Source organism: Embleya sp. NPDC059237, assembly GCF_042754105.1.
In the GTDB taxonomy this organism is placed as follows: domain Bacteria; phylum Actinomycetota; class Actinomycetes; order Streptomycetales; family Streptomycetaceae; genus Embleya.
The window spans coordinates 358398-589083 of sequence record NZ_JBHZAE010000006.1; the positions used below are offsets into that span (position 1 = coordinate 358398).

The window sequence follows — 230686 nt, forward strand, 5'->3', positions numbered from 1 at the left end:
GGTGACCGCGTTGCGGTGCAGGTGCAGTTCGTCGGCGGCGCGGGCCGGGGAGCCCTGGTGGTCGAGGTATGCCTGGAGGGTGCGCAGCAGCGGGACCGCGCGTTGCGGGCCCAACGCCAGGACCGGGGCCAGCAGTTCGCGGACGGCCTCGCGGGCGGCGTCGGAGGAGTACCAGTCCAGGAGCATACGATCCAGGCCGGCCGCGTCGTGGGCGGCGATCGGGCCGGTGCCGCCGGCGCCGGAGCGGGACAGCGCGGTGTGCGCCTCGCGCGCGGAGGTCCGCAGGCCCAGTACCCCGCGGTGCGCCGCGCCCACGCCGCAGCGCAGGTCCGCGTCGGGATCGCGCTCGCGCAGCGCGGTCAGGAGCCGGCCGGCGTCGGCGAGGGTGGCGCGCGTCCCGTCACGGCCCGGGTCGGTGGGGTGTGACCGGGTCAGGATCAGTGCCTCGTCGACGCGCGCGGCGTTCCAGGCGACCACGCCGGCGGACCGGAGCAGCCGCAGCGCGAGGGGCCCGGCGCTTTCCAGGAGGCGGTAGCGGTCGGTGCCGGTGAGCGCGACCGGCTCGACACGCAGGACCAGGTGCCAGTTGTCGACGGGCAGGCCGAGCGCCCGGCCGCGGCCGGCCAGGCGCAGCGCCTGGGCCTCCGGGACGGCCAGCAGTTCGGCGAGCAGTTGGCCGCGCGAGCGTACGGGTATGTCGTCGGCGGGGCTGGCGGCCGCAGTCAGGGCGGCGAGGGCGAGGACGGCACGGACGGCTTGGCCGGCGGGTCCCGGGCGGTCGGGGGCACTGAGCCAGGTGTCGCCGTCGGGGCCGCGTGCGGAGGCGCCGGTCTCGCCCGGCTCCGGTGTGCGCGGCTCGACGGGGACGCCCAGCAGGCGGGCGGCGGTCCGGGCCACCCGGTCGGGGTCGCCGGCGACGGGCGGCAGCTCGCGGGCGGCGGCGGCCACGCGGGCCAGGGCGTCGGCCGCACCGCCGCGGACGGCCCGGTCGACGGCCAGGATCAGAGCGGCGAGGTCGCCGTCGGTGTGCAGGATCGCCACTCGACCGCGGGTGGCGAGGGCGAGCGCGGTGGCGGGAACGGGGACGGGTGCGTGGATGGTGTTCGGCTTGTTCCGGGCGTCCTGCGTGTTCGACGCGTCCCGCGTGTCCCGCGTGTCCCGCGTGTCCCGCGTGTCCCGCGTGCTCGCGGTGAGCACCAAGCCCGCCGCGCCCGCCGCCGCGAGGTCGCGCACCGCCACGTCGAGCCGGTAGCCGCTGAGGGGCGTGGCCAAGGCGACCAGGCAGCCGGCGGGCGCGTGGGCCAAGCGGTCCGCGCGGGTCTCCAGGCGTACCCCGGTCACCGCGACGGCGTCCGTCGGGCCGGCCACGACGGCGAGCCCGTCGACGCCGGGAGCGGTGAGCAGGTCCGCGATGACGATCACGGCGCCAAGTGTGCCGGCCGCACACGTTCGGCCCGATCGGGTGTGTGTGGCACATGTCCGATACACCGGCTGTTCGTACCTTTGACGCATGGAACTCGACGCCGGACTGCTTCCGGACTTCGCGCGCGGCTGCGCCGTCCTGGGTTCGGGCGGTGGCGGGACCACGTCGGTCACCCTCGCGGGTGCCCGGCAGGCGGTCCTGGAGCACGGGCCGGTGCGGGTGCTGCGGCCGGGCGACCTGCCCGAGGACGCGACGGTGATGACGGTCGGCACGGTGGGGTCGTCGCCGGTGATGGCCGAGCGCGTCGGGGGCGTCGCCGAGGCGCGGCGCATGCGCGATCGGGTGGAGCAGGTCCGGGGCCGGGCGCCGGTGGCGCTGATGTCGAGCGAGATCGGCGGGTCCAACGGGTGTGTGGCGGTGACCTGGGCCGCGCGGCTTCGCCTGCCGCTGCTGGACGCAGACAGCATGGGCCGGGCCTTTCCCCGGATGGATCAGAACGTGCTCGAACTGGCCGGCATCCGGGCCACCCCGGCTGTGCTCGCCGACGAGCGCGGCCGCGCGGTGGTGGTCGACCACGCCGACGGGCCGTGGCTGGAGCGGGTGGTCCGGGCCACATTGGACGCGTTCGGCGGTCAGGCGGCGTGTGCGGACTATCCGGTGACCGCCGGACAGGTCGCCCGGCACGCGGTGCTCGGATCGGTCGGCCGCGCGCTGGCCGTGGGAGCGGCGCTGGCCGACGGCGTACCCGAGGATCCCTCGCCGGTGGCCCGCCGGGTCGCGACGGGCAAGATCGCGGCGATCGAGCGGGTCGCCGAGCCGACCACGGGCATCCTGGTCGAGGGCCTGGGCCGGGACGCCGGCCGACTGCTGCGGGTCGAGGCGCAGTCGGAGTATCTGGCCGTGCTGGAGGACGGCCGTCCCGTGGTGCTGACCCCGGCCATCATCGCGCTGGTGGATACCAGGACCGGAGAGGCGCTGCCGGTGGAGGTGCTGCGCTACGGGCTGCGTGTGTCGGTCCTGGCCCTGGACTGTGCCCCGATGTGGCTCACCGAGGCCGGCCTGCGCCTCGGCGGGCCGGCGGCGTTCGGGCTGGACTTGCGGCCCGACGGGGCCGCGACCTCCAGGGCGATCGGCCCGAGGGTACGGGGGACGGGCGATGAGTGATGTGTGGACGATCGGGGTGGACGTGGGCCCCACCAACACCGACGGTGCCCTGCTGGTCGGCGCCGCCCCGATGGCCACGGTCAAGGTGCCGTCGGCCGGCGATCCGGTGCACAACGTCCGCACCGCCGTGGCCGCCCTGCTCCGGGACGCGCCGCGTGCGCCGGGTGCATCGGGTGCGCGGGGTGCGCCACCCGTCGCCCACGTGGCCGTCGGGCTGCGCAGCGCCGCGCATGCCGTCACCCTGCGCGCCGGGCTGACCCGGGTCGGCGTGTTGCGGATCGGCGGCCCGGTCTCGGACGCGGTGCCTCCGCTGGCCGGTTGGCCCGCCGACCTGAGCGCGGCCGTGCACGCGGGCAGCGCGATGGTCGATGGCGGCGCGGGGCTCACCCCGGCCGACGCGACCGCGCTCGATCGGGACGCGGTGGCCCGGTTCGCGGCCGGACTCGCCGGTCGGTGCGACGCGTTCGCCGTGACCGGGGTGTTCTCGCCGATCGACGACAGTCAGGAACACGAGGCCGCCGAGATCATCCGCCGCGAGGCGGGCGCCGACACGTTCGTCGGCCTGTCCGCCGGCTCGGGCGGTCTCGGCCTGATCGAGCGGGAGAACAGCACCGTCCTGGACGCCGCGCTGTCCCGGCATACCGCGGTCCTGGCGGACGCGCTGATCGTTTCGCTGGACGCGCTGGGCCTGGCGTCCGCGACGATCCTGGTCGCGCGCGGCGACGGCACGCTGACCTCGCTGGAATACCTGCGGTTGCATCCGGGGCTGGCCCTGGGCAGTGGCCCCGCCGGCACGTTGCGCGGCGCCGGGCTGCTGACCGGCCTGACCGACGCGGTGGTCGCCGACGTCGGGGCGCGGCGGATCCGGGTGGGACTGCTCGCGGGCGGCTTCCCGCAGGAGAGCCGGCCCGGGCTCGTCATCGGCGGCGTACCGGTGAGCTTCCCGATGCCCGACCTCATCCGGGTGCCGGCCGACGATCCCGACGCCTTCGAGGAGGCGGTGGACCGCATGCAACCCGGCGCGGCCCGGCTGCCGCTGGTCCTGGTCGGCGGCGGCTCGGCCGCCTCGGCCGCGGGCAGAGCCCCGGCCGCCGACGTCGTGCTACCCGAACACGGCCTGGTGGCGGGGGCGTTCGGCGCCGCGCTCAGTCCGGTCGGCGGCAGCCACGAGCAACTGGTCCGCACCGGCGAGGCGGACGCGGTGGACGAGGTCCGCGAGGGCGCGCGCCGCAGCGCGGTACGCGCCGGGGCCGATCCGCGCCGGGTCGTCGTCCTCCCGGTCGAGCGGGTACCCGTGCCCTACCTCCCCGGCGTCGCGTGCAGTCTCCGGGCCCGAGCCGTGGGACCACCCGCGCCGCTGTGACGGACCCTCGCACCGTATCCGCGGCACATCGCGATCCGTCCTCACGGTGAACCGCGGCCCCTCCATCCCTCTTCACCTCTCTTCGCCGTGCCTCGCCCTGCCCGACGTCCCCCGCCGGTCCCAGGAATTCGAGCCGGCTTCCAGGAATCCGAGGAATGCACGTGACCACCGACAGCAGAACGCCTGCCCCGGGGTCGCCCGGCGAACCCGCCGCCACGCGCCCCCGGGCAACCGCGGACGGCCTGGGCCTCGACGAGGACTACCCCCTCGAACGAGTGCCGCGCTCCGCGCGCCACTCGTGGTTCAACGTCGCCATCCAGCGCTTCGGCCAACTCTCCGACCTGACCCAGTTCCTGCTCGGCGCGACCCTGGGCGCCGGGCTGAGCTTCTGGGGCGCGTTCTGGGCGTTCACGCTCGGCTCGGTGATCCTGGAGGTGGTGTGCATCTTCGTCGGCATCGCCGGGATGCGTGAGGGCCTGACCACTTCGGTGCTGGCCCGTTGGACGGGCTTCGGTCGCTACGGATCCACCCTGATCGGTCTCGTGATCGCGATCAGCCTGTTCGGCTGGTTCGGCGTGCAGACCGCGGTGTTCGCGGCCGGGTTGCACTCGTTGGCGTCCGGTGTACCGCTGTGGGGCTGGTGTCTGATCACCGGACTGGGCGTCACCGCGCTGGTGTTGCGCGGGTTTCGCGCGATGGGCTGGACGGCGTTCGTCACCGTGCCCGCGTTCCTGGGCCTGGCCGGCTGGGCGATGACCGTGGAGATCGCCCGGCACGACCTGGGCGACCTGGTGGCCTCGCCGCCGTTCGGCGAACACATATCCATCGCGACCGGCGCGACGATCGTGGCCGGTTCGTACATCGTCGGCGCGGTCACCACCCCCGACATGACCCGGTTCAACCGCTCGACCGGGGACGTGGTCAAGCAAACGCTGGTGGGTATCTCGCTCGGCGAATACGTACTGGGCCTGGCGGGCGTGTTGTTGGCGTACGCGGTCAAGTCGTCCGACGTGATCGCCATCATCACCGCCTCCTCGGGTGTGGTGGGCGTGCTGATCCTGGTCTCGGCGACCGTGAAGATCAACAACTGGAACCTGTACTCGGCCGCGCTGGGTCTGATCGGCGCCGTCGAGTCGACGATCGGCGTGCGGCTGAACCGCACCGCCGTGACGGTCGTCATCGGCGTGCTGGGCAGCCTGGCCGCCGCGGCCGGCATCCTCGACCGCTTCACCGACTTCCTCACCATTCTCGGCGTGGTGACCCCGCCGATCGCGGGCATCATGGTCGCCGAATACTTCGTGACCAAACGCTGGCGCCCGCAACTGGACGCCTCCCGCGCGATCGGCCGGCTCCCCGAGACCGAACCCTCGTGGGTGCCCGCCACGATCGTGTTGTGGACCGCGGCCTCGGTGTTCGGGTGGCTCTGCGACCACTACCAGTGGGCGGGCGTACCGGCGCTGAACTCACTGCTGATGGCCGGACTCGGCTACATCGTCGCCGGCCGACTGAACCTCGTCCACGGACACCGCGAACTCCCGGTCGACCAACCGGCCCATCCCGCGGCGGCCCGCGAAATCGCCGCCGCCTGAACCCCCACCCCACTCGCTTCGGCAACTCGCCGAGAGGAACCGCCACATGCGCATCGGAATCGACGTCGGGGGCACCAACACCGACGCCGCCCTGCTCGGCGAGGACGACCGCGTCGTCGCCGGCACCAAGTCACCCACCACCGCCGACGTCACCTCGGGCGTCGCGGCGGCAGTCGCCGCACTGCTCGCGGCACCCGGCGTCGACGGCCGGCCCACCGATCCGGCCGCGGTGCACGCGGTGATGATCGGCACCACCCACTTCCTGAACGCGCTGATCGAGGGCGAACGCCTCGCGCCGGTCGCGGCCGTGCGCCTGGGCCTGCCCGCGACCGCGGCGCTGCCGCCGATGGTCGACTGGCCGGAGCGGCTGCGCGGCGTGGTCGGCGGCGGTACGTACCTGTGCCACGGCGGGCGCGAGTACGACGGCCGGATGATCTCGCCGCTGGACCCCGACGAACTGCGCCGGGTCGCGGCCGACATCGCGGCCAAGGGGCTGCGATCGATCGCGATCGGTTCGGTATTCTCGCCCGCCGCGGCCGATGACGAGTTGCGCGCGGCGGAGATCCTGACCGCCGAACTCGGCGACGTGCACGTGTCCCTGTCGCACGAGATCGGCCGGGTCGGCCTGTTGGCTCGCGAGAACGCCACCATCGTCAACGCGTCGTTGCGGGACCTGGCCGAGCACATCGTGGATGCGTTCGGCGCGGCGCTGGCCGGTGCCGGGATCCGTGCGCCGTTCTTCATATCGCAGAACGACGGCACGCTGATGGACATCGCGCACGCGCGCCGCTATCCGGTCGCCACATTCGCGTCCGGGCCGACCAATTCGATGCGCGGCGCGGCGTTCCTGTCCGGGCTCACGGACTGCGCGGTGGTGGACGTGGGCGGGACCACGGCCGACGTGGGCATCCTGGTCGGCGGATTCCCCAGGGAGGCGGCGGGCGAGTCGGAGGCGGCCGGGGTGCGCACCAACTTCCGCATCCCGGACGTGCTTTCCCTCGGCATCGGCGGCGGCTCGCTGGTCGCGCCGGATGGCGAGGTCGGGCCGCGCAGTGTGGGCTACCGGCTCACCGAGCGGGCCCTGGTCTTCGGCGGCGATACGCTGACCGCCACCGACCTGGCGGTGGCCGCGGGCGCGGCCGAGATCGGCGACCGGGCGGCGGTGGCGGGCGTGGATCGCGCGTTCGCCGAGCGCGCGCTGGGCCGGATCGCCGAGCGGTTGGCCGAGACGGTGGACCGGATGCGTACCTCGGCCGCGCCGCTGCCGGTGGTCGCGGTCGGCGGCGGCAGCGTGCTGCTCCCGGGCGGGCTGCCGGGCTTTCCCGACGTACGGCGCCCGGCCCACTTCGACGTGGCCAACGCGGTCGGCGCGGCCATCGCGCAGGTCGGCGGCGAGGTCGACCGGGTCTTCAAGGTCGCCGAGGGCAAACGCGACGACGTGCTCGCCGGCGCCCGAGCCGAGGCGGTGCGGCGCGCCGAGGAGTTCGGCGCCCGGCCGGGCACGGTCCGCGTCGTCGATGTCGAGGAGGTGCCGCTGGCGTACCTGCCGGGCGGCGCGACCCGCGTCCGGATCAAGGCCGTCGGCGATCTCGACCTGGCCCGACTCGGCGCGGCGCACCCCGTGCGGGACACGAACAACGCCACCCCCGCGAAGAACGGAATCCCCACCCATGCGTGAGATCGGTATCGAGCAGTTGGCGGACATCGCGCGCGGCGCGGGCATCCTGGGCACCGGCGGCGGCGGCGACCCCTACGTCGGCCTTCTGCTGGCCCGCGAGGCGGTGCGCCGGCACGGCCCGGTGACCGTGGTCGACATCGACGAGGTGCCTGCCGACGCGACTGTCGTACCGATCTCGTCGATGGGCGCACCCACGGTGTTGCTGGAGAAGCTGCCCTCAGGCCGTGAAGAGATCAACGCGTTGCGCGCGTTGGAGGCGGTCCTCGGCCGCCCGGCCACCCACCTGGTGCCGATCGAGATCGGCGGGGTGAACTCGATGATCCCGCTGGCCGCGGCGGCGCAGACCGGGCTGCCGATCGTGGACGGCGACGCGATGGGCCGGGCCTTCCCCGAGGCGCAGATGGTGTTGCCCGGCCTGATCGGCGTGTCCAACTCGCCGATGGCGCTGGCCGACGACAAGGGCAACACGATCGTGGTCCAGGCGGTGGACAACACCGAGGCGGAGCGCATCGCCCGCGCGGTGTGCGTCGAGCGCGGTTGCCAGATCTCCTGCGCCGACACCGTGCTGCGCGGGGACCAACTCCGCGACGGTCTGGTCCCGGCCACGCTGACCCTGGCCGAGGACCTGGGCCGCGCGGTTCGCGAGGCCCGCGCCGAACACCGCGACCCGGTCGCCGCCGCCCTGGAACTCCTGGGCGGGGTACGCCTGTCGACCGGGAAGGTGGTCGACGTCGAACGCCGCACCGAGGGCGGGTTCGCCCGCGGCCGGGCCCGTCTGGAGGGCGAGGGCACCGTGCTCGAACTGGACTTCCAGAACGAGCACCTGCTCGCCCGCCGGGACGGCCGGGTGGTCGCCACCACCCCCGACCTGATCTGCGTCCTGGACACCGAGACGGGCGAGCCGGTCACCACCGAGGCGTTGCGCTACGGCCTGCGCGTCACCGTTCTGGCCGCCCCGTGCGACCCCCGCTGGCTGAGCCCGGCCGGCCTGGCGCTGACCGGGCCGCGCTACTTCGGGTACGACCTGGAGCACCACCCCCTGACCGGCTGACGGTCGCGGTATCCCGGGCCTCTCGGGCGCCTCGCCGGCGAAGAACGGGCGAGGCGCCCGAAGTCGTGTCCGGCATGCGACCGTGCTCGGCTCCCGTTCCGAAAATTTGGGTCCCGGCCGGGCCTTCACCCCAAAGGAGGGATTCGGTCGAGGTGTTGTGGAGGGGAGGCTGACGATGCGTGAACATCCTCACAACAGATTGTCGGCCTGGGTTCGGGGGGTGGCCCTCCGTATGCGTCGCGACATCGGATCGTGACGGATCGCCGGCCGCCGAGCGTCCGGGATTCGGGGGGCGCAATGGCCGGTATGCCCCGAATGACCCATGCATTCCGGCCAATTCCTGCACCCGTCCAGCCGGCTCCGGGAATTCGCGTCCCGAACCTTCGGCGCGTCGTATTCGGCCGCCATTCATCGACATGACGGACATATGGCTCCATCCCGGGAATGGTCGCCCGCATGCAGTCGCGGTGAAAGAAGAAGTGTCGTCGGCGCCCGGAACGGGGAAGTCTGCGCCACTACACTCGCTACGCCCCATCGACGAGAGAGCAACGGCGACAGTGAAATGTGCAGCGGGCGGGTCGCACTTATCGCGATGCGCGGGACGCAGACCCGGTGACGTGCCTCGGGCACCCGGTCGACCCCGGATTCCACTCGCTGCGTGCGCCGTTGCCCGCCTGATAGCGCGACGAGGACCGTGGGAATGAATTTTGTACAGGACCCCGCACTCTGGTACGGGGTGGCCGGCACCTGTGCCGCGGCCGTTTACGTGGCCCGCAGCCGAATAACCGTCAGGGACCTGAGGGAGAGGAATCGCCTGCTGGCCGAGGACGTGCGCATGCGTGACGAGGAGATCGACAACGTCGTCCGCGTGCTGCTGCCGGCCCTGGTCGAGACCGGGGACCGGATCCGGGGATCGCTCCTGCGCCACGAGCAGTTGCGCGGAACCCCTTACGCGCAGGGGATCGAGACGGTCGTGGGGATGTTCACCACCGCCGTCGAGGACGCCCGCGACCGCGCCGACCACTCGGCCAAGAACGCGCTCAAGGCCGCCATGCGCACCCTCCAGGCGCTGGCCGGCGAGCAGCAGGTCGCGATCTCCGACATGCAGAACAACTACGTCGACGCGCAACTGCTCCAGGACCTCCTGGCGATCGACCACATGAACTCGCAATTCGGCCGCCGCGCCCAAGTCATCGCCGCGCTCTGCGGCGGCTGGACCGGACGCCAGCGCGCCGCCGCCCCGCTGTACGACGTCATGCGCGGCGCCAAGGGCCGCATCCGCGACTATCTGCGGGTGGAGATCCGGATGCAGTCCAACGTCGCGGTGATCGGCCGCGCGGTCGAGCCGGTCGCCCTCGCGGTGGCCGAACTCCTGGACAACGCCGCCAGTTACTCCCCGCCGCACACCACCGTCGAGATCAACTTCCAGACCGTGCCCAACGGGGTCTGTGTGATGGTCGACGACGCGGGCGTGGGTATGCACGAGGAGGCCCGGCAGAGCGCGGCGCGCTTCCTCGGCGCGACCGAACCCGTCGGCATCACCCGGCTGGGACACCCGCCCCAATTCGGCTTCCCCGTCATCGGCATGCTCGCCGCCCAGTACGGCTTCACCGTCTCGGTGGACACCCGATCGCCCTACGGCGGCATGCGCGCGGTGGTGATGTTGCCCTCCGAACTGCTCACCACCGCCGTCGACGCCGATCCCGCCCCGGCCGCCGCACCCCGCCGCGTGGCCCGCGGACCGCGCGCCGAAGTCGCCGCAGCCGAGCAGGCCGCGGCCCTGCCCGCCGCCGCGTCCGCCCCCACCGCAGGAGCCGCCGCCTTGGACGGGGAACTGCCCCAGCGCCGCCGCCGGGCCCCGCGACCGGTCGAGCACACACAGGCGGCGACGCCGACCGAGACACCCGACCGTTCGGACGCGGAGACCGCGGGGCTGATGGGCGCGTTCCTGCGCGGAACCCGCTCCGGCCGTGTCCCCGAGACAGACGACAAAGGGCAAGAAAGCCGATGACCAACGACCTGGCCTGGATTCTCAACGACGCCCTCAAGGTCCCGGAGGCCCGGCACGCCATCCTGTTGTCCGCGGACGGAATATTGCGCGCGCATTCCGACGGGATATCCCGTGACGAGGCGGACCGCCAGGCCGCGGCGCTGTCCGGGCTGCAATCGATCAGCCGGAGCACGGCGGAGTTCATCGGCGATTCCGAGTCGCCCTGGCGGCAAACGCTCGTCGAGTTCGGCAACGGATTCATTTTCCTGGTGGCGGCGGGTCCCGGCGCCTATCTGGCCGTATCTGCCACGCAGAACGTGGACATGGAGATCATCACGTTCCGCATGCAGCAGCTCGTGCGCCAACTAGGAAAGGAAATGACCAGCCCGCCCCGACGGAATGCGGACCATTCGGTATGACCAACGACCCCGCGGCGAAATCCGACGCCGCCGACTTAGTACGCCCCTACGTCATCACCCGCGGCCGCGGCCACCCGACCCGCAAGGGTCTGGACCTGGTCAGCCTGGTGATCGCGCTGCCCGGCGACGAGTCGCCGCACATCCTCGACCCCGAGAGCACCCGCCTGCTCGCCCTGTGCCGCGGCGGGATCCTGTCGGTCGCCGAGGTCGCCGGACACCTGGCCCTGCCCATCGGCGTGGTCAAGGTGTTGCTGTCCGACCTCATGGACACCGGCCTGGTCGCCACCCGTCGGCCCATCCCCTCCGCCGAACTCCCCAAGACCCAACTCCTGCAGGAGGTGCTGGATGGCCTTGCCCGTCTCTGACGGCGCCGCCGCGGACGTGTACCTCGCCGACTCCGTCAAGATCGCGGCGAAGATCCTGATCGTGGGGCACTTCGCCGTCGGCAAGACCACCTTCGTCGGCACCATGTCCGAGATCCGTCCCCTCAGCACCGAGGAGACGATGACGCAGGCAGGCGCGCACGTCGACGATCTGACGGGCGCGGGACGCAAGACCACCACCACGGTCGCCCTCGACTTCGGCCGCCTCACCCTCAGCGACCGACTCGTGCTCTACCTGTTCGGCACCCCCGGGCAACAGCGCTTCGCCCAGGTGTGGAAGGACATGACCGTCGGCGCACTGGGCGCGCTCGTCTTGATCGACCCCCAGCGCTTCGACCAATCCTTCGACGTCATCGGCCTGTTGGAGGAATACGACGTGCCCTACGCCGTCGCCGTCAACCGGTTCGACGGCTCCGTCGAACATCCCCTGGAGAAGCTGCGCGCGGCGCTCGACCTGCTGCCGGACACGCCGCTGGTCACCTGCGACGCCCGCGACCGCGCCTCCTCGACCGAGGCCCTGATGGCCCTCGTCCGCTACCTCCAGCTTCGGGCATCCAAGGAACTCGCGTGAACACTGGGAACACCGGCCCCTTCGATCGATCGGCCCCCTCCCCCGGCGACCACGCCGGCCCGCCCCCCGGCTGCCCCGCGCACGCCGGCGGGGCCCTTCCCCTGTACGACAAGACGTTCTCCGCCGACCCGCGCGCCGCGTACGAACACCTGCGCCGCCAGGGCGTGGCCGCGCCGGTGGAACTGGCGCCCGGGGTGGACGCGATGCTGGTCACCGACCATGCCGCCGCGCTGCGCGTACTGCACTCCCCCGAACTGTTCGCCAAGGACCCCCGCCGCTGGCTCGCGCTGGCCGACGGCACCGTCCCCGCCGACAGTCCGGTCGTGCCGATGATGATGTATCGGCCCAACGCGCTGTTCTCCGACGGCGCCGAACACCTGCGGCTGCGCCAAGCGGTCACCGACAGCCTCGACCGGATCGACCCCTACCAGCTGCGCCGCTTCGTCGAACGCAGCTCCGACTACCTCGTCGACCAGTGGGCGGGCACCGGCCGCGTCGATCTGCTGAACCACTACGCCAAGACACTGCCGCTGCTGGTGTTCAGCGAACTCTTCGGCAGTCCACCCGAGTTGGGCGACCGCCTGGTCGCGGGCATCGCCGGCATCTTCGACGCGGTGGGCGACGCGGAGGCGGCCAACACGATGTTGACCGGCGCCCTCGTCGAACTGGTCGCGCTCAAGCGCGAACAGCCCGGCTCCGATGTCACCTCGTGGCTGATGGAGCATCCGAGCCGGCTCACCGACGAGGAGATGATCCATCAACTCGTCATGCTGATGAGCGCGGGCACCGAACCGCAACGCAACCTCATCGCCAACGGATTGCGGTTGATCCTGTCCGACGAGCGGTTCTCGGCGAGCCTGTTCGGCGGCGGCGCCTCCGTCGAGGACGCACTCGACGAGGTGTTGTGGACCGACCCGCCGATGGCGAACTACGCCGTGCACTATCCGGTGCGGGACGTGGACCTGTCGGGCGTGGTCCTGCCGCGCGGCACCCCGGTGGTGATCAGCTTCGCCGCCACCAACAGCGACCCCGCCCTGATCGCGCACGGCCGCCGGCCGAGCAACCGCTCGCACCTGGCCTGGAGCGCGGGACCGCATGCCTGCCCGGCCAAGGACTCCGCCTGGCTGATCGCCATCGCCGCGATCGAAAAGCTGCTCAACCGCCTGCCGGACCTGGAACTCGCGGTTCCGGTGGATGAGTTGGACTGGCGGCCCGGCCCGTTCAACCGGGCGCTGACCGCACTGCCCGCCCGCTTCACCCCGATCGTGCCGCGCCCGGCACCCCCCACCGACCCGGCGCCCGCCCGTGCCGCCACCGCTCCCGAACGCCCGGAACCCGGGACGCGCAAGAGCGGCGTGTGGAGTTCGTTCCTGAACTGGTGGCGAGGCCAGTAGCCACACTCCGACCCCGCCGCACCGGGCGGGCGGCACCACCCACCGCCGGTGCCGGCGTCGCGGCCCGGGACGCGTTCCCCGCTCCCGGGCCCGGCCTCGGCGCCACGAACGAGGCGGCGGCACACGCCCGTGCCGAATGCCTCGCCCGACAACCGCAGACACCCTTCATCGTCGGCCGCCCCGTCCCGGGCGCCCGATCGATCAACGCTGTACCGAGTCGCCCGTTGACATCGTGTCGAGTTCGAAGGAGCCGTCGTGCAGTCTTCCGCGTCACCCACCGTCGTCGACAGCAGAAGTGTCGTCGCCCTGTTGTCCCGCCTGCGCTCGGTAGCCGGGCAGGCGGACCCCCTGCCGCTCTACGCCGGTCTACGGGAGATGGGTGATGTCGTACCCGCGCCCTGGGGCGGGTACCTCGTGACCGGCCACCGCGCCTGCGACGAGGTGTTGCGCAGCCCCGACTGGCTTGCCCTGGATCACGCGTGGCGCGCCCGCCAACCCGACGACTCCCGCTGGTCGACCCCGTCCTCGCGCGAACTCGAACAGACGCTGGTGGCGCTGAATCCGCCCGAGCACACCCGGGTTCGCAGATCGGTCAACACCATCTTCGACCGCGGCACCCTGGAGGCGCTGCGTCCGAAGGTGCGCCGGGTGGCGAACACACTGCTCGACACCCTGATCGAGCAGGCCGGGGACGCGGACGCGGACTTCGCCGAACTTGTCGGCGAACAACTGCCGGTGGCCACCGTCGGACACTGGCTCGGCGTGCCGCCCGAGGACTTCGACCTGCTCCGCTCCCTCACCCACGCACAGGCGTACGCCCAGGAGTTGTTGCCCGTCAAACGCCAACTCCGGGCCGCCGACGAGGCCATCCGCGGCCTGCGCGCATACTTCACCGCCCTGGTCGCACGCCGCCGCGCCGAGCCCGGCGACGACGTGATCTCGGGCTGGCTGCGCGCCTGGGACGCACTGGAGCCGGATCGCGAACTCGCCGACGAACAGGTGTACGCGCTGGCCATGTTCACCGTCATCGCGTCCCTGGAGACCACATCCACACTGCTGTCCACGATGGTCTGGACCCTGGACCGGCATCCGCGACAGCGGGCCTGGCTGCGCGCCCACCCGATGGCCCTCGCCGACGCCGTGGAGGAGGTGTTCCGCTACGACCCGCCGATCGCCGTGACCACGCGCTACGCGAGTAGGGATCTGGTGCTGGCCGGGATTGCGATCGCGCGGGGCGAGGTGGTGCACACGATGCTGGCCTCGGCGAACCACGACCCGTCGCTGACCCCGGACGCACACGCCTTCGACGTCACCCGCCGAGCCCGGCACATCTCCTTCGGCGGCGGCATCCACTACTGCATCGGCGCCGGCCTGGCCCGTCTGGAGGCGAGTTTGCTGCTGGAGGCGATGTTGCGCCGGTTGCCCGCACTTCGGGTCACCGCGCCGCCGACGTGGGAGCCGCGCCTGGCGTTTCGCCGGATCACCGCGATGCGGGTGAGCGTGCGCTGACCCGCCCCGAGGGAGGCCGGTCGCGCCGCGCCGATGCGACCGGCCTCCGGACGGAGGGGATCAGCGGGCCGCCCCGGCGCCCAGGAACGCGGACAGGAAGTGCCCGTCCAGCAGGGACAGATCCCCGTACCGGTCGCTTCGGCTGTACGCGTTCATCAGCGTCTTCGTCGCGTGCAGCGCCGCGACCGGGCGGCGCACCACGGGCTTGACCCAGCGGCTCACCGCGTCGTCGAGGTCGACGGCCGGCACCACCTGATGCAGGATCGACAACCGATGCGCGGTGGGGGCGTCGAACATGTCGGCGGTCAGTACGAGTTCGCGGATCCGGGCGGCGCCGACCTCGCCGATCAGCCGGGCCATCGCACCGCCCCACGCGGTCGGCATCCCGAGGGCCAGCTCCGGCATGCGGAAGCGGGTCTCGATGTCGCCCACCCGCAGGTCGCAGAAGATCGCCAGAGCCAATCCGGCCCCGACCACCCGACCGTGCACGCGGGCGATGGTGACCGGATCGGCGGCGGCCAACCCCTCGCACACCGCCCGCGCCTTCTCGCCGAGCCGACGCAGCGCCGGACCCCCGGGATCGTCGGCTGCCAGCCGCAACATCTCGCCGCGATCACCACCCGCGCAAAACGAATCGCCCTCGCCCGACAACACCACGACCCGCACGTCGGAGCGCGAGCGCAACTCGGCCAGCACCGCGAGGAGATCGTCCAGCATCTGCCCGTCCAGCGCGTTTCCCGTCTCCGGCCGGGCCAACCGCACCCGCAACACCGCCCCGTCGAGACTGGTGCGCACCGTCTTCAGATCCAGCGAGTCCACGAACGTGACCCCTTCCGGTGGTGGGAAAAACGCCGCCGCGCCGGCGGAGGCCCCGTCGATCACCAGATCGTCGCATTGATGATCACGACTTGAGGAGCCCAATCCACGCCATTCGAACACCCCTCCGAGGTACCGGCGCCACAGCCCGCCGGCGCCGACGCCACACACCGGCTCGAAATCGTCCGTGAGCGGCCGTATACGTTGCGTGGCCTACCTCGTCGCCGTTTCGCACCTGCCCGGGCGGTCGCGCCGAGGCGTGGGCGCACCCCGTCGACGACGATCCCCACGACCTCGAAAACCATCGAATCCGCGCCCGTGTGCCGGCCGAAACCACCCGGTACCCGGCCCGAACCCGACCGGGCCGATCCGGGCCGGGCGCATGGCGCGTCGCGAGCCGTCCCGGGTGTACGCGATGACGGCGGGGCGGGTTGTGGCATTGTGGCGGGTTGTGTGGGCGACGGCCGTCCGCCGAGTGTGAGGGGTCCCGACGTGCCCGAAGACGTTTTCGTCCTTCCCGTCGACCGGCGACTGGGTGCGCACACCACGCTGCGTCGGGTCGGTGCGCTGCCGGTGGTCGTGGTGACCCATCCGTGCGTGCGTGCCGCGATCACCCTCCAGGGCGCGCAATTGGTGCACTGGCAACCGGCGGGCGAGGAGCCGGTGTTGTGGCTGAGCGCGACTACGGCGTTCGAGGAGGGGCGGGCGGTTCGCGGCGGAGTGCCGATCTGCTGGCCGTGGTTCGGTGCGGCGGGCCGGCCTAGTCACGGCTTCGCGCGCGTTCTGCCGTGGGAACTGCTCGACGTCGACGAGAGCGGAGCCGGGGACGAGGCCGCTCCGGGCGACGAGACGGTGCGCGTGACGCTGGTGTTGCGGGCGAGCGAGGCGTCGCGGGCGTACTGGCCGCACGAGTTCGAGGTGTTCGCCCGGTTCGTACTCGGGCGCGAGTGCCGGATCGAACTGGAGGCCCGGGGCGACTTCGAGAGCACCGCGGCACTGCACACCTATCTGCGGGTCGGTGACCTGGACGAGGCGCGGGTCACCGGTCTGGGCGGGCCGTACGTGGACAAGGTCCTCGACACGCCTGTGCACACCGACCCGGCCGCGGCGGGGATCGCCTTCCGGGGGCAGACCGACCGGGTGTACACCCGCCCCGGCGACGTGAGCCGGGTGGAGGATCCCGCCGGCAAGCGGGTCGTCGAGGTGCGCCACGAGGGCCACACCGATGTGGTCGTGTGGAACCCGGGCGCCGACCTCGCGCGCACGATGGCGGACGTACCCGACGACGGCTACCGGGAGTTCGTCTGCGTGGAGACCGCCCACGTCTCGCGGCCCCTGGTGAGCACGCCGGGAACTCCCGCTCGCCTGGGCGCCACGCTCCGGATCGCGCCCGACGCGTAGGCGGTCCCGGCCGGTCTATGGGTAGTACGGCGACGCGGTCAGGTAGGAGAGTCGGAAGCCGTTGTCGACCGGCGCGCCGGTCGGGGTGTAGCAGGCCAGGTACATCAGGACGTCGTCCTTGGTGCCGTAGTCGTTGCGCAGCACAGTGGTGCAGTAGCCGCCGCCGACGGCCGTCAGGTGGGCGTAGCTGGTCAGGTAACCGACCGTCAGGTGCAGCGTGTAGCGGCCGGTCGCGGTGCGCGTCACGGTGGCCGAACCCGGTCGGGACATCCACGATCCGGTGATCGTCGGCGCGCCTGCGCCGGGTGCGTCGGCGACGGTCAGGTGCACCGCGTGCGGGACCCGGGTGTCGTCGAGCGGGCTCTGCCGGCCGGTGTGGCTCAGGGTGAACGCGGTATCGGCGGGCGCGCCGGTGTGCGTGGTGCAGGCCACGGACGCGGTGCCGCCGGAGAGCGCGGTGAGCGCGCAGTGCCGAGGCGTCGTCCCGACCGGTGAGACCTGGACGGATTCCGTGTCCGCCGCGACCGCCACCGCGTAGCGTCCGGCGCCGGTACGGGTCACCGCGCCGGTGTTCTGCCGGGACGCGGCGCCGGGGAGTTGGCGGGCGGCGGTCGGCTCGTCGGCGTATACGTATCCGCGTGAACCGGCCTGGCCGTGCGGGCCGTTGCGGTCGCCGGCGAGGAAGAGGCCGGTGAACGGGATGTCGGCGGACGTGCCGGTGCGGTCGAAGCAGGCCACCTCGACGCGCTCTTCGGTGCCCTGCGGCCACCACCGTACGGGTTGGCAGGACACGCCGTTCGCGGCGTAGTCGGAGACCGAGACGTGCGCGATGCCGCCGGGGGCGGCGCTGTCCGGGAGGATCACCACGTGCCGGCCGACGGCGGTGTGCGTGACGCGTACGGTCTTGACGACGGGTGGGTTGCCGAGGCGCCAGATGCCGTAGGTCCAGTTCGGTTCGTGGCTGTCCGGGCGTTGCGGGGTGGGGGCGAGTTCGCGGGTGGTGCCGATGGGGTCGTCGGCATAGCGGACCATCCAGAAGCCCCAGACGGCCGGGACGGGGGTGGCGGCGTTGGCTCCGCCGCTGTTGCCGCTGCCACCACTGCTGCCGCTGCCGCCTCCGGCTCCGCCGCCGCCGTTCGGTGCGCTTCCGGTGTCGCTTCGGCCGCCGGTGCCGGGTGGGCCGGTCGGGCCGGCCGGATCGGGGTCGGTCCCGCCGGTCGTTGCCGTCGCCCCGCCCGAGGGTGTCGGGCCGCCGGGCGGCGGGGCCGACGGAACATCCGTCGGGGTGGGGTTCGGGGGCGCGGTTTCGTCCGCCGGCAGCTGCGCCGCCCCGCCCGGACCCGGCGTACCGCCGGGGACCGCCGAGGGGCCGACGGACGGCCGGGCGGACGGGGTGTGCGCGGCGTCGGGCGCGACGGCCAACAGGGTGAGGGCCACCGTGGTGGCGAGCGCGACGACGGTGCCGCCCACGCGTACCGCCAACGGATTGTCCGCCGCGATCCGGGTCGCGGTGTTCACCGCCGGCGCGACGCCGGGGACGCGGAGCAACCGTTGCAGGACGGCATCGCGTGCGGCGCGGGTGGCGGTGAGCGCGGGCCCGACGACGGCGTCGAGGGCGGGGCGTACCACCCGGCCGACACTGCCCCACGCGCCGGGATCGGGGGCCGCGGCAGCGACTTCCAGGGCCGGGACGGGTGACGCCACCGGGGCGACCTCGGCCTCGGCCGTGGCCGCCGGCCGCCCGGTCCACCAGGACACCGCCGCGCGGCGCCGCTCGTCGTCGTCCTCGCCCTGCCGGGCCGCCGCCAGGGCGAGTCCCGGTCCGAGCACCCAGGTGCGCTGCACGATGGCGTCCTTGGCCACGGCGGAGCAGGTGGGACAGCCGGCCGTATGGGCGCGAAGGACGCGATACTCCGCCCGCGTCGGCACCAGGCCGGACGCCATCTCCTCGGCGGCGAACAGTCGTGCGAGCCCCTTGACTTCGGCCGCCGTCGCGCAGGAGAAGCGCATCGAGCGCGCCGCCGCCAGCAGTCCGACCCGTTCGCGCACCTTCTTCAGGCCCCGGCTCAGTTCGCGGTCGACCCGAACCCGGGACCAGCCCAGACGGGCGGCGAGTTCGGCCCCCTTCACGGGGCGCATTTCGGCGAGCGTGTGGTCCAAGTGCGCGCTCACCACCATGCGTTGGGTCTGCGACAGCGCGTCGGTGGCGGTGTAGAGCGCGGCGAACGCCTGGGTCTTGCCATAGGCGTGGCCGAGGTCGCCACCGGACGCGGACACCTGCGAAAGGGTCGTCTTCTTCGCGTCGTCGGGCGAGATGTCCTCGTCGACCGGGCGACCCGCGGCACGTTGTCGCGCCCTCAGTTCCGCCATCCGGACGTGCTTGGCGATGCCCCACAACCATCGGTCGACACCCCGGGTCGGCTTCAGGTCGCGGGCGATCCCGTCGAGCGCGCGGACGAACACCTCGCTGACACAGTCGTCGGCCTCCGCCGCCGACGGCAACTTCGCCCGGAACCAACGCACCAACGCATCGTGATGCCGCTCGTACAGCGCGATCCGGGCGGCCTCGTCGCCGTCGCGCAACAGCTGCCACGTGTCGTCGGCCGCGCCGTCGGGATCGGCATCCGGATCCGCGGTCCACAGGCTTTCCGGCAGCCCCTCATCCGACGGCAAGTCCCCGGACGGGTCCGGTCCGATCCGTGTCATGGCACCCTCCGCAACGGCAACGCGACTTCGTCACCGGCGACGTGTCTCGAGGGACACGAATCTCTCCACCTTCGTGCGACCGATTATCCGCCGGCGGGCGGTCGTCGGTCCGGGAAAGCGCACATCACGACGAAACCCACACAATCGGCGCTCCCCAAAGATTCCCGCCCGAAAAGTGGAGAGATCCCGCCGCGCCCGACCACGTACCGGACAAGTCGACACCGGTACACCCGAAGGGCAGCCATCATGCGCGACCACTCGCATTCCTTCCTCGTGGCACGACAACTCGTCCTGATCCTCGGCCCGTTCGTGATCCTCGTGATCGCCCTGCGGGTCCACTACCTGCGCCGGTGGGGCGTGCGCACGACCGGCGCCGCCGTATCCACCTTCCGCGAGCGCCGCACCCGGCGCAGCAGCGACCCCGACCGCATCCGCGACGACGTCTACTTCGTGGACATGACCGTCGTCGAATACACCGCCCACAACGGCATTCCGTACCGCTGCACGGTCGAGGGCCGCCACCGCCCGGGCTCACCGGTCGCCCTGGTCTACCCGCCGCGCAGCCCGCACCGCGCCAAGGCCGCGTCGGCGGCCTCCTACGGCCGCGTGGTCGTCGCGATCCTGACCTACACGATCCTGGTGGTCGGCCTCTCCTACATGGCACACCAAGTCGACAACCAGGTCGACGACTTCTGCGCACCCCTCACCCCGGAAGCCCGCACCTTCCACGACTGCCCGTAGACCGGCGATCAGGTTCCGGTCGCCGCCGCGGCCGCTCGGGCCGCGGTGGTGATCGTGGCCAGGTCCTCGTCGGTGGTGATGTACGGCGGCATCGTGTAGATCAGGTTGCGGAACGGCCGTAGCCAGACTCCGTGTTCCGTGGCCGCCCCGGTTGCGGTCGGCAGGTCGATCTCGTGGTCGAGTTCGATCACGCCGATCGCACCGAGGACACGAACGTCGCGCACGCCGGGGATGGTTCGGGCCGGGGCCAGGCCCGCGGTAAGGGCGGTCTGGATCCGGGCGATGTTCGTCCCCCGGTCCGGGTCGAGGAGCAGATCCAGGGAGGCGTTGGCGACCGCCGCGGCCAGGGGGTTGGCCATGAAGGTGGGGCCGTGGGCGAGTACGGGCGATTCGCCGGTGCCGATCCCGGCCGCCACCTCCTCCGTGCACAACGTCGCGGCCATGCTCAGGTATCCGCCGGTCAGGGCCTTGCCGAGGCACATGACATCGGGGCTGACCCCGGCATGGTCGGCGGCGAACAGTTCGCCGGTGCGGCCGAAGCCGGTGGCGATCTCGTCGAACACCAGCAACACGTCGTGGGTGGTGCACAGTTCGCGCAGCGCCCGCAGGTAGCGCGGGGAGTGGAAGCGCATCCCGCCGGCGTTCTGCACGATCGGCTCGACGATCACGGCCGCGACCTCGTCCCGGTGGCGGGTCAGCAGCGCGTCCAGGTGGTCCACATAGGCGGGGTCGAAGTCGCGCGGCGGGGCGTCGGCGAAGACCTGTTCGGCCAGGGCGCCCTGCCACATGTGGTGCATCCCGCCCTCGGGGTCGCACACCGACATCGGATGCCACGTGTCGCCGTGATAGCCGCCGCGCCAGGTCAGCAGGCGCCGTTTGCCGCCGCGACCCCGGGCCCGCCAGTACTGGAGGCACATCTTCATCGCGACCTCGACGGAGATGGAGCCGGAGTCGGCGAGGAAGACGTGCCGCAGCGGTCCCGGGGTGATCTTCACCAGGGTGTGGGCGAGGCGGATCGCCGGTTCGTGGGTGAGGCCGCCGAACATCACGTGGCTCATCCGCCCCACCTGGTCGTGGATCGCCGCGTCGAGCACGGGATGGCGATAGCCGTGCACGGCCGCCCACCACGAGGACATGCCGTCGATCAACTCCTCGACGTCCCCGATCGGTTCGGCCAGGCGCAGCCGTACTCCCTCGGCCGACTCGATCAGGAGCGGCCGCGTCGTGCCGGGCATCGCGGCGTACGGGTGCCACACGTGTTCCCGGTCCAGGTCGAGCAGTTCGCCGGGTGTGCGGTCCCGGCGCCCGGTACGCGCTCGGCCCGGCCGGTCGTCGAGCGGCGCCGGGGGGCGCCTCGCGGCCGTCACGTGTTGGCCGGCAGGTCGCTGCCCGCGCCGCGTCGCCGGATCGCGACCAGGTCGTGCCGGGCGTCGGGCAGGGTCTGCTCGTCGACGCCCTCGATCACGAAGCCCGCGTCGGCGAGCATCTGCCGGTCGTCCGCGCCCGGTTGGCCCTCGCTGGTCAGGTAGTCGCCCAGGAACATCGAGTTGGCCAGGTGCAGCGCGAGCGGCTGGAGGCTGCGCAGGTGGATCTCCCGGCCGCCCGCGAGGCGGACCTCGACGTCGGGGAAGAAGAATCGAAACAGTGCCAGAATGCGCAGGCAACGCTCCGGCGTCAGCTCCCAGTTGTCCGCGAGCGGGGTGCCCTCGAACGGGATGAGGAAGTTGACCGGCACCGAATCGGGATCCAACTCCCGCAGCGCGAAGGCCAGATCGACGATGTCCTCGTCCGACTCGCCCATCCCGAAGATCGCCCCGGAGCACGGCGACAGGCCCGCGGCGCCGGCGCGACGGAGGGTGTCGGTACGGTCGGTGAAGGTGTGCGTCGAGCAGATGTCGGCGTAGCGCGCCTCGCTCGTGTTGAGGTTGTGGCTGTACGCGTGCGCCCCGGCGGCGGCCAATCGCTCGGCCTGGCCGTCGGAGAGCAACCCGAGGCAGACACAGATCTCCACCTCGGGGCTGCCCTCCTTGACCGCGGCGATCGTGTCCTCGATCCGGGTGATGTCGCGTGCACCCGGGCCGCGTCCGCTCGCCACCAGGCAGATCCGCTTGGCGCCGGCCCGCACCGCCCGATCGGCGGTCCGCGCGGCCTCCTCGGGCGAGATCCACGAATACTTCAGGATCTCCGCCGACGACCCGAGCCGCTGCGAGCAATAGGAGCAATCCTCCGGGCACAGCCCGCTCTTCATATTGATGATCGTATTCAGCTTCACCCGCCGACCGAAGAAGTGCCGCCGCACGCGTCCGGCAGCCGCCACGATGTCCAGCGTCTCCTCCGCCCCCGTCAACACGGCCAACGCCTCGTCACGAGTGGGTGCTTCGCGCCGCAGCGCCTTGCCTACGAGCCCATCGAGCAATGTCGTCATGCCTCGCAGTCTCACCGAGTGTGATCACCCGCAACAATGAAGCAACCCCACAACATCGACCCCCCGAACTCTGTCCCCGTCCACCCCGCCACCCCCCACCCGACCTGGAAACATGAATCGATCGGGCGAGCCATGGAAAGCGCGCGCCGGGGGTGGCGCGTGACCCGCGTGGGGGTGCGGGCGTTAGGGGTGACGGGGCCTTGCGCGCGGGTGCGTGGGGGCGTCCCCGGCCTGTACGCATGTGCACACGCATCGGGAGTCTTCAGTGGTGCTTCGTCGTCTCGTCGTGTCCGCCCTGGTTCTTGTCGCAGGGCCGTACCTGGCGCCCGCCGCCGTGGCCGACTCGGCGCCCGTCGTGACCGGCGCCTCCGGGACGGGGGATCGGTTGACCATCACCGTGACGGACACTCCCGGCGGGGCCGGGGTGTACACGCTGGAGTGCCACCCCGCCGCCGGCGGTCACCCCGCGCCCCGGCAGGCTTGCGAAAGGTTGGACTCCGTGACGATGTGGGGCAGGGAGCCGTTCGCGCCCGTGCCGAACGGGGCGATGTGCACGATGATCCACGGCGGACCCGCCACCGCGCACATCACCGGCGTGTGGGCCGGCCGCCCCGTGGACGCCGCGTTCGACCGGACCGACGGGTGTGAGATCGCCCGGTGGGACGACCTCGTCCCGGTCCTGCCGCGGGTGGGCGGCTGAGGCCCACACCGCTTTTTCCCATCGGCGGCCCCCGGCGGGGCGCCTCCGCACGGTCGTTACGCTGCGCTCATGCCGCCGGAACGACGCATGCCACCCTCGATCGACGACGAGGTGTGCGGCTATTGCCCCTCCCGCCTGTTCGCCCCGGGAGCGTTCGACGTGGCGCCGCGCCCGGACCGGGCCTGGCCGTGGATCCGGGGCGAGGGACGCCGGGTGGACGCGTGCACCGGGGTGGGCGTGTGCGTGCACCCGCACAAGGTCCGCCTTCCCGTGGGCCGTTGGGGCAGCGAGGGGCGTATGCCGGACCTGTCCGCGTGGGACCTGGCGGCGGAGGCGGAGATGACCGAAGGGGACGGGGTGGCAGGCGCACCCGACGGCCCCGCGCACGACGTGCCGCCGACCCTGCTCCGGACCGCCCCTCCCGAGCCTGCCCTGCCCGAGCCCGCCGCGCCTCGGGAGCGTCGTCGCTGGTGGCAGCGTGCCCTGGGTCGGCCGGCGGGCCGTTCCGGGCGCCGGGCTCCGAGCGGTCCGGGCGCGCCGGCGGCGGCCGGCCCGAGCCTGCCGGACGTACCGGAGGATGCCGGGCGGCTGGCGGAATGGATGTGCGAGGTCGTGTCCGGCGCCGCGCCCGACACCCTGGCCGACGTCCTCGACGCGGCCGAACGCGTGGCCGCCGCCGTCCACGAGCCGACCGTGGTCGTGGCGGCGCTGCGCCGCGCGATGGGGTCGGCGACGAGCGATTCGCGCGTCACCGTTGACCCGGTATCGGGGAGCCGGGATAAGGTCCCGTCCAAGATCACGAAATCATGATCAACACGGGGAGATCCGCCATGGGCAACACCGAAGACGGCAGGCACGAGGGCTTCTCGGCCGACGAACGCGCCGCGATGAAGGACCACGCCAAGGAGTTGAAGGCGGCGTCGCGGCGTACGTCGAAGGCCGAGAAGGCGGCCGAGGCGGAGCGGGATCTGCTCGCGAAGATCGCCGAGATGCAGGACGCCGACCGGGTCCTGGCCGAGCGTGTGCACGCCATCGTCACCGCCAACGCGCCGACCCTGGAGCCGAAGCTCTGGTACGGCATGCCGTCGTACGCGATCGACGGCAAGGTCGTCTGCTTCTTCCAGAGCGCGGAGAAGTTCAAGGCCCGCTACGCGACGCTCGGGTTCAGCGACCTGGCCAAGCTCGACGACGGCCCGATGTGGGCGGCCGGTTTCGCCCTGACCGAGGTGACGCCCGAGGTCGAGGCACGAATCGCGGAACTCGTCAGGCGAGCGGTGGGCTGAGCCCCGGCCCGGGGGACGCGCCGGCCCGACCCACGCACGTACATCGGCGGCCGTCCGGCGTTCGACCGGAGGCATCGGGGCAATCCCCGGGCCTGCGGCGAACGCGGCCGACCGCCGATGTAGCACAAGCTCAGTCCCCGGGTCCGCGACCGCCCGTGCCCGCGACCGGGATCGGCGTACCCGCCTCCCGGACCAGCGTGACCGTGTCGATCTGCGCGCCCGTGGCACCGAGCGTGCGGATCGTCATCGTGGTCTCCCGCCCGGCGGCGGCCGGCCGCACGTCGACGGCGATGAAGGCATTGCCGCGAAACCGCACCCGCGACCACTCGACGGTCTCGTCGAGCTTGCCGGCCTTCGTGTAGTAGCCGCCCTTCACAGCGTCGGTGACATCGGCCGGGCCGCCCGCGTACGTCTCCGGCGCGGAGAACTCGTAGCCGCTCTTCCCGCCGCTGCCGACGGTCAGGTAGGTGGTGCCGTCGGTGGCCGGTCGGATCCGGTCGCCGATGTCGGCCCGCCGGGTGCGTACGCCGCCGCGCATCGGATCGGCCCGCTCGTAGACGTGGTTGTGCCCATTGATCACGAGGTCGACCTGGTAGCGGTCGAACAGCGGGATCCACTCCTCCCGGATCGCGCCGTCGGAGACGTGGTCGGTCGCCGTGCAGTAGGCGCAGTGGTGGAAGAAGGCCACCACGAAGTCGATCCCGGGCGTACGCCGCACCTGGGCAAGATGGCCGGCCAGCCACGCCGTCTGCGCGCCGGAGGTGTAGCCCCGGTTGTGCGGGATCTCGTGCGAGACATCGTTGGCGTCGAGACTGACCACCGCCACGTTGCCGTAGCGGAAGCCGTACGTGGCATGGGAGTTGCGCGGCCCGTTGCCCGGCAGGTGCCAGCGGGCCAGGTGGCCGCCGTAGCCGTCCGGCGAATACAGGGCCTCCATGTCGTGGTTCCCCATCGCGACCATCCAGGGCACCGACGCGGCGACGGGGTCGATCATCCGCAGGTATTCGTCCCACATCTCGGGTTGGAGCTTGTCCGCGCCGTCCGCACTGTGGTGACTGGACGGCAGCCCCGCGCCCGAAGCGGCGTAGGCGATGTCGCCCGCGAGCAGGTGGAACGCCGGGTTCTGACGGAGCATCAGAGTCTGGTTGGCGGCGCCGCCGAACTCCACGCCCTCGTCGCCGAACGCGGTGAAGGTGAAGGGTTCCGGTACACCGTCGACCGCCGGCGCGGTGCGGAACGAGCCGACGGTGGCGGCGACGGAGGCGGCGTCCAGCCCTGCGTGGCCGAGCGCGTAGTAGTAGCGCGTGCCCGGGTCGAGGCCGTCCAGTGCGGCGTGCAGGTGGTACTGGTCGTAGTCGAAGTAGGCCGAGGCGGGGTTGTCGGCGTATTCGATCAGGTGCGAGTGCAGGTGCCGGATCTCGGCGGGCACCACCTGGTCCAGTTGCTTCGGGGACGTGCCCAGGCGCAGGTACGGCCGGCGCACCGGTTGCGGCACCTGCCAGCTCATCGCCGCCTGGGCGCGCGGGTCGGCGCCGAACGCGAGATGCCGGGCGGCGGGCTTGAGCGCGTTCCCGTCGACGTAGTCCGTGCCCGAGAGCAGCGACGGCGCGCGGCGCGGGCCGGCCGACGAGGAGGTGCCGAAGAGCGGAACGGCCGCGCCGCCGAGGCCGATCGCGGTGAGGACGCCGCGACGCGAGACGGTGCGGCGCCGGGCGAGCAGGTACTCGTGTTGCTCGGCGATGCTCATCGTGGCGGCGAGCCGGTCGGGCACGCCGGAACGGGGCAGGTGGGGGTTGCGGTCGGGGGCAGGGGTCATCGGGCGCTCCTGGAACGTGCGGCGAACAGCAGGACGAGGCCGGCGCCGAGCGCGGCGGTGCCGAGGAGGACGGGGAGGACGATGTCGGCGCCGGTACGGGAGAGGCTGCCGTCGGTGCCGGTCGCGGTCTCGGGGACGGTGTGGGAGCCGCCGGAGCCGCCGCTGTTCGAGCCCGGGGTGGTGGTGCCGCCGGACCCGGTGGGAGTCGAGGTGCCGGTCGGCCCACCGGAGGGCTCCCCGGTAGGCGGCGCACTCGTCGGCGGCACCGTCGTAGGCGGCGCACTCGTGGGCGGCACCGTGGTCGGCGGAACGCTCGTAGGCGGCGTGGTAGGCCGCTCCCGATCCAGCGCCCAGCACCCGCCGACCGGCCTGAGCGCGACCTGCCTCGCGCTCTCCCCACCGCGGTGGTCGGCGCCCAGCGCCACCAGGCTCCACCCGTTCGGCACGATCGCCGCGACCTGCCCGGGCCGGGTGCCCACCACGTGCGCGGCCGGCCCCGCCGGCCACGGCTGCCCCCAGATCGGCCCGGCGCCGGTGGCCACCTCGTGCCGCGCACCACTCTCGTCGGCGAAGGTGAACACCGCCGAGGCGATCACCGGTGCCCGTACCCCGCCGTCGCCCAGCGCCGCCGTGAACACCGCCCGGTCCGCCGGGACCCGCCACTGCGCCGCCGTCACGCACGACTCGGGCAGGTCGCCCGCCTTGACCGCAGGACCCGCCCACGAGGCGTGTCGGACCGGCCCCTCGTCGGTGGGACTCGGCGGCGCGCCCGTCGCGGTCGTGGTGGGAGCGGAACTGCCGCCGCCCGGGCGCGGGAAGCTCCCGGCGCTGCCCTCCCCGTGGTCGCCGACCACGAGCACCCCCTTGACCGGCGTCGCCCCCGCCGGCACGGCGAAGGCGAGCGAGGCACCGTCGGCCGCCACCCGCAGCGCGTCGCCGGTGATCCGCTCGGGCGAACCGTCCACGTACACGCCGACCCCGCCCGCGTCCAGACCGCTGCCGGTCACCGTGACCGTGTCCCCCGGCCCGGCTCCGGGCGGACCGAACCCGCTCACGGTGGTCGTCGGCACCGCCGGGCGCCGAAACACCGCGGCCGGGTCGCCCGCGGTCACCTCGGCGATCCGGGTGTCCACGTACCGCTCGTTGCCGTCGATGCGCAGTTGCAGCGTGTCCCGCGCATCGATCCCGACCCGCCACCGCATGTCGATGGTGACGCCCAGCCCGGCCCGCGCGGAGTCGGCCGTGGTGGAGGCGAGATCGGCGACCATCACGGTCCAGGTGGCGTCCAGGAAGCCGGTGCCGTCGCCGAGCATGGCCCGATACATCGCCGGATCGCCCTTGTACAGGCTCTTCATGGCCAGGCCGTCGTCGTCCGTACGGAAGTGCAGCGTACGGCTGAGCAACCCGCCGGGAATGCGTCCACCGGGCAGGTCCACCCGCTCCTCACGCGCCGACCCGGGGAAGAACGTGAGGCCGGTGACCTCGGTCACCGCACGCGGAGCGTCGCCGGGGCCGGCGTCGACCCGGCCGGCGTCGGCCGCGGCGCTCGGAGCATCCGCCTCCGAGTGCACCTTGTCGATGCGCACCAGCGACGTCACGCCGACCACTTGGTCCAGTTCGCGGAACTGGTTGAGCGGGTGGTCGAATCCGGTCACGTCCGACGTGGCCTTCAGGCTCTGCGCGGTGCGCGAGACGTTCAGCGCCGCAGACGTGATGGCGGCCGTACGCTTGCCCAACGGCGTACCGGCGGGCACCGATCGATCCGCCGAGGCGGTACCGTCCGCGCCGGCCGCGGGCACGGTCAGCCAGTCGGCCGCCCGCGAACGGGTGTCGCCGAAACTCTCGTCGGGCCCGGAGGCCAGTTCGGCGTAGCTGCCGGACCGGGTGACCAACCCCGGTGTCATGGCGCGTTGTTCGCCGGTCAGGTAGTCGGCCCGCGCATCGCGCACCGGCGGTGACTCCGCGGCCGAGGACATCATGGGAAAGAGCAGAACCAGGAGACCCAGCACGATCAGACCGACCGCGACCCGTCGCGGCCGAAGAGCGCCGATCATGAGCGGGGGACGACTACGCGTTGTACCCATGGGGAGGTGATGACCCGTCACTCACCCCGACACCGGCGGCCACCCGCGGTGAGACCATGGGGAGCGTGCATGGGATCGGGAAGCCGAAAGGACCGAAGTCGACGCCTTCCGATCGCGGCACGTCGACAACGATCGTGAGTATGCAGGGCGGCCCGGTCACAAACCCGACGAAACCAAAACCTTCGACGGGAATTACCCCACGGTTCCGCCGACATGGCTCCGAGATTCACCAACCTCCCCGAGTCTTCGCCCTCCACCACCCGCACCACTACGCGGCGTAGCAACGGCCGGCGGTAGGGTCCCCTCGGGGAAGGGTGATCACATGGAACCACCGCGAGTCCTGGTGTTGGACGCCGCTCCCGGCGAGCTGCTCGGACGGGAACTGGAACGCCTGCTCGACCACGGGCTGAGCATCACGCTGAACCTGCGCCGAGTGGCCGACCCGGCGCGGACGCGAACCGCCTGGGCCGGGCGCATGCGGTTCACCGATTTCGACGCGTTCGACGAGGCGGCCCTGATCGCCGAGACCGTCAGGGACGGGATCGGCCATCAGGCGATCAAGTCCCGCGCAGGTGTCCCGCTGCGCGCCACGTTCCTCGCGGCGGCGACCGACGCGGCCCTGACCCACCGCCTGCGGGTGATCGGCCGCGCCGGAGCCGGCACCGACCACATCGACCTCACCGCCGCCGCCCGTCACGGCGTCACCGTCACCCACACCCCGGGCTCCAACGCGAACGCCGTCGCCGAATTCGCCCTCGCCCAACTGCTCGCCCTCACCCGAAACCTCCCGGCCCACAACGAGGCCGCACACCAGGGCCGTTGGACCACACCACCGGCCCCCGTAGCGGAACTGTCGGACCTGACCCTGGGAATCGTCGGTCTGGGCCGCATCGGCCAGGCATTGGCAATACGAGCCGGCGCGTTGGGCATGCGAGTCCAGTCCTACACCCGACGCCCGACCGAATCCCCCATGCCGACCACCGATTCCCTGCACACCCTCTTGGCGACCAGCGACGTGGTCTCCCTGCATCTTCCGCTCACCGACCGGACCCGGGGACTGATCGGCCGAACCGAACTCGCGTCCACGCGACCGGGATCGATCCTCCTCAACACCGCCAGAGGCGGCATCGTCGACGAACAGGCCCTGGCCGACGCGCTCGTCACCCCGACACACCCCCTCGCGGCAGCAGCCGTAGACACCTTCGAACACGAACACGCCCGCTTCGCCTCACCCCTCTCCGGCCTCCCCAACGCCCTGCTCACCCCCCACATCGCCGGCATGACCGGATCCGCCATGGCCACGGCGGCGCTCCGATGCGCGGACCACATCGCCGCCCTCCTCACCGGCCGCCCCGACGGCGTCCCCGTGGCCACCGCGTGAACCCGTGACCGATCGACCGGGCCCCCGGCCGGACAGGGTCATCCGCAGGACCTCGATCCACCAGTCGAGGGTGTGCTCCCGCGCGCTCGCGTCGAGGCCGACGCTGCGCCGGAAGTCGTCGCCGAACAGGGGCTCCATCGCGACGGCCTGGTGCAGGCCGGCCATCGTCAGCCGGATCGCCTCGCGGGTCGGCGGCGTGCGGCCGTCGGCCGCGCACTGCTCCCGAGCCTGGGCGTACAGGCGGTCCACCACCTCGTCGAGCAGCCCGCTGCCGGTGTCCCGCCGCCCGGAACGATGCAGCGCGAGCGCCAGTTCGGCGTAGCCGTCGGCGTACAGCGCGGCCAGCGCGCGCACCAACTCGGCAGGATCGGTCGGGCCCTCGCCCCACGCGTCCAGAACGGCGCGCAACTCGGTCTTGAGCTTGGCCCCGCCGAAGCGCAACAGCGACTCCAGGAGTCGATCGCGCGTGCCGAAGTGGTGGTTGACCGCGGCATCCGTCACGCCGATCTCGGCGGCGACCGCCCGCACCTGCACGGCGGCCGGGCCACCCGCGGTCAGCAGCCTGCTCGCCGCCTCCAGGATCATCCGCCGGGCGTCATCGGGATTGCGTCGTACTCGGGTGGCCATGGCCGCAGCCTACCTTGACCCATCAAGGTAATCCGCTTACCTTGAGCACTCAAGGTAAGCGGAAAGCGGGAAGGACGGAGACGCCCGTGCCCGGACGATCCACGATTTTGGCGATGACCGAGTTGGCGACGGCCCTGGGCGTGCAGTTCCATGATCCGACGCCGCCCCGCGAGTTCCACCACTCCCGTGCGGGCTGCCGGCTGCACGGATTCGACTGGGGCGGCGCCGGAACTCCCGTGGTCCTGCTGCACGGTGGCGGATTGACCGCCCGCACCTGGGATTTCGTCTGCCTCGGCCTGCGCGGCGCCGTCCGGCCGATCGCACCGGATCTGCGTGGCCACGGCGACAGCGGCTGGTCCGACGACTACCGCATCGACACCATGGCGGCCGACGTCGTCGCCACGGCCAACCATCTCGGCCTCGATCGATTCGCACTGGTCGGCATGTCACTCGGCGGCGTGGTCGCGGCCCACGTCGCCGACGCGCGGCCCGATCGGGTGGAACGCCTGGCACTCGTCGACGTCGCACCGGGCGTGAACTTCGAAAGCACCCGGCGGGTACGGTCGTTCGTGGCCGGACTGGGCCCCGTACCGGACCTGGACACCGTGGTCGAAGCCGCGATGCGGGTCAATCCGCGCGCCGACCGCCCGAGCGTCGCCTACCGCATGAACACGCTGTTCCGCCGTGCACCCGACGGCAATTGGGTACCGAAGGGCGATCCGCGCCCGCCGGACTTTCCCGCCATCCTCGCCGCCATGGATCGAATGGTAGTTCGGCTGACCGGAGTTCCGGTCCTGCTCGTGCGCGGCGGACGCAGCAGGGTACTCCCCCAGAGCACCGCCGAACACCTGGTCGAGCGCATCCCGGACGGGCGACTGACGGTCGTCCCGAATGCCGGACACAACGTCCAAGAGGACAACCCGGCCGCATTGGTCACCGCACTGCGCACGTTTTTGACCCAGCCCTCATGATCCTCGCGGGACTCACCTGGCTTCTGGTGTCCGCCGAGGACAAGGAACGAGTCAAGTGCCACGCGGGGACCAACGAGCAGGGTGTGCGCACGGAGTGCATCGTCGTGGTCGGGTAGCGCTGCGCCTACCGGTCGTCGGCCGTATCCGGCTTCGACGAATTGCGCGAACGAGCACTCCTCGCCCGAGCCGCGGCACCGCTCGCGGAAGCGGAACCCGAACGCGAGGCCGAACCGGACCCGGAACCCGACCCCGAGCCGGAACCGGCCTTGCCCCTCGAAGTGGAGCCCCCGCTCCCGCCTTTCAGCTCCTCGGCATCCCGGGCAGCCTCGCCCTTGAGTTCCTTGGCGTCCTGAACGGCCCGGCCCTTCAACCCCTTCGCATCCTCGGCAGCCTCGCCCGTGAGCCCCTTCGCATCCCGCGCGGCCTCGCCCGCGAGCCCCTTCGCGTCGCGAACGGCTTTGCCCGTGAGCTCCTTCGCGTCCCGAGCGACCTCGTCCGCGAACTCCTTCGCGTCCTGCCCCGCCCCGTCGGCCCGGCCGCGAACGCGGTCGACCACCTCGTGCCCCCGCGCCGCCAGCCCCTGGTAGGTCTCGCGGGCGTCCTTGGCCACCGCGTCGAACTTCTCGCCGAGCCGTTCCCGGACGTCGGCGGCGGAGTCGGCGACGCGTTCCCGGACGGGCTTGCGGTGGGCCGGCTTCTCGCTCCGCAACTCGGCGATCCTCGCGGGCACTTCGCGGATCTTCGCGACCGCGAGGTCACCCGCTCCGACGAACGCGTACAACGGGGTGGTATCGGTGAGAGTCTTCCTGATGTCCGTGTCGTTCGCCATGACCTTCTCGCCTCCCGGATCGAGGGGTACTCATCCTCGATCCACTGCCCTTCCCTGCCCTGCCGCCGCCATGCGCGTCCAGGACACATCCGGGACATCTTTCACACCCGCCCACCCGACTCCCGCTCGCATGCCGCCCCGGCAAGGGGGTAGCAGCCCCGGCGTGGCAGACGAGCACACGAACCCAGCATCGCCCCCGCCCGCCGGCACCGCAGGTGACATCGACGACGACGCCGGAACCCGGTTGACCGTATGGGTCGCACTCGCCGCCAACGTCGTCATCGCGATCGCCAAGGCCACCGTCGGCGTACTCGCCGGAGCACCCGCGCTGTTGTCCGAGGCCGCACACTCGGTCGCCGACACCCTCAACGAGGCGTTCCTGCTCGCCTCCCTGTCCCGCAGTCGCCGCGCACCGGACGCCGAGCACCCCTTCGGCTACGGCAAGGACCGCTACTTCTGGTCCCTCCTCGCCGCCGTCGGGATCTTCGTGACCGGCGGCTGCTTCTCCGTCTTCCAGGGCTTCGAGGCGCTGCGCGAACACGGCGAGCCGAAAACCGGCGCCTACGTCGCGGGTCTGGCCGTACTGGGCCTTGCCCTGCTCGCCGAGGGCGGATCGCTCCTGCGCGCCGTCGTGCAACTGCGCGGCCAGGCACGCGCGGCCGGCGTGTCCGTACTGCGCCACGCCCGCCAGACGCCCGACCCGACGCTGCGCACGGTCCTGGCCGAGGACGGCAGCGCGGTACTCGGCGTCCTGCTCGCGGCGGCCGGCCTCGGGCTGCACATGGCCACCGGCAACGCCGTCTGGGAGGCGGCGGCGTCCTGGGCGATCGGCCTGCTGCTGGTGTTCGTCGCGTACCGCCTCGGCCGGGCCGCCCGGGACCAACTGATCGGCGAGGCGGTCGACGTCGAGCTGCAACAGCGAATCCTGGCTCGACTCGCCGAACAACCCGAGATCGACGTGGTCACCCAGGTGCTGACCATGCGCATGGGCCGCCACTCCACCCTCCTCGCCGCCCGCATCGACCTCGTCGACGGCCTCGACAGCACCGAGGTCGAGGACATGTCCGAACGCCTCAAGCACACGATCCGCGAGTCCTGGCCCACGGTCGACCAGATCTTCCTCGACATCACCCGCGCCGGAACCGCCGACCGCCAAGCCGCCCACCGCCACCACCAGTCCCTACACCGAGCCGCCCCCGACACCACCGACCCCCCGACCGCGAACGGCTAGCGTCGCGCCCGAGCCGGGCCCCTACCCGCGCTCGTCCGCCGACGTCAGCGGCGGGGCGATGTCCTCCAGTGAGCGGCGCTCCGCGTTCACCGCGAGGAATCCGGCCACCACGCCCGCCGCGACCATCAGGCCCGCGCCGATGCAGAACGCCAGTACGGTGTCGCCCACATCACCGGACTTGGTGAGGTCGGAGAAGACCAGCGGACCGGCGATCCCGCCCGCCGCCGTGCCGACCGCGTAGAACAGCGCGATGGCGGAGGCACGCGCCTCCATCGGGAAAATCTCCGAGACGGTCAGATACGCACTGCTCGCACCGGTCGAGGCGAGGAACAGCACCACGCACCAACAGGCGGTGAGCGTCGAGGCGTTCAGGTGCCCGGCGCCGAACAGCCAGGCCGTGCCGAAGAGCGCGAGGCCACTGCCGACGTACGTCGACGTGATCATCACCCGCCGACCGAGCGAGTCGAACAGGGGCCCGAGCAGCAGCGGCCCGAGCAGGTTGCCGACCGCGATGACCGCGAAGTAGTACCCGGTCCGTCCACTCGGCACGTCGTAGAACGTCTCCAGAATGGACGCGAAGCCGAAGGTGATGGCGTTGTAGAGGAACGCCTGCCCGATGAAGAGCGACAACCCCAGCACCGAACGCCGCGGGTAGTCCCGCACCACCGCCCGGGCGATCGTGCCGAGCCCGGCGGACTTGCTTTCGTCGATGGTCACTTCGCCCTCCGGCGCGGGCAACTCGCGGCGCTCCCCGGTGCCGTGCGTACCCTCCGCGACCAACTTCTCCTCGACCCCCGCGACCAGCCGCTCGGCTTCCTCACCGCGACCGTGCAGGTACAACCACCGCGGGGATTCGGGGACATGCCGGCGCACCAGCAAAATCACCAACCCCAGCACCACACCCAACGCGAAGGTCAACCGCCAGCCGATATCGGCCGGGAACAGCCCGGTGTTCAACATCGGCACGGACAACAACGCCCCACCGGCCGCCCCGGCCCAGTAGGTACCGTTCACCGCCAGGTCCACGCGGCCCCGGTAGCGGGCCGGCATCAACTCGTCGATCGCGGAGTTGATCGCCGCGTACTCCCCGCCGATGCCCAGTCCGGTGACGAACCGGAACAGGAAGAACATCCACGCCTCGACCGACAGCGCGGTCAGCGCGGTGCCCGCCAGGTAGACGGCGAGGGTGACCATGAACAACTTCCGGCGCCCGAACCGGTCGGTGAGCCACGCGAAGAACAGGGCCCCGGTACAGGCTCCCGCGACGTACAACGCCGCGCCCGGGCCGGTCACCTGCGCCGCGGTGATGTCGAGGCCGCTGTCGGGTTCGGACAACCTGCCCGCGACGTTGCCGACCACGGTGACCTCGAGGCCGTCGAGGATCCACACCGTGCCGAGACCGATCAGAATGCGCCAGTGCCAGGTCGACCACGGCAATCGATCCAGACGTGCCGGCACATCCGTGGTGAACGTCGTGGACTTCCTCGCTCGGGTACTCGGTCTCGATGCGTCGGACACGGTGCATCCCCTCCTGATCGGGCTGGGTTCGGGGTGGGTTCGGGCAGCGCCGAACGACTCCGACAGGGCCATGAGGCCCGGGAGTTCGCATGTCGTCGGAATCCGTCCTCGCCGGCGAACCGGCGGCTACCCCGAATTCCCCTCCCGACACGATCGATTCGATCGGGAGAGTGACCCGGAAGGCAGCGGGTAGACGCGCCATGGAGCTGCCCTCCCCCGGCCGCGGGCCGACAAGTCGGCCGGGGGAAGGGCAGTCGGACCCGGGATCACGCGCCGGAGACCGTCACCTCACCGATCCACGAAGTCGCCCCGCCGTCCCGGCGAACACCCGTACGAGCACGGGAAGAACAACGGGAAGGTACCCAATATGATCGCCATCGGATTCCTCCTCGCGGCGGCGACCGCCGCGTTCGTGGGCCTGCTGATCGGCTACAACACATCCGGCGGCCCCGAATACACGGTTCGCCTCTTCCACCGCGACCTCGTCACACTCGACACCCTGGACGCGTTCCTCGCCGGCCTCGCCCTCGCCTTGATCTTCTGCGCCGGGCTCGCACTGATGGGGGACGGCGCCCGGACGCGTCGGCTCGCCCACGACGTGCGCAGCCTGGACCGGGGCCTGCACGCCCGAGCCGCCCGTCCCGCCGGCACCGAGGAGTGGCAGGCCGACGGGGTCGCCCACCCGCACCGTGCCGACACCTCGCAACCCCCCGGGCCACCGCCGCGCAATCCCTACTACGGCTGACCCGGCAGCACGGCCGACCGACGCGCGGGACCGGGGCGCAACCGCCGCCCCGGTCCCGCGCGTTCCCGACGTACGCTCAGGAACTCTTCTCCAGGAACCCCAGCATGTCGTCGGCGTGCTCCTCCTCGACCGAAAGAATGTCCTCGATCACCCGCCGCGTGGTCGGATCCCCGTCGCCGAGCCAGCCGATGATCTCCGTGTACGCCTGGATCGCGATGCGCTCGGCGACCAGGTTCTCCCGAATCATCTCGGTCAGATCCGACGACGTCTCGTACTGCGAATGAGCGCGCCCGGCGGCCGTGGACGGGTCGAAGTCCGGTACTCCACCGAGCTGGGTGATCCGCGCGGCGAGCTTGTCCGCATGCTCCTGCTCCTCGTTCGAGTGGACCAGGAACTCCTCCGCGACCGTCTCCCCGTGCACACCCTTCGCCGCGAAGTGGTGTTGGCGATAGCGCAGCACGCACACGATCTCGGTGGCCAGGGCGGTATTGAGCACCTCCACCACCCGCTCCAGGTCCGCCCCGTACGCGGCGGTCACCGGGCCCTTGTCCATCTGCTGCCGAGCCTTGGCCCGCAGGGTCTCCACGTCACTCAGGAATTCCGACATCGTTCCTCATCTCGCTCGCTCGATTCCACGCCGTTACCCCGGGCTCTTCCGCGCAATCGCACGAAATCCGCGCCCGGATCCGTGGGGGCGACCCCCGGACATCGAACGGTGCCCGTCCGGCTGCCCCGGTTCGGCCGATCAATGCACGGGTCGCCGGCACATCCGAGCGACAGACCATTGGAAAGGATGAACTCCGCTACCAGCAGCGCCCGTTGGTCCAACACGCCACTTCGCACCCCATTCCCGTGCCCCTTCCGATGGCGCCCTCACCCATGCGGCCGACCGCACCGGGCGGCAGCACTCGCCACCCCCGCCGCACAAGGTTGTGATCGGACCATCCGGGTACCCGCCCCCGCCAGGAGAGACCGACCGCATCCTCGCTCGGAGGGCACCCGTGACCGACAAGCCGCAGTCCCGTGCGCGACACCGTGCCACCGTCCGGACCCTGCTCGCCGAAGCCGGCACGACCTACGCCGAGGAAGCCGACGTGCGGCTCGCGGACAAGCCCGCGCCGCTGTGGCGACTGCTGGTCCTGAGCAATCTCGGCGCCACCCGGATCAAGGCCGCGATCGCCGTCGCCGCCGCCCGCGAACTCTTCGCGGCCGGCGGCGGCACACCCACCGGTCTGGCCGAACTCACCTGGCAACAACGCGTCGACGCGCTCGGCCGCGCCCACTACGTCCGCTACGACGAGGGCACCGCGACCCGGCTGGGCGACTGCGCCGACCTGATCCACCGCCGCTACGCCGGGGACCTGCGCCGGCTCGCCCGCGACGCCGACGAACGGCCCGAACGGGTCCGGGAACTGCTCTGCGAATTCCCCGGCATCGGGCCGACCGGCGCGGGGATGTTCTGCCGGGAGGCGCAGGCCGTCTGGCCGTTCCTGCGCCCGACCCTGGACGATCGGGCCCTGCACGGCGCCGCCCGGCTCGACCTGCCCACCACCGCGCAGGCCCTCGCCGCCCTGGTGGCCGCCGACGACCTGGCCCGACTCGCCGCCGCACTGGTCCGCGTCGACCTGGACAAGCACCTGGCCGACCGCATCACCACCGCGACTCCACCACCCGAGTGAACACGCGCACCCACGCGCTCACCCACACGGACGTGTCATCGACCACGACCCGGGTAGCCGCCCGACAGGAATACACACAGGAAGTCACGCCGGAACCGCAGGAAGCGAGACGACAACCATGGGCACCCGCCACGAATCCCGCGCTGGAACCAAGGCCCGCATCGTGACCCCGACCCCCGACGCCGTCAAGGACCGCGCGGCCGATCACGGCGCCACCTCCGGGCGTCGCGCCAAGCGAGGCGCACCCGCGCTCGGCGCGGCGGCGGCCGGAGTCGCCCTCCTGCTCTGGAAGCGCACCAGGACCAGGTCCCGGCGACCCGGCAACTAGTCCGAGCCCGCACGCAACCGTCGTACGCAGGCACACCGAAGGAGGCCGGAATGTCGACGGAATCGGTGCTGCGCCTGCGCATCGCGGCGATCGTGCTGATCGCCGTCGTCATCCTGCTGGTCGTGCTGACCACCCGATGGCTGGCCAGACGCCGCCACGGCCACCGCAGGCACTGACGCTCCGACCTAGGTCCGCGCCCGAGGCGCGCCCCGGCCGCCGTGTACGTGCGCCCGCGTGCCCTGCAGGTCGAACAGGACCAGAAGCTCCACCGCCCCGCCGTCCGCGCTGCCCAGCCAATGCGGCAGCGAGGTGTCGAACTCGACCGCGTTGTCCGCCTGCACCGTGACGTCCCGCTCGCCGACCACCAGGCGCAACGTGCCGCCGAGCACGTACAGCCACTCGAACCCCTCGTGGGTCTGCAACGTCGGTTCGAGCGGTTCCGGCCGCGCCGGAATGATCATCTTGAACGCCTGTGTACCGCCCGGCCGTCGGGACAGCGGCACGAACGTCATCCCGAACCGCCGGATCGGCTTCAGGTGGATACGCGGATCGCCGGCGCGCGGGGCACCCACCAGATCGTCCAGTGGGACGTCGTAGGCATCCGACAGGAGCAGCAGCAGTTCGAGGGTTGCCCGGCGCCGACCGCTCTCCAGCCGGGACAGGGTGCTTTCGGACACCCCGGTGGTCGCGGAGAGATCGGCGAGGGTGATGCCACGCGCCTGCCGCAGCGTCCGCAGCCGCGGTCCGACCGCGTCGAGCACGTCTTCCAGTGCAGAGTCCATGGGACCAGCTTGCCGAAACGGCAAGGAAACGCGCCACCCGGTGGTACGTCGGCCGAGACTGGCCGCACCGACACCGAGGGGAAGGAACCCCATGGAGCACTCCGACGCCGCACCGCACCGGAACGACGCGCCACCACACCTCACCGAAGTGACACCACACCCCACCAACGCGGCACCGCATCCCACCGACGCGCACCCCTCCGGGGACGACGCCGCCCGCTACTGGGACTCGGTCTACGCCGGGCGTCCCGCGCCCACCGACCCTCGGCCGAACGCCCGCCTCGTCGAGACGGTCACCGCACTGCCCCCGGGCGACGCGCTGGACCTCGGATGTGGTGGCGGCGGCGACGCGCTGTGGCTCGCGGACCGCGGCTGGCGGGTCACCGCCCTCGACGTCTCGGCCGTGGCCACCTCCCGGCTCGCCCGGTTGGCCCGCGCCCGGGGCCTGGGCAATCGCATCACCGCCACGCCGCAGGACATCCGCGCCGCGCTGCCCGACCTGCGCTTCGACCTGGTCAACGCGCACTACTTCCACACCCCGTACGCACAGGACCGCACCGCCGTCCTGCGCTCCGCCGCCGACCTGCTGCGCCCGGGCGGACGACTGCTGGTCGTCGACCACGGTTCGACGGCGCCGTGGTCGTGGAACCAGGACCCGGACGTGCGGTATCCGACGCCCCGGGAGGTCGTGGCGCCGCTGCGCCTGTCCCCCACGCAGTGGTGGGTCGAACGCGCGGACATGCCGCACCGGATCGCAGTCGGCCCCGACGGCCGCACCGCCGAGGTGATCGACCACGTCCTGCTCGTCCGCCGCACCGCGTGACACCGCTCCCGCCGAACCAAGCCCTCCGCACCACGAGCCCCCACCACGCACCAGGAGAACCCCGTGCCCACCCGCCGCCGTGACACCCCGCCGCCCCGCACCGCGAACACCGAAGTCGACGTCCTGCGCGGATTCCTCGACTACCTGCGCACCTCGATCGCCGCGAAGGTCGACGGAGCCCCGGAACCCGCGGTGCGCACCGCGGCGGTGCCCTCGGGTACGAACCTGCTCGGCCTGCTCACCCATCTGACCGCCGTCGAGGGCGCGATGTTCCTCGGCGAGAAGGTCACCGACTGGCAGGCGACGTTCCGACCCGCCGCCGAGGACGGCGTGACCGACGTCGTCGCCCGCTACCGGGAGACCGTCGACCGCGCGAACACGATCCTCGACACCTGCACCGACCTCGGCGCCCCGCTCCCCCGGCCGGGCCGTCCCGGCTCGGCGCCGAGCGTGCGCTGGGCGCTCACCCACATGATCGAGGAAACCGGTCGCCACGCCGGCCACGCGGACATCCTCCGCGAACTCGTCGACGGCACCACCGGTCGCTGAACCCGCCGCCGGCCGGGCCCGGCTACGAGGCCGTCGGGGCCACCGGTCCGGGACCGTCCGGGACGAGGTTGTCGATGATCAAGCCGAGGGCGAAGTCGAACCGGTCGTGCCCCTCCCCCGAGGTCAGTTCGGCCGCATGCCGCCTGATCTGCGGAAACCGGTCGGCCGGTAGTGCCTCGAACCGGCCGACCAATTCGTCCCGACTGAGCACCCACGCGTAGTCCGGGTGCTTCTGCCGCTGCCCGAGCAGCGAGCGCTCCAGCGCGTAGGCGCAGACATAGAGGGAGAGGCTGTCGATCGCCCACGCGGCCGTCCGCGGTGCGACGCCCCCCGCGAGCAGGATCGCGAGCAGCCCCTCGTTCACCCGCAACGTCTCCAGGTTGGTCGGGACCATGGCGAGCGCGGCGCGCGAGATGCCCGGGTACATCAGGAACTGGTCGCGCAGCTGCCCGCACACGTCGTGGGTCTGGGCCCGCCAGGTCGCCGGGTCGGGCTCCGGCAGCACGATCCGGGAGCACAGGCGGCCGATGATCAGGTCGTCGATGTCGTCCTTGTTGACGATGTGCGCGTACAGCGAGGACGGTCCGGTGCCGAGCACGTGGGTGATCCTGCGCACGGTGAGCGAGTCGTATCCCTCGGTGGCGACCACGTGCAACGCGGCGTCGGTGATGCGTTCGAGGGTGATCGGCTCCCGGCGCGGGGGCGTCGGCGCGGGGTCGGCGGGCTGCGGTGCGTGGCGGGCGGCGCGGCCCCGCCTCGGCTGGTCGGAGGGCATGGGCACATCCTAGCTTGACGAGAACTAAGTTCGTTGCATAGAACTTAGTTCATGACAACTGAACTAAGTTCATCGGCGCCTCGCGGGCTGACCCTTCGCCGCTGCGCCGGGCCCGGCTGGTCCTGGCCGTCGCTCTGCTGAGCGCCTTCCCGGGAATCGGGGCCGATTTTCGGCCACGAGGCCCGCCGCACGACGGAAAGTCATCGCCGATCAACCAGATGTAACGCACATCACGTCCACGGTCACCGCTCGACGTCACTCGGTGGCTCAGGGTTGTGCGAGTATGTGTCATGTGAGATGTGAAATGTCACACCTCATCAGCGATGAACGTCCGTTCCGGGCGTCACAAAACGGAGGTATTCCCATGAAGAAGGTCATCATCACCGCGGCGGCGATAGGCGTGGCCGGTCTGAGCGTCCTCGCCACGGCGCCGGTCGCGTCCGCCGACGACACGCAGCCGACCACGCCGACGTCGGTCACCTGCGGCACCTACGGCCTGCAGTCGGGCCTGTCGACCAAGGTGTGCGCCGAGGTCACCGGTGAGAATGTCCAGCTCTTCGGCCAGGTCGGGCTCGCCGGTCCCCCGTCCCCGGGCGGCCCGTACCCCCAGCCGCTCCCGGTGACGCTGCGCCTGACCGGCAACGTGTCCGGCGTGTCCCTCGGCGCGGTCAGCCGCAATGACGTCTTCAACTTCACCACGATCAAGGTCTACGGCGTCGGCGGCGCGATCAAGTGCGGCTCGACCATCCACGGCAGCTTCGAGGTGGAGTCCTACCAGTGGCCCGCCCGCCCGGTGACCCTCGACCTGCCCGTGCCCTGCTGACCCCACATCACGCAACGGCGGCCCCCGGGAAGCGAGTTCCCGGGGGCCGCCGTCACACGCCTACTTGGATTCGACGCGACCCATGGGCTTCGGGGCGGACGCCAGCGCGTCGCACGCCGATTGCCAGGCCGATTGCCATGCGGGGTCGTCGGGGTGGAGTCGGGCGCGCAGGTAGGCCCCGGTGAGGTGTTGGACCGCGGTCACCCGCTCGGGGTTCTCGTCCGTGGTTTCGGCGACGTCGTAGCCGGAGATCCCGCCGAGTCCGTGCTCGGCGTCGAACAGGGTGAGCAGGGACTTGGGGCCCGGGGCGAGGAAGTACGGGTCGGTGTGCCATTCCGGACCGGCGACCGTCAGATGGGCGGAGGCGTCCTTGTCGCCGGCGACCACGAGGGTGGGCGTGGTCATCCGGGAGAAGTCCGGGGTCGCGAGGAAGGGGAAGTGCGCGGCCATGGGAGCCGTGAGGGCGTCGCCGCCTCGGCCGGGCGCGGCGAGCAGTACGCCCGCCTTGATCCGCGGGTCGGCCAGGTGCACCTCGCTCCCGTCGTCCGGGTCGGCGAGCCGGGCGCCCAGCAGCAGGCTCGCGGTGTGGCCGCCCATGGAGTGTCCGGCGACGGCGACCCGGCTCGGGTCCAAGCGCCCGGGGAGATGTGGCACGGCGGCCTCGATCACGTCGAGCGCGTCGAGGACGCGGGTCATGTCCTCGACGCGCGATCGCCAGTACATCGGCGCCCCGGGGGTGTCGGGGGCGAGCTTCAGCGTCGTCGAACTCAGGTGGGTGGGCTGGACGACCACGAAGCCGTGGCTCGCCCAGAAGTCCACGAGGGGCGCGTAACCGTCCAGCGAGGAGAGGTGGTTCGAGTGTCCCTGCCCGTGCGAGAGCAGGAGGATCGGCAACTCGCTCCCGGTCACGGGCGCGGTGACGCGCACCTGGAGGTCCACGGCGCGACCGGGCGCGGGGATCACCACCGGCCGGACGGACAGAACGGGGGTGGGCGGGCCGAGGAGGTCGCCGATTCGGGTCGATGTACTCATGGGTAAATCCCCTGAAGAGAAGCGGAGCGTCGTTCCGCTTAATATACGGAACGCGGTTCCGGTTAGTCAATCGCCCGTCGACCCCGGTGCGCGGCCACCCGAACCCGGGTGGCGCAGCGGGGGGTGCAGTAGCGCTGCGGGGTTCGGCGACCGGTGTCGATGAAGAAGTGGTCGCAGTCGGGCGCGGCGCACCGCCCCCAGGCGCAGCGGCCGCGCTCGCCGAGCCACAGACCGAGGGCCAGGGCACAGGTGGCCAGGAGCCAGTGGGCGGGGCCGGCGTCCCGGGGCGCCTTCGCGTGCATCGACCAGGGGCGTCCGGGGAGGCGGACCAGGTAGGGCTGCGCGGGATGTTCGTCGAGGAGGGCGTTGATCGCCTCGGCCGCCCGGTCCTCGTCGTCGGTCTCCAGGATGCGAATCAACCGGGCGGCGGCCTCGCGCAGTCGCCGGGCGTCGTCCTCGGTGAGCGCGAACGACGGGCCGCCGTGGTGCGCCAGGAGGGCATGGAGGGCCGGCGCGCCGACGCCGGGGTCGTCCTGGACGGTGTTCGCCAGGTCGGCGATGAAGTAGAGGCCGCGGGGGTTGTCCGCGCCGAGGTCCTCGGGCATGCGCTTCGTCCTCTCCGACCGGCTCCGTCGCGGGCTTCTTCCCGTGCGACCATACGATGGTAACGTCTAAATAATCCACCGAGCGTTACGATCTTGATGATCGTCCACTTCACCGCTCGCGATCCGCCCCCGGGAGAGCCATGCACGCACCACCACCGACGACTTCCGTGCTCATCGTGGGCGGCGGGCCGATCGGCCTGACCTTGTCGATCCTGCTGTCCCGGTACGGCGTGGACCACCTGCTGGTCGAAGCCCGTCCGGGTCCCTCCCGCCACCCCAAGGCCCGTGGCGTCGCGGCCCGTTCGATGGAGATCCTGCGGCGCTGCGGGCTCGAGGATGCGGTGCGCGACGCGGGTCTCCCGGCCTCGCAGGTCTTCTTCTACCGGGGCCGAGACCTGGTCGACCCGGACTTCGTCCGCACCGGCGTCGCCCACGACACGTGCGCCGGGGACGAACACACCCCCTCACCCGGGGTGATCTGCTCCCAGGACGCGCTGGAACCGGTGCTGCTGCGCCGGGCGCGCGAATCGGCACCCGACCGCGTTCGCTTCGGCATGCGCCTGCTGTCCTTCACCGAGGCGAAAGCCGGGGCAGGAGCCGAACGCACACGCGACATCGAGGCCGGCGCCGGCCTCGATGTCGTGCTCGAAGACCGCGACACCGGCCGTCGGCATACCGTGCGCACGGCATGGCTCGTCGGTTGCGACGGGGCCGCCGGTACGGTCCGGCCCCGCGCAGGCATCGCCATGGAGGGTCCCACCGGCCTCGGCCACTACCTCAGCGTCCGCTTCGAGGCGCCGCTCGGCGCCGTCGTGGCCGACCGGGCCAGTGCCGCCTACTTCCTGACCCCGCCCGCACTCGGCGGCTTCATGGCCGTGGACAACGACCGCAACTGGATCTACCAGTACCCCTTCGACCCCGAGCACCCGCGCGCGGGCGAAGACCTCGACGACCCGCACCGGCTCGCGGCCCTCGTCCGCACCGCCGCCGGCATCCCCGACCTCGATGTGACCGTCCGCGACACCATGTGCTGGCGGATGGACGCCCGGTTGGCGGCCGGCTACCGCAGCGGGCGGGTGCTGCTGGCCGGCGACGCGGCCCACGTGGTCCCGCCCACCGGCGGACACGGGATGAACACCGGGATCGGCGACGCGGACAACCTCGCCTGGAAACTCGCCGCCGTCGTGGCCGGCCGCGCCGACCCGGCCCTGCTGGACAGCTACGACGCGGAGCGCCGCCCGGTCGCCCGCCACGTCATCGACGTATCCGACGGCAACGCCCGCTCCCGGACCGGCTATCGCATCGACGACGAACTCCTCCTCACCGCCGCCTACCGCTCCACCGCCGTCGCCCCCGACCCCGACATCCCGGCCCCACCGCCCCTGGATGTCACCGGCTACCACCCGAGCGGCGCCCCCGGACACCGTGCCCCGCACATCCGCCTCGCCGGCCCGCCCCAAGTCGCCTCCACCCTCGACCTCATCGGCCCGGACTTCACCCTGATCACCGCCGCCGACACCCCCGCCTGGCACCGACAGGCCGACGCCGCCGCGGCGGCCGGGATCCCCGTCACCGTCCACCCGCTCGACGGCCTGCGGCTGCGCGAGGAGCACCCGGGCTCCTTCCGGCGGTTGTACGCCCTGCCCGCGAGCGGCGCCGCCCTGATCCGCCCCGACGGCCACATCGCCTGGCGCGCCGCCGCCCCACCCGCGGGCCCCGAGCTCCGCGAGGTGCTGCGGCGCATCCTCACCGGAGCCCGATGACCCCACCGACTCGTTACCGCGCGCCCGTGGAGCGCGCCGCGTCGGCGCCAACCGATCCACCCGACCGGGGCCCCATCAAGCGCAGTTGCAGCGTCATCGCGAACCGCGCCGCCGGGTCCTGGAGGTCGACCCGGCCCACCTTGGCCATGCGACGCATGCGATAGCGGAACGTGTTCGGGTGCACGAACATGCTCGCCGACGCGGAGGCCACGTCGCCGAAGGCGTCCAGCCACGCCCGCAGCGTCTCGACCAGGTTCGACTGGTGCTTGGCGTCGTAGGCGACCAATCGGGCCAGCGGGCCCACCAGCTCGTCACCGTTGACGGCGGCGAGGTCGCGCATCTCCAGGAGCAGTGCGTCGATGTGCACGTCGGCTATCGAGGCGACCCGCAGCTTCACCTCACCGCTCGACAACACCCGCAGCGCACGGTCGGCGTTTCGACGCGAGCGGCGCAGCGCGGTGGGCTCCTCCGCGATCGATCCGACGCCGATCAGCGCCTTGACCCGATCGCCGGTGCGTTCCAGGAAGTTGTCGGCGATCTGTACGGCCCGCTCGCGCGCGGCGCTCGGATCGCCCGGCGCGGGCAGCACGGCGTAGGCGACGTCGCCCAGGAGCGCGACGGCCGAGCGCGGTTGCACGGCGTGGAGGTGTACCGCGAAGGCCGAGGTCAGTCGTTGCCGTTCGGCGGTGAGTCGGGTGTCGTCCTCGGGCCCGTCCGGGACCACGCCCAGCGCGAGCACCACCGTCGGCTCGTGCACAAGACCCAGGCGGGCCAGTGCGTCGGTCGCGCCGGCGCCGCCCTCCAGGACCGTGGTGACCAGGTCGGCGCGCAGCCGGTGCTCGGCGTCGGTGCCGGCCCGGTGGCGCAGCAGGTGCAGGGCCACGAGCTGGGCGGCGTCCCGGAACGCGGCGGTGCGCTCCGGGCTGAGCGGTTCGCGGACCGCGGCCCACACCGAGCCGAGGATCTCGTCGCCCGCCCGGACCACGACCGCCGTGCGCCAGAGCGCGGGCTCGTCCGGGTCGTCGACCGCCGGGGCGATGAGCAGCGGCTCACCGGTGCGGTACAGCTCCTTGAACACGCCCCGGCTCTCGAAAACGCGCAGGTACTTCTCCGGGACGCGGCGGGCGAGGATGGTCTCCACACGTGACGGGTCGGCCTCGTCCTGTCGGCCGGAGAAGGCGAGGATGTGCGAGCGGCGGTCCTCGATGGTGATGGGGGCGTCCAGCAGCGTGGCCACGGCGTTGGCCAGCGCGAACAGGTCTCCCGAGGGCACTCCGCCCAGGGTCTGCCCGCCGGCGTCGCCGAAGTCGCCTTCGGTGAGCAACGTGCGGAGCATGGCCGCGAGCTGGGCCCAGGACGCGCCCCGGGTCAGCGCCAGCACGGCGATGCCCGTCTCGGCGGCGACGCGCGCGACCTCTTCGTCGGGCTCGACGGGTCCGCGCACGATCAGGGCGGTGACGCCGTGCACGCCGAGCGTGCCCAGGAGCCGGGCGATCTCGACGGGTCCGTGCACGGCCGGTCCCAGCACCACGGCGTGCCGGGGGTAGGCCGGTTCGTCGTACGGGTCGTGAATGACCACCCCGCCGATCTCCTCCACGGTGTCCGCGTCGCCGTGGACAAGATCGAGGAAGGTGCGGCCGAAATCCTCGACCACGCGGGCAAGGCTTCGGCGGTGGTGGTTCGTCACGTGGGTGTCACCTCGGTGCGGCAAAACGATACGGTCCCCCGATGTCGTACCCGACAATCACTGTCGAAGGGAAGATCACGGGAGATCGAACCACCCGGCTCACCCGGCCGGAACCGGGACAAACCGTCGGCGGATGGTTGCCTGTCGCGGCGGCTACGAGCGCGGCTTCCGCATCGACGCGGGTGCCGTCAGGCCGTGGCGTGATCGGGAAGCAGGCGAGCGCGGAGGAATGCGAGGACTTCGTCGCGGGCTCGCACGGTGGGATGGCCTTCCTCATCGACGAGGTGCGCGGTGACCACGCTGTGCGGGGTCCGGACCACGTCGCGGAAGAACGGCGGAGGTTCGGGGTTGGCGTAGTCGCCGGGGAGGACGCGGCCGTCGAAGCGGTCGCCGAGGAGTTGTGCGTAGGCGGCGAAGCGTTGGCCGGTACACCACTTGTCGTTGTCGAAGCGCAGGCCGAGTGCGGTGAGTTCGTCACGCTCGAAGCGCTCGCGGATGGCGGCCGCGTCCTCGGGCGACAGTTCCAGGGCGGCCGGATCGTCCAGTGGCAGTGAGGGTTGGCCGAGGACCGGGGCGATGACGGCCGGTTCCAGTGTCATGCTCAGCGCGAAGTTGCCGGTGAAGCACATCCCCACCGCGCCGACGCCCGGTCCGCCGCACTCGCTGTGCGCGGTCCTGGCCAGCGCGCGCAGCCACACCGCCACCGGGCTCGTGCCGCCGCCCGCGAACGCCCTGAACTCCTTGCTGACACACGCCCGTTGCACGATCGGCTCGGCGAGTTCGACGGTGGGATACGCCCCGTCGACGCCGAAGAGCGACGGCAGGTAGACGGTGAATCCCGCATCGCGTACCCACCCGGCGAAGCGCACCACGTCGGGGCTGATACCCGGCATCTCGGGCATCACGACCACCGCGGGCCCGTTCCCGGCCACATGGACGGTCTTCTCGCTCCCGGACAGCGAGAGCACGCGTTTCGCGAAGCCGTCCAGCCCGGCGCCGCCGTCGACACCCATGATGCACTCCCCCAATATGCGATCGATCGGTCGTAATTATCGCACACTACACGACCGATCGATCGCATACAATCGGCGCATGGCCCCGGACACCCGTGACTCCGCCGCGAATTCCCCCGCGCCGCGCGCCGACGGCCGCCGCGCCCGCGGCGACCGAACCCGGCACGAAGTCGCCCGACAGGCCGCCATGTCCGCGACCGTGCACGGGCTGGACGCCATCACCGTCGGCGCGCTCGCCGCCCGGACCGGGCACAGCAAGAGCGGGATCCTCACGGTGTTCGCCAACCGGGAAGCCATCCAGATCGCCGCCGTCGCCGAGGCCCGCGCCCTGTACCTGCGGCACGTCGTCGAGCCCTCGTGGCCCGCCGCCCCGGGGCGGCCCCGACTCCGGGCCCTGCTCGACAACTGGGTCGCCTACGCGCGCGACGGCGTCTTCCCCGGCGGGTGCTTCATCACCGCGACCTCGGTCGAATACGGCCGCCGCGAAGGCCCCGTCGCCGACGCCGTCCGCGACCTCGCCCGCGAGTGGCTGCACCTGCTCGAATCGGAACTGTCCGCGGCCGGCAGCCACTTCCCCGCCGATGACGCCTTCCGCATCGACGCCTACCTGCGCGCCGCCAACACCCGCCACCAACTCTTCGGCGACGACACCGAGTTGGACCGCGCCAAACGCCTGTCCCTGGACGTGCTCGGCGCCTGACACCGACACTCGAAGGCATCGTCGCCAAGCCGGTACCGTTCGGCGCGTTCGTTCACGCCGCACCGGGAATCGAGGGCCCGGTGCCGTTGGCCGCCTGCCATTGGCCGCCGCCGCGCGGCTACACCCGGTCGAGCGGGATACCCGGGTCGGCCAGCCTTTCCGGATCCACGGCGCGGCCGGAGCGCACGAGTTGCCCGATGGGTTCGGTGACGTCCCAGACGTTGACGTTCATCCCGGCCAGCACGCGGCCCTGGGCCAGCCAGAAGGCGATGAACTCCCCGCCGGCCGGGTCGCCTCGGAACAGCACCCGGTCGTACTCCCCCGGTTCGGCGTAGCCGGTGTACTCCATGCCGAGTTCGTATTGGTCGGTGAAGAAGTAGGGGATCCGGTCGTACGACACGTCCCGACCGAGCATCGAACGCGCGGCGGCGGGCGCCTGGTTGAGCGCGTTGGCCCAGTGCTCGACGCGGATGCCCCGGCCCAGGACGGGATGCAGCGCGTTGGCGACGTCGCCGGCCGCGTACACGTCGGCGGCCGAGGTGCGCAGCGCGGCGTCGGTACGGATCCCGTTGTCCACGGTGAGCCCGGCGGCTTCGGCGAGCGCGGTGTTCGGGGTGACGCCGATCCCGACGACGACCACGTCCGCGGCCACCTCCGTACCGTCGCCGAGCCGGACCCCGGTGACCTTGCCGCCGTCGCCGGTGATCTCCGCGACGTCGGCGCGCAACCGGAACTCGACGCCGTGCGCGGTGTGGAGGTCGAGGAAGATCCGGGCGACCTCGTCGCCGAGCACCCGCAACAGCGGCAGCGGGGCCGCCTCGACCACGGTCACCGGGCACCCGTGCTCGCGCGCCGCGGCGGCGGTCTCCAGGCCGATCCAGCCGCCGCCGATCACCACGACCCGACGACCGGCGCGGAAGTCCGCCAACAGCCGGTCGCTGTCGGCCAGGCGCCGCAGATAGCGCACGCCGTCCAGATCGGCGCCGGGCACGGGCAATCGGCGCGGCGTGGCGCCGGTGGTCAACAACAGCTTGGCGTAGTCGATGCGCTCACCGTCGTCCAGCACGACGGCCGACGTCGCGAGGTCGATCGCGGTGACCGTACGCCCCAGGCGCAGTTCCACGTCGTGGTCGGCGTACCAGGTCTCCTCGTGTACGTAGGCATCGTCGCGGGGGTTCTTGCCGAGCAGGTAGCCCTTCGACAGCGGCGGGCGTTCGTAGGGGTACTCCCCTTCGTCGCCGATCAGCACGATCCGGCCCACGTATCCCTCGGCACGCAGGGTCTCCGCCGCCTTGGCGCCGGCGAGGGACGCGCCGACGATCACGTACGGGGAGCCTGTCGAAGTCGTACTCATGGCCGACCCTTTCGTCACTCTGCACGGCAACCTCCCGGCAGCGTAGCGATCACACACCGCTCATGGCATGTCACGCCACGTGTCGAGTATGCAGGGAAGCCGGCGTGGCGCTCACGATTTCCTCACGGTGGGCGACGCACGATGGGCCCGTTCCGCGCACCCGCGCGCTCGCATCCCCTCGCCGATCCTCCCGGAGTCTCGAACATGCGCCCACCGGCCCGCCGTCGCCGCACCCTCCTCCTCGCGCTCGCCGGGGTGGTGGCGGCGACCCTGCTCACGGGGTGCGCGTCGGAGGGCATCGAGATCGCGCCGCATCCGCCGACGCCCGCATCGATCGCCCCGCCCGCTCCGGGCGTGGTGCGCCCCGAGCCACACGCCCGGTTCGACTACCAAATCGGCGGCGCCTACGCCCCACCGCCCGGCGTACGCGTGTTGTCCCGCGACCGCACCGCCCGCCCCGAACCGGGCCGGTACAACATCTGCTACATCAACGCCTTCCAGGTCCAACCCGACGCCCTCGACCGATGGCAGCGCGAACACCCGGACCTGCTGCTGCGCGACGGCGGCACCATCGTGATGGACACCGAGTGGAACGAGGCCCTGCTCGACATCTCCACCGACGCCAAACGCACCGCCCTCGCCGCGATCGTCGGCGACTGGATCGACGAGTGCGCCCGATCGGGTTACCAGGCCGTCGAGCCGGACAACTTCGAGTCCTACACCCGCTCCCACCGCCTCCTCACCCCGGCCGACGACATCGCCTTCGCCCGCCTCCTCGCCGCCCGGGCGCATGCCGCCCACCTGGCCGTCGCCCAGAAGAACGGCGCCGAACTGATCGACCGCAGCACCGATGTCGGCTTCGACTTCGCGGTGGCCGAGGAGTGCGGCCGGTACGACGAATGCGGCGCGTACGCCGCGGCCTACGCGAACCGCGTCTTCGTCGTCGAGTACGCCAAGCCCCACTTCACCGCGACCTGCCGGGTCTGGGGCGGGAAGTTGTCGGTGGTCCTGCGCGACCGGAACGTGACGCCGGCGGGCAACCGGGAGTATCGCTACGAAACCTGCTGAGCGCGGGGACCTGCCGAGCGTCGACACCTGCCGAGCACCGGCGGCTTCCCCCACCCGGATCAACCCTCGTCGATCCTTGCACCCGTGCCCGATCAAGCCGCTACGGTTCCGGTCAAAGCCTACCCATCCGGACCGGAGAGCACGTGAGCAACGACGAACCCCTGGAAAACTGGGCGGCCCGACGCGAGCAGCGGCTGCGTCCCGTCGGCGAACGCAAGGCCGTACACCTCACCGGCCCGCCCCGCGCACCCCACGTCGATCGTGAGGCACCGCGCGTCGTCCTGGAATGGGACGGCTATCAGTGGGTCACCCTGGCCGTCGCGGCGAACTACCTCGAAGCGGCACGGCTGTTGTATCAGTCGTCGCGGAAGGGAGCCGGCGAGGACGGTACGACGGCCGCCCACCGCACGCAACCGGGCCCGTACCTGGGCGAAGGCACCGGCCGCCACCGCAGGACGACGTAGCACGAGTGCGGCAACTCGGCTGAGCCATGGGCGAGTTCGGCCGCCTGCCCTTCGCCTCCGTCATCGCCCGGGCAGTCGTGGCAGGCCCGTGACGGCGGTGACCAGCGAGTACAGGGCGTTGTTGGCGGCGATGAACATGCGGTTGCGCTTGGCGCCGCCGAAGGTGATGTTGGCGACGGGTTCGGGGGTGCGGATGCGGCCGATGAGGGTGCCGTCGGGCGCGTAGCAGTGCACCCCGTCGGCCATCGCCGCCACCCACAATCGACCCCCGTCGTCGAAGCGGATGTTGTCGAACCGCCCGTCGCCGGCCCGGCATTCGACGAACACCTCGCCCTCCGAGAGGGTCCCGTCCGCGCGGACGTCGAACACGCGCACATGGTTGGCGCGGGTGTCGGAGACGTACAGCCGGCGCTCGTCGGCGGACAACACCAGGCCATTGGGCCCGGCGAACCCGTCGGCGACCAGCCGCACATCCGCGGTGACCGGGTCGATCCGGTACACGTTCGTCGCGCCGATCTCGCTCTCGCCGCGATGCCCCTCGTAGTCGGTGGTGATGCCGAAGTCGGGGTCGGAGAAGTAGATCGATCCATCCGAGTGCACGACCGCGTCATTGGGGCTGTTCAGCCGCTTGCCCTCGAAACGATCGGCCAACACGGTGACGGAGCCGTCGTGTTCGGTACGGGTGACCCGACGATTGCCCTGTTCGCAGGTGATCAGTCGACCCTGCGCGTCGAGGGTGTTGCCGTTGGGATGCCCGGCCGGCGAACGGAAGACGCTCACCACCCCATTGGTCTCGTCCCAGCGCATCATGCGGTCGTTGGGAATGTCGCTCCAGATCAGGTAGCGCCCGGCCGGGAAGTACAGCGGCCCCTCCGACCAACGACCCCCGTCGTACAGCGTCTCCAGTCGGTCGTCGCCGTAGATGCACCGCTCGGCGCGGAACCGTTCGTCGATCACGTCGTAGATCGGAGTTCGTGCGTCGGACATCGTCTCGCAGCTCCTCGTCATCACAGAACATCATCTCGTGCTTTGCAATGATTACAGAATATGATTCGACCACGTCAACACCGAGCCGAACGCACCACACCTCTTTCCGACGCCGCCTACCTCGCCCGCTACCATCGAGCCCCCGCGATCGACACCACCCCACGGAGGACCCATGGACGACGTCGATCGGGGCCTGCTCGCGCTGCTCCAAGCCGACGCGACGCGCACCTACGCCGACCTCGGCCGGGAGATCGGCCTGTCGGCCGGCGCCACCCACGAGCGGGTCCGCAAGCTCCGCGCCGCCGGCGTCATCCGCCGCACCACCGTCGACGTCGACCCGGCCGCCGTGGGCCTCGACGTGCTCGCCTTCGTCACCGTCGACTCGGTCGCCTGGATCGGCGACTCCGGACCGGCCTTCGCCGCGATCACCGAGATCCAGGAGGCGCACGTCGTCGCCGGCACGGCCTCCGTCCTGCTCAAGGTCCGCACCACGTCGACCGGCGCCCTTCAGGACGTACTGCGCCGCATCCACGCCATCGCCGGAGTGAGCAGCACCCAGGCCACGATCGCCCTGGACACCTTCTTCGAACGCCCGCCCCCCACCGACGGCACGCCGGCACCGGTCGGGGCCGCGCCCGACGAACGTTGACCCGGTCCGGGCGACGCGCCCGTCGGATCGCACGCCGCCCCGCCTCGCCCTACGAACCGCCGGACGTCGCCCCGACCGCGTCGCCGGCCGACCGGGTCGCGCGCCGGCCGCGCCACCACGCATCCGGATCCCACCTCGGCCGCCCCCGTGCGAAGCGGTGGCAGCACAGTCCGATCAACGCCGCGCACAGATGCCCGGTCGCGGTGACGTCCCGCTGCGAGAGCAACGGCAGGCCCACGTACAGGGCCAGGCCCACCGCGTAGGCCCAGCGCCAACGGCCGGCGATGCCATGGAACAGCAGCCCGGCGACCGCCATGTAGCCGTAGCTGGGCCCGACATCCACCTGCAGGCGCGCGCTCTCCGCCAGCGTGCCCTCGTGGATCCGGACCAGGACCAGCGCCTGGCTGATGCACGTGGCGCCCACGTGCCCGAGCGCGGCAACCGTGAGCATGCGCCGAGTGCCCACCCATCGTTCGGCGACCGCGCACAGGGCGGTGAGTATCACGACGAACCTGATCACGTGCCAGCCCTCGGCCCACACCGCGCTGGCAGGCATCACCCACAGCGGCCTGGTGTCGAGATTGTGCAGGTTCGTACTCTGCCGACGCAGAAAGGCCACCCGCTCGTCGGCGGTCAGCCGCACATACATGTCGAGCGTCGTGACGTGAATGATCAACAGCCAGAGGTACGTGGCCGGCGCCGATACGACCCAGGCGCGCATCGCGCCGACGGCACGCCGCGTCGAGTCGAGGGTTGGCGCGAGCAATGGTTCCCCCATCGGGAGGCGGACGTCCGTACCGATCCAACCGCGCGGATCCCCGACCGAACTCCCGGCCCGACGCGCACAAACGCATACGGCCGCACGACGCGAGGCCGCACGACGCATACGGACAACAGGGTATGCCGGCGACCCGCGCGCCACGGTCCGTCGCACCGGCCACCGGCGGGCGACGACCTCGGGGCGCCCGGCGGGAAACCGGCGTCGCGGCGGATCCGTGTCGCTATCGTTACTCACCGTCCGCGCCCGTTGGGGGTGCGCCACGGAAAGGCCCACGGTGTTCACGAGCGTCCTGATGGTCGAGCAGCCGCTGTCCGCGGCGGACGTCGACCTCGTCACCACTCTCCACGACGACACGATGTCCTTCGTCGTACTGCTGCAACCGCGCGGCGCCGAGGACCGTCTGCTGCGCGCCATCGACGACGTCGCCCTGGGCGAACTCCAGCAGGCGGTCCACGAATCCGACGAGCCCGAGGGCGAGGAGGCACTTCGGCCCGCGGCCCTCGCCCTGGAGCACTCGCTCCGCAGCCTGCGGAACGCGGGCAGCGAGGCCGTCGGACAACTGGTCGAGGGCCATCCGCTGGATCTGCTCCGGTCCGTGGTCGAGGAGACGCACGCCGACGAGGTGATCGTCCTGACCGCCCCGCACCTGGTCGAGGAGTTCTTCCACCGGGACTGGGCGAGCCGTGCCCGGCACAAGGTGGGTGTGCCGGTGCTGAAGCTGTACGCCCACAGCGACGACGAGGAGTGATGCGCATCGCCGCCACGCGTGGCCCGGGTCGGCACGGGTCGGCGGCCGTCGGCGGGGAGCCGACGGCCGCCTGATCACACCGGGTCGAGGGGTCGACGGGTTATCGGAGGACGCCCCGAACGGCCTCGGGGTCGGTGGGCGCGAGCGGCACGGCCACGCCCGCGCCCTTGGCCGTCGGCTCCGGCGGCGGGGTCACGTACACGGGGGTGGGATCGGCCTCGGGGGCACAGGTCTTGGCGATCCGGCCGCCGCCCCTGGGGAGGCTGCCGTCGCGCAGGTAGGCGGTGAAGGTGTCGTCCAGGCAGGCGTTGCCGTGGAACAGGATCTCGTGGAAGCTGCCGCCGGTCTGGACGACCAGCCTGGAATTCGGCAGCGCGTCGCGCATCGCAAGGCCGCCCTCGTACGGCGTGGCGGCGTCCTCGGTGGCCTGGAAGAGCAGGACGGGTGGCAGGCCCTTGCCGGTGATCTTCAGCCGGCCCGCCTGATTGCCCTGGTAGGGCCAGAACATGCAGGCCGCATTGTACCACATGTTGTTATAGGTGTAGAAGGGCGCGGTCGCGTTGACCCGGGCCTGGTCCTTCTTCCAGAACTCCCAGTCGCGCGGCCAGGCGTTCTCCGTGCACTGCGCCGCGTTGTACGCCGGGAAGGCGGCGTCGTCGGTGCCCGGCGCGGCGTAGCGGTTGTAGGCGATGTTCAGCGGCCTGGTGTCGTGTTGGGTGACATACGCGGAGAGCACGGTGGCCATCCGGGGCCAGCGCAGGAAGTTGTAGCCGCCGCCGTAGAAGGTGTCCTCGAACTCGGCGGGGCCGATTTTGCCGGGCGCGGGCGCGGCGTCGACGGGGTCGGTCCGCAGCGCGGCCTCGACCTGGTCGTACGCCCGCCGGACGGCGGCGGCGTCGGTGCCGAGGTGGTAGACCGGGTCGGCCTTGGCGGTCCACTCGGCGAACGCGTCGAAGCGGCGCTGGTGTTCCCTGTCCTGGAGGATGTTGTGGTCGTACCAGCTGATGGTCGGGCCGACGATGCTGTCCAGCACCATACGGCGCACGCGTGACGGGAAGAGTTGGCCGTAGGTGGAGCCCAGCGAGGTGCCCCAGGATCCGCCGTAGAAGTTGATCTTCGACGCGCCCAGCGCGCGTCGGATGCTGTCCATGTCGCGCGCGTTGTCGACGGTGGTCATGTGCGGCATCAGCCAGGACCAGTCGGCCGTACAGTCGGCGGCGTATCCGGCGGCCTTCGTCAGCCACGCCTTCGAAGTGCCCTGGCTGATCTGGTAGTCGGGCCGTTCGCCGTGGAAGTAGGTCGCATCGCACACGACATGCGGTTCGCTGCCGTTGGTGCCGCGCGGGTCGAAGCCGATCCAGTCGTAGGTCGAGGCGACGTCCTGGGGGATCTGCCCGGAGATGAACGCGGGCATCCACAACCCCGAGTTCCCGGGGCCGCCCGGGTTGAGCAGGATCGGTCCCTGCCGCTTGTCTCCGGGCGCCGTGGCGGGCAGTCGGTTCACCTTGATCTTGATCTTGCGGCCGCGCGGGTCCGCGTAGTCCACCGGCACGTCGAGCATCGCGCATTCGAGCGCGGGCGTGGTGGCGTCGTTACAGGAACTCCAGACGAGTTTTCCCTGCCCGGTGTCCTCGGCGGCGGGATCGTCGGGCGCGGCACTGACCGACGCTCCCCCGAGGGCCACGATCGCGGCGACCGCCGAGCACAGGGCGATGACTTTTTTCATGCTGAGCATGATGTGATATGTGAAATTGCATAACCAGCCTACCGTCCACACGTTGCCAAGCTTTTACTCACGGCGGTCGGTGTTTCGGACGTGACCGGCGGTCGGCAATGGTCACCGGCCGCCCGAATCGGCCGCTCGTTTCCGCTGCGGGGCGGCGGCCGGAGCCGCGGTGGGGGCGGCGGACTTCGGGGCGGGGGCGGGGAGTTGGCCGGCGACGATGGCGGCCAGGGCGAGGGCGAAGCCGGCGAGTTGGATCGGGCCCAGCGTCTGGTCGAGAACGACGGCACCCAGCGTCGCGGCGACCAGCGGGGAGAGCAGGGCGAGAACCGCGACGGAGGTGACGGGCAGCAGGCCGATGCCCTGGAACCACAGGACGTAGGTGATCAGGCCGCCGACCACGCCCAGCCAGAGGTAGCCGGCGGCGGCATTCGCGTCGATCGCCGGCGGCGCTCCCTCGGCCAGGAAGGTGACCGGTAGCAGGAAAAGGCCCCCGGCGGTCATCTGCCACCCGGCGAAGGCCAGCGGGCCGACCCCGTCCGGGCGTCCCCAACGTTTGGTGAGCGTCAGGCCGGACGCCATCATGGCCGCGCTCCCGAGGCCCGCCACGATGCCCACGGTGTCGAGCGCCGCGTTCGGCCCGATCACCACCAGGCCGACGCCGACCGCGCCCGTCACGCCCCAGAACAGCCGCCGCAGGGACAGGCGTTCGTGCAGCACGCCGACGGCCAGGACGGCGACGATCAGCGGCTGGGCCGCGGACAGCGTGGCGGCGACACCACCGGGCAGGCGTTCGGCCGCGATGAACAGCAGCGGCAGGAACAGTCCGATGTTCAGGACGCCGAGCGCCGCGGCCCTGGCCCACCAGGCGCCGCGCGGCAGCGTCCGGGTGAACGCCAGCGCGATCAGACCGGCGGGCAGCGCGCGCATCAGGCCCGCGAAGAGCGGGTGGCCGGACGGGAGCAGTTCGGTGGTGACGATGTAGGTCGTGCCCCAGACCAGGGGCGCCAGGGCGGTCAGGGCGGTACGTGGCAGGTTCCCGTGGCGGACGCCGCCCGTGCCGCCTGACGGCCCTCGGCCGGCTCGGCTTGTCATGGCTCGAAGTCTGGCCCGACACCGATCGATGAGTCCAAGACATGTTTGTCACCGCATCGATCTCTATTCAAGATGGGTCCATGGAGCTCCGACAGATGCGCTACGTCGTCGCCGTGGCCGAGACCAACAGCTTCACCCGCGCGGCGGAACGCTGTCTGGTCGTACAGTCCGCCCTCAGCCACCAGATCGCCCGGCTCGAACGCGAACTCGGTGCGCGACTGTTCGCCCGAACCAGTCGGCGGGTGCAACTCACCCCTGCAGGCGAGGCGTTCCTGCCCGCCGCCCGGCAGTGCCTGGACGCGGCCGAACGGGCCGCGGCCGAGGTCGCCGCCGCCGTCGGCGAAGTACGTGGACGCCTCGCCGTCGGCCTGATCCCCACCGTCTCAGCCGCCGACATCCCCGACGCGCTCGGCGACTTCCGCCGGCGCTACCCGCGGGTACGGATCAGCCTGCGGGTCGGTGCCAGCGACGACCTGATCGAGCAGGTCCGGGACGGGATGCTCGACGTCGCCTTCCTCGGCCTGCCCACGACCGCTCACCCCCAGGGTGTGGCCGCCCACGAAATCGGCCGCGACCACCTCGTCGCGATGGTCGCCCCCGACCACCCGCTCGCCGACGCGTCGACCGTCGACCTGCACCGGCTCTCCGCCGAGGTGTTCGTGGACCTCCCGGCCGGGACCGCCGGCCGCATCCAGTCCGACCAGGCCTTCGCGGCGGCCGGGCTCACCCGCGACGTCGCCTTCGAGATCAGCACCACCGACTTCATCCCCCGCCTGGTCGGCCGCGGCCTGTGCGTGGCGATGTTGCCGGCCGCCTACGCGCCGCGCTTCGCCGGTGTCGTCACGCTGGAGATCGCCGACGCGCCGGCGCGGGTCGAATACGTCATCTGGAGCCGCTTCGCCCGCACTCCGGCGGCAAGCGCGTTCCTCGGCATTCTCGGTGTTCCCGACCTTCCCGACCTTCCCGATCTTCCCGATCTTCCCGACACAACGACCCCGGACCGAGACGGCACGTAAGCCGACGGGCCGGAAAACTCAAGCGCACTCCCCCGATCCCCGGGTGCGGCGTCCGGGGTGGCCGGTAGCGTGCCGAACGCCACCCGCCCTCCTACGCGCCTCCGTAGCGCCGAGGGGCGACCCGAACTCCCGGGAGATCGCTCGTGATTCTCGAAATCCGTACGTACCGCCTGAAGCCGGGTACCACCGACGACTTCGTCCGCGTCATGCGGGAGGAGGCGGTGCCGATGCTGGAGAAGGCCGGCATCCGCGTCGTCGACTGCGGATCCTCGCTCGTCGCCGAGGAGGGCCACGAAGAGGCGTACCTGATCCGCGCGTTCGCCTCACTCGACGAACACCGCGAACAGGAGGAGGCGTTCTACGCGAGCGACACCTGGCGCCAGGGCCCGCGCGAGGGCGTCGTATCCCGTATCGAGAGCTACCACTCGATCGTCATCGAAACCCCCGAGGAGGCCGCCACGATCCTCGGCCGCCGCTGACACCGGCCCACGCAGGCACAGGAAGGTCACGGCATTTCACGAACTGCGGCGCCCGTACGGCATTTCGCCCGTACGGGTACTTCGCCCGCACGCGGATGACGGACCCGTGCCGTGTACCGACGCATGCCTGCACGATACGGTGATCCTCGTGCATCGCCATCGCGTCATCACCCCGCCGCCCCGCCACTGAGCGGGGCGTCTTTCGGGCCCGGCAGGCCGTTGCCGCCGAGGCCCCATTCGGTGCTGCCCGATGTGCAGCGATCCGCAGTGAAGCGCTGACACCCCGCTCCGACGTTGTCCTCGTCCACGTCGAAGTCGGAGCTTTCCCATGTCCGCACGTCCATCGCCGTTCCTTCCGGCATCCTCCTCGGCCGCCGTCCGCAACCCGCGCGGCGGCACCGGCCTGCTGGTCCTCGCCGGCCTGCTCTGGGGCACCGGCGGTCTCGCCGGCTCCCTGCTAGCCTCCCGGGCGGAGCTGAGTCCGCCGGCCGTCGCCGCGTACCGCCTGCTGCTCGGCGGCATCCTGATCACCGCCTACGCCGCGGTCGGCGGTCGCCTCGGGGTCCTTCCGCGCGGACGGGCCGCATGGTCCCGGATCGCAACCGCCGGCCTGTTGCTCGCGGTCTTCCAGGCCGCGTACTTCGGTGCGGTAGCGGCCACTTCCGTCGGTCTGGCCACGCTGACCACGATGGTCGGCGTCACCGTCATGGTGACCGTCGGGTCCGCGCTGCTCGACCGGCGGCGGCCCTCGCGCCGTGCCGTCGGCACCCTCGTCGCCGCCGCCGGCGGCCTGGTCCTCCTGCTCGGCTCAGCCACCGCGGGGGGTCATCGGGTGGCGGGCGCCGCACTGGCCCTGCTCGCCGCGGCGGGCTTCGCCATACTGTCCCTGGATCGCCGCGAACAACCCGCCGGCCTGGACCGCATCGCCTCCACCGGCCTGAGCTTCCTCGCCGGAGCAGCCCTGCTCCTGCCCGCCGGCCTGGTGTACGGAATGGCCTTCCAGGTTCGCCCCGACACGCTCGGCGCCCTGCTCTTCCTCGGGCTGTTCCCGACCGCCGCCGCCTACACCGGCTACTTCGCCGGACTCCACCGTGCCGGCCCCGGCGCCGGCACCATCGCCGTGCTCCTGGAACCGCTCACCGCCACCATTCTCGCCGTGCTGCTCCACGGCGAACACCTCGACGGCCGCCGGATCCTCGGCGGTCTCCTTGTCCTGATCGCCATCTCCATCCAACAGACGGCCTCCCGCAACACGTCGTGAACACCCGCCGGTCGCCCGGGATTTGGCACAAACGCAACTCCCGGGCGGCCGGCCCGCCGCGTGGGTGCGTAAGCCCGTCACGACGTCATCGCCGCCGCCGTGGCCAGGAGTTCCGCCAGTGTCCCGGTGAAGTCGCGGAGCAGGTTGGCGGCCACCGCCCAGGCGTCGTCGTCGTCGCGCAGGTGCCCACGAACCAGGTCGCGGGCATACGCGTGGCAAACGACCAGGGCGGGTGCCGCCGGGCGGGCTCCGGTCAGGATCTCGCCGGGGGTGAGCAGGCCGTCGTACAGCAGGTCGCCGAGTTCCCAGATGGGCAGGTCGCGTACCGGGGGGTCGGCGATCAGGGCGCGCGCGACGGCGGGCGATCGAATCGATCCGTGGGAGAAGAAGCCCGGTTGACGGCGGATCAGCGCCGGGATCAGCGCCTCGGGGCAGTCCGGGTGGTACGCGGCGACGACGACCGCCGGGTCACGGGTGGGCGCGGGCATCGGGCCCCGGTCCTGGGCCAACCTGGCCCACAGGGCGGCCGGCACGCGGGCAGGCAGCGCGTGCAGCACTTCCGGAGCCGGCCACGTCGCCAGGTCCGCCGCCGAGGCACGGCCCTCGACCCGGTAGTGGGTTCGGCCGCGGTGGGAGTCGAAGTACCAGATGCCCTCGTCGGCGTCCTCGAGCGACTTGCGGACGTGCGCGGGAAGTTCGTCGTCGATCGCCGCCAGCGCCTGGAGCGCGTCGCCGCGGGCGGTGATCCGCCGGGCGAGCCGGTACGGGAACTCCCCGAGCCCGCGGCGGATGAGCGCGAGCGCGACCGGCGGGGCCAGGGTGTGCCGGCCGGCGCCGAACGCGAGCAGGTCGGCGGGTTCGAGCACGGCGACCACCTCGGCCACCAGTTCCGGATCGGCCCGGGACAGCAGCAGCGACAGCGGGCTGGGAGCGCCCCGGAGCAGCTCGGACGGCCCGACCGGCGGCCGGGCTCGCGCAACCGCGTCGGCGCCCGCCACCGGAGCGCTCCCGGTCCCGTCGTCCCCGCCTGCCCCACCCGACTCCCGGACGTGGCACAGCAGTTCGTGCACCGTGCCCGGATACCCCGGCCCCACCCGGGCCAGCCGCAGCCACCCCACCACGTCGTCCGGCAGCAGTGGCCGCAGCCCCGTCACGAGCGGGCCGAACGCGGCGGCCTGCGCCGAGCGGGGGCAGAAGTCGTCGATCGCGCGCAACACGTCCCACGCCGGCCGGCCCGCGTGCAGGAAGCGCTCCGGCGTCACCACCTGTTCCAGCAGGGCGCGTTCGAGCGGTCGATTGGCGTGGTCGAGGTTGGCATCGAACTCGACGACCGCGTCCGGAGGGCAACCCTCGGTGCCGGCGAGCGCGGCGGCCACGATCGGCGCGAACGGGGTCCGCCGGTGTGCCCGCAGCAGCGCGTCCCAGTCCGGCGGCGTGGCCGCGAGCGAGAGTACGTGTCGCGCCTCGGCGCGGCGCAGGCCGGCGGACCGCAACAGCGCGATCAGTTCGTCGGTGTCCGCGTCGGCGCACGTCCCGACCTCCAGCAACATCAGCCCCTCGGGCGCGTCCAGCGCCGCGCGCACGAGCGGGGCGATCACCCGCGTGCGGTAGTTCCGCACGGACAGCGCGGCGAGCACCGCCTCCGGCCCCTCGGCCCGCCACAGCCCGACGAAGGCCTGGAGCCGGGCCCGCTCGACGACGGCCCGGTTCGGCTGCCGACCCAGCACGGCCAGCGCGTGCCGGAGCAACCGGGCCTCGCGCGCGTACACCAGGGCCAGGATGTACGGCCGGGTCCGCGTCGTCGACAACATCTCGCGCAATGCGGGGTGCGGCGGGCGGTCGCGGCTCAGGATTCGGCGCCGAATCCGGGTATCGGCGCGCGGATTGACGAAGACCTCGCGATCCACCTCGGGGTCGTCGAGCGCGACCAGGTCCGCCAGTACGGATCGCCGCTGCCGATCGTATCGGGCGAGCGCGAGATGATCGCTCCGGTCGCCGTGCGCCTGCGCGTATTCGACCACGCCCGGCACATCCGCCAACTCGGCCGACACGCGCCCGCGTTCGGCCGGATCGCAACGCGCGACGAGGCGGATCACCATGTCCGGATCGGCATGCCGCCACAGTCTCGAGACGGCCCTGCTCAGCACGATCCTTCGCTCCCTTCGCCCCTCACCGATGCCGGGCGCGCAAACCGTCGTCCCGCCACCGCCCCGCCACCAGTCTCTCAGCGCCCCCACCCGACGCCCACATCCGGCTGCCCGGCACGCACGGCCCGAAACCGCCTCCGGTCACGCCCGTCGCGAAGTCGCCAAGATCATGGGTGCACAGTTCCGGTCGGTGGGGCGGGGCCGGATCACCTCCGGTGGGAAACGAGAGCATGCCGGTGTCGGCGCGCATAAAAACCAACAGGGCCCGGAGGCGAGTCGCCGCGCTCGCCACCGCGGCCATCCGAGTCGGGGCGGCGCCTACCCGGGTCGGTCGGGGAGTGGGGCGAGTTCAACCGTCGGGCACTCGGGGCGTGGGGTGGTCCGCCTACGCCCGGCTGTTCGCCGCCCCCGCCGGGATTCACCCGTCCGGGCCGGCGCTCCGGGACCCATCCCCTCGCCGCCCTCCTGACCTGGTTCTCCCTGCGCTCCCCGGCCTGGGCGCACCACGCCGCAGCCGTGGTTTCGAGCGTGTCGGCCGTGTCGGGTCGGGCGGACGGGGTGCTCGCCCCGGGCGCGGTGGCCGGGCCCGGATCGACAAGGGTGCCCAGGAGGTCGGCGACGAATCGGTCCAGGTCGTCCAATCCCGCGGCGGCCAGGGTGCGGCTGCCTCCCGCCGGCAGGTGCGGGATCGCGCCGTGCAGGGCGAGGGTCAGCGCGGCGACCGTCTCCCGAGCGACCGGCAGGCCGGCGGCGCGCAGCGCTCGGTCGAACGCGTCGAAGTCGGCCGCGGCGATCGAGTCGAGGATGGCCCCAGCCACGGTTTGCGCGCGGCCTCGGCCTCGAGATCACCCGAACCTTCGCCCGGGCCCTCGAAGCCGACTCCGGCAACCCCGTCGTCTACGTCGAACTCTCGGGCGCCCTGCACGCCTTCGACCTGTTCCACTCCCCGCGCTGCGAGGCCGTCGTCGACGCCGTCGAAACCTTCGCCACCCGGGTCAGTTGCCCGCACCGCAGGCGGGCGTGTTGACGAAGTGAATAGTTAGGAGCCATACTACCTTCCATGCACCACGATCCACTGCCCGAGGAAACCCCCACGCTCGATCAGGCGGCCCGCCAGATCCGACGCTACGGGCTCGACGCCGACCCGCAGGCCGTGCTGGTCGCCGTGCGATTGTTGGCGGCCGGGGCGCGACTCGGGCAGGCGGTCGAGGCGCACTTCGCCGGATTCGGCCTGTCGGCCGGCCGCTATCGGTTGCTGGCGGCCCTCGAGGACGCCGACGGGGAGATGACCCCCTCGGGCCTCGCCGATGTACTCGGGGTCACCCGGGCAACGGTGACCGGACTGCTCGGCGGCCTGGAGCGGGAGGGACTGGTGCTGCGCCGACCGTCCGCCGAGGACGGCCGCTCCGCCGTGGTCGTACTGACCGCGCGAGGGGCGCAGAAGATGCGCGAGTTGGCTCCGACACACTTCGGCCGACTCCAGGAGATGGTGAGCGCACTCGACGCCGAGGAGCGCACCGTGTTCCTGGACCTGCTCGGTCGTGTGGTGCGGGGGATTCCGGCGCTGACGGCGGAGTAGCACCCACCGGGTCACCCATCACCCATCACTCGTCATGCAGTTATGCAGTCATGCCGTCCCAAGGTTGTCGTCACGTGTGTGCGATGACCTGGGGTGGCCTTTTCTTCACCCATATAGTTAGGGAGCTAATTATATGGTGACCCCGAAACGGAGATCGATATCCCCATGAGGCAAGGACGTTCCACCGGACGTGGCGCCGGCCCACCCCCGTTCACGCTGTGGCGGGAGGTATCGGTCGCCTACCTCGCCCCCGCCCTGATGGCCGGAGCGGGCGGCGTGGCCACCGGGCAGCAGGAGCTGACCATCGCCGCCTGCACGTCGATCGCCGGGACCTCGGCGATCGTCGCCGCACTGGTCGGCTCCTGGCTGCAACGGCGCGGGCCCGGCCGGAGCTGGCTGACCTCGACCCCCCGGGCCATCCCGACCGTCGTCCTGGCGCTCGTGATCACCGCTCTCGCGGCGTGCGTCGGCTGGTTCGTCGGGGGCCACGTGCCGGAGCGGATCATCCCGCACCACGGGAACTGGCCGGACCGGCTGCGCCTGGACCTGCCGCTGTCGGCGGCCCTGGCCACCACCATCATCACCTGGCGCTGGCGCGGCGCCCAGCGGCACCACTCATCCACACCACAGGGAGCACGGACATGATCGTCGTCATGGGCGCGACCGGGACCACCGGAAGCGCACTTCTCCATCGCCTGGTCGCCCTCGGCGTCCCGAGTCGCGCGCTGAGCCGCGACCCGGACGCGCTGCGCGACCGCCTCGGCGGGCCGGCCCGCGCGCTGGTGGAGGTACGGGGAGCCGACGCGGCGGACCCGGATTCGCTGCGCAAGGCGTTCGACGGCGCGAGCCAACTGTTCCTCGCCATGGCCAACAGCCCGGCGCAGGTGGCCCACGAGACGTGCGCGATCTCCGTCGCAGCCGCCGCCGGCATCCGACACGTCGTCAAACTCTCGGCCCCGGAAGCCACTTCGGACTCGCCGGTGGCCGTCTCGCGCGGCCACCACACCATCGAGCAGGCACTGCGCGACACGGGCCTGCCGCACACCGTGCTCCGGCCGTACGCGTTCATGCAGAAACTGCTGACCCTCGCCCCGTCGATCGCCGCCGAAGGCGTGTTCCTGGGCAGCATGGGCAACGCCCCCTGCAACTACGTCGACTGCCGCGACATCGCCGACGTGGCCGCCGAGATCCTGACCCGCCCGGACCTCGCCGGCCACACGTACACCCTCACCGGCGACCGCACCTACACCAACCCCGAACTGGCCGACCTGTTCAGGCGCACCCTGGGCCGCCCGATCCGCTACATCGACCTGCCGACCGAGGCCATGCACACCACCCTGACCACCACCGCCGGCCTCCCCGGCTGGCTCGCCGACCACATCGTCGAGATCCAACAACTGGCCATCACCCACCCGGAGTCCCCGACCCGAACGGTCGAAACCCTCCTGAACCGCCCCCCACGCACACTGGAGTCGTTCCTCACGGAAAACGCCCACCACTTCCAATAGCCCCAAACGCACGCACGCCCAAACCGCGGCCTCGGCCGATGCCGCCCACCGGCCTGATCGTCGTCGTTCCTTCGCAACCACGACGATCAGCCGGCCGGGCACCGGAACATTAGGGTGGACGTCACGAGAGTCCGGTGACGCGACGGGTCCGGAGGCGCCATGTCCCTGCAGATGAAGTTGGTCGCGATAACGCTCGATTGCCCCGATCCATCGGCGTTGGCGGCCTTCTACCGGGAGGCGACGGGCTTCGAACCGCACCCGAAGTCGGACGCCGACTTCGCGGGTCTCAACCGCGAGGACGGGCTCTTCATCGGTTTTCAGCGGGTCGACGACTACCGGGCACCCCACTGGCCCGGGCAGACGGTTCCCCAGCAGCTGCACCTGTGCTTCGACGTCGTGGACCTGGACGAGGCCGAGGCCCGACTGTTGGAACTGGGCGCCGGCAAGCCGGACCACCAGCCTCATGACGCCGCCAAGGTGCGGGTCCTCACCGACCCGGCGGGCCACCCCTTCTGCATCTGCCGGGCGTGACCGGGGGGGTCGGGTCGGGTTGGGTCGGCGGGCGTGGACGCGTCTGTGCGGAGGTATCGCTATGTCGGGCCGCCCGACCTGACGGCCCTCGTCCGTCCGGACAACGAGGGACGATCGATCGGCTCGGCCGCGGACGTCGACGCGTGGATCTCGGCACGCGGGCCGCGCGAGGCGTGCGAACCGTTCACGTTCGTCGTCGATGTCGCGGGTGTACTTCGCCTGGCTCCGCGCCGCAGCGAGCATGTCGTGTGTGCGGGTGGGCGCGAGGTGCTCAGTGCCGGGGAGATCGCTTTCCGTTCGGACGCGGGACGGTGGGTCGCCGACGAGATCAGCAACCAGTCCACCGGCTACTGCCCCGACCCCGGCTCGTGGCCGGCCGTCGCCGACGCGCTGACCCGGGCCGGGATCGCGCACCCGGGCGGCTTCACCCACGAGGTGGTCTTCCGCCGCTGCTCCTCCTGTGGGCAGCTCCACATCGTGCGCGATCGGCACTACGTCTGCGCGGTCTGCGACGAGGCGCTTCCCCACGCGTGGAACGTCGACGGGGCCCGGCTTCCCCGACCAGGCGAGGACTTCCGCGACTTTCACGACTTCCGCGACTTCCGGGCGAGCCCGGGTCCCGGCCCGCACGACACGTAGCCGGCCCGGTCAGTCCGTCGGCAGCAGGCCCACATCCGACACCGGGCCGAGGTGGGCGAGCTTGTCCGGGTTCGCCACCGAGTGGATCGCCCGGATCACGCCGTCGGCGATGTCCAGTTCGACCACGCTGAGCACGCGGTCCTCTGCGTCGTGGAACACCACGCCCGGTCGGCCGTTGACCAGGACCGGGTGCAGGGACGCGCCGAGCTTCCGGACCCGGCGCAGGCCGCCGACCAGCAGTTGCGCGACCCGCCGCGGGTCGGTCATCGGCCGCCCGAGGGCGCGTGCCTTGCCGCCGCCGTCGCCGTGGAAGACGACGTCGGGCGCGAGCATGTCGAGCAGCGCGTCCAGGTCGCCGCCTCCGGCGGCGTCGAAGAAGCGGCGTGCGAGTTCCGCGCCCTCCGCCCGCCGCGCCGGGGGCTGTGCGCTCTCGCCCGCCTCGCCTGCGGCGGCGATGCGCTGTTTGGCGCGCGTGAAGATCTGCCGGCAGTTCACCTCGGTCTTGCCGGTGATCCGTGCGACGTCCGGATAGCCGTGTCCGAACACCTCGCGCAGCATGAACACCGCCCGCTCCACCGGAGAAAGCGATTCCAACAACACCAGGAACGCCATCGACAACGAATCGGCCAGCTCGGCGTGTTCGGCCGGTCCCGGCGCCCCGGCCGAGGTGACGACCGGTTCGGGCAGCCAGTCCCCCACGTACGTCTCCCGCCGTACCCGCGCCGAGCGCAGGTGGTTGATGCCCAGGCGCGTCACCGCCGTCGTCAGGTACGCCTTCGGCTCGACGATCGTCGTACCCGCCTGACAGGCGCGCGTCAGGCCCAGGAACGCGTCCTGGACGATGTCCTCGGCGTCGCCCACGGAGCCGGTCATCCCGTAGGCGATGGAGAACAGCAGCGGCCGGTACCCGACCGCGCCCGTCTCGTCCACCGCTCCACTCACGGAACGCCTCCCGCCCGGCTCATCGCCGCTCATGTCCATGCCTTCCCGTCGGGGACCCCTCCGTACGACGTCCGCAGGGTAGTCGCACCCGATGATCGGCACCGAAGCCCGCCGTGTGTTGGTCACTCCCTCCAGGACAAGACACCCGGCCCGGCTGTGACACGGTGTGAGCGGCCTCACAGTCGGCCGCACACCCGGACACACCCGGGCACACACTCGGCCGCGGTATGGCGCACGTCTCATCCGTGCCCCGCCCCAACCGCCCTCGCCGCCCGACACGACCCCGGGGCGGATGTGGAAACATCTCATCGTCGGAGCCCGCTTCCCCGCCCGGTAAGGAACCACGCCATGACTGCCTCGCGCGCCTTCCCCCTGGAGCCCACCCCGATCCACGTGGCCGACGAGGTTCTCGACGATCTGCGCGCCCGTCTCGCGCTGACCCGTGCGCCGCTGGACGAGGGGAACGAGGACTGGTCCTACGGCGTCCCGGACGGCTATCTGCGCGAGTTGGTCGCCCACTGGCGAAATGGCTACGACTGGCGCAAGGCCGAGGCCGCCATCAACGCCCACGAGCACTACCGGGTGAGCGTCGCCGGTGTCCCGGTGCACTTCATGCGCAAGCCCGGCCGCGGCCCCCGTCCGATCCCGTTGATCCTCACCCACGGCTGGCCGTGGACGTTCTGGCACTGGTCGAAGGTGATCGGCCCGCTCGCCGACCCGGCCGTGTTCGGCGGCGACCCCGCCGACGCGTTCGACGTCATCGTGCCGTCGCTGCCCGGCTTCGGTTTCCCCGGCCCGCTCACCGGTTTCCCCGACGTCAACTTCTGGAAGGTCTCCGACCTCTGGCACACCCTGATGACGGAAACCCTGGGATACGAGAAGTACGCCGCCGGGGGCTGCGACATCGGCGGGCTCGTCTCCAGCCAACTGGGCCACAAGTACGCCGACCGGCTGTACGGCATCCACATCGGCTCGGGGCTGCCACTCGACTTCTTCACCGGCCCCCGCGCCTGGGACTTCGCCCGGAACCGGCCCCTCACCGACGACCAGCCCGCCGAAGTCCGCGCCCGCATCGTCGAGATGGACCACCGCTGGGCGACCCACCTCGCCGTGCACATGCTCGACGGCGCCACGCTGGCCCACGGACTGAGCGACTCGCCCGCCGGACTGCTCGCCTGGCTGCTGGAGCGCTGGAACGCCTGGAGCGACAACGGCAGCGACGTCGAGTCGGTCTTCACCAAGGACGACCTGCTCACCCACGCCACGATCTACTGGGTGAACAACTCCATCGCCACGTCGATGCGTTACTACGCCAACGCCAACCGCCACCCGTGGACCCCCGCCCACGACCGCACCCCGGTCGTACCGGCCCCGGTCGGCGTCACCCTCGTCACGTACGAGAACCCGCCCGGCATCCACACCGCCGACGAGCGGGTCCGGGCGTTCGAAACCGGCCCGCAGGCCGCGTGGTTCAACCACGTCAACGTCAACGCCCACGACCACGGCGGCCACTTCATCCCCTGGGAGAACCCCGACGCCTGGGTGGACGACCTGCGCCGCACCTTCCGTGGCCGCAGGCCCTGAAGCGGCGGGCCCGGCCCCCGGTCGCGGCGCCTCGGCGGTGCCGTCACCCGCGCCCGGGGATGCGGGACACCTCCGGTGAGGGTGCGGCCGGGCGGGCCAGGGTTCCCGCGAAGACCGCCGCCTGGACCCGGCGTTCGAAGCCGAGTTTGTGCAGCATCGTGGAGACGTAGTTCTTGACGGTCTTCTCCGCGAGATGCATACGCTCGGCGATCTGGCGGTTCGTCAAGCCCTCGGCGACCAGGTCGAAGGTGCGCCGTTCCTGCTCGGAGAGAGTGGCGACGAGCGAGTCCTCGCGGTTTCCGGTACGCACACGTTCCAGGACCTTCGCGGTGGCGGCCGGATCCAGCAGCGAACGCCCGGCCGCGATCTCCCGGACGGCGCGCACCAGATCGTTGCCCCGGATCTGCTTGAGGACGTAGCCCGCGGCACCGGCCATGATGGCGGAGAACAGCGCGTCCTCGTCGTCGTACGAGGTCAGGATCAACGCGTTGATCTCCGGGAACGACGAACGCACCGCGCGACACACGTCGATCCCGCTGCCGTCCGGCAACCGGCCGTCCAGGATGGCGACATGCGGGCGCAGCGCCGGTATCCGGCGGGTCGCCTCCGCCGCCGACGCCGACTCGCCGACCACCTCGATGTCGCCCTCTGCGCCGAGCAGATCGGCCAGGCCGCGGCGGACGATCTCGTGGTCGTCCAGGAGGAACACCCGGATCGTCTCGCCCGGTTGCCCGGTCACCGGCATCGGCGCGGAAGTTCGCGTGGCACCGGTGTCGCGGGGCAGGCGCGCCCCGGCGACGACTTCGGCGGTGGACCCGGCTTCCATGGTGTGTGCTCCCCGACAGTGACGGACACGCGCCACCCGGTCGGGTCGGCGTCGTGCTCATTCTGCGCGGGGCGAACCGCGCTCGACAGGGCCGGAGGTCCCGAACCCACCAGGGCCGAGAGACCTTGATCGGCGGCCGCGAGCGGCGGGCGCGGCCGGCGAGAGCAACGACCCGGGCCGAACGGCCCTGGGAACCGGGTACCGCGGCCCTGCCGGGCCGTCCGGATCGACGCCATGCTCGACGGGTCCGGCCGAGGACGCCGATCCCGATGCCGTCGGCGACTTTCACCTACGGGCAGGGGGGTACGCAAGGGTGCACGGGAAGAGCGACGACACCGTGCCCCGGCGGCCATTGCGACGAGAACTCCCGGACGAGCGCCGGGACTTCGGCCGACAGACCACGTCACCAATCTTACGGGTGCAGACACCTGCCCCACCCGACTCGGGAGCAGTCCATGAACCACAACCCCTCGTCCGTCCCCACCCCCGAGCGCAACGGCGCGCCCCTGCGCGATCACGTGGTCGTCGGCGTCGACGGCTCCGGGCTCGCTGACCTCGCCGTCGAACAGGCCGCCGACGAAGCGGCCTTCCGAGGTGTGCCGCTGGAGGTGTTGCACGTCGTCGACCGGGCGCCGGACCGCGAGGAGGACCAGTCGGCGGCGGAACTGCGGGAGGAAGCGGAATCCCTGGTCCGAACGGCCGCCGAGCGGGCCCGGCTGCGCCATCCGGACCTGGCGATCGTCACCACGGTCGCACTCGCCCGCATCGTGCCGACCCTGGAGCAGGCCACCGATCGCGCGGCGCTCGTCGTCCTGGGCAGTCGCGGACTGGGCGGTTTCGTGGGCCTGTTGCTGGGTTCGGTGTCGTTGTCCGTCGCCGCCGCCGCGCGCTGCCCGATCCTGGTGGTCCGCGCACCGCACGCGAACGTCCCGCTGGACGCGCCCGGCACGGTCGTCGTGGGGGTGTCCGGCATCGACTGCGCCCCCGCCGTCGAGGCGGCGTTCGCCGCGGCCCAGGCGCGCGGCGTGGCACTGCGCGCGGTACACGCGTGGGCACCCCCGGTGTCGCCCGCCGCGCCCTACGCGGCCCCGTTGTGGGTCGGCGACGACGGCCGCAAGAACGCCGAGGCCACCCTCGCCGCGGCCCTCGAACCCGTCATGAACCGCTATCGCCAGGTGCCGCTGACCGAGCAGATCGTCTGCGACATCCCCACCCACGCGCTGCTCGCCGCCGGCGACGAGGCCGAGCTGGTCGTCCTGGCCGCCCACCGCCGCCACGGCCGCTTCGGGCCCAACCTCGGACGCGTCACCCACACGCTGCTGCACCACTCCAAGGCACCGGTGCTGCTGGTCCCGATCGCCTGACCGGATCCCGTCGCCTGCCGGGCCGAGAGGACGCGGCGGCCACTTCCTCGACCCGGTTTGACACGATGGTCCGGAGAAAACGTTTTCGACGGATCATCGATGGTGGGGAGAGGTTGTGGCGTCGGATCAGCGACCGGCATTGCCGCGGATGCGTCTGGACGAGTTGTTGGACGAGCTCCAGGCGCACGTGGAGGTGGTGCGTTCGGCCCGGGATCGGGTCAACGGGCTGCTGGAGGCGGTGCTGTCGGTGGGCAGCGATCTGGACCTGGAGACCGTGCTGCGCCGCATCGTCGAATCGGCGGTGTCGCTGGTCGACGCCGAATACGGCGCCCTCGGCGTCATCGGCGACGAGGAACGCCTGGCCCGATTCCTACCCGTGGGCATGGACCCCGCCACCATCCTGCGCATCGGCCCCTTCCCCACCGGACGCGGCATCCTCGGCCTGATCATCCGCGACCCCCACCCCCTGCGCCTGCACGACCTCACCCAACACCCCGACTCGTTCGGCTTCCCGCCCGGCCACCCGCCCATGAACACCTTCGTCGGCGTGCCCATCCGCATCCGCGACACCGTCTTCGGCAACCTCTACCTCACCGAGAAACACGGCGGCGCCGACTTCGACGAGGACGACGAGGCCGTCCTGCGCACCCTCGCCGCCGCCGCAGGCGTGGCCATCGACAACGCCCGCCTGTACGACGACGTCCGCCGCCGCGAACGATGGCTCACCGCCAGCTCCGACCTCACCCGCAGCCTCCTGTCCGGCCAACCCCCCGCCGACGTGCTCCGCTCCTTCACCGCCACCATCCGCGAGATGGCCGACGCCGACCTCGTCACCCTCGCCGTCCCCGTACCCGGCAGCGACGACCTGGTCGTCGCTGCCGCCTCCGGACCCCTCGCCGACGGCATCCACGGCCTCGTCCTGGCCGGCGAAAGCACCCTGATGGGCAAGGTCTTCGCCTCCGGCGAGACCATCGTCACCCACCACCTCAGCCACGACCCCCGCGCCGTCGTCGCCGGCGCGGTGGGCCCCGACCTGGGCTCCGCGTTCCTGCTCCCCCTCGGCACCCCCGACAGCATCCGCGGCGTGCTCCAGGTCGCCAACCGAGCCGAACGCCCCCCACTGCCCGACGCGGTGGTGCGCATGGTCACCGGCTTCGCCGACCACGCCGCACTCGCCCTGGAAATCGCCGAACGACGCCGCGACGCCGAACTGCTCACCGTGCTCCAGGACCGCGACCGCATCGCCCGCGACCTCCACGACCTCGCCATCCAACGACTCTTCGCCACCGGCATGACCCTCCAAAGCGCCACCCGCTTCATCGACCACCCCGAAGCCCTCGAACGCGTCGAAACCGCCGTGGACGCCCTCGACGACACCATCAAGGTCATCCGATCCACGATCTTCTCCCTCAAGACCCGCAACCGCGACACCGACACCGCACTACGCTCACGCTGCCTGCGCGAAGTCGACGCCGCCACCGAAACCCTCGGCTACGCCCCCACCCTGCGCGTCGACGGCCTCCTGGACACCACCGTCCCCGAAACCATCGCCGTCCACCTGATCGCGGTCCTGCGCGAAGCACTCGCCAACACCGCCCGCCACGCACACGCAACCCGCGCCGAAGTACACGTCGAAACCGACGGAACCGAAGTATGGGTACGCATCCGCGACAACGGCATCGGCCCACCACCCACCCCGACCCGCAACAGCGGCCTGGGCAACATGCGCGAACGCGCCGAAACCCTCGGCGGAACCTGCACATTCACCCCGGCACCCGACGGCGGCGCACTCCTGGAATGGCGCGTACCCCTGCCCTGACGGCCTCGCGGGGCCGTTGGGCTCCGCGGCACGCGGCACGTGGTACTGCGGCGCTCGACAGCGCGGGCTCAGGGCCGTTCGGCCCTGTGCCACACCCGCGCCCGGTTCGAAAGTTGAGCCATGAGCAAGCCCTCACCCACGAGCCACTCCCTCGGCCGCCGAGAAACCCTCCGCCTGATGGCAAGCGAACCGATGGGACGCGTCATCGTCAGCGAGGGCGCCCTCCCGGCCGTCCACGTGGTGCCGTTCGCCCTGGACCGGGAATGCGTGGTGTTCCGCACCCCGCCCGACTCCCCCCTCGCCAAGGCCGCCCTCGGCACGGTGGTCGCATTCCAAACCGACCACATCGACCCCACCGCACACACCGGCTGGACCGGCACCATCACCGGCCACGCCTCCCGAATCGAAGACCCCACCACACTCACCCGCCTCAACCACCTACTCCCCACCCCCCACGACCCCCACCAGACATGGTTCCGAATCACCTCCGAACTCGTCACCGGCCACACCCTCCACCCCCACCCCGAAGCCGCCCATAGAAGGCTTCCACCGTGACCACCACCAACAGCCCCCGACGAACCGTCCGCCCCCCACGTCTCCACCCCGGCGATCGGGTACGCATCGTCTCCCCCGCCAGTCCACCCACCCGCGACGGCGTCGCGTACGGCGTCGAGTTGCTGACGTCATGGGGGTTGCGGGTCGAGGTGGGTGAACACGCCTTCGACCGATGGGGGTACATGGCCGGCAGGGACCGGGACCGCATCGCCGACCTGAACGCGGCCTTCCGGGATCCCGGAGTCCGCGCCGTGCTCGCGAGCCGAGGCGGCAAGGGCGCCTACCGCATCGTCGACGACCTCGACCTCGACGCGCTGCGCCGTGACCCGAAGCCCCTCGTCGGCTTCAGCGACATCACCCACCTCCACCTGGCCCTGTGGGCCCACTGCGGACTCGCCTCCCTGCACGGCCCGTTCCCGGACGGCAGCCGAGACCGGTGCGGCCCCGCCTCGGCCACCGCGCTGCATCGCGCGCTGACCACCACCACGCCGGTCGTCCTGCACCGGGAGCCCACCGAGGTCACCGCCCCGATCACCTTCGGGGGCACCGCGGTCGGCGTCCTGGTCGGCGGAAATCTCGACGCGATCCGCACCGAGGCCGGAGCCGGGCTGCCCGCGCTCGGCGGAACCATCCTCTTCCTCGAACACCAACGAGGCACGGGACTGGGGGAGGTCGATCGTGCACTCACCCAACTCGCCCGCAGCGGCGCCCTGGACGGTCTGCGCGGCGTGGTGCTCGGGCAATTCCTCGGCTTCGAGCGGGACGCCGAGGACCCGACCCTGGGCGGTTGGGGCATCGTGGACGTCCTGCGTGACCGACTGGGCCGGCTGGGCATTCCCGTCCTCGGCGGCATCCCCGCCGGGCACGGCCCCCACCCACCGACGATTCCGCTCGGCACCGAGGCAGCCCTCGACACCGCCGCCGGAACCCTCACGATCCAGGCGGCCGTGGTCTGAGCCCACGCTCGGCTCGAACTGCTCCGAGTGCGGCAAATGCGGTGAGTGCGGGGGCTGCCGCGAGCGCAAAACGCCTGTGCCGCCGGGGGTTCGGGATTCCCCGGGTCGGCGCGCCTACACTCCCCGCATGGCAGGACACGCGACTACGACGGCACTGTCCGATGTGCGCTTCGTGGGGCTTCGCTTCCGGCTGGTGACCCGGGGTGTGCAGCGCCCGGCGCCGGTGGAGGTGGCCGCCCTCGCGCACCACGGGATCGGGGACCTCGTCTCCTGGCGGGCGCACGCGGTGATCGAACCGCCCGAGCCCGGGAGCCCTCCCCCCGCGCCGATCACGGCCCCCGTCCCGCCGGCCGAGCCCGGATCCGTGGCCGAGGCGCTGGCCGCGATCGACCGGCGGATCTCGGGCGACCACCCGCACGCGCTGATCGCGGTCCCGCCGTTCGCCGAGACGACGATCATCCGCGAACAACGCGCGTACTGCCCGGCCCTGGCGTCCTGCGTCGTGCTGGACCTGATGACCCTGGCCGCCATCGTCCGACCCACCGCCACGCCGCAGTCCCTGGACGGCCGCCTGCGCGCCATCGGCCTCCAGCCGCCGCAGGACCGCGCGGCCACCTGGGACGCCTACGCCGTGACCCACCTGTTCCACACCCTCGTCGGCGAGGGCATCGCCGGCCGCCGCTGGTCCACCCTGGAGGACCTCGCCCGAACCGCGGGCACGTACCCGCCGCCGATCGAACCGGAGTTCCTCCCCCCGAGCGACGTACAGGAGTCCCTGTTCGACTGAATGCCGGCCGCCTGCTTCACCGAACGTGATGCCGCCGGTGATCAGTCGGGGCGCAGGTCGCCCGCGGCGTAACGTTTGGAAATCCTGGCGCCCGTGTCGGTGCGGAGGAGGAAGTACCAGGTGCGGTCGCGATAGTGCCAGAGTTTGTGCCGGATCGAACCGCTGTGGGGTGTGCGGTTGCGATCGTCGACCACGACGCGGACGCGGTCGCCCTCGTGGTAGGCGGGTTTGGGGATGTCCACGATTCCGGATTCCAGGACCAATGCACGTGCCTGGTCGGTGAGTTGATCGGCTTCGAGCGCGGCACGCAGCGCCGAGGCGGCGGCCGAGAGGTCGTGACGGGTGCCGAACGGGGTCAGTTCGTGCAGATCGAACCGCCGGTCCGGCTCGGCTCGCAGGCGAGCGATCGCATGGCGGTACATCGGCACCTCCGTCCAACCGCCGGGCGGGAGTTCTCGGTGCACCTCGCCCGATGCACCCATCGCGGACAGGATGTCCTCGGACACCAGCGGGTGCCGGACATAGGCCTCCACGACGGCCAGGCGCAGTTCCACGTCGGCAACGGCCCGGCACAGCAAGACCAGGTCACCCGGCCTGGTGATCAGGTTGACGAAGGTCTGGTCGACGAACCGCCGGGCGTCGCGGTGCTGTTCGCCGCGCCCGAAGACGAGTCGCGCGGCGTCGGCGAACACCGCGGCGAAGACGTCCTCGTGTGCCCACAACCGGGTGGCGTGCAGCCGATCCGCGAGCAAACGGTAGCGCTGGTAAGCGGATATCGACATCAACTCGTGGACCGGCATGTGGTCGTCGATGTGCATCCGCCCGCTTCCGTCGTCCCTCGCCTCGCCCGTGTGCCGTGTGTGCCGTGTGTGCCGGATCGGCGCCGACAGTCTAGCCGGCGCCGATCCGTGGTCGATCCGTGGTCGATCCTCACCGGGACCGACGGCCACGCCCCCGCTCCGTACCCGCGCGGGTCCAGGAGGCCCGGTGCGGTGACCGGGAGGGTGCCGAGCCGACGACGATCACGCCGGTCGCTTCCCCGATCGTGTGGGTACAGCGTTCGCTCGCGCCCAGGCATCGCGGGCACGACATGGCGCGCCGACGTCGCCCGTCGCCGGCACCGTCCCCCGCCTCGCCACCCGGCGTGTTCTTCGCCGCCCCGGTCGTCGTACGCATGTTCGCTCCCATTCGGTGAGGCCGATCGCCCACACCAGAAAAACCGCCCTCACCGCATCACGCATACGCACGACCGGACCGCGTCGGCCCCACAGGGCACACGTCCCGGGGAAATCCCCGCTCCGACCCACGCACCCGTGCGGGTGAACGGCCCGGTCGCGACCGATCCATATCGCGCCGGGCAAAAGCGTTTGTCGGGTGTTGTGGTGCGCACTACCGTGCCGGTGTGGATCTCTTCTCACGCTCGTGGACGGCGTTGCGCGCGGCGGTTGCCGGGCTTTCGGACGAGGACTTCGCCCGGCCGTCGGGGTGTACCGGCTGGCTGGTGCAGGACCTGGTGTGCCACCTGGTCATCGACGCGCAGGACGTCCTGATCACACTCGTGACGCCCGCCGACACGGAGCCGACGCGCGATGCGGTGACGTATTGGGAGGTCGCCGAGACGCCGCCGACCGGTGACGATCCGCTCGATGCGCTGACGGTTCGGCTGGCCGCCGCGTACCAGGATCCCGGGTTGCTCAAGTTCCACCTCGACGACGTCGGCTCGGCCGCCGGGCGTGCGGCCGAACTGGCCGATCCCAAGCTGCGGGTCGGTACGCGGGACCAGGTGCTCACCGTGGCCGACTACCTGTCCGTGTACGTCCTGGAGTGGACCCTGCACCACCTCGACCTGATCGCACACCTCCCGGACGCGGCGGCCCCGCCCGCCGAGGGGTTGGCCCGAACTCGCGAGCTGCTGGAGCGGATCGCCGGGGCCTCCTTCCCGGCGTCGTGGTCGGACCGGGACGCGCTCCTGGTCGGTACCGGGCGGCGGGCGGCGACGGATGGGGAGCGGGCCGAACTGGGTGATCTCGCGGCGCGGCTGCCGCTTTTCCTCGGCTGACGGTTCGGGGCGGGGCTCGCGGGGTGCGCCGGGGGCGCTGTTAGGGTCCGTCGATGACAAGAATCGTGCCCTACACCGGTGCCGAGAAGGAGAGTCTGCTCGCCAGTCTCGATCGGCATCGCGATGCGGTCCTGTGGAAGCTCGACGGTCTCGACGACGACGCGCTGCGGCGGCCGATGACGCCCTCGGGGACCAATCTGCTGTCCCTGGTCAAGCACTTGGCGGCGGTCGAGTACGGGTGGTTCTGTACGACTTTCGGGCGCGAGAGCGAACCGCTGTGGTTCGACCCGGAAGACGACATGACCGTGCTGCCCAGCGAGTCCACGGCCGACCTCGTCGCCTTCTACGGCCGTGCGCGTGTCGCCGCCGACCGGGTCGTCGACGAACTCGGCCTGGACGACGTCGGCACGTCCTGGAACGGCAATACGGTGTCCCTGCGCTGGGTCCTGATCCACATGATCGAGGACACGGCGCGGCACGCCGGCCACATGGACATCGTGCGCGAACTCCTCGACGGGGCGACCGGCGACCACCCGCGTCCCTGATTCCGCCCGCCGCGACTCGGCCCCGGTGCGGCGTGGAGGCTACTTCCGGGGGAGCATGGGCTTCGCCGGGCCATGCCGCCCACGGAGCACGCGAGGAGCCTTCTCCCGTCGGATGCGGGCGCCGGGGGGCGCGGGCGAGAGTTGTTCTCGTCAGGGCGGCTGCGTGGGGCGGAGGCGTCCGCCCCACCCGGTGCACCGCCGCGTCCGGGCCGGGTCGTGTACCGGCGCTTTCGACCACCGACGGGGAACTGCTGTGGAGCACCGACCAACCGAGAACGGCACCGACGACGAAGCCGGGCCCGAAGTCCGCACCGATGGCGGCACCGTTGGGGCGGAGGGTGGCGGTCGGGGCGACGAGGCCGGCTCGGCCGCCGAGGCCCGGCCGGGCGGGGCCGACTCGACCGCGACGGTGACCGAGGCGGGTGCCGGTGTCGGCGTCTCCACGGCCGACCCGACCTCGGACGCCGACCATCCGGCCACGGACCCGCCGTCCGGCGGAACCCCGCCGCCCCGGACGCGGTCGCGGCTTCGCCGTTGGGGGCGGCGGATCGCGTTGACCTGCGTGGTGACGCTGGTCGCCGTGACGCTCGCGTCGTTCACGTACAACGCGTTCACCGACGACCGGGCCGACCCACCCGAGGGGCTGACCTATGTACAGGCGGCCGACATCCGTACGCGCTACCAGACGTGGGGCACGTCCGGGTCGCCCGTCGTCCTCGTGCACGGTGCCTTCGAGTCCGTCGACACGTGGTCGCGGCTGGCTCCGCTGCTGGCCCGCGACCACCGGGTCTACGCGCTCGACCTGACCGGATACGGCTACAGCCAGCGGCGCGGCCCGTACACGGTCGACCACCTCACCCGGCAACTCCTGGGCTTCCTGGACGCGATGCACCTGGGTGGTCCGGGTGAACGGCCGCTGCTGGTGGGCCACTCCAGCGGGGCCGCGATGGTCGCGGAGGCGGCCCTGCGCGCGCCCGAGCGGGTCGGGGGGATGATGCTCCTCGACGGCGACGCGCTCGACACCGGCGCCGGTCCGCCGTCCGCGCTCAAGTACGTGCTGATCGACCCGTTCCGCACCAGTCTGCTGCGGATCGGGCTCGGGACGGACCGGCTGATCCGGAAGGTGTACGGCTCGCAGTGCGGACCGCAGTGCCCTCGGCTCGACGGCGCGGGGGTCGACCAGTGGCGGCGGCCCTTCCAGGTGGCGGGCGCCGAGGGCGCGCTGTGGAGCATGCTCGGCGAGGGCGTGTTGGGTATATCCGCCGAACGCCTGCAGCGGCTGCGCGACGTGCCCATGCCCAAGTCGGTGGTCTTCGGCGCGAACGACGACGTGTTCGATCACAAGACCCCCGCCGAAACCGCCGACCGCATAGGCGCCCCGCCGCCCACGCTCATCCCCGAGTCCCGCCACCTCCCCATGATCTCCGCCCCGGAAGCGGTAGCCACCGCGATCGACGCGGTCCCGACCCGGCAATAGCCGGCAACCGACGGCCGGGCCCTGCTCGGCTCGCGCCCGGTGCCGACCCGCGCCCCGGGAGAATCACCCGATCGAGGCCGTCGTAGGGGCAACGGTCGTGCTCAAACGCGACATCATCGACACCATGCCCGGCCGGCCGACGGCCGGGATCAATGGCTCGCACGTGTTGTCGATCGCCCCGACGCCTCGATCGTGACCGGCTTCGCACCCGCACGCGGTCCGGCGCGACAGCGCCCCGACGGCCGTCCACCCGCCGACCGGAACATCGAAGCGGAACACCGACCCGGAACCCAAGGACGACATGACCGGCACCACCACGCCCACCCTCACATCCGACGCGCTCCCGGACGTCACCGCGCCGTCGGAGCCCGCCGCCGGCGCCGGCCGGGGCCTCGCCCGCCGGACCCGCCTCCTCGACCACCTCGCCATCACCCTCCCGGTGCTGATCCTGGCCGGCATGGGGTGGCACCGGCGGTGGATCACCGACGACGGGTTGATCTACGTACGCGCGGCCCGGCAGATCCTCGCCGGCAACGGGCCGGTGTACAGCCCCGGCGAGCGCGTGGAGACGTCGACCGGCACGTTGTGGCAGTGGCTGTTGGTGCTGCTCGACGCGTTCGTCCCGGGCGATCCGACCCGCGTCGCCGTCTACGCGGGCCTGGTCCTGTCGGTCGCCGGGTTGTGGCTCGCCCTGTCGGGCACCCGTCGGCTGCTGCGCGCGGAGACCGGCCGGGTCCTCGTCCCCGCCGGCGCCCTCGTCCTGGTCGCGCTGCCTCCGGTCTGGGACTTCGCCACGTCGGGGCTCGAAACCGGCCTGCTCGTCGCCTGGATCGGCCTGTCGTGGTGGTTGCTGGTCGGAGGCGATCCCCGGGCGTGGTCGACTCGGTATCGCCTCGGCGTCGCGGCGGTGTTCGGGCTCGGTTTCCTGATCCGCCCCGAACTGGCCGCGACCGCACTGGTGTTCCTGATCGCCCTGATCCTGGTGTCCGGATCGGGACGGCGTGCCGTCGTGGCGATGTTCCTGGCCGCCGGCGCACTCCCCCTGGCGTACCAGGTTTTCCGCATGGGCTTCTACGGCCTGCCCTATCCGATGCCCGCCGTCGCGAAGAGCGCGACGCGCCTGTACTGGGGGCGCGGTTGGGACTATCTCCTCGACGTCGACCGGCCCTACCGCCTGTGGATGCCTACCCTCCTGATCCTGGCCGTCGTGGCGCTGCTCCTGCTCCGCCGCCGCCCGCGCGAGCGACGCACGTCGATCGTCGGTGCCGCGCCGGTCGTGGCCGCGCTCGTCCAGGCGCTGTATGTCGTGGGCGTCGGCGGCGACTTCATGCACGGTCGTATGTGGGTGCCGGTGCTGGTGCTGATCCTGCTGCCGGCCCTGCTCGTGCCCGTGGACCGTCGCGCGGCGGCCGTTCTCGTGCTGGTGCCGGTCTGGGCCGTCTGGTGCGGCGTCTCGTTGCGGTCCGGTCTGACCACCACCGACGGGCCGCGTCCGGGGGTGTACCAGACCTGGAACGAGCGCATGGTGTACGTGAATTGGACCAGGACCACCAACCCCACCACGTCGTACGCACACAGCGAGACTCTCCCCGGGCTGCGCGCGGAGTTGTTCCGCATGGATGCCCAGGGCCGGCATCTTCTGGTGCTGGACGGCAACCACCTCTCCGCGGCCGGCGGCGTGCCGCCGTTGCCGCTGCGACCCGAAGTGCGGGCCGCCGAGGGCCTGGTGATGGGGCGCCTGGGCGTCGGCGGCGTGGTCACCCCGCTGAGCGGGATCGTGGTGGACGTGTGGGGGCTGAGCAATACAGTCGGCGCGCACATCGAGCGCACCCAGCACGTCGCCGCCGGCCACGAGAAGCTGCTTCCCCTGGCCTGGAACGTCGCCCTCTACGTCGACCCGGCCGCCTGGTCGCAGATCCCGCCGAACGCGGCATCCCCGGAGGACATCCGCGCCGCCCGGGCCGCTTTGGACTGCGGCGACCTGAAGGAGTTGGTGCGCTCCACGACGGAGCCGATGACACCGGGCCGATTCCTGCGCAACCTCACCGGCTCCTTCGACCGCGCCCGGCTGACCATCCCGGCCGACCCGAAGGCGGCGGAACGCAAGTTCTGCCGCCGCTGACCCGGCCCGGCCGGCGCCGAGACACCACCGCGCGGGGGTGTGGTTCTCCGCAGGTGGACCCGGCGCTCGGCCCCATGTCGCGGCCGAGGGCGTGCGCGGCGTGTACGGGCGGATGCACGCCCCGGATACCGTGGCGCTGCACGGTCGGGGCGCACCGCTGCGTGCGCGCGGCAGCCTCGTCGCGGACCGGCCGGCCGGCGCCGCGCCTGGATCGCGGCCGCGCCGACCGGCCCGGCGGAGGCGGTCGTGGCGGCGAAGCGCCCGCGGGCCCACGGGATCGGCCTCGGCGACCGGACCCCGCGACGGGGAGGCCGCCGCACGCGGGGACGCCGCCGGGGCCTCGTTGGACCTGGTCACCTACATCCTGCTCGACTTCGCCGGGATCTCGGTCCTGGCCATCCTGCGCTATCTGGGCTCCTGACCCCGCCACGAGCGTCGACGGGCCGAGGGCATCCGGAAAGCCACGGGCCGCGCCCGCCCGTTGACGCCCGGCGGGAGCCGCGTGACGATGGGTCCGGCCGCGGGCGGGTGGCGGCCTCGGCGGACGTGGATCCGGCATGGTGAGGACGACGCGTGGCGCACACCGACCGTACGCGACACGAACTGACCGCGCTGGCCCGGGATCGGCTCGCCTCGGGCGGCGTCGTCCTGCACGGCCCGGTCGGGATCGGCAAGTCCCATGTGCTGCGCGCGTTGCTCGCCGGTGAACGGGGCGCACCGCTTTTGCGGACCGAACCGGCGCCGGCGGAGCGGGAGTTGGCCTTCTCCACGCTCGCCGACCTGCTCGATCCGGTCACCGACGAGGTGTTGCGCGCACTGCCCGCGCCGCAACGCTCGGCGCTGCGGGTCGTGTTGTGCCGTGAGCCGGCCGAACCGGGCGGACCGGATCCGTTGGCGCTGCGTCTGGGTACGCTCGCGGTGTTGCGCGCGTTGTCGGCGTCCACTCCGGCGATGGTGGCGATCGACGGTGCGCAGTGGGTGGATCCGGCCAGCGCCGAGGTGCTGACGTTCGTCGCCCGGCGCCTGGATCCCGCGCGGGTGCGCGTGGTCGTCGCCGAGACCACGGATCCGCCGGCCGGGCCGATCCACGGCGGCCGGTTCTGTCCCGGCGACCTGCTCGAACTCGAACTCCCGCCACTGGGCTTGGCGGAGACCCGCGATCTCCTCGACCGAACGGATCGAACCGACCGGATCGACCGGATCGATCCGATCGATCGGATCAACCGAACCGCCGGTTCCATCGGGGCTCTCGGAGCCATCGGTGCCCTCGGAACCGGCGGGCCCTGCGGCGTCCTCGGCGCCGACCCGACCCCGCCCGGCCCCGACGATCCGACGGACGAACGCCCCCTGCCCCACTGGCTCAGCCGGCAGGTGCATCGGGCCGGCGCGGGCAATCCGATGTATGCCCTCGAACTCGCCCGCGCGCTGCGTCGGTTGGACCGGTTCCCGGCCCGCGACCAACCGTTGCCCGTGCCCGATCGGCTGCGCCGGCTGCTCACCACCCGCCTGGAGGGTTGGTCCACCGACGCCCGCTGGTTGTTGCTGCTCGCCGGGGCCGCCGCCCGTCCCACCGTCTCGACGCTGCGCGCGGCGGCCGGTTTCATGCACGCCGCACACGACGCGCCGATCCACACGGCGGACCCGAGCGGCGACGATCTGGTCCGGCGCACCGTCGCCGACGCGACCGCGGCGGGCGTCCTCGACGTGGGCGAGGACGGTGATCGACTGCGGTTCGTGCACCCGCTGTTCGCCGCCGCGCTGTACGACGGCGGCACCGCGGAGGAGCGCCGCGCCGCGCATGCCGCGCTCGCCGAGGTGTGCGGCGAGCCGATCGAACGGGCCCGCCATCTGGCCCTGGCCCTGCCCGGCCCGGACGAACGGGTGGCCGGCACGCTGATGGCCGCCGCCGAACAGGCCCGCCGCCGGGGCATGCCCGACGAGGCCGCCGCACTGGCCCGCCTCGCCGTGGCGCGTACCCCGGACGAACACGCCGACCGCAGATGCGAACGCAGCCTCGACGGCGCCGGGCACGCCTACGCCGCCACCGACTACGAGCTGTGTCGCGAACTGGCCGGTCACGTCTTCGCTCTCGGCCCCACCCCCGCGCAACGCGTCCGGGCCTGCATCCTGATCATCAATGCGGCCAATCAGGCGCTGCACGACCTGGACGAGGTCTTCGCGGAGGCGTTCGCCCAGGTCGGCGACGACACGTGCGGGCGGGCCCGGTTGCACTATCTGCGCGCGTGCAAGGCGCACATCAGCGACGGCGACTCGGCGATCGCCTGGACCGAGGCGGCGCGCGCCGCGACGCTCGCCCGGCGCGGCGGCGACCGCTCCACCGAGCAGGTCGCACTCGCCCTCCAGGCGTTCGTGGGCACCCTCCAGGGCCGGCCGAACGCACGCGAACCGCTGACCCGGGCGTTGGCCCGGCCGCAGGACGCCGGACCGACCGGCAGCCACAACGGCCCTCGCGGGGTCAAGGCACGATTGGACTTCTTCGCCGACCGGCTCGTCGACGCCGCGACCGAACTCGACCGCATGTTGCGCCGGGCGAAGGAGTCCGACGACGCGGAGGAGAAGGTGTTCCTGCTTTGCGCCAAGGTCGACGTGGACGTCCGGGCAGGGCGGTGCGCCCAGGCATTGTCGGCCGGGCACGAGGCGTTGCGGGTGGCTCGCGAGATCGGCGCACAGCTCGGACCGGCCTACTATGCGGCGGCGGTGGCCGAGGCGGCCGGGGGTGATCCGGCCCGGGGCGCGGAACTGGCCCGCGAGGGCATACGCGTGGGTCGGTCCGAGCAGGATCAGGTGTATCTGCCGTTGGCACTGTGCATCCTGGGGCAGATCCAATATCGGCTGCGCGATCCGGTCGCGGCGGTGGGCTGCCTGAGTCGGGCCCGCACGATCGCCGGGCGGCGCGGCATCGTGGATCCGGCGGCGATCCCGTGGGGCGTGGATCTGGCCGAGGCGCTGGTGGCGGTGGGCGATCACGATCAGGCGCGCGCGGTGGTCGCCGAGGTCGGGGAGGCCGCGCAACGACTGGGCCGTGACGGGGTGTTCGCGTCGTTGTCCCGGGCCGACGCCCTGGTCCGGGGCGAGTCCGGCGACCTGGCCGGCGCGGCCGAGTGCCTGCGGACGACCGCCGAGCGGCATCGCGAACTGGGCCTGCCGATGGAGCACGGCCGCGACCTGTTGGCGCTCGGCGTCGTGGAGTTGCGCCGCCGGCATCCGGCCGCGGCGCTGGCCGCGTGGCGCGGCGCGGAGCTGGCGTTCGTACACACGGCGGCGCGTCCCTGGCTCGATCAGGTCCGTACCGAGTTGGAGCGGGTCACCTTCGCGGACGACCCGGCCGCGGGTCGTCCGGCCGCCGAGGCACGCTCACGGGCGTTGACGCCGGCGGAGCATCGGGTCGCGGAGATGGTCGGCGACGGCGCGACCAACCGCGAGATCGCCACCCGGCTGTTCCTGTCCGCCAAGACGGTCGAATCCACCCTGACCCGGGTGTACCGCAAGCTCGGGATCCGCTCGCGCGCCGAGCTGATCCGGCTCTCCCTGGGCGCGAACGGCCGGTCCCACCAGGCGGAATAGCCGCGCTTCGCGGTTGGTCGCGGCGCCGAGGGGGGCTCGGGGGAACCCCCTGCTTTGTGTCCGGGGGGTTCCGGAGCAGGCCGTGAAGGATCAGCGTTGCCGGTGTTCCCCCGCACGACCGGCGAGGGACTTCCTCCGCGTCCCGGACGACTCATCGCGCATGTCGTCCGGGGTGTCCGGCTCCGCGTGTCCCGTTCCGTCCGCGGTGCCCCCTCGCCGGTCGCGTCCCCCTCGATCTCCGTCCGGTGCCCCCTCGCCGGACGAGAAGGAGACACGATGATTCTGCGGAATCACGGTACGGTTCGCGGCGCCGCGAACCCGCCGGCCACGCCGTCGCGGCGCTGGAAGTCGGTCTGTGCCGGAGTGACCGCCGCGCTGTGTCTGGCCGTTCCGTTGGCCGGAAACGCGTCGGCGGCGCCGGCCAAGCCGTCCGTCGCCGCGCCCCTGAAGGTCGCATCGGGCGGTCCGCACGCCGCCTACGGAGCACGGCAGTTGGCCCTCACCGAACTGACCCAGGTGCAGAACCAGTGGTGCTGGGCAGCCACCGGGCTGTCCGTGGCCAGGTATCTCGGCCGCGGTCTGAACACCAGTCAGAACACCTTCTGCGACTACGCCCGCGGCCTGCCCACCAACTACCAGTGCCCGAACCAGCCCGGTGAGCTGAGCGACGTACAGCGGGCCTGGTCCCGCCTCGGCATGCGACCGGGACGGGTCACCGGGACGCTGGACCTCGGCACTGTGGCGTCCTCGATCGACGCCAACTCGCCGATCGTGGTGGGCATCTACTGGACCGCGGGCGGTGGGCACGCGAACGTCCTGTACGGCTACGACTCGGACAACGGAACGCTGATGTACTCCGACCCGTGGCCGTCCAGTCAGCGCTACGGCGAGATGGATTACAACTCGTACGTCAGCAACTACGAGTTCCAGTGGGCCGAGTCGCTGTACGGAGAGGCGTGAGTGTGATGACCGACATCTTCCGTTCCCGGCCCGACCACTCCCGCGCGCCCGCCCGGCGCGTCGGGGTGTTGGCCACCGTCGGTATCGGTGCGTTGCTGTTCCTCGCACCGACCGCGTCGGCCGCCGGTGACGCCGCCCTGACCGGTGGCGACTCGCCGACGGCCGCCGACCGGAACGCGGCGCAGCAGGCCCTGGTCTCCCCCGAGACCACGAACCGGCTGGCGACCTTCTTCGTCCACCTCGACCAGCGTGCGACCGCGCAAAACGGCGCGGTGGTCCAGTCGAAGGTCGCCCCCGAGGCCGCGGCGGCGCAGGCCCCGCAACTCGTGGGCGCCGCGGTTCCGGTGTACTCGCTCAACGCGGACTTCGTCCGTGGCGGCAACTCGTCGGCGCCGGTGGCCAATTTCGCCTATCTCGCCACCGAGGCCCGTTCGGCCGCCGGGGTCGAGGCGACGGTGTGGACGGTGCGCGACCGCGCCTCGGGCGCGTGGCGGGTCACCAACGTGCTGTCGGGTGCCGACGAGGTCGGCTACGCCCGCCAGGCAGGCGGCGACACGGTGTTCACCGAGCCGCAGATCGCGGCCTGGTACCGGGTGCACGAGGGTCGTGTCCTGCCGCTGAACCCGGCCGCGCAGCAGTCGGTCGGCCCGAACGGCGCCATCCTGGCCGACTATCGCAGGGTCGTACACGACCGGTACGCCGACAAGTTGCCTGGTTCGACGTACCAGCGCGACGGGAAACTGGGCGGTTTCGCGGCCACACCAAGTACGCCCGGCACCCATCACGGCGGATCCTCGGCGGCCGATATCGCGCTGCCGGCGAGTGCCGCCGGCGTGCTGGTCCTGGGCGTCGGCACCCTGGTGATTCGCCGCCGTCGGACGGCAACAACCTGATCCCGCACCTCGGTTCACATTCCGTGCGGCCGCCTCCCGACCGCCACGGACTCCAATCCCACCGCCCCGCGGGCCGAAGTCGCGGGGCGGTGGCCGTTTCGCCCGGTCGGGCGAACGGGTGGGCCGATGGGTCAGCGCGCGCCGACGGGTTCGGTCCGGGCGACCGGGATGGCCGCGATCAGGTCCTGGTTGGCGACGAGTGCGAGCAACTCGGCGCTGTTCAGGGCCGGTCCGTCGTGGATCGTGCCGAACTTGTCGCGGTTGCTCGACGCGACGACGTAGGTCAGGCCGGCGGGCGTGATCAGGGAGACCGAGACGCGGGTCTCCCTCCCCGAGCGCAGTTTGTCGGTGATCGCCTTCGAGCCGTCCGGCAGGACGCTGCGCTCACACTCGGAGTAGTCGGGTTGGATCATCCGGCCCGTCTTGTTGTCGAATTGCGGACCGAGTCGGCACAGGTTGTCCGGCTCGGCACCCGGGGTGGCGGGCCGGCCGCCGCCGAGGTCGATCGTGGTGACGGTGCCGTCCTGGCGGGTCAGTCGGAAGAACAACGTCTGGTCGCCCTCGTCCTGGTCCTCGGCGCTGACCACACCCGCGGGCAGGTGCGCGCGCAGGGCCGCGAGGACCCGATCGTGGATGGGGCCGGGGTTTCGCAGGAAGTCGTCGCCGGACACGGTGGGCGGCGGCGCGATGGCGGACGGCGGTGGCTGCGGTACCGCTCGGCTGGGGGCGGCGGCCGGGCCGCTCGTGGCGGGTTCGCCGTCATCCCCCGTCAACGCCAGTACGCCGACGGCGGTGCCGGCGAGCAGGGCACCCGCGGCGAGGCTCGCCACGCCGACACCGAGCCGGCGGCGGCGCCGACGGCGGACGCCGCCGGCTCGGACCCCGGGCAGGACGTCGGGAATCGGCGGCTCGGCATCGGCCACCGGCAGCATCTCCCGCAGCAGTCCGGGCATCTCGTCTTCGAGAGGCATCGTGCGCTCCTTGGTTTCTGTTGTCGTGCCGGGCTTGTCGTCGTCGTTCGGGTTGTCGTCGTGCGGGTTGTGCGATCGTTCGCCGTCGCGTGCGGCCTGGTCGCCACGCGGGCTTGCCGCCGCGTACGGCTTGGTCGTTGTGCGGGCTCGCCGCCGCGTACGGCTTGGTCGTTGCGGGGGCTTGCCGTCGCGTACGGATTCGTGGTTGCGCGGGTTTCGGCGCCGCGTGCGGCCTGGTTGTCCCGCGCGGTTTTGTTCCGATCGATTACGCGAGCGCGATGTCCGTCACCGACTCGCCGAGGATCGCGCGCAGTTGGTCCAGTCCGCGGCTCGCGGCCGACCGTACGGCCGACGAACTCCGGCCGAGGATCGCCGCGGTCTCCTCGATGCTCTGGTCCTCCCAGTACCGCAGGACCAGCACGGCCCGATATCCGGGCGACACCTTCCCCAGCGCCGCCAACAGCGCCAACCTGCGGGCACTGTCCTCCGGAACCGCCGAGCCGTCGGGAATGGTCGCGGCCGGGAACTCGCGGCTGCCGCGCAGGCGTTTGCCGTCCACGAACCCGCGCACCATCACCCGTCGGGTATAGGCGTCCACCGCTCCCGGATCACGCATCCTGTGCCACGACGCGAACACCTTCTCCAACGCGTTCTGGACCAGGTCCTCCGCCTGGTGCCAGTCGCCGCACAGGAGATACGCCGTCCGGCGCAGCGCCTGGTAACGCGCCGCGACGAACTCGTCGAACATGCGATCTCGTTCCTGCCTCATCCCCGGTCCAGCCTCATCCCGGCCCCCTGCTTCCCGTGCGACCGATGTTCGCGGCGACCGTCTGCTCGCCGGTGTCGGGAGATAGACGGGTCGACGGCCCGGGAATGTTGCGTCACGATCGCGAGCGGAGAGGACAACCGGCCCGGTCACGGAACATCGGGCCCTGCCAGTGCGGGGTTTGCACTGTCTGGGGCGGCTGTGGTGGTCGATGATCGGTGGGTCCGAGGCGATCGTGGGCGGTGTGGAGGGGATCCACGATCGTGCGGCGAAGGCGCGTGCCCCCATCCGTGCTCCCCGGATGGGGTCGCGCCGCCTCGGTCGGGGCGCCTCGGGCCCGGCCTCGTCACCGAGGGTGCGTCACGACTCGCCGTCGAGCAGAGCCAGCGCCGCTGCGGAGACCGCGTCCGCCGGCGCGTACGCGATCACCACCTTGTCCGGGTCGTCGGACGGGTGCAGGGATTCGTAGGTCAGATCGAGCGCGCCGACGAGCGGATGCCGGATGCGACAGGTCCCGTGGGCCAGGTCGAACTTCGCCTGGGCCGACCACAGCCGGACGAAGTCGGGGCTGATCGCCGCGAGTTCGCGCAGGTGTGCGGCCAGGTCCGGGTCCCGGGGCCGCTTGCCTACCTCGGTCCGCAGATAGGCGACGGTCTCCCCCGCCTTGCGCTCCCAGTCCGCGTACAGGGTTTTGGCACGCGGGTCGCCGAACATCAGGCCGCCGATCGAGCGCCGTTCGGGCGGGACTTCGCCGAAGTCGAGGAACACCCGGGTGGCCGCGCGATTCCAGGCCACGATGACGCCGTTGCGGCCGACCACGTACGCGGGCGGACCCCACGCGTCGAGCAACACGCGCAATCCCGGGCGTACCGCCGCCCGTTCCCGCGTGCTCGCGGTATCGGGCCGGGCCAGGTTGCGCAGGTACTGCCGTTCGCCCCGGGTCAGGCGCAGCGCCTCGGCGACGGCGTCCAGGACCGCGTCCGAGACGCGCGAGGCCTGGCCGCGCTCGAGGCGTATGTAGTGGTCGACGCTGACCGCGGCGAGCGAGGCCACCTCCTCGCGGCGCAGACCGGCCACCCGTCGGGGACCGTCGTCGGACAGTCCCACATCGCGCGGCGACAACCGGGCGCGCCGGGACACGAGGAATTCGCGCAACGCGGTACTTGGGTCCACGCCGGCCAGTATCCCCATCCAAACGAGTGCTTGGGAAGCATCTCGGCCGCCTCCTCGCGGCGCCGCCGGGTTCGGGGAGGGGGTCGCCGGGTCAGCCGCCGTTGACCGTGACGCGCGGGACGGCGCCCGCGCCGAGTTGCCAACGGTCCAGGATCGCCCGGTACTCCCCGGTTTGCAGCAGGCGCTCCAGTGCCTGCCGCACCGCGTCCCGCAGCGCGGTGTCGGACTTGCGCAGGGCGATGCCGTACGGCAGGGGTTCGATCTGCTCGCCCACGACTTCGAGAACACCGCCCGAGGTCCGAGCCCCGTTCACCGCCACGGGGAGATCGAACACGCCCACATCCGCGCCACCTTCGGCGATCTGCTTCGCGGCGGCCTCGATGCCGTCGAGCTTGATCGGGCTCGACGCGCCGGGCCCGCATCGGGTGGTTGCGCGAGCGACCATGTCCTCCTGGATCGCGCCGCGTTGCACCGCCACCTTCGCGCCGCACAGGTCGGCCAGGGTGCGAATGCCCCGGGGGTTGCCCTTACGGACCAGGAGCACGCTGCCGGCGGTGAAGTAGTCGACGAAGTCGACCATGTTCAGCCGTTCCCTGGTGTCGAACATCGACGACACGACCAGGTCGACTCGACGTTCGACCAGCGACGAGATCAAGGCGTCGAACTTGGTGTTCTCCAACTTCGGTGTCGCACCCAGCAGTTGCCCGATCGCCCGGATCAGGTCGGCGGACATGCCGACGACGCTCCGGCCGTCGGTGTCCACAAACTCGTTGGGTGGGTAGGCGGCGTCCACGCCGACGAGGAGGGGCCGTCCGGACCGGTACGGCTCGGGGAGGAGGTGGGCCAACGGGGCGGGGGCGGACGATTGTCCGCCGGTGCCGGTGCCGTTCGGCGCCGAGGCGGATGTGGTCGGGCTCGGGGACGAACCGGTGCCGGGCGACGACGGGTTCGCGGCGTTGCCCGCGCCGACCGCACCCTTGCCCTCGTCGCGGGTGAGCAGGTACGCACCGCCGCCGGCGAGCGCGGCGGCCACGACGGAACCGCCGATCAGGAGGCCGCGGCGCGCGATGCCGGGGCTCGACGGCGCAGGCGGGGCCGGCGGGGCCGGGGGGATGGGGGCGGGGGCATACGCGGGCTTGACGGGCGGCGGCGGGGGGATCATCGGCGGCCCGATCGGGCGGGCCGGGGGTTGCTCGGGCCGGGACGACGGGGTGGCGACCGGGCCGACGGCGGCGGTCGCCGTCGCCGCCTCGACCTGGTCGGGGCGGTGCGGGGGCCGAACGTCGGTCGGCGGCACGTCGGTTGGTGGCACGTCGGTCGGCGGGGCGCCCGTCGCACCCGTCGCATCCGGCGCACTCGGTGCCGCCGGCGCCGCTCCGCCGCTCGCCGCCGCCGTCGCGGAGCGGCTCCGGACCAGCGCGGAGTGTGCCGCCGGCAACCAGTCGGCACCCATCGGGCGGGCCGTGGTGCCCAGCATCTCGAGGACCTGCGCCGGGGTGGGCCGCTCGGCCGGATCCCGACGCAGACAGGCGGCCACCACCGGCCGCAATTCCTCGGGGACGGGGTCGAGATCGGGGTCCTGGTACACGACCCGGAACATCATCTGCGCCGCGTCGCCGAACCCGAACGGGGAGCGTCCGGTCGTCGCGTGGGCGACCACGAGGCCGACCCCGAACACGTCGCTCGCCGGCCCGACCTCGTCGCCCCTGGCCTGCTCGGGCGACAGGAACCCGGGGGTGCCGACCAGGTGTCCCGTCCGGGTCGGCCCGTTCGCCTCGCGCACCATCCGGGCGATGCCGAAGTCGATCACCCGGGGGCCGTCGGAGGCCAACAGCACGTTGGAGGGCTTGAGATCGCGGTGCACCAGTCCCACGGCGTGGATCGCGGCCAGCGATTCGGCCAGTCCGGCGGCGAGCAGTCGCGCGCTCGACGCGGGCAGCGTGCCGTGCGCGGCGATCGTCTCGGTCAGCGAGGGGCCGGCGATGTACTCGGTCGCCAACCACGGCGCCTCGGCGTCGGCGTCCGCGTCGACGAACGCGGCGGTCCAGAAGCCGCCGATACGGCGCATCGCGGCGATCTCCGAGGCGAACCGGCGGCGATAGTGCGGATCCTCGGCCAGGTCGCCCAGGACCACCTTGATCGCGACGAGCCGCCCGCCGGGCGAACGGCCCAGGTACACCTGCCCCATGCCCCCGGCGCCCAGCCGGCCGAGCACCGCGAAGGACCCGATCCGGGACGGGTCCCCGACGCCGATCGATTCCACGCCGTACCCCCGTAGTCGAGCCGCCGATCCGTACGAGGGCTCACCGTACGCGATGGGTCGTCTCCCCCGGTCGGGGGAGGCGTTTCCCCCGTTCCGGGGATCCGGCGACGTGGGCGCCCGGGCTTTCCTGGGGACATGACAAACGCAAGGCTTGATCGAGACCGGGCACCACGCGACCCGGGCAGGGCGCGGCGTGCCCCGGGTGGCGGCACGACGCTGCGGGGCCGGCGCAGGCTCGCGGCGTTGGCGGTGAGCGCCGCGGTGCTGGTGCCGGCGGGGTCCGGCACGGCCGTGGCGGCCCCTGCGCCGGTCGCGGCCGGCGTCGCGGCGGCGGAGAGCAGTGGGGTCGACATCCGGGACCGGATCGCCGCGATACCGGGCATGCGGGTGGTGGCCGAGAAGCCCGCCGCGCCGGGCATCCGCTACTTCGAGCTGACCTATCGCCAGCCCGACGACCATCGACACCCCGAGCGGGGATCCTTCGAGCAACGCCTGAGTCTGCAACACCGCTCGACCGCGCGGCCGATGGTCCTGTACACCAGCGGCTACGACCTGGGCGCCGGCGCGAGCTTCCGCTCCGAGCCGGCGACCCTGCTCGACGGCAATCAGATCTACACCGAACAGCGCTACTTCGGCACCTCCCGACCCGTCGACCCCACCGACCCCACCGACCCCACCGACATGTCCGACCTGAACATCCGCCAGGCGGCCGACGATCACCATCGGCTGATCCAGGCCCTGAAGGCGATTTATCAGGGCTCCTGGATTTCCACCGGCGGCAGCAAGGGCGGCATGGCCACCGTCTACCACCGGCGATTCCACCCCGACGACGTCGACGGCAGCGTGGTCTACTCCGCGCCGAACAACGTCGACGACCGCGACGACAGCGCGTACGACACGTTCCTGGCCCGGGTGGGCACGCCCGAGTGCCGGGCCGCGCTGCAATCGGTGCAGCGCGAGGCGCTCCTGCGGCGCGACGAGATGACGACCCGCTACGCGCAGTGGGCGGCGGCGAACGCGCAGACCTTCGAGACGCTCGGCAGCGTCGACCGGGCCTTCGAACTCGCGGTGCTCCGCCTGCCGATGATGTTCTGGATGTACGCGGGCGAGCCGAAGTGCGCCGGGATACCCGCGCCGGGTGCGTCCGCCGACGAGCTTTACGCATGGGTCGACGGTGTCACCCGGCTTGCGGTCTACGCCGACGAGAGCGTCACGTTCTTCCGGCCGTACTTCCACCAACTCGGCACCCAGCTGGGCTACATGCAGCTCGCTACGCCCCATCTGGACGGCCTGCTGCGCTACCCCGGCATCCAGGAGGTGCGCAACTACCTGCCTGCGGGCACCCCGCTGCGCTTCGACTCCGGCGCGATGCCCGACATCGACCGCTGGGTCCGCCACCGCGGCGATCGCATCCTGTTCGTCTACGGCGAGAACGACCCGGTACGCGCCGAGCCGTTCCGACCGGGACCGGGCAGCCGGGACACCCGGGTCCTGATCGCGCCGCACACGGGCCACGGCGCGCGCCTGGGCACCCTCACCCCGGACGACGCCGCGCAGGCGACCACCGCGCTGCGCCGATGGGCCGGAGTCTGAGCCGGACCGGGGCCCGAGTCGGGCCGCGCGTGGGGCGAGCCCGGGCGGGAGGTCGGCCCGGGCCCGGCTCGGCCCCGGGCCCGGCGGGTGCCCGGGCGGGGGTCAGGCGCGGTCGCGGTGCGGGAGCTTCCAGCCCGGGCGCGGGAAGTGGCAGGTGTACCCGTTCGGGTAGCGCTCCAGGTAGTCCTGGTGCTCGGGCTCGGCCTGCCAGAAGTCGCCCAGCGGCTCCAGCTCGGTGACCACCTTGCCCGGCCACAGGCCGCTGGCCTCGACGTCCGCGATCGTCTCCAGCGCCGTCGCCTGCTGCTGCTCGTCGGCGTAGAAGATCGCCGAGCGGTAGCTGCGGCCGATGTCGTTGCCCTGACGATCGCGGGTCGTCGGGTCGTGGATCTGGAAGAAGAACTCCAGGATGTCGCGATAGCTCGTCACCGAGGGATCGAACAGGATCTCGATCGCCTCGGCATGGTCACCGTGGTTGCGGTAGGTGGCGTTCGGGACGTCCCCGCCCGAGTAGCCCACGCGGGTGACCGTCACCCCGGGCTGCTTGCGGACGAGGTCCTGCATCCCCCAGAAGCAACCTCCGGCCAGAACCGCCTTCTCCACTCCAGCACTCATCTCGCAACTCCTGACCGACGCCGGTAATCACTCCTTCAATCGTATCGACCCCGACCCGAATGGCGGCGGGTGCGACGGATGCGGTGAACGTGGGCCGGGCCACACGGGGTCAGCCGCCGATGCGATCGAAGCCTTCGTCGACGCCCGGGAGGCCGGCGGGCCCCGGGGGGCCCTGCACACCGGGCATCCCCGGCAGTCCGGCCGCACCCGGGCCGCCCGCCACCGGGGGCGCCTGCGCGGTCGTCGAGACCGGATCCGGCTCGTCGGCGCAGACCGTACCGCGTGGTGGGAGGGTCAGGTCCGTCAGGTAGCGGACGGTCGCCGCCTGCGCACAGGCGCTGCGCCCGAAGGCGGTGTGCCCCTCGGCACGGAACGTGAGCAGCCACGCATTGTCCAGGCGCTCCGACAGCGCGACCGCGTCCTGGTACGGGGTGTCGGGGTCGCCCGTCGTCCCGAGCACGAGGATGGGCGCGGAGCCCCACGCCCGATACGAGCCCCGGTGCCGGCTGACCCGTTCGCCGTTCCACTGCGCACACGCCGGCGCGTGGTTGTGGTCGTAGGTGGGCGGTCCGAACCCGATCGGCGGGCCGAGCAGCGGCGCGTCGCGCACATTGGCCCGCACGTTCCGCTCCAGCCGGCCCGGGTTACGCGGGTAGGCCCGGTCGATGCACTCGACCACGACGTTCGCGGTGAGGAAGTCGAAGCCGGCCGCCGACGGCGGTCGCAGCAGGAAGGCGGTGCCGTCCCGCGACTCCGCCTGCCGCAGGGCCGCGCCGAACCCGGGCCACACCGCCTTGCCTCCGTTGATGTTGAACATCAGCCGGTAGGCGAGCGTGTACCCGTTCGCCGCCACGCCCGACGGGGTGGGCACCGGGTGCGCGTCCAACTCCCGCATCAGGCGCTCGAACGCGCCGCGCGCGTCCCCTTGGCCGAACCCGCAGCGCACCGGTTCCGCGCTGCACCAGTCGAGAAAGCGCCCCATCGCCGCGTCCAGCGCGAGGTATTGCGGCCGGTCGTACTCGTACGGGCGCTCCGCGTAGTGCACCGGATCGTAGGCGCCGTCCAGCGCCATGGCGCGCACCCGGTCGGGATACCGGTCGGCGTAGACGGTGCCGATGTAGGACCCGAACGAGCGTCCGTAGAAGGACAATCGCCGCTCACCCAGCGCCCGGCGCAGCAGTTCCAGATCGCGCGCCACGTAGTCGGTGCCCATGAACGGCAGTACGTCACCGGCCTTGGCCGCGCAGGCCGCGTCGAAGTCCCGCGCGGTCGACACCGCCCGGTCGAACCCCTCGGGCCCGGGCCGACCCGGCGATTGTGTGACCTCGCGGGAGTAGGTGGCGTCGTCCCAGCACTCGTACGGCGCGCTACGCCCGATGCCGCGCGCGTCGAAGCCGAACACATCGAAACGTTCCCGCAGCTCGGCCGGCAGGGAGGCGTGGTTCCCGCGCACGAAGTCCACTCCGGAGTTGCCCGGCCCACCGGGTTGGAGGACCAACGTCCCCAGCCGCCGCGTCGGGTCCGCGGCCCGGTGGCGAATCACCGCCAAGGTGAGACGACGCCCGTTCGGTTCGCGATAGTCCAATGGGACGGAGGCGTTCGCACATTCGAAGCCGGCGTCCTCGACGCAGGGACTCCAGGCCAGGGTCGGGGCCGCCGCCTCCTCCCCCGGTGCCGGTTCCGGTTCCGCTTTCGCCGAGGCGTCGACCACGCCGCCCCCGACCATCGCGAGGGCGACGGCCGCGACGGCGGCGGTTCGCCGGTACAGCGCCCGCCACCTCGCGCGGGCCGAACGGCGGGTCGGCTTGTGTACCGATTCGTGGGCCGGATCGAACACACGGCGGTGGCGGCGTGTCATGTTCGTCGATTCCCTTCGCCGGACGGATTCGCACTCGTGTTCTTCCCGCGGGGCACCACCGACCGCACCACCTTCGCCGATCGGAACTCCCGCTACCTCAACGCGAGAACCCCGAAGCGGACACGAGGCGATCACCCACCCGTGCGCGGACCCACCGGGGTCAGTGTGCCCAGCCGGTCCTCGACGGCCTGGGCCGCGTCCAGGCAGAGGTCCTCCCGGAACGCGCGTCCGACGATCTGCGCCCCGGTGGGGAGGCCGTCGACCACCCCGGTGGGCACCGCCACCGCCGGCAGGCCGACGAAGCTGGTCACCGTACACAACCGCATCGCCGACGCCACCCGATCCCGACCGGCCCGGTCCAGCGATTCCAGACCGGGTTCGACCGGGGGCTCGGTGAAGGAGGGGCCGAGCAACAGCGGGTATTCGTCAAGGAATTCGGCCCACGAGCGACGGATGTTCAGCCAGGTGCCCATCAGCTTCAGCAACTCGTCCGCGGTCGCCGGCGGGGTGCGCTCCATCGCCATCGCGATATAGCGGTCCCCGCCCGGGCCCAGCAGCGTGCGCACCACCGGCCAGGTCGGCGCGAACTCGGTCAGGGTGATCTGGTCGTACGCCTCCAGGGCCTCGTCCAGGCGTGGTACGTCCGGCACTTCGCGGACGTCGTAGCCGGCGTCCCGCAGCGCGTCGGCCGCCGCCTCGACCGCTCCGCGCACGGCCGGGTGTACGCCGCGTCCGCCGGGGTCCGCCACCACCGCGACCCGCACCGGCCCGGCGATGGGCGGGCCGTACGGCGCCACCGGCACGGCACGCGGATCACGGGGGTCCGCGCCGGCCAACACCTCGTACACCGCGCGCAAATCGCCCACCCCACGCGCCAACGGCCCGTCGGTGACCAGCATTTGCGTCGCCGGGCCCGGATCCTCCGGCCCCAGCACCCGATGGTCCGCCGGGAACCGTCCCGTCGACGGCTTCAGCGCGGCCACCCCGCAGAACTGGGCCGGGATCCGCAACGACCCGCCGGAGTCGTTGCCGAGCCCGATCGCGGCCATCCCGGCGGCCACCGCGACCGCGTCGCCGCCGCTGCTGCCGCCCGGGGTGCGGCCGGGGTGCCAGGGGTTGACCGTGTCGCCGAAGAGTTCGCTGCGGGTGTGCATCCCGGCCAGGATCAACGTCGGTATGTTGCCCCGCCCGATCGGGATTGCCCCGGCCGCCCGCAACCGCGCCACGGGCAGCGCGTCGGCGGCGGCCACCAGGTCCCGAAAGCGCGGCACGCCGAACGTGGTCGGCACGCCGGCCACGGCGGTACTCTCCTTCACCGTGAAGGGCACCCCCGCGAGCGGCCCCAGCACCTCCCCGGCGGCGCGCCGACGATCCGTGCGCAGGGCCTGCTCACGAGCGTGGTCGGCGAGCACCCGGGTGATCGCGTTCAGCTCCGGGTCGACCTCGGCGATCCGCCCCAGGTGCGCGTCGACGAGGTCGACGGCCGAGACGACCCCGTCCCGCACGGCTTGCGCCTGTGCCGTGGCGGACATGGCCCATAGCCGGCCCGACATGGGGCGCGTTTGTGCACTTTCGTTCCGGTCCATCTGGTCCGCCGCTTCTGTGGGTTCCATCGTTCGGTTCCATCGTTCCGATGCAACTGCATCGGAACGATAGCCTGGGAACCGATGCACCCGCATCGCAATAACGCGCACCACGACCGGAAGGGCGCGGCAGCCATGCCCAGACAGGTGGACCACGCGAGCCGACGCCGCCTCATCGCCGAGGCCGTATGCCGGCTCGCCGACGAACGCGGCCTGGAAGGCGTGACCCTGCGCGACGTCGCCGCGCGCGCCGATGTGTCGATGGGCGCGGTCCAGCGGTGCTTCCGGACCAAGGAGGAAATGCTCGTCTTCGCCCTCGGCCACGTCGGCGAACAGGTCGCCGCCCGGGTACGGGCCCGCCTGGTCCGCAGCCCCGCCCAGTCGGCCGCCACCGCCCTCGGCCACGCGGCCTCCGAGTTCGCCCTCCTCCGCGACGAACACCGCGCCGAGGCCCGCGTCTGGCTGGCGTTCCTGGCCCAGGCCGCGATCAGCGCCCCGCTGGCCGCGATCCTCAAGACCAACTACGCCGCGCTGGAGGAATCGTTCACCCACCTGATCACCACGGCCGCCGCCACCCCGAATCCCCCCATCCCCCTGGACCCCCACCACGAGGCCCGCACCCTCCTGGCCCTCGCCGACGGCCTCACCACCCACGTCCTCCTCGGCCACCTGACCCCACCCGAAGCCGAAACCGTCCTACACACGCACCTGACAAAACTGTGGACGGCATAGGGCACGGGCGACCGCCGCCGCAGCCCTTCGGCCGGCGCCGAGGCGGGTCCGGGAGGGGCGGGGACGGCCGGCAAGGCCGCCGGGGAGCCTGCCCGAGCGGGTCGGGTGCTACTTGGCGGGGGTGCGCTTCCGGTTGCGGGCCGGCTGGTGCGGGGCTGGTCCGAGTCGGTGATGGGCCGCCGCCGGCGTGCGGGGCTCCGAGACTTCGGCTTTCGGCGAGGCGGGTGTGTTGGTCGGCGAAAAGCGGCCGGCAGCGGCAGGCAGGGAAGGCGGTCGGGTCGAGTCCCCGAGGGACCTTCCCGAGTGGGCCGGGCGCTTTCGGCGCGCGTTGCGCCCTGGGCTGCGGGCCGGCTGGTGCGTGGCTGGTCCGAGTCGGTGATGGGCCGCCGCCGGCGTGCGGGGCCCCGAGACTTCGGCTTTCGGCGAGCCGGATGTGTTGGTCGGCGAAAACCGGCCGGCAGCGGCGGGGAGGGAAGGCGGTCGGGTCGAGTCCCCGAGGGGCCTTCCCGAGTGGGCCGGGTGCTTTCGGCGCGCGTTGCGCCCTGGGCTGCGGGCCGGCTGGTGCGGGGCTGGTCCGAGTCGGTGATGGGCCGCCGCCGGCGTGCGGGGCTCCAAGACTTCGGCTTTCGGCGAGGCGGGTGTGTTGGTCGGCGAAAACCGGCAGGCAGCGGCAGGGAGGAGGATCGGGTCGGGTCGGGTTCTCCGGGGGCCTTCCCGGGTGGGCCGGGTGCTTCGGGGGCGTTTGGAGGGGGGTTGGGGTTCGGAACCGGATCGCGGTGGGTGGTTTTGGGCTTCGGGCTTCGGTGACCTGCGGTTTTGCAATGTGCGGGCAGGAATTGGGGTGTCGAGTGCGGGTTTCGTGGGGCTGTTGGCTTCGGATACGTCGCTGCGATACGGGCGGCGGCTGAAAAGTCATACGCCCACCGACGACCCACGGCAGGCAGGGTGGAACGACCGGGCAAACCAACGGCAATCCCGATCGGATGGATTTCGTCTGCTTTCACGCGGACTTCGTTGTCGGCTTCCTGAAGTGTCGCCGGCGGGCGGTATTTTGCGGCGACCCATGTGACACACATCAAGACATCGATAGGAGCGCTCATCGTGATGCCCGAGACGACCCTGGTGACTGACCCTGACGGGTGGGATGCCACGCTGACCGGCGCCTTCGAGATACTGCTCGACGGCCGGCCGGCCGTTGATCCCGCTGCCCGGTACGGGGTGTACTACGTCTCGGATTCACTCGACGAGTTCCTGTTCCCGAATTCCTGGATCACCCCTGCTGCGCTGATGGGTCGGGAGTCGAGGCAATTGCCGGATCCGGACGGGGAATACCCCTTCTCTCCGTGGGCATGGCGGTTCGACCTGCGCGAGTCGCTGTTCCTCTTCGACGCCGACCTTCTGGCCGGGGCGGGACCGTGGGGTGACGGTGGGCACAAGGGTCGCCGGCCGTTCGACGATGCCTTCGTCGCCGACTTGCGGACCCTTTCGGCGGTGGATGAGGCCGATGAAGTCTTGGTCTACGGCGCGGAGTTGGGGGCGCTCCTGGACCGCCATGGGGTCGACCTGACCGACAAGGCATCCGAGAAATTGAACGGCTGGCTGTCCGTGCTGCTGCGGGTCGCCACCGACGGCACTCCGACCGACGCGATGCGGGCCGCCACCTTCACCGGGCGCGGCCCCGAGCATCTGGTGTCGATCCACGACATGAATGCCGTCCGCACCGCCGCCGAGCCCTGGGAGGAAAGCCTGAGTGCGGTCGCACATCCCGCCCTCCGCGACCATCTCCGCATGCTCTGCCTCAGCGAAAGCGACGCACGAAGCGAGGGTGGCTTCTACTACGGCAGCGGCCGCTGGCCGTGGACCGATGTCCTGGAAGCGGTCGGCTGCTCCCTTGTCGCAGGCTGGGGCTTCGGTGAGTCCCAGGCCGGCGTGGCCGTTGTGCAGTTGCCCGAGAGAGCGGACACATCCGGGACAAAGTGAGTACGCCCGCTGCGACAGCGAATCGGCGTCCTCTCCGGGCGCCGATTTGCCCACCCCGCTGAAACGGCAGGTCGCACAGCACGCCGGCGCCGCGAGTGCCCTCACTCACCGTGCAGGATCACGGACGGCGCCCGACCGCAGTCGGGTGGCGAGTTCAATGGATTTTCGGCCCACCGAAGCTTGCCGACCTGCGGTTTTCTCTCACACCGCATCCGCAACACCCCACGCAATCCGGATTCGTGCACTTTCACCGAACCCCCACCGCCCAACCCCCTCGGGAACGCACGCCCGGCGAACCCAACCTGAGCACCCACCCCGCCCGCCGCTGCCGGTCGCTTTTAAGCCGACCGACACACCCGCCTCGTCGGAAGCCCCACGTCTCGGAGCCCCGCACGCCGGCGGCGGCCCACCACCGACTCAGACCCGCCCCGCACCAGCCACCCGCAACCCAAAGCGCAACGCGCAACGCGCGCCGAAAACACCCGGCCCCCTCGGGAACGCAAGCCCGGCAAACCCGACCCGAGCACCCACCCCGCCCGCCGCCGCTGGTCGCTTTTTCGCCGACCGATACACCCGCCTCGTCGGAAGCCCCAAGTCTCGGAGCCCCGCACGCCGGCGGCGGCCCACCACCGACTCAGACCCGCCCCGCACCAGCCACCCGCAACCCAAAGCCCAACGTGCGCCGAGAACGCCCGGCCCACTCGGAAAGCCCCCCGACGGACTCGACCCGACCGCCCGCTCTCCCCGCCCCTGCCCAGGCCCGCCCGCCCCGAGCCGGAGGCAAATCCCGGCCCCGGCCCCGGCCCACGTCGCCTACCTCGGCCTCAGTGGAAGCACAAACAGAACGGGTGGCCTGCCGGGTCTGCGAGTACTCGCCAGTTGGCTCCTTGGTGGACCTGGTCCGTGCGTTCCAGGACCGTTGCGCCGAGGGCCACGGCGCGTTTTTCCTCGCCGTCGAGGTCGTCCACGTCGAAGTCCAGGTGGAGTTGTTGCGGGACCTGTTGGCCCGGCCATTCCGGCGGGCGGTAGCCCTCCACGCGTTGGCAGGCCAGTGGCGTGCCCTCGAAGCCGTGTACCTCGATCCAGTCCGGGTCGTTCGCGTCCGCGACCACCCGGCCGCCGAGCAGTTCCGCGTAGAACTGCGCGAGCCGTGCCGGATCGGCGCAGTCGAGTGCGATCGCCTGCAGCTTTCGAATCACTTCGTCCCCCTGTGTCTCCTCGACCGCTGTCCGCGGCACCTACCCGAGGGGTCGTACCCACCACCCCGGTGGCCATGCCCGACGACGCGCCGGCCCGCCGGGGGTCGCGCCCGGGCGTCGGGAAGAATGGGTGGGAACGTGCGATCGACAACCGATCGGCAGTCGAGTCCGGAAGTCCGGAAAACTCGAAAATCGAGAAGTCCGGAAGTTCAGAGGTTCAGGAGGCAGGCGTGGGTGCCGAGAAGCGGTCGTCCGACGAAGAGCAGGTGCAGGCCATCAAGCAGCGCAAGAACGGCCTCTACCGCGGCGAGGTCTCGGAGGAGCTGGCCGCGAACATGCGCACCGGCTGGGCCGACACCGAGCGCGTCGACCTGGCGCCGATCGAGCAGGCGCCGAACACGGCCCGCCGCCGCGCGGCCCTGTCGGCCCGCTTCCCGGGTGAGCGTCTGGTGGTCCCGGCGGGCAATCTCAAGACCCGGTCCAACGACACCGAGTACCCGTTCCGGGCGTCGACCGAGTACGCGTACCTCACCGGCGACCTGACCCAGGACGGCGTCCTGGTCCTCGAACCGGTCGCCGACGGTCACGACGCGGTGTTGTATCTGCTGCCCCGGTCGGACCGGGGCAACGGCGAGTTCTGGCTGGACGGGCAGGGCGAGCTGTGGGTCGGTCGGCGTGCCGGGTTGGCCGAGGGCGAGCTGCTGTACGGGCTGCCGTGTCGAGACGTGCGCAAGGTCGTCGAGGAGCTGACCTCGGCCGCGGGTCCCGTGCGTGTGGTGCGCGGTCACGACGCGGCGCTGGAGAGCGCCCTGGGCGAGCGCCTCGACGCCGGGCGGGACGAGGAGCTGCGGGTCTTCCTGGCCGATGAGCGGCTCGTCAAGGACACGTTCGAGATCGGGCAACTCCAGGCCGCGGTCGACTCGACGGTGCGCGGCTTCGAGGACGTGGTCCGGGTCCTGGATCGGGCCGAGGCCACCTCGGAGCGGTACATCGAGGGCACGTTCTTCCTGCGCGCACGGCTGGAGGGCAACGACGTCGGCTACGGCTCGATCTGCGCCGCCGGTCCGCACGCGACCACGCTGCACTGGGTCCGCAACGACGGCGCGGCGCGGGCGGGCGATCTGCTGCTCCTGGACGCGGGTGTCGAGACGCACACCCTCTACACCGCCGACGTGACCCGTACGCTGCCCGTCTCGGGCCGGTTCACCGCGCTCCAGCGCCGGATCTACGACGCCGTGTTCGCCGCGCAGGAGGCGGGCATCGCCGCGGTGCGGCCCGGCGCCAAGTACCGGGAGTTCCACGACGAGGCGCAGCGCGTACTCGCCGAGCACCTGGTCGAGTGGGGCCTGGTCGAGGGCCCGGTGGAGCGGGTGTTGGAGCTGGGTCTGCAGCGCCGGTGGACGCTGCACGGCACCGGTCACATGCTCGGTCTGGACGTGCACGACTGCGCGGTGGCGCGGACCGAGTCGTACGTCGACGGCGCGCTGGAACCGGGCATGTGCCTGACCGTCGAGCCCGGCCTGTACTTCCAGGCCGACGACCTGACCGTGCCCGAGGAGTATCGCGGCATCGGGATCCGGATCGAGGACGACATCCTGGTGACCGAGGACGGCAACCGGAACATGTCCGCCGCCCTGCCGCGCGGCGCCGACGAGATCGAGTCGTGGATGGCCCGCCTGCGCGGCTGACCCCACCCACCCGGCAGCACGCCACGACACGGGCCGCCCTCCCCGGATACACCTCGGGGCGGGCGGCCCGCAGCACGCCGCGGAGCGAGTCGTCATGGCGACCCGAACACCCCACCCCCACCCGGCTGTTGCCACCCACCCCTCGTAGCTTTTCGGCCGCACGACGACGATCACCGGCCAATTCCCGCGGCAGCGCCAAGCGTTATCGATCGGTGACCTTCGCGGGGCGCAGAGATTGCCATGATCACCTTCGCGGCGCGCAATCCGTCCCGCCGCCGCGTGAAACGCACATCCATCAGGAAAGAGAAGCGATGCGCAAGAAGATCGCCGCGACGCTCGCGACGGGTGCCCTGACGGTGACGATGGCCGCGGGGGCCGTCGTGACCGGCGCCGGCACCGCGTCCGCCGGGTCGAACGGGCAGCAGATCCACTTCGTGGACCTGTACGGCAAAACCCAGTCGATTCGCATCGAGGGCCCCAACCAGAACGGCCAGTGGACCGCCCTCTGCGTCAACACGCCGAGCGAGCACAGGTACGTCGACGGCTGGTGGTGGAAGGGCAACATCACCTTCACCCACTACGCGTACTCCGACTGCCAGTTCCAGTACCAGAGCCAAAAGACCGAGTACGTGGCGCCGTACCTGCCGAACACCGACTGGTTCCTCACCACCAACCGGTAGTCGTCCGGCTCGGCATCGAACACCCGTCGGCGACCGGGCACTTGGTCGGTCGCCGACCCGGGCGTACGGACCCGGCACCGCGACGCCGAGGCAGGCGGCCCCGGGAGCCGACCCGCCTGCCCCGTGGATCGCGCTCAGGTCGTGCCTCCGCGCGCACCACGTTCGACCTGCGGTGGACGCGGTGATGAGCGCCCAGGTTGATGCCGAACCCGTCCCGCGGGTCGTACGGTCGCCCCGTGCAACGAATCTATGCCTGGCTGCGGGCGCATCCCCTGTGGGTCGACTCGGTGTGCACCATCCCGGCGTTCGGCCTCGGTGTTCTCCAGATCCTGTCCTACGAGTACGGCATCGTCATGTCGCTCTGGGCCTACACGATCGTGGTGGCCCTGAGTCTGGGCATGGCGCTGCACCGGGTCCGCTCCCGGGTGGCGACGATGCTCGTGGTCGGGGCCGGGGTGGCCCAGTTGCTCTGCGACGGGACCATCACGTTCGCGAACTACGCGATGCTGGTGATCGTGTACACGGCCGCCAAGTCCGGCCCGCGTTGGCTCTCCCGGGCCGCGCTCGCCGCCACGGTGTCGGCGCCGGCAGTGCTGCTGGTGCGTTTCCCGCACGCCGACGGCGGGACCTTCAGGGCCAACCTGTCCGCGTCCGGTTTCATCGTCGTACTGCTTGCCATCTCCTGGGTGTTGGGCGATTCGATGCGCACCCGGCGCGCGTTCTACGCCGAGCTGATCGACCGCGCCGCACGCCTGGAGGTCGAGCGCGACCAGCAGGCGCGGCTCGCCGCGGCGGCCGAACGGGCCCGGATCGCCCGGGAGTTGCACGACGTGGTTGCGCACAACGTCTCGGTGATGGTGGTCCAGGCCGACGGCGCCGCGTACGCGATCGACGCCGCGCCCGACGCGGCCCGGGAGGCCCTGGGCACGATCGCCGCCACCGGCCGCGAGGCGCTCGCCGAGATGCGGCGCCTGCTGGGTGTACTGCGTTCCGAGAACGACGTCGAGACGTTCGTGCCCCAGCCCGGCGTCGACCAACTCGACGAGTTGCTCACCCGGGTCCGCGGCACGGGCCTGACGGTGGACCTGCACGTCGAGGGCCGACCCGTTGAACTGTCCCAGGGCATCGGCCTGACCGTGTACCGCATCGTCCAGGAAGCCCTGACCAACACCCGCAAACACGGCGGGCCCGGCGCCGGCGCCCGGGTCGTCCTGCGCTACACGGGCGAGGACATCGAACTCGACGTGCGCGACGACGGCCGTGGCGAGGCGGCTCCCGGCGACGGCATGGGCCACGGCCTGGTCGGCATGAACGAACGGGTCGCCCTGTTCGGCGGTCGCCTCGAAACCGGCCCCTACCCGGCGGGCGGCTGGCGCGTACACGCCCTGCTCCCCACCCGCCCCCGCACACCCGCCCTCCCGGGCCGCCCGTAAACACACGCCGAAACGCGCGCAGACCGCGGCGCCCGCTCAGCCCGCCGCCGTACCCGCCCACCGCATCGCCGTGTCCGCGTCGGCCGTCTCCACCACCCGGTTCCGCAGCCGTTCGTGCAGCGCCGCCCGCAGTTCGAGGACGCGCGGCGCCGTCGAGCCGGGCAACAGCGGCCCCCGGTAGCGGTCCAGGAGGGTGTCGGCCGTGGTGTCCCGGTTCGACAGCGCGTGGTCCAGGTCGAGGAAGTCGGCCTCGCAGTCTCCGGTCAGCCGATACGGGTCCGACGCCAGCCGATGGCCCAGGATCGCGCGCAGCCGGGCGAGTTCGGCCCGCACCGTGGCCGGGCGGCCGGTCGGGCCGTACACGGCCTCGGTGATCGCCTTCGCCGTCATCCCGCCCGGTTCGCTCAGCAGCGTGGTGACGATCTCCGCGTGACGGCGGGTGAGTTCGTGGGTGGCACCGGCCACGTGCAGCCGCGCCCGGCGCAGCCCGAGCGCCTCGAGGCGCATCGGCGCGGCGGTCACCGGCCCGGAGGCGCCGTCCTCGGCGATGAGCAGGAACAGGCCGCCCGCGGCCAGCCGTTCGACGAGCACGAGTTGTCCGCCGGGCAGCAACATCGGGCCTTCGCCGACCGGTATCGGGAGCCGATTGGGCAGCCAGCCGGGCGGATCCGCCCGCACCACGCGCCCGCCGGCGTCGACGATCGCGCTGCGGGTGCCCAGGCGGCGGGCGATGCGCTCGACGTAGCGGGTGCGTACCCGCATCTCCTCGCGCAGCCGGACTGTCTCCAACTCCGACTGGGCCAACCGCCGGGCGGTGTCGAGCAGGGGGATCGCCAGTGGCTGCCAGTGCCGTTCGGGGCAGGTGAAGTCCAGGATTCCGAGCAGGTCGCCGCTGATCGGGTCGTGGATGGGCGTGGCGGTGCAGGTGTAGGCCGTGGCCGCGGACAGGAAGTGCTCGGCGCCGAACACCTGGAACGGCCGCCCGGTCGCCAGTGCGGAGCCCACCCCGCTCGTGCCCGCCGCGTCCTCGCTCCACAGCGCGCCCGGCAGCAGGTGTACCCGCTCCGCCGAGCGCAGCGACGTGTGGTCGCCCTGGACCCACAGCAGGTGACCCCGGGCGTCGCTGAGGAACAACAACCGGCCCGGATCCTCGGTCAGTCCGCCCAGCGAACGGCGCAGCAGCGGCCAGATCCCGGTGAGCGCGTGTTCCTCGCGGTGGCGGGCCAGTTCGTCGTCGTCGAGGCACACCGGCGGCAGGTAGGCGTCGGGTGCCAGCCCGTGTCGTCGGGCGCGCGACCACGAGGCCCGGATCGGGCCGCGAACCCCCGACGCCGTGCCGCCGCTCAGCGCCCGTTCCCGTGCGTCCGATCGGTGTGCCATGGAGTCATCATGCCGGCACGGTCGGTCGCCGGCGGGGCGGGTGTCGTCGCGGGTTCTGCAACGTTGGTGCAACCCCCCTGCGACGTCTGGCGGAACGGCTCCCGGCTCGCGCAGACTGCCGGCAGTGCGGCGCGGCGAACGGGGTGCCGTGACCGAGACCGGAGGAGATGGCGTGCCCTATCTGGAACTGTCCGACACCGTCCCGCTCTACTACGAGGAGCACGGCGCGGGCCGGCCCGTCGTCCTGCTGCACGGTTGGACGATGAACGGCACCTTCTGGTCCGGGAACGTGGCCGCGTTGGCGGCGGAGAACCGGGTGATCGTGCCGGACTTCCGCGGCCACGGCCGGTCCGGGAAGACGCCCGAGGGCCATTCCCTGGACCAGTACGCCCGCGACATCCGCGAGTTGGTTCGGTCCCTCGATCTCGCCGAGGTGACCGTGGTCGGCTGGTCGATGGGTACCTCGGTACTGCTGTCGTATGTGCGGCAGTTCGGGTGCGAGGGGCTGCGCGGCGCGGTGTTCGTCGATCAGTCGCCGCGCTTTTTGGACGGGCCCGACTGGGAGTTCCCGCTGCTGGGCGGGTATTCCCCCACCGATCTGGCGGTGTTCGCGCAGACCGTGCGGCACGCTCGGCCGCTCGCGGTGAAGCCGTTCATCGAGGCGTGTTTCGCCGAACCCCCGGCCGCCGAGGCGGTGGACGCGGTGTACGCGGAGACCACCCAGACGCATACGTCGTCCGCGCTCGACGTCTGGATGGACATGGCGCACTCGGACTGGCGGTCGGTGCTGCCGCAGGTGACGGTGCCGACGCTGCTGGTCTACGGCGAGCGCAGCCGGGTCTTCCCGGGTGACCTGGCCGGGTGGCTGGCGGGTGTGTTGCCCGATGCGCGGATCGAGCGGTTCTCCGCCAGTGGGCACGTACCCTTCGTCGAGGAACACGAGCACTTCGACGCAGTCGTCACGGATTTCCTCCGCCGCTGATCTCCCCAGGCGCACCGGAGGAATACGCGGGCCCGCCCGGCGGGTACCCCCGCCTCGCCCGATCCGGGCGGCCCGTGACCCGAGAATCGGGAAGGCCGATGATTGTGATTCCCCAGCAGGCGCCGGAGACCCGATCGTGCGCGGGCCGGCCGGTGCCGGCTCGACCGCCGGTCCAGGTGTCCGCGACGCGCCGGTCCGGGCTGCGCACCGATCTGCCGCATCCCGCTCGCATGTACGACTACTACCTGGGAGGCAAGAACAACTTCGGGGTCGATCGCGAGGCCGCCGACGCGGTGCTCGGGGCGGCTCCCGAGGTACGCGCGATGGCTCGGGCGAATCGGGCGTTCCTGCGCCGCGCGGTGTCGTTCGCGGCGGGGTGCGGGATCCGCCAGTTCCTCGACATCGGGGTCGGCATGCCCACCGCCCACGACACGTACGAGTGCGCGGTGGCGGCCACCGAGGAGGCGCGGGCGGTGTACGTGGACAACGATCCGCTGGTGCTCGCGCACGCCCGGGCGTTGTCCGGTCGGCCCGGTCGGGTGCGGGTGGTGGAGGGCGATCTCCGCGATCCGTACGCGCTGTTGGCGCGGGTGTCCGGGCGTTCGGGGGTGGATCTGGATCGGCCGGTGGCGGTGGTGCTGACCGCGGTGTTGCACTACCTGTCGGACGCGGACGATCCCCGGGCCGTGGTGGGCGCGTTGGCGGGTGCGATGGTGCCGGGCAGCATGCTGGTGCTCTCGCATGTCGCCGCCGATCTGCGGCCGGAGGCGGCGCGGGCCACGGCGGAAGCGTATCGCCGCTCGGCCGCCCCGCTGTTTCCGCGCACGGCCGCGCAGGTGCGGGCGCTGTTCCCCGGCCTGGACCCGGTCCGGCCCGGCGTGGTGCCGATCTCGTCCTGGCGTGCCGACCGACTTCCGCGTCCGCTGGTGGAGCGGGAGTGGATGTACGCGGGGGTGGCCCACAAGCCGCCTCCGGGACGCCGGGAGTGTTCGGGTACGGGTCGTGTCCCGGCCCGGGCACTGCGCCCCTGCGCCTGAGCCGGTCGCAGCCCCGCAGGGGAGGGCTGCGACCGGCTCGGAAACAAGCGGACCGGCATGCGCACGTCGACCGCCGGCTCGGCGTGCGTGGGCGGGCCCGCGCGTCCGGCTCCGGATCACCCGCCTCCGACGCGAGGCCACCCGGCCGCGCCCTCCCACCGTCCCGGCACGGCCGAGCCGAACCACCCGCACCGCCGCCTCGCATCGTCTCCGCACGACCGGGTCGAACGGTCCCTGCGCCGCCGCGTCGAACCGCCCCTGCAACACCGCGTCGCACGGTCCCCGCACGACCGCGTGGAACCGCCCCCGCACCGCCGACAACGAGTCCCCTCAGACCACCGTCACCGCGACCCCCGCCTCCGCGATCCGGGCCAGTTCGTCCTTCGGCGCGTCCGCGTCCGTGACCAGGTGGCCGATCCCGGACAGTGGGCAGATGCGGGCCAGGGTGGCCTTTCCGATCTTGGAGTGGTCCGCCACCACGATGGTGTGGTTGCTGCGGTCGGTGAAGGCCCGGTCGGTGGCGGCCTCGAGTTGGTCGTGCGTGGTGCAGCCGTGGGCGGCGCTGATTCCGTCCACGCCCAGGAAGGTCACGTCGGTGTAGTAGTCGGCGAGGGTCTTCTCGGCGATCGGGCCGACCAGTTCGTAGCTCTCCTTGCGGGCGGTGCCACCGATCACCACGAGCGTGACGTCCTTGTGCAGGACCAGTTCGGCGGCGATGTTCACCGCGTTGGTGACGATGGTGACCGGCCCGCGCTCGGCCAGGATGCGGGCGATCTCGGTGGCGGTGGAGCCGCCGGTCAGGCCGACCACGGCCTCCGCCGGGACCAGGGCCGCCGCGGCGCGGGCGATCGCCAGCTTCTCCGGTCGGCGGCGTTCGCTGCGGTACTGCATCGGCGTCTCCAGGCCGATGTTGCCCACGGACGCCCCGCCGTGCGTACGGCGCAGCAGGTTCACCGCGTCCAGGTGCTGGAGGTCGCGGCGCACGGTGGCCCCCGAGACCGCCAGGATCGCGGACAACTCCTCGACGCTCACGCTCCCGTGTGCGGCAACGTGTTCGAGGATGCGCGCGTGGCGCTCGGTTCTCAACATCCGCGCAGCATATCCGTGCGCATTCGCGCAGTCACGGGATCCACCGGCGCAATCCGCGGATGGTCGGAGGACGGCATTTCCGGCCTCCGTACGGCAACTCCCGTGAGCGTTGTGCGCACTGACGATCTCTTGACATGACGAATGTTGCTCGATTTACTGCTCCGACGCCGAGCAGCGCAATCGGCGTCAAAGGTACGCCCAGCCGGTAGCCGGCGTGAAGCCGCAAGCCCGGACAAAGTCGCCAGGATGCCAATCGACATCCGAGGCGGGGACGTATCCTCCGCACCTGGAGTTCGATGATGAACACCTTCCTCCCGGGTAGATCGGCCCGCCGTCTCGCCGCCGTCGCGGCGACCACCGCAGCGATCGCGGGATCCCTGTTCCTCACCTCGTCCGCGAGCGCCGACACCACCGGGCCCGCGAACGCCCCCAAGAGCGCCGCCGTCACCCTGCCCCCCACCCACGCGAACTTCGACTACCAGATCGGCGGCGCCTACACGCCGCCCGCCGGGGTCAAGGTGGTCACCCGCGACCACTCCGCCACCCCGGCGCCCGGCCTGTACAACATCTGTTACGTCAACGCCTTCCAGGCCCAAAAGGGCGCCGAAGGCGACTGGAAACCGGGCGAGTTGCTCCGCCGCGACGACGACACCGTGGTCTACGACGGCAAGTGGAAGGAGGCGCTGCTCGACATCCGCACCCCCGAGAAGCGCACGTCCGTCGCCGCCAAGGTGAACGCCCTGATCGACGAGTGCGCGGGCAAGGGCTTCCAGGCCGTCGAGCCGGACAACTACGACAGTTACACCCGCTCCGAGGACCTGATCACCGCCGAGAACGCCAAGGCGTTCGTCACGCTGCTCTCCGCGCACGCGCACCAGCGCGGACTGGCCATCGCCCAGAAGAACACCTCCGAACTGGCCCCCGACCGCGCGAGCACCGGGCTCGACTTCGCCGTCGCCGAGGAATGCGGCCAGTGGAACGAATGCGGTGAGTACACCAAGTCGTTCGGCAACAACGTGATCGTGATCGAGTACACCGCCAAGGGCCTGAACACCGCCTGCTCCAAGTGGGGCGGCAAGCTCAGCGTCGTGCGCCGCGACCTGAACGTCGTCCCGGCCGGCAACAGCGGATACCTGCGCAAGACCTGCTGACCCCCGGCCACGATCGTCGGCCCGGCGCCCCGATCCCGCACGGATCCCGCCGCCGGGCCACCCCCTCCACCCCGCGCGCCCTCCCCTGGCCCTCGCCCGTTCGGGCCCGCCCCGGGGCGACCGCCGACGCGCGCCCACCCGCTCTCGCCCTTGCTCCGCCACGCCCCGCCCCCGCACGCGTTCCGACATCTCCCGGAGGTCCAGTGGTTCTCGACCGGTTCCATCCCACCGGCCTCTCCCGGCGCGGCCTGCTCCGCATCGGCGCCGGTGCCGCCGCCGCGACGGCGCTGTCCACGACGCTGGCCGGGTGCGCCGGCACCGACGACGGCGTGGGCGCCGACGGCCGGGTCACGATCGAGATGTGGCACGGCCAGACCGACACCGGGCGCGAGGGGTTGGAGGCCCTGGTGGAGCGGTTCCACCAGGCCCAGTCGGGCATCCGGGTCGACCTCGGCGGCGGCGTGCTCGCCGACGCGATGCTCCAGAAGATCACCGCGGCGCTCGCCGCCGGCTCCTACCCCGACATCGCCTACGTCTTCGGCTCCGACCTCGCCGGCGTCGCCCGCAGCCCCAAGGTGGTCGACCTCGGCGACACCGTGCGCTCGGCCCCCACCCCGTGGGACGACTACTGGGAACCGGCCCGCCAGGCGGTCACCATCAACGGCCGGGTACGGGCCGCGCCCGCCGTCCTGGACGCGCTCGCCGTGATGTGCAACAAGAAGCTCTTCGAGGACGCCGGCGTCGCGCTCCCGCAACCCGGCTGGACCTGGAACGACTTCCTGGCCACCGCACACCGCCTCACCGACGCGCAGCGCGGCGTCTTCGGCACCGGCTGGCCGGGCGCGGGCGACGAGGACACCGTCTGGCGGTTGTGGCCGATGATCTGGGACCTCGGCGGCGACGTGGTCGCCGAGAACGGCCGCGACATCGGCTTCCGCGACGTCGGCGCCCGCGCCCTGGAGACGGTCGAGGCGCTGGCCCGCGCCAAGAGCGTCTACATCGACCCCAAGCCCGGCGGCGAGCAGATGTACCAGGTCTTCGCCTCCGGCCGGATGGGCATGGTGGTCACCGGCCCGTGGCAGATCCCCGACGTCACCGCGGCGGGCATCGACTACCACGTGGTGCCGCTGCCCAGCTACAGCGGCCGGCCGATGACCATCTGCGGCCCCGACACCTGGACCGTCTTCGACAACGGCGGCGCCCGGGTACGCGCCGCACGCACCTTCGTGTCCTGGCTCAACCAGCCCGACCAGGACGTCGAATGGGGCGTGCGGGCGGGCAGCCTGCCGCTGAGCCGGATCTGCGAGGCCAAACCCGAATGGCGCGCCCACGCGGCCGAGACGCCGGGCCTGGACGTGTTCACCCGCGCCCTGGAGACGGCCCGGGTACGGCCCGCGCACCCCGCCTATCCGCAGATCTCCACGGCCCTCGCCGAGGCCATCGTGTCCGTGCTGCTCGGCAAGAGCAGTCCGACCCGGGCCCTGAACCGCTGCGCCGCCGCGGCCAAGGCCGCCCTCGTCATACCGCGTTGACGAATACCGCGTTGAGGAGCCCCTCCATGTCATCCCTGCCCGCTCCACTCACGCTGTCCGACCACGATCGCCGGCACCGCACGCTGCGCCGCAGACGCCGGCGCGAGACGGCGACCGCGTGGGCGTACATCCTGCCCGCCGTCCTGGTCGTACTCGGCCTGAGCATCGTGCCGTTCGTCTGGTCTCTGCTGCTGTCCTTCCGGGCCGACGACCTGGTCACCCCCAGCCGCTGGGTCGGCGTGGACAACTACGACGCGCTCACCCAGGACCCGCACTTCAGCCAGGCGGTGCGCAACACCCTGCTGTACACCGCGCTCTACGTGCCGCTGAGCATGGCCCTGGGGCTGTTCCTGGCGCTGGTGCTCAATCGGCGGATCAAGCTGGTGGGCTTGTACCGCACGCTGATCTTCGTGCCGTTCGTGATCTCCGCGACGGCGCAGGGCGTGTTGTTCTCGTTCATCCTCGACCCGGAGTTCGGCGCGGCCAACTCGGTGCTGCACGCGCTCGGGATCAGTCGGCAGGGCTTCCTCACCGATCCCGGGCAGGCGTTGCTGGTGCTGGTGGCGATCTCGGTGTGGAGCGGCACCGGGTTCTGCGTGGTGATCTACCTCGCCGCGCTCCAGGACGTGCCGCCGTCGCTGTTGGAGGCGGCTCGGCTCGACGGCGCCGGGCGGTGGCAGTTGTTGCGGCACGTGGTGATGCCGACGCTCACCCCGGTCAGCCTGTTCCTGGTGTTGTGGCAGACGATCAACGCGTTGCAGGTGTTCGACCTGGTCTATGTGACCACCAAGGGCGGTCCGCTCGGGTCCACCACGGTGATCGTCTACTTCATCTGGGAGCAGGCGTTCAAGAACTTCACCGCCGGGTACGGCGCGGCGGCGGCCTACGTGCTGGCCCTCGCGCTCCTGGTGATCGGGGTCGCGTCGCGGCTCGTGCGAGGCCGCAGGCCCGCCGGCGCCGTGCTCGTCGAAGGCGGTGCCAAGTGAGCGCGGCGACCGTCGAGGCCGCCCCCGCGCAGGCCCGGCCGGCCCCGGTCGCGGCGCCGCGCCGCCGGCTCCCGTTCAGCCCGTGGCATCTGCTGCTGATGCCGCTGTCCCTGCTGTTTGCCCTGCCGCTGGTATGGCTGGTGCTCAGTTCGGTGATGACCAACGCGGAGATCAACCGGTTCCCGCCCGCGCTGTGGCCCTCGGGGATCGACCTGGGCGGCTACCGCTACGTGCTGGGCAATGCAATGTTCCCCCGCTGGTTCGCCAATTCGCTGATCGTCTCGGCGGTGGCGGTGGCCTCGAACCTGGTGTTCGGGGCGCTGGGGGGCTACGCGTTCGCCCGGATGCGGTTCGCCGGGTCGCGCGTGTTGATGGTGGCGATGTTGGCGACCATGGCGATCCCGTTCCAGCTCACCATGATCCCGACGTTTTTGATCATGAAGCGGCTCGGGCTGATCGACACGCTCGGCGCGCTGATCATCCCGTCCCTTGTGACGCCGTTCGCGGTGTTCCTGCTGCGCCAGTTCTTCCTGTCGCTGCCTCGGGAGTTGGAGGAGGCCGCCTGGATCGACGGGTGTTCGCGACTGCGCGTGTTGTACCTGATCGTGTTGCCGCTGTCCCGACCGGCGCTGAGCACCGTCGCGGTGCTCACCTTCCTCACCACCTGGAACGACCTGACCTGGCCGTTGATCGCGATCAACCACGACACCAAGTACACACTCCAACTGGGCCTGACCACCTTCCAGGGGCAACACCACACCCAGTGGGCCGCGGTGATGGCGGGCAACGTGATCACCGTGCTGCCCGTGCTCCTCGCCTTCCTCTTCGCGCAGAAGGCGTTCATCCAGTCGATCACCTCCAGCGGTCTGAAGGGGTAGCGATGTCACGGGAGTTCGACCCTCTCGTGATTCGCCCCCCGTCTACCGCACACACCCGGGAAGCCCGATGCCGCACACCTTCGACCTGCTCGTCCTCGGCGACGCCAATCCCGACGTCGTGGTCGGCCCCCTCGACCGGCCGTTGGCCTTCGCTCAGCACGAACACCTCGTCCCCACCGGTCTGCTCACCCTCGGTGGATCCGGCGCGATCACCGCCTGCGGCGCGGCCCGGCTGGGGCTGTCCGTCGCGATCGCCGGCCGGATCGGCGACGACGACGCGGGCCGCTTCGTGCGCGCCGCGCTCGCGGATCGGGGCGTGGACACCTCGGCGCTGCGCGTCGACCCGAGCCTGCCGACGCCGCTGACCACGGTGCTCACCCGCACCGACGGGGACCGGGCCATCGTCACCGCGGCCGGCACGCTGGCCGCGACCGGACCCGACGACGTACCCGCGGAGTTGCTGCGGCGAAGCCGGCACGTGCACGCCTCCTCCTACTTCCTGATGCCGCGACTCGCGCGGGCGCTGCCGGAGTTGCTGCGCATCGCCCGTGCGGCCGGCGCCGCCACGTCCCTGGACACCAACGACGACCCCGCCGGGCGTTGGGACCCGGCCGGACTCGCCGCCGTATTGCCCACCGTGGGCTACCTGTTGCCCAACGCCCAGGAGGCCCGGGCACTGGCCGGCTTCCCCGCCGCGACCACCGAGCAGGCCGCTGCGCGGCTGGCCGGGCACGGCCCCGTCGTGGTGGTCAAGGACGGCGGCGCCGGCGCCTTCGCGCACGACGGTGCGAACGTGCTGCGCACCCGGGGCATCCCCGCCGAGCCGGTGGACACCGTCGGCGCCGGGGACAGCTTCGACGCCGGCTTGATCACCGCCCTGCTCGCCGGCGAACCCCTCGCCCGAGCCCTCGATTTCGCCGCCGCGTGCGGCGCCCTGTCCACCCGAGCAACCGGCGGCACCGCCGCCCAACCCACCCGGGACGAGGCGCTGGACGCGCTCGCCCGCAACGGAAAGAACCAGTGATGACCCGCACCAAGATCGTCTTCGTCGGCGCCGGCAGCGTCGTGTTCACCCAGGGCCTGTTGGCGGACCTGTTCGCCTTCCCGGAACTGAAGGACGCGCACATCGCGCTGCACGACATCGACCCCGAACGCCTGGCCACCGCGCAGGGCGCGGCCCGGCTGATCGCCGACGACCGGGGCGCGAGCCCGCGAATCACCGCGCACGCCGACCGCCGCGAGGCGCTGGCCGGCGCCCACTTCGTGATCAACATCATCCAGGTCGGCATGCGCGAGGCCACCCGGACCGACTTCGACGTGCCCGCCGGCTACGGTCTGCGGCAGACCATCGGCGACACCCTCGGCATCGGCGGCATCTTCCGCGCGCTGCGCACCTTCCCGGTGTTGCGCGCGCTGGGCGCGGACATCGCCGAACTGTGCCCGGACGCCTGGCTGCTCAACTACACCAACCCGATGGCAATGAACGTCGGCTACCTCCGGCGCGCCACCGGCCTGACCCGCGTGGTCGGCCTGTGCCACTCGGTCTACTGGACCATGCAGGGCCTGGCCGAACTGGTGGGCGTGCCCTACGAGGAGGTCGACTACCTCGCGGCCGGCGTCAACCACCAGGCGTGGGTGTTGCGCTTCGAACACGCCGGCGCCGACCTGTACCCGAAACTCGACGCGCTGATCGCCCGGGACGAGCAACTGCGGCGCCGGGTACGGGTGGACATGTATCGCCGGCTCGGCTACTACCCGACCGAGACCAGCGAGCACTCCAGCGAGTACGTGCCCTGGTACCTGGGCCACGACAGCGAGATCAGCCGACTGCGGCTGCCCGTCGGGGCCTACCTCGACATCGTCGACGAGAACGTCGCGGCCTACGAGAGCACCCGCGCCGCACTCGCCGCCGGGCAGCCGGTGCCGGTCGAGTCGACCATGGAGTACGCCCCGCAGATCATCCACAGCATCACCACCGGCACCCCGCGCACGGTCTACGGCAACGTGCCCAACCAGGGCCTGATCGACAACCTCCCCGCCGAGGGCGTGGTCGAAGTCCCCTGCCTGGTGGACAGGTTGGGCGTACAACCGACCCGAGTCGGCGCGTTGCCGCCGCAGTTGGCCGCCCTCAACCGCACCTACCTGAGCGTCAACGACCTGGTGGTGCGCGCCGCGTTGGAGGACGACCCCCGGCACATCCGCCACGCCGCGATGATCGACCCGGCCACCGCCGCGGCATTGCCGGTCGAACGCATCTGGGACCTGTGCGACGACCTGGTCCGCGCCCACGGCAACCTGCTCCAGCCGGCCCTGCGCACCACACTCGGCCACTGAGATCCGGTGATCGACGTGCCCAGCCCGGAGTCCGGCAAGCCACAACCCGCCGCCCCCCGCGCCGGCCCCCGTTGGCGCGTCAGCGCCCACGACCCGGGCCACCCCCGGGATCGACGCGCGCAGCGCGGAGAGCGGCGGAGCCGCGAAGTTCGGGCTGGGTGACCCGGAGCGAAGCGGAGGGGCACACAGCCCCGAGCGAGGGGCCGCTTTTCTGCGGAGGAGCGAAGCGGGGGAGCGGAAAAGTGGTCCCTCGCGAGCCGGCGCGAAGCGCCCATAGAGAGCCGCCCCCGTCGCTCAGTAGTCCTCGTGCGCGTACGGCAGCAGGTCCGTGCGGAGCGCCGCGTCCAGGCGGTGCGCCGCGCCGGGCGTGGTCTCGGTGACCAGTCCGGCCGCCACCAGCCGGCGGATCGGCGTACCGCCCAGGTAGCAGGTGGCCAACTCGCGTACGTCCAGGGCCAGATCGGGTGCGTCGTCGGTGGCGGTGTAGGTCGCCCCGGTCGGGTCGGCGGTGAGCCGGAAGCGGCCCCGGTTCGCGGACAGTGCGGCGTCGCGCACGTCCAGGACCAGGTCCACCGGCGCCGCCCAGGACCGCGCGGTCAGCGCGGTACGCACATCGACCAGGCGCAGCCGCAGCGCCGGATACTGCCTGGTCACCCGCACCTGATGGCGATCCCCCGCGAACTGCAGCAGCGGATCGTCGAGCGGCCGGGCCCAGGCCACCACCTTGTCGATCAGATCGATCGAGACGAGAAAGGCCCACAACGCGGCGGCCACCGGGGCGTCCTGCGCCTCCAGTTCGAACACCTGGAGCACGTTGGCCGAGCCGGCGGGCCCCTTGACCTCCTCCACCCGGTAGACGACGTAGCCGGCCGGGGTCTCACCCCGCTCGCCGAGCGCGACGACCCGGATCGGCTCCTCGTCCTCGTCGTCGAGGAGCACCACGGTGCGCCACCACTCCTCGTCCCGGTCCAGCCGCCCGCCCCGCCTGCCCCGCACGGCCGCGTAGACCGGACCGAGCAGGCCCGGCGCCTTGGCCGGGTCCACCAGCCGCAACGGCCGGGGGTCGGGCGTGATGCGCAGGTCGAGCGGCCGGCGGGCGTCGATCTCGATGCTGCACCCGAGGGTTCCGTTGCCGTAGCCGAATCGGCCGTAGATCGTGTCCTCGGAGGCCCACAGGCAGGACAGCGGCTGGCCGAGTTCGGCGCACCTGCGCCACTGTTCCGCGATCATCCGGGTCAGCAGTCCGCGCCTGCGGTGGGTGGGCGCCACGGCGACGTAGTCGAGCCCGGCGCACGGCAGTTCGCCGCCCGGCACGGTCAGCTTGAAGCGGTGCGCGACGACGGCGCCGACGAGGGCGTCGTCCTCGTAGGCGCCGATCCGTCCGCAGACGCGCAGCCTGTCCCGGTGTTGTTTGCGTTCGTCGGCCGAGTCCGCCTCGTGGAAGGCCAGATCGGCGAGATCCACGATGCGATCCACCTGCGACTTGGGGATTTCTCGGATGTCGAGGGTCACCCTCGCGACGCTAGCCGGGTCGGGTTCGCCGCGCATCGCGTTTTTTGCGGGCCCGCGCGGCCGGGCCCGGCCCCCGGCTCATCCCCCACTTGAGGGATGGGCCGGGGCCCTCGCACACACGATCGTCGTCGGCACAGTCACCCGCGGATCCGAGAACGGTCGGCCGCGGGCCCGAAACGGAAAAGGAGCGGTCATGCGGCTGCGTTTGATCGTCCTGGCCGTCGGCACCTTCGCCATGGGGGTCGACACGTTCGTCATCGCGCCGATCCTGGGGCCGATGGCCGACGACCTCGACGTGTCCCGAACCGCGGCGGGGTGGCTGATCACCGCGTTCGCGCTCGCCTACGCCCTGGGCGGGCCGGTACTCGCCGCCGCCGTCGGACACCGGGCGCCACGCGGCCTGTTGCTCGGCGGCCTCGCGGTCTTCGCCGTCGGCAACGCCCTGAACGCGGTCGTGGGCGACTACGGCCTCGCGATGATCGGTCGTGCCCTCGCCGGCGCCGGCGCCTCGCTCTACACCGTCAATGCCCTGGCGGTGGCCCGGGCCACCGCGCCACCGGGGCGGGAGGGGCGGGCCACCTCGGTGGTCGTCGGCGGCCTGACCACCGCCATCGTGCTCGGCCTGCCGCTCGGCGCCTGGCTCGGCTCGACCACCGGCTGGCGCGTGGCGCTGTGGCTGATCGTCGGCCTGGCCGCGGTGGCCGGCGCGGGCATCGCCGCGGTGGTCCCCGACCTGCCGGGGCTGCCACGCCGGATGCTGCGCGAACGGGTCGCGCCGCTCACGGACTTCCGGGTCGTGGTGATCCTCACCGCCACCCTGCTGTGCCTGACCACCAGCTGGACCGTCTACACCTACTTCGACAAGGTGACCCGACCGGCCACCGACGGCGATGCCGGGCGCACCTCGCTGATCCTGCTGACCTTCGGCATCGGCGCGGTCTGCGGGAACTTCCTCGTCGGCCGCCTGGCCGACCGCTTCGGCCCTGCCCGCACGATCGTGGTCGCCGCCCCGCTGCTCACCGCGGTCGCCGCCCTGGTGCCGGTGTTGTCCCGCTCGATGGCGGCGGCGTGTGTCGTGGTCCCGCTGTGGGGGCTGCTGCACTGGATGATCAACGTCCCGCAGCAGTTGCGGGTCACCGCCGCCGCCCCCGACGCGGTCCCGCTGGTTCTCGGCCTGCACCAGAGCACCATCTACCTCGGGATCAGCGCGGGCGGCGCGGCCGGCGCGGCGGGCTTCGCGCTCGGTGGCCACGCGGGCATCGGGTGGGCCGCGCTGGCCACGGGTGTGGTCGCGCTGGCCGTGCTGGCCTGGTCGTTGCGGGTCGGGTCGGGGCCTCGGGACGAACTCCGGTCCGCCCCGGCCGGGGTGCCGGCCACGTCGGGCTGAGCCCGGGTCCGGAACAACCCGTACGGCCCCGTTCCGGCGGGGCCGTACGGGTGTCGCGCCGGCCGCCCACGAGAGCCGGACAGAGCCAGGTAAGGGTTATAGTCTTTCTTCACCGGTTACTTCGGCGAAAGGCAACGTGTGCGCATCCCGATGGCCGACCACGTCGCCGGCGCGACCTTCGCGTCCGACCTGGTCAATACCTCGCCCACCGTGCGCGGCGGCGCCGGCGACGCGCTCCCCGATCCGGCCGCGTTGGCGGGCCTCCTGGCCGGGCACGACCTGCGGCTCGACGCCCTTGCGGACAAGGGCGTGCCCACCGACGACGACCTCCACGCGGTTCGGCTGCTGCGCCGGGAGGTGCGCGGCGTCGTCGAGACCGAGACGGCGGAGCAGGCCGTCGCGGGCTCCGGCGTGCTCGTCGCCCGGGCCGGGCTCGCCCCCGTCCTGGACCGGGCGGCCGACGGCGGCTGGCAATGGTACGTCCCGACCGCACCGGGGGCGTCGCTCGCCGACGAACTGGCCGCGTTCGTCGCGGTCGGCTTGTTCGGCGCCGTCCGTACCCTCGGTCACGACCGTTTCCGCGCCTGCGCCGGCCCCGACTGTCGCGGCGTGTTCGTCGACACCAGCCGGGCCGGCCGGCGCCGCTACTGCCTGCCGGACCTGTGCGGCAACCGGATCAACGTGGCCAACCACCGGGCCCGGCGGCAGCGGGTGGGGGTGGCCCGATGAGCGCCGCGATCGAACATCCGCCCCTGACCGGCGCGCTCCGCCTCCCCGACGGGGCCTGGATCCGTGCGCGCGGGTTGCGCCGTCCGCGGCCGGGGGGTGCGACGCCGGACTTCGGTCTCTATCTCGGCGACGAGCGGTTGCGCCGTCGCCACGACGCGGCGCTGACGTGGCCGCACGTCTGGCTCGACTGGCCCGACTTCCGGCTGCCGCGCGATCGGGAGGGGGCGGTCCGGGAAATCCGCGCGCTGCACGAAAAGGCCCGTGCGGGCGAGGCGGTCGAGGTGGCCTGCGGGGGCGGCATCGGCCGTACCGGCACCGTCGTCGCGTGTCTGGCCGTACGCGCGGGCATCGCCCCCGCGGACGCCGTCGGCTGGACCCGCGAACACCACCACCGCCGGGCCGTCGAGACACCGTGGCAACGCCGCTGGGCACGCCGCTTCCCGCCGGACAGGGCCTAGAGGTAGTCGTCCAACCGAGCCAGGGCGAAGCCCTGCGCGGTGGCCGTGTCCACGACGCGGCGCAACATCTGGGCCATGTCGCCCTTCCACTGCCCGGGACCCCGGAAGTGGGTGAGGATGATGTCGCCCGGCTTGAGCCGGTGGTCGTAGCGATACTCGATCCGGTCCGGGAACGCCTCCTGGTTCCAGATCGGAAGCGCCACGATCCCGCACGACTGCGCCGCACGCAGGGTGTCCTCGTTGAACTCCCCGTACGGCGGCCGGAACAACCGCGACGCGACGCCGATCTCGCGCTCGGCGGCCGCCTGTTCCCCGCAGATCTCCTGCTGCTGGCGCGCGTAGCCGAGCTTTCGCATGTCCAAATGGTTCACCGTGTGGTTGTTCACCGCGACACCCTGCTCGTGCAGGCCCCGGAAGTAGTCCCAGCCGCCGCGAGCCAGATAGCCGCTGACGAACGCGCTGAACGGCACGCCCAGTTCACGGGCCATTCGGGCGAACTCCGGGTCCTTCTCGGCGCCGTCGTCGACGGTGAGGAAGACCACCCGGTCCTCGGTGGGCACCCGGTGCACCACCGGCGGGAGATCGCCGTAGCGGGTCACGCCGGGACCCGACTTCAGCACGGGCCGTGTGGCCGGCGGCGCGGGTGCCGCGATCGGCGCCCCCGCCAGGCCCCACTTCCGCGCGGCGGCGGCCCGACTCGCCGCGATCCGGGCGGCCTCCTGCTGCTCCGCACCCAGCCGGGCGGCCCGGATCTGCGCGTCGGCCTGCTCCCGGACGGCGTCCGGAATCGGCGCGGCAGGCGCGGCGGGCGCGTTCGCCGCCGCGATCGGCTGTCCCGGCTTGGACCGCGGCGCGCCGGCGTCCTCGTCCGCGCACCCCGAACCGGCCAGGCAGGCACACAGGCCGAGCGCGACACCCCATCGGGTGAGCGCGCGCCACGACGGGGACCTCATCGCATCCACACAGCTCATGGCGCCCCTTGTTGCCCGCTCCCGCCGACTTCGAACCCGGACGTTTGTTCGCCTCGAATGCCTCCATGCCTCGCACGGCCGAACGAACCGAGGCCGGAGCGATCCGCCCCGTGACGGCACGCGAGCCGGCCACCGCTAGGTTTTCGATCATGGACGCGACAGCGGACGACGCGATGGTCCCCCTCCCCGCCGGGCGGGTCACCCTGTCCGATCGGCGCACGCAACACAGCTGGTCGGTCGACCTCGCGCCGTTCCGGCTCGCGGTGTTCCCGGTCACCCAGGCGCGGTACGCGCGGGTCACCGGCGAGCACCCGAGTGCCGCCGTCGGGGACCGGCTACCGGTCGAGGGCGTGTCCTGGTACGACGCGGTGCGCTTCTGCAACGCCCTGTCCGTACACGAGGGCCTCACCCCGGCGTACCACCTCGCGGCGGGCGTCGAGCCGGTCGCCTGGGACACCTCGACCGACGGCTTCCGACTGCCGACCGAGGCCGAGTGGGAGTATGCCTGCCGCGCCGGAACCACCGGCCCGCATCACGGCCCGCTCGACGACATCGCCTGGTATCGCGCCAACTCGGCGGAGCGCATCCACGACGTGGGCGGCAAGCAGCCCAATCCGTGGGGCCTGCACGACATGCTCGGCAACGTCTGGGACTGGTGTTGGGACGTGTACGACGCCGAAGTCTACGGCGAATACCGGGTGTTGCGCGGTGGCGGCTGGTTCGACGAACACTGGAGCCTGCGCGCCGGCGCCCGTCGGCGCAGCCATCCGAGCTACCGCGTCGACGATGTGGGATTCCGCGTCGCCCGCTCGATCCTGCCCTGAGTGGGCGACCGCGTCGCGACTGCCTTGCACGGCCGGCCTCGCGGGACGAATGGGGGCGGCCCGGCGGGCGGACGGGGGGCCGGACGCCGGGCCGCGGCGGGCCCGGCCACGGGGGGAGCCGGCACCCACTCGCACCACTTTCCGCCCCGGCACCGGTAGCGCACAAGCCCGAACACGCCGACACCGGAGGATAGCCGGCCGACGCAGGCCGTGGGAGCGCGCTCATCGGCATCCGGCGTACCCCGGCGCGCGCCCGGCCCGGGTATGGCCGATTCGATGCGCTCGTTCGAACCCGCTCGCACTCGAACCCGGGCCGGGGTCGGGGGCGGCTCGGGCATTACTTCCCAGGTCCCCTGAGCCGGCGAAACCGACCACCGCCGACAGCACCGACCCGACCGCTGCCTCGGCGGCCGGGTCCTCGTCGTGCCCGCGCCGTTCCCGCCGCCCCCGCCTGCCCGCCCGCCCGACCGAACAAGCGTGCCCCTCCGGGTGGTTGACAGTGGAACCGAGATCACCTCTATTATTCTATCCGGAATCATATACGTTCCGAGATGGCATCGCCGATCCGGCGGGCGGTACCAGGGCACGAAGGGCGGTGGCGAGTGACGCAGGACGCGGTGACCGCATCGACGGGACGGCGGCCCGGCAAGGTGCTGGCCGTACACCTGAACTACCCCTCCCGCGCCCGCCAACGCGGCCGTGTCCCCGAGCACGCCTCCTACTTCCTCAAACCCGGCAGCTCGCTCACCGGATCCGGCCGCGTCGAGCGCCCGGCGGGCGTCGAACTGCTGGGCTTCGAGGGCGAGATCGCCCTGGTCGTCGGCCGCGCCGCGCATCGGGTGGCGCCGGCCGACGCCTGGGCGCACATCGGCTGGGTCACCGCCGCCAACGACCTCGGTCTGTACGACCTGCGGCACGCGGACAAGGGCGCCAACGTACGTTCCAAGGGCGGCGACGGCTTCACCCCGCTGGGGCCCACCCTGCTGCCCGCGGCCGAGCTGCGTCCCGACGCGCTGCGGGTACGCACCTGGCTGGACGGCGAATTGGTCCAGGAGGACACCACCGCGAACCTGCTCTTCGGCTTCGCCCACCTGATCGCGGACCTGTCCCGGCTGCTCACCCTGGAGGTGGGCGACGTGATCCTGACCGGCACCCCGGCCGGTGCCGGTGTGGCCGGGGTCGGGCAACGCATCGAGGTCGAGGTGGACAGCCTCGACGACCCGACCCGATCCACCGGCCCGCTGCGCACCGACGTGGTCGCCGGCCCCGCGCTCGCCGACTGGGGCACCCCGCCGCGCGTCGACCCGGCCACCCGCGCCGACGCCCACGGCACCGTGCCCGACCTCGCGCTCACCGACGACCTGCGCACCCGGCTCGGTCGGGTCGCGGTGGCCACGCTCAGCGTGCAGTTGCGCGCCCGCGGCTTCGACACCGTCTCCATCGACGGCGTACGACCGCTCACCCCGGGCACCCGCCTGGTCGGCACCGCCCGCACCCTGCGCTACATCCCGTTCCGCAAGGACCTGTTCGCCGCCCACGGCAACGGCCACACCGCGCAAAAACGTGCCGTCGACAACCTCGAACCCGGCCAGGTCCTGGTCATGGAGGCCCGCGGTGTGGACACCGCGGGCACCCTCGGCGACATCCTGGCCCTGCGCGCCCGCACGCTCGGCGCCGCCGGGATCGTCACCGACGGCGCGGTCCGCGACAGCGCCGCCGTCGCAGCCCTGGGCCTGCCCGTACTGGCCGCCGCCGCCCACCCCGCCGTGCTCGGCCGCCGGCACGTGCCCTGGGACGTCGACGTCACCGTCTCCTGCGGCGGCGCCACCGTACAGGTCGGCGACGTCGTGGTCGCCGACGACGACGGCGCGGTGGTGATCCCGCCCGCCCTGGTGACCGAGGTCCTGGCCGCCGCCGAGGAGCAGGAGGCGCGCGAGCGCTTCATCACCGAACAGGTCTCCCGGGGCGCCGCGTTGGCCGGCCTGTACCCCATCGGCCCCGACTGGGAGCCCGCCTACCGCGCCTGGCGGGCCGCGCTGCCGCCCACCCACGACCCGGCTTCGCCCATCACCCGCGAGGAGTACCGATGAAGTACCGCGCCGACCCGTCCCTGATCCGCGGCTCGATCGCGCCGCTGGTCACCCCCTTCACCGCCGACGGCGCCCTCGACACCGCCACACTGCGCCGCCTGGTGCGCTGGCAGCTCGCGGCCGGCTCGCACGGGATCTCGCTCGGCGGCTCGACCGGCGAGCCGTCCGCACAGACCCTGGCCGAGCGGGCCGAGGCGATCCGGGTGGTCGCCGACGAACTCGACGACCGGGCACCGTTTTTGCCGGGCACCGGGTCGGCCAAGCTGGAGGAGACGCTGGAGTTGACCGGCGTCGCCCGGGACGCGGGCGCCGACGCGGTGCTGGTGATCACCCCCTACTACGCGCGCCCCACCCAGGACGCGCTGTTCTCCTGGTACTCCACCGTCGCCCGCGAATACCCCGACCTGCCGGTGGTGATCTACAACGTGCCGAGCCGCACGGCGGTGGACATCGATCCGCAGACCGTGGCCCGGCTCTTCCGCGCGCACGAGAACATCGTCGGCATCAAGGAGACCACCAGGGACTTCGAACACTTCTCCCGGGTGATGGAGGCCGCCGGCCCCGAACTCCTGGTCTGGTCCGGCATCGAACTCCTGTGCCTGCCCGTGCTGACCCTCGGCGGCGCGGGCTTCGTCTCCGCGCTCGCCAACATCGCGCCCGCCGCGGTGGCCGAGATGTACGAGGCATATCAGCAGGGCGACCTCGGTCGGGCCCGCGAACTGCACTACGCCGTACAGCCGTTGGTGGACCTGCTGTTCGTGGAGACCAACCCGGCGCCGGCGAAGTGGCTGATGCACCGGCGCGGCCTGCTCGGCTCCGACCTGGTCCGCCCCCCGCTGCTGCCGCTGTCCGAATCCGGGCGAACCGCCGTATCCGCCCTCGCGCAGAGCCGGTTCGACCTGCTGACCGACCCCGCCCTTGGAGAATCCGCATGAGCACCACCACGACGACGCCCGTCGAGCCCGCCGAGGTGCCCGCCGGGCTGCCCACCCGGCTGCGTCACTTCATCGACGGCCGGCACGTCGACTCCCTGGACGGCGCCACGTTCGAGGTCTGCGCCCCGGCGTCGAACCTGCCCTACGCCACCGCCGCTGCGGGCAAGGCCGCAGACGTGGCCGCCGCGGTGGCCGCCGCCCGCCGCGCGTTCACCGCCGGGCCGTGGCCGCGACTGCCCGCCAGGGAACGGGCCGTGGTGCTCAACCGCATCGCCGACGAGGTCGAGCGACGCGATGCGCGGCTGGCCGAACTGGAGACCTTCGACACCGGCCTGCCGATCACCCAGGCACTCGGCCAGGCGCAGCGCGCCGCCGAGAACTTCCGCTTCTTCGCGGATCTGATCGTCGGTCAGACCGACGAGGCATATCAGGTGCCGGGCCGCCAACTCAACTATGTGCACCGCCGACCGGTCGGCGTCGCCGGACTGATCACGCCGTGGAACACGCCGTTCATGCTGGAGTCGTGGAAGCTGGCGCCGGCCCTGGCGGCCGGCTGCACCGTGGTGCTCAAGCCCGCCGAATTCACCCCGCTGTCCGCGTCGTTGTGGGCCGACATCCTCACCGAGGCGGGCCTGCCCCGAGGTGTGTTCAACCTGGTCGGCGGAATCGGCGAGGAGGCGGGCGCGGCGCTGGTGGAGCACCCCGACGTGCCGCTGATCTCGTTCACCGGGGAGACCACCACCGGGCGCACCATCTTCGCCGCCGCCGCCCGACACCTGAAGGGGTTGTCGATGGAACTGGGCGGCAAGTCACCGGTGATCGTCTTCGCCGACGCCGACCTGGACGACGCGATCGACGCCGCGCTGTTCGGCGTGTTCTCGCTCAACGGCGAACGCTGCACGGCCGGTTCGCGGATTCTGGTCGAGCGCGGGGTGTACGAGGAGTTCGTCGAGCGCTTCGCCGCACGGGCCGAGCGGATCGTGGTCGGTCCCCCGGCGGATCCGGCCACCGAGGTCGGCGCGCTGGTGCATCCGGAGCACTACGAGCGGGTGTTGGCGTATGTCGAGGCGGGTCGCACCGAGGCGCGCCTGGTCGCCGGCGGCGGTCGCCCCGCACATCTGCCGACGGGCAACTACCTCGCGCCCACGGTGTTTCGCGACGTGCCGGCCGATGCCCGGATCTTCCGGGAGGAGATCTTCGGCCCCGTCGTGGCGCTGACCCCGTTCGACGACGAGGCGCACGCGGTGGAGCTGGCCAACGCGGTCGACTACGGCCTGGCCGGCTACGTGTGGACCAACGACATCCGCCGCGCCCACCGGGTGGCACACCGGGTCGAGTCCGGGATGGTGTGGATCAACTCGCACAACGTGCGGGATCTGCGCACCCCCTTCGGCGGGATCAAGGCCTCCGGCCTGGGGCACGAGGGCGGCCACCGCTCGATCGACTTCTACACGACGCAGCAGGCGGTACACGTGGCCATGGCGCCGCTGCACACCGCCCGGTTCGGCGCCGCGTGACGATCGGGGGACCTCACGCGATCCGCCCGTCGGTTCGTCCCCGGCCGTATCCGCGCAGGTCGCTCGCTTGCTAGGTTCCGCACAGCTCTCGAAACCGGTTCCGCACGATTTGCGGACACCGGTTGCCGCACGACCTCTCGAACCGAACAGCGCGTCGAACAGGAGGAGAGCCTCATGCCCACTCCCGCCGTTCCGCCCCCGCCGCCCGTGCCCACCGTCCGCCCCGGCACCCCCGCCCCCGTGCCCGAGCCGGGGGCGATACCCCCACCCGACATCGTCCGGGCCGCCTACGCCGAGCTGATCGTCACCGATCCCGCCGCGTCCCGGGAGTTCTACGTCGACCTGCTCGGCCTGGTGGTCACCCACGAGGACGAGGACGCGGTGTACCTGCGCGCCTTCGAGGAGTACCTGCACCACTCGCTGGTGCTGCGCCGCGGCGAGAGTCCGGCGCTGGCCGCGCTCGCGTACCGGGTGCGCTCGCCCGGCGAGGTCGACGCGGCCGAGCGCTACTACCGGGCCCTGGGCGTACCGGTGGAGCGCCGCGCGGCGGGCGCCACCCGGGGGATCGGCCCGGCGGTACGGGTACTGGACCCGCTGGGGTTCCCGCTGGAGTTCTTCTACGCGGCCGAGCACGTGCCGCGCCTGCACCAGAGCTACGACCTGCACGGCGCGGGCGCGATCGCCCGGCTCGACCACTTCAACATCGTGGTGCCGGACGTGGCGCGGGCCGAGCGCTACTACCGGGACCTGGGTTTTCGGGTGACCGAGGACATCCGGGGCGCGGACGACACGCTGTACGCGTCCTGGCTGCACCGCAAGGACACGGTGCACGACATCGCGCTGACCGGCGGCGACGGACCCCGGCTGCACCACATCGCGTTCAGCACCCACGAGCGCGGCCAGGTGCTGCATGTATGCGATCTGCTGGGCGCCCGGCGCCGATCGGCGCACATCGAGCGTGGTCCGGGGCGGCACGGGGTGTCCAACGCGTTCTACGTGTACGTGCGTGATCCGGATCTGCACCGCGTGGAGATCTACACCACCGACTACTACACCGGGGATCCAGACCACCCGGTGCTGTCCTGGGACGTGCGGGACAACCAGCGGCGCGACTGGTGGGGCAATCCGGTGGTGCCGTCCTGGTACGCGGAGGCGTCCACCGTGCTGGACCTGGCCGGGAAGCCGCAGCCGGTGTTCGCCCGGGAGGAGAACCACGAGGCGGAGGTGACGGTCGGCGCCGACGGCTTCTCGTTCGCGCGCGACACATCGCCGCAGGTGGGGTCCCCGCCGTGAACATCCACCCCTGGTGTAAGATCCGAAATCGTATCCGAAATAGTCGAGTGGAGAAGTAGGATGCGCACACGGCAGCCCCTCGCCGTCACCACCTATCCGAGCGTCGGGCCCTGCGAAGACGTCGGGGAGTCCGAGCAACCCCCGGTGCTGCTCGTGCACGGATTCTGTTCCGACGCTCGCCGCTCCTGGTTGGAGACGGGCATGGTGACGGCGCTGATCGACGCCGGCCGCACCGTGATCGCGCCGGACCTGCGCGGACACGGCGCCAGTCCGGCCCCGACGAGCGGCGACGAGGCGGACGCGAACACCACCGTCGACGATCTGCTCGCCGTGCTCGACGCGTACGGCGCGGAGCGGGTCGACATCATCGCCTACTCTCTCGGCGCCCGGCTGATCTGGGCATTGGCCGAACGCGCGCCGGAGCGGGTGGGACGCGTGGCGTTCGGCGGCATGAGCCCGGTCGAGCCGTTCGCCGCCGTGGACGTCGCGGAACTGCGCCGGGTCGTACGCGGCGAGGCGACCACGGCCGATCCGCTCACCGGGATGATCGCGGGCCTGATCCGCGCCGAGGGCGACCGCGCCGACGGGCTGGTCACGTGTGTCGAGGGCCTGCGGAGCACACCCTTCGAGCCCACGCCGTGGGCCGGCCACACCCCGCCGTGGTTCGTGGTCGGTACCGACGACCCGATGACCCGGGACATCGACGCGTTGGTCGCGGCGGCGGCCGGATCACGCATGGTCGTGGTGACCGGCGACCACCACGGCGTCCTGGTCAGCCCCAACTTCCAGGGTTTGGCCGTGTCGGTCGTCGGCCGCTGACCCACCCGCCGCATACCGCGCCGCACCGGATGACACCGGGCCGGGACACCGTGTCCCGGCCCGCGACCGTGTCCGGTCGAGACTGAGGAGACCGTAGTTGAGCCCCGCAAAGGCAACCGCCGCGAGCAAGGCGTCGAAGTCGTCCAAGTCGGAGATGTGTTACGAGCTGCTGCGCGGCCGGATCCTGGACGGCACCTACGGCCCCGGGTACCGGCTGGTGTTCGACCAGCTCGCCCGCGAGGCGGGAGTCAGCACCATCCCGCTGCGCGAGGCGGTGCGCAGGCTCCAGTCCGACGGCTTGGTGGAGATCGTCCGCAACGTCGGCGCCCGGGTCGCCGTGTTCGACCGCTCGCAGGTCGAGCACTCGCTCAACGTGCTGGCCCGCCTCGAGGGCTACGCGACGGCGATCTCGGCGCCGCTGATGAGCCCCGAGAACATCGCCGAGGCGAGGGCGATCAACGACCGGATGATCGAGGCGCTGGCCGACTTCGACCCGACCGCGTTCACCGCGCTCAACCGGAGGTTCCATTTCTCGCTCTACGCGCATTGCCCCGATCGGCACCTGAACGCGCTGCTCGAATCCGAGTGGGCGCGCCTGGACCACATGCGCCGCTCGACCTTCACCTACGTCCCCGGCCGGGCCCGCACCTCGGTGCGCGAACACGAGCATCTGCTCGACCTGATCGGCGGCGGCGCCGACCCCGGGGAGATCGAACGCGCGGCCTGCGCCCACAAGATCGCCACCGCGGCGGCCCTGCACCAGGCCAAGACCGGGACGCCGTAGCGGCCGAAGCCCCGTTCGGACCGGCCGCGGGGCGCCGAAAGCCCCGGCCGGTTCGGCCGGGGCCCGGGTACGCCGGCCGCGGCCGGAGCGAGGTCGCGCCGTCAGCCGACCTTGCGCCCGAAGCGCAACTTCCATGGCGTCAGGGCGGATTCGATCTGCACGGCCAGGCTCATCTTCGACGCGCCCTCGGCCCGTTCCTCGAAGCGGATCGGCACCTCGACGATCCGCAGCCCGCGCTTGACCGTGCGGTGGTTCATCTCGACCTGGAACGAGTATCCGTTGCTGTGGATCGACGGCAGGTCGATCGCCCGCAGCGCCGACGCCCGCCACGCCTTGAACCCGGCGGTGGCGTCCTTCACGCCCAGCCGCAGGATGGCGTTGACGTAGTGGTTCGCCCACGTCGACAGGACCTTGCGGTACCAGGCCCACTCCGCGGCGGTCGAGCCGCCGCGCACGTACCGCGAGCCGATCACCACGGCGGCGTCGCCGGTGCGCAGCGTGTCGAGCATGGTCGGGATCACCGCGACGGGGTGCGAGAGGTCGGCGTCCATCTGGATCACCACGTCGGCGCCCTCGTCCAGCGCGCGGGTGATCCCCGCGACGTAGGCGCGGCCCAGCCCGTCCTTCTCCTTGCGGTGCAACACCCCGACGAACCCCGAGGACTCCGTGGCGAGCTTGTCCGCCACCTCGCCGGTCCCGTCGGGCGAGTTGTCGTCCACCACGAGCACGTGCAGGTTCGGCAGGCCCGACTCCGCGAGCAGGCCGACCAGAACGGGCAGGTTCTCCCGCTCGTTGTAGGTGGGAACGACGACGACGATCCTCGCGAAGGTCTCTACCACGATTCGGTTCCCGCGCGATCTCCCGGAACATCGCGCGGCGGCGTCCAGGCGCCGGCGGACGACAGGTCTGTGTGCATGAGGCGCGAGTCTATCGGCGCACGGGCGCCGGCCGTCCGCATCCGGGCGGCGTGTCCGCCCGCGCGCGGCCGGCGGCACGGCGACCGGGAGTGGCTCCCGGTCGCCGTGGCCGGGCTCAGACCAGCAGTTGGCCGCCGTCGACCTGGACGATCGTGCCGGTGATGTGCGCGGCGGCGGGTGAGGCCAGGAACACCGCGAGCGGGGCGACGTCCTCGGGGACCGCGATGCGGCCGAGCGGAATCCGGGACTCCCACGCCCGCCGGGCCTGAGGGTCGTCCATCAGGCCGGCCGTCATCGGGGTGTGCACCGGGCCGGGCGCCACGCCGTTGACCCGGATGCGGTGCGGGGCCAGCTCGATCGCGCCGGTGCGGGTGAGCGCGTCCACCGCGGCCTTGGTGGCCTCGTAGTGGCCGAGGCCGGCGGTGGGTTGCCGGGCGCCGATCGAGCTGATGTTGACGATCGCCCCGCCCGCGTCCTCGGCGATCATCCGGCGGGCCGCCGCCGCGGTGACGGTGAACGTACCGCGCAGGTTGACCGCCACCACGGTGTCGAACACCTCGATCGGCAGGTCGACCAGGAGTCCGCCGCCCGCGACCAGGCCGGCGTTGTTGACCAGGACCGCGAGCGGGCCCACCTCGACGAGCACCCGATCCAGGGCCGCGGCCACCGACGCGGAGTCGGTGATGTCCATCGCGACCGCGGTGCCGCCGATCTCCCCGGCCACCTTGTCGGCCGCGGCGGCGTCGATGTCGGCGATCACGACCCGGTCGCCGCCCTCGGCGAAGGCCCGGGCGACGGCCGCGCCGATCCCGCTCGCGCCGCCGGTGACCACGACCACCCGCCCCGGCCGCGCGTCCGGGGCGGTCATCGGGCCTCCGCCACGATCACCCGGGGGCTGCCGGGCAGTTCGAGCACGTCCACCGGGTGCCAGCCGGCCTCGACGAGCCATTCCTCGACCTCGGCCCGCGGATACACCGTGGTGCCGTCGATGACCAGGTACTCCCCGGCGTGCAGCGTGTCGATCAGGCGCGGCGTCCCGGTCGGCTCCAGGAAGAAGTCGAGCAGTAGCAGCCGGGCCCCGGGCTCGGCGGCCTTGCGCGCCGCCGCCACGATCCGCCGATTGTGCTCGGTGTCGAAGCGGTGCACCACGTGTTCGAGCAGCACCAGGTCGAACCCGGTGGGCACCTCGCCGGACAGCGGATCGCCGCCGATCACCTCGACCCGGTCCTCGACGCCGGCGGCGGCCAGGGTGTTCTCCGCGTGCCCGACGAGGTCGCCGTCGGACATGAACGTCGCGGACAGCTCGGGGTGCGCGCGCAACGCCTCGGCCAGGAACGACCCGGACAGCCCGGCCAGGTCCAGGACCCGCCGGTGGCCGCCGAAGTCGTAGCACCGGACCAGCATCGCCGCGTGCAGCGCGTTGTAGGTCATCACACCGCCGAGGAAGGTGCCGAGCCGGTCGCCGCCGAGGTCCAGCGGGGCGGGGCGGGCGGTGCGTGAGGTCTCGCCGAAGCCGAGCCAGTGCGGGTAGCTGACGCCGTCGAGGAAGGTCAGGAACGGGCGCAGGTCCACCCCCTCCCCCGACCCGGCGAGATGGTGCGCGGTGGCGGGCGAGTTGGCGTAGCCGGCGTCGCCGCGCTCCAACAGGCCCAGGCCCACCATGGTGTCGGCCAGGATCAGTGCGGTCCGCGCGGGCAGTCCGGTACGGGCGACGATCTCGTCGAGCGGCGCGGGGCCGTCGGCCAGGGCCGCGAACAGTCCGGCCTCGCCGGCCGCGAACAGCTGCTTGGCGGCCATGTATCCGATCGCGACGTCGACGATGGGAGCCGGATCGACCGCGGCCCGGGCGTCCGAGGGAACTGGCATGCGGATCTCCTCGAGGGGCAGGAAGTTGGTATCTGGAATGCTATATGATTACCGATGCCATCAACAATGCCGATCTTCGTGGAGGACCCGTGACGCGCTCCCCCGGCAGCAGCCCCGTGCCCCGTCGCCGCCTCGGCGCGCACGGCCCCGACGTACCGGTCCTGGGCCTCGGCTCGTGGAACACGTGGGACCGGATGCGGCCCGCCGACGCCGTCGCGCTGATCCTGGACGCGCTGGCGCACGGCGTGGAGTTGTTCGACGTCGCGCACTACGACATGGGCCCGCACGCGGAGAACGCCCGCACGGACCTGATCTTCGGGGAGGCGATCCGCGAGGCGGGCGTGGCCCGCGAGGACTGGCTGCTGTGCGGCAAGCTCTGGCTCTGGGAATACCCGAAAAAGGGCTTCGCCGAGCAACTTGATGTCGCGCTGGACCGGATCGGTACACATCGCGCCGACCTGGTCGTGGTCGGCGACTTCTTCGGCGAATTGCCCATCCCGGCCGTGGTCGCCGACGTCGCCGAACAGATCGCGGTGGGCCGGTTCACCGCGTGGGGCGTCAACAACTGGTCCGCGCGCGACGTGTGGACCGCCCGCCGGTTCGCCGCCGCCGAGGGGCTGACCCCGCCGACGTTCGCCCAACTCAAGTACAGCCCGGCCCGCCGGGCGGTGGCCGAGGGCGCGCCGTTCGCCGAACTCTTCGCCGACGGGATGGCATTGCAGGCGTCCGACGTCCTGGAGGGCGGCATCCTGGCCGGCAACCTGCACCCACGGCGCAAGATCGGCGCCGACCCCGGCAACCTCCGCGACCGCATCCGCGAGGTCTACCCGAAACTCGCCCAAGCGGCAGCCGAGCTGGACGCGACACCCGCCCAACTGGCCATCGCCTTCTGCCTCACCCACCCGGCGGTCGCCACGGTCCTCTTCGGCGCCAGCCGCATGTCCCAATGGCAGGACAACCTCAAGGCATTGGACCTCATCACCAAACACGGCACCACCCTCCGCGACTCCCTCGCGGACATCTGGGTGGACGCCGACATCATCGACCCGGCAGCCTCCGGCACCTGACCGGGCCCCCCGACCGGCACCCAAAACCGCCCGGGCTCCCCTGTTCACCCCAGCCCGGCACTCGAAGCCACCCCACCCCAACCAACCCCCAAACGCGGGCCGGACTCCCCCCTTCAGCCCGGCCGGCGTTTGAGGCCAACCCAAGTCAACCGACACCTAACGTCAACCGAACCCCCCACAGCCCGGCCGGCGTTTGAGGCCAACCCAGGTCAACCGACACCCGGCGTCGGCCGAACGCTCACGGCCCCTCCGGGGACACCACCTCGCGGTCCGCGTAAAACGGCACAAGGCGCGCCCGCAACGCCGTCGCCCCGACCCGCTCCAGCAGCCGCAACCCCCCGATGTTGTCGGCCAGTTGCGACACCTTCGTCGCGCCGAACAGCACACTCACCGTCGCCGGATGCGACAGCGCGAACGCCACGCACACCTGCGCCGCCGTCGCGCCCAGATCCGCCGCCACCTCGGCGATCCCGGGCGCGGAGGCGATGATCCGCTCCCGCACCCCACCCGGATCCCGCCCGATCTCCCGCGCCGGCGCCACCTTGCCCGCCAGAATCCCACCCTCCAGGACATCGGACGCCTGCAACGACAGCCCCGCCGCGAACAGTTCCGCGAACGGCGCACCGTCCGCGATCGAGCGCCGGCACGGGCTGTACTTGAGCTGCGCCACCTGCGGCCCCGGCGACCCGGCGGCGAGCGCATGCCCCCCGATGGTCCGAATCGCGGTCGCCGACCAGTTGTTCACCCCCCAGTGCCCGATCAGCCCGCTCTTCTCCAACTCGGCCAGATCCCCCGCCAGTCGGGCCAGATCCAGATCCGGATCCCGGATGTCCCCCAGGATCGCCAGGTCGGCATGGTCCGTCCCGGCCCGGAACATCGCCCGCTCCACCTGCTCGCGCAACGACTGCGCGGGATACCCCTCCAACCAGATCTTGGTCGACAACTGGTAGTCCGTACGGGCCAGTCCCGCCGCCCGAACGATCGCCGAGAACAACACGTCGGTGAACACCGGCCGCTGCCCGGGAATCCCGTACACCGCGACGTCGAAGAGGTTGACCCCCCACTCCACCGCCTGCGTGACCAGGTCCACCGCGTCGTGGAAGTCCATCCGGTCGTAGGTGTGCCACGACCCCAACGACAACAGCGGCACCTGCGGCCCGTCCGCACCCAACCGACGCCGCGGCACGATCGCGTCGGAGCCCGCACTCCGCCCGCCGGCCTCCGACGCCGCAGCCACCGACGCCGAGTCCTTCGAAGTCTCACCCATTGCAATGGTCCTTTCGGCACCGCGAACATCCTCGCGGGCCATCGATCTCGGGGACATACGGGACGTCACGGCAGCCAGGGGTGCACGACCGCCTTGACCTGCTCCTGCCGATGCATCGCCGCGAGCGCGTCGGTCGCGCCCGACAGCCCGACCGGAGCGGCGAACAGCCGATCCCACGCGAACCGGTCACGGAAGTCGCGCAGGAACTCGACGGCCCGGTGGTAGTCGCCGACATCGCCGTTGAGCGAGCCGACGACGTTCAGTTCCTTGCCCATCACGGTCCCGAGCGGCAACCGCTCCGGGGTTGGACCGGTACTGCCGACGATCACGAACGTGCCGCCGAACGCGGCGAGATCGACCGCCTCCGCGCCCACCCCCGGCGCCCCGGCCAGGTCCAACACCAGGTCCGCGCCGCGCCCCCCGGTGGCCTCACGTACCGCCTCGCGCCGCTCGGCCGCGTCGACCGCCAGGCCCAGCGTCAGGTCCGCGCCGAACTCCCGGGCCAGGTCGAGCCGGGCCTCGGGCGCGCCGATCGTGATCACCGTCCGGGCCCCGCCCGCCCGCGCCATCGCCCCGGCCACGATGCCGAGCGCCCCGGCGCCCTGTACCACCACCGACGCCCCGGGCCGCACCCCGCCGGCCCGGTCGAACGCGTGCAGCACGGTCTTGACCGCGCATCCCGCGCACGCGGCCCAGGTGTCCGGCACGTCGTCCGGGATCACCACCTTCTCCGCGCGCGGCCCGACATAGGCGAACTCGGCCAACCCGGCCGTGGCGTAGGGCCATTGGTCCGCGCGCTGGCGGAACCCGTAGCCCCGGTCCACGCACCCCACCGGCCGGCGCAGCACCGTACAGGCGTAGCAGGTCCCGCACGTGGACTCGGACCAGCCGATCCGATCGCCCACCCGCAACACCCGGCCGAGCGCATCGGTGGCGCCCACCCCCACCGCCTCGACGGTGCCGGTCATCTCGTGGCCCAGCACCATCGGCAACATGCCCGGGAAGCTCATCGCGCCGCGCCACAGGTGCACGTCGGTGGCACACAGCGTGGCGCAGCCGATCCGGACCAACACCGCGCCGGGCTCGCAGCGTTCGGGCAGCCCGATCTCCTCCAGGGTCAGCGGTTCCTCGTGCACGCGCAACACCGCGGCGCGGGTGGAGCCGTCCGGGACGGCCCGGGTTCCCATGATCATCAACACTCTCCGGTTCTTTGTGTCGTCGACCGTGCGCGCCTCGGGTCCGGGTCGTCGACCGTGCGCGCATCGGCTCCGGGTCATCGGCTGTGCGCGGTGTCCCACACCTCGTGCCGGCTGCGCCACCACAGCAGCACCAGGATCACCAGGAAGGGAATGACGCCGCGGTATTCGCGCACCTCGCTCAACGAGGCGGAGACGCCTTCCAGGCAGCCGAGCAGCAGCCCGCCGCCCAGGGTCAGCGGCAGATTGCGGAACCCGCCGACCATGGCGACGGCGAGCGCGGTGACGATCAGCTTGCCCAGGGTAGAGAAGTCGCCGCCCAGACGCGGCGCGACCAGGATGATCACCAGCGCGGTCAGCGCGCCGATCGCCACCCACACCGCGGTGGCCAGGCGCGGCGCGGAGATGCCGACCACCTGGGCGGTGCCGGGCCGCTCGGACAACGCCTGCAGGCGCAGCCCGACCAGCGTCCGGCGCAACATCACCTCGACGCCGACGGTGATGGCCACCGCGAAGGCGAGCGAAACCACCACTGCCCAGGACACGACCACGTCGCCGATCCGGAACACCGCCCCGTCGAAGGGCGCGGGGAAGCGGCGCGCGCCGGTGGAGGTGGCGCCGAACAGCCGCAGGCCCACCGCCATCACCGCGACGTACACGGCCACCGTCACCGCGGCCTTGGTGCGCTCGTTGTGCTCGCCGAACCAGCGGATCAGCACCGCACCCAGCACGCCGGACAACGCCGCGCTGACCGCGACGCCCAGGAGCAGCGCCGGCCACACGTTCAGGCCGTCGTCGGTCAGCGACACCATGGTGAAGGCGCCCATCGCGCCGACCGCGGCCATCGCGAAGTTCACCACGGCCACGAGTCGGTAGGTCAACACCACGCACAGTCCCAGCAGGGCGTAGCCGCCGCCGCTGCTCAGGCCCGCGATCACAGAGTTCAGCATGTCGACACCTCGTTCTCGGGCGATCCGCGCGGCTACTTCTTGCCCGGCACGATGAAGCCTTCGGGCAGTACCTGCCACTTGCCGTCGACGGCCTTGACGAACCGGCTGCCCTGGACCGGGTTGTGCTTGTCGTCGGGGCCGAACACCCAGGGGGAGCCGACCATCGGGTAGTCGATCGGGCTCATCTTCTTGAACGCCTCGGTGACCGTCTTGCGGGTGATGTCGCCCTTCATGCCCTTGAGCACCTGGACGAAGACGTCGGCGGCCATTACCGCGCCCTGGCTGAACGCGGTGCGCTGGATGCCGCGCTTGTCCATCAGTTCGGCCCAGCGCGCGTTGCCCGGCAGGGTGGTGTCGGTGTACGGCTGCCATTCGGTGCCGACGTAGGCCCGCATGCCCGAGGGCACCAGCTTGGCGTTGGCGTCGGTGTAGCTGTTCGCGCCCATGATGAAGTCGACGTTTTGCATGCCCTGGGTCTGCGCCTGGGCGAACCAGGGGCCGACCTGCGCGTTGTAGAGCACGGCCTGGCAGCCGGCCTGCTTGGCGGCGATCAGGTGCGGGGTGGGGTCGCCTTCGCCGACGGCGGTGTCCTTGGCGGCGAGTTGTTTGCCGGTGAGGGTCTCCCACTCCTTGATCGCGTCGCTGATGCCGCCGCCGCTGCCGGGCAGGGTCGTGTAGTAGAGACAGACCTTGTCGTGGTGCAGCGTCTCGGAGGCGTAGTAGAGCATCGCGGTGAGCAGTTTGAACGGGCCGGGGTTGACCGGGGCGATGTCGGGGCTGTTGAAGCACGCGGGGTCGACGCCGACGGCCGGGATGGAGACGATCTTCGCGGTCTTGTACGCGGCGCGGTTGACCCCGCAGTCGACCGCGCTGGAGGAGCCGACCAGGGCGACCACGCCCTTGGACTGCACGAGTTCGACCTCGTTCTCCGTGGAGCGTTGCGGATTCATCGCGTCGTCTTTGCTGATCAGTTCGAGTTTGCGGCCGTTGATCCCACCGGCCGCGTTGACCTCGTCGAAGACGGCCTTGACCGCCTGCGGGACCTCGGGGGTCTGGAACAGCCCCGTGATTCCGTTGATCGAACCGACCTTGATGGCGCCTTTGGTGGAGCCGCCGTCGTTGCCGTCGTCGGCGGCGCAGGCCGTCGCGGCGAGGGTGAACGCGAGCGCGAGCACGGCCGCGGCCGGTCGGCGTACGAGGGAACGCTTCATGGGAACGTCCTTGTCTTCGTGGGGGGATGGATCGGCACGAAGGTCGATCCGGTCGAAGGCATGCCGGGGGGATCCGGGTCGGCGGCGCGAGCGGGCGCCGGCCCCGGGGGACGGTCGGGCGGTCGGGCGGTCGGGGTTCAGCCGGTCGGGGTGATGATCGCGGTCGCGGGGACCGCGCCGTCGGGGGTGTCGGAGCTGCCGAGGTAGGCGGCGGTGACCGCCGGGTCGCGCAGGACCTGTTCGGTGGGTCCGGCGGCGATCACGTGGCCGAAGTCCAGGACGGTGACTTCGCGGCACGCGACCCGCACCAGTTCCATGTCGTGTTCGACCAACAGGACGGACACGCCGTAGCGTTCGGGCACCCGGGCCAATCGTTCGGCCAGGCGCCGGGATTCGGCGGCGGACTGTCCGGCGGCGGGCTCGTCGAGCAGGGCCACCGCCGGTCGGGCGGCGATCGCGGCGGCGACGTCGAGTAGGCGCCGGGTGCCGGCGTCGACGATCGAGACGGGCAGGTCACCGACGGGACAGCCGAAGAATTCGAGCAGTTCGTCGGCCTCGGCCCGCTCCAGGCGGCGGCCGGCGCCGATGTCGAGGTATTCGTACTGGGTGAGTTCGGGTGCGATCAGTGTGGTCTGGAACGTGCGGCGCAGGCCACGTGCGGCGCGCACCTGCGGGGCGAGTCGGTCGATCGGCACGCCGTCGAGGCGGACCGTGCCGGGGAGGGTGCCGAGGAAGCCGCCGACGGCGGAGATGAAGGTGGACTTGCCCGCGCCGTTGGGGCCGATCAGGCCGACCACGGCGCCGGCGGGCACGGTGAGGTCGACCGCGTCGAGGGCGGTGACCGGGCCGTAGCGCACGGTCAGGCCGGTGACCTCGAGGGCGGGGCCGGTGCCGATGGGCCGGGCCGGGGCGCCGACCGTGCGCTCCGCGGGCGGGCCCGCGTCGGCCCGTTCCCGGTCGGCCGCGGGGGCGGCGTCGCGTTGTTTGCGGGCCTTGGCCAGGCGTTTGCGGTTGCGGGTGAAGTCGGTCTGGCTCATCCCGCTGCGCAGCGCGAAGATCGGCACGATGCCGAAGACGATGCCGCCGAGGTCCTGGGGCAGTCGGACCTTCTCCAGGATGGTGGCCATGGCGGCCCCGAACACCCCGCTCATCAGGGCGCCTTCGGGGTGGTGCGGGCCGATGAGGATGGCGATGGCGAACAGGGTGACGGATTGGCCCATGGCGAAGTTGCCGGCCACCACCAGGCCGAGTTGCCCGGCCATCAGGCCGCCGCCGACCCCGGCGACGAAGGCGCTGATCGCGAACGCGGCGAGTTTGCTGCGGGCCACCGAGATGCCGTGCGAGGCGGCCATGCGTTCGGAGTGGCGCAACTCCAGCCAGGATCGGCCGAGTCGGGTCTTGTCGAGAGCGGCGAGGGCGAGCGCGATCACGGTGAAGACGATCACCACGAGCACGAAGTAGTTCGCGTTGGTGCTGAAGGCGGCGGGCCGGGCCACGGTTTTCAGTTCCTCGGTGCCGGGGAACTGCTTGGCGCCCAGCACGATATCGGTGGACACCGCGGCGCCGAAGGTGATCACCGCGAGGTTGACGCCGCGTACCCGCAGCGCGGGCAGGCCGATCAGCATGCCGACCGGGGCGGCGGCGAGGCCGCCGAGGACCACCCACACGATCAGCCCGCCGGGGGCGTCGGCGAGGTTGAGCCGCATCACCACCCATGCGCCGATCGCGGCGAAGGAGAGTTGGCACAGGGACATCACGCCGGCACGGCCGACGATCACGCCGTAGCTCTGCATGACGACGGCGCCGATCACGCTGGTGATGGCGAGGTAGAGCCAGTAGGGCGACAGGATCGCGGGGACGGCGACGCAGGCCAGGGCGGCGAGCGCGATGCCGATCGCCGCGCGGCGCGGGTCGACCAGGTCCGAAAGGGTCTTCGCGGCCCGGGACTTCATCGGGTGCCACCGCCGATCGGGGTGTCGAGCGGGTGTGGGTCGAGGGCGCGGTCGGGGTCGGTGGGCGCCGGCCCGCCCGGGTCGGGTGTGGTCGAGCCGAAGTAGTACTCGTGCAGTAGCTCGTGCCGGCCGCGCAGGTCGGCGCAGGGTCCGTCGTGCACGATGCGGCCCTTGCGCAGCACGTAGGCGTGGGTGCCGACGTCGAGGGCGAGGTTGGCGAATTGCTCGATGAGCAGTACGGCCAGGCCGGCGGCGGCGAGTTCGCCGACCACGCGCATCAGCCGGCGCACGATCAGCGGGGCCAGGCCGAGCGACATCTCGTCGACCAGGACCACCTTGGGGTCGGTGACCAGGGCGCGGCCGAGTACGAGCATCTGCTGTTCGCCGCCGGAGAGGTGGCCGGCCTGGAGGGTGCGCCGGCGGGCCAGTTCGGGGAAGAGTCGGTAGACCTGTTCCGGATCGCCCGCGCCGGCCCGGGCGACCAGGAGGTTCTGTTCGACGGTGAGGGTGCGGAAGATGGTGCGGGCCTGTTCGACGTAGCCGACGCCGGCCCGGGCGCGTTTGTACACGGGCAGCTTCTGTACCGGGCGGCCGGCGAGTTCGATGGTGCCGGCGGTGGTGCGCACCAGGCCGGCGATGCCGTCCATGAGGGTGGTCTTGCCTGCGCCGTTGGCGCCCAGGAGCACGGTGACCGCGCCGGGGGCCACGTCCAGCGAGACCCCGCGCACCACGGGGATCTCGTCCCGGTCGATGTCCACCTCGCGCAGCCGCAACACGGGTTCGGCGCCGGCCGGGCTCTCGGTGCTCACCGCGCTCTCCCGTCGAACGTGTCCCGCAGCGCGCGGATCACCAGGTCGTGCGCGCGCCGTGCGTCGGTGAGGTCGGTGGCGAGCAGGCCGAAGAAGCCGTGGATGAGCCCGTCGAAGCGCACCACCTCGACCGGGGTGCCGGCCGCGGCCAGCGCCCGCGCGTACTCCTCGCCCTCGTCGCGGAGCACGTCGTATTCGGCGCCGAGCACCAGCGCCGGCGGCAGGCCGGAGAAGTCGTCGGCGCGCAGCGGCAGCAGGTACGGGTCGGTCAGGTCGGCGGCGTCGCGCGGGTACTGGGTGAAGAACCAGTCCATGCTCGCCTTGGACAGGAAGTAGCCGTCGGCGAAGTCCCGGTAGGAGGGCCGCCCGTCGTCGGGATGGCCGACCACGGGCGAGACCAGCACCTGGAGCGCGATCGGCGGGCCGGCCAGGTCCCGGCTCATCAGCGCGACCACCGCGGCCAGGTTGCCGCCGGCGCTCTCCCCGCCGACGGCGATCCGGTCGCCGTCCACGCATCGGCGCGCGCCGTCCTCGTGCAGCGCGCGGACCACGGCGTAGCAGTCCTCGGCGGCGGCCGGGTAGGGGTTCTCCGGGGCCAGCCGGTAGTCGACCGAGACCACGACCGTCGCGGCGCCGGCGCACACGGTGCGGCAGGCGTACTCGTTCTCGTCCAGACAGCCGATGGTCCAGCCGCCGCCGTGAAACCAGACGAGCGCGGGGAAGGGACCGGCTCCCTCGGGGGTGTAGATCCGGACCGGGATGTCGCCGCCGGGCCCGGGAATCGTGGTGTCCTCGACGGCGCCGACCGCCGGCAGGTCGGCCGGCATGGTCCAGGTCTGCGCGAAGCCCTCGCGCATGGCCTGTGCGTCGAGGGCGAGGGGGGCGGGGCCGGATTCGCCGATCCGAGTGCGCTCGATGATCTGCTGGGCTTCCGGATGCAAGGGCACCGTATGCCTCCCAATCGACTCGCAAATCGTATCTGATTGCGTGTACGGTATGGGCTCTCGCAGGGCCTGTCCAGATCCCAGGAGGAATTAAGGTGCGCAACCGCGAATCGTGGAACGCCCGCCGCCCGGCCGCCCCCGCCGGCGACGCGCCCGCCGACCTGGTCCTGACCGGCGGACGGGTACACGTCTTCGACGAGGGCGACCACCTCGCGCAGGCGATCGCGGTGCGGGCCGGGCGGATCGTCCGGGTCGGCCACGACCACGAGGTCGCCCCGCTGATCGGACCGGGCACCCGGGAGATCCCGCTGCGCGGGCGCGCAGTGCTCCCCGGCATCAACGACTCGCACCTGCACGGGGTCTGGCTCGGCGCGATGTGGCCGCACCTGCTGATGGACGCGCTCACCGCCGGCGCTGCCGACGCCGCGCCGCCGGCCGCGCCCGTGCTGCGCACCTCGGCCGACCGCCGCGCCGCCATCCTGCGCACCCGCGACCTGCTGGCCGCGCTCGGCGTCACCAGCTACACCGAACCCGGCCTGGGCCCGGGCGAGGACGACGGCGACACGGGCTGCTTCGGCTCCGCCGCGCTTGCCGACTACGCGCAACTGGCCGCCGAGGGCGAACTCGCGGCCCGGGTCACCGCGTTGCTCCTGTTCGGCGAGTTGGACGGCCCCGGCTCGGCCGATGCCTTCACCGCCGGGCTGCGCGAATTCGCCGCCCCCGCCGAGGTGCCGGGCTGGTTCCGGGTGGCCGGCGTGAAGATCTTCGCGGACGGCATCCCGCCGATGCGCAGCGCCTGGGTGTGCGAGCCCTACCCCGACGGTACGCACGGCGCGCTGCTGATCGACGGCGACTCGGCCGCGCAGCGGCTGCGCCGGCTGACCGGGATGATCCGCGCCGCGCATGCGGCCGGGCACCAGATCGGCGTGCACTCCACGGGCGACCGCACCTCCGCCGCCGTGGTCTCCGCCCTCGGCGCGGCGCAGGCCGACGATCCCCGGCCTGCCCGGCACTACCTCATCCACGGCGACCTGCTGCCGCCGGCGACGCTCGCCGAGATGGCCGCGGCCGGCATCGGCCTGAACACCCAGCCCGGCATCGCGGTGGCGACGCGCCCCCTGCTGCACGACACGCTCGGCGCGCACACCCTGGCCCGGATGTGTCCCACCCGCGACGCGCTCGACGCGGGCGTCGACGTCTGCCTCAGCTCCGACTCCCCCGTGCTGACCCCGGACTGGCGCCGCGGGGTGGTCGCGGCGGTGACCCGCACCGGCGTCGACGGCTCGGTCTGCGGCGTCGACCAACGCCTTGCCGTGCGCGAGGCGTTGCAGGCGTACACGGTCGCCCCCGCCCGCCAGGACGGCGCCGAGTCGTGGAAGGGCTCGTTGGAACCGGGCAAGGTCGCCGACCTGTGCGTACTGGCCGCCGACCCGCTGCGGGTCGAGGTCGAGGCGCTGCCGCAGGTCCCGGTCGAACTGACGGTGGTGGATGGGCGGGTGGTGTACGAGGCGGCGGGTCGGGGGTGAGCGGCCGGCCGCGGCCCCTCGTGCGAAGATCACGGTGATCGAGAACGGCCACCGTGGAGGACGACAATGTTCGCGATATCGCTGGGCGACGGTGCCGAGCTGCGCCCGCTGGAGCCGTGGCGGGCCGAGGAGTTCCTGGCCCACATGGATCGCGGCCGGGAGTTCGTCGGCCGGCACATCGGCCTGGCCGACGCCACCGCCGACCTCGCCGGCGCGCGGGCATGGCTCCAGTCGTACGCCGACAAGGCCGTCACGGACACCGGCCGGCTGTACGGCATCTGGCTGGACGGCCTTCTCGTCGGCGGCGTGCTCTTCCGGACCTTCGACGCGATCGCCCGCACCTGTGAGGCCGGTTGCTGGCTGGAGCCGGCCGCCGCCGGGCACGGTCTGGCCACGCGCGGATCGCGGGTGATCATCGACTGGGCGATCCGCGAGCGCGGCATCCACCGCGTCGAGTGGCAGGTGTCCGACCGCAACGCGCCGAGCATCAACGTGGCCAAACGACTCGGCATGACCCGCGAGGGTCTGCTCCGGCAGAACTACCTCTACCGCGGCGCATGGCAGAACACCGAGGTCTGGTCCGTACTCGCGCACGAATGGCTCGCCGCGAACGCCCTCGCCTGACCGGAACACCCGAGCCCGCACCGGGGTGCCCCGCGTCGCCGCGACCGACCGGGGCACCCGAACCGGCGGGCGTACCCGGCTCGTTCGGGCTCAGCCGCCGGCCTCCGCCTCCACCGGGCCGTAGTACCCGTCGCCCGCGAACAGCACCCGCACCGGTTGCCCGGCCACCGAATCCGGAACCCGCAGCACCGCCTCGCCCCGTGCCCCGGTCATGACCCGCGCGACCTCCCCGCCGGCGCCGAGCAGGACCACGTCCACCTCGAACAGCGGCGCCCCGCACGCGTCCCGGAGCACCACCGCCACGGTGCCCGCATCCCGTGCGGTCACCGCCAGGTCGGGCTCGCGGTTCGCACACAGGTCCCGGGTGAAGTCGCCGACCTCGAACAACTCCGCGCCGCCGAACCCGCCGCCGAACCAACCGATCCCGCCGTTCCCGCGCACCACCGGCCGATAGTGCCCGCGGTCGCCGAGCACCGCGAGCAGCAGGTCCCGGTCCCCGTTGGCGACACCGAGCAGCAGGTACTGCGCGCCGGACGCCCGCAACCGGCGGGTGAAGTCCGCGACGTCGCGGGGCTCGCCCAGGTTGGTGATCCGCCGCTGTCCGCGCTCGCCCATGATCAGGTGCAGGAAGTCCGCCCGGGTGAAGTCGGTGAAGGCGATCGTGCGGCCGTCGGGCACCCGGTCGAGCCCGGCGTAGGCGGCCGTGGGCAGGATCCGCCGGTCCCGGTCCGGATCCCGCATCAGCTCCACGGCCTCCCGCACGTTCGCCCGATGCGCCCCGAAGCGGTCCCCCGTCCAGGTGTTGGTCGGCTGCGTCGCCCACCACATGGACACCGCCGTGGTCCCCACGAACACCGCCGCGAGCAGCCCCGCGACCGCCCGCCGCGCCGACATCGGCACCGCCATCCGTCCCCCGCGCGCCCGGTCGGAGCGTTCCGCCAGCGCCGTCAGCACCACCGCAAGGCCCACACAGCCCAGGGCCGGCACGATCAACTGGTAGCGCGCCCACCACGGCGCCGGCGACGCGATCCCCCACACGATGACCGGAAGCACCAGCCCCCACAGCAGATCGAAGCGCCGCCGAACCCCGAACAACACCAGGCCCACCACCAGGACCGGCAGCAGCAAGTAGATCCACTGCAACCCGAACCCGCCCGGCTGCTGGTCGTACGTATAGGCGAACCGCTCCCGATCCAGCAACCACGAGTGCCACGTGGCCCGCGCCTTCCCCTCCCCGATCACCAGCGGCGAGATGGTGGTCCGGATGATCAACTCGTCGACGGTGCCCCTGCCCGGGAAGCCGAACATGCTGAACGGGTAGAACGGATTGCCGTAGCGAATCCAGGTACGCAGATACCAATAGCCGCCCAGTGCCGTCATCGCCAGGCCGAGCAGCGCCACATTGGGCATGGCCGCCCGGACCAGCGCGGCGACATCCCCGCGCAGCCCGGCGACCCGACCGCGCGGCGGCCCCGACGGCGCGCCCCGGCGCACGTCGGCAAGCACGTACCCGGTCTGCACCACGACCAGCACGCCGACCATCGCGGCGGTCAACAGGTTCGACGACTTGACCCCGACGGCCACCCCGAGCGCGATCGCGATCCACCACACCTGGCGGCGCAGCGCGCGCGGCGGGTCCACGCCGCGCGTGATCGCCGCCACCACCGTCGAGCGCAAACCGAGCGTCAGGTGCAGGGCGGCGAGGGCGGTGGCCGTCGTCGCGAAGTCGACGTAGGTGGTCGACGCCTCCAGGAATACCGCCGGAACGGCGAGGATCCCGAGTCCGGCGAGCGTCGCGTGTGCGCGCCGGGCGCCCGCGGTGCGGGCGATCCCGGCGGTGGCGACCGCACCCAGGGCCAGGAAGGGCAGCCCGGACGCCCAGCCCAGGCGGGTGTCGCCGAGGAACGCGCCGGTGAACCCGGTGAGCAGTTCCTGGCCCTGCGGATACACGTCGGCCCACAACACCTGTGGGGTGTGGCCGACATACCCTTGCTGGAGCCAGATCGCCGGCCCGGGCAGGTGGTACCACAGCCCGTCGTAGTCGAGCGGACCAAGGAACACGGCCAGCGCGCCCCGCCAGCAGTACTGCGCGACCACGAGCACCGCCACCACCACGACCGCCGGATGCCGCCACGACCGCCGCACCCGGGGGGCGAGCGCGCGGACCAGGTCCCGGCCCCGCCGGCGCTCCCCGTCGACGCGGGCCCGCCGGGTCGCCGCGATCTCCACCACCGCGACCACGAGGGCGGCGACGAACAGGGGGACCGCGTGCAGTCTGCGCAGCAGGGCGCCGACCAGCATGGTCAGTGCGGACAGTTGGGCCGTGGTCAGCAACAGCCACAGCAGCACGACGTCCACCGCGCGGCGCATCCCGCTCGCGCACGCCAGGTGCCCGCACCCGGCGAGCGTGGCGGCGAGGGCGATCACCAGGGCTGCGGCGTTCACCGCAGGCCCGGGGTCGCGTCACGACGGACGTCGGCCGGGAGGGGAGCGGTCACGGTCGCCGGAGCGGAAGCGGTGACGGTCACCGGAGCCGGAGCGGTATCGGTCGCCGCGCGGAAGACCCACGTGCGGTAGCCCCAGAAGCGGAACCCCGTGGCCAGGCCCATCCCGATCACATTGCCGGAAAGGTTGTCCGCGAGCAGGCTGTCGAAGCCCAGGACGTGCCGCGACACCCACAGGCAGCCGACCTGGATGACCAGACCGCCCAGGCTCCAGCCGATGAACAACAATAGTTGCCGACCCGAGTCGTGCGCGGCGCCCGACGCGGTGCGCTCGCGGTAGGTCCACCGCCGGTTGCCCAGGTAGGCGACCATCGTGGCGACACTCAGCGAGAGCAGCTTCGCGGGCAGAGCGGAAACGTCCAGGAGCGCGCGCAGGACGTTGAACAGGACGACGTCGACGCTGTAGCCGACCCCGCCCACCACCGCGAACCGCGATATCTCGGGGACGAATCTGCGCAGGTGCTTCGGCGATGCGGGAAGGATCATGAGCGGCCTCGTCAACCTCGGGAAGTCGGATGCGGGGGCGCCGGCCGCGGACCGCGGCGTCTTCGGGTGTCGGCGGCCGGTTCGGCGGTACGGACGGCCGGGGCCGGCACCGATCGCCGGGCGGCACGCCGTTTCGGGCAGCGCGGAACCCACCCCCGGCGCCGGGTCGGCGTCGGGGGCAACGCGGAATGTCGTATGGGCGGTTCGGTGGTCAGCGCGCGGGTCGGGGACCGGCGTACGTGCTCAGCGGGCGTCCCAGCGCGGCGAGGCCGCGATCACCTTCAGCACTTCCGAGTCCAACTCCGGTGCGTCCACGGCGAGTTCGCCGTAGGACGTGGTGGACTTGGCGGGCGGCGCGTCCACCTCGAACCGGATGCGCAGGCCGTGCGGCCGGTACGCGGTCAGACTCAGCGGCACGACCCGCCCGTCCACGTTCCGCTTGAGATCGACCACGGCCGGGTTCCCGTCGGACAGGGTCACCTCCCCGCAGGTCCACTGCAGCGGGCCGGTCGGGCAACCCTGCCCCTCGCCGGGGGGAGTCGGGTCGACACGGGCGGTCAACAGGTGCCGGCCGCCGCCGGCCTGCACGACGAACTCGCCGCTGCGCGAGTCCCCGTCGCGGGACAGCAGCTGAACCTGCCCCGGCAAGAGTGCCGGAACCAGGCCCAGCACCTGCTCCGCGGCCGTCGGCTCCACGGCGATCACGGGTGCCCAGACCGGGCTGCGGGCGATCTCGGTGATCTGTTGGATGCTCATGGTCGGCACGCCCGCCGGCTCTCCGGCGTCGTCGTACGCGCCGGAGAGGCGGACCCCGACCATCGCCCCGTCGGCTCGGGTGTGTACGACGCTCCACTCCGCGTCCGGACTCCCGGGCTCCTTCGTGGACTTGCGTACGGTCAGTGCGCCGCCCTCGGGCTGCAGCACCCGGACGCATTCGCTATCCGGGCGAACTCCCGTGCAGTAGGCATAACTTCCCAGCTCGGTACGGCTGCCGGGCACCGGTCGGGAGATCGACACGATCAGCGACGACTTGCCCGCGGCCGTGGCATACGTCCCGAAGACCTGTGCCTCGGTCCGGAGCACCTTGGGCGCGTCGGCCTCGAAACGGCTTTCCGCATCGGTCAGCACCCCTTCCGGGGGCAGCGCCTTCGTCAGGTACGGCACCAGGTCCCGGCGCACGTCGGCCGCCGAGGGCAACCGGGTCCGGTCGGCCGCATCCGACGACGAAAGCCCGAACCCGCCGTCCGTCGCGGCCCATCCCCCGATGCTCGCCGCCACCAGCACGAACGCCAGTGCGGACCGACGCAGGGTCCGGGCCCGCCGGCGCTGCCGACCCCGGGCGAGCGACCGCGCCACCAGGTCGGAACTGGGCGCGGGGAAGTCCTCGACGGCGGAGCCGAGCGCCGCGGGCAGGTCACGCTCGTACCGCTCGAAGTCCTCGTCGGTGAGCACGGCCATCATGTCCTTTCGATCGCGATCGCCGGGGTTGGGGGAAGCGGTCGGGTCGGTCAGCATGTCGCCGCCAGGTCCCGCAGTTCGTTTCCGAGCAGCGCCCGCAGGCGAGTCAGCGCCCGCTTGGCGCGGACCGGGACGTTGCCGGGCGCGATGCGCAGGATGTCGGCGGTGTCCTTGATCGAGTAGTCCTCCCAGTAGCGCAGCACCAGCACCGCCCGATCGTTCGGGGACAGCCGGTCCAGGCCCTCCAGGAGGGTCAGCCGCAGTTCGATGTCGCTCCCGTCGGGCGACTGCCGGTCCGGCACGTCGCCGGCGGGCCGCTCCGACCAGCGCCGGAGGCGGCGGGCGGACAGGTACGTCCGTACCAGCGTGGTGTGCGCGTAGGCCATGGGCGCGTCCATGGCCCGCACCCGACGCCACACCGGGAACAACTTTCCGAAGGTCTCCTGGACCAGATCCTCGGCGAGATGCCAGTCTCCCGTGAGCAGGCAGGCGGTACGCAGCAGCTGTCCGCTGCGTGCGTGCGCGAACTCCTCGAAATCCGCGGCCATGCTTCTCGACATGGAGCCTCCGTACTTTGGCGTCGCACGAGTAACGCCACGACCCGCGGGTTACATGACACCCTCGCCGAAGATTTTTTCGACGGGTGTCGGCCGCGGCTCCCGGGGGCTCCGATCCGCCCCGCGCCGGGACGCCGAGCGGAGGCAACGATCCGGATCAACCCGGATGTACGGTGATCATCCGGGCTCCGCCCGATGCAGGGCGTACCGCAGTGCGTGGACCAGCGCACCCGCGTCGACGGACGGGTCCAGGTACCCGAGCGGCGCGAGGTGGTCGGCGGCGAACGGATGGGGAGCGGACACGGGGGCGACGGGTTCCGGGGCCGGCACGGCCTGCGGATCCAGGCGGGCCAGGGTGTCCTCGATGGCGTCGATGAGGCTGCTGAGCGCCTCGTCCAGCGGTGCCGGTGCGGTCATGGACGGTTAACGAGTGCCGGGTTCACCCGAAACGGCGTACCGCCCGGAGCCATCCGATCGACTGCTTTCCCGTCACTCCCACGGTGCCGCTCCCCGGGCGGACCCGCGCCCGGGCCGAGGCCGGAGCGCGGCAGGGGCGCGGGTCCCACGTCGCGCCCCTGCCGGGTGCGGCGGGTTTATCGGGCCCGGTTGTCGGGGGACTCGTACCGGGCGTCGGTGGCGCTTGTGCCACCGACCGTTTGCCGTTCAGGAGGATGTCGTGACCATCGCCCCCGGGAAACTGTCGGATCCCATCGTCGGAGCCTTCGTCTCCGCCGTGAACGCACACGACAAGGCCGCCTTCGTGGCATTGATGGCGCCCGGGGCGACCATGTCCGACGACGGGACGGATCGTGACGTCGACGACTGGGTGGATCGGGAGATCTTCTCGTCGAACGGGCACATGAACGTGCGCTCCGAGTCCGACGGCGGACGATCGCTCGTCGTCGACTACCGCAACGACACCTCGGGCGAGATGCGCACCACCTGGCGCTTCACGGTCGAGGACGGTCTGATCACGCGCTTCGAAACGGGCCAGGCGTAACGGCCCGAGCCCCACACGACGACGGCCCGCGCGGTCACCCCGCTCGACCGGCCAGTTCCCGGAACCAGCGCAGCGCGGCGGCCGTGCCCAGCCGATTCGAGCCGGCGTGGTCGACATCCGCCCCGAAGCGGGTCACCCGGACGTCCACGCCCTTGGCCCGCATCGCCGCCCGGCAGTGCGCGGTGTTCGCGGGCGCCGCCTCGTCGTCCCCGGCCGCCACGTACAGCCGGACCGGCACCCGGGGCCGCCAGTCGGTGCACACCGCGTCGGTCTCCCGCAACGCGGCGGCCAGTGCCCCGGTGGGTCGGGTGAGCAGCGCCCGGCCCTCTTCGGTCAGCAGTTCGTCGAGGGAGTCCGGGGTCGCCTTCAGGATCTCCTCGTCCCGGTGCGAGCCGTCGAGCAGACCCTCGATGGTGTCCGCGTACCGCTTCCGGAAGACGTCCGCCGGGGTGTCGTAGATGTGGTGCAGACGGTTGTAGGCGACCAGGAGCAGGGCGCTGTAGAGCACGCTCGGCTTGTCGGCCAACTCGCGACCGAGCAGCGCGGGCAGTTGCACACCGCCGAAGTCGTACGCACCGCTGATCGGGGCGATCGCGCCGATGCGGAACCACGGATCGGCGCCGGATTGCAGCGCCCGGGCCAGCCCCAGCGCGGCCGACGCGCCTTGCGAGAAGCCGCTGACGTACACCTCGCGCGCCGTCGTGTGCCCGTGCCGGCCGATGAACTCGCGGGCCGCGCGCAGCAGATCGAGCGACGCGGTGGTCTCCGACGGGATGTCCATCCAGGGGTGCGGGCCGGGCCCCTCGCCCTGGCCGAGATAGTCCGGCATGGTGACCGCGAATCCGGCCGAGGCGTAGGTCAGCGCCGGGGCGATGCCCCAGGTCTCGTCGCTGGTCGACGGCGCGTCGCCGCGGTACAGCTCGGTGCCGTGCGTGTACGACACCACGCGCAGCCGCCGCTCGCCGTGGACCGGCAGCGCGAGCAGGCCGGTCGCGGTGCTGGGGCGCCCGTGCGCGTCGACGGTGCGGTAGACGAGGCGGCGCAGTACGACGTCGTCGTGTATCGCGCCGGCGTCCCATCCGTCGTCGGCGAGCGCCCGCGCGGCCTCGGCGGCGGACACGGTGCGCAGGTCCACGACGTCCACGAGCGTGCCGCGTCCGCGCGCGTCGGCGGCGGCGACGGTGTCCGGCGCAGCGAGGGTGTCGGCCCGGGCGCCGCCGGCGAGGGGGACCACGAACAGCCCGGCGAGGGCGAGGCCGACCACGATCCGGCGACCGGTGGACCGGACGAACAGCGGCCGGGCGGACAGCGGCCGGGCGAAAGGGGGCTTGGCGGAACGGGCCTCGGCGAACAAAGACTTGGCGAACGTGGGCTTGGCGATTCGAGGCGTGGCGAACGGAGACTTGGCGAACCGGGACTGGGCACCGTCGTGCGATGCCGTGCGCTTCTTGGTCATGTCCCGACGGTAGATTTCCCGAACTCGCCCTGGCAGCCGGTCGGCCGGGGGTCGCCACGGCGGCATCCCCGGCGCCGGACACCCCGGCGAACCCCCGGCGCCGACCCCGGGGCGCGCCGGGTGGACGCGGCGCGGATCCTCGGTCCGCACCCACGCGGGCACACCCGACACGCCGCCGTCCCCCGACGCCTCCCCCGATCCGCGATGCGGCGCTGCTGGAATGGGTAGGACACCGCACGGCACGAGCCGAGCCGAATCCGCGCCGAATCCCCCAGGGAAGTGCCCCATGACCACGGCCCCCCACCCGCCCCGCGACCCGGCGCCGATCGCCCGCGCCGGTCGGGCTCCCGGTGCCTGGCCCGTGGCCGGGCACCTCCCGCACCTGCTCCGCGCGCCGCTGCGCTTCCTCGACTCGCTGCCCGCGCATGGGGACCTGGTCGAGATCCGCCTGGGCCCGCGCCCCGCGTTCGTCCTGTGCCACCCCGAAATCGCCCGCCAAGTGACGAGCGACGGCCGCACGTTCGACCGCGTCGGCCCGCTCTACGAGGGCTCCCGCGCCGCCCTCGGCAACGGCCTCGCCACCTGCCCGCACGCCGACCACCGCCGCCAACGCCTGCTGATGCAACCGGCGTTCCGTACCGAGCACCTGCCCGGCTACGCGGCGGCGATGGGGCATGAGATCGGCGCCGCGCTGGACCGGTGGCGGCCGGGCACGACCGTGGACATGGTCGACGAGATGTTCGCGCTCACCACGACGGTGGCCGTCCGCACCCTGTTCGGCTCGGGCATCGACGACCGCGACATCGCCGAACTGCGCGACAGCCTGGACACGTTCCTCAAAGGCGTCTACCTGCGCGCCCTGCTTCCCGCCGTCGACGCGGTGCCGACCCCGAGCAGCCGCCGCTACCGCCGGGGCCTGGCCGGCTGGCGCGCCCACGTGGCGCGCATCGTGGCCGACCGCCGGGCCGACGGCGCGGCCGGCCGCGATCTGCTCGCCCGCCTGCTCGCCGCCCGGGACGACGACGGCGGCGCGCTCGGCGAGAGCGAACTGCACGACCAGGTGGCGGTGTTGATCCTGGCCGGCGCCGAAACCACCTCCTCCGCGCTGGCCTGGTCCCTGCACCTGATCGCCGGCCACCCCGACGCGGAGCGCGCCCTGCACGCCGAGGTCGACGCCGTCCTCGACGGGCGCGTCGCCGGCCCCGACGACCTGCCCCGCCTGGCATGGACCGGCCGGGTCGTGCGCGAGGCGCTGCGCCTGTACCCGCCCGCCTGGGTGCTCCCCCGCACCACCACCCGCGCGGTCGACCTCGCCGGCCGCCGACTCCCCGTCGGCAGCACCCTCGTGTTCAGCCCGTACATCCTGCACCGGCACCCGGACTTCCACCCGGAGCCCGAACTCTTCCGCCCCGAACGCGAGTACGCCGACGGCACCGCTCCCGGCGCCTGGTCGCGGTCCGCGTTCGTGCCCTTCGGCGCCGGCCCCACCAAGTGCATCGGCGACACCTTCGCGCTCACCGAGAGCGTCCTGGCCCTGGCCTCCATCGCCGCCCGCTGGCGACTGCGCCCGGCCTCCGCCACGCCGGTTCGCGCCGTCCCGCGCAGCGTGCTGACCCCGCGCACCCTTCCGATGCGCCTGATCTCCCGCTGACCCGCGCCGCTCAGACCCCCTTCGCGACGCGCTCGCCCATCGGCCCGAAAATCACCGCCCAGTTGCCCGGGAACGCCGGCACCGCCGCGGACAGATGGAAGCGCACGACCGTGCACTCGTCCGCCCCGGCCCCGCCTCCCCGGATCGCCTCCAGGCAGTGGTCGACGCAGTCGTTGACGTCGTCCTCGTCGAACCCGAGCCGCTCGTATGCCTCCCGCACCTCCGCCGGCAACGACCGCGACTCGTCCCACCCGGCGACCGCGTCGAACAGATAGAGCAGGTGGCTCCCGGGTTCGGGCAGTTCGGCCCGCAGCCGCGCCGTGTCGAACTCCCGGTGCACGTCGTCCGGGACCAGGCCGGACAGCGTCACCGCCGCGTCCACCAGCTCGGCCCAGTAGGCCGCGTCGTGCTCGCCGTCGGTCTGCCGCAGATACGCGCTCGCGAACGCCGCCATGACCTGCGGGTCCTCGATCAGCGGCGAGACGACCATGTCGCTCTGGTAGTCGAAGCCGAACCAGAGCCGGCGCCCGTCGAGCACGAGCGATTCGATCCCGGCCACATGGCCGACCCGTCCGGGCAGGGGCTCGGGGCATTGCGTGGAGGTGATGTCCATGCCGCAGACCGTACCGGCGCTCCCCGACGCCGGCCCGGACCTCCCCCACGCACCCTGACCCCCGCCGGGTGATCCCGGTCACCGACGGCGCCCGGGGCTGGACGCGGCGGCTGTTTTGTGCGCCGTCGCGGGCGTGCGAGAGTGGTTCACGGAGCCCGAACCGGCTCCCGGACGAGGCACGCCGTACCCGGTCAGGACAAGACGGTGTCAGGGAGTGCTCGTCATGGCCTGGATCGTGCTGATCGTCTCCGGTGTCCTGGAAGCCGTCTGGGCGACGGCCCTCGGCAAGTCCGCCGGCTTCACCCGCCTGTGGCCGACCGTCGTCTTCGGCGTCGCGCTGACCGCCAGCATGAGCGGCCTCGCCTACGCGCTGCGCGATCTGCCGGTGGGCACGGGGTACGCCGTGTGGGTGGGCATTGGCGCGGTCCTGACCGTCACCTACGCGATGGTCTTCGACGGCGAGGCGTTCTCCGTCGTCAAGCTGCTCCTGCTCGCGGGCATCGTCGGCAGCGTGGTGGGCCTCAAGGTCCTGCACTAGCTAGCGCGTGTTCACCGACAGGCCCGGCGCCGGACATCCGCTACGGACGTCCGGCGCCCTCGGGCGGTCCGGAGCGCCGGCCTCAGTCGATCTGTAGTTCGCCCATCGCGCTCCACCCGCTCGCGTCCGGGATCACCGTGCTGACGATCTCGGGCGTGTGCCGAATCAGCGGCCGGAACCGCTCCAGCGCGTCCCTGAAGTGGTCGGAGTTCACGTGCGCGGCGGCCGCGTCGTCCCGGAACGCCTCGACCAGGACGTATGTGCTCGGATCGTCGAGACTGCGCGACCACTCGAACCACAGGTTGCCCGGCTCACCCCGCGTGGCCTCGGTAAACGCCGCGGCGTGTTGCGGCCAATCCTCGGCGTGCTCGGGCTTCACCGGGAACTTCACCACGATAAAAATCATTCGGTAACTCTAAGTCGTCGCCCTTGCCGTGGACACCGGCGCCGCGAGCAGTTGGCCCGTTCGGGGGCCGGCCGTCGGATCGCTCATGCCGCGCCATTCGGTGGCGACGATGTACAGAGTGCGCCCGTCGGCGTCGAGCACGCAGGAGAAGCAGCCCCGGTCCAGGTCGAGCGTCGCCGTCACCTCGCCGCCCTCCCGGACCCGGACGCACCGTTTGTTCGGGACGTCCGCGTACCAGACGGCCCCTTGCGCATCGAGGCAGATCCCGTCCGGGACGCCCGTGCCGAGGTCGGCCCACACCCGGCGGCGCGACAGGCCGCCGTCGGCGTCGATGTCGAAGGCGGTGAGGCGGTTGGCGTAGGACTCGGCGACGATCAGCGTCGTGTCGCCGGGGGTCACGGCCATGCCGTTGGGGAATTCGACGCCGCCCGCGACCCGGCGTACCGACCCGTCCGCGGTGATCACCGCGACAAACCCCGGGCGCGGCGCCTCCCCGGTCATCGGGTCGAAGTCGGCGCCGTTGACGAACACGTTGCCTCGTCCGTCCGCGACGATCTCGTTGAACCCGCCGCCGACCGTGCTCAGATCCGCGTACGTCGCGAACGTACCGTCCGGCTCCGGCGTCACCACCCGCGCCTCGCTCGACGAGACGATCAACAATCGCCCGTCCACGGCCCGGTCGAAACACATCGGCAGGGACGGGAACGGCACCCGCACGACCACCTCGCCGACCCCCTCCGGATCGACCGCAATGATCTCGCCCGTACCCCAGTCGGCGAACCACGCCCGCCCGGCGTGCCATCGCGCGGACTCGCCGAAAACAATGCCCTCTCGCAGAACCGTGCTCTCGGACATCGCACACACCCTTCTCGACACCACGCTCGAAACCGTTGTCGGCCCCGATGCCTGTTCCCACCCCTTTCCCGATGGACCCTCGCGGGCGGCGGAACTCATCGCCCGCGTCGCATCGCCCCACTACCCGACGAACCGAACCTCCGGATACGCCCTCGGCGGTCGGTCGAGCAGATCCCCCAACCGGCCGCGCAGGTGCCGGTCGCGGAAGGCCCGCACATAGGCACGGGTGACCCTCGACACCTTATATAACAAAACAATAACGGGTCCGGACCAGAAGTTCTCCCGTTGTTCAACCGGCCGACCGCCGCCCGTGGATGGCCGAACCCCCGCCCGTTGCATCGTGGTTCCCGCACGCTCCCGCAGGACTCCGACGCCCACCGCAACTCGGGCCGACGGTCCGGCGGTTCGATATGTCCACCGGTCTCGCTCGACGCCGGTGGCACTCGACGAAACACAGCCGGGCCGATCACGAGAACGTGATCGGCCCGGCGGGTCCGCGGCGGATTGCGCCCGCCTCGGACCGACCCCACTCCGGTTCATCCACCGAGGGAGTTATTGCAGTGTACGGATCCATCCGCGCCCGGCGCGGCCTCGCGGCGACCGCGGTCGCCGCGTTCGCCGTCCCGCTCGCCCTGGCCGGCGCCGCACTCGCCGCGTCCCCCGCCGCCGGCGACTCGACGCCGCCGTTGCCCAACGGCACCAAGAAGGCGAAGACGCTGGTCATCGGCATCGACGGACTGCGCTTCGACAAGCTGCAGAGCGGTGACGCGCCCAACCTGAAGGCGCTCATGGCCGGCGGTGTCAGCGCGCCGAGCAACCTGTACGCACAGCCGTTCGCGCCCACCGTCTCCGGCCCCGGCTGGTCGACCATCGCCACCGGCGTCTGGCCCGACAAGCACGGCGTGCACGACAACACGTTCGCGGGTTCCCGGTACGACAAGTACCCCGACTTCGCGACCCGTCTGGAGACCGCCGACCCGACCGCTTCGACCCTCGTGGTCGGCGCGTGGGGGCCGATCGCGTCCACGATCTTCTCGCCGAAGGTCGACGTGCGCGTGCCCACCGACGAGAACGACGACGTCGCCGCCGACACCACCGCGCGGTACCTGTCCACGGGCAATCCGGACACCACGTTCATGCACCTGGACGCGGTCGACGGCGCCGGCCACAACAACGGCGGCACCAGCCCCGAATACGCCAAGGCCGTCAAGGACGCCGACACGCGCGTGGGCAAGGTGCTGGACGCGCTGCGCGCCCGTCCGACGTACGCCCAGGAGGACTGGCTGGTCCTGGTCACCGCCGACCACGGCCACACCGACTCCGGCGGCCACGGCGGCGCGACGCCGCAGGAGCGGCAGACCTTCGTCATCGCCAACGGCGCCGGGCTGCCCGCCGGCACCGTGCGTTACGACGTGCGCCTGGTCGACATCGCGCCGACCGTGCTCAAGCACGAGGGCGTCCGCATCGACCCCGCGTGGGGCCTGGACGGGCAGCCGATCGACGAGATCGAGCCGGACGCCTTCGACACGCTGCGGCCGACCCTGTCCGAGCGGGTCGACGAGGCCGGCATCCCCACCGGCATCAAGGGCTTCACGCACACCGCGCCCGAGGGCTGGTCCATCGACAACTCCGCGATGCCCACCGGCGGGGTGACCGAGTGGCGCGGCTGGTCGTTCGCCACCGACGAGTTCTTCACCCGCGCCGAGGGCGGCCAAGCCCGCGAGGGCAACGTGCGCAGCCGCAACGTGTTCGCCGTCGCCGACTCCGACGAGTGGGACGACAAGGCGCACGCGGCGGGCCGGTTCGACTCGACGCTCGTCTCCCCGGCCTACCCGGTCCAGGGCAAGGCGAAGGTCGACCTGAGCTACGTCACCGACTACCAGGTGGACGGCCCGCAGACGGGCGACGTGTACGTGTCCTGGGACGGCGGCGAGGCCAAGCTCGTCAAGTCCTACCGCACGGACACCAACCAGGTCGAACGCCTCACCCTCGACGTGCCGGACGGCGCCAAGACCGCACAGGTCCGCTTCCGCTACACCGGCACCAACAGCCGCTTCTGGGCCGTCGACCAGGTCGCGCTCACCGCGAGCGGCGGCACCACTCCCGGCGGCGACCCGCTGTCCGGCAGCCAGATCATCACCACCACGGTCGCGAGCACCGGCGCCCTGACCATGACCTCGGCCGGCGGTACGGTGACCCTGCCCGCGCCCGAACTCACCGCCTCCGGCGACCGGCTGGCCACCTCCGGCGCGCTGAACACCGTGCAGGTCACCGACCTGCGCGCGGCGGACCCGGGCTGGAACGTCAGTGGCCAGATCACCGACTTCACCACCGCCCAGGGCGGCCCCGGCTTCGACGGCTCGGCCCTCGGCTGGACTCCGAAGGTGGTCAAGGCCGGCGACGGCCAGCAGGTCACGGCCGGTACCCCGATCGCCCCGGCGACCGACGGCGGCATCAAGACCACCCGCACCCTCGGCAGCGCCGAAGCGGGCCACGGCCGAGGCACCGCGGTCCTGGGCGCCGACCTGAGCCTGAACCTGCCCACCACCACGGCCCCCGGCACCTACAGCGCCACCCTGACGGTCACCGCGATCTGACGGCGAGCCCCGACCACACCACGGGCGGCGCGGGGACACACCGACCCCCGCGCCGCCTGTGGGCCCCGAACGGAACCCCATGCCCCACCCCCCGACCCGCCGCTTCCGCCGAGCCGGCACCACCCTTGCCGGCATCGCCGCGACCCTCGCCTGCCTGTTCAGCGCCTGCCTGTTCACCACCACCGCCGCCGCCACGGCGGCGCCCGCGCCCGCCGACGCCGTACCCCCGCCCGCCACCTGGTCCGTCCAGCCCTCCACCGAGCACGGGCCCGACGACCGGCCGGCGTTCCGGTACGCCCTGGCCCCCGGCGCCCGCCAGGTCGACTACGTCGCCGTCACCAACGTCGGCGACGAACCCCTCACCGTCGACCTCTACGCGCAGGACGCCTTCACCACCGCCTCCGGCGGCTTCGACCTCCTCGCCGCCGGCCGCCCCGCCGCCGACGTCGGCGCGTGGATCCGCCTCAAGGAGAGCCGGATCACCGTGCCGCCGCACGCCCGCAGCGACGTGCCGTTCGAACTCGCCGTCCCCGCCGACGCCTCCCCCGGCGACCACGCGGGCGGCATCGTCGCCTCCCTCGCCGGTCCCGGCCGGGACCGGGCCGGCAACCGGGTCGTGGTCGACCGCCGCGTCGGCACCCGCATGTACCTGCGCGTCGACGGCCCGCTGCGTCCCGCGCTCACCTCCGGCGGCCTCAGCGCGAGCCTGCGCACCTCGCTCGACCCACGCGACGGCGCCCTGAACGTCACCTACACCGTCCGGAACAGCGGCAACATCCGCCTGGGCGCCCGCCCCGACCTGACCGTCCGCGGCCCCTGGGGCCTGACCGGCACCCACCGAAAACTGGGCCCGCTCCCGGAGTTGCTGCCCGGCGCCTCGCTCACCCGAACCGTGCGCGTATCCGGCGTCACCCAGGCCTTCCGCCTGGACGTCGACCTCGCCCTGCACCCGACACCCGTCCCCGGCGGCTCCCCCGACACGGGCCCGACCACCCACGCCCACACCACCGTTCGCGCCATCCCCTGGAGCGCGATGGCCACCGCGGCGGCCCTGCTCGCGCTGATCACCGCCCGGCTCCTGCATCGCCGCCGGCGCCGCGGGTCCACCCGTCCGACCGAAAAGGCCTCCCCACCAGCAACACCCCACCCCCATCCGGAACATCAACCCATCGCGTAATGTCCCCAGGGCCGCACCAGCGCCCCCAGGAGGCCCCCGCATGCACGAGACCGGCACATCCGGAACCGCCGCCGTGGTGGCACTCCGAAACGTCGGTCGAGGCCAATCCGGCGCACTGCTCCGGCGACTGGGCGGTTCCGGCCTCCTGGCCCTGCGCCGTGCCCGGGCGCTGCCGCGCGCCCTGATCGAGGCCGTGTTCGAAACCGACGACACGGACCTGCTCTGGGCGTTGGCCGCGAACCCCGGCCTGGGCCACGACACCCTGCTGCGCCTGGCCCGACTCGGCCGCCCCGCCCTGGCCCGCACCCTGTACCGGCCCACGAACCCCGAGCGGCACACGGTCGTGCTCCGGCGCGCCGTCCTCGCCGCCGCCGATCCCGCGGATCCCGACTGGCGCGGGCCGCACGGCTTCGTGCCCTGGCTGCTGACGCAGCATCACGAACGGCTGCTCGAACCGGCGTTGTGGGCCCCCTTCGGCGAACTGGTCGCACACGCCCTGCTCGAACTCGGCCCCGACCTACCCCCGGCCGTGGTCGCCGAACGCCACCGTGCGCTGCGCGCCCTCCTCGACGAATCCGCGTTCGCTCGCTTCCGTCGCGCGGCCGGCGACCTCGACCACGGCGACCTGCTCGACCGCCTCGACGACCCGGCCACCGCCGAGGGCCGCCGACTCTCCTTCGCCACGCACCTGTTACTCCTGCGCATCCGCCGCGCCAAGGGTCCCGTCCCGGTCCCGCCCGACTGGTCCGCCGCGCGCGAGGAACACCTGCGCAAACCCTTCCCCTCGTCGGTGACCGCGGTCCTCGCCCGATGGGCCGACTGCCCCGACGAGATCGTCCGGGACGGCGGCCGATCCGCCCGCCCCACCCTGCGCGCCCGCGCCTTCCGCCTCCCCGCGCCCACTCCGGGGCGAGACTGCGATCACGATCTCGACCACGACGAATGGGAATGGACCCCGCTCCTGCGCCGGGGCCTGCGTCGCGGCCGTTTCACCGCGTCCGCGCTGCTCACCGAGGCCGGACCGGCCGTGGCGGTGCTCTTGGCCCTGCCCGACGAGGACCCCGCCGTCCACGCCTGCGTACGCGAACTCCTCGCCCCCTTGGGCACCGACGCCGACGCGTGGTCCACCGTCCTCGCCGAACTCCCGCGCTTCCCCGGCACCCCGGCCGCCCTCGTCGCGACGGCCCTCGCCGGCTCCGCCCCGAACCGGGCGCACAGCCGCCCCTCCGGCGGCGACCCGGCCCGCATCCTGCTGTTCCGCTGCGCGAGCAGCGCACAACAACACGCGCTGGTATCCCTGCTCGACCCGCCCGCACTGCGCCCCCTGCTGGCCGCCGCCCCGCCCGACCGCGCGCTGCGCGAACGCCTCCGGGCCGTGCACGGGCCCGCCGCGAACCTGATCCTGGCCGGCGTGGCCGAGCAATCCCCGGAGACGGTCGCCGAGTTACTGGATCTCGACGATCCCGCGGTGAACGCCCTGCTGTTTCGCCGCACCCACCTGGACGAGGCGGCGGTGACCCGCCTGCTGTCCGGTGTGGACCGCACGGGCCGCCCGGGCACGGTCCCGCTCGCCTCCGCCCTGCTCGGCTGCCTCGAACGCGACGAAGGGCCCAACCGCCGGCCGGCGGTCGACGTCGCCCCCGCCTCGGACGACCCCCGCGTCGCGCGGATCGTGCTGCACCGGCGCGCCCTCTACACCGACGCCGGTCGGCTGCGCGCGCTGCTCGACCGGTGGCGGGACGCCGGCCCCGACGGCGTGCGCGCCCTGATCGACGAGGCCACCCGCCACGGCCTGGAGGACTCGCGCAACCCCTTCCCGGCCGAGACCGTGAAGCTCGCCCGCGCCGCCCTGGACGACGTCGACGGCCCGGCGCTGCTGTACGCCCGACTGGCCGAGGTAACCACGCCGGCGGCGATCGTCACGGCCCTGCGCGGCCCGGCCCATGCCGCCGACCTCGTCCTCGCCGAGTGCGGGCCACCGCCGTGGGACACGCTGATCGAGACCCTGACTCGCGACACCTGGCCGGATCAGGTCCGGGACGCGGTGGTCGCGCACCCCGACTGCCCGCGCGAACTCCTGCTCGCGCGGCTGGCGTTCGTACCCGACCATCCGCAACATGCGCGCACGTGGGTGTGGGCCGCGCTGGATCGCGGCGCGTTGACCGTCGAGGACATCCTCCGTACGTGCCGCCCGGCCCACGTCGCGTTCGACCTCCTGGCCGGCTCGGCGATCATCGAGGATCCGACCGCCCGCCGACCCGCGCTCGCCCCCTGGCGGCTGCCCGACGAATTACGACCGCATCGCCTCCGGGCCCGCCTCGGCACGGCCCCGGAAGCCTGGACGGTGGCCGTACGACTCCTGCCCGACTTCTCCGGCACGCTGATCGAACTCCTGGACACCGCGGTGGCCATGGCGGCACCCATCAGCCGAGCGACACCCGCCTGCCGAACGCCGCTCAGCCGAGGCGTTTGACGAAGATGTACTCGACACTGCCCGGCGGGTAGTCCGGCACGGTTCCCGCAAGTTCGTAGCCGTGCCCGCGGTAGAAGTCCGGAGCCTGGAAGTCCCACGTCTCCAGTCGCACGTGCCGACACTCGCGCTCGATCGATGCGATCTTCTCGGCTCGCTCCAGGAGTTCCGAACCCAACCCGGCGCCGCGCAGGCGCGCGTCGACCCACAGCAGGTGCACGTGCAGCCAGTAGGCCCAGGTATAGCCGGTCAAGCCGCCGACGAGATCACCGTCGTCGTCGCGCACATAGAGCTGGAGGGGTTCCTCGTTCTCGGCGGAAGTCCCGCGCAGGGCTGCCAGATTCGGTGAGACCGCCGTATTGGATTCGGTGAGCATCCGCCCGAGCCAGGCTTCGCGTTCCGGGTCCACGATTACTTCGAACTGCGCCACCCTCCCACTGTAGCCGGACCCCCGGGCCCCACGACAGCGGCCGATCGGCAGCGACTCCCACCCATGGGAAGCCGCCGCCGAACACCCGGGCTCCGCCGAACAGCCGGACTCCGCCGAACCCGAACCGGCCCGCTCAGTCCCCGTCCACCGCATACCACGCCGCCGTGTCGCCCGGCAGCACGCCATCCCCGGGCAGCTCACCGCTCGCGAGCAACACCGGCCCGTACTCGGGCAGCCGCACCGGCTCCGCGCCCAGGTTCACCGCGCACACCGGCCCGTTCCCGCGCCGGAAGACCAACGTGTCCTCCGGTGACGGCAACCACCGCAGTTCCGCGCCGTCTCCGAGGTCCGGGTGCGCCCGACGGATCGCCAACGCCGACCGGTACAGCGACAGCGTGGACGCGGGGTCGTCCCACTGCGCCTCGACGCTCAACCCGGCCCAGTCACCCGGCTGCGGCAGCCAGGTCGGCGCACTGCCCGGCGCGCCGAATCCGTACGGCGCCCGCCCGCCCGACCACGGCAGTGGCACCCGGCAGCCGTCCCGGCCCCGCTCGGTGTGCCCGGACCGCTCCCACCTCGGGTCCTGCAACACCTCGTCCGGCAGGTCCAACACTTCCGGCAGGCCCAGTTCCTCGCCCTGGTACACATAGACCGAGCCGGGCAGCGCCAGCGTCAACAGCGCGGCGGCCCGGGCCCGGCGCAGCCCCGTCTCCCCGTCGCCGTAGCGCGTGACGTGGCGGTGCACGTCGTGGTTGGACAACACCCAGGTCGCCGGGGCGCCGACACCGGCGGCGCCGGCCAACGACGCGTCGATCACCTCGCGCAGCGCGGGCGCGGCCCAATCGGTGCCCAGGTAGTGGAAGTTGAACGCCTGGTGCAGCTCGTCGGGGCGCACATAGCGCGCGGTGCGCTCCGGGCTCGGTGTCCAGGCCTCGGCGACGGCCATCCGGGCGCCGGGGTATCCGTCGAGGATGCGCCGCCAGCCGCGGTATATCTCGTGCACCCCGTCCTGGTCGAAGAACGGCAGTTCGGCGCTGCCGAGCAGTTCGATTCCGGCGCCGCCGCCGATGTCGGGCAGGCCCTCGGCCTTGACCAGGCCGTGTGCGACGTCGATCCGGAAACCGTCCACGCCCAGGTCCAGCCAAAAGCGCAGCACGTCCTCGAACTCGGTGTGCACCTCGGGGTGTTCCCAGTTCAGGTCGGGCTGCTCGGGCGCGAACAGGTGCAGGTACCACTCGCCGTCCGGCACCCGGGTCCAGGCCCGGCCGCCGAACACCGACTCCCAGTCGTTGGGCGGCAGTTCCCCGTCGGCACCGCGACCGGGACGGAAGTGGTACCGCTCGCGGGCGGCCGATCCGGGGCCGCCGGCCAGCGCCTCGACGAACCAGGCGTGCGCCTCGGAGGTGTGGTTGGGCACCAGGTCGACGATCACCCGCAGGCCGTGCGCGTGCGCGTCGCGCAGCAGCGCGTCGGCGTCCTGGAGGGTGCCGAACAGCGGGTCGACGGCCCGGTAGTCGGCCACGTCGTAGCCGTGGTCGGCCTGTGGGGAGGCGTAGAACGGGGTGAGCCAGACGGCGTCCACGCCCAGTTCGCTCAGATAGCGCAGTCGGCTGCGCACACCGGGCAGATCGCCGATCCCGTCGCCGTTGCCGTCCGCGAAGCTGCGCACGTACACCTGATAGATCACCGAGTCGCGCCACCAGCCGGTGGTCGTACGGGTGTTCGTGGTCGTGACGGTCATCCGAGAGCTTCCTTCGAGGGAGAAGTCGAAACACAACATCGAGCGCCCGCACCGGGTCAGTTCTTCACCGCTCCGGCCGTCAGGCCGCCGACGATGAAACGTTGCAGGAACTGGAACAGCACCAGCACCGGCAGCGCCGCGATCAGCACGCCTGCCGCGAACACGCCCCAGTTGCGGCCCACTCCGTACGAGATGAAGTGGTAGAGCCCGACCGCGAGGGTCTGCTTGTCCGGGTCGTTCAGGACCAGGCTTGCGATCACGAAGTCGTTGAGCGTGGCCACGAAGGACAGCAGCGCGACCACGGCCAACACCGGTGCCACCAGCGGCAGCACGATCCGGAAGAACACCTGGGCGTGCGAGGCCCCGTCGATTCGCGCCGCCTCGTCGAGGTCGCGCGGCACGGTGTCGAAGAAGCCCTTCATCAGGTAGGTGTTCACCCCGAGCGCGCCGCCGAGGTAGATCATCACCAGCCCCAGCCGGCTGCCCAGGCCGATCGCGGGGAAGACGTCGTCGAAGCCGGACAGGAGCAGGAACAGCGCGACGTAGGCGAGCAGTTGCGGGAACATCTGGACCAGGAGCAGTGTGGTCAGCCCGGCCTTGCGCCCCCGGAACCGAAAGCGCGAGAAGGCGTAGCCGGCGCACGCGCCCAGGAACACCGACCCGATCGCGGTGGCCAGCCCGACCGCCATCGAGTTCAGGAACCACTTGCCGAACGGGTGCAGCGGGTCGTCGAACAGTTCCCGGTAGTGCGCGTCGGTGGTGTCCGAGAACAGTTCGTTGGATCCGGTCAAGGTGCCGCTGGGGTTCAGTGACGCGGAGAGCACGAACACCAGGGGGAAGACGGCCACCACGACCGCGAGCACCCCGATCAGGTGCCGCCATCCGGTGCGCGCGAACCAACGGATCATCAGGACTCCTCGAACGCGCGGCTGCGGCGCAGGCCGACGACGGAGATCGCGGCGACCACCACGAAGATCAGGATCGACACGGCGCAGGCCATGCCGTATTGGCGATTGCTGCCGCCGAAGGCGAGTTTGTACACCAGCGAGATCAGCAGGTCGGTGGAGCCGACCTCGATCGGCGCGTCGGGGTCCTTGGGACCGCCGCCGGTGAGCATGTAGATGACGTTGAAGTTGTTGAAGTTGAACGCGAAGGTCGCGATCAGCATCGGGGTGACGGCGGTGAGCAGGAGCGGCAGTTTGATGTGCCGCAGGATCTGTCCGCGTCCCGCGCCGTCGATCCGCGCCGCCTCGGTGACCTCGGCGGGGATCGCCTGGAGCGCGCCGGTACAGATCAGGAACATGTACGGGAAGCTGATCCAGACGTTGACCGCGAGCACGCTGAGCCGGGCCAACCACGGATCGGTGAGCCACGGGATGTGCGCGCCGTCCAGGAGCGAGACGTTGACGTAGCCGTAGTCGGTGTTGAGCAGGCCCTGCCAGACCAGTGCGGCCAGGAACGCCGGGAAGGCGTAGGGCAGCATGATCAGCGAACGGTAGATCCGGTGCCCGCGCAGCCGTTTGCCGTCGAGCACCGCGGCCAGGACCAGTCCGATGGCGAACGGCACCGCGACCGAGATGCCGGCGAAGACGAAGGTCCATACCAGCACGCCGAGGAAGGGTCCGCGGATGTCGCGGTCGGTGAGGATCCTCTCGAAGTTGTCCAGGCCGACGAAGACCTTCCACCCCGGGCTGAGCCTGGTGCCGTCGGCGGCGGCGAAGACGCCGTCGGAGGTGGGTCGATAGACCTTGCCGGTGGCCCGGTCGGTGATGGTGTCGGCGTCGCGGTCGTAGTCGAGCGTGGACCGGTAGGCGGCGGCGCTGATCCCGTCGGCGGTGCGCAGGCTGCCGCTGTTCGGATCCTCGCTCGCGGGCACCCGCAGTTCGCTGATCTCCTTCTGCCGGCTCGCGATCTGCGCATAGCTCAGCGGGTGCCAGCCGGGCGCGGCGACCGCGCGGCCGACGGAGTCGTACACCGGGTCCGCGACGGGCTCCAACGGGTGCCCTGACCACCCGAGGCGTACACCCCGGTCGGGCAGGGTCACCAGCAGGCCGACCCGGTCGCCGCGGGCGACGACCGTGGCCGGGCGTACCGGCGAGTCGGGTACGCGGGTCTCGCTGTGCGCGAGGATCGCCGCGACGGCGTCGGGCTTGTCGCTGTTGTGGCCGTCGCCGTAGTTCGTGAAGGCGGCGAACCCGGTGTAGAACACCACGTACACCTGGTACACGAGCAGCAACGCGACGCCGGGGGCGAGGTACTTGGCCGGCACGTGGCGTTTGCCGGCGTAGATCACGTTGACCGCGACCGTGCCCACGAGCAGGGCGCCGAACATCCCCCATTTGTGCTGCGCGGCCAGTGCGAGGAGCCCGTAGACCGCGAGGGCGTCGACGACGGCGAGCAGGACGATCCGCACGGCGAGGCCGACGAGGCCGCGGCGGGCCGGGGGGTGGCCGGGGTGGGCCGTGGGTCGCCGGCCCGGTGGGGTGTGCGGCGGTTGGGTGGACAGGGTCTGGGTCACGATCTCGGTCTCTCCTCGTCGCTCCGGCTCAGCCGGCGGCGATCTTGGCGCGGATGCGTGCGGCCATCGCGCCGGTCAGCTCCCCCGGATCGCCGTGTCCCTGGATGATGGCCAGTTGGGTCAGGCCCCAGTCGGCCCACACGCTGTCCATCGCGGGCAGGTTCGGCGTCGGCATGCCCGCCTGGGCGGCGCGGGCAAAACCGGCCACCACCGGGTCGTTCTCGACCTGGGCGAGCACGGCGGTGGTCGCCGGGACCCGGCCGCCGGTGTCGTACAGGGCTCGCTGCGCCTGCGGGGTGGAAAGGTAGTTGAGCACGAAATCCTGGGCCAGGATCGGGTTTGCCGACTTGGCGCCGACGAAGAAGCCCTGGACGCCGACGAACGGCCGGGCCGGGGAGCCGTCGGCGCTGGGCACCGGGTCGACCGCGAACGGCACGTGCGCGGCGCGGAAGGTCGCCGCGTCCCAGGGACCGGCGAGCAGGAACGGGGTCTTGCCCTTGAGGAAGGCGTCGGTGGCGATGTCGGCGGTGAGCGAGGTGGAGAGCACGCCGTCCTTGCCCAGGCCGCGCAGCCAGGGGCCGAAGCGCCGGCAACCGGGGCTGTCCAGTTCGAGTTTGGTCTGGTCGTAGGCGCCGTCGGGCTTGGTGCCGAAGACCTGGCAGCCGAACGAGGTCTGCAGCGGGTACAGGTGGTACGGCGATCCGCTCTTGGCGTCGACCGGTACCGCCACCGGCAGTTCGGCGCGGCCCTGCTCGACCAGCCGGCGGCCGGTGGCGAGCAGTTCGTCGAAGGAGGCCGGGGCCTGCGGGGCCAGTTCGGTGTTGCGCAGGAGGGCGATGCTGTCGACGGCGTACGGCAGTCCGTACGTGCGGCCCTCGTAGCGCATCGCCTCCAGCGCGACCGGGGAGAACGCGGCGGCACGGTCGCCGAGTTCGAGCGGTGCGAGCACCCCGTTGTGGACGAGTTTGCCGAGCCAGTCGTGCGGACCGACGACCACGTCGGGGCCCTGGCCGGTGGGGGCCTGGGAGACGAAGTCGTCGCGGATCTCGCCCAGGCCCTTCTGCACGACCTTGACCTTGACGCCCTTGTCCCGGGTGAACGCGGCGGCGATGTCCTGGAGCGGCTTGGCCCGGGCGTCGTCGGCCCAGACGGTCAGCGAGCCGTTGCCGGCCGCCGGGGCCGAGACGGGCGGGGCGGTCTTGTCGTCGCCCTTGTCGCCGCCCCCGCCGGCGCACGCGCTGACGAGCAGCGTGGCGGCGGCGAGCACGGCCGGGAGCAGCAGTCGTGGTCTCACGGGGTCTCCTCGATGGGTGCAATCGCGTCGGTCTCGGGCGCGGGGTCGGCGGCGGGCGCCGCGGGGGTCTGCGCGTTCGGGTCGGTCCACGCGGGGACGTGCACGGTGATCCGGCGGTCGCCGTCGTGGTGGAAGGGGTCGCGGATCGGCGTGCCGTCCTCGGTGAGGCCGTCGCAGCGCCAGCCGCGGCCGACCGCGCCGTTCAGGCCCACCCCGCGCGGCAGCCGCCAGGTGCCGTGGTGGATGCCGGCGGCAACGCGGGTGGTGACCAGGCCGGAGTAGTACACGGTCTCGTCGGCGGGCAGGTCGGCGGCGGTGGTCACGGTGACCTCCAACAGCGCGTCGGCGCCGCCCTCGACCACCTCCAACGTGCCCTCGGCGGTATGGCCGCCGGCCGTCGCGGTCAGCGTGACGGGCCCGGGTCGACCGGGGGTGACCCGGGCCAGGCCGAGCGGGCGCAGCGCGTCGGCGGGGGTCCAGGCGAGCCCGGCGTCCAGCACCGAGTAGGTGCAGCCGTCGGCACGCACGCCCACCGGCGCCACGCTCACGTCGGCCTGTCCGGTGGCCACCGCGGGCCGCTCGGGCATGGTCAGCTCGACCAGCGGCAGGTCGGCGTCGCCGAACAGGTGCAGCAGCGCGCTGCCCACCCGCCGGGCCCAGGCGCTCTCGTGGTGCGGCGCCTGCGGATCCTCGTGGAAGCGCACCTCGCGGTCCGGCGCGTAGCCGAGGTCGGTGACGAGGTGGTCGACCAGGTCGCGGGTGTGTTGCACGGTGATCAGGCCCTCCATGCCGCCGATGTCGATCCAGATCCGCTCCGGGCCGCGCGCGCTCTGCCGGTGGTGCACGGGCGTCTCGGCGAGGGTGATCGGGTCGACGAAGACCAGGAACGGCGAGAGCACTCCGGCCAGGCCGAACACGTCGGGGCGGCGAAACGCCAGGTGGTAGCTGACCAGGCCGCCCATCGAGGAGCCGAGTACGGCGGTGTGCGCCGGGTCGTCGGTGATCGGGTACCGGGCCGCGATCAGCGGGCGCAACTCCTCGATCAGGAAACGCTCGTACAGCTCGCCCCGGGACAACGCGCGCGGGTCGCGCGGGTACGGCACGTAGTGGCTGTACTCGGCGCCGCGGTCGTCGCGTCCGTTGTCCACGGCCACCGCGATCAGCGGCGGCAGCAGGCCGGCGGCGATCAGCCGGTCCAGACTCTCCTCGACCCGCCAGCTGGGTTCGAGGCCGGTGCGGGCGAACACGTGTTGCCCGTCGTGCAGCCACACCACGGGGTACGGTCCGGCCTGCCGGTCGTAGCCGGGCGGCAGGTACACGTGGACGTCGCGCACGTTGTCCAGGTGCGTCGAGCGTACGTTCGACAAGGTCTCGATCACGCCGCCGGTGTTCGCGGGCAGGGACATGCGGGGCGACTCTCCCGGGGTGGGTGCGGGGGCGGTGGGCTCGGTGCGGGTCACGGGCGTTCCACCCGCCAGACGTGGAAGGCCGGTCCGTCGGCGGGCATCGGCTCGCCGGGGCGCAGGTCGGGTCCGCCGGTCAGGCTGTGCGCGGCGACCGGCGCGGCGACCGGGGCGTGCGAGGCGCGGTCGACCTGGACGAGCAGCGTCTCCTCGGGCAACCATCGCTCGAACAGCACGGTGTCGGCCTCGCAGCGCAGCCAACGCAGGCCACCCTCGCGCAGCGCCCGGTGTCCGCGCCGCAGCGCGATCAGGTCGCGGTAGACGCGGTGGGTGTCGTGGTCCCAGCGCGCGGGGTCCCACGGGAACGGCCGGCGGCCGTCCTCCAGGTGCACCCCTTCCACGCCGACCTCGTCGCCGGCGAACACCATCGGCAGGCCCGGCAGGGTGAACAGCAGGGCGGCGCCCAAGTGTTGGCGTTCGCGCCCGGCCATCGAGCGGAACCGCTGGGTGTCGTGCGAGTCGAGCAGGGTCAGGTTGTGGGTGTACGAGCGCCAGGGCAGCAGGGCGGCGAAGTCCCGCATGACGGCCGCCAGTTCGGCGCCGCCGTAGTCCGGGATCGGCCCGGGCACCCCCCAGAACTCGGTGAGCGGCGCGTCGGCGAGCCACCCCCAGACCGGTCGGGTGAAGCCGGCGTAGGCCATCGTGCCCTGCCAGCCGTCGCCGCGCAGGGACGCGGACGCGTCGTGCTGGTGCTCGGCCAGGAGCAGCGTGTCCGGCGCGGCGGCGTTCAGCGTGGCGCGGGTGGCGCGGGCCACCTCGGCGTTGCGGTCCTGGGTGCCGTAGCGGCCGGCCGACTGGGCGACGTCGATCCGCCAGCCGTCGAGCCCGAAGTCGCGCGGATACCGCGCCACCACCGAGCCCGCGCCTTCGTACAACCGCGCCCGCAACTCGGCGGAGGCGTGGTCGAACTTCGGCAGCGTGTCCACACCGCAGAACGAGGCGTAGCGGCCTCGATCCGCGCCGTCGAAGTAGTAGAAACCCGCCTCGGCGGAGTCCGGTTCGGCCTGTCCGCGCCGGAACCATTCGTGCCCGTCCCCGGAGTGATTGAGCGTCAGGTCGCCGATCACCCGCATGCCGCGCCGGTGCGCCTCGGCGGTCAGCGCCCGCAGCGCCTCGTCGCCGCCGAGCAGCGGGTCGACCCGGTCGAAGGTGGTCGCGTCGTAGCGGTGGTTGGAGCGGGCCGGGAAGAACGGGGTGAGGTAGAGGACGTTCGCGCCCAGTCCCCGGATGTGGTCGAGCCGGTCGAGCACGCCCCACAGGTCGCCGCCGTAGATCTGCTGCAGCGCGCCCGGGGTGCCCCACGGGACGGGATCGTCCCAGTCGGCCGGAGTGGCCCAGTCCGGGAGCGTGTCGCTCTGCCGGGCGGAGCGGGCGAAGCGGTCCGGGAAGATCTGGTACACGATCGCGTCGGCGGCCCAGGCGGGCGGCGCCGGGTGGGTGGTGAGGGTGAAGTCGCCGGTGTCGGGCACATCGCGCGAGGCGATGCCGGCGCCGGTCAGCCAGCGGTTGCCGGTGGGGGTGTCGAGCAGAAAGCGGTAGCCGAACTCGGTGCTGCCGACCTCGACCTCGACCCGCCACCAGGTCTCGTCGCCGGCCACCCGATCCACCCGCGCCTCGGTGAACACCGGTTCGCCGTCGAGCTTGGTGCGCACGTGTACCCGCTTGGCGCCGGCGTCGGTGCGGGCACGCACAAACAGCTCGACTCGCTCGCCCGGTTGCGGCGACGGGTTGCTCACGTAGCCCGGCGAACCGTCGTGATGTGCCACTGTGTTACAGAGTGTTTCCGGTGGGTGCATGGTGTTTGCGACTCCGAAACATGCCGTTCATCAGGTCGAATGCCGAGGAGCGTAAAAGCTCGGCGTTGACCACTGCAACACCCTGCAACATGTTTCAAAGATTTTGTTGCAACGGAGAAACACGTTTCGCTAGCGTGTGCGTGTCCTCCGTGCGCCGTATCCGCCCAAGAGAGGTGACCATCGCGTGACACCAGACCGCCCATCGGTCCGCAGGATCGCCGACCGGATCGGGGTGAGCGCGGCGACCGTCAGCCGGGTCCTCAACGACAAGCCCGGGGTCGCCGAACACACCAGGACCCGAGTCCTGGCGGCGATCCGCGAGCAGGGCATGGTCGCGCCGGCCCCGGTCGGCCAACCCTTCGTCGGCATCATCGTGCCGGAGCTGGAGAACCCCGCCTTCGCCCTGCTGGCCGGCGCGGTGGAGGCGCGGCTGAGCCAGTACGGGGTGACCGCGCTGATCGGCAGCTCCACGAAGCACGGACCGACCGAGCTGGACTACATCGAAACTCTGTTGAGGCGTGGCATCGAGGGGCTGGTCCTGGTCTCCGGACGACACGCCAACCCCGAGGCCGACCACGGCTTCTACTGGCACCTGCACGGGAAGCACGTGGCGATGGTGCTGGTCAACGGCGGCGTACCGGGCCTGCCGGTGTCCACGGTCACCACCGACGAGGCGGCCGGCGCCGCGATGGCGGTGGCGCACCTGCACAGCCTGGGGCACACCCGGATCGCGCTGGCCGGCGGCGAGGAGTTCTACCGCCCCTCCCGCCACCGCCTGGCCGGCTACCGCGCGGCGATGACCGCGACGTTCGGCGGCTGCGACGACGCGCTCTACGTGGAGTCCACGTACTCGATCACCGGCGGCCAAGCCGCGGCCCGCCGCCTCCTGGACGCCGGCGCCACGGCGATCATCACCGGCAGCGACCTGATGGCCCTCGGCGCAATCTCCGCCGCCCGCGAATCCGGCCGCCACGTCCCGACCGACATCTCGGTGGTCGGCTACGACGACTCATACCTGGCCGCCCACAGCGACCCCCCACTGAGCACGATCCAACAACCCATAGAACAAATGTCCACAGCAATCGCCACGGCAATGTGGCAACAACTCCAGGGCTACCACGCCCCCCACGTAGACCACCGCTTCGCCCCCCGCCTGGTAGCCAGAGCCTCCACAGGAGCACCCCCACAGACCCCACCCCCTAAAACCCGACCCCTGGCATCCAACACATGAGCACCCCGAACCGAAGGCCACCACCAACCCGCAGCCCTCGAACAATCAGCCCGTGCGGCGCTTGAGGACCCCGGACCGGAGGCCACCACTCAAACCGCAGCCCCGGCACTGGGGACACCCAAACCAAACCAGCCCGTCCGGCGCCTGAGGACACCGGGCCGGAGGCCAAACCACAGCCCCCGACACCCGGAGCACGCAAACAATCAGCCCGTCCGGCGCTTGAGGACACCCGGCCGGAGGCCAAACCACAGCCCCCGGCACTGGGAACACCCAACCCAAACCAGCCCGTCCGGCGCCTGAGGACACCCGGCCGGAGGCCAAACCGCGGCCCCCGGCGCCGGGGCCACCAAACTCCCAGCCCGTCCGGCGCTTGAGGACAACCGAAGCCGGGCCCAGCGACCACCGTGTGCGCGCGACCTCAGCCGCCCCGAACCCGGCCCAGCGACTGCAACATGTAGCGCTCCCGGTCATACGGATCCACCCCCACACGCTCCCGCGTCGGAACCGCCTGCCCCCCGAACGGCCGATACCCCTCGAACTCGCTGACCAGGACCCCCTCCCCCCGCGTCAGCCCCGGCAACCGCCCCGTAACCCCATGCACCATCGCCGCCGGAAGGCTCCCCCGCACCAGGAACCGATCCCCCCGCGCCACCTGCTCCTCCGGCACCCCCCGCACCGCGGAGAGCGCCGACAACACCACACCCAGGCAGTCCGCCGGAGTCTCCACCTCGAACCGATGCGTCGGCTCGAACACCCGCGTCCCGGCCCGCCGCAACGCATCGGCCACCACCAGCGGCGTCACACTCCGGAAGTCCCCCGCCGCACTCACCGGACTGAAATACCCCGTACGGGTCAACGTCACCGTGCAGTCCAGCACTTCCCACCCGTACAACCCCTGCCGCAACGTCCGACGCGCACTCTCCTCGATCGCCCGATGGAACGCGAGCGGCAGCGCCCCCAACTCGACCCCCAACCGCAGCGCGATCCCACTCCCCGGCGCCGCCGGCTCGACCCGCACACCGACCGTGGCCCAGAAGTACGTAGGCCCGTCCGCGTCCATCTCCTCCACGGCCTCACCCACCCCCACCGGGCGCTCGAAGTACAGCGGCCGCGACTCGGCGAACGCCACCCGCAGACCGAACTCCTCGGCCAGCGTCGCCCCGATCACCTCCTTCTGCACCTCGCCGTACAGGCGCACCGAGATCGCCCCCGACGACTCGTCGCCCCGCACGTCGATCATCGGGTCCTCCTCGGCCATCCGCTGCAACGCGGCGTACAGCGCGGGCCGTTCGCCCGGATGCCCGGGCGTGACCTCGGATTCCAACGTCGGCGGCGCGAACAGTCCGGTCCGAGGCAGCCCCTCCGCCGACCCCAGTTGATCGCCGACCCGCGCCTGCGCCAGCCCCCGCACCTTGGCGATGGTGCCCGCCGTCGCATCCGCGTCCCGCACCGCCGTACCACGATCGAAGACCTGCACCCCGGAGGCCCGCACGGTCGTCTCGACCACACCGCCCCCGTGTTCGCGCCGAAACAGCGCGACCGAGTCCCGCGCCCGAAGCACCCCGCTCCAGGTCCGCACGTACGCGATCTTCTCCCCCGCGCGCCCCCGCTCGATCTTCAACACGACTGCCCTCAAAGGCTCTTGCCCCGCCGCCGTCTCGACGCGCGGCAACCACGCGGCGATTCCCCGCACCAGGTGCTCGACCCCCTCCCCGTTCAGGGCCGAGCCGAAGAAGACCGGGTACACCCGCGCCTCCCGTACCTGGCGCCGCAGTTCGCGCGTGTAGTCCGCCGCCGTAACCACGAGCCGGTCGTCCAGATACGCGTCCACGAACGACTCGCCGTGGTCGGCGAACGCCTCCGCGAGCCGTTCCGCGAACCCAGGGTCGCCCACGTCGAACGGCGCGAATCGCGCGTCCGCGGTACCGATCCCGGCCACCGATCCCATCGCGACGCACCCGGGCCCCAGTTCGGCAGCCAGCGCGTCCAGTACCTCCCGGTAGCGCGCGCCCATCCGGTCGATCTTGTTCACGAACACCAGGACCGGGATCCGCAATCGGGCAAGCGAACGCATCAGCACCCGGGTTCGGGCCTGCACGCCCTCCACCGCGGACACCACCAACACGGCGCCGTCGAGTACGCGCAGCGCCCGCTCCACCTCCGCAACGAAGTCGGAGTGGCCGGGGGTGTCGATGACATTGACCTGGAGGTCGTCCACCCGAAACGCCACCACGGCGGAACGAATGGTGATCCCACGCCGACGCTCCAAGTCGAGCGAATCGGTCTGGGTACTGCCGGCATCGACACTGCCGACCCGGGAGATCACTCCCGCGTCGAACAGCAGACGCTCGGTCAGGCTGGTCTTCCCCGCGTCAACATGCGCGAGAATCCCGATGTTCAGATGGTTCATGACGGCCAGAGGCTCCTGCGGCTGCACTGATGGGAAGAATTCCGTAGAGACCGCTGAACCCTCGGCGCATGACGTTCCTCTCCGAACGAACTCATCCCATGTGACACAGTGCGTCTGGCACCCTAACACCGCCCCGACGCACGTCCGCGCTCTTTTCCCGGCGCCCGCCCACCGCCCGCGACCGCTACTCCGGCGGCAGCTCACCCTGCACGATGCGGGCGATCAGCGCCCGGCGACTGGACACCCCGGCCTTGGTGAAGACGGCCTTCAGGTGGTCCTGGACCGTGTACGGGGTCATCGCCAGGACCCGGGCGATCTCCCGCGTGTCACAACCGCGAATCGCCTGCAATGCCACCTCCTGCTCGCGCCCGGTCAACCCGAACGCCGCCAGGTACAGCGGCATCGTCTCGGCCGGTGACGCGGGCGAGGCCACCACCCCGACATGCCCGTCGGCGAAACCGTCGACCAGCGAGGCATGCAACACGAACCACCGCCCGTCCCCGGTACGCACCCGAATCGGCACCTGCGCGGCGAGCACCCCGGACGCGGCCCGTCGCGCATGCTCGGACACCATCGCGAAGGCGGTGGGCACGGACAGTGAGGCCGACGAGTCGTCGGCGAGGTCGGCGAGCAGCCGCTGGGCCCGCTGATCCGCCGCGACCAGGCCGTTCGAGGGACCGAGGATCATCATCGCGGGCGCCTGGTCCGCCGGGAGCGCCCACGTCGGGGCGGCATGGCAGGCCCGCAGCGCGTTGCCGATGTGCCGCGCGGCGACATCCGCCAAGTCCCGCTGGCGGCCCAGAAAGGGGCCGTGCTCCCGGCCCCGCATGAACGCGGCACACCCCCACCGGCCGCCCTGCGTGTCGAAGACCATGCGCAATTCGTCACCGAACCCGGACGGGGCGAGCTGTTCGCGAAATCTCATCGCCCGTTCGGGCTGCCCCCGCGTCGCCCGACTCAACGTCTCGGCCCGGACCCCACTGCGCCGGATCGCGGCGAAGGAGGCGATGTCCTCGTGCCACACCTCCATCCGCACCGCCTCGCGAAACCCCGCCATGCTCAGGTCGTTGCTCACCACGGAGGTGACGAGTCCGGTGGTGGGGTCCGCGGTGTGCCAACAGACCGCGTCGTACCCGAGCACATTCCGCAGCAACTCGTCGGCCCGCGCGAACACTTCGGCGGCGGATCGACCCGGTGCGGCCAACTCCCGTAAACCATCGATGACTTGCTTCGCAGTACTCGATGCCATGGCGGGAACGTAACACGCTGGAACCGACCCTGTCCGCAGTGCGACGATCGGGATTGCGGTGGAACCGACCGCCGATCGACGCTTTCGCTCCTGTTCCACGAATCGTGTCGCGTGCGAGGATCGGGGTGATCGGAAAGGGGTCCCCGATGGCACGGGAACACGAGAACGGCACACGTGTGCCGGTACGGGTGCGGACGGTCGACGTGGACACCGGCGCCGTGCCGGTCTTCCTCACCATGCTCGACAGCGCGGTGGCCTGGCTGACCGCCGCCGGCCGCCCCGGCCAATGGGGCACCGAACCGTGGTCCACCCGCCCGGGGGGCGAGGCGCGCGTCGAGTCGGTGATCCGCCACGGGCACGCCCGCCTGGCCGAGATCGACGGTGTCCCGGCGGGTGGTTGTGTCTTCTCCGACACGCCCTCCGCGTACATCGACCCGGTCGACGAACCCGAGTTGTTCATCAACCTCCTCGTCACCGACCGCCGCTTCGTCGGCGCGGGCGTCGGCGCCGCCCTGATCGCGGACGCCCGCCGAGAGGCGGCGAGCCGCGGCGTCGACCTGATCCGCGTCGACTGCTACGGAGGCGACGACGGCGCTCTGGTCCGCCAATACCAAAGCCTGGGCTTCACCCCGGTCACCCCCTTCACCGTCGAGCGCCCCGACCAACCCGAGTGGCCCGGCCAGTTGCTGGCCATGCGACTGAAGTCCGGCTGATCCGCCGCGCCGGCCGGTCACCCGGCATCATGAACGCATGATCACCATTCACCTCAAGTACGAGATCGACGCCGACAAGCTCGCCGACTTCGAGGAGTACGGCCGTCGCTGGATCCACCTCGTCAACCGCTTCGGCGGCACCCACCACGGCTACTTCCTGCCGAGCGAGGGCGACAGCGACATCGCCTACGCCCTCTTCTCGTTCCCCGGGTTCGCCGCCTACGAGCAGTACCGCATCGACAGCGCGACCGACCCGGAATGCCAAGCCGCGATCGAACTCGCCCGCACCACGGGCTGCATCAAGCGCTACGAACGCCGCTTCCTACGCCCCCTGGACACCAACCCGCAGCCGTAGACCCCAGGCCCGCGACCGCCTCCACATGACGCCCCATCGCCCGCCTCGTAGGTCCGTCCCCTGCCGCCCCGGCCCAATCCGTCGTCACCGAGCGGGGTGGCGGGGAGTCCTCGTCGTCGAGCAACGGCAGGCGCCAGACGACGCGGCCGTCCCGGGCGCCCACCGCGGCGAGTTCGCGGGTGTCCTGGACGAACGCGGTGTCCCCGGAGCCGACCACGGCGGCCGTGAACGCCCCGTCCACCGCCCGTGCGGCGGCGATCTCGTGGGCGAATCGTTCCCGGTACCCGGGAAGTTCGGCGCGCGCGGGAACCGAGCATCATGTCCGCCCTGCAGTGCCCCGCAAGCTGCTTTTCGAAGTAGTCGATGAGCGCCGGGTCCACTCGACCTCGCACCGTGCTGGGCACCGCGACGCTGGAGAGGGCGACCGCGGTACCGCTGTCGACCAAGTCACCGAGCTGCGCGACCGCTTCGACCGGTGGCTGGACAGCGAGGGCATCCGTGCAGCGCTCGCGCGCCGGTGGCGGCGACCTGCAACCGGTTCACTCGCGGCTCTGGGTGCTCAGCACTGGGCTATCAGGCGGGTTTGGGTGAAGTTTCGGGTGGTGAGGTCTTCGGGGTGGATCAGCCAGTACAAGGTTCCCGCGTCGCCCCATTCCATGTCCGCGTCCTCGTCGCTGTCGAACTGGGCGAGGAGGACCCAGCGTGTGGCCTCCGCGTCCAACTGCGCGTCGCCCCAGGGGCGGTCGATGCCGAGTTCCGCGTTGGCGGCCTCGTATTCCACCGGGCCCTGGATCGGCACGGCGTGGCCGCCGATCCGATGGCCGATGCGGCCGTTGAGCTTCGCGAAGGCGCGGCGGAACGGCCGCAGCGCGAGCGGGATTTCGCGAGGTTCGGGCCACGGGTCGCCGGTGCCGAGCAGGGCCTTCCGCGCCTGCGGCAGCCAGAGATCGGGGGCACTTTGCTCGACCTCCGCCGCCAATTCCACCCGCGGGTACGGTGCCGGCCCGCGGGGCACGTCCGCCGGGAGGAGCGGCGTGCCCTCCGGGACGTACAACACTCGGAATCCGGCCCACGTCGCGGGATCGTAAATGGAGACGAACGCCGGCTCGGCATCGCCGGCACTCTCGAATCGGCCGTCGAAGTAGAAGAACAGCAGCGTCCCGTCGGGCGGAAAGCCGGGAGCCCGCCCGGCCGCCGGCAGCGCCGCACACCGCACCGAGGCTATGAACGACAACGGCCCGACCCCCGGCCAGTCGGGCCAATCGACCCCGCTCGGCAACTCCGGCGCGCCGCCGAGGACCGCGACGACCTGCTCGTCGGCACCGGCTCGGCGCAGCCGAACACAGGGACGCAGCAACGCGATCCACCGTTCGGCAAGTTCGGGGGGCAGGTGCTCGGCGGCCGTCCGGGAGTGGCGCTCATCGGTCATGTCGACCATGATCCCGCCCGCCCCCGACATCTCGGCCGCAGGCCGGTTCCGGAGCCAACCGAGCGGCCGCGCCCGGTCCCATGGATCACCCGTGTCCCAGGCGAGGCGCAGGGGTGACCTGCAGCAGGCCGGCGAGTCCGTGGGAGCCCGGTCGACCGGCCACTCCGGGGCCGGACGGGCCGGTACGCCGGTCGGCGTGTCTGGGGCGGCCCGCGCACCGTCGCATCATCGAGCGCCCGCCCGGCCGCCCACAACGCCCCCGATCCCCGCCGCGCCGGCGCACCATGAGCCGTGCATGGGCCGGAGATCGGCGGTACCCACGGCTGCTTCGGCCCCCGGTCGTCGTCCCTGCGGTATTCGGCGAGCAGCGCGACGGTCCACGACACCATGGGCGCCCAGGATGGCGACACCGCGTCTGATATGCCATGGCCCGGGGCCGCCATCCCTCGCGGGACGGCGACCCCGGGCGGTCGTACCGAAGTGCCCGAGCCCTGTCGGCCGTGGTCCTACCGGCCGAAGTCCTTGCCGACCACCAGCGGCCGACCGGCCGTGTCGGCGGACGCGAGGTCGCGCCCGGCCTCGACGCGCCCGTCCACGGTGTACTGGTAACAGGGGAACCGAATGCACACCACGGAGCGACTCACGCCGTGGAGCACGTCGAAGCCGGTGCGGTTCGCGATCGACAGAACCGGCTCCTGGATCGTGTATCCGGCGTCACTGCGCTCCTCGATCGCCCGCGCCGAGATGACCGTGCGCGTTCCCGTAAGGCTCTCTCCGCTGTAGACGCAGAGGTTCCCCGTCGGGCAGGAGGTGTCGGGAGCAGCGGCGTCGGCCCGTGCGGTGGGCGCGAAGACGAGCGCGCCCATGAGGGTGCCGGCAACCACGCCGGACGCCACGGTGGCGAGTGAGCGGAACATCGAAGTGTCCTCATTCCTTGTTGTGCGTTCTACCTGGCTGAGTTCGTACCGATCTCGTCGAGCCGCAGCCTCCGCCGCCGCCCCGGGGAGCCGTGCGGTTGGTTGGCCCGGCTTCGACGCAGGCCACATTTCCGTATCGACAGCGGTGCGTGAAACCCCATTTACGGACAGTGGCGACACGCTCTGTTTCGGCCTCGTTACCGAAAGTGGACAATGCTCTCGACGATCATGTGACCGGTCGACTACACCCGGTGAAATCCCGGAAAACAGCCGAGCGAGCCGAAAGTGAAGAACCCCCTCCTCGGCACACCCCCGGAGGCCCGCACATCCACATCACGCAGATCCCTCCGCCCACTCTCGGACATCACCGCATGGCCGATTCCGAAGGGTCACGCATTCCGATTCCGACGACGCGCGACCGGCGCGGCGTTCCGGCTCCGCTCAGCGCGTGTCCCCCGGGGCGCCGCCCACCACCGTCGCGCGGGCGGTTTCCAGGCGGGTGCTCGGTAGGCGGTAAGGGGAGCAGGAGACGTAGGTGATGGGGAGGCCGGCGAGGTAGTGGATCGACGTCGGGTCGCCCGCGTGTTCCCCGCAGACGCCGATGCGGAGGTCCGGCTCGGCGCGGCGGGCCTCGGTGACGGCGCTCTCGATCAGCCGGCCGACGCCGGCGCGGTCGAGGGTTTCGAACGGGGAGACGGACAGGATGCCGCGCTCCAGGTAGGCGGCCAGGAAGGAGGCTTCGGCGTCGTCGCGGGACAGGCCCCACGTGGTCTGGGTCAGGTCGTTGGTGCCGAACGAGAAGAAGTCCGCCTCACCCGCGAGTTCGGCCGCGGTGAGCGCGGCCCTGGGCAGTTCGATCATCGTGCCCACCGGACACCGCACCGCCACGCCCGCCTCCCGCCCGACCTCGGCCAGGACCCGTTCCACCTCCGCCCGGGCCGGGCGCAGTTCTTCGACGGTGGCCACCAGCGGGATCATGATCTCCGCTTTGGGGTCGCCGCCGGCCCGCAGCCGGGCCACCGTCGCCTCGGCGATCGCGCGCACCTGGGTGGCGATCAGGCCGGGGACGACCAGGGCCAGGCGCACCCCGCGCAGCCCCAGCATCGGGTTGCGCTCACGCAGACGTTCACCCGCCTCGTACATCCGCGCCTCGCGCGCGTTCGGTTCCCGCCCCGCCGCGCGCTCCCGGGCGAGGCGCACCGCCGATTCGGTGTGGTCGGGCAGGAACTCGTGCAGCGGCGGGTCGATCAGCCGGATGGTCACCGGCAGGCCGTCCATGGCCGCCAGGATGTCGGTGAAGTCGCGGCGCTGGAGCGGCAACAGGGCGTCCAGGGCTCGCCGGCGGTCGGCGTCGTCGCGGGCCAGGATCAGGTCCTCGACGAGCCGGCGCCGATCGCCCAGGAACATGTGTTCGGTACGGCACAGGCCGATCCCCCGGGCGCCGAAGCGCCGGGCCCGGGCCGCGTCATCGGCGGTGTCGGCGTTGGCGAGCACGTCCAGGCGGCGGGTCGCGTCGGCCGCGTCCAGGAAGCGGGCGACCGCCTCGACCACGCCGGGCGTACGCTCGCCGGTCTCCAGGTAGTGGGTCACGGGCGAGGCCACCAGCGGCAGTTCGCCGAGGTACACGGCGCCGGCCGTGCCGTCGACCGAGATCGTGTCGCCTTCCGCGACCACGGTCCCGTCGGCCGCCGTGGCCCGCCGGCCCTCGATGTCGATGTCCAGGTCGGCCGCGCCGCACACGCAGACCTTGCCCATGCCTCGCGCGACCACCGCCGCGTGGCTGGTCTTGCCGCCCCGGCCGGTGACCACGGCCTCGGCGGCGATCATCCCGGGCAGGTCGTCCGGACTGGTCTCGGGCCGGACCAGCACCACCGGCTCCCCCGCCTCGGCCCGCCGAGTCGCCGCGGCCACGTCGAACACCGCCGCGCCGACCGCCGCCCCGGGCGAGGCCGGCACACCGTGCGCGAGCGGTTCGGTGTCGGCGTGCGCGTCGAAGCGCGGGAAGGTCAGCTGGTCGAGCTGCCCGCCGTCGACCCGCGCCAGCGCCTCCGGCCAGTCGATCACGCCCTCGTCCACCAGCGCGCAGGCGATCCGGAAGGCCGCCTCGGCGCTGCGTTTGCCCACCCGGGTCTGCAGGATCCACAACCTGCCCCGCTCGACGGTGAACTCCACGTCGCACAGGTCGCGATAGTGCGCCTCCAACAATCCCAGGCACCCGATCAGTCGTTCGTACGCGGCGGGATCGAGCCGTTCCAGGTCCTGGAGCGGATGCGCGTCCCGCACCCCGGAGACCACGTCCTCGCCCTGCGCGTCGGGCAGGTAGTCGCCGTACACGCCGGGGCGTCCGGTGCCGGGGTCGCGGGTGAACGCGACGCCCGTGCCCGAGTCGGACCCCGAGTTGCCGAACACCATCGCCTGTACGGTCACCGCCGTCCCCAGGTCGTCGGGGATGTGCTCGCGCCGCCGGTAGACCCGGGCCCGCTCGCCGTTCCAGGACCGGAACACCGCGAGCACCGCCCGGTCCAACTGCTCGCGCGGATCCTGCGGAAACTCCTCGCCGGTGTCCGCCGCGATCAGCGCCCGGAACTCCCGCACGATCGCCACCAGGTCGGACACACTCAACCCCAGGTCGTCGGCGACGCCCGACTCGGCCCGCCGCCGGCTCAGCAGCCCCTCGAACCGCGCCGCGGCCACGCCGAGCACGGTGGTCCCGTACATCTGCACCAGTCGGCGATACGAGTCCCACGCGAAGCGCTCCCGGCCGCTCGTCTCGGCCAGACCGCGCACCGAGGCGTCGTTGAGACCGACGTCGAGGATCGTGTCCATCATCCCGGGCATGGAGAACCGCGCCCCCGAACGCACCGACACGAGCAGCGGATCGTCCGGCTGCCCCAGCCGCCGTCCGATCGTCTTCTCCAGGTCGGCCAGGTGTTCGTCGATCTCCCGGTCCAGGCCGGTCGGCGGCGCGCCGGTGCGCAGGAAGACCCGGCAGGCGTCGGTACTCACCGTGAACCCGGGCGGCACCGGCAGGCCGAGCCGGGTCATCTCGGCGAGGTTCGCGCCCTTGCCACCGAGCAGATCGGCCCGATCGCGGGAGCCTTCGGAGAAGTCGTACACGTATGCGCCGGCCATGGGCGTCCCCTTCCTGCGCGGCGGCCCGCGACGGGCGGGGCCGTACCGGGGCCGGAGGCGACGGCGCCGAGCGTGGTGGGACTCGGGACTCGGGACTCGGGACTCGAATCGGCGCGGCTCCACGCGCGGTCCGCCGCGAAGAGCCCGATCCGCCACGCCCGATCGGCGGCGCCGCCCGGGTCCGGGGGCTGCCCCGGACGCCGTCGTGGCGTCGACACCGGCCGTCTTTCACGATAGCGCCGGGTGGGCCCGGAGACCGGATGCGCGATCCGGTGCCGGCGGCTTCCGGGAGGCCCGGAGGGGATTCGGCGGACACACCTCGATCTCCAGTCGAGGTTCAGGGTCGGCTGCCTTCGGCTCGCCCGACTGCCTCGACTCCCCTCGACTCCGGCTTCAGGGTTCGGCGGCCGTCCGGGATCAGTCCTCGGTCAGCCGCAGCACCAGGTTGGCGCGGTCGATCGCGGTCAGCACCGGGCCGGGCGGGACGGCCGCCGCCTGGGCCCGCTCGATCAGCGTCGCCGCGTCGGTCCGGGCCAGTTCGGCCACCGTGCGCTCGCCCAGTACGTCGGCCAGGTGCGGGGTGTCCGCGACCGCGAGCAGGGCGCGCGCCGGCAGCGCCCGTACCGCCGCCGGGTCGTCGGCGGTCAGCACATCCTCGGCGCGGCTCTCGTCGAAGACCTGTGCCGCGGCCTGCCGGGTGATCTCGCCCCACCGCGTTCCCGCCAGGCTCTGGCCGGGTTGGCCGCAGTAGAAGCCGAACCCGCCGAACGAGGCGGCGAAGCGGCGGTTGTACAGCGGGTCGACGGTGAGCCGACCGTCCGCCGCCGCGGTGAAGTCGGCCAGCACCACCCACGGGTCGGTGGGGCACGACGGGCACGGCCGGGTGCCGTTGTTGGTGATCCGGGACGAACAGCCGGTCGTCTCCTGGCGGGTGTCGTCGATCCCCGCGAGGTACGCCGGGGGCAGTGTGTCCAGCACACCGAGCACGAAGCCCTCCCGCACCCGGCTGTACTCGCAGGCGGTGTCCTCGCACCCGCACCCCGCCGCCGCCACGGGCGCGGTGAGGCATTCGTCGTACCGCACCGCCAGGTAGTACGTGCGCCCCGGTTCGCGGCGCCGGCGCACCGGCGCGCACCATGGGTCGGTCGGCGGCGGGCAGCCCTCGGTGCCGCCGGGCAGCGCGTCGCGGACGTCCACCCGCACCGGATGCTCGATCACGATCTCGTCGCCGTACGGGCCCAGCACGTAGCCGGCCGAAACGTCGAGCAGCCACGGCAGCCGGCCGCCGTCGCCGAACGGCACCGTGCGTACGGTCGCCCCGCACACCACGCCCCATCCGTGCAGCAGCCGGTTGTGGCGGCGCATGCGCTCCAGCAGCCAGACCCCGGTCTGCGTCAGGTCCTCCGGGCCGACGAGTTGTCCGCCGAACCAGCGGGGGCGCAGCCGCCCGGTCGCGTGCCCCGCCAGGCAGTCCCCGCATCCGCAACCACCGGACCCGGACCCACCGGTCCCGGCGCCGCCCCCGCCGCACCCACAACCGCACCCGCCCGGCCCGCCCGGCGCCACGGGCCGGATCGTTTGTTCGTACCCGGTCAACGTCCCTCAGCTCCTCGGTGTGCGTATCGGTGTGCGTATGGATGTGCGTATGGATGTGCGAGTCGGTGCGCGTGCAGGTATACATCGCGGCATACGCCTCGGTGGGCGTCTCGGCATACGTCTCGGCATACGCCTCGGTTCACCGCCGCCGCGCTCATCCCGGCGCCACCGTGAACGCGATGTGCAGGAACCCGCCGGGGTTCCCGTCGAACAACCGCTCGCCGACCGTCGACCGGGTGCCGAGCACGCCGGCCGGCAGCGGCGGAAGCGGGTGCCGATCGCCGGACCAGATCGAGAAGAGCGTGTGGTTGTCCAGCCCGGTACCGAGGAAGTCCGCGTCCAGCGCCAGGGTCGGCGCGTCCGCGCCCAACGGCGGCACCGGGACGGTGTCCGAGGAGCGCACCTGAAGCAGGAACTCCCCGTCCGGCTCCGCCCCGGTCACCTCGAAGGCGTAGGTGATCGACTCGGCCGGCGCCGGCGACTCGCCCTCGGGCTGCGCGGCCACGCCGCCGCCCAATTCGAGCCGCCGGAAGCCGGCGATCCGGTCACCCTCGCGCACCGCCTGGAACAGCCGTACCCAGCCGCCGGGCTCGGCCAGGGCGGCATCGGTGAGCGCCCGGTCCACGGTGAGCTGGATCCGCGGCCTCCGCGTGAAGCGCGACGCTCCGGCCCGGTTCGGGCGTACGCCGCCCTCGGGCCACATCCGCAGCAGCCGGGGCGCGTGCTCCTCGTCCTGCAGGGTCGGCGGCGGGAACGGGGTGAATACGTGCATCTCGCCGCCCTGGGTGCCGTTGCCGGTGGGGAACGGCGGGACGGCGGTGAGCGGCGCCCGGTCGATCAGCGTGTTCAGGGTGGTGTCCCGGGGCGCGCCCGGGGTCAACGCCCACAGCGTGTTGCGATCGGTCGCGGTCAGCGCCGTGCCGACCAGGTCCGGGTCCAGGGCGAGTCCGTCCGGACCCTGCGCGCGCGGGGGCCCGCCGAGCGCCACCCGGCTGCCCACCACGAACACCGTCGAGGTGAGCAGCCCCTCGCTCTGCAGGCCGACGGTGTACGCCACACCCTCGCCGCCGACGGGCACCGTGACGCGGGTGAACGCGCCGCCGGCCCGGGTCAGGGTCAGCCGCCGGGCGCCGAGGTGGTCCAGTTGCCACAGGCCCAGCCAGGTGTCGGGGGCGTCGAACGCGGCGTCCACGAGCGGCCGGTCGAAGGCGATCTCCAAGCGCTTCTCGGCGACGAACGCCCGCCAGGTGTCCGGGTTCGCCCCGGTGCCGACCTTGGGCCACAGCCCGGTGATCCGGGGCGGGGCGGTGGTGTCGGCGCAACACCTGTCCACCCGCGCGGCCAGGCACATCAGCAGATCGAACAGCACCCGGTTGGAGTACACGACCGGCCGTGCGGTGACCGCGTCCAGGTCCGGCGCGTGGGGCGGGTCGTAGGTCACCGTCGCCAGCGCCAGGCACTCCTCGACGCACCCGCAGTCGTGTTCGACGGTGTCGGCGATCTTCTCCCGACGGTCGAAGTGCTCGCCGGGCCGGGTCGGGAAGATCGCGGCGCACTGCGCGGCGGTCAGCCCGACCGGATCGGGTTCGCCGGCGGTGATCCGCAGGGAGAACCGTTCCAGGGTGAGCGAGGGCACACACTCCTCGCGCACCTCGCAGTCCACCACGGGCATGCGCGCGTACTCGGCCCCGCACTCGTGCCCGCACAACCGCAGTACCACCGTGCCGGTCTGGATCGGGTCGCCCTTCGGGTGTCCCGCGCAGTCCGTGGGCTGGTTCGGGTGCTCGATCCGTACCCGCTCGTCGACCACGATCAGCCGGCCGTGGCCGTCCACCGCGACGCCGGGGAAGACGGTCAGCGCGCCGTCGGTGCCCAGTTCGACGTCGAGCCCGCACAACACGCCCGGGCCGAGGCCGAGTCGGGCCAGGGTGGCCGCCGTCCGCCGGTGGTAGGACTGTTCGATGTACCAGTGGCGGACGTCCATCGACTTGCCGGGATAGAACCGGTTGCGCACCGGCGGCGCCGGGGCCGCGTCCTCGCCGCCGCAGCCGCATCCCGTGTCCGACGTGTGGTTTTGTCGGTCCTGGCTCACGTGTGCTCAACCCCTTGCAGACGGACGGGGGTCGCACCGCGACCGCCCGGTGTGGGAAGCGTTGTGTCGAGGCGGGTCTCGACCGGGCCGCCGACGTGTGCGGCGGGCGAGCCGGGCAGGCGTACGTCGGCGCCCGACCCGGGACCGGCGCCGGCGGTCCACGCGGGCGGCGGGCCCGCCACGACGGTGTCGATGCCGACCTGTCCCGGGATCACGCCCGGACGGGTGAGCCGCACCTGTGCGAACACGTGTGCCGGTCGCTCGCGCTCGACCACGCGCGCGATCTCGGGCAGTGCGTCGGCCCGCTCCGGCGGGACGTGCACGCACACCCGGTGTGCGTAGGTCGCGTACAGCGGCAGGCCACGATCGTGTGCCGCGACGAGGTCGGCGCCGTCGAGGACGGCGGTGGTGTGCAGGGCGGGCGGGCCGGGATCGGCGACGCGGGTACCGGTGTCCCGGCCGAGGCCGCCGGTGCCCAGGCGCCAGACCTGTGCGCGCAGCAGCGGTTCGACGACCCGGACGGCGACCCCGGTCTCGCGTGCGACCGCCTCGATCAGACCGGCGGGGGTGCCGCGCCGGCCGTGCGCGGCGTACGCTCCGGCGACGTTCGCGCGGCGGGCCGCGTCGTCGGCGGCGGTGAGCGGTACCGCGTCGACCCAGCCGGCGAGCCGGTCCAGCCACGGGTCGTCGGGGCGGTCGGGGGCCACGCCGGGGTCGAGCGAGGCGGGCAGGTCGTCGAGGCCGCGCACCGACGCCGCGTGCGCGGAGCCGAACAGGCCGAGCAGTCGGCCGAGCGTGCCGGAGCCGTCGTCGTCGCCCGTGTAGGCGGCGGGCAGCGCGTCGAGGAGGCCGCGCCCCAGGCGTTCCACCCGGATGTCGTCCACGCGAGGGGTGCCGCGGCCGTCACCCAGCAGTTCGATCGTGATCCAGAGCCGGTCGCCGGGGTGGGCCGGGCCGGCGAGGACCCGTACATCCACACCGTCCAGCGGGCCGGCCCGCCAGCGTCCCCGGGCGGTCGGCACGGGTGCGTCGTCGGCGTCGGCGTGCATCGGGTCGGGCGGATCGGGGGTGCCGGCGGCGTCGGTCGCGAGCATCGTCCAGACCCGAACATGGGTGCCCGCCGGCGCGGGTTCGGCGAGCACGACCCGCACCCGATCCCAGTGCTCGACCCCGACCGGCTCCCGCGGCGCGGGCACCACGGCGACGCCGCGCGCGCCGATCCGCCGGGGGCCGAGGCGGGCGATCCCACCGGGGCCGGCGACGAACACCCGCCCGCAACGATCCACCGCGATGCCGGCCAGGTCCGCTGCGGCCAACAGCACGATGTCGCCACCGTCGTCCGGAACGAACACCACCCCGGCGCCCGGCACCTGCCGCGCCCCGCCCACCACCAGCACCCCGTCGACCACCCGTACCGCCGCGAGCCCGCCGACCCGCTCGCGGGCGGCCCGCAGCGCAGGGTCCTCGGCCGGCGGCGGATCGGTCCACGGCGCGAGGTATTCACCGGTGTCGGCCCGGACGACCATGCCGGCGGGACGACATTCCGCTCGGTGCGAACCATCGGGGGCGCGAAGGTCTTGCGCCGCGTCGTCCACCACCAACAGCCGTCCGCCGCCGAGCAGCCACAGACCGCGCGGTTCGCGGAGTGCGGCCGGGTCGCCCGTCGCGACGTCGAGGCAGCCGAGGACGCATACCGTGTGGTCGCAGCCGTCCACCTGCAGGACGCGGCCGTGGCCCGGATCGGTGACCAGGACCGTGCCGTCGGCGAGTACGACCATGCCCAGCGGGCCGCCCGCCGGGTCCAGGTCGGCGACGGCCACCGGTTCGAGCGAGGCGGCGCCCGGGGCCAGCGTCAACCGCTCGCCGTCGGTGCGCACGCCGGCGAACCGCGCGCCGGGCCAGCGGCCGAGGGCGTTGACCCAGCGGTAGTCGCTCACGCCGCTCACGCCCCCTCCACCCCCATCCACGAGATGTGCCAGCCGAGTGTGCTTCGCACCAGGTCCGGCAGGGTGACATCGGCCAGCACCTGCGCCGGGTTCAGCGGCAGCGTCGTGGCGCCGCCGACGACCCCGCCGATCCGGCCGGCGGGCATCGGCACCATCACGGTCATCCGTCCCGGCTCCGGGGCGTCGACGTAGGGCGTACCGTCCAACACGCACGCCTGGCCGCCCGGCGCGCCGGCGGCGGTCAACTCCCGGTCGCCGTCGAGGCGGACCAGATACGCGGGGGTGTCGCCGAAGCCCGCCGCGCTCGTGTCCACCAGCGTGCGCAGCCCGATCACCACACCGGTGGCCGGATCCACGACCCGCGACCACACCGTGCCGAAGGCACCCGTGGAGCCGGTGGCCACATACGGCGTCGGCAACACCGGCAGCACCCGCCGCCCGGCCGGATCGGGCGGCGCGGTCAGCGCGCACCCCCGCACCGACACCGTCGCGAGCAACACGTCCAACCCGTCGCGCAGTTCGGCCGGCGTACACCAGGCCGCGGTCGGCCCGTCCGCCAACCGCACCGCGCCGACCGCCCCGCACTCGCCCGACCGGGTCCGTACCGCCGCCTCGTCGTCCTCGGTCCAGCGCAGCGTCAGGCAGAACACCACGGCACCACCGTCCGGCCCGGCGGCGACGGCCGGTACGTCGACCTCCACCCCCTCGGCCAGGATCAGGTCCCGCCCTAGCGCATCGAGCGCATACCCGGCACCGACCGCCACCCGCTTGCCGCCCCGAGCTCCGGTGACCTCGAGCCCGAGCGCCACCCCCCACCCGTGCAACACCCGGTTGTGCAACCACCGCCGCGAACGCTCCACCGCGACCACATCGTTCAACTCCGCCGCGGCAAGCACCTGCCGAGCAAAGAAGCGCGGCCGATGCGTAGGCGGCAACCCCGCCCCACTCGTCGTCGGGCCCGTCATACGAACTTCCCCCTCGATCGAGGATCCGGGCGAGTGCCCGGTCGGACGTCGGCCGGTGTGTCGGCTCGGCCGCGGAGGCCGGGCAGGTTCAGGGGTGGGCGGGTGCACGGTGGTGGGCATGGGTCGGTGCGGGGCTCGGGGCGCGCCGGGACCGGCTGGGCGGCCAATACCGCCGTCCACCCGAACGCCATCGGCACCGCGGACACCTTCGGCTGCTCGGTCGACGCGCCGTCGTCCGGAAGCACGTGCCGCACGGTGATCCGGAAACCCGCCGCGTCGACCGCCGAGACCTGCACGGTGGTGGCGCCCGCGGGGGCCGGCGGCGGCCCCTCGGCGGTGACGAACACCTCCGGTACACCCGCAAACGGGCGGGTGAAGTCGATCCGGGCCGACCACTGCATCCGCGACCCCTCGGCGGCCGTCCCGCCTCGCGCCATCCGGCCCGCGACCACCACCGCCGGGCCGGGTCCGTGCGCGTTGCGCCGCGCGCCGTCGCCGACGTCCAGCGTCCGCGTGTCGGGGTGGTACACCGCGAGCGGTACGTCCTCGGCGCCCGCCGGCACCCCGCTCGCCACCCAGCGCGTCCGGGCCCTCGGGCCACCGCATTCGGCCCGCAGTACCAGCGTCAGCGGCCCGGTCGCCTGCGCCGGCACGAACGGCACCTCGTCGGCCCCGAGCACCAGCAACTCGCCACAGCGGGTGTGCGCCACGCCCGGCTCCACGAGCACCCGCCCGTCGCCGAGGTTCCACACCTCCAGGCCCACGCCGACACCCCACGTGCGATGCGCGGCCCGGGTGTGCCGGGCCAGGCTCGACACCTCGTTGCTCGTGAGGTCGCGCAGATCGGCGGCGGCCAGTCGCACACCGGCCTCCTCGACCACCCGATCCGCGGACCCCGTCGCCGCCGCGCCGCCACCGACCCTCATCGACCCGCCTCCGCCCGTACCGCGTTCACCGTGTGCGGACCCGGCACGACCAGCGCGTTCGGCGGTACGCACAACCCGCCGCAACCGGGCGGCCCGCCGTCGGCGCGCAGCGCGAGCGCGCTCACGTGGTCCACCCCGGGGACCTCGTCGATCACCCGCATCACCTCGCTGCGATACACGTCCCGCCCGAACGGCCGGCCCGTACCGCGCGGGCCGCCGGTGACCGGGTGCAGGAACGTGTCCAGCGCGACCCGCACCGCTGCCGCGACCACCACCGGATCGGCGCCCGGGAGCAGGACGACCGTCGTCTCGGCGCGTACCTCGACGTAGCGCGGCCCGGTGACGAAGAACCGGGTGCCGGCCGTTCGCCGCCCGGCCAGGTGCCGGCGGACCGCGCGCAGCAGGCCGGGGGTCGGTTCGGGGCGCTCGCGCGGCAGCGCCGGCACCACCACGACGGTCACGCAGCCCGCCGCGACCAGGCCCGGCAGGCGCGGGTCGGTCTCGGCGAAGGCGCGGGCCCGGGCGATCCGGGTGCCGGGGGTGTCCAGGGCGCACCGCTCGACGCCCGGCAGGGTGACCGCGCGTTCCGGCACGGCCAGGCGCGGCACGGTCGCGCGGGGCAGATCGTCGAGCGATTGCGCGTCGGCCGCGGCGAGCGCGTCGAGCAGGCGTTCGTGGGCCCACAGCGCCCGTTCCGCGCGGGCCGCCGCTGCGGCGGTGTCCTCGGCGTCGGTGCCGCCCTCGGCCGGGCCGACGAGGGTGGCGGCCAGTGCGCCAGGGACGGGTGGTCCGCCCAGCAGGACCCGGGTGCGGGCGTCGTCGGCGACGGCCACGGGTGCGGGCGGGGCGAGTACGCCGCCTCGGGCCCCGGCGGTGCCCCGGTAGCCGGCGAGCACCGTACGGCCCGGCTCGGGCACGCGTCCCGCGCGGCCGTCGCCGAACGTCAACGTCCCGGTGCGGGGGTCGAACACGGCGGACAGGTCGGTCCGGCGGGCCGCGTCCAGATCCGGAACCAACCGCACCGCCTCCACACCGCCCGCCGGATCGGCCAACCACACCCGGGGCGCCTCGGCCGTCGCACCGCCGGGCAGCGCGAAGACCTGCTCCGGCGCGCCGTCTCCGACCCCCACCGCGACGAGTTCGACCACGAGCCGCCCGGGCACCGTCGCGGTCGGCGCGATCCAGCGCAGCACCCGCACGGTCGGCGCGGCCGGGTCGCCGGTATGCACCGTGCGTACCGTCCGCGCGTTGTCCACGGTGATCGTCAGCGCGGTACGGGCCCCCTCCACCGGAGCCCCCGCCCCGCCGACCACCACCCCCGGCGCGACGTCGTAGGCACCGACCGCCGTACTCGCCTGCGTCGCCTCGACCGCGTCCGCGACCACCCGGCGCAACCGCGGCGCCGCGTCGTGCCCGCCCCGCGCAAGGCGGCAGCGCAACCAGGCCCGGGCACCGGCCACGCCCAGCGGCTCGACGGGCAACCCACCGGGCCCGATCCGCAATCGCACGGCGGCGGATCGGGTCAGCGCGCGAGTGTGGTCGTCGACCTCGGCCGGCGCCACCCAGGCACCGCCCGAGCGCACCTCCCAGACGGTTCGCGCGCTGTGATGCGGCTCGGTGTCGAGGTCGTCGGTGCCGTCGGCATCCACCCACAGGGTCAGCGCGGTGCCCGCGGGCAGCGCCCGGTCCAAGCCGAGCAGCAGTGCGGCGCCGACGTGCGGGTCCGGGCCGAGGGCGTCCACGGTGGTGCCGGCGAGGAGGGTGGGGGTGTGATCGGTCCAATTGGACTCATCGGCGGTGTCCGTCGCGGTGCCGGCCGCCGCCACCGTGGCGCCGGTCAGCGGCAGTGCCGCCACGGTCTCCAGGCCGAGCGGCGCGTCCGCCCCGTGTGCGACGAAGCCGAGCCCGGCGGGCAGTTCGGCCGGTGCGCCGGGTCCGGGGCGGATCGCCAACACGACCCGTGCGGCACTCGGCGCGGCCGGTCGTACACCGAGCAGCGCGAGCAGCTTGCGGCGATGCCGGTCGGTCACCCGGGAGACCCGGTAGACGTCGGTGTCCACCAGCCACGCCAGCATCTCGATCACCGCGATGCCGGGATCCGAGTGGTTGTGGTCGGTCCAGCGCGGGCTCTCCAGTGGCAACAACGCCCGCGCCTCGGCGACGAGGTCGGGCCACCGCCTGGTGTCCGGATTCGGCGGAAACAGGGGCATGGTTCAGTACTCCCTTCCGGGACCCGCGGACCACCCGGCCGTCCCGGCCATCCCGGCTGCCCCGGCTGCCCCGGCTGCCCCGGCCAACCGCACCGCGAGCGGACCCGCGCACACCACCGCGTCCGGGTCGACCGGAACCACGTCCCCGGCCGGCACACCGCCCACGGTCAGCTCCAACGAGGTCACCACGTCCACCCCCGGTACCGCCTCCAGCCGCCGGGCCAGATCGGACAGATACACCCCGCGCCCGAACGGCCAGCCGGTCCCGCCCGGCCCGCCGTCCAGCGGATGCAGGAACAGCGCCAGGTCGGCGAGCACCGCACCCCGCACCGGCCCCGCGTCGCCGGCCCGCATCGGCCGCACCGTCGCGGCCACACCGACCGGGAAATAGCGCGCCCCCTCGACCACCAGGCGCGCCGCCGCCGGCATCCGCGCACCCACCGCGTCCCGGACCCGCCGCAACAACTCCCCGGTCGGCGCGGGCCGTTGCGTACCGTCGCGCGGCACCACCACGAGCCGGACCACGCCCGGAAGCACCCGCCCGTGCCGATCCCGGGCACCGAGCGCGCGGGCCGCCGCGATCGCCGGTACCGTCTCCCGGGCCAGCGCGGCCACGTCCCCCTCGGTCAGCGCGAGCCGCCGATGTCGCAGCAGCGCCGGCCCGCGACGCAGCACGTCGGGAAAACGCTCCGCGTCCGTACCGCCGCTCGCGCCACGGGGGTTGCTCACTCCGCCGACCGCGACGGCGCTGATCGCCTGGGTGATCGCGCCGGCCGGTACGTTCCCGATCGCACCGCCCCCGGAGCGGTAGCTGCGCAGCCGCACGTTGTCCGCGCCCACCGGCGGCACCCGGCCGTGGCCGTCGCCGCCGAACAGCAGGCGCCCGGTGGCGTGGTCGCACACGTACACCCGGTCGGCCGGGCCGGCCAGGCCGAGCGAGGGCAGTTCGTCCCAGCGCACCCACACCTCGGTGGTCCGGCCGGTGCGCGGGTCGCCGACCAGGCGCAGCGCGCCCGCCGCCCGCTCCCCCAACTCCCGTTGCAGCAGCGGGAGATCGACCGCCGCCCGGTCGCCGTCGAGTTCGCGTACCTCGACCACGGCGCCGTCCAGGACCGGGATCCGCAGGGCCTGGAAGACCTGTCCGGCGCTGCCGTCGGCCGAGCCGAGCAGTTCGTCGGTGACCGTCTGCACCTGCCGCACCCGAGCACCACCCGGGACCAGTGCGGTCAGCGCCGCCTGCGGCGGGTCGGCCTCCGCCGGGAAGCGGGCCCGGATCCAGGTGCGCGGGGTGCCGAATCGGGCCGGCGGCGCGTCGCGGAGTTCGCCGCCGGCGAAGGCGCGGGTGAGCCGGTCGCGCACGGTCAGCGTCTCGCCGTCGGCGGCGGCCACCGTCACCGGCTCGCCGCCGCGCAGGTCGGTGAGCAACAGCCGGTCGCCGGGCGCGAATCGGGCCGCGGCGCCGCGCCCGAGCAGGGTCACCGTGTGGTCGGCGGCGCCCGCGACGGGGGCGCCGGGCGCGCCGGAGGTGCCGGGCCACAGCAGGCCGATCACACCGGTGCGGGTCAGCCCCTCCGTACCGTCGTCGCCGGCCAGCGTCACCCACGTGGTGCCGTCGTACCCCTCCCAGGTGGGCCGCACCGGTACCGCGTCGGGGTCCTCGTCGGCGGGCTCGACGTAGAGCCCGAGGCGGTCGGCGGGCAATTCGCCGTCGAAGCCGAGGTACAGGCTCGGAGCGGTCTCGGCCATCGGTCGAAACGGCGTGGCGCCGGGTCCGGGGAAGGCAAGACGGGTGGTCAGGTCGGAGAGCGTGTGGTCGTCGAGCGCGAGCGTGTGGGCCGGATCGTCCGGTCCGGCGAGATGGCGGTAGAACACCTCGAACCGGTCCAGGATCGGCGGGCGCGGCTCCACCACGGGCAGGAAGTTGAGCACGCCGGACTTGTCGGTCCAGCTCACCTGTCGCAGGAACGAGAAACTGCCGCGTTCCAACCTCGCGCGCAGCCAACGGCGTTCGTCGCCGGTGACGCTCGCGCTCGCCCAGTCCCGGGGGACGGTGAAGTGCAGCGCCCCGGAGCGTTGCAGGGCGAGTACGGCGGGGGCGCCGGCGGCGCCGATCGGTCGCCAGCGGGTGCCGTCGAAGTATTCCCAGGTCACCTCGGGGGCGGTGAGCTGATTGGGGGTCTGCGCGCCGGCGACGGCCTTGAGCAGGTCCTCGGGGGCCAGGTTCTCCAGGTCGGTGGCGATCGTCCGGGCTCTTTGCACCTGGGTGTCGACGGCCGCCTTGGCCGCGCCGATCCGCGCGGTCACGTCGGCGACGAACGCGACGGGGTCGGCGGCGAGGAAGGACGGCAGCGACGTGTCCGCGAGGTAGGGCGTGGGGGTGGCCAGCACGGTGGCGAGTACGCCGGCCAACGGCCCGTGAGCGGCGACCACTTGGGCATCACTGCCGCCGGCCAGGGCCTGGGCGAGCGCGGCCCGGGGGGCGGCCAACGCACTGGCTCCGGCGGACAGTTGCGCCGCCACGTCGGCGGTGGCCAGGAGCAGCGCGGCACTTGCGCGCGGCGCGCCGCCGAGGGCGGTCAGCGCGGCGGCGAGGTCGGGGCCGGGGTCGGCCGCGGTCTGCGCGGCCTTGACGTGGTCGCGGGCGTTGCCGACACCCGCGAACAGGCCGGGTTCGGTCTGCGCGGCGGTGCCGAGCGCGGTGAGCGCGTCGCGGATGTGCGTCTTGACCCCGGTGTACCAGCCGACCGGGTCCTCGCCGGACAGCGGCGAGACGACGGCGCGACCGAGGTCGCCGGTGACGGCGGTGAGCGCGGCCAGTTTCGTCGCCACGGCGCGGATGTCGGCGACGGTCTTGTCCCGGAACTCCTTGGCGTTCTGGACCCCGCCGGTCAGTTCGCCGGTGCGCTGGTCGGCCTCCTCGGCCGCGGTGCGCGGTCGGCCCACCACCACGGTCACCCGGGCGCCGGGTTTGCCGAAGGCCGCGTCGCACGCGACGTGGAACGCGCTGCCGCGTACCGGGGCCGGGCCCAGCGGGGTGAACGCCCGGGTGAGATCGACGGCTTGCGCGTCGGCGACCGCCTTGTCCGGGGCCAGCCCGGCGCGCAGGGTCAGGTCCAGGTGCAGCGGCGTGTCCAGGGCGAGCGGCGCGGTGAGGTCGTCGGGGTCGTCGAGCGGGAAGTAGTCGACGCCCGGTTTCGGGGCGGCGGTGCCGGCGGTGAAGGTGTCGGCGGCGGTCGGCGGCACGGTGACGCCGAACCGTACGGTGTGGCCCGCGTGGCCACCCGCCACGGCGAGCGGCTTGTCGGGCTGCCCGGCCACGTCCTCCTTGACGCCGGCGGTGGTGTCCGCGACATGCAGCGTCACGGTCGCCGGCGCGGTCGTCCCGTACGGCGCGCGCACGGTGACGGTGGTTCCGGCGCCCGTCGCGGGACGCGCGAACAGCGCGATCCGGGCATGCGTGCTCTCCGCGGCGAGCCGAATGTGCGCGAACTCGGGTACCACAAAACCGGGTTGCGCCGAAAGCGCGGAGTCGAGCCGGGCCCGGATCCAGTAGCCGTCGATCCCGTCGACCGTCGTGGTCACGGCTGTCGCGCAGGGGGCGACCAGCCGCACCGTGCCCGAGCGGGTCAGTCCGGCCGTGCCGTCGCGGGAGGCGTCGTCGCCATCGCCCCACGGCGCGAACGGCCGCCAGTCGGCGCCGTCCCACCAGGCCCAGCCGACCCGCAGCGCGGTCGAGGCCGGGCGGGTGAGGGCGATCGCCACCTCGACGACGGCCCGCCCCGCGAACGCGAGCAGCGTGTCGTGCGCCAGGTACAACTCCCGTACCGCGGGCCGCAGTCCGGTGAACAGTGTGACCGGGCGGCGGGCCAGGACATCGGCGGAGTGGTCGGCGGCGGCGTCCGCGCCCGGATCCACGCTCCACACCTCGACCAGCGGCGCGCCGGCCAGGGCCACCGTCTCCTGGGTCTCGAAGACCAGCGGCGCGTCCTGTCCGGGCACGGTGGCGCCGAGCCGCGAGCCGGCGGTGACCCGGGCGTCGGGCACACCCGGCAGCGGTTGCAGCAACACGGTCGTGTCGGCACCCTGAGCGGGCAGCAGCGACACGCCCACCATGTCCAGGAGCGCGGCGAGTTGCCGATCGGGCAACGCGGTCAGCCGCTCCTCAAGCGCGGCCAACAACGCCCCGAAGCCATGCGCAACCCCGATCGAAGCCCCACCCGGCGTCGGATGCCAATCAGGCACCCACCCGTTCCGCACGGCCAACAAAGCCGCCACCACCTCACCCCGCCCACGCACCCCGCTCACGAGCCCACCCCTTCACCCGCACCCACCACACACCGCCCGGACACCGCGCCCACGCCCCCACCCGACCGCGACCGCAGCCCACCCACTCGACCCGGGACCGCCCCACGCGCACGCCCGCCGCCACACCCGCGCCCGCACCCACCTGCAGCACCCCCGGTCGGGCCCCTCACGAGGCCGCGCCCTCGCCCACACCCGCACCCGCGCACGACCCCAACACCTCGCCCACCCCCGACCGCGACCGCAGCGCGCCCACTCGACGCCCTCAACCGGCCGCTCCCTCGCCCACACCCGCCACCGCGCACCCAGCCGACGCCACCTCGGCGCCCACACCCGCGCCCGCGCCCGGCACGCCCGTTCGGCCCCCTCACGAGGCCGCGCCCTCGCACACACCCGCACCCGCGCACCACCCCGACACCGCACCCGCACCCGCACCCGACCGCGACACGCCCCCTCGACGCCCCCACCCGGCCGCTCCCTCGCCCACACCCGCACCCGCAGACCCCGCCACCGTCTCGCCCGCGCCCGAGCGCCGCGCGTCCGCTCGATGCCCTCACCTGGTTGCTCCTTCGTGCAGGTAGAACGGGTAGACCAGGTTGTAGAAGGTGTTCGTGGCGCGGATCCGGTAGTCGATGCTCACGTTCAGCCGGCCCGCCGCCCGGTCGGCCACCGACACCTCGACGCCGAGCACGTCGATCCGCGGTTCCCAGGCGATCAGGCCCTGTTCCACCCGCAGCCGCACCACGGCGGCGGTGGCCGCGGTGACCGGTTCGAACAGCAGGTCCTCCAGGCCCGCGCCGAAGTCGGGGCGCATCACCCGCTCGCCGCGCCTGGTGCCCAGGATCAGCAGCACCGACTGGCGGACCTTCTCCGGCCCGGACGCCTGCGCCGCCTCGCCGAGCGGATCCAGGTGCGCGGGCGCTGCCCAGCCCCGACCCAGCACGGCGGCGTCGTCGGGGGTGCGCTGCGCGGGATCCGGATTCAGCGGCGCGTTCGGCTCGGCCACCGTCAACCTCCGATCAGCACGGTCGGCGCGCCGGCCACCACGGGCGCACCGCAGCCGGCGAGATCGCCCTGCCGCAGCGCGCCACGACCGCCGACGAGCACCGTCGCCGAGCCCTTGGTGAACGGCGACGGCGGGTGCGCGGCCGGCGGCGGGAACGCGCACGCGTGCATGTCGCCCTGGACGGCGGCGGGCAGGCCACCGATCAGCACGGTGGCCACGCCGGGTCCCGCGACCATGCCGGGATGTCCGGTGGGGTCGGTGACACGCGCTGCAGCAGGCACGGCTGCCTCCTCGGGTGTGGTGGGATCGCATGGGGTGGCCGGGGGTGCGTTCGGATGCGACGTCGTGGGCGCGGACCCGGCCCGGCGGGTCAGTTGATCTTCACGAGCGCGCCCTGGATGCTGCACGTGGCGGCGGCCTGGATGTCCGCCCGAGTCGCGTTCGCCGTCAGGCCGTTGCCGGCCTTGACGCTCACATCCAGGCCGGTCACCTCCACCGAGCGGGTACCGGTGATGGTCACCGCGCCGGACGCGCTCAGCGAGATCTCCGCCGCGCCGCCGGCCACCGACAGGGTGATCCCGTCCGCGGCGATCTCGATCGAGTGGCCCAGGGTGTGGCTCAGGGTGAGCTTCTGCACCAGGTCGTCGATGGCGATTTCGTGGCCCACGGGAGTGCGGATCACCCGCTTGGTGATCGAGTCGGTGGGCAGGGCCGCGGGCGGGCGCGAGGTCATCGTCCAGAGCCCGCCGAGCACGTACGGCTCGCGCACGTCGCCATTGCGGAACGCGACCAGGACCTCGTCGTTCGGCTGCGGCATGAACCACACGCCCGACCCGTTGCCCGCCACCGTCGCGCACACCCGTGCCCACGGCTCGACGCCCGGCAACCACGCGTACCGGATCTGCACGCGCCCGGCCCCCGTCAGGTCGAGGTTGTCCACCACGGTCGCGGGCGCGACGCCGGTCACCCGGGGGCTGTCGGACTCGTGAATGTCGTCGAGGGCGTCGAAGAGTGGTTCGAACATGCCGGTCCTCCCGGGAAGTCGAGCGGTCGGAACATCGGTCCGGTCCGCGCACACGGCGCGGGTGGTGGTCATCGGTGGCGGATTCGGTCGGCGCTTCGGTCGGCGGTCGACAGTCGGCGTTGAGCATTCGGCGTTGGGCATTCGGCGTTCGGCGGCAACAACTCACCTAGGCCACCTACGAATTGGGCGCCGGCAGCGACAACAGCCCGCCCTGCACCCGCACCGCGCCCTGTGCGGCCGGCGGGATCCCCCCGAACCAGATCTCCTTGCGCAGGTCGAAGGACGTGCGGTAGCCGCCGCCGTCGAGGGTGTGCTGGGCCGAGACCACCCGCCACAGGCCGCCGAACGTCTCCCCCACACCCTCGATCCGCAACACCCGCCCCGCCGTGATTCGGGGATCGCCTACACACGAACCGCTCGCGGTGGTACGCCGGTTCAGCCGAGGCAGCAGCTTGGACACGATCAGTCGCGGCGCGGTCGCGATGGTCACCGGTTCGTCCACGAGCAGCACCTCGCGCGCGGGGCCGCCCTGACCTTCCGGCCCCTGGAACCCGGGCACCACCTCGATGGTCAGCGCCCGGCGGTCCCAGTCGTAGCCGACCGCGATGGTCAGTTCGAGGCCGATCTCCGACCGCCAGACCCGCACCGAGACCCGCCCCACCTGGCCGACGGTGCTGATCCGGGGGTTGAACTCGATCAGCGAACTCCCGTACCGCAGCGTCACGTCCGGCGACAGATACGCGGCCGGCGACATCAGCCGCAGCACAAAACCCGACGGTTCGCTGTCGTGCTCGACGATCAGCTCCCACGCGTTCTCCGCGGCGATCTTGCGCAGGAAGTCGAGCGTGGTCTCCGAGTGTTGCCGCCGCACCACCCGCTGCCGCATGCTCGGGTCCTCGACCGAGGCCACCACGTCAACCACACCCAGGGCGGCGGACAGGAACGCGCCCAGCGGGTCGAGCAGCGGAATCATCCCGTGTTCGACCGCGAGCAGCGGCGCGACCACCAGGTCCGGCAGCGGCAGTACGCCGAGCTTGGGCACCGGCACCCCGAACCAGCGCGCGGGCGAGGCGGCGGCGAGCCGGGTCCGGCGATCCTGCGCGATCACCCGCAACATCGGCATACCGTCGGCGGGGAACGTCGCCTCGCTGCCCACCACTTCGCCGGTGAACAACCGGCGGGGCTCGTCCGGCGCGTAGCCCAGGGCGATGCTCACCTCGGTGTCGAGCCCGAACAGCGGATCGTCCAGCCAACGCAGCGCCTCGTTGGCGAGCGAGACCTCCAGGCGGTCCGCGTCGCCCATGCCCGTCTGGCAGGTGACCCCGGTGACCGAGCCGCGCACCGCGGCCGGCGCGGGTCGCCCGGCGAACCGCAACCGCATCTCCGGTGCGTAGTGCGGGAACACGGTCATGCCGGCACCTCCGGCGGCGGCGCGTCGAAGACCTCGTCGGTACCACGATCCCGGTACGGCAGGCGCGGGATGTGCAGCGTGTCGCCGACGGCCAACACCCGCGGGTCGTCCAGCCCGTTGTGCAGCGCGATCGGCCGCCACGCGGTGGCGGACCCGTACTCGCGCCAGGCGATCGACTGCAACGTCTCGCCGGCCACGACGGTATGCGCCTTGGTGTAGTCGGAGGTCTGCCGCTTGACCTCCTTCGCCTCCATGTCCACGTTGCGGAACTCGCTGAACGTGACGCTCAGTCGGGCCCGCACCGGGGTGCCGTCCGGCTTGAACATCACGAACTTCTGTGCAACCCGGGTCAGTACGCAGGTGAAGGTCAGACTCGACCAGGCGAACACCAGCGGCGGTGGCGCGTGCAGCGTGGGGTCGATGTCCATCAGGTCGACGACGCGGCGCACCAGGACCCGCACGTCGCTGCCCGCGCCCGCCTGGTCGTTCGCCTCCAGGGAGTCGAGGAACAACTCCATCTCCAGGGTCTGCGCGTTGCCGTGCACGAACTGCACGATCGGCGCGGACAGTCCGGGGACCGGGAGTTGGGCGTAGGTGGTCTCCCGGTTGACCGTGTAGTCCTCCGGGTTGAACAACACGCGGGTGAGCTTGCCGGTGACGGAATTGGTGATCGTCGCGCGTTCCATCACGGTCATCGGCTCCACCCCCGACGCTCCTGGCGGGCGAGCACCCGACGGTCGATCTCCCGCACCACGCCGTCCACCAGACGCGGCAGATCCGCCGAGGTGAGCGCGGAGACGGCCGGGGCGGCGCGGGACGGCTGCGCGGTCCGGTCCCGCGCGATCGGATCGGCGGGATACCCGGGCACAACGATGTCGGGGGCGGGCGCGGGTCGGGCAGCGGCGGCAAACGTCAACGCGGTCGGGGGCCGCGCAAAGGACGCTGCCCCGGGCGGGCCGGGCCGAGCACCGCGCGACGTCGCGGTCGGCCGTCCGCCCGGCTCCTCGATTCGCCGACCGTGCCCGGCACCCCGCTCGTACAACTTCCGGGTCATCCGCGCCCGTTCGACCACCGCACGGCCGGCCGCGGCGGACCCGGTACGCAACACCGGTACCGGCAGCCCGCCGACCGCCCCGAGCCCGGCCGCCGCACCCGCGTCGAGCCGCTCGACCCGCGTGAGGGCCACCATCGGCGGCAGGCTCACCCGAACGTCGAGCCGCACATGCGCACACCGCCGAATATCCGCGACCCGCCCGGAAATCGCCCGCGGCCTCGGAGGCTTCGGCGCGCGCGGCGCCACCCGCAGCACGAACGCGGCCCCGGACACCCGCTCCTCGACCCGCGTCGCCCGGCCCCGCCCGGCGCCCGGCTCGACCCGGGCCCGAACGGCGGCGAGCATCGAGGAGGCGGCGGCCCGAACCGGCCACCCCGCCGACGGCGGACGTGCTCCCGTGACGATCACGGTCGAACTCCCTTCCCGATACCCACGCTCATGACCGGTGCTCCCCATCGCGCCCGACGCCCGTAGTGCTCGGACGCACATCCACGCCCGCCGCGCCGGCTTGGACTCGGCGCTTTCACATCCGCGACGTCAGCCGCCGCCCGCCGTTTCGTTGAGGCGCTGGTTGATCGCCGACACCCGCTCCACCCACCGGCGGCGCTCGGCGTGGTCGAGGTCCATCAGTTCGGCGTGCGACCAGTGCAGGTGGTAGGCGACGAAGGCGATCTCCTCCCTCAGCCGATCGACCGGATATCCGCGGATCCCCCCAGGCGCTCGTGGCCCGGACGGACCTCCTCGCCGCAGTTCGGGCAGGACCCCTCGGCCGCCGTGTCCGGCTCGTCCACGCTGTTGATCCGGTTGTACAGGCTCTGGAGGTGGGCCAGATCGGCGGCGAACAGCGTCTCGATGGTGCGCGGGGTGACCGTCTCGACCGCGCCCACCCGGGTGACCACCCGGCTGAGCAGGATCACCGACAGATAGGCCGGATTGCGCTGCACGCGCGGGTCGGCGAGCGGCAGGATCTCGTCGGCGGCGGTGGCCAGCCGCATCGTCCCGTCGCGGTGCAACGTGCCGTCGTCACCGAGGAGTCCGACCGGGAGGGTGAAGTCGTGTTCGATCCGCAACATGGTCACTGCACCCGCTCCAGGCCCTCGTGGACCAGTTCCAGGGTCTCGATCGCGATGTCGTTGGATTCGGCGGTGAGCGGCGGGGCGGTGTACTTGGTGGGCCAGGCGCGGACGAAGTTCCAGCGCGAGGTGACCACGCCGCGCCGGTCCAGGAGCAGCACCGCGCCGTTCTTGCGGACGATGTCGCCCTCGACGATCTGCCGGTGCCAGTCGTACAGTTCGGTGTCAGTGGTCATGCCCCACTTGAGCATGATATTGGCGAATTTGGCCTGGCCGGGGAACTTGTACGGGGTGATGTTCCAGCCGCCCTCGCGGTGTTCCATCACGTCCACCGTCGCGTCGAGGCCGCTCACCTCGTGGAAGCCGACGCGGATGATCCCGTCGAGTTCGACCTTGAAGTTGAAATTGACAAAGGGATCCTGGATATCGCCCGTGCTCACGGCGCCCTCCGCTGCCTGTCGTTGCCGTTGCCCTGTCGTACCGGTCGGTGTCGTACCGGTCGGTCTCGCGCCGCCGCGCGCCCGCTACTGCTCACTGACCTCCGCGCCGCCGTCCCAGATGCCGATCCGGACCACGATGAACTCGGCCGGGTAGACCGGCTGTACGCCGATCTCGATGTAGAGCAGCCCGAGTTTGCGGGTGCTCGGCGGATTGAGCGCCTCGTCGATGCGGACGAAGAAGGCGTCCTTGGCCTTGGCGCCGAACAGTGCGCCGTCGCGCCAGACCCGGGTGAGGAATTCGGTGAGGGTGTGCTTGAGCTTGCCCCACAGTTCGAGGTCGTTGGGCTCGAACACCGCGCCGCGCAGCCCGAGTTGGATCGACTCCTCCAGGTAGAGGAACAACCGTCGTACGTTGACGTACTGCCAGTTGCGATCGCCCGTGGTGGTGCGCGCGCCCCACACCACCGGCGAGCCGCGTCCGGGCAGGATGCGCAGCGCGTTGACCCCGTCGGGGTTGAGCAGGCCCTGATCGGCGTCGCTGAGGCGCCGCTCCAGGCCGAGCGCGCCCGCGATGCCGACGTTGGCCGGGGCCTTGTGTACGCCTCGGGTCGCGTCGGTGTGCGCGTAGATCCCGGCCACGTGGCCGGACGGCGGTTGCAGGACCACCGCCTGCTTGGCGGGGTCGCGGAGTTGGATCCACGGGTAGTAGAGCGCCGCGAATCCCTTGTCCAACGCGCCGGTGAGGTCGGCGCGTTGAGCCTTGACCGTGACCACGTCGACGCCGGGCAGGCTGTCCAGGATCGCGAAGCGGTCGTACAACGACTCGCAGTGCTCGACGATCGCCCGCTGTGCGCCGGTGTCGGTGCAGCCCGGTGCGAGTACGAGGCTGATCTCGTCGATCGGGCGGAGCAGGTTCAGGTGCTGGGGCATCTTGTTCGCCACGTCGGCCCAGGAGGTGGCGGGCACGTCGGCGGCGGCGCCCGCGAGGGCGTACGTTCCGGCCTTGGGGCGCGGATCGCCCGCCGGGATCGGCGCGTCGGCCGCGATCACGATCCGCAGGTAGTCGCTCGCCACCGTCGGCCCGCCCCACCAGCGCGGATGCGACGGGGTGGTGGACAGGCCCGGATAGCCGACGGCCCGGCCGTTGCGGTCGGTGACGGTGAGGTCGAACTCGGCGGTGGCCACCCGCGTCGGCGCGGTGAGCTTGTACGCCTTGGCGAGCGGCTTGCGCAGGGTGATCGTGTCGTTGGAGACCGCCGCGACGATGCCCCACTCGGTATTGGTGCCGTCGGAGATCCGCACGGACGAGCCGACCGGGACCAGTGGGCGCAGCGCGATCACGGCGGGCACGGTCAGCCGCAACACGGTGTCCCCGGCGGCGAGATCGTCGCCGGTCACGGTGCCGCCGGCGAAGTCGACGGTGCCCGACAGGCCGCTCGCCAGCACGACCGTGTCCGGCGCCTGGACCGACTTCACCCGCAACGTCTGCCGGTCGGTGCCCTTGGCCACCACCACCCGATCGCCCACCGCCAGGCCGTCGACCGCGTTCACGGTGAGCACCCTCCGGGTGGCGTCGACGGCGGTGATGCTCGCGCCGCCCCGGACCACGGGCAGGTCGGTACCGGCGCCGGCCGCGGTCAACGCAGCGGCCAGCGCGCTGGAGTCGGCGATCTTCACCGAGCCGCCCTCGCCGTCCGGACCGTCGAGGCGGGCCACCGCCCGGGCTACGGCCGGCGCCCCGGCGGCCCGCCCCGGCAGGTCGACCCCGGCCGGTGTCGCGGTGCCCACGCGCAGCACGAAGCACTGGGTGCCGCCGTTGCGGAAGAAGCCGTCCACGGCGAGCGGCAGGTAGTAGGGCACATCGCCACCGTCGACGGGCGGGCCGAACAGCGCGGTGAACGCGTCCGGGCTGGTCACGAGGGTGGGTTCGGCGATCGGCCCCTGCGCGGTGATCCCGATGAACGCCGCGATGCTGGTCGACACGCCCTGGATGGGCGCGGCGGGCTCGGTCTCTTCGATGTAGACGCCGGGGTACGAGACCTGCACGGCCATGGCGGACGTCCTCTCAGGTGATCGGGTGATCAGGTGAAGCGCAGTTCGATCAGCGCGTCGGGGGAACCGGGGACCTGGACGGGGGTGGGCGCCGGCGGCGGCAGTCCGGCGGCGGTGACCAGCGCGGTGTACACACCCGGCCGCACGTCGACCACCACGAAGCGTCCGTCGGCGCCGCTGCGGGCGCGCATCGCCTCGCCGCCCGCCGCGTCGAGCAGCACCACGCGGGCGTCGGCCACCGGCACCGGCGGCACACCGGGGCCGGCGGTGGCGTCGAGCACCAGGCCGCCCACGTCGGCCAGTTGCTCGGCGGACCCGTCGGGCGGTGTGCCCGCGTACGAGGTGAGCACGGTGTGCACCACGCCGTCGATGTGCCGATCCGCCTCCGGGACCGGCATCGTGACGATCAGGTACACGGCGGGGCGCCACGAGGTGGCCCGGCCGACCGTGCCCCAGAACTCGGCAAGCTTGCCGAACCCTTCCGGCGGCACCACCTCGACGGGCAGTTCCGCCTCGCGCAACACCTCGGGCACCCCGGCCAGTCGGTCGGGTGTCAGTACGGCGGAGGCGACCAGCGGGTCGGCGTGCAGGAGCACGGCCAGGACCGCGCCGAGCACCATGTGCTCCTGCTCGGTCGCGGGCATCTGCGGGCTGTCCTTGGCCGCGTTCCACGCGGTGATCAGGTAGTGGCAGCGGATCCGCGCCGGCTCGGGCCGCTCCACGGTGACCGTGCCGGTGGTGATCCGCTGCCGGATGTTCTGCCGCATGTGCCGGTCCTCGCGCAGATCGACCAGCGCACAGTTGACCCACACGCCCGGGCTCGTGCCCACCCGCTGCCGCCAGTCGTCGTCGGGCGGCTGGAACCCGATCCGGGCACCGGTCAGGCCGGGCACGCCGGCGATCAGCGTCTCGCGGATGATCAGGTCGAGGATGTCGATCATCGCGCACCGCCGGAGCCGATCGGAAACCAGATGCCTTCGGGTGGCCCGCCGGGCCACCAGTAGTTGATCCGCCCGCCGCTGCGCAGGGCCGCCTCCTGCATCGCGGCGCGGCAGGAGCCGCACGGGTCGTACTGACCGGTGATATACATCCGCTGACCGGCCGTCAGGGGGACCCGCGCCACCGCCTTGGCCTCGGTGTGGCTGTCCTGGTTGGCCCGGTTCAGGCCGCGGGCCGCACGCTGTTCGGGGGTGACGCCGCCGCTGCGCAGGGACTCGTTGTGCACGACACGCCCGTCGGGGTCGAGCACGCGGACCGTGGCCTCGTGAGGCGGGCGAAGGTCGCTCGCGTCGATCCTGGCGAGTTCGTCCTTCTGCTGTTGCGCCCGGCGGCGGTCCCGGACCTGCGCGGCCACCGGATCGTCGCTCAACGCCCCGAGCACGTGGTCCGGTTGGCCCTCGTACAGCTCGCGCAGGCGGTCGACGGCGGACGGGTCCTTCCGCGCCTCCGCCCGCAGCGCCTTGGCCCGGGCGCGAACGTCCTTGACCAGTTGCCGCCTGTCCTGCCGCGTCGGCTCGACCGGGGTGGCCTCGGTCCGTCCGACCTCGCCGGGAATACTGCCGGCGGCGGGCTTGCCGGCGGTCTTCCGCTCGGCCGCGGCCTTCTTGGGGGACGCCTTCCGCGCGGCGGTCTTCTTCCCGGCCGGCTTCGGTGTGGGCGCCTTTTGTGCGGGGGCCTCCCGGCCGGGAGTCCGGGCCGGCGGGGCCTTTTTCGCGGCCTTCGCACCTGCCTCCTTCGCGGCGCTCTTCGGGGCGCTCGTCCTCGCCTCGGCGGGTGCGGCCGTACCGGGCGCCGGCTCGATCGGAGCCGGCCCGGTGGTCGACGGGGCGGGCTTCGGGTCCGCAGACGCGGTCTTGGGCCTGCTTGGCGACTTCCTGCCGAGCCCCTTGGCACCGGCGGACCCGCCGGCCGATTTCCCACCGGACTTCACGGCCGGCTTCGGCGTCGCCGCCGACGCGTCGGCGGGTGGCGCGGGTGTCGCCGGGCCGGCCGTGGTCGGCGCGATCGGCGCCGTTCCCGCACCGACGTGCGCGGGCGCCGGCGGCGGTCCCGCGGCATGCGCGTCGGCGGCCGACTGCGGCAGCTTCACGGGCGGCCCGGCATGCTCTTGGCCGCCGGTGCCCTCCGTACCGCCCGTGCCGCCGCCCGGTGCCTTCGAGCGTCGGTAGCCGGCGGCGTGCAGCAGGATCTGGTGCATCACCGCGATCAGCGCCCGCACCACCTCCTTGAGGTCCTGTTCGACCACCGCGTCGCGATCCGGGCCGTGCGCGCCCTTCCAATCCACCCACAACTTCCGCACGGCCGGAGCGGTCGACAACGTGGACAGCGCCGCGTCGAGCATCAGCGCCGCCAACCGCTTGCCCGCCGACGATGCGGCCAGCCCGGCCACGTTGAGCACGGCGCCGACCACTTGGAGCCAGAACCGCGAATCGGACGGCCAGCCCTGCGGATTGGCGTTGATCGCGTTCAGGATCGCCTCGACCGAACTCGCCACGCCCAGCACCTTGAGCGCGAGGAGCACCTCCTCCCCTCCGGTGTAGGCGAGGATGGTCTTCACCCCGAGTTGCACGGCGATCTGGGTCAGCTCGCGGTCGCTGAACAGGCTGCCGTCGTCGGGCGCGTGGCCGCCGCTGACCCGGTCGTAGTACGCCTCGGTCAGGTTGCCCGCCTTCGTAACCCCCGGCGAAAGCGCGGGTACACCGGTGTACGGGTCGACCAGTTCCGCGGTTTTGGCCCGGTCGCGCACGGCGTCCAGGACGAATCCGCCGGAGGTTCCCTCGTACCACGCCTGGACCAGCTTCGTCTGGTCGCCCGACAGGCCGAGCAGCGAGGCCGCCTTGCGCACGCCGAGGCGGCCCGCGTCATGTGCTCCGTAGCCGAGGCCGATCAGGGTGTCCACGGCGCCGGTGACCTCCAGGGCGATGCCCTCGGTGGCGCCCAGCGCGACCATCGCCGCGGCGCGATTCTCCCGCAGTTCGGCGCGTTCGGCCTCCTCTTCCGCCCCGTTCTTTGGCGCCCGGGACACCCCCGGCGCGGTGCCGCCCGCAACCGGGGCGGACAGGCCGGCGGCGGCTCGGGCGCCCGCCGTGTGCGCGGCGCCTTCGGCGGCGGTACCCGACGGGTGCACGCCCTGCGGGCCCGGCCGCGGGCCACCGCGGCGCTGCTGCACCACGTGCGCGAGTTCGTGGCCGATCAGCGCCCGGCCTGCGGTCGAGTGCGGGTCGTAGCGTCCGGGGCCGAACACGACGTGCCGACCGACGGCGTACGCCTTCGCGTCGAGCCGGTCGGCCGACGCCGCCGCGTCGGCGTCGGTGTGCACGACCACGTCGGCCAGGGACGTGCCGAACGAGCGCTCCATCGAGCCGCGCAGCGCCGCGTCCAGCGGCCGGGCCCGTTCGGCCCGCGCCTCCAACTCGGCCGGCAGGTGCGCGGCGGTGTGCCCCGCCGTCGTCGGCGCCGCCATCACCGCACCCCGATCGTGGCGGGGGCCTGCGGGGACGGGCCGATCTTGTCGTATTCGCGCTCCATGGCCCGGAGCACCGCCGCCCGGTCCACCGCGCGCCCCTCGGCGGCGGCCAGGTGCGCTGCCGCGACCGCGACGTTGTGGATGTGGCCGCCGGAGAGCGGGTAGTGCTCGGCCAGTTCGCCCAGATCGACGTCCACGTCCCGGGGCAGCGCCGCCGGCCAGGCGCCCTGCCAGATCCGCCGCCGCTCGGCGGCCTGCGGGAACGGGAAGTGCACGCAGTAGGTCAGCCGCCGGATGAAGGCGTCGTCCATGTGGTGCAGGAGGTTGGTGGCCAGCACCGCGAGCCCGTCGTGGTCCTCCAACCGCTGGAGCAGATAGGCCACTTCGAGGTTGGCGTAGCGGTCGCGCGCGTCGTGCACCTCGCTGCGCTTGCCGAACAGCGCCTCGCACTCGTCGAACAGCAGCACGGCGTCGGTGCGCGCGGCGGCGGTGAACACGGCGTCCAGGTTCTGTTCGGTCTCGCCGATGTACTTGGACACCACCGACGCCAGGTCCACGCGGTAGAGCGGCAGCCCGAGCCGGCCCGCGACCAGGCGCGCGGCGAACGTCTTGCCGGTGCCGCTGGGTCCGGCGAACAGCACCGACACGCCGCGGCCCAGACCCGGCCGGTCGGCGAAGCCGGATGCGTCGAGCACCGTGCGATGGGCGCTCAGGTGGGCGCACACGTCACGCAGCCGCTCCCCGACGTCGTCGGGGACGATCAGCGCGGACCAGTCGTCGGAGGTGCCCAACCGGGTGGCGAGTCGGCCCAGTTCGCCGCCGGTGACCCGGGCGGCGACGTCGACGACCTCGGCCGCGGTGGTGCGCAGCGGCGTGCCGGGCTCGGCCCGACCGCGAGCCCGGGCGGCGACCGCGTCCAGGGTGTGCCGCAACTCCGGCCCGGCGAGGTGGGTCCAGCCGACCGGCGGGTCGGCGCCCGGCGTGCTCGCGACCTCGACGCCGTGTGCGGCCAGGGCGGTGGCCAGGCCGCCGGGCACCCCCACCGCACGGCGAACCGACAGCGCGGCCACCCGCTCGGCCGGCACGTCGGGACCGGTGGGCGCGAGGGTGTCGGGGCCGCCGACCACGACGGCGTGGGTGAACCGCTCCCACACCGCGTCGGGCGGGCCGCCGGCGTGCGTGTCCACCAGGAGTACGGCCTCGCGCAGCAGTGCCTCGGCGGCCAGTCCGGGCAGCAGGGCCGGATCGGCGAGCGCTTCGGGCCGCGCGGTCAGCACCTGCCGGCCGGCCCGCGCCACGCTCCACCACGCGACGTCCAGGCAGGTCGCGGCGGGCGCGCCGGACAGGTGGGTGAGCGAGGGCGCGTCGCCGACGAGCCGGGCGACCAGCGCGGCGGCGGCGATCGGGTCGGGCGCGTCGACCGGCGCGTAGGTGTCCAGCGTCGCGAACGGGGCGAGTGCGTCGTCGAGTCGGCCGATCGCGAACAACCGGCGCAGCAGCACCGCCGAGGGCCGTACGGCGCCCGCGTAGGAGGGTCCGGAACGCCCGCCGACCGGCTCCACCAGCCCGCACCGGAGCAGCGGACCGGCGGCGGACAGCCGTACCGCGACCGCCGCCCGGTCCTCCCCGGTCTCGCAGCACAGCCGGGCGAGCAGGTCGAGCGTCGGGTACGGCTGCCCGGAGTCGCGTTGCAGCCAGGCGATCGCCCGGCCGTACGCCGGGTCGAGTTCGGGCGCGAGGATCAGCGCGAGCGCGGCGAGGTCGAACGGGTCGAAGCCGCGCCGGGCCAGCGGCAGCGCCAGGTGGGCGGGCAGCGGCGGCCCGGTGATCAGCACCGGCGCGGGCCTCGGCCCACCCGCCAGCGCCGCGCGCACCTCGCCGTGGGAGGGGTACAGGCGTTCCAGCGAACTCTCGGCCGATTCGGGCCCGTTGGCCTGCACCGCCCGGGCCAGCACGTCCGCGATCCACCGCTCCAGGTCGGAGAGGTCGGGGACCACGGGTGCGCTCGAAGCGATCGAGCCGGCAACGGCCATGTCGTGATCGTTGATCATCGGCCCGAAGCGCGTCATCCACCCGCCGGTTCGATCTTTGCCGAGCGCGGGAGTAGACCTCGACCGTCGGTCGGCTCCGCCCGCCTCCACCTCGGATGGAGCGCGTCGTCCACCCGATCGGGTGGGCTCGTCGCGCCCCCCGAAGACCCGGCTATCCGGTCGTGGGCCCGCCACCGGTGTGTTGTTCGTGGTCCGGCGCCCGCCGGGTGCGCGGCGCGCGCGAGCCCCACACGGGTGGCGGCACGGCACGCGGTGCGCCGAGCGCTCGATCCGGTGCGCCGTCGGCCTCCACCCGGGCGCGGCCGGGGGGTTCGCCGGCGGGTGTCGCCCGCAGCAGGCCGGCTGCGGCCTCGCGGTGCGGGACGCGCAACTTCCGCAGTACGGCGTGCACATGGGTCTTGACCGTGGACAGGCCGATGGACAGACCCCGGGCGATCTCGTGGTTGGTCCTGCCCTCGGCGATCAGGAACAGGATCTCCCGTTCGCGCGCGGTCAGCGTCTCGGGCAGCGCCGACACGGTGCGCTGCGCGGCGACGGTCGGGGACTGTACGCGTTGCAGCAGCAGAGCGGCGATCCGAGGACTGCACGAGGCCTCGCCGCGCACGACGCCGATGATCGCGGCGGTGGTCTGCGGGAGCGAGTATTCGCGGCCGATGAACCCGGCCACACCCGCCTCGGCGGCGGTGATCACGTCGTCGCGGGACTCGTCCACGCCCAACGCGATCAGCCGGGTCTGCGGCGTCCCGCGTCGGATCGCGCGGATCGCGGGAATGCTGTCCGGCGTGCTCAGGTCCAGCAGGAGTACGGAGGGGCGCAGCCGTCGTGCGCCGGCGACCGCCTCCGAGGCGGAGCCGCCCGACCCGACCAGCCGCAACGCGGGTTCGTCGGCGAGCGCCCGCACGGTGGCGTCGCGATAGATCCGGACCGGGGTGATCACGAGTACCTCGATCGCCACACTCATCGGCTCTGCTCTACCCCCCGCCGTCGCGGCCCACGACGATCAACACGCGAGCACGCAAGGTAATCAATCGATCACACCAAGAGATTCGCGTAATGGATACCCCACCAAATCCTCCGGAACACACCCGACAACGAGCCACCGCCGGTCATCCACCCGCCATCCCGGTCGGGCGGGCGAGCCGGCGTCGAAAGAGTCCTGGACGCGCGGAACACACACGGGAGCCACTCGGAATCGGACCTCGTCCCGGCCTGGCGGACGAGTCGATGTCGACCGACGGCTCCCACCCCCCGGCGCCCGGCGCCCGGCCCGCGAACCGCCCACCACCCCCATCCGCCCGCCGTCCCGGCCCGAGCGCGCGAGTACGTGCCGACCGGCGGCGAACCGCCGGTCGGCACCGGCCCCGTCGAGCGCGGTCGGCCCCGCACTGCTCAGGCGAGCGAGTGAACCGGCCGATTCGTCGACGACTCGATCTCGCCCGCCGCCTTGTCCAGCAGCTGCCGGGTCAGGTCGGTCAACGCCCGCGCCGCGGCGATCTCTTCGCCGACCGCCGGCTGATCCGGGTCGTCCGGATACCGGCTGGCGTGCGCGTGCGAGCGCAGCTCCGTACCGTCGCGCAGGCGCAGCAGCGCCGCGGCCTCGGTCCGCTTGCCGTCCTCCTTGAACTCCATCTCTATGTGCCATCCCACGATCTGCATACCTGTCGCCTCCAAGCCCCCGACTCCGTCGGTCCACTCGGTTGCCGCCGCCGCTTTCACCCCCTCCCACCAGGATGGTTCAATCCACCACGAATCGGTAGTTTTACCGCGATCGTTCACGCAGCCGACCCACCCGCTCACGCGGGTGGCCCGTTCATCGTTGCCGCAGAACCGGTGTCGGGCGGATCTCGAACCCGACCAGCCCCTCCTCCACCGGATCCTCGTCGTACACGTACACCCGGTCGACGATGGCCAACGACGGCCCGCGTCCCATCCACGCCGTCAGCCGCGCGACGTCGTCCGGCGTGCCCTCGAACACCGCCTCGACCGTGCCGTCCGGCAGATTCCGCACCCAGCCGGCGACACCGTGCCGCTCCGCGGTACCGCGGCAGGTGTCCCGGAAGTAGACGCCCTGCACGTCCCCCGACACGACCACCCGCCGGCGACTCACCGCGCACCCGCCGCCGGCGGCCCGGTCACCGTCACCCGGGCCGGACGCAGCAGCCGCTCGCCCACCCGATACCCCGGCTCGTGCACCGTCGAGCAGATCGGCGGATCGACCCCGGCTGCCACCTGCAGCGCCAGCGCGTCGTGCACGTACGGGTCGAACACGTCGCCCACCGCCCCGAACGCCCGCAGCCCGAGCGCCGCGAGGGCGTCCTCCAACGCGTCGACGACACTCGCCACCCCCGGCGTCAGATCACCGGCGGCCCGCGCCCGGTCGAAGCCGTCCACTACCGGGAGCAGCGGCGTGAGCACATTGGCCAGCGCCGCCTCCCGCACCGCCAGTCGGTCCCGCCGTACGTGCCGCCGATAGCCGTCGTAGTCCGCCCGGAGCCGGCACAACTCGTCCACCCGCTCGCTCACCTGCTCACGCTGCGCCGCGATCTCGGCCAGCAGCGACGCCAGGACCGGCGACGGTGGCTGCCCGGCCGGAACCGGCAGCAGCCCCGGGCCGGGAGAGATCCGGTTCATGCGGTCCCACCTCCGCGTTTGTCGTCGTCGACGATCTCGGCGTCGACGACCTCGTCCTCGTCGGCGTCGGCCCCGGCCGCGGTGCCGCCCGCGGCGCCGGCCGCGCCTTCCGCGCCCGGCTGGGCGTTCGCGTACATCGCGGTGCCCAGCTTCTGGCTGACCGTGCTCACCCGTTCCGCCGCCTCGCGGATCGCGGCCGTGTCCTCGCCCGCGAGCGCCTCGCGGAGCGCGGTCAGCGCCGTCTCCACCTCGCCCTTGACGTCCGCCGGCACCTTGTCCCCGTTGTCCTTGAGGAACTTCTCGGTGCTGTACACCAGTTGCTCGGCCTGGTTGCGGGTCTCCGCGGTCTCCCGCCGCTGGTGGTCCTCCTCCGCGTGCGCCTCCGCCTCGCGCATCATCCGGTCGATGTCGTCCTTCGGCAGACTGGAGCCGCCGGTGATGGTCATCGACTGCTCCTTGCCCGTGCCCAGGTCCTTCGCGGACACGTGCACGATGCCGTTCGCGTCGATGTCGAACATCACCTCGATCTGCGGCAACCCGCGCGGGGCCGGCGGCAGACCGGTCAGCTCGAACATGCCCAGCCGCTTGTTGTACGCGGCGATCTCGCGCTCACCCTGGAACACCTGGATCTGCACCGACGGCTGATTGTCGTCCGCCGTGGTGAAGATCTCCGAACGCTTGGTCGGGATCGTGGTGTTGCGCTCGATCAGCTTGGTCATGATGCCGCCCTTGGTCTCGATACCGAGGGACAGCGGGGTGACGTCCAACAGCAGGACGTCCTTGACCTCACCCTTCAACACACCCGCCTGGAGCGCGGCGCCGACGGCCACGACCTCGTCCGGGTTGACGCCCTTGTTCGGCTCCTTGCCGCCGGTCAGCTCCCGGACCAGCTCCGTCACGGCCGGCATCCGGGTCGACCCGCCGACCAGGACCACCTGATCGACCTTCTCGACCGAGATCCCCGCGTCGTCGATCGCCGCGTGGAACGGGGCCCGGCAGCGCTGGAGCAGGTCCGCCGTGAGCTGCTGGAACTGGGCCCGGGTCAGCTTCTCGTCCAAATGCAGCGGGCCCTCGGGCGACGCGGTGATGTAGGGCAGGTTGATCGACGTCTCGGTCGCGCTGGACAACTCGACCTTGGCCTTCTCCGCCGCCTCGCGCAGCCGCTGTACCGCCATCTTGTCCTTGGACAGGTCGATCCCGTGCGCGTTCTTGAACTGCTTGACCAGGTGATCCATCACCCGCTGGTCCCAGTCGTCGCCACCGAGATGCGTGTCGCCGTGCGTGGCCTTGACCTCCACGACCCCCTCGCCGATCTCCAGGAGCGACACGTCGAACGTGCCGCCGCCCAGGTCGAACACCAGGATCATCTGGTCGCGCACCTTGTCCAGCCCGTACGCCAGTGCCGCCGCCGTCGGCTCGTTCACGATCCGCAACACCTGGAGGCCCGCGATCTCCCCGGCCTCCTTGGTGGCCTGCCGCTGGGCGTCGTCGAAATACGCCGGCACGGTCACCACGGCGTCGGTGACCTTCTCGCCCAGATACGCCTCGGCGTCGCGCTTGAGCTTCTGCAACACCCGCGCGGAGATCTCCTGCGCGGTGTACCGCTTGCCGTCGATGTCGCCGGTCTCGGGAAAGTGCCAGGTGTTGTCACCCATGTGCCGCTTGACCGACCGCGCGGTGCGCTCGACGTTGGTCACCGCCTGGCGTTTGGCCACCTCACCGACCAGGACCTCGCCGTTCTTCGCGAAGGCGACCACCGACGGCGTCGTCCGAGCCCCTTCCGCGTTGGCGATGACGGTGGGCTCACCGGCCTCCAGAACCGCGACCACCGAGTTCGTCGTACCGAGGTCGATACCAACAGGACGTGCCATGAGGGGGCTCCTCGACTCTCACGCGCTCCGACGCCCCACCCACCCCAGGCCCATCCGCCGAACGCTCGCACCTTCCGGCCGCACGGATACCACTACCCCCTCATCATGACCCACCACCCCCACCTCAACCCACCCCTCACCAACCACCACCCCAAACTCCCACAAACGCCACACCCGGTGACCGCGCCCGGCAGCGGGTATCGGATCGGCTCGGCCACCGTGCGCGGCCGAGCCTGCACCCGTGGCGACGACTGCGGTACGGCCCCGCGCCCGGGACCGGTCGACCACGAGCGATGTGGGCGCGGGCCAACTTGGTGGTGGTGGGGGGTGGGGGTCGACATAATGCTGGGGCAAGGAGTTGCAGGGCGGCGAGTCGGTGTCGGGGCGGTCTTCGCGTGGGGCGAGGGGCGTGGGTCGGGCGTGGGGGCCGGTGGGTGCTCCGTGGTCGATCGGGCATCGGTTTCATCGAGCGCCGTAGGCAAGGAGCGTCACCGTGGTCTTCCCCCTCCCCCGTACGCTTGCGGCGCTGCGCGTCGCCCGAGAGGCCGCCCAGGTCATCCGCCGGGCCGGGCGACCACGGCGGATCCGGCTCAAGTCGTCGTCCGCCGACCTGGTCACCGCGACCGATCTGCGCGTGGAGAAACTGGTTCGGGCGTGGCTGGGCAGCCACTATCCGCAGGACGCGGTGGTCGGCGAAGAGGGCGGCGGGCTGGCCGAGTTGGACCTCGGTCGCCCGACCTGGTTCGTCGATCCGCTCGACGGCACCACCAATTTTGCGCACGGACTGCCGCACTACGCCTGCGCGATCGCGTTCTGGGACGGCGAACGACTCGCCCTGGGTGTGGTCGCCGACGCGACGCGGCGCCGGACGTACTGGGCCGAGGCCGGGCGCGGGGCGTACGAGGGCCGCAAACGCCTGCACGTCTCGGACACCCGCACCCTGGGCCGCAGCGTCATCGCCACCGGCTTCCCGCCGTCCCGGGCGACCGACCCGGACAACAACCTGGCCGAGTTCCTGTCGGTGGTCAACGACACCCGTGACGTGCGGCGGTTGGGCTGCGCCGGCATCGATCTGTCCTGGGTGGCCGCGAGCCGGCTCGACGCCTATTGGGAGCAGCGCTGCGGTCCGTGGGACTGGGCGTCCGGCGCGATCCTGGTCCGCGAGGCGGGCGGTCGGGCCACCACCTTCGAGGGCGACGACTGGAAGCCCGGCGACGGGGAGTTGGTCGCCTCCAACGGCGCAATCCACGACCGTCTGCTCCGCTCGTTCGCCGAGGCACGAGCGGGCGCGGGCCTGCCGGCACGCCCGATCGCGGCCTGATCGCGAGCTGATCACGGCCTGTTCGCGGCCTGTTCGCGCGAACGTGGGCTCGGGTGGAACGATCCACCCGAGCCCGGCGGCGCGGGCCCGGTCAGCCCCGGGCCGTACGTTCCGCTCTCGCCTCGTCCATCCGGTGTCGGGCCGCCGTCACTTCCGGGCGGGCGGAGAGTTCGGGGACGCCGACCTCCCACCACGCGCCGGATTCGGTCCAGTGGTTCGGGCTGGTGCGCACCACCACCACGGCCGGCCGCCGCGACGCCCGCGCCGCCGTGTACGCCTTCTCCAGGTCGGCCACCGTGTCGGCGGTGAACACCTCCGCGCCCAACGCGGCGGCGTGCGCGGCGAAGTCGACCCGGTGGTCGGCCGCGGCGCCCGGTCCCCGGCAGTCGGTGATCATGTTGTTGAACGGCGCCGCGCCCTGCCCCTCCTGCAACCGCGCGATCACCGCGTAGCCGCCGTTGTCGCAGACCACCGCGACGAACCGGTGCCCGGACAACACCGCCGAGTACACCTCGGAGTTGAGCATCAGATACGACCCGTCGCCCAGGAGCGTGGTGACCACCCCCTCGGGCCGCGCCATCGCCGCGCCCCACGCGCCCGCGATCTCGTAGCCCATGCAGGAGAACCCGTACTCGACGTCCATCGTCGGCGCCCCGACCGCGCCCATCGACCGCCAGCCGCCCACCAGTTCGCCGGGCAGCCCGCCGCTGGCGGTGAGTACGTAGTCCTGCGGTCCGGCCAACCGGTTGACCACGCCCACGACCTGAGCGTAGGTCGGCGGCGACGCCGGATCGCCCGGCGCGCGCAGTGCGTCGATCACGTCGTCCCAGGCCCGGCGTTCGCTCGCGGCGCGCGCGGTCCAGGCCGGATCCGGGCGCCAATCGCCCAGCAGCGGAGCCAGTTCGCGCAGCGCCTCCCGCGCGTCCCCCGTCACCGGCGCCGCGCCGCGCTTGACCGCGTCGAACCGGGCCGCGTTGATCGACACCAGGCGCGCGTCGGCGGCGAAGACCGTCCAGGACGCGGTGGTGAAGTCCTGGAGGCGGGTGCCCACGGCCAGGATCAGATCCGCGTCCGCCGCGAGCGCGTTCGCCGACGCGGATCCGGTGACACCCAACGGCCCGGCGTGCAGTGGGTGTTCGTGCGGCAGCAGGGTACGCCCCGCGACCGTCTCGGCGAACGGGACACCGTACGCCTCGGCGAGTGCCAGCACCTCCGCCGCCGCGTCCGCGTACCGCACCCCGCCGCCCACCACCAGCAACGGCCGCACGGCCGCCCGCACCAGCGCCGCCGCGTCCGCCAGTTCGCCCAGATCCGGACGCGGGCGAACCGGCCGATGCAGCCGGGGCGCGAACATCGCGACCGGGAAGTCGTACGCCTGCCCCTGCACATCCTGCGGCAGCGCCAACGTGACCGGCCCGCAGTCGGCGGGGTCCGTGAGCACCCGGGCCACCTGCGGCAGCGTGGCGATCAGCTGCTCCGGCCGAGTGATCCGGTCCCAGTAGCGACTCACCGAGCGGAACGCGTCGTTGACTGTGCCGCTCGGGTCGTGGAAGTGCTCGACCTGTTGCAGCACGGGATCGGGCGCCCGGCTCGCGAAGGTGTCCCCGACCAGGAGCAGCAGCGGCAGCCGATTGGCGTGCGCCACACCCGCCGCGGTGACCATGTTCAGCGCGCCGGGCCCGATCGAGGACGTGGCCACCATCACCTGGCGGCGCTGCGTCGCCCGCGCGTAGCCGACCGCCGCGAGCGCCATGCCCTGTTCGTTCTGGCCGCGCCACACCGGCAGTTGCCCACCGGCCTCGTGCAGCGCGTCGCCCAGCCCGAGCACGTTGCCGTGGCCGAAGATGGCGAACACGCCCGGGAACAGCGGCACTCGGCGGCCATCCACGAGTTCGCTCTCCTGGGCGATCAGCCAGCGCACGAGGGCCTGGGCGGTGGTCAGCCGCACGGTGGCACCGGACGTCGGGATCACAGTCATCGGAGTCATGGAGGTCATCGGCTTCCTCCGTCGGGGACGGGCGGCGAGGTGAGCGGGCAGCGCGGGTCGACCGGCTGTCCGGCCCAACTGTCCCGTACCCAGTGGTGGGCGGGGTCGTCGCAGGCGAGCATCGCGCGTTCGGCGGCGGGTCCGGCCATCACGTTCAGGTAGTAGAGGTGGTGTCCGGGAGTGGCCACGCACGGGCCGTGGTAGCCGCGCGGAACCAGGAAGGCGTCCCCGTCGCGCACCGTCACGGTCTCGTCGATCGAGCCGTCGGCGGTGTACGTGCGGTGCAGCCCGAAGCCCTCCCGGTCGGGGGTGCGCCCGTCCCGGCCGGCCACCCGGAAGAAGTAGATCTCCTCGTTGACGACCTCGTGCGCGCTCGCCTCGTCGTGCTTGTGCGGCGGGAACGACGACCAGTTGCCGTCCGGGGTCAGGATCTCGCAGACCACCAGCTTGTCCGCGTCGAACGCGTCGGGCGTCAGCAGGTTGTTCGCCTGCCGGGTCGCCCGACCCGCGCCGCGCACCTCGACCGGCACGCCGGCGGCCGGCCCGTACGCGGGATCCAGCCGTCGGGTCGCCCGCGCCGAGGCCAACGCCACCTCGCACCCGTGCGTCGCGCTCAGCCGCAGTTCCGCGTCACGCGGGACGTACGCGAAGTCCGGCACCGCGGTGAACACCGTCTCGCGCCCGACCAGTTCGAACCGGCGGCCCTCGGTCTCCACGGTCAGTCCACCGGCCAGCGGGATCACCGCCACCTCGTGGTCGCCGGTGTCCAGCACCCGCCGGCCCCCCGGCGGCAGGTGGATCACCCGCAGTCCGCTGTAGCGCCAGCCGGCCAGTTCGGGCGTGATCAGCAGCGGGTCGTCGGCCCCGCCCGCCGTGCCCCAGGGGTGGAACAGTCGCGGGTCGCTCACACGATCACCTCCGCCGCACGCGGGTTGGCCGCGCGCAGGATCCGCGCCGCGGCGTCCACCGCGCCGCGCACGTCCCCGTCGGCCGGATACAGCAGCGCCCGGCCCACCACCAGGCCGCGCACCGCAGGCTGCGCGAGCGCCCGGCCCCACGAGGACAGGTCGGCCTCCGGATCGGCCGACGGCACACCGCCCAGCACCACGGTCGGCAGGGTCGTGGCGCCGGCCACCTTGTCCGGCTCATCGGTCGCGGGCAGCTTCAGCCAGGTGTAGGCCGAGGTCGTCCCCAGCGCGGAGGCGACCGTCACGGCCCGCACGTTGGCCCCGGTCGACCGATCCAGAACCAGCCGCCCGGACGTGTCGCGCCGATAGGGCAGCGGTTCGATCATCGCCCGGATCCCCCGGTCGGCCAGCTCGCTCACCGCCCGCGCGCAACCCTCCAGGGTGGGTATCGTGCCGGCGTCGGCGTCCACGATGCGCAACAACATCTTGCCGCCGTCGAGCCGGTAGCGGTCGATGGCCTCGGCGTCGTACCCGGTGAACCGGTCGTCGATCTCCCAGGACGCGCCGGCCAGGCCGCCCCGGTTCATCGACCCGATCACCACCTTGTCCTCGAGGACACCCAGGAGCAGCAGCTCCTCGATCACGTCGGGTGTGCCCAACACCCCGTCCACGTCCGGGTGTTCCAGGGCGGTGACCAATCGGTCGAGGAGGTCGCGCCGGTCGGCCATGGCGAGCGCGTCGCCGCCCACCCCCAGCGAGCCGCGGCCGGGGTGGTCGGCGGCGACCAGGAAGAGGGTGCCGTGCGGGGAGAGCAGGCTCGGTCGGCGACGGCGCTCGTCGTACGCGGCGAGCACCGCGTCGGGCCGATTCGCCCGGGTCGCGAGCAGGGTGTTCCAGTCGTGGTCGCTGATCACGTTCGGGTCTCCAACATCGGGTGGTTCACGATCGGGTGGTTCACATTCGTCGCGTGTGCGCTCAGCAGTTCCGCTATCTCCCCCGGCGTCGGCATCGCGTCCGCACACGCGAGCCGTCCCGCCACCAGCGCCCCGGCGGCGTTGGCGAATTCGGCGATCCGTACCGGATCCCACCCGGACAGCAGGCCGTGCACGAGCGCGCCCCCGAACGCGTCGCCCGCGCCGAGCCCGCACACCACCTCGACCCGGCGCGGCGCCACCGTGTGGCTGCCCTCGGCGGTGGCCACCAGAACACCCTCGGCGCCCTTCTTGACCAGGGCCAGCCGCACCCCCCGAGCCAGCAACCGCCGCGCGGCCTCGTCCGGATCGGCCGTGCCGACCGCGATCTCCACCTCGGCCCGGTTGCCCACCACCACGGTGGCCTCGTCCACGAGCGCGCCGATGTGCCGCGAGGCGGTGTCCCGGTCCGGCCAGAACATCGGCCGATAGTCGAGGTCGAGCACGGTGTGCTCGCGCCGACCGCGCGCGGCCAGCATCCGCAGATGTGTGCCGCGCGAGGTCTCGACACTGGCGCCGGTCCCGGTCACCCACAACACCGGGACCCGACGGACCAGATCCCACGGCACGTCCGCGTCGGTGAGCGTGAGATCGGGCGCGGTCGGCAGTCGGTAGAACAGCAGCGGCGGATCCTCCGGCGGGTCGAGCGCGCAGAACACCACGGGAGTCAACAGCCGTTCGTGCGTGGACACCCAGGCGGGATCGACCCCGAACCCGGTCAGCGCGTCGCGGACGAAGGTGCCGAACGGATCCGTGCCGACCTTGGTCAACACCGCCGATCGACGGCCGAGCCGCGCCGCGGCGACCGCCACGTTGGTGGCGGTGCCGCCCAGGAACCGGGCGAAGCTCTCGACCCGGTCGAGCGAGACGCCGCTCTGCTGCGGGTACAGGTCCACTCCGACCCGTCCGACGGTCAGCACCTCGGGCTCGGTGTCGAAAGGCTCGTCGCGCTCCGGCTCCGCCGTGGGCCCGGTCATGCCCGCACCCCCGTCGTGGCCTCCCGCGCCGCCGTCATGCCTTCCGGCGCACCCGTCATGTCTTGGCCCCTGAATGCAACTCGTGGGCCAGTGCTTCCAGTTCGGCTCCGCCGGCCATCTGCCGGGTGAGTTCGGCCAGGGTGATCTCGTCCTTCGTGTAACTGCCCTGGCTGCGCCCGCGGTTGAGCAGGAGGAACCGGTCCCCGACCGGATGCGCGTGGTGCGGGTTGTGCGTGATGAACACGACGCCCAGACCCCGATCGCGCGCCCGGGCGATGTACCGCAGCACCGTTCCGGCCTGCTTGACGCCCAGCGCGGCGGTGGGCTCGTCCAGGATCAGCACCTTGGCGCCGAAGTGCACGGCCCGGGCGATCGCCACGCACTGCCGTTCGCCGCCGGAGAGCGTACCCACCGGCTGCTCCACGTCCCGCAGGTCGATGCCCATGTCGAGCAGCGCCCGACGCGCGCCGGCACGCGCCTGCGCGATGTCGAGCCGGGCGAACGGCCCGCGCCCCTTGCGGGGTTCGGAGCCGAGGAAGAAATTGCGCCACACGCTCATCAGCGGCACCACGGCCAGGTCCTGGTAGACCGTGGCGATCCCCCGGTCCAGCGCCTGGCGGGGCGAGTGGAAGTGCACCGGCGCACCCTCGACGAGGTATTCGCCGCTGTCGTTGGTGTGCACGCCGGCCAGGATCTTGATGAACGTCGACTTGCCCGCGCCGTTGTCCCCCAGCACACACGTGACTTGGCCGGCGTCGACCGAGGTGGACACGTCGTCGAGCGCGATCACATTGCCGAACCGCTTTCCCACGCCGCGCAGTTCGAGCAGGTGCCCGGCGCCGGCTCGGGTGGCACCCGAACCGAGCGGGGCGGGGGCGTCCGGTGCGGCGCCGGTCGGCCGGGGTTCGGGAGTGGTGTTCGTCATCGGCGGGACCTTTCCGCGCGGCGCCGGAAGGAGTTGTTGACCAGCACGGCGGCGAGCAGCATCACCCCGAGGAAGAGCTGGAACCAGTCGCTGTTCCACTTCGCGTAGACGATGCCCTGGCGGGCCATGCCGAAGATGAGCGCGCCCAGCGCGGCGCCGATCGCCGACCCGTAGCCGCCGGTGAGCAGACAGCCGCCGATCACCGCCGCGATGATGTACTGGAATTCGAGCCCGATGCCCTGATTGGCCTGGACCGAGGTGTAGCGCAGGATGTTGATCGAGCCGACCAGCCACCCGGCCGCGGCGGTGGTCATGAACAGCACGATCTTGGTCCGGTCCACCGGGACGCCGACGTTGCGCGCGCTCACCGGGGCGCCGCCGACGGCGTAGATCCAGTTGCCGAACCGGGTACGGGCCAGCACCCACGTGGCCAGCGCGGCCAACAGCAGCCACCACAACACGGAGACCTGGATCTCGGTGCCGGCCACGGCCATCGTCGAGGCGAAGAACCGCCCGGCCGACTCGTAGCCGTCGGTGGCCCGCATCCCGCTGACCTGGACGCTGTTCGTCACATGCCGGGTGACCCCGAGGTTGAGGCCCTGGAGGGCCAGGAACGTGCCGAGCGTGATGATGAAGCTGGGCAGTCCGGTACGCACCACCAACCAGCCGTTGAGCGCGCCGACGGCCAGGGCGAAGAGCAGGGACACCGCGAGCGCCGGCCAGACGGACCAGCCCGCGCGGGTGGCGAGCATGGCGGTGATCAGCGCGGTCGAGGCGGTCATCACCCCGGCGGACAGGTCGAATTCGCCGCCGATCATCAGCAGGGCCACGGCGACCGCCATGATGCCCAGGGTGGCCGAGTCGTCCAGCCAGGTCGCGGCGCCTGCGGCGGTGAAGAACCCGTCGGCGACGACCGAGAAGAACACCATGACCAGCACGGCGCCGATCAGCGAGCCCAACTCCGGCCGCACGAGCAGTCGGTGGGCCAGCCTCACGGGCGACACCCGCTCGTCGCCGGCGCGCGCGGGCCCGGGCGCCTCGGTGCCGGCGCCGCCGGAGATCTGCACCGACGGCGCGGGGGTGGGCGCGGGCTTCGACGGTGGAGTCGTGGTCATCTCGTCCCCCGCTGCGCGTATCCGGCCACCGCATCGACGTTGTTCTTGTCGACGAATCCGGGACCGGTCAGGACCGGCTTGCCGCCCCCGACGGTGTTGGCGTTGTCCCGATACAGCTTGATCATCGTCACCGGCAGGTAGCCCTGGAGGTATTGCTGCTGGTCCACCGCGAAGACGATCTTGCCGCCCTTGATCGCGGTGACCACGTCGGGGTTGAGGTCGAACGTGGCGATCTGCGCCTTGGAGTCGGCGTCGCCGACCGCGCCGACGGTGACTGCGGCGACCTGCGGATTGAGCGCGAGCACGGCGTCGATCGAGGAGTCGGACTGGAGCGCGCCGCGGATCCGGGCCTGGGTGTCGGTGGGGTTGCCGATGTCGACCTGGAGGGTCTGCGTCGCGCCGCCGAAGCCGGCCTTGGCGCCGTCGCATCTCTGGTTCAGGCCGATGTTGCCCGCCTCGTGGATGACGCACAACATCTTGGTCCGGCCCGCCTGCTTGAGCTTGGCGCCGGCTGCCTCGCCGGCGATCGACTCGTCCTGGCCGACGTGCGCGATCGCGCCGAACTCGGCGGACCTGCTCTGCCCCGAGTTGATGGTGATCACCGGGATGCCCTTGGCGGTGGCCGCCTTGATCGAGTTGGCCAGCGCATCCGGGTTGGCCATCGAGACCACGATCCCGCCCACCCCCTGGGTGACCGCGTTGTCGATCAACCGGGCCTGGCCGGCCGGGTCGCCGTTGCCCTGGTATTGGACGTCGACGCCCAGCTTCTTGCCGGCGTCCTGCGCGCCGTTTTGTACGACGCTCCAGAACGCGTCACCGGCCGAGCCGTGGGTGATCACGGCCACCGTGTTGTTGCCCTTGGCCGCGATCGTCGGGGCGCTGTTCGCGGTGTTCTTGGCGTCCGGGTCCGAACCGGAGGGACTGCTGCAGGCGGCGAGGACGAGCGCGGACACGCCGAGGGCTGCGGCGAATCCGAGGGAACGTCGGGGCATCGAATACTCCTCGTCAGGACGTTCGGGAGGTTCGGGAGGTTCGGGGGAGGTGATGAGGGTGAGGGTTGGGCGCGGCTCGGGTGCGTGGGCGGCTGGGGGTGCGCGGCGTACCGGGCACCCGGCCCGGTAGGTGTGTCGTACCCCGACCGGGCGAGCGAATCCGCTCGCCGCGCCGCGCCCGACACCCACCGGTCAGTTGCCGCGCAGGTGGGCCAGCCCGCGCGCGGTGTCCCGGCGCGGCAGGTCCGCGTCCGCCGGGTCGTCGCCGAGGCGCATGTCCTGTTCGAGGACGTACCAGTTCCGATAGCCCGCCGCGCGCAGCGTCGCCACTATCTCGGCGACCGGGACGTTGCCCTCGCCGATCGGGCGGTATATGCCGCGTGCGACCGCCTCGGCGTAGGTCAGCGCGCCGGACCGCACCAGCGCGGCGGTGTCCGCGTGGACGTCCTTCAGGTGCACGTGCCCGATCCGGTCGGGGTGGCGGCGGACCAGGTCGAGCGGGTCGGTGCCGCCGATCAGCAGGTGGCCGGTGTCCAGGCACAGCGGCAGGCTGCTGTCCCGGAGGAATCGCTCGACCTCCGCCGCGTTCTCCACGTGGGTGCCGACGTGCGGGTGCAGCGTGGCGCGCAGGCCGAGGTCGGCCGCGATCCGGGCGATCTCCTCCGTGGTGGCGATCAGTTGCCCCCACTCCGCGTCGGACAACTCGGGTCGGGTGTCGTAGCCGTCCAGGCCGGTGGCGGCGGCCAGCACCAATACCTCGCCGCCGGCCGCGGCGATCAGTTCGGCGGTGTGCGCGGCGGCGGTCAGCGTCTGCGCCGGCCGGTGCGGGTCGTGCAGGACGAGGGCGGCGAAGGAGCCGACCAGGGTCAGGCCGTGGCCGGCCAACACGCCCTTGAGCGCGGCGGGGTCGTCCGGCAGGTAGCCGGGCGGGCCCAGTTCGGTGGCGGTCAGGCCGAGAGCGGCCATCTCGCCGAGCACGGTGTCCACCGGGAGCATCGGGCCCCAACCGGGCACCTCGCACACCCCCCACGTGATCGGCGCGCCCGCGAGCCGCAGATCGTCTCCCGCGGGGGCGCTCACGGCGCCACCTCGCCGAGCGCCGACACCGCCGGGTCGACGGCCGGCAGCTCCGGGACCACCGGGCGCCCCTCGCGCCGCGACCGCTCGCAGGCCTCGGCCAGGATCAGGCTGCCCAGCGAGTCGCGCACCGGCGACGGGTTGGCCATCCGCCCGGCGACCACCTCGACGAACACCCGCATCTCGTTGCCGTACGCCCGGGCGAAGCGCTCCGGGAAGCCCGGGTAGGCGTCCGGCCCGGCCTGCGGTCCGCCCTCCTCCAGCGAGGTCAGCGGGGTGCGCGGGTCCAGACCCACCGCGAGCGACTGGGCCGAGCCCAGTACCTCGATGCGGTGGTCGTATCCCGCCGGGTTGTGCCGCCCGCCGGTGAGCACCGCGTGCGCCCCTCCTGCGAAGCGCAGCATGACCACCGCGTTGTCCACATCGTCGGCGTCCGCGAACGCCTGGTCGACCAGCACCGATCCGCCGGCGTACACCTCGACCACGGGTTCGCCGATCAGCCACGGCACCGCGTCCAGGTCGTGGATCAGCAGGTCGCGGAAGATCCCGCCGGACGCGGGCAGGTAGCCGAAGTCCGGCGGCGCGGCGTCCTGACCGACCGCGCGGACCAGGTAGGGCGTACCCACCTCACCCGCGTCCAGGCGCCGCTTCAGCTCGACCACCGCCGGGTCGAACCGGCGCTGGAAGCCGACCAGCACCGGCACCCCGCTCGCCTCCACCTCGGCGATCAGCGCGCGCATCGCCGGCACGTCCGAGGCGATCGGCTTCTCGCACAACGTGGGGACGCCGGCGGCGACGGTGCGGCGCACCATCTCCGGGTGGGTGTCGGTGGGCGTGGCCACCACGACCCCGTCCACCTCGCGGAGCAGGGTGTCGAGGTCGGCGACCGCCTCGGCGCCGATCTCCCGGGCGAGGGCGTCCGCGCGCCCCGGTTGGGGATCGAACAGGACGAGCTTGTCGACCGTCTCCAGGTCGGTGAGGTTGCGCGCATGCATCGCGCCGATCCGCCCCACGCCTGCGACTCCGATACGCATCAGATTCATTTCTCCAGTGGGCAGGTGGAACTTGGCAGCCGAGCCGATCGAGGAGCCTCCCCGGGTCCGGCCGACGGAGCACTCCGTGCGTTGGCGCGCTCCACTGTTTGGAGCGCTCCAATCCGAGAACGCCCCAAGACTGATACTCGCCGTCCGAGCATGTCAAGGGTCACCCGCCACGTTGGCCGAACGTGGTCGACACACCAGGATCGGTGGGTATTACAGCCATTCGTCGGGTCGGTCGCCACAGCCCTGGCCCGCCGGAGTGGAGCGCTCCATTCTTTGGAGCGCTCCAAGCGTGTATCTTCTGTTCAGGTTGTCGGTCGGGAACCCGGTGTGACCGGGGTCCGGCCGCATGGGGATCGTGGGGATCACGGCGTCGAGGTTCGGACGCCGGGTGGACGGGGCGCGGTTGTGCGGGTCGCGCTCCCACCGTGACGTCGGCGTCGTGGAGTCGTCGTCGCGAGTCGACGCCACCGACCCGGCCGACGGCGCGCCGTCGGATCGACAACGCCGCATCCGGGAGAAAGGTGAGCATCAGTGTCCGGTCCCACCCTCGAGGACGTCGCCGCCCGCGCCGGGGTCTCCCGCTCCCTCGTGTCGTTGGTGATGCGCGACTCGCCCAAGGTCAGCGAGGGCCGGCGGCAAGCCGTGCTCGCCGCCGCCCGCGAGTTGGGCTACCGCCCCAACCTCAACGCCCGCACGCTGGCCACCGGCAACAGCAGCACGCTCGGCGTGATGATCTCCGATCTGCACAACCCATACTTCGCCGAGGTGGTCGACGGCGTAGAGGCCGCCGCGCACGACAACGGCATGGAGATCATCCTGGGCACCGGTGGCCGCCGGCCCGCGCACGAGCGCCGCAGCGTCGAGCGCCTGCTCCAGTTCCGTCCGGCCGGCCTGCTCCTGCTCGGCCCGGTGGTGGAGACCGCGGCGATCGAGGAGGCCGCGTCCCAGGTGCCCACCGTCCTGGTCGCCCGCAGCGTGCGGGCGGGGCACGTGGACACGGTCAACGACGACGGCGCCACCGGATCGGCGCTGGCCGTCGAGCACCTGGCCGCGCTCGGCCACCGCGACATCGTGCATGTGGACGGCGGTGGCGGCTCGCAGTCGTCGGTCCGCCGCCGGGGCTACGAACAGGCGATGCGGCGACTGGCGTTGGCCCGCCACCTGCGCGTGGTGCCGAGCGAGTACACCGACATCGGCGGGGCCGCGGCCGCCCGCGCCCTCCTGGCCGGCGACGCGCTCCCGACCGCGATCGTCGCGGCCAACGACTTCAACGCGGTCGGCATCATCGGCGAACTGTCCGAGGCCGGCGTCCGGGTGCCCCAGGACGTGTCGGTGATCGGCTACGACAACACCCATCTGGCCGGGCTTCGGCACATCGGGCTGACCACGATCAACCAACCGAGGGAGGAGATGGGCCGGCTCGCCACCGAGACCCTGCTCCAGCGCCTGCGCGGCGAACGCACCCGGGCCGCCCGCCACCTGCTGCACCCCGAGCTGGTCGTCCGCACCAGCACCGGCGCGCCGAGGAGTTGAGCGCTGACCGACTCTTTGCCGTGCCCGGTCCGCTCCGGTGCCACACTGGCGATCATGCGAAGGGCCGGCGGCGTACACCGGCCGCCGGCAACGGACAGGAAGCGCAGGGGCATCGTGGTGGTTCGTCCTCCCTGGGAATTGACGACGGTCGAGGTACGCGAGCGGGTGATCCGCCGCGCCCGGCTGTTGCTCGTCGTGGGTCACGGGCGCGGCCGGCGCACGGTCGTCCTGGACGCCGACACCGGCGATTTCGTCGGGATACCGGGTCGGCCACGCGGCCCCGAGACCGAAGCGTTGTCGTTGTCGCCCGACGGAACCCACGTCGTCTTCCGCGCCGGCTCGCGGTGGCGGTCGGCCCGCCGGCTGGTCGTGCACACGCTGGCCACCGGCGAACAGCGCACGTTCGACGCCCGCGCCGACGGCCTCGACCGACAGGCCGTGCTCTCCCCGGACGGGTTCTCGCTGGCCACGCTGGGCGACCTCGACGACGACGTACTGGTCTCGATGCTCGACATCCGCACCGGTGCCCGGCGGCGCCTGTGGTCGACCGAGGGCATGAGCATCCTCAGCGGTTGGCTCGGCTGGTCGCCCGACGCTCGCCGGCTGGCCGTCACCTACGACACCCACGACGCGGACGGCCGGACCGTGGTGATCGACGCCCGCGACGGCCGCGTCGTCAGCCGCCACGAGGGCATGGTGGCCCTGCCCGGCGCCAACGGCGGCTGGCTCGGCCCGGACGAACTGCTGCTCACCCCGGACGAGTTCGACACGGACACACCACCCGTGTTCCTGGCCCGCCCGAACACCGGCGAGATCGACCGGCACGACCCGGAACTCGCCTGGCTCGACCGGCTGGCCGCCGTCGACGGCCGGGTGATCCAACGCGAGAACATCGACCCCGACGTGGCCGGCGTACGGCTGGTGAGCACCGAACTCGACGGCACCGAGCCCCGCCCGTTCCTGACCATCGGCCCCGGGCCGGGCCTCGCCCTGTTCGACCACGCCCCACGATCGGGAGCATGGTCGGCCTGACCCGGCGCCACCGGCCGCGCGCGCCCCGGCCCCTCGTCGCATCGATAACCCCTGGGTTAACCCCGGTTCCGGGATCGGCCGTTGTTCGAAGCCGGCGCACCCGCGAATCTTGAGGTGTCGGAAAGAACGGCACGGCGGACCACCTGGAAAGCCACCGTTCCAACGCCCAACACCTCATCGCCACAAGGGAGTTCATCATGGCTGCCATCGACAACACGCTCGTCGCCGGCTCGACCGCCAAGGCCCGCACCCGTGACACCGTCGGCCGCTGGCTGACCGCCGGCGCCGTCGCGAACACCCTGATGGCCGGCACCTACGTCGCGTTCTCCGCGGTCGTCATGCCGTGGCTCGGCACCAAGAGCGACGCCGACTTCGTGACCACCATGCAGGACATCAACACCGGCATCGAGAACCCGCTGTTCTTCGCGGTCTTCACCGCCGCCATGGCCGCCCCCGCCGTCGCCGCCTGGAAGCTCCGCAAGCTCGGCGGCGGCACCGCCATGAAGTGGGCCCTCGCCGCCCTGGCCCTCTACACCACCACGGTCCTGACCACCTCGGGCATCAACGTCCCCCTCAACCAGATGCTCGCCCACGCCGGCAGCGCCGACCCCACCAAGACCCGCACCGACTTCGAGACCACCTGGAACATCTGGAACGGCATCCGCGCCGCCCTCTCCACCATCGCCGCCTACGCCTCGGTCAAGGCTGTCCGCCTGCACCGCCGTAACCGCGTCTGACCTCGGCCCGACCGAAATCGACGGCGAACGCACGAGCGTGGCGCACGAGTGTTCGGGTGCCGGCCGGACGGGTCACTGAGTGACCCCGGTACCCGAGCGGCAGCGCCGAAGCGCGGTCATAGTGGGCCAATGGACGATCACACCGTCACCGGACGTGTCATCGCGGTACTCGACGCGGTCGCCGCCCAGCGCACCCCTGTTTCGCTGGCCGAACTGACCCGCCGCACCACGATCCCCAAGCCGACCGTGCGACGCATCGCACACGATCTGGTTCGCCGCAGATTGTTGGACCGTTGCGGCCACCGTTATCGGCTCGGCAGCCGATTACTGGATCTGGGCATGCGTGCCGCGGCGCAGCAGGGCCTGCATCGCATCGGCACCCCGCATGTCCAGGATCTCTTCGCCCGCACCGGGGAGATCGTCTGGATCAATACGTTCACCGACACGGCCCTGACTCTGGTGGGCACCGCATTCGGCGCCAACCGGGCCCAGGACGTGCGGCGCGGCGGCTGGCCGCTGCCGATCGACAGCCCCGCCTTCCCGAACACCGCCGCCGGCCGGGTGCTGATGACCCGTCGGCCGGACCTGGTCGAGCACCTGCGCGCCCGCCCGCCGGCTCCGCTCACCCGCTACGCGGCCGGTTCGTGGGCACGGCTCGACGCCGCGGTCGACGTGGTCCGCGACACCGGGACCGCGATCGAGCAGGAGCAGTGTCTGCTCGGCTACTCCTGTGTGGCCACCGGACTACACGCTCCGGACGGTGAGTTGGTCGGAATGATCGGCATCACCGGCCGCATCGGCTCCTTCGACGCGCACCGCGCGGCCCGCCCGCTGCGCTCCGCGGCCCTCGACATCGACCGGGCCTTCGCGGCCACGCACGCCGCGCCCTCCGCGGAGATCGCGACGATCGGGCGCTGACGTGCGACATGCGCGACATGCCGCCGCCGACCGGTCGCGTACGGCGCGAACGATCGGCGGCGGCCAACCCGCGGGCGCGTCGGCGTGATCGCGCCCCCGGGTGCTCACCGGCGGGTCGAACCCGCGGATGGGATGGGCTACATCGGGGTGACGTACGCCCCGGCGAT

Annotated in this window: 200 protein-coding genes, 1 pseudogene and 1 riboswitch (2 of these 202 only partly in view); of the genes and pseudogenes, 95 read left to right on the forward strand and 106 right to left on the reverse strand. The window is 72.4% G+C overall.

What is annotated here, in order from left to right:
- Positions 1-1422, reverse strand: the 5' portion of a protein-coding gene (locus ACFXKZ_RS21175) for a PucR family transcriptional regulator (RefSeq protein ID WP_380002442.1). 99 nt of this gene lie to the left of the window's left edge; only the first 1422 of its 1521 coding nucleotides appear in the window; the start codon lies at positions 1420-1422; its stop codon lies off the left edge, out of view.
- Positions 1423-1510: 88 nt separating this feature from the next.
- Here ACFXKZ_RS21175 and ACFXKZ_RS21180 point away from each other — a divergent pair, with 88 nt between their 5' ends.
- The 11 genes from ACFXKZ_RS21180 to ACFXKZ_RS21230 all read left to right on the forward strand — a co-directional run bounded on the left by ACFXKZ_RS21180 (position 1511) and on the right by ACFXKZ_RS21230 (position 14534).
- Positions 1511-2587, forward strand: coding sequence for a DUF917 domain-containing protein (locus ACFXKZ_RS21180; protein WP_380002443.1), 1077 nt, complete (start codon positions 1511-1513; stop codon positions 2585-2587).
- On the forward strand, positions 2580-3950 hold the full coding sequence (locus ACFXKZ_RS21185; RefSeq protein WP_380002444.1) for a hydantoinase/oxoprolinase N-terminal domain-containing protein: 1371 nt from the start codon (positions 2580-2582) through the stop codon (positions 3948-3950). The genes ACFXKZ_RS21180 and ACFXKZ_RS21185 overlap by 8 nt, the downstream gene beginning before the upstream one ends.
- 161 nt (positions 3951-4111) lie before the next feature.
- Entirely contained in the window at positions 4112-5539 is a 1428-nt protein-coding gene (locus ACFXKZ_RS21190) for a purine-cytosine permease family protein (RefSeq protein WP_380002445.1), read from the forward strand.
- 46 nt (positions 5540-5585) lie between these two features.
- Positions 5586-7217 (forward strand): hydantoinase/oxoprolinase N-terminal domain-containing protein, encoded by a 1632-nt coding sequence (locus ACFXKZ_RS21195; protein ID WP_380002446.1) that lies wholly within the window; start codon positions 5586-5588, stop codon positions 7215-7217.
- Complete coding sequence (locus tag ACFXKZ_RS21200) at positions 7210-8268, forward strand: DUF917 domain-containing protein (RefSeq protein ID WP_380002447.1); 1059 nt, start codon at positions 7210-7212, stop codon at positions 8266-8268. Before ACFXKZ_RS21195 ends, ACFXKZ_RS21200 begins: the two co-directional genes overlap by 8 nt.
- Before the next feature lie 700 nt (positions 8269-8968).
- Entirely contained in the window at positions 8969-10279 is a 1311-nt protein-coding gene (locus tag ACFXKZ_RS21205; RefSeq protein ID WP_380002448.1) for an ATP-binding protein, read from the forward strand.
- Entirely contained in the window at positions 10276-10677 is a 402-nt protein-coding gene (locus ACFXKZ_RS21210) for a roadblock/LC7 domain-containing protein (protein WP_380002450.1), read from the forward strand. The genes ACFXKZ_RS21205 and ACFXKZ_RS21210 overlap by 4 nt, the downstream gene beginning before the upstream one ends.
- Entirely contained in the window at positions 10674-11042 is a 369-nt protein-coding gene (locus ACFXKZ_RS21215; protein WP_380002451.1) for a DUF742 domain-containing protein, read from the forward strand. Before ACFXKZ_RS21210 ends, ACFXKZ_RS21215 begins: the two co-directional genes overlap by 4 nt.
- Positions 11023-11631: an ATP/GTP-binding protein gene (locus ACFXKZ_RS21220; RefSeq protein WP_126637668.1), complete on the forward strand. Its 609-nt coding sequence runs from the start codon at positions 11023-11025 to the stop codon at positions 11629-11631. The genes ACFXKZ_RS21215 and ACFXKZ_RS21220 overlap by 20 nt, the downstream gene beginning before the upstream one ends.
- A gap of 164 nt (positions 11632-11795) precedes the next feature.
- Positions 11796-13025 carry a cytochrome P450 gene (locus tag ACFXKZ_RS21225; protein WP_380002663.1) on the forward strand — a complete coding sequence of 410 codons (1230 nt, stop codon included), beginning with the start codon at positions 11796-11798 and terminating at the stop codon, positions 13023-13025.
- Between the two features lie 255 nt (positions 13026-13280).
- Positions 13281-14534, forward strand: coding sequence for a cytochrome P450 (locus ACFXKZ_RS21230; protein ID WP_380002452.1), 1254 nt, complete (start codon positions 13281-13283; stop codon positions 14532-14534).
- Positions 14535-14594: 60 nt separating this feature from the next.
- Here ACFXKZ_RS21230 and ACFXKZ_RS21235 read toward each other — a convergent pair whose 3' ends face one another.
- Complete coding sequence (locus tag ACFXKZ_RS21235; RefSeq protein ID WP_380002453.1) at positions 14595-15353, reverse strand: enoyl-CoA hydratase/isomerase family protein; 759 nt, start codon at positions 15351-15353, stop codon at positions 14595-14597.
- A 489-nt stretch (positions 15354-15842) separates the two neighbouring features.
- Between ACFXKZ_RS21235 and ACFXKZ_RS21240 the strand changes: the two genes are divergently transcribed.
- On the forward strand, positions 15843-16751 hold the full coding sequence (locus tag ACFXKZ_RS21240; RefSeq protein ID WP_380002454.1) for a D-hexose-6-phosphate mutarotase: 909 nt from the start codon (positions 15843-15845) through the stop codon (positions 16749-16751).
- A 15-nt stretch (positions 16752-16766) separates the two neighbouring features.
- On the opposite strand, the gene ACFXKZ_RS21245 is transcribed toward ACFXKZ_RS21240, so the two are convergent.
- On the reverse strand, positions 16767-19457 hold the full coding sequence (locus ACFXKZ_RS21245; RefSeq protein ID WP_380002455.1) for a sigma-70 family RNA polymerase sigma factor: 2691 nt from the start codon (positions 19455-19457) through the stop codon (positions 16767-16769).
- Between the two features lie 246 nt (positions 19458-19703).
- Between ACFXKZ_RS21245 and ACFXKZ_RS21250 the strand changes: the two genes are divergently transcribed.
- Entirely contained in the window at positions 19704-20198 is a 495-nt protein-coding gene (locus tag ACFXKZ_RS21250; protein ID WP_380002456.1) for a hypothetical protein, read from the forward strand.
- 8 nt (positions 20199-20206) lie between these two features.
- Here the strand turns inward: ACFXKZ_RS21250 and ACFXKZ_RS21255 are convergent, their stop codons facing one another.
- Both ACFXKZ_RS21255 and bioB read right to left on the reverse strand, forming a co-directional pair.
- Positions 20207-21433: an adenosylmethionine--8-amino-7-oxononanoate transaminase gene (locus ACFXKZ_RS21255; RefSeq protein ID WP_380002664.1), complete on the reverse strand. Its 1227-nt coding sequence runs from the start codon at positions 21431-21433 to the stop codon at positions 20207-20209.
- A 128-nt stretch (positions 21434-21561) separates the two neighbouring features.
- Positions 21562-22623 (reverse strand): biotin synthase BioB, encoded by a 1062-nt coding sequence (gene bioB, locus ACFXKZ_RS21260; RefSeq protein WP_380002457.1) that lies wholly within the window; start codon positions 22621-22623, stop codon positions 21562-21564.
- Positions 22624-22888: 265 nt separating this feature from the next.
- On the opposite strand from bioB, the gene ACFXKZ_RS21265 reads away from it, so the two are divergent.
- From ACFXKZ_RS21265 to ACFXKZ_RS21275, 3 genes are all read left to right on the forward strand, one after another.
- The gene (locus tag ACFXKZ_RS21265) at positions 22889-23323 is read left to right on the forward strand and encodes an SSI family serine proteinase inhibitor (protein ID WP_380002458.1); all 435 of its coding nucleotides are present in this window, start codon (positions 22889-22891) and stop codon (positions 23321-23323) included.
- A gap of 69 nt (positions 23324-23392) precedes the next feature.
- Positions 23393-24133 carry a hypothetical protein gene (locus tag ACFXKZ_RS21270; RefSeq protein WP_380002459.1) on the forward strand — a complete coding sequence of 247 codons (741 nt, stop codon included), beginning with the start codon at positions 23393-23395 and terminating at the stop codon, positions 24131-24133.
- A 20-nt stretch (positions 24134-24153) separates the two neighbouring features.
- Positions 24154-24606, forward strand: coding sequence for an iron chaperone (locus ACFXKZ_RS21275; protein ID WP_380002460.1), 453 nt, complete (start codon positions 24154-24156; stop codon positions 24604-24606).
- Positions 24607-24736: 130 nt separating this feature from the next.
- On the opposite strand, the gene ACFXKZ_RS21280 is transcribed toward ACFXKZ_RS21275, so the two are convergent.
- Positions 24737-26422, reverse strand: coding sequence for a purple acid phosphatase family protein (locus ACFXKZ_RS21280; RefSeq protein WP_380002461.1), 1686 nt, complete (start codon positions 26420-26422; stop codon positions 24737-24739).
- Positions 26419-28506, reverse strand: a complete 2088-nt coding sequence (locus ACFXKZ_RS21285) for a hypothetical protein (RefSeq protein ID WP_380002462.1) — start codon at positions 28504-28506, stop codon at positions 26419-26421. Before ACFXKZ_RS21285 ends, ACFXKZ_RS21280 begins: the two co-directional genes overlap by 4 nt.
- 322 nt (positions 28507-28828) lie before the next feature.
- Between ACFXKZ_RS21285 and ACFXKZ_RS21290 the strand changes: the two genes are divergently transcribed.
- Complete coding sequence (locus tag ACFXKZ_RS21290; protein ID WP_380002463.1) at positions 28829-29887, forward strand: NAD(P)-dependent oxidoreductase; 1059 nt, start codon at positions 28829-28831, stop codon at positions 29885-29887.
- 456 nt (positions 29888-30343) lie between these two features.
- On the opposite strand, the pseudogene ACFXKZ_RS21295 reads toward ACFXKZ_RS21290, so the two are convergent.
- Positions 30344-30514, reverse strand: a pseudogene (locus ACFXKZ_RS21295) (TetR family transcriptional regulator); the annotation flags it as partial.
- A 113-nt stretch (positions 30515-30627) separates the two neighbouring features.
- Here ACFXKZ_RS21295 and ACFXKZ_RS21300 point away from each other — a divergent pair.
- Positions 30628-31485 (forward strand): alpha/beta fold hydrolase, encoded by an 858-nt coding sequence (locus tag ACFXKZ_RS21300; RefSeq protein ID WP_380002464.1) that lies wholly within the window; start codon positions 30628-30630, stop codon positions 31483-31485.
- A 124-nt stretch (positions 31486-31609) separates the two neighbouring features.
- On the opposite strand, the gene ACFXKZ_RS21305 is transcribed toward ACFXKZ_RS21300, so the two are convergent.
- Positions 31610-32314, reverse strand: coding sequence for a hypothetical protein (locus ACFXKZ_RS21305; protein ID WP_380002465.1), 705 nt, complete (start codon positions 32312-32314; stop codon positions 31610-31612).
- Between the two features lie 130 nt (positions 32315-32444).
- Here ACFXKZ_RS21305 and ACFXKZ_RS21310 point away from each other — a divergent pair, with 130 nt between their 5' ends.
- Positions 32445-33545 (forward strand): cation diffusion facilitator family transporter, encoded by a 1101-nt coding sequence (locus tag ACFXKZ_RS21310; RefSeq protein ID WP_380002467.1) that lies wholly within the window; start codon positions 32445-32447, stop codon positions 33543-33545.
- A 21-nt stretch (positions 33546-33566) separates the two neighbouring features.
- Here ACFXKZ_RS21310 and ACFXKZ_RS21315 read toward each other — a convergent pair whose 3' ends face one another.
- Positions 33567-35135 carry an MFS transporter gene (locus ACFXKZ_RS21315; protein ID WP_380002468.1) on the reverse strand — a complete coding sequence of 523 codons (1569 nt, stop codon included), beginning with the start codon at positions 35133-35135 and terminating at the stop codon, positions 33567-33569.
- A gap of 295 nt (positions 35136-35430) precedes the next feature.
- Between ACFXKZ_RS21315 and ACFXKZ_RS21320 the strand changes: the two genes are divergently transcribed.
- Positions 35431-35808 (forward strand): hypothetical protein, encoded by a 378-nt coding sequence (locus ACFXKZ_RS21320; protein WP_380002469.1) that lies wholly within the window; start codon positions 35431-35433, stop codon positions 35806-35808.
- A gap of 76 nt (positions 35809-35884) precedes the next feature.
- Here ACFXKZ_RS21320 and ACFXKZ_RS21325 read toward each other — a convergent pair whose 3' ends face one another.
- Positions 35885-36415: a bacterioferritin gene (locus ACFXKZ_RS21325; protein ID WP_380002470.1), complete on the reverse strand. Its 531-nt coding sequence runs from the start codon at positions 36413-36415 to the stop codon at positions 35885-35887.
- Between the two features lie 394 nt (positions 36416-36809).
- On the opposite strand from ACFXKZ_RS21325, the gene ACFXKZ_RS21330 reads away from it, so the two are divergent.
- The 3 genes from ACFXKZ_RS21330 (at position 36810) to ACFXKZ_RS21340 (ending at position 37991) form a co-directional block, all read left to right on the forward strand.
- Positions 36810-37487, forward strand: coding sequence for an endonuclease (locus tag ACFXKZ_RS21330; RefSeq protein WP_380002471.1), 678 nt, complete (start codon positions 36810-36812; stop codon positions 37485-37487).
- A 163-nt stretch (positions 37488-37650) separates the two neighbouring features.
- Positions 37651-37815 (forward strand): hypothetical protein, encoded by a 165-nt coding sequence (locus ACFXKZ_RS21335; RefSeq protein ID WP_380002472.1) that lies wholly within the window; start codon positions 37651-37653, stop codon positions 37813-37815.
- Between the two features lie 50 nt (positions 37816-37865).
- Entirely contained in the window at positions 37866-37991 is a 126-nt protein-coding gene (locus ACFXKZ_RS21340) for a hypothetical protein (protein WP_380002473.1), read from the forward strand.
- Between the two features lie 9 nt (positions 37992-38000).
- Here the strand turns inward: ACFXKZ_RS21340 and ACFXKZ_RS21345 are convergent, their stop codons facing one another.
- Positions 38001-38597 carry a helix-turn-helix domain-containing protein gene (locus ACFXKZ_RS21345; protein WP_380002474.1) on the reverse strand — a complete coding sequence of 199 codons (597 nt, stop codon included), beginning with the start codon at positions 38595-38597 and terminating at the stop codon, positions 38001-38003.
- Between the two features lie 91 nt (positions 38598-38688).
- On the opposite strand from ACFXKZ_RS21345, the gene ACFXKZ_RS21350 reads away from it, so the two are divergent.
- On the forward strand, positions 38689-39420 hold the full coding sequence (locus ACFXKZ_RS21350) for an SAM-dependent methyltransferase (RefSeq protein WP_380002475.1): 732 nt from the start codon (positions 38689-38691) through the stop codon (positions 39418-39420).
- A 63-nt stretch (positions 39421-39483) separates the two neighbouring features.
- Positions 39484-39969 (forward strand): DinB family protein, encoded by a 486-nt coding sequence (locus ACFXKZ_RS21355; RefSeq protein ID WP_380002476.1) that lies wholly within the window; start codon positions 39484-39486, stop codon positions 39967-39969.
- A gap of 22 nt (positions 39970-39991) precedes the next feature.
- On the opposite strand, the gene ACFXKZ_RS21360 is transcribed toward ACFXKZ_RS21355, so the two are convergent.
- Positions 39992-40744: a TetR/AcrR family transcriptional regulator gene (locus ACFXKZ_RS21360; protein WP_380002477.1), complete on the reverse strand. Its 753-nt coding sequence runs from the start codon at positions 40742-40744 to the stop codon at positions 39992-39994.
- A 364-nt stretch (positions 40745-41108) separates the two neighbouring features.
- Between ACFXKZ_RS21360 and ACFXKZ_RS21365 the strand changes: the two genes are divergently transcribed.
- Positions 41109-41567, forward strand: coding sequence for a hypothetical protein (locus ACFXKZ_RS21365; protein ID WP_380002478.1), 459 nt, complete (start codon positions 41109-41111; stop codon positions 41565-41567).
- Positions 41568-41627: 60 nt separating this feature from the next.
- Here ACFXKZ_RS21365 and ACFXKZ_RS21370 read toward each other — a convergent pair whose 3' ends face one another.
- Together ACFXKZ_RS21370 and ACFXKZ_RS21375 are read right to left on the reverse strand one after the other, a co-directional pair.
- Positions 41628-42599, reverse strand: a complete 972-nt coding sequence (locus ACFXKZ_RS21370) for an alpha/beta hydrolase family protein (protein ID WP_380002479.1) — start codon at positions 42597-42599, stop codon at positions 41628-41630.
- 62 nt (positions 42600-42661) lie between these two features.
- On the reverse strand, positions 42662-43204 hold the full coding sequence (locus ACFXKZ_RS21375; RefSeq protein ID WP_380002480.1) for a CGNR zinc finger domain-containing protein: 543 nt from the start codon (positions 43202-43204) through the stop codon (positions 42662-42664).
- A gap of 140 nt (positions 43205-43344) precedes the next feature.
- On the opposite strand from ACFXKZ_RS21375, the gene ACFXKZ_RS21380 reads away from it, so the two are divergent.
- Complete coding sequence (locus ACFXKZ_RS21380; protein WP_380002481.1) at positions 43345-44967, forward strand: FAD-dependent monooxygenase; 1623 nt, start codon at positions 43345-43347, stop codon at positions 44965-44967.
- Positions 44968-44980: 13 nt separating this feature from the next.
- Here ACFXKZ_RS21380 and ACFXKZ_RS21385 read toward each other — a convergent pair whose 3' ends face one another.
- Positions 44981-46654 (reverse strand): PucR family transcriptional regulator, encoded by a 1674-nt coding sequence (locus ACFXKZ_RS21385; RefSeq protein ID WP_380002482.1) that lies wholly within the window; start codon positions 46652-46654, stop codon positions 44981-44983.
- A 188-nt stretch (positions 46655-46842) separates the two neighbouring features.
- Entirely contained in the window at positions 46843-47667 is an 825-nt protein-coding gene (locus tag ACFXKZ_RS21390; protein WP_380002483.1) for a dienelactone hydrolase family protein, read from the reverse strand.
- A gap of 79 nt (positions 47668-47746) precedes the next feature.
- Here ACFXKZ_RS21390 and ACFXKZ_RS21395 point away from each other — a divergent pair, with 79 nt between their 5' ends.
- Positions 47747-48367: a TetR/AcrR family transcriptional regulator gene (locus ACFXKZ_RS21395; RefSeq protein WP_380002484.1), complete on the forward strand. Its 621-nt coding sequence runs from the start codon at positions 47747-47749 to the stop codon at positions 48365-48367.
- Between the two features lie 118 nt (positions 48368-48485).
- Here ACFXKZ_RS21395 and ACFXKZ_RS21400 read toward each other — a convergent pair whose 3' ends face one another.
- On the reverse strand, positions 48486-49721 hold the full coding sequence (locus tag ACFXKZ_RS21400; protein ID WP_380002485.1) for an NAD(P)/FAD-dependent oxidoreductase: 1236 nt from the start codon (positions 49719-49721) through the stop codon (positions 48486-48488).
- 204 nt (positions 49722-49925) lie between these two features.
- Between ACFXKZ_RS21400 and ACFXKZ_RS21405 the strand changes: the two genes are divergently transcribed.
- Positions 49926-50789 (forward strand): endo alpha-1,4 polygalactosaminidase, encoded by an 864-nt coding sequence (locus tag ACFXKZ_RS21405; RefSeq protein WP_380002486.1) that lies wholly within the window; start codon positions 49926-49928, stop codon positions 50787-50789.
- A gap of 143 nt (positions 50790-50932) precedes the next feature.
- On the forward strand, positions 50933-51253 hold the full coding sequence (locus tag ACFXKZ_RS21410; protein WP_380002487.1) for a DUF6087 family protein: 321 nt from the start codon (positions 50933-50935) through the stop codon (positions 51251-51253).
- A gap of 60 nt (positions 51254-51313) precedes the next feature.
- On the opposite strand, the gene ACFXKZ_RS21415 is transcribed toward ACFXKZ_RS21410, so the two are convergent.
- Positions 51314-52240, reverse strand: a complete 927-nt coding sequence (locus tag ACFXKZ_RS21415; protein WP_380002488.1) for an SMP-30/gluconolactonase/LRE family protein — start codon at positions 52238-52240, stop codon at positions 51314-51316.
- Between the two features lie 172 nt (positions 52241-52412).
- Here ACFXKZ_RS21415 and ACFXKZ_RS21420 point away from each other — a divergent pair, with 172 nt between their 5' ends.
- On the forward strand, positions 52413-52889 hold the full coding sequence (locus tag ACFXKZ_RS21420) for an Lrp/AsnC family transcriptional regulator (RefSeq protein ID WP_380002489.1): 477 nt from the start codon (positions 52413-52415) through the stop codon (positions 52887-52889).
- 49 nt (positions 52890-52938) lie between these two features.
- On the opposite strand, the gene ACFXKZ_RS21425 is transcribed toward ACFXKZ_RS21420, so the two are convergent.
- On the reverse strand, positions 52939-53667 hold the full coding sequence (locus ACFXKZ_RS21425; protein ID WP_380002490.1) for a rhomboid-like protein: 729 nt from the start codon (positions 53665-53667) through the stop codon (positions 52939-52941).
- A gap of 277 nt (positions 53668-53944) precedes the next feature.
- Here ACFXKZ_RS21425 and ACFXKZ_RS21430 point away from each other — a divergent pair, with 277 nt between their 5' ends.
- Positions 53945-54418 (forward strand): indole-3-glycerol phosphate synthase, encoded by a 474-nt coding sequence (locus tag ACFXKZ_RS21430; RefSeq protein ID WP_380002491.1) that lies wholly within the window; start codon positions 53945-53947, stop codon positions 54416-54418.
- 100 nt (positions 54419-54518) lie between these two features.
- Here the strand turns inward: ACFXKZ_RS21430 and ACFXKZ_RS21435 are convergent, their stop codons facing one another.
- Together ACFXKZ_RS21435 and ACFXKZ_RS21440 are read right to left on the reverse strand one after the other, a co-directional pair.
- Entirely contained in the window at positions 54519-56144 is a 1626-nt protein-coding gene (locus ACFXKZ_RS21435) for an alpha/beta hydrolase (RefSeq protein WP_380002492.1), read from the reverse strand.
- 111 nt (positions 56145-56255) lie between these two features.
- Positions 56256-57236, reverse strand: coding sequence for an EamA family transporter (locus ACFXKZ_RS21440; protein WP_380002493.1), 981 nt, complete (start codon positions 57234-57236; stop codon positions 56256-56258).
- A gap of 80 nt (positions 57237-57316) precedes the next feature.
- Here ACFXKZ_RS21440 and ACFXKZ_RS21445 point away from each other — a divergent pair, with 80 nt between their 5' ends.
- Both ACFXKZ_RS21445 and ACFXKZ_RS21450 read left to right on the forward strand, forming a co-directional pair.
- On the forward strand, positions 57317-58252 hold the full coding sequence (locus ACFXKZ_RS21445) for a LysR family transcriptional regulator (RefSeq protein ID WP_380002494.1): 936 nt from the start codon (positions 57317-57319) through the stop codon (positions 58250-58252).
- 143 nt (positions 58253-58395) lie between these two features.
- Entirely contained in the window at positions 58396-58731 is a 336-nt protein-coding gene (locus ACFXKZ_RS21450; RefSeq protein WP_380002495.1) for an NIPSNAP family protein, read from the forward strand.
- A gap of 167 nt (positions 58732-58898) precedes the next feature.
- Here ACFXKZ_RS21450 and ACFXKZ_RS21455 read toward each other — a convergent pair whose 3' ends face one another.
- Positions 58899-59075, reverse strand: coding sequence for a hypothetical protein (locus ACFXKZ_RS21455; RefSeq protein WP_380002496.1), 177 nt, complete (start codon positions 59073-59075; stop codon positions 58899-58901).
- Between ACFXKZ_RS21455 and ACFXKZ_RS21460 the strand changes: the two genes are divergently transcribed.
- The gene (locus ACFXKZ_RS21460; RefSeq protein ID WP_380002497.1) at positions 59060-59992 is read left to right on the forward strand and encodes a DMT family transporter; all 933 of its coding nucleotides are present in this window, start codon (positions 59060-59062) and stop codon (positions 59990-59992) included. The genes ACFXKZ_RS21455 and ACFXKZ_RS21460 overlap by 16 nt on opposite strands.
- Before the next feature lie 77 nt (positions 59993-60069).
- On the opposite strand, the gene ACFXKZ_RS21465 is transcribed toward ACFXKZ_RS21460, so the two are convergent.
- Positions 60070-62139: a hypothetical protein gene (locus ACFXKZ_RS21465; protein ID WP_380002498.1), complete on the reverse strand. Its 2070-nt coding sequence runs from the start codon at positions 62137-62139 to the stop codon at positions 60070-60072.
- A gap of 206 nt (positions 62140-62345) precedes the next feature.
- A complete protein-coding gene (locus ACFXKZ_RS21470) occupies positions 62346-62957 on the reverse strand; it encodes a hypothetical protein (RefSeq protein ID WP_380002499.1) in 612 nt (203 codons plus the stop codon).
- Positions 62958-63199: 242 nt separating this feature from the next.
- Between ACFXKZ_RS21470 and ACFXKZ_RS21475 the strand changes: the two genes are divergently transcribed.
- The 5 genes from ACFXKZ_RS21475 (at position 63200) to ACFXKZ_RS21495 (ending at position 66396) form a co-directional block, all read left to right on the forward strand.
- A complete protein-coding gene (locus ACFXKZ_RS21475) occupies positions 63200-63718 on the forward strand; it encodes a MarR family winged helix-turn-helix transcriptional regulator (RefSeq protein ID WP_380002500.1) in 519 nt (172 codons plus the stop codon).
- A gap of 165 nt (positions 63719-63883) precedes the next feature.
- The gene (locus tag ACFXKZ_RS21480; RefSeq protein WP_380002501.1) at positions 63884-64363 is read left to right on the forward strand and encodes a hypothetical protein; all 480 of its coding nucleotides are present in this window, start codon (positions 63884-63886) and stop codon (positions 64361-64363) included.
- Positions 64360-65226, forward strand: coding sequence for an NmrA family NAD(P)-binding protein (locus ACFXKZ_RS21485; protein ID WP_380002502.1), 867 nt, complete (start codon positions 64360-64362; stop codon positions 65224-65226). The genes ACFXKZ_RS21480 and ACFXKZ_RS21485 overlap by 4 nt, the downstream gene beginning before the upstream one ends.
- Positions 65227-65385: 159 nt before the next feature.
- Positions 65386-65757 (forward strand): VOC family protein, encoded by a 372-nt coding sequence (locus tag ACFXKZ_RS21490; RefSeq protein ID WP_380002503.1) that lies wholly within the window; start codon positions 65386-65388, stop codon positions 65755-65757.
- Positions 65758-65790: 33 nt separating this feature from the next.
- Positions 65791-66396 carry a hypothetical protein gene (locus tag ACFXKZ_RS21495; RefSeq protein ID WP_380002504.1) on the forward strand — a complete coding sequence of 202 codons (606 nt, stop codon included), beginning with the start codon at positions 65791-65793 and terminating at the stop codon, positions 66394-66396.
- A gap of 9 nt (positions 66397-66405) precedes the next feature.
- On the opposite strand, the gene sigJ is transcribed toward ACFXKZ_RS21495, so the two are convergent.
- Positions 66406-67338 (reverse strand): RNA polymerase sigma factor SigJ, encoded by a 933-nt coding sequence (sigJ, locus tag ACFXKZ_RS21500; protein ID WP_380002505.1) that lies wholly within the window; start codon positions 67336-67338, stop codon positions 66406-66408.
- Positions 67339-67686: 348 nt separating this feature from the next.
- Here sigJ and ACFXKZ_RS21505 point away from each other — a divergent pair, with 348 nt between their 5' ends.
- On the forward strand, positions 67687-68922 hold the full coding sequence (locus ACFXKZ_RS21505) for an epoxide hydrolase family protein (protein WP_380002506.1): 1236 nt from the start codon (positions 67687-67689) through the stop codon (positions 68920-68922).
- Between the two features lie 43 nt (positions 68923-68965).
- Here the strand turns inward: ACFXKZ_RS21505 and ACFXKZ_RS21510 are convergent, their stop codons facing one another.
- Positions 68966-69667, reverse strand: a complete 702-nt coding sequence (locus tag ACFXKZ_RS21510; protein WP_380002666.1) for a response regulator — start codon at positions 69665-69667, stop codon at positions 68966-68968.
- Positions 69668-70203: 536 nt separating this feature from the next.
- On the opposite strand from ACFXKZ_RS21510, the gene ACFXKZ_RS21515 reads away from it, so the two are divergent.
- From ACFXKZ_RS21515 to ACFXKZ_RS21535, 5 genes are all read left to right on the forward strand, one after another.
- Positions 70204-71112, forward strand: a complete 909-nt coding sequence (locus ACFXKZ_RS21515) for a universal stress protein (protein ID WP_380002507.1) — start codon at positions 70204-70206, stop codon at positions 71110-71112.
- Positions 71113-71260: 148 nt separating this feature from the next.
- Positions 71261-72931: a GAF domain-containing protein gene (locus ACFXKZ_RS21520; RefSeq protein ID WP_380002667.1), complete on the forward strand. Its 1671-nt coding sequence runs from the start codon at positions 71261-71263 to the stop codon at positions 72929-72931.
- 120 nt (positions 72932-73051) lie between these two features.
- On the forward strand, positions 73052-73486 hold the full coding sequence (locus ACFXKZ_RS21525; RefSeq protein WP_380002508.1) for a pyridoxamine 5'-phosphate oxidase family protein: 435 nt from the start codon (positions 73052-73054) through the stop codon (positions 73484-73486).
- Positions 73483-74442, forward strand: a complete 960-nt coding sequence (locus ACFXKZ_RS21530) for an LD-carboxypeptidase (RefSeq protein ID WP_380002509.1) — start codon at positions 73483-73485, stop codon at positions 74440-74442. Before ACFXKZ_RS21525 ends, ACFXKZ_RS21530 begins: the two co-directional genes overlap by 4 nt.
- A gap of 127 nt (positions 74443-74569) precedes the next feature.
- Entirely contained in the window at positions 74570-75229 is a 660-nt protein-coding gene (locus tag ACFXKZ_RS21535) for a hypothetical protein (RefSeq protein WP_380002510.1), read from the forward strand.
- A gap of 41 nt (positions 75230-75270) precedes the next feature.
- Here ACFXKZ_RS21535 and ACFXKZ_RS21540 read toward each other — a convergent pair whose 3' ends face one another.
- Positions 75271-76047 (reverse strand): hypothetical protein, encoded by a 777-nt coding sequence (locus tag ACFXKZ_RS21540; protein ID WP_380002511.1) that lies wholly within the window; start codon positions 76045-76047, stop codon positions 75271-75273.
- 584 nt (positions 76048-76631) lie between these two features.
- On the opposite strand from ACFXKZ_RS21540, the gene ACFXKZ_RS21545 reads away from it, so the two are divergent.
- The 8 genes from ACFXKZ_RS21545 to ACFXKZ_RS21580 all read left to right on the forward strand — a co-directional run bounded on the left by ACFXKZ_RS21545 (position 76632) and on the right by ACFXKZ_RS21580 (position 86870).
- On the forward strand, positions 76632-77288 hold the full coding sequence (locus ACFXKZ_RS21545) for a maleylpyruvate isomerase N-terminal domain-containing protein (RefSeq protein WP_380002512.1): 657 nt from the start codon (positions 76632-76634) through the stop codon (positions 77286-77288).
- A 53-nt stretch (positions 77289-77341) separates the two neighbouring features.
- Complete coding sequence (locus ACFXKZ_RS21550; RefSeq protein WP_380002513.1) at positions 77342-77833, forward strand: DinB family protein; 492 nt, start codon at positions 77342-77344, stop codon at positions 77831-77833.
- A gap of 253 nt (positions 77834-78086) precedes the next feature.
- On the forward strand, positions 78087-79310 hold the full coding sequence (locus ACFXKZ_RS21555) for an alpha/beta fold hydrolase (RefSeq protein WP_380002514.1): 1224 nt from the start codon (positions 78087-78089) through the stop codon (positions 79308-79310).
- A gap of 301 nt (positions 79311-79611) precedes the next feature.
- Positions 79612-81432: a hypothetical protein gene (locus ACFXKZ_RS21560; RefSeq protein ID WP_380002515.1), complete on the forward strand. Its 1821-nt coding sequence runs from the start codon at positions 79612-79614 to the stop codon at positions 81430-81432.
- 37 nt (positions 81433-81469) lie between these two features.
- Complete coding sequence (locus ACFXKZ_RS21565; protein ID WP_380002516.1) at positions 81470-81853, forward strand: hypothetical protein; 384 nt, start codon at positions 81470-81472, stop codon at positions 81851-81853.
- 152 nt (positions 81854-82005) lie between these two features.
- The gene (locus tag ACFXKZ_RS21570) at positions 82006-85017 is read left to right on the forward strand and encodes a LuxR C-terminal-related transcriptional regulator (protein WP_380002517.1); all 3012 of its coding nucleotides are present in this window, start codon (positions 82006-82008) and stop codon (positions 85015-85017) included.
- 276 nt (positions 85018-85293) lie between these two features.
- On the forward strand, positions 85294-85977 hold the full coding sequence (locus ACFXKZ_RS21575; protein ID WP_380002518.1) for a papain-like cysteine protease family protein: 684 nt from the start codon (positions 85294-85296) through the stop codon (positions 85975-85977).
- The gene (locus tag ACFXKZ_RS21580; protein ID WP_380002519.1) at positions 85974-86870 is read left to right on the forward strand and encodes a hypothetical protein; all 897 of its coding nucleotides are present in this window, start codon (positions 85974-85976) and stop codon (positions 86868-86870) included. Before ACFXKZ_RS21575 ends, ACFXKZ_RS21580 begins: the two co-directional genes overlap by 4 nt.
- A 131-nt stretch (positions 86871-87001) precedes the next feature.
- On the opposite strand, the gene ACFXKZ_RS21585 is transcribed toward ACFXKZ_RS21580, so the two are convergent.
- The 4 genes from ACFXKZ_RS21585 to ACFXKZ_RS21600 all read right to left on the reverse strand — a co-directional run bounded on the left by ACFXKZ_RS21585 (position 87002) and on the right by ACFXKZ_RS21600 (position 92043).
- Positions 87002-87841, reverse strand: a complete 840-nt coding sequence (locus tag ACFXKZ_RS21585; RefSeq protein ID WP_380002520.1) for a hypothetical protein — start codon at positions 87839-87841, stop codon at positions 87002-87004.
- A 265-nt stretch (positions 87842-88106) separates the two neighbouring features.
- Entirely contained in the window at positions 88107-88610 is a 504-nt protein-coding gene (locus tag ACFXKZ_RS21590) for a SigE family RNA polymerase sigma factor (RefSeq protein ID WP_380002521.1), read from the reverse strand.
- Positions 88611-88967: 357 nt separating this feature from the next.
- Positions 88968-89780: a helix-turn-helix transcriptional regulator gene (locus tag ACFXKZ_RS21595; RefSeq protein ID WP_380002522.1), complete on the reverse strand. Its 813-nt coding sequence runs from the start codon at positions 89778-89780 to the stop codon at positions 88968-88970.
- Between the two features lie 91 nt (positions 89781-89871).
- Entirely contained in the window at positions 89872-92043 is a 2172-nt protein-coding gene (locus tag ACFXKZ_RS21600; protein WP_380002523.1) for a bifunctional serine/threonine-protein kinase/transporter substrate-binding domain-containing protein, read from the reverse strand.
- A 135-nt stretch (positions 92044-92178) separates the two neighbouring features.
- Between ACFXKZ_RS21600 and ACFXKZ_RS21605 the strand changes: the two genes are divergently transcribed.
- Complete coding sequence (locus ACFXKZ_RS21605; RefSeq protein ID WP_380002525.1) at positions 92179-93636, forward strand: S28 family serine protease; 1458 nt, start codon at positions 92179-92181, stop codon at positions 93634-93636.
- A 102-nt stretch (positions 93637-93738) separates the two neighbouring features.
- Here the strand turns inward: ACFXKZ_RS21605 and msrA are convergent, their stop codons facing one another.
- From msrA to ACFXKZ_RS21620, 3 genes are all read right to left on the reverse strand, one after another.
- A complete protein-coding gene (gene msrA, locus ACFXKZ_RS21610) occupies positions 93739-94251 on the reverse strand; it encodes a peptide-methionine (S)-S-oxide reductase MsrA (protein WP_380002526.1) in 513 nt (170 codons plus the stop codon).
- Positions 94252-94360: 109 nt separating this feature from the next.
- A complete protein-coding gene (locus ACFXKZ_RS21615; protein WP_380002527.1) occupies positions 94361-96109 on the reverse strand; it encodes an alpha/beta fold hydrolase in 1749 nt (582 codons plus the stop codon).
- Between the two features lie 131 nt (positions 96110-96240).
- Positions 96241-97662, reverse strand: a complete 1422-nt coding sequence (locus tag ACFXKZ_RS21620; RefSeq protein ID WP_380002528.1) for an amidase family protein — start codon at positions 97660-97662, stop codon at positions 96241-96243.
- Positions 97663-97827: 165 nt separating this feature from the next.
- On the opposite strand from ACFXKZ_RS21620, the gene ACFXKZ_RS21625 reads away from it, so the two are divergent.
- Entirely contained in the window at positions 97828-98424 is a 597-nt protein-coding gene (locus tag ACFXKZ_RS21625) for a TetR/AcrR family transcriptional regulator (RefSeq protein ID WP_380002529.1), read from the forward strand.
- Between the two features lie 1104 nt (positions 98425-99528).
- Entirely contained in the window at positions 99529-100404 is an 876-nt protein-coding gene (locus ACFXKZ_RS21630; protein WP_380002530.1) for a hypothetical protein, read from the forward strand.
- A gap of 824 nt (positions 100405-101228) precedes the next feature.
- Here ACFXKZ_RS21630 and ACFXKZ_RS21635 read toward each other — a convergent pair.
- Positions 101229-101603, reverse strand: a complete 375-nt coding sequence (locus ACFXKZ_RS21635; RefSeq protein WP_380002531.1) for a VOC family protein — start codon at positions 101601-101603, stop codon at positions 101229-101231.
- Between the two features lie 230 nt (positions 101604-101833).
- On the opposite strand from ACFXKZ_RS21635, the gene ACFXKZ_RS21640 reads away from it, so the two are divergent.
- The 3 genes from ACFXKZ_RS21640 to ACFXKZ_RS21650 all read left to right on the forward strand — a co-directional run bounded on the left by ACFXKZ_RS21640 (position 101834) and on the right by ACFXKZ_RS21650 (position 105404).
- Positions 101834-103291 carry an aminopeptidase P family protein gene (locus tag ACFXKZ_RS21640; RefSeq protein ID WP_380002532.1) on the forward strand — a complete coding sequence of 486 codons (1458 nt, stop codon included), beginning with the start codon at positions 101834-101836 and terminating at the stop codon, positions 103289-103291.
- Between the two features lie 311 nt (positions 103292-103602).
- A complete protein-coding gene (locus tag ACFXKZ_RS21645; protein WP_380002533.1) occupies positions 103603-103971 on the forward strand; it encodes a hypothetical protein in 369 nt (122 codons plus the stop codon).
- Between the two features lie 236 nt (positions 103972-104207).
- Positions 104208-105404: a sensor histidine kinase gene (locus tag ACFXKZ_RS21650; protein ID WP_380002534.1), complete on the forward strand. Its 1197-nt coding sequence runs from the start codon at positions 104208-104210 to the stop codon at positions 105402-105404.
- A gap of 36 nt (positions 105405-105440) precedes the next feature.
- Here ACFXKZ_RS21650 and ACFXKZ_RS21655 read toward each other — a convergent pair whose 3' ends face one another.
- Entirely contained in the window at positions 105441-106784 is a 1344-nt protein-coding gene (locus ACFXKZ_RS21655) for a GAF domain-containing protein (RefSeq protein WP_380002535.1), read from the reverse strand.
- Positions 106785-106956: 172 nt separating this feature from the next.
- On the opposite strand from ACFXKZ_RS21655, the gene ACFXKZ_RS21660 reads away from it, so the two are divergent.
- The gene (locus tag ACFXKZ_RS21660) at positions 106957-107766 is read left to right on the forward strand and encodes an alpha/beta fold hydrolase (RefSeq protein WP_380002536.1); all 810 of its coding nucleotides are present in this window, start codon (positions 106957-106959) and stop codon (positions 107764-107766) included.
- A 98-nt stretch (positions 107767-107864) separates the two neighbouring features.
- A complete protein-coding gene (locus ACFXKZ_RS21665) occupies positions 107865-108803 on the forward strand; it encodes an SAM-dependent methyltransferase (protein WP_380002537.1) in 939 nt (312 codons plus the stop codon).
- A gap of 330 nt (positions 108804-109133) precedes the next feature.
- Here ACFXKZ_RS21665 and ACFXKZ_RS21670 read toward each other — a convergent pair whose 3' ends face one another.
- Complete coding sequence (locus ACFXKZ_RS21670) at positions 109134-109892, reverse strand: DeoR/GlpR family DNA-binding transcription regulator (protein ID WP_126638788.1); 759 nt, start codon at positions 109890-109892, stop codon at positions 109134-109136.
- 299 nt (positions 109893-110191) lie between these two features.
- On the opposite strand from ACFXKZ_RS21670, the gene ACFXKZ_RS21675 reads away from it, so the two are divergent.
- The 6 genes from ACFXKZ_RS21675 to ACFXKZ_RS21700 all read left to right on the forward strand — a co-directional run bounded on the left by ACFXKZ_RS21675 (position 110192) and on the right by ACFXKZ_RS21700 (position 116773).
- Positions 110192-111043 carry an endo alpha-1,4 polygalactosaminidase gene (locus tag ACFXKZ_RS21675; protein WP_380002668.1) on the forward strand — a complete coding sequence of 284 codons (852 nt, stop codon included), beginning with the start codon at positions 110192-110194 and terminating at the stop codon, positions 111041-111043.
- Positions 111044-111246: 203 nt separating this feature from the next.
- Positions 111247-112575: an extracellular solute-binding protein gene (locus tag ACFXKZ_RS21680; protein WP_380002538.1), complete on the forward strand. Its 1329-nt coding sequence runs from the start codon at positions 111247-111249 to the stop codon at positions 112573-112575.
- Between the two features lie 26 nt (positions 112576-112601).
- Positions 112602-113561, forward strand: a complete 960-nt coding sequence (locus ACFXKZ_RS21685) for a carbohydrate ABC transporter permease (protein WP_380002539.1) — start codon at positions 112602-112604, stop codon at positions 113559-113561.
- Positions 113558-114439, forward strand: coding sequence for a carbohydrate ABC transporter permease (locus tag ACFXKZ_RS21690; RefSeq protein WP_380002540.1), 882 nt, complete (start codon positions 113558-113560; stop codon positions 114437-114439). The genes ACFXKZ_RS21685 and ACFXKZ_RS21690 overlap by 4 nt, the downstream gene beginning before the upstream one ends.
- Positions 114440-114506: 67 nt before the next feature.
- Positions 114507-115463: a carbohydrate kinase family protein gene (locus ACFXKZ_RS21695; protein ID WP_380002541.1), complete on the forward strand. Its 957-nt coding sequence runs from the start codon at positions 114507-114509 to the stop codon at positions 115461-115463.
- Complete coding sequence (locus ACFXKZ_RS21700) at positions 115463-116773, forward strand: alpha-glucosidase/alpha-galactosidase (protein ID WP_380002542.1); 1311 nt, start codon at positions 115463-115465, stop codon at positions 116771-116773. The genes ACFXKZ_RS21695 and ACFXKZ_RS21700 overlap by 1 nt, the downstream gene beginning before the upstream one ends.
- Before the next feature lie 294 nt (positions 116774-117067).
- Here the strand turns inward: ACFXKZ_RS21700 and ACFXKZ_RS21705 are convergent, their stop codons facing one another.
- On the reverse strand, positions 117068-118321 hold the full coding sequence (locus tag ACFXKZ_RS21705) for a GNAT family N-acetyltransferase (protein WP_380002543.1): 1254 nt from the start codon (positions 118319-118321) through the stop codon (positions 117068-117070).
- Positions 118322-118478: 157 nt separating this feature from the next.
- Here ACFXKZ_RS21705 and ACFXKZ_RS21710 point away from each other — a divergent pair, with 157 nt between their 5' ends.
- The 3 genes from ACFXKZ_RS21710 (at position 118479) to ACFXKZ_RS21720 (ending at position 120859) form a co-directional block, all read left to right on the forward strand.
- Positions 118479-119672, forward strand: coding sequence for an MFS transporter (locus tag ACFXKZ_RS21710; protein WP_380002544.1), 1194 nt, complete (start codon positions 118479-118481; stop codon positions 119670-119672).
- Positions 119673-119822: 150 nt separating this feature from the next.
- On the forward strand, positions 119823-120401 hold the full coding sequence (locus ACFXKZ_RS21715; protein WP_380002545.1) for a CGNR zinc finger domain-containing protein: 579 nt from the start codon (positions 119823-119825) through the stop codon (positions 120399-120401).
- Complete coding sequence (locus ACFXKZ_RS21720; protein ID WP_380002546.1) at positions 120398-120859, forward strand: protein-tyrosine phosphatase family protein; 462 nt, start codon at positions 120398-120400, stop codon at positions 120857-120859. Before ACFXKZ_RS21715 ends, ACFXKZ_RS21720 begins: the two co-directional genes overlap by 4 nt.
- Here ACFXKZ_RS21720 and ACFXKZ_RS21725 read toward each other — a convergent pair.
- Positions 120856-121830, reverse strand: coding sequence for a polysaccharide deacetylase family protein (locus ACFXKZ_RS21725; RefSeq protein ID WP_380002547.1), 975 nt, complete (start codon positions 121828-121830; stop codon positions 120856-120858). The two genes, ACFXKZ_RS21720 and ACFXKZ_RS21725, sit on opposite strands and share 4 nt — an antisense overlap.
- Before the next feature lie 149 nt (positions 121831-121979).
- Here ACFXKZ_RS21725 and ACFXKZ_RS21730 point away from each other — a divergent pair, with 149 nt between their 5' ends.
- The 7 genes from ACFXKZ_RS21730 to ACFXKZ_RS21760 all read left to right on the forward strand — a co-directional run bounded on the left by ACFXKZ_RS21730 (position 121980) and on the right by ACFXKZ_RS21760 (position 130092).
- The gene (locus ACFXKZ_RS21730) at positions 121980-122654 is read left to right on the forward strand and encodes a formylglycine-generating enzyme family protein (RefSeq protein ID WP_380002548.1); all 675 of its coding nucleotides are present in this window, start codon (positions 121980-121982) and stop codon (positions 122652-122654) included.
- 617 nt (positions 122655-123271) lie between these two features.
- A complete protein-coding gene (locus ACFXKZ_RS21735; RefSeq protein WP_380002549.1) occupies positions 123272-124744 on the forward strand; it encodes a fumarylacetoacetate hydrolase family protein in 1473 nt (490 codons plus the stop codon).
- Positions 124741-125679 carry a 4-hydroxy-tetrahydrodipicolinate synthase gene (gene dapA / locus ACFXKZ_RS21740; protein ID WP_380002550.1) on the forward strand — a complete coding sequence of 313 codons (939 nt, stop codon included), beginning with the start codon at positions 124741-124743 and terminating at the stop codon, positions 125677-125679. Before ACFXKZ_RS21735 ends, dapA begins: the two co-directional genes overlap by 4 nt.
- The gene (hpaE, locus tag ACFXKZ_RS21745) at positions 125676-127196 is read left to right on the forward strand and encodes a 5-carboxymethyl-2-hydroxymuconate semialdehyde dehydrogenase (RefSeq protein WP_380002551.1); all 1521 of its coding nucleotides are present in this window, start codon (positions 125676-125678) and stop codon (positions 127194-127196) included. Before dapA ends, hpaE begins: the two co-directional genes overlap by 4 nt.
- Positions 127197-127370: 174 nt before the next feature.
- A complete protein-coding gene (hpaD, locus tag ACFXKZ_RS21750) occupies positions 127371-128489 on the forward strand; it encodes a 3,4-dihydroxyphenylacetate 2,3-dioxygenase (protein WP_380002552.1) in 1119 nt (372 codons plus the stop codon).
- Positions 128490-128549: 60 nt separating this feature from the next.
- Positions 128550-129308: an alpha/beta fold hydrolase gene (locus ACFXKZ_RS21755; protein WP_380002553.1), complete on the forward strand. Its 759-nt coding sequence runs from the start codon at positions 128550-128552 to the stop codon at positions 129306-129308.
- 97 nt (positions 129309-129405) lie between these two features.
- Entirely contained in the window at positions 129406-130092 is a 687-nt protein-coding gene (locus ACFXKZ_RS21760) for a GntR family transcriptional regulator (RefSeq protein ID WP_380002554.1), read from the forward strand.
- Between the two features lie 101 nt (positions 130093-130193).
- Here ACFXKZ_RS21760 and ACFXKZ_RS21765 read toward each other — a convergent pair whose 3' ends face one another.
- The 3 genes from ACFXKZ_RS21765 to ACFXKZ_RS21775 all read right to left on the reverse strand — a co-directional run bounded on the left by ACFXKZ_RS21765 (position 130194) and on the right by ACFXKZ_RS21775 (position 132875).
- Positions 130194-130931, reverse strand: a complete 738-nt coding sequence (locus ACFXKZ_RS21765; protein ID WP_380002555.1) for a polyprenol monophosphomannose synthase — start codon at positions 130929-130931, stop codon at positions 130194-130196.
- Positions 130932-131124: 193 nt separating this feature from the next.
- Positions 131125-131877 (reverse strand): SDR family NAD(P)-dependent oxidoreductase, encoded by a 753-nt coding sequence (locus tag ACFXKZ_RS21770; protein WP_380002556.1) that lies wholly within the window; start codon positions 131875-131877, stop codon positions 131125-131127.
- Positions 131874-132875, reverse strand: coding sequence for a methyltransferase (locus ACFXKZ_RS21775; RefSeq protein WP_380002557.1), 1002 nt, complete (start codon positions 132873-132875; stop codon positions 131874-131876). The genes ACFXKZ_RS21770 and ACFXKZ_RS21775 overlap by 4 nt, the downstream gene beginning before the upstream one ends.
- Positions 132876-132964: 89 nt before the next feature.
- Here ACFXKZ_RS21775 and ACFXKZ_RS21780 point away from each other — a divergent pair, with 89 nt between their 5' ends.
- The gene (locus tag ACFXKZ_RS21780; RefSeq protein WP_380002558.1) at positions 132965-133942 is read left to right on the forward strand and encodes an aldo/keto reductase; all 978 of its coding nucleotides are present in this window, start codon (positions 132965-132967) and stop codon (positions 133940-133942) included.
- Between the two features lie 238 nt (positions 133943-134180).
- On the opposite strand, the gene ACFXKZ_RS21785 is transcribed toward ACFXKZ_RS21780, so the two are convergent.
- The 7 genes from ACFXKZ_RS21785 to ACFXKZ_RS21815 all read right to left on the reverse strand — a co-directional run bounded on the left by ACFXKZ_RS21785 (position 134181) and on the right by ACFXKZ_RS21815 (position 142274).
- Complete coding sequence (locus ACFXKZ_RS21785; RefSeq protein WP_380002559.1) at positions 134181-135209, reverse strand: aldo/keto reductase; 1029 nt, start codon at positions 135207-135209, stop codon at positions 134181-134183.
- Positions 135210-135274: 65 nt separating this feature from the next.
- Positions 135275-136402 (reverse strand): zinc-binding dehydrogenase, encoded by a 1128-nt coding sequence (locus ACFXKZ_RS21790; RefSeq protein WP_380002560.1) that lies wholly within the window; start codon positions 136400-136402, stop codon positions 135275-135277.
- Positions 136403-136482: 80 nt separating this feature from the next.
- Positions 136483-137355 (reverse strand): branched-chain amino acid ABC transporter permease, encoded by an 873-nt coding sequence (locus ACFXKZ_RS21795; protein WP_380002561.1) that lies wholly within the window; start codon positions 137353-137355, stop codon positions 136483-136485.
- 32 nt (positions 137356-137387) lie between these two features.
- Complete coding sequence (locus tag ACFXKZ_RS21800) at positions 137388-138566, reverse strand: ABC transporter substrate-binding protein (RefSeq protein WP_380002563.1); 1179 nt, start codon at positions 138564-138566, stop codon at positions 137388-137390.
- Between the two features lie 137 nt (positions 138567-138703).
- Positions 138704-140518 carry an ATP-binding cassette domain-containing protein gene (locus tag ACFXKZ_RS21805; RefSeq protein ID WP_380002564.1) on the reverse strand — a complete coding sequence of 605 codons (1815 nt, stop codon included), beginning with the start codon at positions 140516-140518 and terminating at the stop codon, positions 138704-138706.
- A complete protein-coding gene (locus ACFXKZ_RS21810) occupies positions 140515-141327 on the reverse strand; it encodes an ABC transporter ATP-binding protein (protein WP_380002565.1) in 813 nt (270 codons plus the stop codon). The genes ACFXKZ_RS21805 and ACFXKZ_RS21810 overlap by 4 nt, the downstream gene beginning before the upstream one ends.
- Complete coding sequence (locus ACFXKZ_RS21815) at positions 141324-142274, reverse strand: alpha/beta hydrolase (RefSeq protein ID WP_380002566.1); 951 nt, start codon at positions 142272-142274, stop codon at positions 141324-141326. The genes ACFXKZ_RS21810 and ACFXKZ_RS21815 overlap by 4 nt, the downstream gene beginning before the upstream one ends.
- A gap of 92 nt (positions 142275-142366) precedes the next feature.
- Here ACFXKZ_RS21815 and ACFXKZ_RS21820 point away from each other — a divergent pair, with 92 nt between their 5' ends.
- Together ACFXKZ_RS21820 and ACFXKZ_RS21825 are read left to right on the forward strand one after the other, a co-directional pair.
- Positions 142367-143797, forward strand: coding sequence for an amidohydrolase (locus ACFXKZ_RS21820; protein ID WP_380002567.1), 1431 nt, complete (start codon positions 142367-142369; stop codon positions 143795-143797).
- 66 nt (positions 143798-143863) lie between these two features.
- Positions 143864-144421 (forward strand): GNAT family N-acetyltransferase, encoded by a 558-nt coding sequence (locus ACFXKZ_RS21825; protein WP_380002568.1) that lies wholly within the window; start codon positions 143864-143866, stop codon positions 144419-144421.
- Between the two features lie 90 nt (positions 144422-144511).
- Here the strand turns inward: ACFXKZ_RS21825 and ACFXKZ_RS21830 are convergent, their stop codons facing one another.
- From ACFXKZ_RS21830 to ACFXKZ_RS21850, 5 genes are all read right to left on the reverse strand, one after another.
- A complete protein-coding gene (locus tag ACFXKZ_RS21830; RefSeq protein WP_380002569.1) occupies positions 144512-146866 on the reverse strand; it encodes a hypothetical protein in 2355 nt (784 codons plus the stop codon).
- Positions 146863-147411 (reverse strand): GtrA family protein, encoded by a 549-nt coding sequence (locus tag ACFXKZ_RS21835; RefSeq protein ID WP_380002570.1) that lies wholly within the window; start codon positions 147409-147411, stop codon positions 146863-146865. The genes ACFXKZ_RS21830 and ACFXKZ_RS21835 overlap by 4 nt, the downstream gene beginning before the upstream one ends.
- A 243-nt stretch (positions 147412-147654) precedes the next feature.
- The gene (locus ACFXKZ_RS21840) at positions 147655-148926 is read right to left on the reverse strand and encodes a hypothetical protein (protein ID WP_380002571.1); all 1272 of its coding nucleotides are present in this window, start codon (positions 148924-148926) and stop codon (positions 147655-147657) included.
- Positions 148920-149429: a SigE family RNA polymerase sigma factor gene (locus ACFXKZ_RS21845; RefSeq protein WP_380002572.1), complete on the reverse strand. Its 510-nt coding sequence runs from the start codon at positions 149427-149429 to the stop codon at positions 148920-148922. Before ACFXKZ_RS21845 ends, ACFXKZ_RS21840 begins: the two co-directional genes overlap by 7 nt.
- 174 nt (positions 149430-149603) lie before the next feature.
- Entirely contained in the window at positions 149604-149843 is a 240-nt protein-coding gene (locus ACFXKZ_RS21850; protein ID WP_380002573.1) for a hypothetical protein, read from the reverse strand.
- 259 nt (positions 149844-150102) lie between these two features.
- Between ACFXKZ_RS21850 and ACFXKZ_RS21855 the strand changes: the two genes are divergently transcribed.
- Positions 150103-150426, forward strand: coding sequence for a nuclear transport factor 2 family protein (locus ACFXKZ_RS21855; protein ID WP_380002574.1), 324 nt, complete (start codon positions 150103-150105; stop codon positions 150424-150426).
- 34 nt (positions 150427-150460) lie between these two features.
- On the opposite strand, the gene ACFXKZ_RS21860 is transcribed toward ACFXKZ_RS21855, so the two are convergent.
- Positions 150461-151882, reverse strand: coding sequence for an alpha/beta hydrolase family protein (locus tag ACFXKZ_RS21860; RefSeq protein WP_380002576.1), 1422 nt, complete (start codon positions 151880-151882; stop codon positions 150461-150463).
- A gap of 286 nt (positions 151883-152168) precedes the next feature.
- On the opposite strand from ACFXKZ_RS21860, the gene ACFXKZ_RS21865 reads away from it, so the two are divergent.
- A complete protein-coding gene (locus tag ACFXKZ_RS21865; RefSeq protein WP_380002578.1) occupies positions 152169-153533 on the forward strand; it encodes a cytochrome P450 in 1365 nt (454 codons plus the stop codon).
- A 10-nt stretch (positions 153534-153543) separates the two neighbouring features.
- Here the strand turns inward: ACFXKZ_RS21865 and ACFXKZ_RS21870 are convergent, their stop codons facing one another.
- Positions 153544-154146 carry a hypothetical protein gene (locus tag ACFXKZ_RS21870; protein WP_380002580.1) on the reverse strand — a complete coding sequence of 201 codons (603 nt, stop codon included), beginning with the start codon at positions 154144-154146 and terminating at the stop codon, positions 153544-153546.
- Positions 154147-154294: 148 nt separating this feature from the next.
- A riboswitch (guanidine-III (ykkC-III) riboswitch) is annotated at positions 154295-154357 on the forward strand.
- A gap of 12 nt (positions 154358-154369) precedes the next feature.
- Between ACFXKZ_RS21870 and ACFXKZ_RS21875 the strand changes: the two genes are divergently transcribed.
- Complete coding sequence (locus ACFXKZ_RS21875; RefSeq protein ID WP_078981618.1) at positions 154370-154684, forward strand: multidrug efflux SMR transporter; 315 nt, start codon at positions 154370-154372, stop codon at positions 154682-154684.
- Between the two features lie 82 nt (positions 154685-154766).
- On the opposite strand, the gene ACFXKZ_RS21880 is transcribed toward ACFXKZ_RS21875, so the two are convergent.
- On the reverse strand, positions 154767-155090 hold the full coding sequence (locus ACFXKZ_RS21880; RefSeq protein WP_380002581.1) for a putative quinol monooxygenase: 324 nt from the start codon (positions 155088-155090) through the stop codon (positions 154767-154769).
- Between the two features lie 9 nt (positions 155091-155099).
- Positions 155100-155945, reverse strand: a complete 846-nt coding sequence (locus ACFXKZ_RS21885) for an SMP-30/gluconolactonase/LRE family protein (RefSeq protein WP_380002582.1) — start codon at positions 155943-155945, stop codon at positions 155100-155102.
- A 560-nt stretch (positions 155946-156505) separates the two neighbouring features.
- Here ACFXKZ_RS21885 and ACFXKZ_RS21890 point away from each other — a divergent pair.
- The 3 genes from ACFXKZ_RS21890 to ACFXKZ_RS21900 all read left to right on the forward strand — a co-directional run bounded on the left by ACFXKZ_RS21890 (position 156506) and on the right by ACFXKZ_RS21900 (position 162192).
- Positions 156506-158542: an alkaline phosphatase family protein gene (locus ACFXKZ_RS21890; RefSeq protein ID WP_380002583.1), complete on the forward strand. Its 2037-nt coding sequence runs from the start codon at positions 156506-156508 to the stop codon at positions 158540-158542.
- Positions 158543-158621: 79 nt separating this feature from the next.
- Positions 158622-159719: a WxL protein peptidoglycan domain-containing protein gene (locus ACFXKZ_RS21895; protein WP_380002584.1), complete on the forward strand. Its 1098-nt coding sequence runs from the start codon at positions 158622-158624 to the stop codon at positions 159717-159719.
- A gap of 40 nt (positions 159720-159759) precedes the next feature.
- Positions 159760-162192 carry a hypothetical protein gene (locus tag ACFXKZ_RS21900; RefSeq protein WP_380002585.1) on the forward strand — a complete coding sequence of 811 codons (2433 nt, stop codon included), beginning with the start codon at positions 159760-159762 and terminating at the stop codon, positions 162190-162192.
- On the opposite strand, the gene ACFXKZ_RS21905 is transcribed toward ACFXKZ_RS21900, so the two are convergent.
- The 7 genes from ACFXKZ_RS21905 to ACFXKZ_RS21935 all read right to left on the reverse strand — a co-directional run bounded on the left by ACFXKZ_RS21905 (position 162176) and on the right by ACFXKZ_RS21935 (position 171401).
- Entirely contained in the window at positions 162176-162619 is a 444-nt protein-coding gene (locus ACFXKZ_RS21905) for a GNAT family N-acetyltransferase (protein WP_380002586.1), read from the reverse strand. The two genes, ACFXKZ_RS21900 and ACFXKZ_RS21905, sit on opposite strands and share 17 nt — an antisense overlap.
- 133 nt (positions 162620-162752) lie before the next feature.
- The gene (locus ACFXKZ_RS21910; RefSeq protein WP_380002587.1) at positions 162753-164360 is read right to left on the reverse strand and encodes a glycoside hydrolase family 13 protein; all 1608 of its coding nucleotides are present in this window, start codon (positions 164358-164360) and stop codon (positions 162753-162755) included.
- 56 nt (positions 164361-164416) lie between these two features.
- Positions 164417-165268 (reverse strand): sugar ABC transporter permease, encoded by an 852-nt coding sequence (locus ACFXKZ_RS21915; protein WP_380002588.1) that lies wholly within the window; start codon positions 165266-165268, stop codon positions 164417-164419.
- Positions 165268-166878, reverse strand: a complete 1611-nt coding sequence (locus ACFXKZ_RS21920) for an ABC transporter permease subunit (protein ID WP_380002589.1) — start codon at positions 166876-166878, stop codon at positions 165268-165270. The genes ACFXKZ_RS21915 and ACFXKZ_RS21920 overlap by 1 nt, the downstream gene beginning before the upstream one ends.
- Before the next feature lie 28 nt (positions 166879-166906).
- Entirely contained in the window at positions 166907-168172 is a 1266-nt protein-coding gene (locus ACFXKZ_RS21925; RefSeq protein ID WP_380002590.1) for an extracellular solute-binding protein, read from the reverse strand.
- Entirely contained in the window at positions 168169-169632 is a 1464-nt protein-coding gene (locus ACFXKZ_RS21930) for an alpha/beta hydrolase (RefSeq protein WP_380002591.1), read from the reverse strand. Before ACFXKZ_RS21930 ends, ACFXKZ_RS21925 begins: the two co-directional genes overlap by 4 nt.
- Positions 169629-171401, reverse strand: coding sequence for a glycoside hydrolase family 13 protein (locus ACFXKZ_RS21935; protein WP_380002592.1), 1773 nt, complete (start codon positions 171399-171401; stop codon positions 169629-169631). The genes ACFXKZ_RS21930 and ACFXKZ_RS21935 overlap by 4 nt, the downstream gene beginning before the upstream one ends.
- A 214-nt stretch (positions 171402-171615) precedes the next feature.
- Between ACFXKZ_RS21935 and ACFXKZ_RS21940 the strand changes: the two genes are divergently transcribed.
- The gene (locus ACFXKZ_RS21940) at positions 171616-172662 is read left to right on the forward strand and encodes a LacI family DNA-binding transcriptional regulator (RefSeq protein ID WP_380002593.1); all 1047 of its coding nucleotides are present in this window, start codon (positions 171616-171618) and stop codon (positions 172660-172662) included.
- A gap of 418 nt (positions 172663-173080) precedes the next feature.
- Here ACFXKZ_RS21940 and ACFXKZ_RS21945 read toward each other — a convergent pair whose 3' ends face one another.
- Entirely contained in the window at positions 173081-175072 is a 1992-nt protein-coding gene (locus ACFXKZ_RS21945; RefSeq protein WP_380002594.1) for a GTP-binding protein, read from the reverse strand.
- 184 nt (positions 175073-175256) lie between these two features.
- Positions 175257-176321, reverse strand: a complete 1065-nt coding sequence (locus ACFXKZ_RS21950) for a LuxR C-terminal-related transcriptional regulator (protein WP_380002595.1) — start codon at positions 176319-176321, stop codon at positions 175257-175259.
- A gap of 146 nt (positions 176322-176467) precedes the next feature.
- Here ACFXKZ_RS21950 and ACFXKZ_RS21955 point away from each other — a divergent pair, with 146 nt between their 5' ends.
- Entirely contained in the window at positions 176468-177034 is a 567-nt protein-coding gene (locus ACFXKZ_RS21955) for a GNAT family N-acetyltransferase (RefSeq protein WP_380002596.1), read from the forward strand.
- Between the two features lie 37 nt (positions 177035-177071).
- On the forward strand, positions 177072-177389 hold the full coding sequence (locus tag ACFXKZ_RS21960) for an NIPSNAP family protein (protein WP_380002597.1): 318 nt from the start codon (positions 177072-177074) through the stop codon (positions 177387-177389).
- Between the two features lie 559 nt (positions 177390-177948).
- Here ACFXKZ_RS21960 and ACFXKZ_RS21965 read toward each other — a convergent pair.
- The 28 genes from ACFXKZ_RS21965 to dnaK form a co-directional block, all read right to left on the reverse strand.
- Positions 177949-178818 carry a YwqG family protein gene (locus tag ACFXKZ_RS21965; protein ID WP_380002598.1) on the reverse strand — a complete coding sequence of 290 codons (870 nt, stop codon included), beginning with the start codon at positions 178816-178818 and terminating at the stop codon, positions 177949-177951.
- Positions 178819-179324: 506 nt separating this feature from the next.
- A complete protein-coding gene (locus ACFXKZ_RS21970) occupies positions 179325-179735 on the reverse strand; it encodes a peptidase inhibitor family I36 protein (RefSeq protein ID WP_380002599.1) in 411 nt (136 codons plus the stop codon).
- Positions 179736-180176: 441 nt separating this feature from the next.
- Positions 180177-182867 carry a pyruvate, phosphate dikinase gene (ppdK, locus tag ACFXKZ_RS21975; protein WP_380002600.1) on the reverse strand — a complete coding sequence of 897 codons (2691 nt, stop codon included), beginning with the start codon at positions 182865-182867 and terminating at the stop codon, positions 180177-180179.
- 417 nt (positions 182868-183284) lie between these two features.
- Entirely contained in the window at positions 183285-184463 is a 1179-nt protein-coding gene (locus tag ACFXKZ_RS21980) for a hypothetical protein (RefSeq protein WP_380002601.1), read from the reverse strand.
- A gap of 154 nt (positions 184464-184617) precedes the next feature.
- Positions 184618-186555, reverse strand: coding sequence for a hypothetical protein (locus ACFXKZ_RS21985; protein ID WP_380002602.1), 1938 nt, complete (start codon positions 186553-186555; stop codon positions 184618-184620).
- Entirely contained in the window at positions 186552-188501 is a 1950-nt protein-coding gene (locus tag ACFXKZ_RS21990) for a phage tail protein (RefSeq protein WP_380002603.1), read from the reverse strand. The genes ACFXKZ_RS21985 and ACFXKZ_RS21990 overlap by 4 nt, the downstream gene beginning before the upstream one ends.
- Positions 188498-189466, reverse strand: coding sequence for a hypothetical protein (locus ACFXKZ_RS21995; protein ID WP_380002604.1), 969 nt, complete (start codon positions 189464-189466; stop codon positions 188498-188500). The genes ACFXKZ_RS21990 and ACFXKZ_RS21995 overlap by 4 nt, the downstream gene beginning before the upstream one ends.
- Positions 189463-190392 (reverse strand): hypothetical protein, encoded by a 930-nt coding sequence (locus ACFXKZ_RS22000; protein WP_380002605.1) that lies wholly within the window; start codon positions 190390-190392, stop codon positions 189463-189465. The genes ACFXKZ_RS21995 and ACFXKZ_RS22000 overlap by 4 nt, the downstream gene beginning before the upstream one ends.
- A complete protein-coding gene (locus tag ACFXKZ_RS22005; protein ID WP_380002606.1) occupies positions 190389-192602 on the reverse strand; it encodes a hypothetical protein in 2214 nt (737 codons plus the stop codon). The genes ACFXKZ_RS22000 and ACFXKZ_RS22005 overlap by 4 nt, the downstream gene beginning before the upstream one ends.
- A gap of 3 nt (positions 192603-192605) precedes the next feature.
- The gene (locus tag ACFXKZ_RS22010) at positions 192606-196844 is read right to left on the reverse strand and encodes a hypothetical protein (protein WP_380002607.1); all 4239 of its coding nucleotides are present in this window, start codon (positions 196842-196844) and stop codon (positions 192606-192608) included.
- Between the two features lie 613 nt (positions 196845-197457).
- Positions 197458-197910, reverse strand: coding sequence for a GPW/gp25 family protein (locus tag ACFXKZ_RS22015; protein WP_380002608.1), 453 nt, complete (start codon positions 197908-197910; stop codon positions 197458-197460).
- A gap of 2 nt (positions 197911-197912) precedes the next feature.
- Positions 197913-198191, reverse strand: a complete 279-nt coding sequence (locus tag ACFXKZ_RS22020) for a PAAR domain-containing protein (protein WP_126638728.1) — start codon at positions 198189-198191, stop codon at positions 197913-197915.
- Positions 198192-198280: 89 nt separating this feature from the next.
- A complete protein-coding gene (locus ACFXKZ_RS22025) occupies positions 198281-198934 on the reverse strand; it encodes a phage baseplate assembly protein V (RefSeq protein ID WP_380002609.1) in 654 nt (217 codons plus the stop codon).
- A 175-nt stretch (positions 198935-199109) separates the two neighbouring features.
- Positions 199110-200345, reverse strand: coding sequence for a phage late control D family protein (locus tag ACFXKZ_RS22030; RefSeq protein ID WP_380002610.1), 1236 nt, complete (start codon positions 200343-200345; stop codon positions 199110-199112).
- A complete protein-coding gene (locus ACFXKZ_RS22035; protein WP_380002611.1) occupies positions 200342-201040 on the reverse strand; it encodes a LysM peptidoglycan-binding domain-containing protein in 699 nt (232 codons plus the stop codon). The genes ACFXKZ_RS22030 and ACFXKZ_RS22035 overlap by 4 nt, the downstream gene beginning before the upstream one ends.
- Positions 201037-201807, reverse strand: coding sequence for a hypothetical protein (locus tag ACFXKZ_RS22040; RefSeq protein WP_380002612.1), 771 nt, complete (start codon positions 201805-201807; stop codon positions 201037-201039). The genes ACFXKZ_RS22035 and ACFXKZ_RS22040 overlap by 4 nt, the downstream gene beginning before the upstream one ends.
- Before the next feature lie 129 nt (positions 201808-201936).
- Complete coding sequence (locus ACFXKZ_RS22045; RefSeq protein WP_380002669.1) at positions 201937-202158, reverse strand: DUF6760 family protein; 222 nt, start codon at positions 202156-202158, stop codon at positions 201937-201939.
- Positions 202080-202472 (reverse strand): hypothetical protein, encoded by a 393-nt coding sequence (locus ACFXKZ_RS22050; RefSeq protein ID WP_380002670.1) that lies wholly within the window; start codon positions 202470-202472, stop codon positions 202080-202082. Before ACFXKZ_RS22050 ends, ACFXKZ_RS22045 begins: the two co-directional genes overlap by 79 nt.
- Before the next feature lie 2 nt (positions 202473-202474).
- On the reverse strand, positions 202475-202912 hold the full coding sequence (locus ACFXKZ_RS22055; protein ID WP_078981626.1) for a phage tail protein: 438 nt from the start codon (positions 202910-202912) through the stop codon (positions 202475-202477).
- 84 nt (positions 202913-202996) lie between these two features.
- The gene (locus tag ACFXKZ_RS22060; RefSeq protein ID WP_380002613.1) at positions 202997-204964 is read right to left on the reverse strand and encodes a phage tail sheath family protein; all 1968 of its coding nucleotides are present in this window, start codon (positions 204962-204964) and stop codon (positions 202997-202999) included.
- 29 nt (positions 204965-204993) lie between these two features.
- Complete coding sequence (locus ACFXKZ_RS22065; protein ID WP_380002614.1) at positions 204994-205905, reverse strand: Pvc16 family protein; 912 nt, start codon at positions 205903-205905, stop codon at positions 204994-204996.
- Positions 205902-208427, reverse strand: coding sequence for a DUF4157 domain-containing protein (locus ACFXKZ_RS22070; RefSeq protein ID WP_380002615.1), 2526 nt, complete (start codon positions 208425-208427; stop codon positions 205902-205904). Before ACFXKZ_RS22070 ends, ACFXKZ_RS22065 begins: the two co-directional genes overlap by 4 nt.
- Entirely contained in the window at positions 208427-210463 is a 2037-nt protein-coding gene (locus ACFXKZ_RS22075) for an AAA family ATPase (protein WP_380002616.1), read from the reverse strand. The genes ACFXKZ_RS22070 and ACFXKZ_RS22075 overlap by 1 nt, the downstream gene beginning before the upstream one ends.
- Before the next feature lie 169 nt (positions 210464-210632).
- Positions 210633-211442 (reverse strand): LuxR C-terminal-related transcriptional regulator, encoded by an 810-nt coding sequence (locus ACFXKZ_RS22080; protein ID WP_380002617.1) that lies wholly within the window; start codon positions 211440-211442, stop codon positions 210633-210635.
- A gap of 428 nt (positions 211443-211870) precedes the next feature.
- A complete protein-coding gene (locus tag ACFXKZ_RS22085; protein ID WP_380002618.1) occupies positions 211871-212137 on the reverse strand; it encodes a DUF1876 domain-containing protein in 267 nt (88 codons plus the stop codon).
- Positions 212138-212291: 154 nt separating this feature from the next.
- Positions 212292-212588, reverse strand: a complete 297-nt coding sequence (locus ACFXKZ_RS22090) for an acylphosphatase (protein WP_380002619.1) — start codon at positions 212586-212588, stop codon at positions 212292-212294.
- On the reverse strand, positions 212585-213112 hold the full coding sequence (gene grpE, locus ACFXKZ_RS22095; protein ID WP_380002620.1) for a nucleotide exchange factor GrpE: 528 nt from the start codon (positions 213110-213112) through the stop codon (positions 212585-212587). The genes ACFXKZ_RS22090 and grpE overlap by 4 nt, the downstream gene beginning before the upstream one ends.
- On the reverse strand, positions 213109-214983 hold the full coding sequence (gene dnaK / locus ACFXKZ_RS22100; protein ID WP_380002621.1) for a molecular chaperone DnaK: 1875 nt from the start codon (positions 214981-214983) through the stop codon (positions 213109-213111). Before dnaK ends, grpE begins: the two co-directional genes overlap by 4 nt.
- 493 nt (positions 214984-215476) lie before the next feature.
- On the opposite strand from dnaK, the gene ACFXKZ_RS22105 reads away from it, so the two are divergent.
- Positions 215477-216304 carry an inositol monophosphatase family protein gene (locus ACFXKZ_RS22105; protein ID WP_380002622.1) on the forward strand — a complete coding sequence of 276 codons (828 nt, stop codon included), beginning with the start codon at positions 215477-215479 and terminating at the stop codon, positions 216302-216304.
- Between the two features lie 91 nt (positions 216305-216395).
- Here ACFXKZ_RS22105 and iolD read toward each other — a convergent pair whose 3' ends face one another.
- The 9 genes from iolD to ACFXKZ_RS22150 all read right to left on the reverse strand — a co-directional run bounded on the left by iolD (position 216396) and on the right by ACFXKZ_RS22150 (position 226434).
- Positions 216396-218300 carry a 3D-(3,5/4)-trihydroxycyclohexane-1,2-dione acylhydrolase (decyclizing) gene (gene iolD, locus ACFXKZ_RS22110; protein WP_380002623.1) on the reverse strand — a complete coding sequence of 635 codons (1905 nt, stop codon included), beginning with the start codon at positions 218298-218300 and terminating at the stop codon, positions 216396-216398.
- The gene (gene iolB, locus ACFXKZ_RS22115) at positions 218297-219199 is read right to left on the reverse strand and encodes a 5-deoxy-glucuronate isomerase (RefSeq protein ID WP_380002624.1); all 903 of its coding nucleotides are present in this window, start codon (positions 219197-219199) and stop codon (positions 218297-218299) included. Before iolB ends, iolD begins: the two co-directional genes overlap by 4 nt.
- A complete protein-coding gene (locus tag ACFXKZ_RS22120; RefSeq protein ID WP_380002625.1) occupies positions 219196-220113 on the reverse strand; it encodes an aldolase in 918 nt (305 codons plus the stop codon). The genes iolB and ACFXKZ_RS22120 overlap by 4 nt, the downstream gene beginning before the upstream one ends.
- Positions 220110-221147 (reverse strand): 5-dehydro-2-deoxygluconokinase, encoded by a 1038-nt coding sequence (gene iolC / locus ACFXKZ_RS22125; RefSeq protein ID WP_380002626.1) that lies wholly within the window; start codon positions 221145-221147, stop codon positions 220110-220112. Before iolC ends, ACFXKZ_RS22120 begins: the two co-directional genes overlap by 4 nt.
- A 55-nt stretch (positions 221148-221202) precedes the next feature.
- Positions 221203-222072 (reverse strand): ATP-binding cassette domain-containing protein, encoded by an 870-nt coding sequence (locus tag ACFXKZ_RS22130; RefSeq protein ID WP_380002627.1) that lies wholly within the window; start codon positions 222070-222072, stop codon positions 221203-221205.
- Positions 222069-223187: an ABC transporter permease gene (locus tag ACFXKZ_RS22135; protein WP_380002628.1), complete on the reverse strand. Its 1119-nt coding sequence runs from the start codon at positions 223185-223187 to the stop codon at positions 222069-222071. Before ACFXKZ_RS22135 ends, ACFXKZ_RS22130 begins: the two co-directional genes overlap by 4 nt.
- A complete protein-coding gene (locus ACFXKZ_RS22140; protein ID WP_380002629.1) occupies positions 223184-224179 on the reverse strand; it encodes a sugar ABC transporter substrate-binding protein in 996 nt (331 codons plus the stop codon). The genes ACFXKZ_RS22135 and ACFXKZ_RS22140 overlap by 4 nt, the downstream gene beginning before the upstream one ends.
- Before the next feature lie 192 nt (positions 224180-224371).
- Entirely contained in the window at positions 224372-225259 is an 888-nt protein-coding gene (locus tag ACFXKZ_RS22145) for a TIM barrel protein (protein ID WP_380002630.1), read from the reverse strand.
- Positions 225256-226434 (reverse strand): Gfo/Idh/MocA family oxidoreductase, encoded by a 1179-nt coding sequence (locus ACFXKZ_RS22150; RefSeq protein ID WP_380002671.1) that lies wholly within the window; start codon positions 226432-226434, stop codon positions 225256-225258. The genes ACFXKZ_RS22145 and ACFXKZ_RS22150 overlap by 4 nt, the downstream gene beginning before the upstream one ends.
- Before the next feature lie 396 nt (positions 226435-226830).
- Between ACFXKZ_RS22150 and ACFXKZ_RS22155 the strand changes: the two genes are divergently transcribed.
- From ACFXKZ_RS22155 to ACFXKZ_RS22170, 4 genes are all read left to right on the forward strand, one after another.
- Positions 226831-227832 (forward strand): LacI family DNA-binding transcriptional regulator, encoded by a 1002-nt coding sequence (locus ACFXKZ_RS22155; protein ID WP_380002631.1) that lies wholly within the window; start codon positions 226831-226833, stop codon positions 227830-227832.
- A gap of 54 nt (positions 227833-227886) precedes the next feature.
- The gene (locus ACFXKZ_RS22160; RefSeq protein ID WP_380002632.1) at positions 227887-228864 is read left to right on the forward strand and encodes a hypothetical protein; all 978 of its coding nucleotides are present in this window, start codon (positions 227887-227889) and stop codon (positions 228862-228864) included.
- A gap of 197 nt (positions 228865-229061) precedes the next feature.
- Positions 229062-229601 carry a DUF1772 domain-containing protein gene (locus ACFXKZ_RS22165; protein ID WP_380002633.1) on the forward strand — a complete coding sequence of 180 codons (540 nt, stop codon included), beginning with the start codon at positions 229062-229064 and terminating at the stop codon, positions 229599-229601.
- 129 nt (positions 229602-229730) lie between these two features.
- The gene (locus ACFXKZ_RS22170; protein ID WP_380002634.1) at positions 229731-230519 is read left to right on the forward strand and encodes an IclR family transcriptional regulator; all 789 of its coding nucleotides are present in this window, start codon (positions 229731-229733) and stop codon (positions 230517-230519) included.
- A 137-nt stretch (positions 230520-230656) separates the two neighbouring features.
- Here ACFXKZ_RS22170 and ACFXKZ_RS22175 read toward each other — a convergent pair whose 3' ends face one another.
- A protein-coding gene (locus ACFXKZ_RS22175; RefSeq protein ID WP_078981401.1) for a 3-oxoacyl-ACP reductase crosses the window boundary here: on the reverse strand, positions 230657-230686 show its 3' portion. Its footprint extends 756 nt past the window's final position; 30 of the gene's 786 nt are visible here — the last part of the coding sequence; the start codon falls outside the window, past its right edge; the stop codon is at positions 230657-230659.

Coding starts and splice junctions, on each gene's coding strand:
- ACFXKZ_RS21630 (WP_380002530.1), top strand. CDS start 99,529: ATGCCCGAGACGACCCTGGTGACTGACCCTGACGGGTGGGATGCCACG.
- ACFXKZ_RS21525 (WP_380002508.1), top strand. CDS start 73,052: ATGAGCAAGCCCTCACCCACGAGCCACTCCCTCGGCCGCCGAGAAACC.
- ACFXKZ_RS22130 (WP_380002627.1), bottom strand. CDS start 222,072: ATGACGAACACCACTCCCGAACCCCGGCCGACCGGCGCCGCACCGGAC.
- ACFXKZ_RS21375 (WP_380002480.1), bottom strand. CDS start 43,204: ATGCCCGAGGACCTCGGCGCGGACAACCCCCGCGGCCTCTACTTCATC.
- ACFXKZ_RS21435 (WP_380002492.1), bottom strand. CDS start 56,144: ATGAAAAAAGTCATCGCCCTGTGCTCGGCGGTCGCCGCGATCGTGGCC.
- ACFXKZ_RS22065 (WP_380002614.1), bottom strand. CDS start 205,905: ATGATCGACATCCTCGACCTGATCATCCGCGAGACGCTGATCGCCGGC.
- ACFXKZ_RS21730 (WP_380002548.1), top strand. CDS start 121,980: ATGGACGCGACAGCGGACGACGCGATGGTCCCCCTCCCCGCCGGGCGG.
- ACFXKZ_RS21310 (WP_380002467.1), top strand. CDS start 32,445: ATGCCGCCCCGGCAAGGGGGTAGCAGCCCCGGCGTGGCAGACGAGCAC.
- ACFXKZ_RS22160 (WP_380002632.1), top strand. CDS start 227,887: ATGCGAAGGGCCGGCGGCGTACACCGGCCGCCGGCAACGGACAGGAAG.
- ACFXKZ_RS21805 (WP_380002564.1), bottom strand. CDS start 140,518: ATGAAGTCCCGGGCCGCGAAGACCCTTTCGGACCTGGTCGACCCGCGC.
- ACFXKZ_RS21365 (WP_380002478.1), top strand. CDS start 41,109: ATGAAGAAGGTCATCATCACCGCGGCGGCGATAGGCGTGGCCGGTCTG.
- ACFXKZ_RS22170 (WP_380002634.1), top strand. CDS start 229,731: ATGGACGATCACACCGTCACCGGACGTGTCATCGCGGTACTCGACGCG.
- dnaK (WP_380002621.1), bottom strand. CDS start 214,983: ATGGCACGTCCTGTTGGTATCGACCTCGGTACGACGAACTCGGTGGTC.
- ACFXKZ_RS21250 (WP_380002456.1), top strand. CDS start 19,704: ATGCGCGACCACTCGCATTCCTTCCTCGTGGCACGACAACTCGTCCTG.
- ACFXKZ_RS21405 (WP_380002486.1), top strand. CDS start 49,926: ATGCGCCCACCGGCCCGCCGTCGCCGCACCCTCCTCCTCGCGCTCGCC.
- ACFXKZ_RS21535 (WP_380002510.1), top strand. CDS start 74,570: ATGGCAGGACACGCGACTACGACGGCACTGTCCGATGTGCGCTTCGTG.
- ACFXKZ_RS21485 (WP_380002502.1), top strand. CDS start 64,360: ATGATCGTCGTCATGGGCGCGACCGGGACCACCGGAAGCGCACTTCTC.
- dapA (WP_380002550.1), top strand. CDS start 124,741: ATGAAGTACCGCGCCGACCCGTCCCTGATCCGCGGCTCGATCGCGCCG.
- ACFXKZ_RS22000 (WP_380002605.1), bottom strand. CDS start 190,392: ATGAGGGTCGGTGGCGGCGCGGCGGCGACGGGGTCCGCGGATCGGGTG.
- ACFXKZ_RS21395 (WP_380002484.1), top strand. CDS start 47,747: ATGGCCCCGGACACCCGTGACTCCGCCGCGAATTCCCCCGCGCCGCGC.
- ACFXKZ_RS22080 (WP_380002617.1), bottom strand. CDS start 211,442: ATGAGTGTGGCGATCGAGGTACTCGTGATCACCCCGGTCCGGATCTAT.
- ACFXKZ_RS21785 (WP_380002559.1), bottom strand. CDS start 135,209: ATGGGTGAGACTTCGAAGGACTCGGCGTCGGTGGCTGCGGCGTCGGAG.
- ACFXKZ_RS21390 (WP_380002483.1), bottom strand. CDS start 47,667: ATGGGTGTCGACGGCGGCGCCGGGCTGGACGGCTTCGCGAAACGCGTG.
- ACFXKZ_RS21520 (WP_380002667.1), top strand. CDS start 71,261: ATGCGTCTGGACGAGTTGTTGGACGAGCTCCAGGCGCACGTGGAGGTG.
- ACFXKZ_RS21665 (WP_380002537.1), top strand. CDS start 107,865: ATGATTGTGATTCCCCAGCAGGCGCCGGAGACCCGATCGTGCGCGGGC.
- ACFXKZ_RS21275 (WP_380002460.1), top strand. CDS start 24,154: ATGGGCAACACCGAAGACGGCAGGCACGAGGGCTTCTCGGCCGACGAA.
- ACFXKZ_RS21285 (WP_380002462.1), bottom strand. CDS start 28,506: ATGGGTACAACGCGTAGTCGTCCCCCGCTCATGATCGGCGCTCTTCGG.
- ACFXKZ_RS21380 (WP_380002481.1), top strand. CDS start 43,345: ATGCACGCACCACCACCGACGACTTCCGTGCTCATCGTGGGCGGCGGG.
- ACFXKZ_RS21945 (WP_380002594.1), bottom strand. CDS start 175,072: ATGAACCATCTGAACATCGGGATTCTCGCGCATGTTGACGCGGGGAAG.
- ACFXKZ_RS21970 (WP_380002599.1), bottom strand. CDS start 179,735: ATGTTCCGCTCACTCGCCACCGTGGCGTCCGGCGTGGTTGCCGGCACC.
- ACFXKZ_RS21700 (WP_380002542.1), top strand. CDS start 115,463: ATGACCCGCACCAAGATCGTCTTCGTCGGCGCCGGCAGCGTCGTGTTC.
- ACFXKZ_RS21205 (WP_380002448.1), top strand. CDS start 8,969: ATGAATTTTGTACAGGACCCCGCACTCTGGTACGGGGTGGCCGGCACC.
- ACFXKZ_RS21315 (WP_380002468.1), bottom strand. CDS start 35,135: ATGGCCCTGTCGGAGTCGTTCGGCGCTGCCCGAACCCACCCCGAACCC.
- ACFXKZ_RS21515 (WP_380002507.1), top strand. CDS start 70,204: ATGAACCACAACCCCTCGTCCGTCCCCACCCCCGAGCGCAACGGCGCG.
- ACFXKZ_RS21360 (WP_380002477.1), bottom strand. CDS start 40,744: ATGCCCTCCGACCAGCCGAGGCGGGGCCGCGCCGCCCGCCACGCACCG.
- ACFXKZ_RS21215 (WP_380002451.1), top strand. CDS start 10,674: ATGACCAACGACCCCGCGGCGAAATCCGACGCCGCCGACTTAGTACGC.
- ACFXKZ_RS21875 (WP_078981618.1), top strand. CDS start 154,370: ATGGCCTGGATCGTGCTGATCGTCTCCGGTGTCCTGGAAGCCGTCTGG.
- ACFXKZ_RS22140 (WP_380002629.1), bottom strand. CDS start 224,179: ATGCCCCGACGTTCCCTCGGATTCGCCGCAGCCCTCGGCGTGTCCGCG.
- ACFXKZ_RS21710 (WP_380002544.1), top strand. CDS start 118,479: ATGCGGCTGCGTTTGATCGTCCTGGCCGTCGGCACCTTCGCCATGGGG.
- ACFXKZ_RS21910 (WP_380002587.1), bottom strand. CDS start 164,360: ATGACCGTCACGACCACGAACACCCGTACGACCACCGGCTGGTGGCGC.
- msrA (WP_380002526.1), bottom strand. CDS start 94,251: ATGAGTGCTGGAGTGGAGAAGGCGGTTCTGGCCGGAGGTTGCTTCTGG.
- ACFXKZ_RS21825 (WP_380002568.1), top strand. CDS start 143,864: ATGTTCGCGATATCGCTGGGCGACGGTGCCGAGCTGCGCCCGCTGGAG.
- ACFXKZ_RS21835 (WP_380002570.1), bottom strand. CDS start 147,411: ATGATCCTTCCCGCATCGCCGAAGCACCTGCGCAGATTCGTCCCCGAG.
- ACFXKZ_RS21675 (WP_380002668.1), top strand. CDS start 110,192: ATGAACACCTTCCTCCCGGGTAGATCGGCCCGCCGTCTCGCCGCCGTC.
- ACFXKZ_RS21425 (WP_380002490.1), bottom strand. CDS start 53,667: ATGGGGGAACCATTGCTCGCGCCAACCCTCGACTCGACGCGGCGTGCC.
- ACFXKZ_RS21620 (WP_380002528.1), bottom strand. CDS start 97,662: ATGTCGGGCCGGCTATGGGCCATGTCCGCCACGGCACAGGCGCAAGCC.
- ACFXKZ_RS21840 (WP_380002571.1), bottom strand. CDS start 148,926: ATGCTGACCGACCCGACCGCTTCCCCCAACCCCGGCGATCGCGATCGA.
- ACFXKZ_RS21480 (WP_380002501.1), top strand. CDS start 63,884: ATGAGGCAAGGACGTTCCACCGGACGTGGCGCCGGCCCACCCCCGTTC.
- iolD (WP_380002623.1), bottom strand. CDS start 218,300: ATGACCTCCATGACTCCGATGACTGTGATCCCGACGTCCGGTGCCACC.
- ACFXKZ_RS21475 (WP_380002500.1), top strand. CDS start 63,200: ATGCACCACGATCCACTGCCCGAGGAAACCCCCACGCTCGATCAGGCG.
- iolC (WP_380002626.1), bottom strand. CDS start 221,147: ATGACCGGGCCCACGGCGGAGCCGGAGCGCGACGAGCCTTTCGACACC.
- ACFXKZ_RS21245 (WP_380002455.1), bottom strand. CDS start 19,457: ATGACACGGATCGGACCGGACCCGTCCGGGGACTTGCCGTCGGATGAG.
- ACFXKZ_RS21870 (WP_380002580.1), bottom strand. CDS start 154,146: ATGGACATCACCTCCACGCAATGCCCCGAGCCCCTGCCCGGACGGGTC.
- ACFXKZ_RS21965 (WP_380002598.1), bottom strand. CDS start 178,818: ATGACCGATGAGCGCCACTCCCGGACGGCCGCCGAGCACCTGCCCCCC.
- hpaE (WP_380002551.1), top strand. CDS start 125,676: ATGAGCACCACCACGACGACGCCCGTCGAGCCCGCCGAGGTGCCCGCC.
- ACFXKZ_RS21305 (WP_380002465.1), bottom strand. CDS start 32,314: ATGGCGAACGACACGGACATCAGGAAGACTCTCACCGATACCACCCCG.
- ACFXKZ_RS21445 (WP_380002494.1), top strand. CDS start 57,317: ATGGAGCTCCGACAGATGCGCTACGTCGTCGCCGTGGCCGAGACCAAC.
- hpaD (WP_380002552.1), top strand. CDS start 127,371: ATGCCCACTCCCGCCGTTCCGCCCCCGCCGCCCGTGCCCACCGTCCGC.
- ACFXKZ_RS22005 (WP_380002606.1), bottom strand. CDS start 192,602: ATGCCCCTGTTTCCGCCGAATCCGGACACCAGGCGGTGGCCCGACCTC.
- ACFXKZ_RS21880 (WP_380002581.1), bottom strand. CDS start 155,090: ATGATTTTTATCGTGGTGAAGTTCCCGGTGAAGCCCGAGCACGCCGAG.
- ACFXKZ_RS21800 (WP_380002563.1), bottom strand. CDS start 138,566: ATGAAGCGTTCCCTCGTACGCCGACCGGCCGCGGCCGTGCTCGCGCTC.
- ACFXKZ_RS21195 (WP_380002446.1), top strand. CDS start 5,586: ATGCGCATCGGAATCGACGTCGGGGGCACCAACACCGACGCCGCCCTG.
- ACFXKZ_RS21345 (WP_380002474.1), bottom strand. CDS start 38,597: ATGGACTCTGCACTGGAAGACGTGCTCGACGCGGTCGGACCGCGGCTG.
- ACFXKZ_RS21505 (WP_380002506.1), top strand. CDS start 67,687: ATGACTGCCTCGCGCGCCTTCCCCCTGGAGCCCACCCCGATCCACGTG.
- ACFXKZ_RS21685 (WP_380002539.1), top strand. CDS start 112,602: ATGTCATCCCTGCCCGCTCCACTCACGCTGTCCGACCACGATCGCCGG.
- ACFXKZ_RS21300 (WP_380002464.1), top strand. CDS start 30,628: ATGACCGAGTTGGCGACGGCCCTGGGCGTGCAGTTCCATGATCCGACG.
- ACFXKZ_RS21350 (WP_380002475.1), top strand. CDS start 38,689: ATGGAGCACTCCGACGCCGCACCGCACCGGAACGACGCGCCACCACAC.
- ACFXKZ_RS21255 (WP_380002664.1), bottom strand. CDS start 21,433: ATGCCCGGCACGACGCGGCCGCTCCTGATCGAGTCGGCCGAGGGAGTA.
- ACFXKZ_RS21725 (WP_380002547.1), bottom strand. CDS start 121,830: ATGAGCTGTGTGGATGCGATGAGGTCCCCGTCGTGGCGCGCGCTCACC.
- grpE (WP_380002620.1), bottom strand. CDS start 213,112: ATGAACCGGATCTCTCCCGGCCCGGGGCTGCTGCCGGTTCCGGCCGGG.
- ACFXKZ_RS21510 (WP_380002666.1), bottom strand. CDS start 69,667: ATGCCGGTGACCGGGCAACCGGGCGAGACGATCCGGGTGTTCCTCCTG.
- ACFXKZ_RS21210 (WP_380002450.1), top strand. CDS start 10,276: ATGACCAACGACCTGGCCTGGATTCTCAACGACGCCCTCAAGGTCCCG.
- ACFXKZ_RS21655 (WP_380002535.1), bottom strand. CDS start 106,784: ATGGCACACCGATCGGACGCACGGGAACGGGCGCTGAGCGGCGGCACG.
- ACFXKZ_RS21455 (WP_380002496.1), bottom strand. CDS start 59,075: ATGGACGTGCGGACATGGGAAAGCTCCGACTTCGACGTGGACGAGGAC.
- ACFXKZ_RS21950 (WP_380002595.1), bottom strand. CDS start 176,321: ATGGCATCGAGTACTGCGAAGCAAGTCATCGATGGTTTACGGGAGTTG.
- ACFXKZ_RS21280 (WP_380002461.1), bottom strand. CDS start 26,422: ATGACCCCTGCCCCCGACCGCAACCCCCACCTGCCCCGTTCCGGCGTG.
- ACFXKZ_RS21625 (WP_380002529.1), top strand. CDS start 97,828: ATGCCCAGACAGGTGGACCACGCGAGCCGACGCCGCCTCATCGCCGAG.
- ACFXKZ_RS22070 (WP_380002615.1), bottom strand. CDS start 208,427: ATGGCGGCGCCGACGACGGCGGGGCACACCGCCGCGCACCTGCCGGCC.
- ACFXKZ_RS21605 (WP_380002525.1), top strand. CDS start 92,179: ATGACAAACGCAAGGCTTGATCGAGACCGGGCACCACGCGACCCGGGC.
- ACFXKZ_RS21895 (WP_380002584.1), top strand. CDS start 158,622: ATGCCCCACCCCCCGACCCGCCGCTTCCGCCGAGCCGGCACCACCCTT.
- ACFXKZ_RS21795 (WP_380002561.1), bottom strand. CDS start 137,355: ATGCTGAACTCTGTGATCGCGGGCCTGAGCAGCGGCGGCGGCTACGCC.
- ACFXKZ_RS21415 (WP_380002488.1), bottom strand. CDS start 52,240: ATGTCCGACGCACGAACTCCGATCTACGACGTGATCGACGAACGGTTC.
- ACFXKZ_RS21955 (WP_380002596.1), top strand. CDS start 176,468: ATGGCACGGGAACACGAGAACGGCACACGTGTGCCGGTACGGGTGCGG.
- ACFXKZ_RS21865 (WP_380002578.1), top strand. CDS start 152,169: ATGACCACGGCCCCCCACCCGCCCCGCGACCCGGCGCCGATCGCCCGC.
- ACFXKZ_RS21420 (WP_380002489.1), top strand. CDS start 52,413: ATGGACGACGTCGATCGGGGCCTGCTCGCGCTGCTCCAAGCCGACGCG.
- ACFXKZ_RS21340 (WP_380002473.1), top strand. CDS start 37,866: ATGTCGACGGAATCGGTGCTGCGCCTGCGCATCGCGGCGATCGTGCTG.
- ACFXKZ_RS21575 (WP_380002518.1), top strand. CDS start 85,294: ATGATTCTGCGGAATCACGGTACGGTTCGCGGCGCCGCGAACCCGCCG.
- ACFXKZ_RS22030 (WP_380002610.1), bottom strand. CDS start 200,345: ATGACCGTGTTCCCGCACTACGCACCGGAGATGCGGTTGCGGTTCGCC.
- ACFXKZ_RS21900 (WP_380002585.1), top strand. CDS start 159,760: ATGCACGAGACCGGCACATCCGGAACCGCCGCCGTGGTGGCACTCCGA.
- ACFXKZ_RS21670 (WP_126638788.1), bottom strand. CDS start 109,892: ATGTTGAGAACCGAGCGCCACGCGCGCATCCTCGAACACGTTGCCGCA.
- ACFXKZ_RS22050 (WP_380002670.1), bottom strand. CDS start 202,472: ATGTTGCGGATCGAACACGACTTCACCCTCCCGGTCGGACTCCTCGGT.
- ACFXKZ_RS21615 (WP_380002527.1), bottom strand. CDS start 96,109: ATGACACGCCGCCACCGCCGTGTGTTCGATCCGGCCCACGAATCGGTA.
- ACFXKZ_RS21290 (WP_380002463.1), top strand. CDS start 28,829: ATGGAACCACCGCGAGTCCTGGTGTTGGACGCCGCTCCCGGCGAGCTG.
- ACFXKZ_RS21960 (WP_380002597.1), top strand. CDS start 177,072: ATGATCACCATTCACCTCAAGTACGAGATCGACGCCGACAAGCTCGCC.
- ACFXKZ_RS21490 (WP_380002503.1), top strand. CDS start 65,386: ATGTCCCTGCAGATGAAGTTGGTCGCGATAACGCTCGATTGCCCCGAT.
- ACFXKZ_RS22165 (WP_380002633.1), top strand. CDS start 229,062: ATGGCTGCCATCGACAACACGCTCGTCGCCGGCTCGACCGCCAAGGCC.
- ACFXKZ_RS21200 (WP_380002447.1), top strand. CDS start 7,210: ATGCGTGAGATCGGTATCGAGCAGTTGGCGGACATCGCGCGCGGCGCG.
- ACFXKZ_RS21540 (WP_380002511.1), bottom strand. CDS start 76,047: ATGCACATCGACGACCACATGCCGGTCCACGAGTTGATGTCGATATCC.
- ACFXKZ_RS22025 (WP_380002609.1), bottom strand. CDS start 198,934: ATGTTCGAACCACTCTTCGACGCCCTCGACGACATTCACGAGTCCGAC.
- ACFXKZ_RS22135 (WP_380002628.1), bottom strand. CDS start 223,187: ATGACCACGACTCCACCGTCGAAGCCCGCGCCCACCCCCGCGCCGTCG.
- ACFXKZ_RS21320 (WP_380002469.1), top strand. CDS start 35,431: ATGATCGCCATCGGATTCCTCCTCGCGGCGGCGACCGCCGCGTTCGTG.
- ACFXKZ_RS21915 (WP_380002588.1), bottom strand. CDS start 165,268: ATGATCCGTTGGTTCGCGCGCACCGGATGGCGGCACCTGATCGGGGTG.
- ACFXKZ_RS21860 (WP_380002576.1), bottom strand. CDS start 151,882: ATGACCAAGAAGCGCACGGCATCGCACGACGGTGCCCAGTCCCGGTTC.
- ACFXKZ_RS21185 (WP_380002444.1), top strand. CDS start 2,580: ATGAGTGATGTGTGGACGATCGGGGTGGACGTGGGCCCCACCAACACC.
- ACFXKZ_RS21270 (WP_380002459.1), top strand. CDS start 23,393: ATGCCGCCGGAACGACGCATGCCACCCTCGATCGACGACGAGGTGTGC.
- ACFXKZ_RS21440 (WP_380002493.1), bottom strand. CDS start 57,236: ATGACAAGCCGAGCCGGCCGAGGGCCGTCAGGCGGCACGGGCGGCGTC.
- ACFXKZ_RS21770 (WP_380002556.1), bottom strand. CDS start 131,877: ATGACCGCCCCGGACGCGCGGCCGGGGCGGGTGGTCGTGGTCACCGGC.
- ACFXKZ_RS21460 (WP_380002497.1), top strand. CDS start 59,060: ATGTCCGCACGTCCATCGCCGTTCCTTCCGGCATCCTCCTCGGCCGCC.
- ACFXKZ_RS21695 (WP_380002541.1), top strand. CDS start 114,507: ATGCCGCACACCTTCGACCTGCTCGTCCTCGGCGACGCCAATCCCGAC.
- ACFXKZ_RS21790 (WP_380002560.1), bottom strand. CDS start 136,402: ATGATCATGGGAACCCGGGCCGTCCCGGACGGCTCCACCCGCGCCGCG.
- ACFXKZ_RS21590 (WP_380002521.1), bottom strand. CDS start 88,610: ATGAGGCAGGAACGAGATCGCATGTTCGACGAGTTCGTCGCGGCGCGT.
- ACFXKZ_RS21755 (WP_380002553.1), top strand. CDS start 128,550: ATGCGCACACGGCAGCCCCTCGCCGTCACCACCTATCCGAGCGTCGGG.
- ACFXKZ_RS21180 (WP_380002443.1), top strand. CDS start 1,511: ATGGAACTCGACGCCGGACTGCTTCCGGACTTCGCGCGCGGCTGCGCC.
- ACFXKZ_RS22035 (WP_380002611.1), bottom strand. CDS start 201,040: ATGACCGTGATGGAACGCGCGACGATCACCAATTCCGTCACCGGCAAG.
- ACFXKZ_RS21400 (WP_380002485.1), bottom strand. CDS start 49,721: ATGAGTACGACTTCGACAGGCTCCCCGTACGTGATCGTCGGCGCGTCC.
- bioB (WP_380002457.1), bottom strand. CDS start 22,623: ATGACGACATTGCTCGATGGGCTCGTAGGCAAGGCGCTGCGGCGCGAA.
- ppdK (WP_380002600.1), bottom strand. CDS start 182,867: ATGGCCGGCGCATACGTGTACGACTTCTCCGAAGGCTCCCGCGATCGG.
- ACFXKZ_RS21585 (WP_380002520.1), bottom strand. CDS start 87,841: ATGCCTCTCGAAGACGAGATGCCCGGACTGCTGCGGGAGATGCTGCCG.
- ACFXKZ_RS22075 (WP_380002616.1), bottom strand. CDS start 210,463: ATGGCCGTTGCCGGCTCGATCGCTTCGAGCGCACCCGTGGTCCCCGAC.
- ACFXKZ_RS21845 (WP_380002572.1), bottom strand. CDS start 149,429: ATGTCGAGAAGCATGGCCGCGGATTTCGAGGAGTTCGCGCACGCACGC.
- ACFXKZ_RS22060 (WP_380002613.1), bottom strand. CDS start 204,964: ATGGCCGTGCAGGTCTCGTACCCCGGCGTCTACATCGAAGAGACCGAG.
- ACFXKZ_RS21775 (WP_380002557.1), bottom strand. CDS start 132,875: ATGCCAGTTCCCTCGGACGCCCGGGCCGCGGTCGATCCGGCTCCCATC.
- ACFXKZ_RS21715 (WP_380002545.1), top strand. CDS start 119,823: ATGGCCGACCACGTCGCCGGCGCGACCTTCGCGTCCGACCTGGTCAAT.
- ACFXKZ_RS21550 (WP_380002513.1), top strand. CDS start 77,342: ATGACAAGAATCGTGCCCTACACCGGTGCCGAGAAGGAGAGTCTGCTC.
- ACFXKZ_RS21995 (WP_380002604.1), bottom strand. CDS start 189,466: ATGACGGGCCCGACGACGAGTGGGGCGGGGTTGCCGCCTACGCATCGG.
- ACFXKZ_RS22085 (WP_380002618.1), bottom strand. CDS start 212,137: ATGCAGATCGTGGGATGGCACATAGAGATGGAGTTCAAGGAGGACGGC.
- ACFXKZ_RS21645 (WP_380002533.1), top strand. CDS start 103,603: ATGCGCAAGAAGATCGCCGCGACGCTCGCGACGGGTGCCCTGACGGTG.
- ACFXKZ_RS21560 (WP_380002515.1), top strand. CDS start 79,612: ATGACCGGCACCACCACGCCCACCCTCACATCCGACGCGCTCCCGGAC.
- ACFXKZ_RS21370 (WP_380002479.1), bottom strand. CDS start 42,599: ATGAGTACATCGACCCGAATCGGCGACCTCCTCGGCCCGCCCACCCCC.
- ACFXKZ_RS21720 (WP_380002546.1), top strand. CDS start 120,398: ATGAGCGCCGCGATCGAACATCCGCCCCTGACCGGCGCGCTCCGCCTC.
- ACFXKZ_RS21850 (WP_380002573.1), bottom strand. CDS start 149,843: ATGACCGCACCGGCACCGCTGGACGAGGCGCTCAGCAGCCTCATCGAC.
- ACFXKZ_RS21325 (WP_380002470.1), bottom strand. CDS start 36,415: ATGTCGGAATTCCTGAGTGACGTGGAGACCCTGCGGGCCAAGGCTCGG.
- ACFXKZ_RS21705 (WP_380002543.1), bottom strand. CDS start 118,321: ATGCGCGGCGAACCCGACCCGGCTAGCGTCGCGAGGGTGACCCTCGAC.
- ACFXKZ_RS21220 (WP_126637668.1), top strand. CDS start 11,023: ATGGCCTTGCCCGTCTCTGACGGCGCCGCCGCGGACGTGTACCTCGCC.
- ACFXKZ_RS21885 (WP_380002582.1), bottom strand. CDS start 155,945: ATGTCCGAGAGCACGGTTCTGCGAGAGGGCATTGTTTTCGGCGAGTCC.